At 60.3% G+C, this 222,785-nt stretch carries 213 protein-coding genes, 3 tRNA genes, 1 other RNA gene and 5 pseudogenes (2 of these 222 running past the window's edge); 87 read left to right on the top strand and 135 right to left on the bottom strand.

The genetic code is table 11. The features are described 5' to 3' along the window. A protein-coding gene (gene xdhA / locus FBY02_RS05315) for a xanthine dehydrogenase small subunit (protein WP_144924275.1) crosses the window boundary here: on the bottom strand, positions 1–856 show its 5' portion. It extends 599 nt beyond the left edge of the window; only the first 856 of its 1,455 coding nucleotides appear in the window; it begins with the start codon at positions 854–856; its stop codon lies off the left edge, out of view. A gap of 393 nt (positions 857–1,249) precedes the next feature. Here xdhA and FBY02_RS05310 point away from each other — a divergent pair, with 393 nt between their 5' ends. From FBY02_RS05310 to FBY02_RS05280, 7 genes are all read left to right on the top strand, one after another. Next, a complete protein-coding gene (locus FBY02_RS05310; RefSeq protein ID WP_047701474.1) occupies positions 1,250–1,909 on the top strand; it encodes a GntR family transcriptional regulator in 660 nt (219 codons plus the stop codon). 2 nt (positions 1,910–1,911) lie between these two features. After that, positions 1,912–5,400: a chromosome segregation protein SMC gene (gene smc, locus FBY02_RS05305; RefSeq protein ID WP_144924272.1), complete on the top strand. Its 3,489-nt coding sequence runs from the start codon at positions 1,912–1,914 to the stop codon at positions 5,398–5,400. A gap of 229 nt (positions 5,401–5,629) precedes the next feature. Further along, on the top strand, positions 5,630–6,472 hold the full coding sequence (zipA, locus tag FBY02_RS05300; protein WP_144924269.1) for a cell division protein ZipA: 843 nt from the start codon (positions 5,630–5,632) through the stop codon (positions 6,470–6,472). Between the two features lie 128 nt (positions 6,473–6,600). Further along, the gene (ligA, locus tag FBY02_RS05295) at positions 6,601–8,958 is read left to right on the top strand and encodes an NAD-dependent DNA ligase LigA (RefSeq protein ID WP_144924266.1); all 2,358 of its coding nucleotides are present in this window, start codon (positions 6,601–6,603) and stop codon (positions 8,956–8,958) included. Positions 8,959–9,088: 130 nt separating this feature from the next. Further along, entirely contained in the window at positions 9,089–10,249 is a 1,161-nt protein-coding gene (locus tag FBY02_RS05290) for a putative zinc-binding metallopeptidase (RefSeq protein ID WP_144924263.1), read from the top strand. 291 nt (positions 10,250–10,540) lie between these two features. Continuing rightward, positions 10,541–10,637: signal recognition particle sRNA small type (gene ffs, locus FBY02_RS05285), an RNA gene on the top strand. A 193-nt stretch (positions 10,638–10,830) separates the two neighbouring features. After that, a complete protein-coding gene (locus tag FBY02_RS05280) occupies positions 10,831–11,484 on the top strand; it encodes a Pr6Pr family membrane protein (protein ID WP_144924258.1) in 654 nt (217 codons plus the stop codon). Between the two features lie 82 nt (positions 11,485–11,566). On the opposite strand, the gene FBY02_RS05275 is transcribed toward FBY02_RS05280, so the two are convergent. Beyond that, a complete protein-coding gene (locus FBY02_RS05275) occupies positions 11,567–11,881 on the bottom strand; it encodes a helix-turn-helix domain-containing protein (protein ID WP_144924255.1) in 315 nt (104 codons plus the stop codon). A gap of 338 nt (positions 11,882–12,219) precedes the next feature. On the opposite strand from FBY02_RS05275, the gene FBY02_RS05270 reads away from it, so the two are divergent. After that, positions 12,220–13,959, top strand: coding sequence for a bifunctional diguanylate cyclase/phosphodiesterase (locus tag FBY02_RS05270; protein ID WP_144924252.1), 1,740 nt, complete (start codon positions 12,220–12,222; stop codon positions 13,957–13,959). Here FBY02_RS05270 and FBY02_RS05265 read toward each other — a convergent pair. Further along, entirely contained in the window at positions 13,911–14,678 is a 768-nt protein-coding gene (locus tag FBY02_RS05265) for an ABC transporter substrate-binding protein (RefSeq protein WP_144924249.1), read from the bottom strand. The genes FBY02_RS05270 and FBY02_RS05265 overlap by 49 nt on opposite strands. A gap of 142 nt (positions 14,679–14,820) precedes the next feature. Here FBY02_RS05265 and dnaX point away from each other — a divergent pair, with 142 nt between their 5' ends. The 4 genes from dnaX to recR all read left to right on the top strand — a co-directional run bounded on the left by dnaX (position 14,821) and on the right by recR (position 19,253). Beyond that, entirely contained in the window at positions 14,821–16,875 is a 2,055-nt protein-coding gene (gene dnaX, locus FBY02_RS05260; protein WP_144924246.1) for a DNA polymerase III subunit gamma/tau, read from the top strand. A 64-nt stretch (positions 16,876–16,939) separates the two neighbouring features. Further along, positions 16,940–17,278 carry a YbaB/EbfC family nucleoid-associated protein gene (locus tag FBY02_RS05255; protein ID WP_003183512.1) on the top strand — a complete coding sequence of 113 codons (339 nt, stop codon included), beginning with the start codon at positions 16,940–16,942 and terminating at the stop codon, positions 17,276–17,278. A gap of 271 nt (positions 17,279–17,549) precedes the next feature. Beyond that, complete coding sequence (locus tag FBY02_RS05245) at positions 17,550–18,584, top strand: NADP-dependent oxidoreductase (protein ID WP_144924240.1); 1,035 nt, start codon at positions 17,550–17,552, stop codon at positions 18,582–18,584. 66 nt (positions 18,585–18,650) lie between these two features. After that, positions 18,651–19,253, top strand: coding sequence for a recombination mediator RecR (gene recR / locus FBY02_RS05240; protein WP_144924237.1), 603 nt, complete (start codon positions 18,651–18,653; stop codon positions 19,251–19,253). A 259-nt stretch (positions 19,254–19,512) separates the two neighbouring features. Here recR and FBY02_RS05235 read toward each other — a convergent pair whose 3' ends face one another. The 18 genes from FBY02_RS05235 to ccoN (FBY02_RS05150) form a co-directional block, all read right to left on the bottom strand. Continuing rightward, on the bottom strand, positions 19,513–20,061 hold the full coding sequence (locus FBY02_RS05235; protein WP_144924233.1) for an adenine phosphoribosyltransferase: 549 nt from the start codon (positions 20,059–20,061) through the stop codon (positions 19,513–19,515). A 76-nt stretch (positions 20,062–20,137) separates the two neighbouring features. After that, positions 20,138–20,872 carry a fumarate/nitrate reduction transcriptional regulator Fnr gene (fnr, locus tag FBY02_RS05230; protein ID WP_144924230.1) on the bottom strand — a complete coding sequence of 245 codons (735 nt, stop codon included), beginning with the start codon at positions 20,870–20,872 and terminating at the stop codon, positions 20,138–20,140. 94 nt (positions 20,873–20,966) lie between these two features. Beyond that, the gene (gene hemN / locus FBY02_RS05225) at positions 20,967–22,349 is read right to left on the bottom strand and encodes an oxygen-independent coproporphyrinogen III oxidase (RefSeq protein WP_144924227.1); all 1,383 of its coding nucleotides are present in this window, start codon (positions 22,347–22,349) and stop codon (positions 20,967–20,969) included. 216 nt (positions 22,350–22,565) lie between these two features. After that, a complete protein-coding gene (locus tag FBY02_RS05220; RefSeq protein ID WP_144924224.1) occupies positions 22,566–23,249 on the bottom strand; it encodes a sulfite exporter TauE/SafE family protein in 684 nt (227 codons plus the stop codon). Continuing rightward, positions 23,242–23,460, bottom strand: a complete 219-nt coding sequence (gene ccoS / locus FBY02_RS05215) for a cbb3-type cytochrome oxidase assembly protein CcoS (RefSeq protein WP_144924221.1) — start codon at positions 23,458–23,460, stop codon at positions 23,242–23,244. Before ccoS ends, FBY02_RS05220 begins: the two co-directional genes overlap by 8 nt. A 25-nt stretch (positions 23,461–23,485) precedes the next feature. After that, the gene (locus FBY02_RS05210) at positions 23,486–25,936 is read right to left on the bottom strand and encodes a heavy metal translocating P-type ATPase (protein ID WP_144924218.1); all 2,451 of its coding nucleotides are present in this window, start codon (positions 25,934–25,936) and stop codon (positions 23,486–23,488) included. Between the two features lie 85 nt (positions 25,937–26,021). After that, positions 26,022–26,561, bottom strand: a complete 540-nt coding sequence (locus FBY02_RS05205; RefSeq protein WP_144924215.1) for a FixH family protein — start codon at positions 26,559–26,561, stop codon at positions 26,022–26,024. An 11-nt stretch (positions 26,562–26,572) separates the two neighbouring features. Continuing rightward, positions 26,573–27,988 (bottom strand): cytochrome c oxidase accessory protein CcoG, encoded by a 1,416-nt coding sequence (gene ccoG / locus FBY02_RS05200; protein WP_144924212.1) that lies wholly within the window; start codon positions 27,986–27,988, stop codon positions 26,573–26,575. 343 nt (positions 27,989–28,331) lie between these two features. Then, on the bottom strand, positions 28,332–29,342 hold the full coding sequence (locus FBY02_RS05195; RefSeq protein WP_144924209.1) for a hypothetical protein: 1,011 nt from the start codon (positions 29,340–29,342) through the stop codon (positions 28,332–28,334). A 6-nt stretch (positions 29,343–29,348) separates the two neighbouring features. Beyond that, a complete protein-coding gene (locus FBY02_RS05190) occupies positions 29,349–33,734 on the bottom strand; it encodes an RHS repeat-associated core domain-containing protein (protein ID WP_256662473.1) in 4,386 nt (1,461 codons plus the stop codon). A gap of 285 nt (positions 33,735–34,019) precedes the next feature. After that, on the bottom strand, positions 34,020–35,003 hold the full coding sequence (ccoP, locus tag FBY02_RS05185; protein ID WP_144924206.1) for a cytochrome-c oxidase, cbb3-type subunit III: 984 nt from the start codon (positions 35,001–35,003) through the stop codon (positions 34,020–34,022). Further along, the gene (locus FBY02_RS05180; protein ID WP_003183474.1) at positions 35,000–35,185 is read right to left on the bottom strand and encodes a CcoQ/FixQ family Cbb3-type cytochrome c oxidase assembly chaperone; all 186 of its coding nucleotides are present in this window, start codon (positions 35,183–35,185) and stop codon (positions 35,000–35,002) included. Before FBY02_RS05180 ends, ccoP (FBY02_RS05185) begins: the two co-directional genes overlap by 4 nt. A 6-nt stretch (positions 35,186–35,191) precedes the next feature. Further along, positions 35,192–35,800 (bottom strand): cytochrome-c oxidase, cbb3-type subunit II, encoded by a 609-nt coding sequence (gene ccoO, locus FBY02_RS05175; protein ID WP_003199605.1) that lies wholly within the window; start codon positions 35,798–35,800, stop codon positions 35,192–35,194. Beyond that, entirely contained in the window at positions 35,800–37,242 is a 1,443-nt protein-coding gene (ccoN, locus tag FBY02_RS05170; RefSeq protein ID WP_047703838.1) for a cytochrome-c oxidase, cbb3-type subunit I, read from the bottom strand. Before ccoN (FBY02_RS05170) ends, ccoO (FBY02_RS05175) begins: the two co-directional genes overlap by 1 nt. 480 nt (positions 37,243–37,722) lie before the next feature. After that, positions 37,723–38,679, bottom strand: a complete 957-nt coding sequence (gene ccoP / locus FBY02_RS05165; RefSeq protein WP_144924203.1) for a cytochrome-c oxidase, cbb3-type subunit III — start codon at positions 38,677–38,679, stop codon at positions 37,723–37,725. Next, positions 38,676–38,879, bottom strand: coding sequence for a cbb3-type cytochrome c oxidase subunit 3 (locus FBY02_RS05160; RefSeq protein ID WP_144924200.1), 204 nt, complete (start codon positions 38,877–38,879; stop codon positions 38,676–38,678). Before FBY02_RS05160 ends, ccoP (FBY02_RS05165) begins: the two co-directional genes overlap by 4 nt. Positions 38,880–38,884: 5 nt before the next feature. Then, the gene (gene ccoO / locus FBY02_RS05155; protein WP_024777895.1) at positions 38,885–39,493 is read right to left on the bottom strand and encodes a cytochrome-c oxidase, cbb3-type subunit II; all 609 of its coding nucleotides are present in this window, start codon (positions 39,491–39,493) and stop codon (positions 38,885–38,887) included. A 10-nt stretch (positions 39,494–39,503) separates the two neighbouring features. Then, positions 39,504–40,928: a cytochrome-c oxidase, cbb3-type subunit I gene (ccoN, locus tag FBY02_RS05150; RefSeq protein WP_047703835.1), complete on the bottom strand. Its 1,425-nt coding sequence runs from the start codon at positions 40,926–40,928 to the stop codon at positions 39,504–39,506. Between the two features lie 95 nt (positions 40,929–41,023). On the opposite strand from ccoN (FBY02_RS05150), the gene FBY02_RS05145 reads away from it, so the two are divergent. Continuing rightward, on the top strand, positions 41,024–41,716 hold the full coding sequence (locus FBY02_RS05145) for an alpha/beta family hydrolase (protein ID WP_144924197.1): 693 nt from the start codon (positions 41,024–41,026) through the stop codon (positions 41,714–41,716). Between the two features lie 170 nt (positions 41,717–41,886). Here FBY02_RS05145 and FBY02_RS05140 read toward each other — a convergent pair whose 3' ends face one another. From FBY02_RS05140 to acnA, 3 genes are all read right to left on the bottom strand, one after another. Continuing rightward, on the bottom strand, positions 41,887–43,452 hold the full coding sequence (locus FBY02_RS05140) for a PAS domain-containing methyl-accepting chemotaxis protein (RefSeq protein WP_144924194.1): 1,566 nt from the start codon (positions 43,450–43,452) through the stop codon (positions 41,887–41,889). 77 nt (positions 43,453–43,529) lie between these two features. After that, on the bottom strand, positions 43,530–44,318 hold the full coding sequence (locus FBY02_RS05135) for a CPBP family intramembrane glutamic endopeptidase (protein WP_144924191.1): 789 nt from the start codon (positions 44,316–44,318) through the stop codon (positions 43,530–43,532). 330 nt (positions 44,319–44,648) lie between these two features. Then, positions 44,649–47,390, bottom strand: a complete 2,742-nt coding sequence (gene acnA, locus FBY02_RS05130; RefSeq protein WP_144924188.1) for an aconitate hydratase AcnA — start codon at positions 47,388–47,390, stop codon at positions 44,649–44,651. A 172-nt stretch (positions 47,391–47,562) separates the two neighbouring features. Between acnA and rlmM the strand changes: the two genes are divergently transcribed. Beyond that, entirely contained in the window at positions 47,563–48,636 is a 1,074-nt protein-coding gene (gene rlmM, locus FBY02_RS05125; protein ID WP_144924186.1) for a 23S rRNA (cytidine(2498)-2'-O)-methyltransferase RlmM, read from the top strand. A 173-nt stretch (positions 48,637–48,809) separates the two neighbouring features. Continuing rightward, positions 48,810–49,061: a sulfurtransferase TusA gene (gene tusA / locus FBY02_RS05120; RefSeq protein WP_047703829.1), complete on the top strand. Its 252-nt coding sequence runs from the start codon at positions 48,810–48,812 to the stop codon at positions 49,059–49,061. On the opposite strand, the gene FBY02_RS05115 is transcribed toward tusA, so the two are convergent. Further along, entirely contained in the window at positions 49,058–50,461 is a 1,404-nt protein-coding gene (locus tag FBY02_RS05115) for an MATE family efflux transporter (protein WP_144924183.1), read from the bottom strand. The genes tusA and FBY02_RS05115 overlap by 4 nt on opposite strands. A 283-nt stretch (positions 50,462–50,744) precedes the next feature. On the opposite strand from FBY02_RS05115, the gene pdxB reads away from it, so the two are divergent. Further along, the gene (gene pdxB / locus FBY02_RS05110; RefSeq protein WP_144924180.1) at positions 50,745–51,887 is read left to right on the top strand and encodes a 4-phosphoerythronate dehydrogenase PdxB; all 1,143 of its coding nucleotides are present in this window, start codon (positions 50,745–50,747) and stop codon (positions 51,885–51,887) included. Positions 51,888–52,116: 229 nt separating this feature from the next. Here the strand turns inward: pdxB and FBY02_RS05105 are convergent, their stop codons facing one another. Further along, positions 52,117–52,296, bottom strand: a complete 180-nt coding sequence (locus FBY02_RS05105) for a PA1571 family protein (RefSeq protein WP_041023262.1) — start codon at positions 52,294–52,296, stop codon at positions 52,117–52,119. A 249-nt stretch (positions 52,297–52,545) separates the two neighbouring features. Between FBY02_RS05105 and FBY02_RS05100 the strand changes: the two genes are divergently transcribed. Next, positions 52,546–54,324: an ABC transporter transmembrane domain-containing protein gene (locus FBY02_RS05100; RefSeq protein ID WP_178112065.1), complete on the top strand. Its 1,779-nt coding sequence runs from the start codon at positions 52,546–52,548 to the stop codon at positions 54,322–54,324. Between the two features lie 421 nt (positions 54,325–54,745). On the opposite strand, the gene FBY02_RS05095 is transcribed toward FBY02_RS05100, so the two are convergent. Further along, entirely contained in the window at positions 54,746–56,674 is a 1,929-nt protein-coding gene (locus FBY02_RS05095; protein WP_144924174.1) for a transglycosylase SLT domain-containing protein, read from the bottom strand. A gap of 214 nt (positions 56,675–56,888) precedes the next feature. On the opposite strand from FBY02_RS05095, the gene FBY02_RS05090 reads away from it, so the two are divergent. Beyond that, positions 56,889–58,805 carry an ATP-binding cassette domain-containing protein gene (locus FBY02_RS05090; protein WP_144924171.1) on the top strand — a complete coding sequence of 639 codons (1,917 nt, stop codon included), beginning with the start codon at positions 56,889–56,891 and terminating at the stop codon, positions 58,803–58,805. A 147-nt stretch (positions 58,806–58,952) separates the two neighbouring features. On the opposite strand, the gene FBY02_RS05085 is transcribed toward FBY02_RS05090, so the two are convergent. Then, on the bottom strand, positions 58,953–59,393 hold the full coding sequence (locus tag FBY02_RS05085) for a universal stress protein (protein WP_024777909.1): 441 nt from the start codon (positions 59,391–59,393) through the stop codon (positions 58,953–58,955). Positions 59,394–59,495: 102 nt separating this feature from the next. Between FBY02_RS05085 and FBY02_RS05080 the strand changes: the two genes are divergently transcribed. From FBY02_RS05080 to FBY02_RS05050, 7 genes are all read left to right on the top strand, one after another. Continuing rightward, the gene (locus FBY02_RS05080; RefSeq protein WP_144924168.1) at positions 59,496–59,933 is read left to right on the top strand and encodes a hypothetical protein; all 438 of its coding nucleotides are present in this window, start codon (positions 59,496–59,498) and stop codon (positions 59,931–59,933) included. Between the two features lie 487 nt (positions 59,934–60,420). Beyond that, on the top strand, positions 60,421–62,568 hold the full coding sequence (gene fadB, locus FBY02_RS05075) for a fatty acid oxidation complex subunit alpha FadB (protein ID WP_144924165.1): 2,148 nt from the start codon (positions 60,421–60,423) through the stop codon (positions 62,566–62,568). A 30-nt stretch (positions 62,569–62,598) separates the two neighbouring features. Beyond that, positions 62,599–63,774, top strand: a complete 1,176-nt coding sequence (fadA, locus tag FBY02_RS05070) for an acetyl-CoA C-acyltransferase FadA (protein ID WP_144924162.1) — start codon at positions 62,599–62,601, stop codon at positions 63,772–63,774. Between the two features lie 106 nt (positions 63,775–63,880). Continuing rightward, on the top strand, positions 63,881–64,117 hold the full coding sequence (locus tag FBY02_RS05065; protein ID WP_047703819.1) for a DUF1653 domain-containing protein: 237 nt from the start codon (positions 63,881–63,883) through the stop codon (positions 64,115–64,117). A 115-nt stretch (positions 64,118–64,232) separates the two neighbouring features. Continuing rightward, entirely contained in the window at positions 64,233–66,845 is a 2,613-nt protein-coding gene (gene topA, locus FBY02_RS05060) for a type I DNA topoisomerase (protein WP_144924159.1), read from the top strand. Between the two features lie 233 nt (positions 66,846–67,078). After that, positions 67,079–67,603, top strand: a complete 525-nt coding sequence (locus tag FBY02_RS05055) for a DUF6586 family protein (protein WP_144924156.1) — start codon at positions 67,079–67,081, stop codon at positions 67,601–67,603. 106 nt (positions 67,604–67,709) lie between these two features. After that, positions 67,710–67,949, top strand: a complete 240-nt coding sequence (locus tag FBY02_RS05050) for a hypothetical protein (RefSeq protein WP_024777916.1) — start codon at positions 67,710–67,712, stop codon at positions 67,947–67,949. A 73-nt stretch (positions 67,950–68,022) separates the two neighbouring features. On the opposite strand, the gene sulA is transcribed toward FBY02_RS05050, so the two are convergent. Together sulA and lexA are read right to left on the bottom strand one after the other, a co-directional pair. Then, positions 68,023–68,496: an SOS-induced cell division inhibitor SulA gene (gene sulA, locus FBY02_RS05045; RefSeq protein ID WP_047703816.1), complete on the bottom strand. Its 474-nt coding sequence runs from the start codon at positions 68,494–68,496 to the stop codon at positions 68,023–68,025. A gap of 10 nt (positions 68,497–68,506) precedes the next feature. Then, a complete protein-coding gene (gene lexA / locus FBY02_RS05040) occupies positions 68,507–69,115 on the bottom strand; it encodes a transcriptional repressor LexA (protein WP_024777918.1) in 609 nt (202 codons plus the stop codon). Positions 69,116–69,354: 239 nt separating this feature from the next. Here lexA and FBY02_RS05035 point away from each other — a divergent pair, with 239 nt between their 5' ends. From FBY02_RS05035 to FBY02_RS05025, 3 genes are all read left to right on the top strand, one after another. Then, positions 69,355–70,062: a TetR/AcrR family transcriptional regulator gene (locus FBY02_RS05035; RefSeq protein ID WP_047703815.1), complete on the top strand. Its 708-nt coding sequence runs from the start codon at positions 69,355–69,357 to the stop codon at positions 70,060–70,062. A gap of 180 nt (positions 70,063–70,242) precedes the next feature. Next, positions 70,243–71,241 (top strand): beta-N-acetylhexosaminidase, encoded by a 999-nt coding sequence (gene nagZ / locus FBY02_RS05030; RefSeq protein ID WP_178115352.1) that lies wholly within the window; start codon positions 70,243–70,245, stop codon positions 71,239–71,241. 12 nt (positions 71,242–71,253) lie between these two features. Next, positions 71,254–71,988 (top strand): S-methyl-5'-thioinosine phosphorylase, encoded by a 735-nt coding sequence (locus tag FBY02_RS05025; protein ID WP_144924150.1) that lies wholly within the window; start codon positions 71,254–71,256, stop codon positions 71,986–71,988. Positions 71,989–72,042: 54 nt separating this feature from the next. Here the strand turns inward: FBY02_RS05025 and FBY02_RS05020 are convergent, their stop codons facing one another. Genes FBY02_RS05020 through mfd form a run of 3 tightly spaced genes read right to left on the bottom strand, consistent with a single transcriptional unit; the run spans position 72,043 to position 78,771 of the window. Then, entirely contained in the window at positions 72,043–74,733 is a 2,691-nt protein-coding gene (locus FBY02_RS05020) for a DEAD/DEAH box helicase (protein WP_144924147.1), read from the bottom strand. 11 nt (positions 74,734–74,744) lie between these two features. Next, positions 74,745–75,311 carry a CsiV family protein gene (locus FBY02_RS05015; RefSeq protein WP_144924144.1) on the bottom strand — a complete coding sequence of 189 codons (567 nt, stop codon included), beginning with the start codon at positions 75,309–75,311 and terminating at the stop codon, positions 74,745–74,747. Between the two features lie 10 nt (positions 75,312–75,321). After that, positions 75,322–78,771 (bottom strand): transcription-repair coupling factor, encoded by a 3,450-nt coding sequence (gene mfd / locus FBY02_RS05010; RefSeq protein WP_144924141.1) that lies wholly within the window; start codon positions 78,769–78,771, stop codon positions 75,322–75,324. Positions 78,772–78,940: 169 nt separating this feature from the next. On the opposite strand from mfd, the gene FBY02_RS05005 reads away from it, so the two are divergent. Further along, the gene (locus FBY02_RS05005; RefSeq protein WP_144924138.1) at positions 78,941–80,404 is read left to right on the top strand and encodes a glyceraldehyde-3-phosphate dehydrogenase; all 1,464 of its coding nucleotides are present in this window, start codon (positions 78,941–78,943) and stop codon (positions 80,402–80,404) included. Between the two features lie 165 nt (positions 80,405–80,569). Here FBY02_RS05005 and FBY02_RS05000 read toward each other — a convergent pair whose 3' ends face one another. Next, a complete protein-coding gene (locus FBY02_RS05000) occupies positions 80,570–81,868 on the bottom strand; it encodes an MFS transporter (RefSeq protein WP_144924133.1) in 1,299 nt (432 codons plus the stop codon). A gap of 233 nt (positions 81,869–82,101) precedes the next feature. Here FBY02_RS05000 and FBY02_RS04990 point away from each other — a divergent pair, with 233 nt between their 5' ends. After that, complete coding sequence (locus FBY02_RS04990; protein ID WP_256662472.1) at positions 82,102–83,091, top strand: FAD:protein FMN transferase; 990 nt, start codon at positions 82,102–82,104, stop codon at positions 83,089–83,091. A gap of 209 nt (positions 83,092–83,300) precedes the next feature. After that, the gene (gene sthA / locus FBY02_RS04985; protein WP_092197335.1) at positions 83,301–84,695 is read left to right on the top strand and encodes a Si-specific NAD(P)(+) transhydrogenase; all 1,395 of its coding nucleotides are present in this window, start codon (positions 83,301–83,303) and stop codon (positions 84,693–84,695) included. Positions 84,696–84,737: 42 nt separating this feature from the next. Here the strand turns inward: sthA and FBY02_RS04980 are convergent, their stop codons facing one another. Together FBY02_RS04980 and FBY02_RS04975 are read right to left on the bottom strand one after the other, a co-directional pair. After that, positions 84,738–85,460, bottom strand: a complete 723-nt coding sequence (locus FBY02_RS04980; protein WP_144924127.1) for a glycerophosphodiester phosphodiesterase family protein — start codon at positions 85,458–85,460, stop codon at positions 84,738–84,740. Continuing rightward, a complete protein-coding gene (locus tag FBY02_RS04975) occupies positions 85,457–86,053 on the bottom strand; it encodes a PilZ domain-containing protein (RefSeq protein ID WP_144924124.1) in 597 nt (198 codons plus the stop codon). Before FBY02_RS04975 ends, FBY02_RS04980 begins: the two co-directional genes overlap by 4 nt. A gap of 94 nt (positions 86,054–86,147) precedes the next feature. Here FBY02_RS04975 and FBY02_RS04970 point away from each other — a divergent pair, with 94 nt between their 5' ends. The 3 genes from FBY02_RS04970 (at position 86,148) to FBY02_RS04960 (ending at position 89,397) form a co-directional block, all read left to right on the top strand. Then, positions 86,148–87,398, top strand: coding sequence for a lipoprotein-releasing ABC transporter permease subunit (locus FBY02_RS04970; protein WP_144924121.1), 1,251 nt, complete (start codon positions 86,148–86,150; stop codon positions 87,396–87,398). A gap of 7 nt (positions 87,399–87,405) precedes the next feature. Further along, positions 87,406–88,089: a lipoprotein-releasing ABC transporter ATP-binding protein LolD gene (lolD, locus tag FBY02_RS04965; protein WP_162843613.1), complete on the top strand. Its 684-nt coding sequence runs from the start codon at positions 87,406–87,408 to the stop codon at positions 88,087–88,089. A gap of 63 nt (positions 88,090–88,152) precedes the next feature. Continuing rightward, entirely contained in the window at positions 88,153–89,397 is a 1,245-nt protein-coding gene (locus FBY02_RS04960) for a lipoprotein-releasing ABC transporter permease subunit (protein WP_139648785.1), read from the top strand. A 73-nt stretch (positions 89,398–89,470) separates the two neighbouring features. Here the strand turns inward: FBY02_RS04960 and FBY02_RS04955 are convergent, their stop codons facing one another. Both FBY02_RS04955 and FBY02_RS04950 read right to left on the bottom strand, forming a co-directional pair. Beyond that, positions 89,471–90,829 (bottom strand): heavy metal sensor histidine kinase, encoded by a 1,359-nt coding sequence (locus FBY02_RS04955; protein WP_144924117.1) that lies wholly within the window; start codon positions 90,827–90,829, stop codon positions 89,471–89,473. Further along, entirely contained in the window at positions 90,826–91,506 is a 681-nt protein-coding gene (locus FBY02_RS04950) for a heavy metal response regulator transcription factor (protein ID WP_144924114.1), read from the bottom strand. The genes FBY02_RS04955 and FBY02_RS04950 overlap by 4 nt, the downstream gene beginning before the upstream one ends. Before the next feature lie 229 nt (positions 91,507–91,735). On the opposite strand from FBY02_RS04950, the gene queF reads away from it, so the two are divergent. Further along, a complete protein-coding gene (gene queF / locus FBY02_RS04945) occupies positions 91,736–92,566 on the top strand; it encodes an NADPH-dependent 7-cyano-7-deazaguanine reductase QueF (RefSeq protein ID WP_144924111.1) in 831 nt (276 codons plus the stop codon). Positions 92,567–92,740: 174 nt separating this feature from the next. Here queF and FBY02_RS04940 read toward each other — a convergent pair whose 3' ends face one another. After that, positions 92,741–93,004, bottom strand: coding sequence for a DUF4404 family protein (locus tag FBY02_RS04940; RefSeq protein WP_144924108.1), 264 nt, complete (start codon positions 93,002–93,004; stop codon positions 92,741–92,743). A 111-nt stretch (positions 93,005–93,115) separates the two neighbouring features. Beyond that, the gene (locus FBY02_RS04935) at positions 93,116–93,736 is read right to left on the bottom strand and encodes an HAD family phosphatase (RefSeq protein WP_144924105.1); all 621 of its coding nucleotides are present in this window, start codon (positions 93,734–93,736) and stop codon (positions 93,116–93,118) included. Positions 93,737–93,938: 202 nt separating this feature from the next. Here FBY02_RS04935 and FBY02_RS04930 point away from each other — a divergent pair, with 202 nt between their 5' ends. From FBY02_RS04930 to rssC, 3 genes are all read left to right on the top strand, one after another. Then, positions 93,939–94,628: a VacJ family lipoprotein gene (locus FBY02_RS04930; RefSeq protein WP_144924101.1), complete on the top strand. Its 690-nt coding sequence runs from the start codon at positions 93,939–93,941 to the stop codon at positions 94,626–94,628. A gap of 343 nt (positions 94,629–94,971) precedes the next feature. Continuing rightward, positions 94,972–96,153 (top strand): two-component system response regulator RssB, encoded by a 1,182-nt coding sequence (gene rssB, locus FBY02_RS04920; protein WP_144924098.1) that lies wholly within the window; start codon positions 94,972–94,974, stop codon positions 96,151–96,153. Then, positions 96,153–96,641, top strand: coding sequence for an anti-sigma factor antagonist RssC (gene rssC, locus FBY02_RS04915; protein WP_144924095.1), 489 nt, complete (start codon positions 96,153–96,155; stop codon positions 96,639–96,641). Before rssB ends, rssC begins: the two co-directional genes overlap by 1 nt. 78 nt (positions 96,642–96,719) lie before the next feature. On the opposite strand, the gene tal is transcribed toward rssC, so the two are convergent. Further along, positions 96,720–97,646 (bottom strand): transaldolase, encoded by a 927-nt coding sequence (gene tal / locus FBY02_RS04910; protein ID WP_144924092.1) that lies wholly within the window; start codon positions 97,644–97,646, stop codon positions 96,720–96,722. A 178-nt stretch (positions 97,647–97,824) separates the two neighbouring features. Continuing rightward, the gene (dusA, locus tag FBY02_RS04905) at positions 97,825–98,844 is read right to left on the bottom strand and encodes a tRNA dihydrouridine(20/20a) synthase DusA (RefSeq protein ID WP_144924089.1); all 1,020 of its coding nucleotides are present in this window, start codon (positions 98,842–98,844) and stop codon (positions 97,825–97,827) included. Positions 98,845–98,936: 92 nt separating this feature from the next. Between dusA and FBY02_RS04900 the strand changes: the two genes are divergently transcribed. Further along, entirely contained in the window at positions 98,937–100,088 is a 1,152-nt protein-coding gene (locus FBY02_RS04900; RefSeq protein WP_144924087.1) for a site-specific integrase, read from the top strand. Here FBY02_RS04900 and FBY02_RS04895 read toward each other — a convergent pair. The 11 genes from FBY02_RS04895 to FBY02_RS04835 form a co-directional block, all read right to left on the bottom strand. Continuing rightward, a complete protein-coding gene (locus FBY02_RS04895; RefSeq protein ID WP_024778225.1) occupies positions 100,063–100,338 on the bottom strand; it encodes a pyocin activator PrtN family protein in 276 nt (91 codons plus the stop codon). The two genes, FBY02_RS04900 and FBY02_RS04895, sit on opposite strands and share 26 nt — an antisense overlap. A gap of 256 nt (positions 100,339–100,594) precedes the next feature. Next, on the bottom strand, positions 100,595–101,140 hold the full coding sequence (locus tag FBY02_RS04885; RefSeq protein WP_144924081.1) for a DUF2786 domain-containing protein: 546 nt from the start codon (positions 101,138–101,140) through the stop codon (positions 100,595–100,597). Positions 101,141–101,417: 277 nt separating this feature from the next. Next, a complete protein-coding gene (locus FBY02_RS04875; protein WP_144924075.1) occupies positions 101,418–101,681 on the bottom strand; it encodes a hypothetical protein in 264 nt (87 codons plus the stop codon). A 57-nt stretch (positions 101,682–101,738) separates the two neighbouring features. After that, positions 101,739–101,933: a hypothetical protein gene (locus tag FBY02_RS04870; protein ID WP_256667274.1), complete on the bottom strand. Its 195-nt coding sequence runs from the start codon at positions 101,931–101,933 to the stop codon at positions 101,739–101,741. An 8-nt stretch (positions 101,934–101,941) separates the two neighbouring features. Next, complete coding sequence (locus FBY02_RS04865; protein WP_144924069.1) at positions 101,942–102,280, bottom strand: hypothetical protein; 339 nt, start codon at positions 102,278–102,280, stop codon at positions 101,942–101,944. 56 nt (positions 102,281–102,336) lie between these two features. Next, on the bottom strand, positions 102,337–105,189 hold the full coding sequence (locus tag FBY02_RS04860) for a toprim domain-containing protein (RefSeq protein ID WP_144924066.1): 2,853 nt from the start codon (positions 105,187–105,189) through the stop codon (positions 102,337–102,339). Positions 105,190–105,194: 5 nt separating this feature from the next. Next, positions 105,195–105,428, bottom strand: coding sequence for a hypothetical protein (locus FBY02_RS04855; protein WP_144924063.1), 234 nt, complete (start codon positions 105,426–105,428; stop codon positions 105,195–105,197). A 75-nt stretch (positions 105,429–105,503) separates the two neighbouring features. Next, entirely contained in the window at positions 105,504–105,875 is a 372-nt protein-coding gene (locus FBY02_RS04850) for a hypothetical protein (RefSeq protein WP_144924060.1), read from the bottom strand. Beyond that, a complete protein-coding gene (locus tag FBY02_RS04845; RefSeq protein WP_003183346.1) occupies positions 105,872–106,162 on the bottom strand; it encodes an ogr/Delta-like zinc finger family protein in 291 nt (96 codons plus the stop codon). Before FBY02_RS04845 ends, FBY02_RS04850 begins: the two co-directional genes overlap by 4 nt. After that, on the bottom strand, positions 106,159–106,632 hold the full coding sequence (locus FBY02_RS04840) for a YmfL family putative regulatory protein (RefSeq protein ID WP_144924057.1): 474 nt from the start codon (positions 106,630–106,632) through the stop codon (positions 106,159–106,161). The genes FBY02_RS04845 and FBY02_RS04840 overlap by 4 nt, the downstream gene beginning before the upstream one ends. Positions 106,633–106,672: 40 nt before the next feature. Beyond that, positions 106,673–106,921: a hypothetical protein gene (locus FBY02_RS04835; RefSeq protein ID WP_144924355.1), complete on the bottom strand. Its 249-nt coding sequence runs from the start codon at positions 106,919–106,921 to the stop codon at positions 106,673–106,675. A 71-nt stretch (positions 106,922–106,992) separates the two neighbouring features. Here FBY02_RS04835 and FBY02_RS04830 point away from each other — a divergent pair, with 71 nt between their 5' ends. From FBY02_RS04830 to FBY02_RS04815, 4 genes are all read left to right on the top strand, one after another. Beyond that, positions 106,993–107,430 (top strand): helix-turn-helix domain-containing protein, encoded by a 438-nt coding sequence (locus FBY02_RS04830; protein ID WP_256667273.1) that lies wholly within the window; start codon positions 106,993–106,995, stop codon positions 107,428–107,430. A gap of 126 nt (positions 107,431–107,556) precedes the next feature. Continuing rightward, positions 107,557–108,000 (top strand): hypothetical protein, encoded by a 444-nt coding sequence (locus FBY02_RS04825; RefSeq protein ID WP_144924054.1) that lies wholly within the window; start codon positions 107,557–107,559, stop codon positions 107,998–108,000. Beyond that, a complete protein-coding gene (locus FBY02_RS04820) occupies positions 107,979–108,962 on the top strand; it encodes a hypothetical protein (protein ID WP_218570698.1) in 984 nt (327 codons plus the stop codon). The genes FBY02_RS04825 and FBY02_RS04820 overlap by 22 nt, the downstream gene beginning before the upstream one ends. Further along, the gene (locus FBY02_RS04815; protein ID WP_144924051.1) at positions 108,959–109,498 is read left to right on the top strand and encodes a hypothetical protein; all 540 of its coding nucleotides are present in this window, start codon (positions 108,959–108,961) and stop codon (positions 109,496–109,498) included. The genes FBY02_RS04820 and FBY02_RS04815 overlap by 4 nt, the downstream gene beginning before the upstream one ends. A gap of 10 nt (positions 109,499–109,508) precedes the next feature. On the opposite strand, the gene FBY02_RS04810 is transcribed toward FBY02_RS04815, so the two are convergent. From FBY02_RS04810 to FBY02_RS04685, 27 genes and pseudogenes are all read right to left on the bottom strand, one after another. Next, the gene (locus FBY02_RS04810) at positions 109,509–110,774 is read right to left on the bottom strand and encodes a phage late control D family protein (RefSeq protein WP_144924048.1); all 1,266 of its coding nucleotides are present in this window, start codon (positions 110,772–110,774) and stop codon (positions 109,509–109,511) included. Then, entirely contained in the window at positions 110,771–111,211 is a 441-nt protein-coding gene (locus tag FBY02_RS04805; RefSeq protein ID WP_144924045.1) for a phage tail protein, read from the bottom strand. The genes FBY02_RS04810 and FBY02_RS04805 overlap by 4 nt, the downstream gene beginning before the upstream one ends. Positions 111,212–111,216: 5 nt before the next feature. Beyond that, positions 111,217–114,162 (bottom strand): phage tail tape measure protein, encoded by a 2,946-nt coding sequence (locus tag FBY02_RS04800; protein ID WP_144924042.1) that lies wholly within the window; start codon positions 114,160–114,162, stop codon positions 111,217–111,219. Continuing rightward, positions 114,152–114,271: a GpE family phage tail protein gene (locus FBY02_RS04795; protein WP_003183333.1), complete on the bottom strand. Its 120-nt coding sequence runs from the start codon at positions 114,269–114,271 to the stop codon at positions 114,152–114,154. The genes FBY02_RS04800 and FBY02_RS04795 overlap by 11 nt, the downstream gene beginning before the upstream one ends. Before the next feature lie 8 nt (positions 114,272–114,279). Continuing rightward, the gene (locus tag FBY02_RS04790) at positions 114,280–114,609 is read right to left on the bottom strand and encodes a phage tail assembly protein (RefSeq protein WP_144924039.1); all 330 of its coding nucleotides are present in this window, start codon (positions 114,607–114,609) and stop codon (positions 114,280–114,282) included. Between the two features lie 48 nt (positions 114,610–114,657). Beyond that, positions 114,658–115,173 carry a phage major tail tube protein gene (locus FBY02_RS04785; RefSeq protein ID WP_144924036.1) on the bottom strand — a complete coding sequence of 172 codons (516 nt, stop codon included), beginning with the start codon at positions 115,171–115,173 and terminating at the stop codon, positions 114,658–114,660. A 57-nt stretch (positions 115,174–115,230) separates the two neighbouring features. Further along, positions 115,231–116,400 (bottom strand): phage tail sheath protein, encoded by a 1,170-nt coding sequence (locus FBY02_RS04780; RefSeq protein ID WP_144924033.1) that lies wholly within the window; start codon positions 116,398–116,400, stop codon positions 115,231–115,233. Between the two features lie 113 nt (positions 116,401–116,513). Further along, complete coding sequence (locus FBY02_RS04775) at positions 116,514–116,915, bottom strand: phage tail assembly chaperone (protein ID WP_144924029.1); 402 nt, start codon at positions 116,913–116,915, stop codon at positions 116,514–116,516. A 5-nt stretch (positions 116,916–116,920) separates the two neighbouring features. Next, positions 116,921–119,098 carry a phage tail protein gene (locus FBY02_RS28215; RefSeq protein WP_218570697.1) on the bottom strand — a complete coding sequence of 726 codons (2,178 nt, stop codon included), beginning with the start codon at positions 119,096–119,098 and terminating at the stop codon, positions 116,921–116,923. Continuing rightward, a complete protein-coding gene (locus FBY02_RS04765) occupies positions 119,095–119,712 on the bottom strand; it encodes a phage tail protein I (RefSeq protein ID WP_060738366.1) in 618 nt (205 codons plus the stop codon). The genes FBY02_RS28215 and FBY02_RS04765 overlap by 4 nt, the downstream gene beginning before the upstream one ends. Then, on the bottom strand, positions 119,712–120,623 hold the full coding sequence (locus tag FBY02_RS04760; RefSeq protein WP_144924026.1) for a baseplate J/gp47 family protein: 912 nt from the start codon (positions 120,621–120,623) through the stop codon (positions 119,712–119,714). The genes FBY02_RS04765 and FBY02_RS04760 overlap by 1 nt, the downstream gene beginning before the upstream one ends. Beyond that, the gene (locus FBY02_RS04755; RefSeq protein WP_060738364.1) at positions 120,620–120,964 is read right to left on the bottom strand and encodes a GPW/gp25 family protein; all 345 of its coding nucleotides are present in this window, start codon (positions 120,962–120,964) and stop codon (positions 120,620–120,622) included. The genes FBY02_RS04760 and FBY02_RS04755 overlap by 4 nt, the downstream gene beginning before the upstream one ends. Further along, a complete protein-coding gene (locus FBY02_RS04750; RefSeq protein ID WP_144924023.1) occupies positions 120,961–121,533 on the bottom strand; it encodes a phage baseplate assembly protein V in 573 nt (190 codons plus the stop codon). The genes FBY02_RS04755 and FBY02_RS04750 overlap by 4 nt, the downstream gene beginning before the upstream one ends. 94 nt (positions 121,534–121,627) lie before the next feature. Continuing rightward, a complete protein-coding gene (locus FBY02_RS04745) occupies positions 121,628–122,506 on the bottom strand; it encodes a hypothetical protein (protein WP_144924020.1) in 879 nt (292 codons plus the stop codon). Positions 122,507–122,571: 65 nt separating this feature from the next. Beyond that, positions 122,572–123,030 carry a phage virion morphogenesis protein gene (locus FBY02_RS04740; protein ID WP_092166528.1) on the bottom strand — a complete coding sequence of 153 codons (459 nt, stop codon included), beginning with the start codon at positions 123,028–123,030 and terminating at the stop codon, positions 122,572–122,574. Beyond that, on the bottom strand, positions 123,027–123,503 hold the full coding sequence (locus FBY02_RS04735; protein ID WP_144924017.1) for a phage tail protein: 477 nt from the start codon (positions 123,501–123,503) through the stop codon (positions 123,027–123,029). Before FBY02_RS04735 ends, FBY02_RS04740 begins: the two co-directional genes overlap by 4 nt. Then, positions 123,500–123,688: pseudogene (gene lysC / locus FBY02_RS28210) on the bottom strand (Rz1-like lysis system protein LysC); the annotation flags it as partial. The gene FBY02_RS04735 and the pseudogene lysC, both read right to left, overlap by 4 nt. Further along, a complete protein-coding gene (lysB, locus tag FBY02_RS28295; protein WP_144924014.1) occupies positions 123,600–124,043 on the bottom strand; it encodes an Rz-like lysis system protein LysB in 444 nt (147 codons plus the stop codon). The gene lysB and the pseudogene lysC, both read right to left, overlap by 89 nt. After that, positions 124,040–124,246 carry a hypothetical protein gene (locus tag FBY02_RS04725; protein WP_144924011.1) on the bottom strand — a complete coding sequence of 69 codons (207 nt, stop codon included), beginning with the start codon at positions 124,244–124,246 and terminating at the stop codon, positions 124,040–124,042. Before FBY02_RS04725 ends, lysB begins: the two co-directional genes overlap by 4 nt. Continuing rightward, complete coding sequence (locus FBY02_RS04720) at positions 124,243–124,725, bottom strand: hypothetical protein (protein ID WP_144924007.1); 483 nt, start codon at positions 124,723–124,725, stop codon at positions 124,243–124,245. Before FBY02_RS04720 ends, FBY02_RS04725 begins: the two co-directional genes overlap by 4 nt. After that, entirely contained in the window at positions 124,722–125,564 is an 843-nt protein-coding gene (locus tag FBY02_RS04715; protein ID WP_092166520.1) for an N-acetylmuramidase family protein, read from the bottom strand. The genes FBY02_RS04720 and FBY02_RS04715 overlap by 4 nt, the downstream gene beginning before the upstream one ends. Continuing rightward, the gene (locus tag FBY02_RS04710; RefSeq protein ID WP_003183304.1) at positions 125,561–125,884 is read right to left on the bottom strand and encodes a phage holin, lambda family; all 324 of its coding nucleotides are present in this window, start codon (positions 125,882–125,884) and stop codon (positions 125,561–125,563) included. Before FBY02_RS04710 ends, FBY02_RS04715 begins: the two co-directional genes overlap by 4 nt. A gap of 45 nt (positions 125,885–125,929) precedes the next feature. After that, complete coding sequence (locus FBY02_RS04705) at positions 125,930–126,142, bottom strand: tail protein X (RefSeq protein WP_144924004.1); 213 nt, start codon at positions 126,140–126,142, stop codon at positions 125,930–125,932. Next, complete coding sequence (locus FBY02_RS04700; protein WP_060738359.1) at positions 126,142–126,603, bottom strand: head completion/stabilization protein; 462 nt, start codon at positions 126,601–126,603, stop codon at positions 126,142–126,144. Before FBY02_RS04700 ends, FBY02_RS04705 begins: the two co-directional genes overlap by 1 nt. 104 nt (positions 126,604–126,707) lie before the next feature. After that, positions 126,708–127,406: a terminase endonuclease subunit gene (locus tag FBY02_RS04695; protein WP_144924001.1), complete on the bottom strand. Its 699-nt coding sequence runs from the start codon at positions 127,404–127,406 to the stop codon at positions 126,708–126,710. Between the two features lie 10 nt (positions 127,407–127,416). Then, complete coding sequence (locus tag FBY02_RS04690; RefSeq protein WP_003183297.1) at positions 127,417–128,424, bottom strand: phage major capsid protein, P2 family; 1,008 nt, start codon at positions 128,422–128,424, stop codon at positions 127,417–127,419. 43 nt (positions 128,425–128,467) lie between these two features. Continuing rightward, the gene (locus tag FBY02_RS04685) at positions 128,468–129,298 is read right to left on the bottom strand and encodes a GPO family capsid scaffolding protein (RefSeq protein WP_144923998.1); all 831 of its coding nucleotides are present in this window, start codon (positions 129,296–129,298) and stop codon (positions 128,468–128,470) included. 167 nt (positions 129,299–129,465) lie between these two features. Between FBY02_RS04685 and FBY02_RS04680 the strand changes: the two genes are divergently transcribed. Next, positions 129,466–131,223, top strand: a complete 1,758-nt coding sequence (locus FBY02_RS04680) for a terminase ATPase subunit family protein (RefSeq protein WP_144923995.1) — start codon at positions 129,466–129,468, stop codon at positions 131,221–131,223. Next, on the top strand, positions 131,223–132,248 hold the full coding sequence (locus FBY02_RS04675) for a phage portal protein (RefSeq protein ID WP_144923992.1): 1,026 nt from the start codon (positions 131,223–131,225) through the stop codon (positions 132,246–132,248). Before FBY02_RS04680 ends, FBY02_RS04675 begins: the two co-directional genes overlap by 1 nt. 196 nt (positions 132,249–132,444) lie before the next feature. On the opposite strand, the gene FBY02_RS28290 is transcribed toward FBY02_RS04675, so the two are convergent. The 4 genes from FBY02_RS28290 to FBY02_RS04660 all read right to left on the bottom strand — a co-directional run bounded on the left by FBY02_RS28290 (position 132,445) and on the right by FBY02_RS04660 (position 133,441). Beyond that, positions 132,445–132,567: a hypothetical protein gene (locus FBY02_RS28290; protein WP_256667269.1), complete on the bottom strand. Its 123-nt coding sequence runs from the start codon at positions 132,565–132,567 to the stop codon at positions 132,445–132,447. Next, positions 132,564–132,818, bottom strand: a complete 255-nt coding sequence (locus FBY02_RS04670; protein WP_144923989.1) for a hypothetical protein — start codon at positions 132,816–132,818, stop codon at positions 132,564–132,566. The genes FBY02_RS28290 and FBY02_RS04670 overlap by 4 nt, the downstream gene beginning before the upstream one ends. Beyond that, entirely contained in the window at positions 132,815–133,129 is a 315-nt protein-coding gene (locus tag FBY02_RS04665; RefSeq protein ID WP_144923986.1) for a hypothetical protein, read from the bottom strand. The genes FBY02_RS04670 and FBY02_RS04665 overlap by 4 nt, the downstream gene beginning before the upstream one ends. Before the next feature lie 117 nt (positions 133,130–133,246). Beyond that, entirely contained in the window at positions 133,247–133,441 is a 195-nt protein-coding gene (locus FBY02_RS04660) for a hypothetical protein (RefSeq protein WP_144923983.1), read from the bottom strand. A 1,394-nt stretch (positions 133,442–134,835) separates the two neighbouring features. Between FBY02_RS04660 and FBY02_RS28285 the strand changes: the two are divergent. Further along, positions 134,836–134,998 (top strand): annotated as a pseudogene (locus FBY02_RS28285) (site-specific integrase); the annotation flags it as partial. 110 nt (positions 134,999–135,108) lie between these two features. Here FBY02_RS28285 and FBY02_RS04650 read toward each other — a convergent pair. Then, positions 135,109–136,290, bottom strand: coding sequence for a hypothetical protein (locus FBY02_RS04650; protein ID WP_144923980.1), 1,182 nt, complete (start codon positions 136,288–136,290; stop codon positions 135,109–135,111). Positions 136,291–136,799: 509 nt separating this feature from the next. On the opposite strand from FBY02_RS04650, the gene FBY02_RS04645 reads away from it, so the two are divergent. From FBY02_RS04645 to FBY02_RS04635, 3 genes and pseudogenes are all read left to right on the top strand, one after another. After that, complete coding sequence (locus tag FBY02_RS04645; RefSeq protein ID WP_144923977.1) at positions 136,800–137,279, top strand: hypothetical protein; 480 nt, start codon at positions 136,800–136,802, stop codon at positions 137,277–137,279. A 173-nt stretch (positions 137,280–137,452) separates the two neighbouring features. Next, entirely contained in the window at positions 137,453–138,121 is a 669-nt protein-coding gene (locus FBY02_RS04640; RefSeq protein WP_144923974.1) for a hypothetical protein, read from the top strand. Between the two features lie 240 nt (positions 138,122–138,361). Beyond that, a pseudogene (locus tag FBY02_RS04635) lies at positions 138,362–138,592 on the top strand (methyl-accepting chemotaxis protein); the annotation flags it as partial. Positions 138,593–138,630: 38 nt separating this feature from the next. On the opposite strand, the gene FBY02_RS04630 reads toward FBY02_RS04635, so the two are convergent. The 4 genes from FBY02_RS04630 to FBY02_RS04615 form a co-directional block, all read right to left on the bottom strand. After that, positions 138,631–139,353, bottom strand: a complete 723-nt coding sequence (locus tag FBY02_RS04630) for a metallophosphoesterase (protein WP_144923971.1) — start codon at positions 139,351–139,353, stop codon at positions 138,631–138,633. Positions 139,354–139,419: 66 nt separating this feature from the next. Further along, entirely contained in the window at positions 139,420–139,962 is a 543-nt protein-coding gene (locus FBY02_RS04625; protein ID WP_144923968.1) for a hypothetical protein, read from the bottom strand. Between the two features lie 124 nt (positions 139,963–140,086). Continuing rightward, entirely contained in the window at positions 140,087–140,707 is a 621-nt protein-coding gene (locus tag FBY02_RS04620) for a putative adenosine monophosphate-protein transferase Fic (protein WP_144923965.1), read from the bottom strand. Then, complete coding sequence (locus tag FBY02_RS04615) at positions 140,707–140,877, bottom strand: YhfG family protein (protein WP_144923962.1); 171 nt, start codon at positions 140,875–140,877, stop codon at positions 140,707–140,709. Before FBY02_RS04615 ends, FBY02_RS04620 begins: the two co-directional genes overlap by 1 nt. Before the next feature lie 117 nt (positions 140,878–140,994). On the opposite strand from FBY02_RS04615, the gene FBY02_RS04610 reads away from it, so the two are divergent. The 4 genes from FBY02_RS04610 to FBY02_RS04595 all read left to right on the top strand — a co-directional run bounded on the left by FBY02_RS04610 (position 140,995) and on the right by FBY02_RS04595 (position 144,912). Then, complete coding sequence (locus FBY02_RS04610) at positions 140,995–142,215, top strand: putative DNA modification/repair radical SAM protein (RefSeq protein ID WP_144923959.1); 1,221 nt, start codon at positions 140,995–140,997, stop codon at positions 142,213–142,215. After that, entirely contained in the window at positions 142,212–143,051 is an 840-nt protein-coding gene (locus FBY02_RS04605; RefSeq protein ID WP_144923957.1) for a TIGR03915 family putative DNA repair protein, read from the top strand. Before FBY02_RS04610 ends, FBY02_RS04605 begins: the two co-directional genes overlap by 4 nt. Before the next feature lie 280 nt (positions 143,052–143,331). After that, a complete protein-coding gene (locus tag FBY02_RS04600; protein WP_144923955.1) occupies positions 143,332–144,018 on the top strand; it encodes a cysteine hydrolase family protein in 687 nt (228 codons plus the stop codon). Positions 144,019–144,024: 6 nt separating this feature from the next. Beyond that, complete coding sequence (locus tag FBY02_RS04595) at positions 144,025–144,912, top strand: LysR family transcriptional regulator (RefSeq protein ID WP_144923953.1); 888 nt, start codon at positions 144,025–144,027, stop codon at positions 144,910–144,912. Between the two features lie 29 nt (positions 144,913–144,941). On the opposite strand, the gene FBY02_RS04590 is transcribed toward FBY02_RS04595, so the two are convergent. Both FBY02_RS04590 and FBY02_RS04585 read right to left on the bottom strand, forming a co-directional pair. Beyond that, positions 144,942–145,430 (bottom strand): hypothetical protein, encoded by a 489-nt coding sequence (locus tag FBY02_RS04590; RefSeq protein WP_256662471.1) that lies wholly within the window; start codon positions 145,428–145,430, stop codon positions 144,942–144,944. A 142-nt stretch (positions 145,431–145,572) separates the two neighbouring features. After that, positions 145,573–146,481: a LysR substrate-binding domain-containing protein gene (locus FBY02_RS04585; RefSeq protein ID WP_144923951.1), complete on the bottom strand. Its 909-nt coding sequence runs from the start codon at positions 146,479–146,481 to the stop codon at positions 145,573–145,575. 181 nt (positions 146,482–146,662) lie between these two features. Between FBY02_RS04585 and FBY02_RS04580 the strand changes: the two genes are divergently transcribed. Both FBY02_RS04580 and FBY02_RS04575 read left to right on the top strand, forming a co-directional pair. Next, complete coding sequence (locus FBY02_RS04580) at positions 146,663–147,955, top strand: dicarboxylate/amino acid:cation symporter (protein WP_144923949.1); 1,293 nt, start codon at positions 146,663–146,665, stop codon at positions 147,953–147,955. An 11-nt stretch (positions 147,956–147,966) separates the two neighbouring features. Then, on the top strand, positions 147,967–149,460 hold the full coding sequence (locus FBY02_RS04575) for an amino acid racemase (RefSeq protein ID WP_144923947.1): 1,494 nt from the start codon (positions 147,967–147,969) through the stop codon (positions 149,458–149,460). Between the two features lie 189 nt (positions 149,461–149,649). On the opposite strand, the pseudogene FBY02_RS04570 reads toward FBY02_RS04575, so the two are convergent. Further along, positions 149,650–149,907, bottom strand: a pseudogene (locus FBY02_RS04570) (AraC family transcriptional regulator); the annotation flags it as partial. Positions 149,908–150,153: 246 nt separating this feature from the next. Between FBY02_RS04570 and FBY02_RS04565 the strand changes: the two are divergent. Further along, positions 150,154–151,389: an MFS transporter gene (locus FBY02_RS04565; protein WP_144923943.1), complete on the top strand. Its 1,236-nt coding sequence runs from the start codon at positions 150,154–150,156 to the stop codon at positions 151,387–151,389. 128 nt (positions 151,390–151,517) lie between these two features. Beyond that, complete coding sequence (locus FBY02_RS28055) at positions 151,518–151,766, top strand: hypothetical protein (RefSeq protein ID WP_178112015.1); 249 nt, start codon at positions 151,518–151,520, stop codon at positions 151,764–151,766. On the opposite strand, the gene FBY02_RS04555 is transcribed toward FBY02_RS28055, so the two are convergent. The 3 genes from FBY02_RS04555 to chrA all read right to left on the bottom strand — a co-directional run bounded on the left by FBY02_RS04555 (position 151,763) and on the right by chrA (position 155,164). Then, on the bottom strand, positions 151,763–152,254 hold the full coding sequence (locus FBY02_RS04555; protein WP_144923940.1) for a hypothetical protein: 492 nt from the start codon (positions 152,252–152,254) through the stop codon (positions 151,763–151,765). The genes FBY02_RS28055 and FBY02_RS04555 overlap by 4 nt on opposite strands. 241 nt (positions 152,255–152,495) lie before the next feature. Beyond that, positions 152,496–153,647, bottom strand: coding sequence for a mechanosensitive ion channel family protein (locus FBY02_RS04550; RefSeq protein ID WP_144923937.1), 1,152 nt, complete (start codon positions 153,645–153,647; stop codon positions 152,496–152,498). A gap of 173 nt (positions 153,648–153,820) precedes the next feature. Then, positions 153,821–155,164, bottom strand: coding sequence for a chromate efflux transporter (gene chrA / locus FBY02_RS04545; protein ID WP_144923934.1), 1,344 nt, complete (start codon positions 155,162–155,164; stop codon positions 153,821–153,823). Positions 155,165–155,349: 185 nt separating this feature from the next. On the opposite strand from chrA, the gene FBY02_RS04540 reads away from it, so the two are divergent. The 6 genes from FBY02_RS04540 to FBY02_RS04515 all read left to right on the top strand — a co-directional run bounded on the left by FBY02_RS04540 (position 155,350) and on the right by FBY02_RS04515 (position 163,880). Next, entirely contained in the window at positions 155,350–156,009 is a 660-nt protein-coding gene (locus FBY02_RS04540) for a ribonuclease T2 (RefSeq protein WP_144923932.1), read from the top strand. A 232-nt stretch (positions 156,010–156,241) separates the two neighbouring features. Next, positions 156,242–157,810, top strand: coding sequence for a GGDEF domain-containing protein (locus tag FBY02_RS04535; RefSeq protein WP_144923928.1), 1,569 nt, complete (start codon positions 156,242–156,244; stop codon positions 157,808–157,810). 80 nt (positions 157,811–157,890) lie between these two features. Further along, positions 157,891–160,467: an EAL domain-containing protein gene (locus FBY02_RS04530; protein WP_144923925.1), complete on the top strand. Its 2,577-nt coding sequence runs from the start codon at positions 157,891–157,893 to the stop codon at positions 160,465–160,467. 37 nt (positions 160,468–160,504) lie between these two features. After that, a complete protein-coding gene (gene xth, locus FBY02_RS04525) occupies positions 160,505–161,299 on the top strand; it encodes an exodeoxyribonuclease III (RefSeq protein ID WP_047703772.1) in 795 nt (264 codons plus the stop codon). Between the two features lie 104 nt (positions 161,300–161,403). Then, on the top strand, positions 161,404–162,222 hold the full coding sequence (locus tag FBY02_RS04520) for an arylamine N-acetyltransferase (RefSeq protein ID WP_144923922.1): 819 nt from the start codon (positions 161,404–161,406) through the stop codon (positions 162,220–162,222). A 137-nt stretch (positions 162,223–162,359) separates the two neighbouring features. Then, complete coding sequence (locus FBY02_RS04515; protein ID WP_144923919.1) at positions 162,360–163,880, top strand: nucleobase:cation symporter-2 family protein; 1,521 nt, start codon at positions 162,360–162,362, stop codon at positions 163,878–163,880. Between the two features lie 189 nt (positions 163,881–164,069). On the opposite strand, the gene FBY02_RS04510 is transcribed toward FBY02_RS04515, so the two are convergent. Then, positions 164,070–164,420: a hypothetical protein gene (locus tag FBY02_RS04510; protein WP_144923916.1), complete on the bottom strand. Its 351-nt coding sequence runs from the start codon at positions 164,418–164,420 to the stop codon at positions 164,070–164,072. Between the two features lie 167 nt (positions 164,421–164,587). On the opposite strand from FBY02_RS04510, the gene FBY02_RS04505 reads away from it, so the two are divergent. After that, entirely contained in the window at positions 164,588–165,409 is an 822-nt protein-coding gene (locus FBY02_RS04505) for a shikimate 5-dehydrogenase (protein WP_144923913.1), read from the top strand. 3 nt (positions 165,410–165,412) lie between these two features. Here the strand turns inward: FBY02_RS04505 and FBY02_RS04500 are convergent, their stop codons facing one another. Further along, complete coding sequence (locus FBY02_RS04500) at positions 165,413–166,060, bottom strand: YceH family protein (protein ID WP_144923910.1); 648 nt, start codon at positions 166,058–166,060, stop codon at positions 165,413–165,415. 129 nt (positions 166,061–166,189) lie between these two features. On the opposite strand from FBY02_RS04500, the gene FBY02_RS04495 reads away from it, so the two are divergent. Further along, positions 166,190–166,699 (top strand): DUF1993 family protein, encoded by a 510-nt coding sequence (locus tag FBY02_RS04495; RefSeq protein ID WP_144923907.1) that lies wholly within the window; start codon positions 166,190–166,192, stop codon positions 166,697–166,699. A 186-nt stretch (positions 166,700–166,885) separates the two neighbouring features. Here FBY02_RS04495 and sstT read toward each other — a convergent pair whose 3' ends face one another. Beyond that, a complete protein-coding gene (sstT, locus tag FBY02_RS04490) occupies positions 166,886–168,118 on the bottom strand; it encodes a serine/threonine transporter SstT (protein WP_144923904.1) in 1,233 nt (410 codons plus the stop codon). Positions 168,119–168,400: 282 nt separating this feature from the next. Here sstT and FBY02_RS04485 point away from each other — a divergent pair, with 282 nt between their 5' ends. Continuing rightward, positions 168,401–169,606 carry an MFS transporter gene (locus tag FBY02_RS04485; protein ID WP_144923901.1) on the top strand — a complete coding sequence of 402 codons (1,206 nt, stop codon included), beginning with the start codon at positions 168,401–168,403 and terminating at the stop codon, positions 169,604–169,606. Here the strand turns inward: FBY02_RS04485 and nhaR are convergent. Continuing rightward, positions 169,548–170,441: a transcriptional activator NhaR gene (gene nhaR / locus FBY02_RS04480; RefSeq protein WP_144923899.1), complete on the bottom strand. Its 894-nt coding sequence runs from the start codon at positions 170,439–170,441 to the stop codon at positions 169,548–169,550. The genes FBY02_RS04485 and nhaR overlap by 59 nt on opposite strands. A 134-nt stretch (positions 170,442–170,575) precedes the next feature. Between nhaR and FBY02_RS04475 the strand changes: the two genes are divergently transcribed. Together FBY02_RS04475 and FBY02_RS04470 are read left to right on the top strand one after the other, a co-directional pair. Next, entirely contained in the window at positions 170,576–170,839 is a 264-nt protein-coding gene (locus tag FBY02_RS04475) for a hypothetical protein (RefSeq protein WP_144923896.1), read from the top strand. 28 nt (positions 170,840–170,867) lie between these two features. Continuing rightward, the gene (locus FBY02_RS04470; RefSeq protein ID WP_047703761.1) at positions 170,868–171,617 is read left to right on the top strand and encodes a TerC family protein; all 750 of its coding nucleotides are present in this window, start codon (positions 170,868–170,870) and stop codon (positions 171,615–171,617) included. A 69-nt stretch (positions 171,618–171,686) separates the two neighbouring features. Here FBY02_RS04470 and FBY02_RS28050 read toward each other — a convergent pair whose 3' ends face one another. Continuing rightward, on the bottom strand, positions 171,687–171,848 hold the full coding sequence (locus FBY02_RS28050) for a hypothetical protein (RefSeq protein WP_178112014.1): 162 nt from the start codon (positions 171,846–171,848) through the stop codon (positions 171,687–171,689). A 224-nt stretch (positions 171,849–172,072) separates the two neighbouring features. Here FBY02_RS28050 and FBY02_RS04465 point away from each other — a divergent pair, with 224 nt between their 5' ends. Together FBY02_RS04465 and FBY02_RS04460 are read left to right on the top strand one after the other, a co-directional pair. Next, positions 172,073–172,750 (top strand): peptidase C39 family protein, encoded by a 678-nt coding sequence (locus FBY02_RS04465; protein ID WP_144923893.1) that lies wholly within the window; start codon positions 172,073–172,075, stop codon positions 172,748–172,750. A gap of 100 nt (positions 172,751–172,850) precedes the next feature. Beyond that, complete coding sequence (locus FBY02_RS04460) at positions 172,851–173,063, top strand: DUF6021 family protein (protein ID WP_144923889.1); 213 nt, start codon at positions 172,851–172,853, stop codon at positions 173,061–173,063. A gap of 94 nt (positions 173,064–173,157) precedes the next feature. On the opposite strand, the gene pbpG is transcribed toward FBY02_RS04460, so the two are convergent. Beyond that, on the bottom strand, positions 173,158–174,096 hold the full coding sequence (gene pbpG / locus FBY02_RS04455) for a D-alanyl-D-alanine endopeptidase (RefSeq protein ID WP_144923886.1): 939 nt from the start codon (positions 174,094–174,096) through the stop codon (positions 173,158–173,160). Between the two features lie 263 nt (positions 174,097–174,359). Then, complete coding sequence (gene folD / locus FBY02_RS04450; protein ID WP_047703758.1) at positions 174,360–175,214, bottom strand: bifunctional methylenetetrahydrofolate dehydrogenase/methenyltetrahydrofolate cyclohydrolase FolD; 855 nt, start codon at positions 175,212–175,214, stop codon at positions 174,360–174,362. Between the two features lie 281 nt (positions 175,215–175,495). Between folD and FBY02_RS04445 the strand changes: the two genes are divergently transcribed. From FBY02_RS04445 to FBY02_RS04395, 11 genes are all read left to right on the top strand, one after another. Beyond that, a tRNA-Arg gene (locus FBY02_RS04445) sits at positions 175,496–175,572 on the top strand. A gap of 40 nt (positions 175,573–175,612) precedes the next feature. Next, positions 175,613–175,688, top strand: a tRNA-His gene (locus FBY02_RS04440). 58 nt (positions 175,689–175,746) lie between these two features. Beyond that, positions 175,747–175,831: transfer RNA gene (locus tag FBY02_RS04435), tRNA-Leu, on the top strand. A gap of 424 nt (positions 175,832–176,255) precedes the next feature. Beyond that, on the top strand, positions 176,256–177,566 hold the full coding sequence (tig, locus tag FBY02_RS04430) for a trigger factor (RefSeq protein ID WP_041021204.1): 1,311 nt from the start codon (positions 176,256–176,258) through the stop codon (positions 177,564–177,566). 92 nt (positions 177,567–177,658) lie between these two features. After that, positions 177,659–178,300, top strand: coding sequence for an ATP-dependent Clp endopeptidase proteolytic subunit ClpP (clpP, locus tag FBY02_RS04425; RefSeq protein WP_003183177.1), 642 nt, complete (start codon positions 177,659–177,661; stop codon positions 178,298–178,300). Between the two features lie 107 nt (positions 178,301–178,407). After that, positions 178,408–179,691, top strand: a complete 1,284-nt coding sequence (gene clpX / locus FBY02_RS04420) for an ATP-dependent Clp protease ATP-binding subunit ClpX (RefSeq protein WP_003183176.1) — start codon at positions 178,408–178,410, stop codon at positions 179,689–179,691. 221 nt (positions 179,692–179,912) lie between these two features. After that, entirely contained in the window at positions 179,913–182,309 is a 2,397-nt protein-coding gene (gene lon, locus FBY02_RS04415; protein ID WP_139641705.1) for an endopeptidase La, read from the top strand. A 148-nt stretch (positions 182,310–182,457) separates the two neighbouring features. Next, entirely contained in the window at positions 182,458–182,730 is a 273-nt protein-coding gene (locus FBY02_RS04410) for an HU family DNA-binding protein (protein ID WP_047703756.1), read from the top strand. A gap of 223 nt (positions 182,731–182,953) precedes the next feature. After that, positions 182,954–184,825, top strand: a complete 1,872-nt coding sequence (locus FBY02_RS04405) for a SurA N-terminal domain-containing protein (protein ID WP_144923883.1) — start codon at positions 182,954–182,956, stop codon at positions 184,823–184,825. 224 nt (positions 184,826–185,049) lie between these two features. Beyond that, a complete protein-coding gene (locus FBY02_RS04400; protein WP_144923880.1) occupies positions 185,050–185,889 on the top strand; it encodes a DUF2242 domain-containing protein in 840 nt (279 codons plus the stop codon). Between the two features lie 74 nt (positions 185,890–185,963). Continuing rightward, a complete protein-coding gene (locus tag FBY02_RS04395; protein ID WP_144923877.1) occupies positions 185,964–186,143 on the top strand; it encodes a hypothetical protein in 180 nt (59 codons plus the stop codon). 28 nt (positions 186,144–186,171) lie between these two features. On the opposite strand, the gene FBY02_RS04390 is transcribed toward FBY02_RS04395, so the two are convergent. From FBY02_RS04390 to FBY02_RS04380, 3 genes and pseudogenes are all read right to left on the bottom strand, one after another. Beyond that, positions 186,172–187,194, bottom strand: a complete 1,023-nt coding sequence (locus FBY02_RS04390; RefSeq protein WP_371921393.1) for an AraC family transcriptional regulator — start codon at positions 187,192–187,194, stop codon at positions 186,172–186,174. A gap of 11 nt (positions 187,195–187,205) precedes the next feature. After that, positions 187,206–188,336, bottom strand: a complete 1,131-nt coding sequence (locus FBY02_RS04385) for a carbon-nitrogen hydrolase family protein (protein WP_144923870.1) — start codon at positions 188,334–188,336, stop codon at positions 187,206–187,208. 170 nt (positions 188,337–188,506) lie between these two features. Next, positions 188,507–189,163, bottom strand: a pseudogene (locus tag FBY02_RS04380) (DUF3422 family protein); the annotation flags it as partial. 184 nt (positions 189,164–189,347) lie between these two features. Between FBY02_RS04380 and FBY02_RS04375 the strand changes: the two are divergent. Then, positions 189,348–191,387, top strand: coding sequence for an FAD-dependent oxidoreductase (locus FBY02_RS04375; RefSeq protein ID WP_144923865.1), 2,040 nt, complete (start codon positions 189,348–189,350; stop codon positions 191,385–191,387). Positions 191,388–191,589: 202 nt separating this feature from the next. Next, a complete protein-coding gene (locus FBY02_RS04370; RefSeq protein ID WP_144923862.1) occupies positions 191,590–192,498 on the top strand; it encodes a 1-aminocyclopropane-1-carboxylate deaminase/D-cysteine desulfhydrase in 909 nt (302 codons plus the stop codon). Between the two features lie 6 nt (positions 192,499–192,504). On the opposite strand, the gene FBY02_RS04365 is transcribed toward FBY02_RS04370, so the two are convergent. Together FBY02_RS04365 and FBY02_RS04360 are read right to left on the bottom strand one after the other, a co-directional pair. After that, positions 192,505–193,053 carry a cytochrome b gene (locus tag FBY02_RS04365; protein WP_047703748.1) on the bottom strand — a complete coding sequence of 183 codons (549 nt, stop codon included), beginning with the start codon at positions 193,051–193,053 and terminating at the stop codon, positions 192,505–192,507. 156 nt (positions 193,054–193,209) lie between these two features. Beyond that, entirely contained in the window at positions 193,210–194,616 is a 1,407-nt protein-coding gene (locus FBY02_RS04360) for a type VI secretion system Vgr family protein (protein ID WP_144923859.1), read from the bottom strand. Positions 194,617–194,834: 218 nt separating this feature from the next. Here FBY02_RS04360 and FBY02_RS04355 point away from each other — a divergent pair, with 218 nt between their 5' ends. Then, entirely contained in the window at positions 194,835–195,539 is a 705-nt protein-coding gene (locus FBY02_RS04355; protein ID WP_047703746.1) for a YebC/PmpR family DNA-binding transcriptional regulator, read from the top strand. Positions 195,540–195,619: 80 nt separating this feature from the next. Here the strand turns inward: FBY02_RS04355 and FBY02_RS04350 are convergent, their stop codons facing one another. From FBY02_RS04350 to FBY02_RS04310, 8 genes are all read right to left on the bottom strand, one after another. Continuing rightward, complete coding sequence (locus tag FBY02_RS04350) at positions 195,620–196,933, bottom strand: leucine-rich repeat-containing protein kinase family protein (RefSeq protein ID WP_144923856.1); 1,314 nt, start codon at positions 196,931–196,933, stop codon at positions 195,620–195,622. Positions 196,934–197,034: 101 nt separating this feature from the next. After that, positions 197,035–198,081, bottom strand: coding sequence for an ABC transporter substrate-binding protein (locus tag FBY02_RS04345; RefSeq protein ID WP_144923853.1), 1,047 nt, complete (start codon positions 198,079–198,081; stop codon positions 197,035–197,037). Positions 198,082–198,098: 17 nt separating this feature from the next. After that, positions 198,099–199,214 (bottom strand): FAD-binding oxidoreductase, encoded by a 1,116-nt coding sequence (locus FBY02_RS04340; RefSeq protein WP_144923850.1) that lies wholly within the window; start codon positions 199,212–199,214, stop codon positions 198,099–198,101. After that, positions 199,211–200,566 carry an NAD(P)/FAD-dependent oxidoreductase gene (locus FBY02_RS04335; RefSeq protein ID WP_144923847.1) on the bottom strand — a complete coding sequence of 452 codons (1,356 nt, stop codon included), beginning with the start codon at positions 200,564–200,566 and terminating at the stop codon, positions 199,211–199,213. The genes FBY02_RS04340 and FBY02_RS04335 overlap by 4 nt, the downstream gene beginning before the upstream one ends. A 619-nt stretch (positions 200,567–201,185) precedes the next feature. After that, the gene (locus tag FBY02_RS04325; protein ID WP_144924344.1) at positions 201,186–201,476 is read right to left on the bottom strand and encodes a (2Fe-2S)-binding protein; all 291 of its coding nucleotides are present in this window, start codon (positions 201,474–201,476) and stop codon (positions 201,186–201,188) included. A gap of 7 nt (positions 201,477–201,483) precedes the next feature. Beyond that, entirely contained in the window at positions 201,484–202,278 is a 795-nt protein-coding gene (locus FBY02_RS04320; protein ID WP_144923844.1) for an ABC transporter permease, read from the bottom strand. Between the two features lie 6 nt (positions 202,279–202,284). Further along, the gene (locus tag FBY02_RS04315; protein WP_144923841.1) at positions 202,285–203,154 is read right to left on the bottom strand and encodes an ABC transporter permease; all 870 of its coding nucleotides are present in this window, start codon (positions 203,152–203,154) and stop codon (positions 202,285–202,287) included. Beyond that, positions 203,151–204,176 (bottom strand): ABC transporter ATP-binding protein, encoded by a 1,026-nt coding sequence (locus FBY02_RS04310; protein WP_144923839.1) that lies wholly within the window; start codon positions 204,174–204,176, stop codon positions 203,151–203,153. Before FBY02_RS04310 ends, FBY02_RS04315 begins: the two co-directional genes overlap by 4 nt. Positions 204,177–204,428: 252 nt before the next feature. Between FBY02_RS04310 and FBY02_RS04305 the strand changes: the two genes are divergently transcribed. Continuing rightward, positions 204,429–205,265: an IclR family transcriptional regulator gene (locus tag FBY02_RS04305; protein ID WP_144923836.1), complete on the top strand. Its 837-nt coding sequence runs from the start codon at positions 204,429–204,431 to the stop codon at positions 205,263–205,265. A 132-nt stretch (positions 205,266–205,397) separates the two neighbouring features. Here FBY02_RS04305 and FBY02_RS04295 read toward each other — a convergent pair whose 3' ends face one another. Together FBY02_RS04295 and FBY02_RS04290 are read right to left on the bottom strand one after the other, a co-directional pair. Further along, positions 205,398–206,150 (bottom strand): anti-sigma factor, encoded by a 753-nt coding sequence (locus FBY02_RS04295; RefSeq protein ID WP_144923833.1) that lies wholly within the window; start codon positions 206,148–206,150, stop codon positions 205,398–205,400. Then, entirely contained in the window at positions 206,147–206,653 is a 507-nt protein-coding gene (locus FBY02_RS04290; RefSeq protein WP_144923830.1) for a sigma-70 family RNA polymerase sigma factor, read from the bottom strand. The genes FBY02_RS04295 and FBY02_RS04290 overlap by 4 nt, the downstream gene beginning before the upstream one ends. A gap of 167 nt (positions 206,654–206,820) precedes the next feature. Between FBY02_RS04290 and FBY02_RS04285 the strand changes: the two genes are divergently transcribed. Both FBY02_RS04285 and FBY02_RS04280 read left to right on the top strand, forming a co-directional pair. After that, positions 206,821–207,912: a catalase family peroxidase gene (locus tag FBY02_RS04285; RefSeq protein WP_144923828.1), complete on the top strand. Its 1,092-nt coding sequence runs from the start codon at positions 206,821–206,823 to the stop codon at positions 207,910–207,912. Beyond that, a complete protein-coding gene (locus FBY02_RS04280) occupies positions 207,909–208,448 on the top strand; it encodes a cytochrome b (RefSeq protein ID WP_144923825.1) in 540 nt (179 codons plus the stop codon). The genes FBY02_RS04285 and FBY02_RS04280 overlap by 4 nt, the downstream gene beginning before the upstream one ends. A gap of 81 nt (positions 208,449–208,529) precedes the next feature. Here FBY02_RS04280 and FBY02_RS04275 read toward each other — a convergent pair whose 3' ends face one another. The 18 genes from FBY02_RS04275 to FBY02_RS04190 form a co-directional block, all read right to left on the bottom strand. Continuing rightward, a complete protein-coding gene (locus tag FBY02_RS04275) occupies positions 208,530–209,681 on the bottom strand; it encodes a carboxypeptidase family protein (RefSeq protein ID WP_144923822.1) in 1,152 nt (383 codons plus the stop codon). 548 nt (positions 209,682–210,229) lie between these two features. Continuing rightward, positions 210,230–210,598: a DUF1353 domain-containing protein gene (locus FBY02_RS04270; protein ID WP_144923819.1), complete on the bottom strand. Its 369-nt coding sequence runs from the start codon at positions 210,596–210,598 to the stop codon at positions 210,230–210,232. Next, positions 210,595–211,272, bottom strand: coding sequence for a DUF4376 domain-containing protein (locus tag FBY02_RS04265; RefSeq protein WP_256662470.1), 678 nt, complete (start codon positions 211,270–211,272; stop codon positions 210,595–210,597). The genes FBY02_RS04270 and FBY02_RS04265 overlap by 4 nt, the downstream gene beginning before the upstream one ends. Then, a complete protein-coding gene (locus FBY02_RS04260; RefSeq protein WP_144923817.1) occupies positions 211,269–212,228 on the bottom strand; it encodes a pyocin knob domain-containing protein in 960 nt (319 codons plus the stop codon). The genes FBY02_RS04265 and FBY02_RS04260 overlap by 4 nt, the downstream gene beginning before the upstream one ends. 113 nt (positions 212,229–212,341) lie before the next feature. Beyond that, positions 212,342–212,917 carry a YmfQ family protein gene (locus tag FBY02_RS04255; protein WP_144923814.1) on the bottom strand — a complete coding sequence of 192 codons (576 nt, stop codon included), beginning with the start codon at positions 212,915–212,917 and terminating at the stop codon, positions 212,342–212,344. Next, positions 212,914–213,984 (bottom strand): baseplate J/gp47 family protein, encoded by a 1,071-nt coding sequence (locus tag FBY02_RS04250; RefSeq protein WP_144923811.1) that lies wholly within the window; start codon positions 213,982–213,984, stop codon positions 212,914–212,916. The genes FBY02_RS04255 and FBY02_RS04250 overlap by 4 nt, the downstream gene beginning before the upstream one ends. Beyond that, positions 213,984–214,334, bottom strand: coding sequence for a phage GP46 family protein (locus FBY02_RS04245; protein ID WP_144923808.1), 351 nt, complete (start codon positions 214,332–214,334; stop codon positions 213,984–213,986). The genes FBY02_RS04250 and FBY02_RS04245 overlap by 1 nt, the downstream gene beginning before the upstream one ends. Positions 214,335–214,400: 66 nt before the next feature. After that, positions 214,401–214,937: a phage baseplate assembly protein V gene (locus tag FBY02_RS04240; protein ID WP_256662475.1), complete on the bottom strand. Its 537-nt coding sequence runs from the start codon at positions 214,935–214,937 to the stop codon at positions 214,401–214,403. A gap of 20 nt (positions 214,938–214,957) precedes the next feature. Continuing rightward, positions 214,958–216,070, bottom strand: a complete 1,113-nt coding sequence (locus FBY02_RS04235; protein WP_144923804.1) for a phage baseplate assembly protein — start codon at positions 216,068–216,070, stop codon at positions 214,958–214,960. Next, a complete protein-coding gene (locus FBY02_RS04230; protein ID WP_144923801.1) occupies positions 216,060–217,388 on the bottom strand; it encodes a DNA circularization protein in 1,329 nt (442 codons plus the stop codon). The genes FBY02_RS04235 and FBY02_RS04230 overlap by 11 nt, the downstream gene beginning before the upstream one ends. Beyond that, a complete protein-coding gene (locus FBY02_RS04225; protein ID WP_144923798.1) occupies positions 217,385–219,604 on the bottom strand; it encodes a phage tail tape measure protein in 2,220 nt (739 codons plus the stop codon). The genes FBY02_RS04230 and FBY02_RS04225 overlap by 4 nt, the downstream gene beginning before the upstream one ends. 58 nt (positions 219,605–219,662) lie before the next feature. Then, positions 219,663–219,926 carry a hypothetical protein gene (locus tag FBY02_RS04220; protein WP_144923795.1) on the bottom strand — a complete coding sequence of 88 codons (264 nt, stop codon included), beginning with the start codon at positions 219,924–219,926 and terminating at the stop codon, positions 219,663–219,665. Positions 219,927–220,032: 106 nt separating this feature from the next. Then, positions 220,033–220,419 carry a hypothetical protein gene (locus tag FBY02_RS04215; protein ID WP_144923792.1) on the bottom strand — a complete coding sequence of 129 codons (387 nt, stop codon included), beginning with the start codon at positions 220,417–220,419 and terminating at the stop codon, positions 220,033–220,035. A 6-nt stretch (positions 220,420–220,425) separates the two neighbouring features. Continuing rightward, positions 220,426–220,800 carry a hypothetical protein gene (locus tag FBY02_RS04210; protein ID WP_055134840.1) on the bottom strand — a complete coding sequence of 125 codons (375 nt, stop codon included), beginning with the start codon at positions 220,798–220,800 and terminating at the stop codon, positions 220,426–220,428. Positions 220,801–220,814: 14 nt separating this feature from the next. Then, complete coding sequence (locus FBY02_RS04205) at positions 220,815–221,912, bottom strand: phage tail sheath C-terminal domain-containing protein (protein WP_144923790.1); 1,098 nt, start codon at positions 221,910–221,912, stop codon at positions 220,815–220,817. Continuing rightward, the gene (locus FBY02_RS04200; protein WP_178115350.1) at positions 221,912–222,130 is read right to left on the bottom strand and encodes a hypothetical protein; all 219 of its coding nucleotides are present in this window, start codon (positions 222,128–222,130) and stop codon (positions 221,912–221,914) included. Before FBY02_RS04200 ends, FBY02_RS04205 begins: the two co-directional genes overlap by 1 nt. Continuing rightward, the gene (locus FBY02_RS04195; protein ID WP_144923787.1) at positions 222,130–222,699 is read right to left on the bottom strand and encodes a phage protein Gp37; all 570 of its coding nucleotides are present in this window, start codon (positions 222,697–222,699) and stop codon (positions 222,130–222,132) included. The genes FBY02_RS04200 and FBY02_RS04195 overlap by 1 nt, the downstream gene beginning before the upstream one ends. Then, a protein-coding gene (locus FBY02_RS04190; protein ID WP_144923784.1) for a phage protein Gp36 family protein crosses the window boundary here: on the bottom strand, positions 222,699–222,785 show its 3' end. Its footprint extends 405 nt past the window's final position; 87 of the gene's 492 nt are visible here — the last part of the coding sequence; the start codon falls outside the window, past its right edge; its stop codon occupies positions 222,699–222,701. Before FBY02_RS04190 ends, FBY02_RS04195 begins: the two co-directional genes overlap by 1 nt.

Below are 222,785 nucleotides of genomic sequence, written 5' to 3'. Positions count from 1 at the left end.
GCAGTTCACCGAAGTCCGGGTACTCGGCTTTCAGGGCCTCGTAGCAATCGGACAGCGTGGTGGCAGCACCGATTTCCAGACGGTCGTCGAAACGCTCGATGCGTTTGAGCTCGGCGACGTTACCCACATAGATCATCACTGGCAGGGTGCGATGGAACTGGGTGACTTCCAGGGCCAGATCAGTGCCGCCGGCCAGCAGGCGCGCTTGGGGGTAGGCGTCGTAGAGATCGGCCAGGTCGGCCACGGTCAGCGGCACCAGGCAGCGTTTGTCGCCGCAATTGAGCTCGCCGGTTTCTCTGGGGACGATGGCTTTGAGGCGGGCTATGGTCTCGGCCTCGCGGGCGTCGAACTGGTCCGGTTGCTTGCCGCAGCAGGCCTGCTCGGCGGCGGCCAGGATCGGCCGATAGCCGGTGCAACGACACAGGTTGCCGGCCAGGGCTTCGTGGGCTTTGTGGGCGTCGGGTTGCTCGCTGTTTTTCTGCAGGGCGAACAGCGACATGACGAAGCCTGGTGTGCAGAAGCCGCATTGCGAACCGTGGCAGTCGACCATCGCCTGCTGGACGCTGTGCAATTGACCCTGGTGCTTGAGGTCTTCGACGCTGATCAGTTGCTTGCCGTGCAGGGACGAGACGAAGGTCAGGCACGCGTTGAGGCTGCGATAGCGAATGCGCGAGCGGCCGCTTTCGTCCGTGTCCAATTCGCCCACCACCACGGTGCAGGCACCGCAGTCGCCGCTGGCACAACCCTCTTTTGTGCCGGATTTACCAACATGCTCGCGCAGGTAGTTGAGCACGGTCAGGTTCGGGTCCAGGGTGTGCTCGTTACGGAGTTCCTGGTTGAGTAAAAACTGGATCACGGAAGGCCTCGCAGATTCATTATTGTTGTATCGACGTAGGCCGAATTTAGCAGGTCTGACTTTTCGGTCAACGTTTTTCTGACTTAAGGGTCAGGAAATTCGTTTTGTCGATTAACAACAGGTTTGGATATTGGCCCGCTGGCGACGTTCTATATCCTTCAGTTAAGCGCAAATCCCCTGTGGGAGCGGGCTTGCCCGCGAAGGCGGCGTTCCTGTCGGAGAATTTCGTGCGAACGGTCCGGCCTCTTCGCGAGCAAGCCCGCTCCCACAAGTCCCTGCCAGTGAAAATTTTGCTTGAATCGTGCCAAAAACCGGGTGCAGGCCCTGCGCCATGACGTATCGAGTGCGCTACACTGCGCCGCTTGTGCAGATCGAAGAGTTTGAAGGACAACCATGACGTTCAAGGCCCCGGACAGCCTCGCCGAGCAAATCGCCCATCATCTCGCCGAACGCATCATTCGCGGCGAAATGAAGCCGGGAGAGCGTATCCAGGAGCAGAAGGTCACGCTGGCGCTCAATGTCAGCCGCGGCTCGGTCCGCGAGGCCTTGCTGATCCTGGAGCGACGTCATCTGATCGCGATCCTGCCGCGCCGTGGCGCCCACGTCACCGAGCTCACCGAACATAACGTGCGCAGCCTCTGTACGCTGATGAGCGAGCTGTACATCCTGCTGGGCAACGCCGTGGCCCATGGCTGGCGGGATTCGGCCGACATGGCGCCGTTTCTGCAGATCCAGCAGCGCCTCAAGGAGGCCTTCGCGCGCCAGGACATCCGCATGTTCGTCGACGAAAGCTTCAGTGTGATGCGTGCGGCCTACCCATTCGCCAACAACCCGTACTTGCAGGAAACCGTCGAGAACTTGCAGCCGGCCATGAGCCGTGCCTATTTCCTCGCCCTGGAACAGCGCAAGGCCGAGATGAGCGAGTTCCTCGACCTGTTCCAGCGCCTGCTTGTCGCGGTGCTGGCTCGTGACCTGCCGCAGATCCGCATTGTGCTGACGGCCTACTGCCAGCGCAGTTGCGATCTGGTGGTTGCCGCCCTGACGAAGGCCTGAACGTGCGCCTCAAGTGCATCAAGCTGGCGGGGTTCAAGTCCTTCGTCGACCCGACCACGGTGAACTTCCCCAGTAACATGGCGGCGGTGGTCGGGCCCAACGGCTGCGGCAAGTCCAACATCATCGACGCCGTGCGTTGGGTGATGGGCGAGAGTTCGGCCAAGAACCTGCGCGGCGAATCGATGACCGACGTCATCTTCAACGGCTCCACCAGCCGCAAGCCGGTCAGCCAGGCGAGCATCGAGTTGGTATTCGATAACTCAGACGGCACCCTGATCGGCGAATACGCGGCCTACGCGGAAATCTCCATCCGCCGCAAAGTGACCCGCGACAGCCAGAACAGTTACTTCCTCAACGGTGCCAAATGCCGACGTCGCGACATCACCGACATCTTCCTCGGCACCGGCCTGGGGCCGCGCAGCTATTCGATTATCGAACAGGGCATGATCTCCAAGCTGATCGAGGCCAAGCCCGAAGACCTGCGCAACTTCATCGAAGAGGCCGCCGGTATCTCCAAGTACAAGGAGCGCCGGCGCGAGACAGAGAACCGCATCCGTCGCACCCACGAGAACCTGGCGCGCCTGACCGACCTGCGCGAAGAGCTCGACCGTCAGCTCGAACGCCTGCACCGCCAGTCCGAGGCCGCGCGCAAATACCAGGAATACAAGGGCGAGGAACGCCAGCTCAAAGCCCAGCTCTCGGCCTTGCGCTGGCAGGCGTTGAACGAGCAGGTCGGCCAGCGCGAGGCGGTCATCGGCAACCAGGAAGTCAGCTTCGAAGCCCTGGTGGCCGAACAGCGCAATGCCGATGCCGCTATCGAGCGCCTGCGGGATGGCCACCACGAGCTGTCCGAACGCTTCAATCTGGTGCAAGGGCGCTTCTATTCGGTCGGTGGCGACATCGCCAGGGTCGAGCAGAGCATCCAGCACGGCCAGCAACGGCTGCGCCAGTTACAGGATGACTTGAAGGAAGCCGAGCGCGCGCGCCTGGAAACCGAGTCTCACCTGGGGCACGACCGTACCTTGCTGCTGACCCTGGGCGAAGAGCTGGACCGGCTCACGCCGGAGCAGGAGATCACCAGCGCCGCCGCCGAAGAAGCCGCTGCAGCGCTGGAAGAGGCTGAACTGACCATGCACGGCTGGCAGGAGCAGTGGGACCGCTTCAACCTCACTTCCGCCGAACCACGGCGTCAGGCCGAGGTCCAGCAGTCGCGCATCCAGCAGTTGGAAACCAGCATGGAGCGCCTGGCCGAGCGCCAGCGTCGCCTGGCCGAAGAGCGTGCGTTGCTCGCGGCGGACCCGGAAGACGCGGCGATCCTCGATCTGAGCGAGCAGTTGGCCGCCAGCGAAGCCACGCTCGAGGACTTGCAGGCCAGCGAAGACGCTCAGGTCGAGCGCCTCGAACAACTGCGCCAGGCCTTGCAACTGGCCCTTCAGAATCAGCAGCAGGCCCAGGGCGAGTTGCAACGGCTCAACGGGCGTCTGGCCTCGCTGGAAGCCTTACAGCAAGCCGCGCTGGATCCGGGCACCGGCACCGCCGAATGGCTGCGCGACCAGCATCTGGCCGAGCGCCCGCGGTTGGCCGAAGGCCTGAAGGTCGACGCCGGTTGGGAGCTGGCGGTGGAAACCGTGCTGGGTGCCGATCTGCAAGCGGTGCTGGTGGATGATTTCGCCGGCTTCGACCTCTCAGGGTTCACCCAGGGCGACCTGCGCCTGCTCAGCCCGGCCGGTGACGGCGTGCGGATACCGGGCAGCCTGCTGGACAAAGTCGAGGCCAAGGTCGATCTGTCGCCCTGGCTCGGGCAGGTCAGGCCGGTGGAAAACCTCCAACAGGCCCTGGCGCTGCGCGGGCAACTGGCGGCGGGCGAGAGTCTGATCAGCCGCGATGGCTATTGGGTCGGCCGGCATTTTCTGCGGGTGCGCCGGGCCAGCGAGGCCGAGAGTGGCATGCTCGCCCGGGGCCAGGAGATCCAGCGTCTGGGCGCCGAGCGCGACGAACGCGAAGCCAGCGTCGAGGCCCTGGAAACCGAATTGCAGACTCTGCGGGCGCAGCAGCGTCAACAGGAAAACGGCCGCGAACACCTGCGCCGGCTGCTGCAGGACGAAGCACGCCAGCAGGGCGAGCTCAAGGCACAGCTCTCGGCCGGCAAGGCCAAGGCCGAACAGTTGGCCTTGCGTCGCACCCGATTGGAAGAAGAGATCGCCGAACTGGGCGAGCAACGGGCGCTGGAGCACGAACAGATCGGCGAGGCGCGCCTGCAACTGCAGGAAGCCCTTGATGCCATGGCCCTGGACACCGAGCAGCGTGAGCTGTTACTGGCCCAGCGCGACAGCCTGCGCGAACGCCTCGACCGGGTGCGCCAGGAAGCGCGTCAGCACAAGGACCATGCCCATCAGTTGGCGGTGCGCCTGGGCTCGCTCAAGGCACAGTACGACTCTACCCGCCAGGCCCTCGAGCGTCTGGAAATGCAGTCCGAACGCCTGACCGAAAAACGCGAACAGTTGAGCCTGAACCTGGAGGAGGGCGAGGCGCCGCTGGAAGAGCTGCGTCTCAAGCTTGAGGAACTGCTCGACAAGCGGATGAGTGTCGACGAAGAACTCAAGACGGCGCAGATCGCCCTGGAAGACGCCGACCGCGAGCTGCGCGATGCCGAGAAGCGCCGTAGCCAGGCCGAGCAGCAATCCCAACTGATTCGCGGCCAGATGGAACAGCAACGCCTGGAATGGCAGGCCCTGACTGTGCGCCGCAAGGCCTTGCAGGACCAGCTGCTGGAGGATGGCTACGACCTCAACGGGGTGCTCGCCACCCTGGTGGCCGGGGCCAATGAGAAAGACGCCGAGGAAGAGCTGGAGCGCATTGCTGCGCGGATCCAGCGCCTGGGTGCGATCAACCTGGCGGCCATCGACGAATACGAGCAGCAGTCCGAGCGCAAGCGTTACCTGGACGCCCAGGACGCTGACCTGGTGGAAGCGCTGGAAACCCTGGAAAACGTCATTCGCAAGATCGACAAGGAAACCCGCAACCGCTTCAAGGGTACCTTTGATCAGATCAATGGCGGTTTGCAGGCGCTTTTCCCAAAAGTTTTCGGTGGCGGCAGCGCTTACTTGGAACTGACGGGCGAAGATCTACTCGATACTGGGGTGACGATCATGGCGCGTCCTCCCGGAAAGAAGAACAGCACCATTCATTTGCTCTCTGGTGGTGAAAAAGCGCTGACCGCGTTGGCCCTGGTATTTGCCATCTTCAAGTTGAATCCGGCGCCGTTCTGCATGCTCGACGAAGTCGATGCGCCCTTGGACGACGCGAACGTGGGCCGCTACGCGCGCCTGGTAAAGGAAATGTCCGAAACGGTGCAGTTCATCTACATCACCCACAACAAAATCGCCATGGAAATGGCCGATCAGTTGATGGGCGTGACAATGCACGAGCCGGGCTGTTCGCGACTGGTTGCGGTGGATGTCGAGGAGGCCATGGCGATGGTAGACGCCTAGCGGCGAGCGGCGAGCTTCAAGTGGCAAGCTGCAAGCGATGCAGCTTCAGCTGTAGCTTGTAGTTGCTGTTATGTAGCTTCAAGCTGTGGGTCATGCTAGTTTAATGTCAATTTTTCGTGTGCGTGGGCAAAACGCCATTCAGAACATAGAGTTGGCGCCACGTTTTAAAGCGGTTTGCAAATAGCTAAGCCCCTTATTTTTCAGCATTTTTATAGAGGCACGGGATTACATGGAAATCGGTCTGCGCGAGTGGCTGATCGTCATCGGCATCATTGTCATTGCCGGTATTCTTTTCGATGGCTGGCGCCGCATGCGCGGCGGCAAGGGGAAACTCAAGTTCCGCCTTGATCGCAGCCTGTCGAACCTGCCGGACGACGATGACAATACCGAGCTGCTGGGCCCGCCCCGGGTGCTGGACACCCACAAGGAGCCGCAGCTGGACGAGCATGACCTGCCGTCGGTGAGCGCGCCGGTGCGCGAACCCCGTGAGTCGGGTTCCAAGCGTGGCAAACGCAACAGCGAACCGTCCCAGGGTGACCTGAACCTCAACCTGGACCTGGATGGCGGCCCGAGCTTCAGCAGCCGCGACGATTTCCCGGACGAGAGCAAGGTGTCGAGCAGCGACAAGGAACAGGCCCAGGCTGAAGAAGTCCTGGTGATCAGCGTGATCTGCCGCGATCCGGCTGGCTTCAAGGGCCCTGCGTTGCTGCAGAACATCCTGGAAAGCGGCCTGCGTTTCGGCGAGATGGATATTTTCCATCGCCACGAGAGCATGGCCGGCAACGGTGAAGTGCTGTTCTCCATGGCCAACGCCGTCAAGCCAGGGGTGTTCGACCTGGATGACATCGATCATTTCAGCACGCCGGCGGTGAGTTTCTTCCTTGGCCTGCCGGGCCCGCGTCATCCCAAGCAGGCCTTTGACGTGATGGTGGCGGCGGCTCGCAAGTTGTCCCAGGAACTCAATGGCGAATTGAAGGATGACCAGCGCAGCGTACTGACCGCACAGACCATCGAGCACTACCGCCAGCGCATCGTTGAATTCGAACGCCGGGCATTGACCCAGAAGCGCTGAGGCTGCCGGCTGGCGAGGCGCTTTGTGGCGAGGGGATAAATCCCCTCGCCACAGGCTCTTTGCCTAGCGTGCTTGACTGATTGAAATGAGCAGCCTCGGCTGCTCTTTTGCTTTATGAGAGAACACCCATGAATGCCGTCGAAACCCGTATCCTAGAGCTGCGCAGCGAACTGGATCAGCACAACTACCGCTATCACGTCCTCGATGAGCCCACCATCCCGGACGCCGAGTACGACCGCCTGTTCCACGAGCTCAAGGCCCTGGAAGAGCAGCACCCGGAGTTGGTGACCAGTGATTCTCCGACCCAGCGGGTCGGTAGCGTGGCGCTTTCGGCGTTCAGCCAGGTCCGTCACGCGATTCCGATGCTCAGCCTGGGCAACGCTTTCGACGAAACCACCATGCGTGAGTTCGACCGTCGGGTGACCGAGGGCCTCGATCTGCCGGTGGGCGACCTGCTGGGCGGCGGCGCGGCGGTGGAATACAGCTGCGAGCCGAAACTCGATGGCCTGGCGGTCAGCCTGTTGTACCAGGACGGTTTGTTGGTCCGCGGTGCTACCCGTGGCGACGGCACGACCGGCGAAGACATCAGTGTCAACGTGCGTACCGTGCGCAACATTCCCCTCAAGCTGCAGGGCAGCGGCTGGCCAGCCGTGCTGGAAGTGCGCGGCGAGGTGTACATGTCCAAGGCCGGTTTCGAACGTCTCAACGCCACGCAGTTGGAGGCCGGCGGCAAGACCTTCGCCAACCCGCGCAACGCGGCGGCCGGGAGCCTGCGACAGCTCGACTCCAAAATCACCGCCAACCGCCCGCTGGAGTTCTGCTGCTATGGCATTGGCCAGGTGACGGCGGACATTGCCGATACCCACATTGGCAATCTCAAGCAGCTCAAGGCCTGGGGCATGCCCATCAGCCGCGAACTGAAACTGGCCCATGGCATTGACGAATGCCTGGATTATTACCGGGACATCGGCGAACGACGCAACGCGTTGCCCTATGAAATCGACGGCGTCGTGTTCAAGGTCAACAGCATTGCTTCCCAGCGTGAACTCGGCTTCCGCGCTCGCGAGCCGCGCTGGGCCATCGCTCATAAATTCCCGGCCAGCGAGGAGCTCACCGAGCTGCTTGACGTCGAGTTCCAGGTCGGCCGTACCGGGGCGGTGACGCCTGTTGCGCGGCTCAAGCCGGTCAAGGTGGCCGGCGTGACCGTGGCCAATGCCACGTTGCACAACATGGACGAAGTGGCGCGCCTGGGGTTGATGATCGGCGACACAGTGATCATCCGTCGCGCCGGGGACGTGATTCCGCAGGTGGTGCAAGTCGTCACCGAGCGCCGCCCGGAAAATGCCCGCCCCGTGGAAGTGCCCCAACAGTGCCCGGTGTGTGGCTCCCATGTGGAGCGCACGCAACTGATCAAGCGCAGCAAGGGGCGTGAAACCGTCAGCGAGGGCGCGGTGTATCGCTGCGTCGGGCGCCTGGCCTGCGGGGCGCAGCTCAAGCAGGCGATCATTCACTTCGTCTCGCGCCGGGCCATGGACATCGAAGGGCTCGGAGAAAAGAGCATCGAGCAATTGGTGGACGAGGGCCTGGTGGGTTCGCCTGCCGATCTGTATGCCCTGACCTTCGAACAAGTGGTCGACCTGGAAGGCTTCGCCGAACTGTCGAGCCGCAAGTTGCTGGCGGCCATCGTCGACAGCAAGAAGCCCAGCCTGGCGCGCTTCATTTACGCCCTCGGCATCCCTGATGTCGGCGAGGAAACCGCCAAGGTCCTGGCGCGCTCCCTCGGCTCGCTGGAGCGCGTGCAGGCGGCGTTGCCCCAGGTGCTCACCTATCTGCCGGACGTGGGCCTGGAAGTGGCGCATGAGATCCACAGCTTCTTCGAGGACCCGCACAACCGCCAAGTGATCACGGACCTGCTGCGCCATGGTCTCGATATCCGGGACCAAGGGGAGCTGGGCGCTGAGTTTTCCGCCAGCACCACCTTGGGCGGTTTTCTCGACAAGCTGCACATCCCTTCGGTCGGACCGGGTGGTGCGCAGAAACTGGCGGACAGGTTCGGCTCCCTTGAGGCAGTGATGAACGCGGATTGGCTGGACATGCGCCAGGCCCTGCCGGAAAAGCAGGCCAACGCCGTGCGGGAATTCTTCGCCAACACCGAAAACCGCCAGCAGGCCGAGGCCGCGGAACAGCAGTTGCGGGACTTCGGCATGCACTGGCAGAGCGAGAAGAAAGTCGTCGAAGGCTTGCCCGAGGCGGGTCATACCTGGGTGCTCACCGGTTCGCTGGAACTGATGAGCCGCGACGTCGCCAAGGACAAGCTGGAGAGCCTGGGGGCCAAGGTCGCCGGTTCCGTGTCAGCGAAAACCCATTGCGTCGTGGCCGGCCCTGGCGCGGGCTCGAAGCTGACCAAGGCCAATGAGCTGGGGCTCAAAGTGCTGGACGAAGAGGCGTTCGTGGCGTTTCTCGGCAAGCATGGCATCACGGTCTAGCCCTACTTAAAGTCGGGCGCGGTCCCTGTGGCGAGGGGATAAATCCCCTCGCCACAGGGAAGGCGGGCTGAACGTTGAACGTCTCTGTCAGAAGACGATCTAGTCTTGCAGGCTCCAGGGAGAGATCGCCATGTACCGCTTCTTCGAACAGCTGAGCTCACGCATCGCCGCGCCGTTCCTGGGCGACCGTTCACGCAACAGCAAGGTCTGGCCGTGTCGCTGCGGCCAGTCGCTGTTTTTTCGCAATAGCCAGTGCCTGGCCTGCCTGGCGGTGTTGGGCTACCAGCCCGAGCAGAGTCGTCTTTCGTCCTTGCAACCCGGTGACCTGCCCGATACCTGGACCCTGGATGCCGACCCGCAAGCCGGTCTGTTCCGCCGCTGCGCCAACCTCGACACAGCGGCGGCGTGCAATTGGTTGCTGCCGGCTGGCGGTCCCGACACCTTGTGCGTCGCCTGCCGTCTGAACCGCACCATCCCTGACCTGTCGATCCCGCAGAACCCTGAACGCTGGCGCAAGGTCGAGACCGCCAAGCGCAGGCTGGTGGCGCAACTGATCACCCTCGGCCTGCCGGTCGTCCCGAAAAGCATCGACGAAGCCACAGGCCTGGCTTTCGATTTCATCGGCGTCGATCCCGACGGCAAGCCACCGACCACTGGCCATGCCAGCGGTTTGATCACCCTCGACATCAAGGAGGCCGACGACGCCCACCGTGAGGCCGTGCGCCAGCAGATGCACGAACCCTATCGCACCTTGCTCGGGCACTTTCGCCACGAGGTGGGGCATTACTACTGGGACCGACTGATTGCCGACAGTCACTGGCTCGACGCATTCCGTGGGTTGTTCGGCGATGAGCGGGCCAGCTATTCCGAGGCGCTGGAACGGCACTATCAGCAAGGGGCTCCACTGGATTGGCAAACCCGTTACGTCAGTGCCTACGCCACCATGCACCCTTGGGAAGATTGGGCTGAAACCTGGGCCCACTACCTGCACATGATGGACGCCGTGGACACGGCGCTGGGCTTCGGCATGAGCGCCCAGGACATGGACTTCGACTATCAGCCGTTTCCACCCGAGACCCTCTTCGATCCCGAGCACACCGGAGGGGCGGCATTCCTGTCGTTCGTCAACGCCTGGATCGAACTGGCCGGCATGCTCAACGAACTGTCCCGCAGCATGGGCCAACCGGATTTCTATCCGTTCGTCGTGTCGGCGGCCGTTATCACCAAACTGCATTTCATCCACCTGGTGATCCAGGAGGAGGGCGGCCGGGCGGATGAGGTGTTGCTGTAATGATGGGGCTTCCCGGATTGGCCGCTCACTCAGCCCACCACGATCCACTGTGGGAGCGAGCCTGCTCGCGATAGCGGCAGCTCATTCAGCCCTCATGCAGGCTGACCCACCGCTATCGCGAGCAGGCTCGCTCCCACAGGGTTCTTCGGGGCGCTGCCGAAATCATCCCCACCCCCATAGCAAGTGCTTGAACAACTTCGCTTTTTTAATCCGCTGCGAACGGTTGTAACTTCCAGTCAGATAGGTACAATGGCGCGGCTCGCCGTCAGGCGGGCGTCGTTATGGTGACCCCATCGGTCCCCCCGCAACGATTACCCGTGAACCTGGTCAGATCCGGAAGGAAGCAGCCACAGCGGGAACATTGTGTGCCGGGGTGTGGCTGGTGGGGTTGCCTCCATAACGCCCCAGGCCTTCGTTCGCAAGGCTTGTCAGATTTCCTCTTATCTTTCTTGTCCTGATCGAATTCGGTCGATGCCTTCTGCTGTCCGCATTATTACCGTTGATCGGCACTGTCATTTCTGACAGTAGAATTACTTGTCATGCCTTTCTAGGGTTCGTGTAACCGACCGGAGGGCAACGTGATGAACAACGACACGGTGTTGACGCAAAGCAGAGGGGCGACTGCCGTGAAGGTCGCGGCGGCGCTGGGATGGTTTGCATTGCTTCTCCAGCTTTACCTGATCCTGACCTCACGCTGGCAGGCCGAGAAGAGCCTGGTAGGCGGCGTGGAGATCTTTTTCAGCTACTTCACGGTGCTGACCAATATTCTGGTGGCGATCGTGCTGACCTGCGCGGCGACGACAGGCGACTCGGCGCTGCGGCGTTTCTTTCTCCGGCCCTCGACCCAAACGGGGGTGGCGGCTGCCATCGTGCTGGTCGGGCTGGCGTACAACCTGCTGCTACGCCAGACCTGGAACCCTCAAGGCTGGCAGTGGGTAGCGGATGAACTGCTGCACGACGTGATGCCGGTGCTGTTCATGATCTATTGGTGGTTCTGCGTACCGAAGGGAACCCTGCACTGGCGCAACGTGTGGACATGGTTGATCTATCCACTGGTCTATTTCATTTACGCTCTGATACGCGGCGAGATGATCGGTACTTATCCCTATCCGTTCATCGAGGTGGACAGGTTGGGTTATTCACAGGTGCTGGTCAACGCGGTGCTGGTATTGGTGGGGTTCGTGGTGATTTCACTGGTGCTGGTTGCGGTGGATCGCGCAAGGAGCGGACGCTGAAAGGATGGCTGAAAAAGCCATCCAGACCTTTCCTGCAAAGGATGTACGTCAGGCATTGGTAATCGGAGCGATCACACCCGACTCAAGGCTTGGACAGCGCCAGATCAACCGCCGCGATCAGCTTGCCCAGGTCCTTCGGCGTGGCCTTGTGTATGACGCCGAACAGGTAGGCGCGCTGTTCGTCTTCAGCGTTCATGTCGACGAAAAAGGCTTTCGGCTGCACGTCCAGTACATTGGCGAGCAGGAGCAGGGCTTCGATGCTGGGCATGTAGGTGCCGGTTTCGAAACGGCTGATGGTCTTGGGGTCAAAACCGGTTTTTTCGCCAAGTTCAGCCTGAGTCAGCCCCGCTACTTTGCGGTAGCGTCTGATGGCTGCACCCAAACTTGAAATTTGCATCGCTCAATTCCCATTTAGAATCAAGAACTTAACGATAGATTTTCGCATTAGGCAACCACGCAATCCATCACCTTGTTTTTCAAAATGTGATGTGTTTCGTAGAATCAGCGTTTGGAACGGGCATTTGGTGACCTGCTTCAGGTGCCGGAATGTGCAAAAAGAGACAGGCCGCGCGTTCATTGTCGTGGCACTGGGCAGGTGTTCTGGACGTTCAGGTGGCATCGGCGATGCCGTGTCCCCGCTTTTTCCGAGATGTTTGAGCCTAGTTGATTTTCGCCTGTCCGCAGGCGGTGCAACCGCGCGCGACAAATGAGCCTGACTCATGGATGACTGCTTCGATGGATAAGAAGTACCGCAGAGCCGTTGACGCCGCCGCGATGTTTTCCGAGACCGATGCGAGCGGGCGTATCACCTACGTCAACGACCAGTTCTGTAACCTCTTTGGCTACCGGCGCGAAGAACTGCTGGGGGCGAACCATCGCCTGCTCAATTCCGGTCATCATCCGGGGGAGTTCTTCAGTGCCATGTGGCACACCATCTCGTTGGGGCAGGTCTGGAAGGGCGATATCTGCAATCGCGCCAAGGACGGTACGTTGCGTTGGGTCGACACCACCCTGGTGCCGGTGATAGACGACGCGACGGGCCAGGTCGAGCGCTACCTGGCCATCCGTTTCGACGTCAGCGACAAGCGCCAGCAGTTGCATTCCCTGCAGTGGCGAGTCGGGCACGATGTGCTGACCGGGCTGCCCAACCGTACCTATTTGTCTGACCTGCTGGATCAGGCCCTGGCGTTTTCCCAGTCGGAAAATTTCCCCCTGGCGGTCTGCATGCTTGACCTCGATGGCTTCAAGGCGGTCAATGACGGTCACGGCCATGCCAGTGGCGATCAACTGCTGGTCGAGGTTGCGAGGCGACTGCGCAGCATCGTCCGAGGCGAAGATGTGGTTGCGCGGCTGGCGGGAGACGAGTTCGTGCTGGTGTTGCGTCATGTGCCTGGGATGGATGAGTTGCATGGGGCTTTGAACCGGGTGTTGGTTGCTGTTTCCACGCCCTATTCCATTGGCGGTAAAAGCATCAAGGTTTTCGCAAGTATCGGCGTCACGCTGTTCCCCTGGGACAACGAAAACGCCGAGACGTTGCTGCGCCATGCCGACCAGGCGATGTACATGGCCAAGCAGAGCGGTCGCAATCGTTTCCATCTGTTCGATGTATCCCGGGACAAGGAGGTGCGGGCCACCTACCAGAGCGTCGAGCGGGTTCGGCAGGCGTTGGCCGCCCATGAGCTGCGGCTGCATTTCCAACCCAAGGTCAACATGCGCAGCGGCGCCGTAGTGGGGCTCGAGGCGCTGCTGCGCTGGAAGCACCCGCAACGTGGCCTGGTGCCGCCCCGTGAGTTCCTGCCGCTGGCGGAGGAGACCGACCTGATCGTCGAGATCGGCGAGTGGGTCATGGAACAGGTCATGACTCAGCTGCAGCTGTGGCAGCAAGCGGGGCAGGGGTGGCCGGTCAGCATCAATATCTCGGCTCGGCATTTCCAGCGGGCGGACTTCGTCGAGCGGCTGCGGCAGATGCTGGGACGGCACCCGGACGTGGCGCCACGGATGCTCGACCTGCAAATCGTCGAATCCGTCGCGGTGGAAAATCTCCAGCATGTCAGCGCTTGCATGCAGGCTTGCCAGGCCTTGGGGGTGGGGTTTTCCCTGGGCGGCTTCGGGACGGGCTACTGCTCCCTCAATGACCTCAAGCATTTGCGCACCCAGACCATCAAGATCGACAAGAGCTTTATCCGCGACATTCTTGTGAACCGGGATGACCTGGCCTTGACCAAGGCCGTGATCGGTCTGGCCCAGGCGTTCGATCGGCAGGTTGTCGCCGAAGGGCTGGACAGCCTTGAGCATGGCCAATTGCTGCTGCGCCTGGGTTGTGAAATCGCCCAAGGCTACTTCATCGCCCGACCCATGCCACCGGAGCAGATACCGGGCTGGGTGACGAGGTTTGTCCCGCCGCCGCAATGGCGGCATCCGGACATTCAGGGAGAGCCGGTTTCAGCGTCGGATTCGGCGTTGCGACCGGTGTAGAGCTGGATGATCGCGTCGATCTCCCCTGATGCTTTCATGTGCTGCAAGGTGCGCAGGATGCGTTGTACCGGGATTTTCGGATCATTGCGCAGGTAGCAGCCCAACTGCTGTTCCTGAAGCACGGCCACCCCATGCAATTGATGGTCGGCGGTGTGCCGTTGGTTGAACCAGTCCAGTGCCCATTGGTTGCTCACCCCGTAGCGATAGCGACCGGCAAGCAATTTTGCCAGCACCTGTTCCTGGCTTCGTGCGTCGTCGCGCCGTAGCTGGCCACTGTCGAACAGCGGCTGCAAGGTCGGGTAGCTATAGCTGAGCACCGTGCCTATGGACTGTTGCGCCAACGTCGCCGGCGCCACTTGCGTGGGGGCACTGGCCTTGCCGACGAGCAGGTCGCGCTGGAAAAACAGCGGGACACTCCATAGGAAATCTCCCCCTTTGTCCTTTACCCAGTCGGGGCTGACATAACAGCGCACGTCGACTTCGTCGTGTCGCATGGCGCCGTCGAGCCGGGCCCGGGAGAGGACGTGGAACTCGGCCGGCATGCCCACCTGAGTCGCCAGGCTGGTCATGATATCGGGGAGTATGCCCTGGGTCGGGCGACCCCGCTCGATCTGCACCATGGGCATGGCCCAGCCGTCGGTCACAGCAAAACGCAAGGGTAGTTCGGCGGCGGAACATTCTGTCCCTAATAACAGCAAAGCCCCCATGGCCAAGCGCATAAGCTCTCCTGACGGTATAAAACGTGTCGACAACCGAGTCCTGATATCAAGCTTAGCCAGATTAGAACGGCGCACCGGATGCAATTTCGCCCCTGCTCCGCTAGCATTAGCCGCTTCTGTTCCTTCGTTGCGATGGTTTTCGATGAGTTATCAGGTTCTTGCACGTAAATGGCGTCCGCGCTCGTTCCGCGAAATGGTCGGCCAGACCCATGTGCTCAAGGCTCTGATCAACGCCTTGGACAGCCAGCGGCTGCACCACGCCTACCTGTTCACCGGGACTCGTGGCGTGGGCAAGACTACCATCGCGCGGATCATCGCCAAGTGTCTGAATTGTGAAACCGGTATCACGTCGACACCCTGCGGCGAGTGTTCGGTCTGCCAGGAAATCGACGAAGGTCGTTTCGTCGACCTGATCGAGATCGACGCCGCCAGCCGCACCAAGGTAGAGGACACCCGCGAGCTGCTCGACAATGTGCAGTACGCCCCGAGCCGTGGCCGCTTCAAGGTCTATCTGATCGACGAAGTGCACATGCTCTCCAGCCATTCCTTCAATGCGCTGCTAAAGACGCTCGAAGAGCCGCCGCCTTACGTCAAGTTCATCCTGGCGACCACCGATCCGCAGAAGCTTCCTGCAACTATTTTGTCCCGCTGTCTGCAGTTCTCCCTGAAGAACATGACGCCGGAACGGGTCGTCGAGCACCTGAGCCACGTGCTGGGTGTCGAGAATGTGCCGTTCGAAGACGATGCGCTGTGGCTGTTGGGCCGCGCCGCCGACGGTTCGATGCGTGACGCCATGAGCCTGACCGACCAGGCCATCGCCTTCGGTGAAGGCAAGGTCATGGCTGCCGATGTGCGGGCCATGCTCGGTACGCTCGATCATGGCCAGGTCTATGACGTGTTGCATGCCCTGATCGATGGTGACGCGAGGGCGTTGCTCGAAGCGGTGCGCCACCTGGCCGAACAGGGGCCGGACTGGAACGGCGTGCTGTCGGAAATCCTCAATGTATTGCACCGCGTCGCCATCGCCCAGGCCTTGCCTGACGGCGTCGACAATGGCCATGGCGACCGTGACCGCGTGCTGGCCCTGGCCCAGGCCTTGCCCGCCGAAGACGTGCAGTTCTATTACCAGATGGGCCTGATCGGTCGTCGCGACCTGCCCCTGGCCCCGGATCCGCGCGGTGGCTTCGAAATGGTGCTGCTGCGAATGCTGGCATTCCGTCCTGCCGACACGGCGGACGCGCCGAGGCAGGTGCTAAAGCCAGTGGGGATCAGCCAGGCCACAGCTGATTCCGCCAAGCCAGTGGCTGCCGCGCCTGCTGTTGCGCCGGCAGCGGCTCCCGCTCCGGCTGCGGTGGCGCCCGTCATGGAGCCGGCTCCGGCACCTGTCGCCGAGCCTGAGCCCGAGCCGCTGCCTGAGCCAGTTGCCGAAGTTATCATCGATCTGCCCTGGGACGATCCGGTCGAGCCCGAGATCGTCCAGCAGCCTGTCGTTGAGCCTGTGCTGGAAACCGTTGCCGAGCAGCCCGAGCTGCCACCGATGCCCCTGCCGACGCCCGACAGCGTGGTACCTGAGGCGCCCGAGTGGGTCGCTGCTCCGATGCCCGAGCCGACAGCCGCCGACGTCGATGTGGCCACGCCGGGCATGGACCTGGACGACGAGCCTCCGCTGGATGAGGATTACATCGAGCCGGACATGGATTCGGCCTACAGCTACCTGGACGATCTGGCGAGCGAGCACGCCGCCGAGCCGGCACCTGAGCCTGAGCCGGAGCCCGCGGCGATGCCGGCCACCGGGCTGGCCCTGCAATGGCTGGAACTGTTCCCGAAACTGCCGATCACCGGCATGACCGGTAGCATCGCCGCCAACTGCACGCTGATCGCGGTGGAAGGCGACCACTGGCTGTTGCACCTGGATCCGGCCCATAGCGCCCTGTTCAACGCGACCCAGCAGCGGCGCCTCAACGATGCGCTGAACCAGTATCATCAGCGCACCCTGACGCTGAGCATCGAACTGATCAAGCCTGAGCAGGAAACCCCGGCCCAGGCCGCGTCCCGGCGCCGTGCCGACCGTCAGCGCGAGGCCGAGGAATCGATCCACAGCGATCCGTTCATCCAGCAGATGATGCAACAGTTCGGCGCGGTGGTCCGTCACGATACTATCGAACCTGTCGAGGCCCCGGTCACCCAGGGCTCATAATTGAAGGCGCCGGGCCGAAAGGGTCGGGCGCGGTGTTTATCCAAGTACTTTCGAGGTGATTCCCATGATGAAAGGTGGCATGGCCGGCCTGATGAAGCAGGCGCAGCAAATGCAGGAAAAAATGGCCAAGATGCAGGAAGAACTGGCCAACGCCGAAGTCACCGGCAAATCCGGCGGCGACATGGTGACCGTGGTCATGACCGGTCGCCACGACATCAAGCGCGTCAGCATCGACCCGAGCGTGGTCGAAGGCCTGAGCGAAGACGACAAGGAAATGCTCGAAGCCCTGTTCGCCGCTGCCGTCAATGACGCGGTGCGCAAGATCGAAGCCAACAGCCAGGACAAAATGTCCGGCATGACCGCCGGCATGCAACTGCCGCCGGGCATGAAGCTGCCATTCTGATTCGCCATCCCGGTCGGGATGGGCTACACCCAATGCCAGGCATCGCGCCTGGCATTTTTGTTTCTGCGCCTTGGCTGTGGTGGCACAACCCACTGTGGGCGCAAAGCTTGCTCGCGATACAGGCGCCGCGATTTCTGAACGAGCGCATTAACTTCATCGCGGGCAAGCCTTGCTCCCACAGCTGCTCCCTCAGTGGACAAACATCGAACGCTACCCCCTCAAGAAGGTCTGCTCCCTATAGCCCCATTCAACGATCAAGGAGAACGCCCTCATGTCACAAGCATCGACCTCCAACCAGCGCATCGTCCTCGCTTCCCGTCCCAAGGGCGCTCCCACCGCGGAGAATTTCCGCGTTGAGCAGGTGACCCTGCCTGAGCTGACGGACGGACAGATCCTGCTCAAGACATTGTTCCTGTCCCTGGATCCCTACATGCGCGGACGCATGAGCGACGCACCTTCCTACGCTGCGCCGGTGGAAATCGATGAAGTAATGACCGGCGGAGCTGTCAGCCGCGTGGTGCGTTCGAAGCACCCGAAATTCCACGAGGGTGATCTGGTCGTCGGGATCACAGGCTGGCAGAGTCACAGCATCAGCGATGGCCGCAACGTCACCCCCATCCCATCCGGTTTGCCCAGCCCGTCGATGGCCTTGGGGGTGCTGGGCATGCCGGGCATGACCGCCTACATGGGCCTGATGGACATTGGCCAACCCAAGGCCGGGGAAACCCTGGTGGTGGCCGCCGCCTCGGGCGCCGTGGGGTCCGTGGTCGGCCAGGTGGCGAAGATCAAGGGCCTGCGGGTCGTCGGGGTGGCTGGCGGCCGCGAGAAATGCCAATACGTGGTCGATGAGTTGGGATTCGACGCCTGCATCGACCACAAGAGCGAGCACTTTGCCGAAGAGCTGGCCCGGGCGTGCGACAAAGGCATCGACATCTATTACGAAAATGTCGGCGGCAAAGTCTTCGACGCCGTGGTGCCGCTGCTCAACGCCAAGGCCCGTGTCCCGCTCTGTGGCCTGATCGCGTCCTACAACGATCAACACGCCCCGAGCGGGCCGGATCGCTTGCCGCTATTGCAGCGCACTCTATTGACCAAGCGGGTGCGCATGCAGGGGTTTATCGTGTTTGACGATTACGGTGACCGTCAGCCGGAATTCATCAGCGCGATGGCGCCGTGGGTGCGTGATGGTCGGGTCAAGTTCCGCGAAGACCTGGTCGATGGCCTGGAGAATGCGCCGCAGGCATTTATCGGGCTGCTGGAAGGACGCAACTTCGGCAAGCTGGTGGTGCGGGTGGCGCAGGATTGAGTATTTGACGCTGGTCAGAGGCGCGGGTATAAACCGCGTCTCGTTGTCATGTCGGACATTTCCTCGATGAGCTTCAGCCCTTTGATTCGCCAACTGATCGATGCCCTGCGAACCTTGCCGGGTGTGGGTCAGAAAACTGCCCAGCGCATGGCGTTGCAATTGCTCGAGCGTGATCGCAGCGGCGGTTCGCGCCTGGCCCAGGCCCTGAGCCAGGCCATGGAAGGGGTGGGGCATTGCCGTTTATGCCGGACCCTGACCGAAGACGACCTGTGCCCGCAATGTGCCGATTCGCGTCGGGACGACACGCTGCTGTGCGTCGTGGAAGGGCCGATGGACGTGTATGCGGTGGAACAGACCGGTTTCCGTGGGCGGTATTTCGTGCTCAAGGGACATCTCTCGCCCCTCGACGGCCTGGGGCCGGAGGCCATCGGCATTCCCGAGCTGATGGCGCGGATCGAAGAGGCGGGGACGTTCACCGAAGTCATCCTCGCCACCAACCCGACGGTAGAGGGCGAAGCCACCGCCCACTACATCGCCCAGTTGCTGAACAACAAAGGCCTGGTGGCCTCCCGCATCGCCCACGGCGTGCCGTTGGGTGGCGAGCTGGAGTTGGTGGACGGCGGCACGCTGGCGCATTCGTTTGCCGGGCGTAAGCCGATCGCGCTGTAACAATCGCCGAGAAGCCCTGTGGGAGCGGGCTTGCTCGCGATGGCGGCATATCGGCCATTAATCATGTGACTGACACTCCGCTATCGCGAGCAGGCTCGCTCCCACAGGGTTTGTGTTCAGCCGCAGAATACTAAAGCCACCGCCGACCTATGTGGGAGCGAGCCTGCTCGCGATGGCGGTAAGTCAGTCAGCGATAATGTGACTGATACGCCGCTTTCGTCGGATCGCCGCCCGGAGCAAGCCCGCTGCCACTGGGGCGTTATCGTTCGCTCAGGGAAAACTGTGTCAGGCAGAACGTTGGAATCCCCATGTCCTCCAATCGCTGGGAGCCCAGCAATTCCGGCAAGTCGATGATCGCCGCGGCTTCGTGGACCTTGGCGCCCATGCGGTGGATCAGGTTGGCGGCGGCGATCAGCGTGCCGCCGGTGGCGATCAGGTCATCGAACATCACCACCGAATCTCCCTCGCACAGGCTGTCGGCATGCACTTCCAGGAAGGCTTCGCCGTATTCGGTCTGGTAACCCTCGGCCAATACATCGGCCGGCAGCTTGCCTTGTTTGCGGAACAACACCAGTGGCTTGTTCAGCTGGTAAGCGAGAATCGAGCCGATCAGGAAACCCCGGGCGTCCATCGCGCCGATGTGGGTGAACTCGGCCTCGACATAGCGGTGGGCAAAGCTGTCCATCACCAACCGCAGGGCCGTAGGAGATTGGAACAGCGGCGTAATGTCGCGGAAGATCACGCCGGGTTTGGGGAAGTCGATTACGGGGCGGATCAGGGATTTGATGTCGAAGGAGTCGAAGACCATCGTCGAAGTGTCCTGGCAGGGCTGCAAACGCGGCAGTATAGCGCGGCCAGGAGAATCCCTCAGCCGCGCGCGTTCATCAGCCTTCGATCGAGCCGCCGGCCAGGGCGCAGAGCTGGATCGGGTCGAGGATGTGGATCTCCTTGCCTTCGGCGGCGATCAACTCATTTTGCTGGAAACGGGTGAACACCCGGGATACGGTCTCCACGGCCAGGCCCAGGTAGTTGCCGATTTCATTGCGTGACATGCTCAGGCGGAACTGGTTGGCCGAGAATCCACGGGCACGGAAGCGGGCGGAGAGGTTGACCAGAAAGGTCGCGATGCGTTCGTCGGCGGTTTTTTTCGAGAGCAGCAGCATCATCTGCTGATCGTCACGGATCTCCCGGCTCATCACTCGCATCAGTTGGCGGCGCAACTGCGGGAGTTGCAGCGCGAGCTCATCGAGACGGTCGAAGGGAATCTCGCACACCGACGTGGTCTCCAGTGCCTGGGCCGAGACCGGATGACTCTCGGTGTCCATGCCGGACAGTCCCACCAGCTCGCTGGGCAGGTGGAAACCGGTGAGTTGTTCCTCGCCACTGTCGCTCAGGTTGAAGGTTTTCAACGCGCCCGAGCGCACCGCATAAACGGAATCGAAGGTGTCGCCCTGGCGAAACAGGAATTCGCCTTTTTTCAACGGACGGCCCCGTTTGACGATTTCATCCAGCGCATCCATGTCCTCCAGGTTCAGTGACAATGGCAGGCAGAGAGGGGCCAGGCTGCAATCCTTGCAATGGGCCTGGCTGTGGGCGCGCAGTTTGACTGGCTCGGACATTTCTTTAATCCTTGTGGGAAAACACACATAAGACGTAAGGGTAACCTAGCTCCGGAGCCCCGGCCAGTGCGCGCTCGTCGTCAAATTGTCGCGCTCAGATGACGCGGGAGAAGCGTTGCCGGTTTTGCTGCTCCAGATAGGCATCGAACACCATGCATACCGAACGCACCAGCAGGCGCCCGGCAGGCAATACTTTTATATGGGTATTCACCAGCTCGATCAGTCCGTCCTCGGCCATGGCCTGCAATTGGGGCCACAACGCCGCGAAATAACCCTGGAAATTGATATTGAAGGCCTGCTCGATCTCGGCGAAGGCCAGGTTGAAATGGCAGATCAATTGCTGGATCACCGCCCGCCGGAGTCGGTCGTCGGCGTTGCACAGCAGTCCGCGACTGATCGCCAGTTGCCCGTCGGCAAGGATGTTCTGGTACTGGTTCAGATCGCTGCTGTTCTGGCAGTACAGGTCGCCGACCTGGCTGATGGCCGACACGCCAAGGCCGATCAGATCGCAATGCCCATGGGTGGTATAGCCTTGGAAGTTGCGTTGCAGGGTGGCCTCTTCCTGGGCGATGGCCAGGTCGTCATCGGGCAGGGCGAAGTGATCCATGCCGATGTAGCGATAACCGGCGGCGGTCAGTTGTTCGATGGTGCCTTGCAGCATCGCCAGTTTTTGCTCCGGATTCGGCAGGTCCTGGCTGTTGATGCGCCGCTGAGCCATGAAACGCTCCGGCAGGTGGGCGTAGTTGAACACCGACAGGCGGTCTGGCTGCAGGTCGATGACCTCTTCGACGGTGCGGGCGAAGTTGTCCGGAGTCTGCTTGGACAGGCCGTAGATCAGGTCGATGTTGATCGAACGGAACTGCAGGGTCCGGGCGGCTTCGATCACTGCACGGGTTTCGTCCAGGCTTTGCAGGCGGTTGACGGCGCGCTGCACGGCTGGATCGAGGTCTTGCACGCCGATGCTGACCCGGTTGAAGCCCAGTTCCCGCAGCAGACCCATGGTCGACCAGTCGGCTTCCCGGGGATCGATTTCGATGCTGTAGTCAGCGGAGTCGTCATCCAGCAGGTTGAAATGCTTGCGCAGCTTGGCCATCAACTGGCGCAACTCGTCATGGCTGAGGAAGGTCGGGGTGCCGCCCCCCAGGTGCAACTGTTCCACGCGCTGGGTCGGGTCCAGGTGGCAGCCGATCAGCTGGATTTCCTGCTCCAGGCGTTGCAGGTAGGCGTGGGCGCGACCACGGTCCTTGGTGATGACCTTGTTGCAGGCGCAGTAGTAGCAGATGTTCGCGCAGAACGGCACGTGCACATACAGCGACAGCGGTCGCATGGCCTTGCGGCTGTCACGCAGGGCGTGGAGCAGGTCGAAAGTGCCGACTTGGCTGGCAAACTGCGCCGCAGTCGGGTACGAGGTGTAGCGAGGTCCCGCTATGTCGTAGCGGCGGATCAGGTCAGAGTTCCAACGAATGGCGTCGAGCATGCGGGCGTTCCCCGAAAAGGCTGGCATGAGCGTGAGTTTAGGGGGGGGGACGCTAGGGCGTGTTGATTTGCATCAACGGGGCAAAGAACAGGCAGTCTTTGTGGGAGCGGGCTTGCTCGCGAAAGCGGTCTGCCTGTGTCGATGATGTTGGATGTACCGCCGCCTTCGCGAGCAAGCCCGCTCCCACAAAAGGGGTATGCCCACAGAAGGAGATGGTCAATGCCCCATGAGCCAATGTTGATGCGGCCCCGGCAGGGTCCAGATGCCGAAAACAATCACCAGCAGGCCGCCGGCCATGCGCACGCTGCGCTTGCGCAGCAGAGCGGTGACGCGTTCGGCCGCCAGGCCGGTGGCAAGCAGCACCGGCCAGGTGCCGAGGCCGAACGCCAACATCAGCAACGCGCTGTCCAGTGCGTTGCCCTGGCTGGCGGACCACAGCAGGGTGCTGTAGACCAGGCCGCAGGGCAACCAGCCCCACAGTGCGCCAAGCAGCAAGGCCCGGGGCAGGCTTGACACGGGCAGCAAACGGTTGGCGACCGGTTGGATATGTCGCCACAAGCCCCGGCCGACGCCTTCAATGCGGGTCAGGCCGCTCCACCATCCTGCCAGGTAGAGACCCATGGCGATCAGCAGCAACCCGGCCAGTACCCGCACGATCATCGCCGCCGGGCTGTTGGCGACCGCCCAGCCAGCCAGACCGATCAACAGCCCGGCGGTGGCATAGCTCAGGATTCGCCCCAGGTTGTACGCCAGCAACAGTCGCAAGCGCCGGCTGCGTTGTTCCTTGGGGATCGCCAGGGTGAGGGCGCCTATCAGGCCGCCGCACATGCCCAGGCAATGGCCGCCGCCCAACAGACCAAGGATCACCGCCGAAACCAGTAATGGCGCGAGTTCAAGCATGGGGCGGGGCCTTGTCGTCCGGTCGCTGGGGTTGGCCGTCGGCTTCGTCCACGGCGGCCTTGTGATTGGGGTCCTGATCGTCGAACAGGATGCTGTGGGCCGGGCCGTCGAGGTCATCGTACTGGCCGCTGTCCACGGCCCAGAAGAAAATGTACACGGCGATGGCCACGATCAGCAGCGCGGCCGGGATCATCACGTAGAGAGCTGGCATTTTCGAAACTCCAGGCCCGCGCGGCTCAGGCCGGCAGCGGGCGGATATCGGGCGTGGCGTCGAAAACCTGCAGCTTGGGCTGGCGAGTCAGCCTCAGCGCATTCAACACCACGGTCAACGAACTGATGGACATGCCGACCGCGGCCCACACCGGGGTAATCCAGCCGAGGGCGGCGAACGGCAACATGAGGCCATTGTACAGCGCCGCCCACACCAGGTTCTCGATGATCACCCGACGGGTGCGCCGGGCCAGGTCAAAAGCATGGATCAAGGCATCGAGGCGGTTGGACAGCAATACTGCGTCGGCGCTGGTTTTGGCCAGGTCGGTGGCCGAGCCCATGGCAACGCTGATGTCCGCTGCTGCCAGCACCGGCACATCGTTGACCCCGTCGCCGAGCATCAGCACCTTGCGGCCTTGCTGATGCAACTGCTGCAGCACCGCCAGTTTGTCATCCGGGCGCAGACCGCCCCGGGCCTCGTCGATGCCCAGTTCGGCGGCGACGCTGGCAACCATTGGCGAACTGTCGCCTGACAGCAGGACTGTTCGCCAGCCGCGCGCCTTGCAGGCCGCCAGCAAGGCCGGGGCGTCGGCGCGCAGGCGGTCGTCGAGGACGAACCAGGCCAAGGGCCCGCGGGTATCGCCCAGCAGCAGCCATTGGCCGGGCTCGTCCGGCATTGGCGGTGTGGCCGCACGGCTCAACTCACAGACGAAACCGGGTTGGCCGATGCGCAGGCGCTGTTCGCCCACCTGGCCTTCCAGCCCCAGTCCGGGTGTGCTCTGTACCTGTTCAGCGGCCAGCGGTGCGCGGCCAAAGGCCCGCGCGATGGGGTGTTCGGAGCGGTTTTCCAAAGCCGCGGCCAGCGCCAGGCACCGATCGCTGTCGAGGCCTGCCAGGGGACGAATGGCGCGCAAGGCCAGGCGACCTTCGGTGAGGGTGCCGGTCTTGTCGAAAATCACCGTATCGATCTGGTTCAGGCCTTCGAGCACGTGACCCCGAGTCAGCAGCAGACCGAGCTTGTGCAGGGTGCCAGTGGCGGCAGTGAGCGCGGTCGGCGTGGCGAGGGACAACGCGCAAGGACAGGTGGCGACCAGCATCGACAGGACAATCCAGAAGGCGCGGGACGCATCCAGCTGCCACCACAACAGGCCGATGGCAGCAACGGCGACCAGGGAAAACAACAGGAACCATTGGGCTGCCCGGTCGGCGACTTCCGCCAGTCGCGGCTTTTCGGCCTGGGCCCTCTCCAGCAATCGCACGATGGCGGACAATCGGGTGTCCTGGCCCAACGCCTGCACTTCGACGGTCAAGGCACCTTCGACGTTCAATGTGCCCGCGGTAACCGCATCGCCCGCCTGGCGGGGTTGCGGCAGGTATTCACCGGTCAACAGGGATTCGTCGATGCTGGACTGGCCGTCGAGGATCCTGCCGTCGGCCGGCAGCACCGACCCCGGATGCACCAGGACCCGGTCGCCGGTCCGCAATTCGCTGAGCAGGATACGTTCGCTCTGGCCGTCGCTTGCCAGGCGCAGGCACGAGGCCGGCAACAGATTGACCAGTTGCGCCGTGGCCGCAGCGGTGCGCTCCCTGGCACGTCGCTCCAGATAGCGGCCGGCCAGCAGGAACAGCGCGAACATGCCCACGGCATCGAAATACAGCTCGCCCACGCCGGTGACAGAGGTCCAGATCCCGGCGATATAGGCGCTGCCGATCGCCAGGGACACGGAAACGTCCATAGTCAGGTGGTGGGTGCGCAGGTCGCGCATCGCGCCTTTGAAGAAGGGTGCGCAGCTGTAGAAGACGATGGGGGTGGTGAGAAACAGCGCAACCCAGCGCAGGATGGTGTGCATCTCCGGGCTCAGGTCGATATTGAATTCCGGCCACGTCGCCATGGTCGCCATCATTGCCTGGAACCACAGCAGCCCGGCCACGCCCAGTTGGCGCAGAGCCAGGCGGTTTTGCGCCGCCAGTTGCTCGCTGGCCTGGTCGGCCTGGTACGGGTGGGCGACGTAGCCGATCTGGCGCAATTCGGCGAGCAGGGTGCTCAGTGGCAGTTCAGCGTCGGCCCAGCGCACTTGCAGGCGATGGTTGGACAGGTTCAACCGCGCTTCGGCCACGGCAGGCAGGTTGCGCAATTGTTTTTCGATCAACCAGCCACAGGCGGCGCAACTGATGCCTTCCATCAACAGGGTGGTCTCGGCCAACTCGCCTTCGTGACGCACGAACGACTGCTGCACGTCGGGGCGGTCGTACAACGCCAGCTCATCGGTCAGTTGGACGGGCAGGGTCTCGGGGTTGGCCGATGCTTCGCTGCGATGCTGGTAATAACTCTCCAGGCCGCCGGCGACAATCGCTTCGGCCACCGCCTGGCAACCCGGGCAGCACAGTTCGCGGGTTTCACCCAGGACAACGGCGGTGAAGCGGCTGCCGGGAGGGACGGGCAGGGCGCAGTGGTAGCAGGGCTGGGGAGTGTTCATCAGGTATTCACTGGTACCGCTGAATCCGTATTGTCAGGGAGGGCCTCATCGCGAGCTTGCTCGCGATTGCGCGAAGCGCGACTTTTTACTTTTTCAGGTCTTCGGCACCTTGCAGCGGCTCATCGCCGAGCAAGATGGCTTGGTCATGGTTTATCTGCTCTTCCTCGAACAGACGCCATATCTTGTCGTTTTCCACGCCCAGCAATTCGACAAAGCGCCGGCCTTCGATCTTGTCCGTCAACTGGCCGATGTACCGCCCCGGCTCGCTGTCGTTGCGGGTCAGGACGATCTTGCGGTCCTTCTCTGGCTGGGTCGGCGAAATCAGACTCAGCTCCAGGGTCTGGGGCCGGCTCTTGCCGCTCAGGCGCAGGTTCACCTCGCCAGTGACATCATCCATCTGCACGTTGGCATGCAACTGCAGGGTCTGGGCCAGCAGTTCGCGCTCCAGCGAGCGGTTGATGCCCTTGCCGGCTTCGTAGTAGTTGTCGTTGACCAGGTTGTCCGGGTTCTTCACCGCAATGGTCACCATCGTCAGGCTCAAGGTCACCGAACAGGCCAGGATCCCGATAATGATCCACGGCCAGAGGTGTTTGTACCAGGGGCTGGTGGCGGTTGCTGCAGGCATGTTCAGTTCTCTCAACGAATTTGTGGGCCGATGAACCGGCTCTTGGCTTCGACATGAACGCTGTCGTCATCGGCATCCTTGAGGATGAAGGTCACCTCGTTGGTGCTCGACGGCAGTTGGTCCGGCGCACTGGACAACTCCACCGGCTGGCTGAAGATATCGCCGGCCGCGACCTTGATCTCCCGTCGGCCTTGCAGCTTCAAGTCCGGCAGGCCAGTGGCCTCCAGCACATAGGTGTGATCGCGCTGGTCCTTGTTCATGATCTTCAGGCTGTAGACGTTCTCGATCCGGCCTTCGGCGTTTTCGCGGAACAGCACGCGGTCCTTGCTGACGTCGAAGCCCACCAGCGAACGCATGAGGAACGCCGTCACCAGCAGGCTGATCATTGCCAGCAGCACCAGGGCATAGCCGATCAGGCGCGGGCGCAGTTTATGGGTTTTCTGCCCCGACAGGTTGTGTTCGGTGGTGTAGCTGATCAGGCCGCGCGGATAATCCATCTTGTCCATGATGTTGTCGCAGGCATCGATGCAGGCGGCGCAACCGATGCACTCGATCTGCAGGCCGTCGCGGATGTCGATGCCGGTGGGGCAGACCTGGACGCACATGGTGCAATCGATGCAATCCCCCAGGCCCAAGGCCTTGTAGTCGATGCCTTTCTTGCGCGGGCCACGGCCTTCGCCACGACGTGGGTCATAGGACACGATCAGCGTGTCCTTGTCGAACATCACGCTCTGGAAGCGGGCATAAGGGCACATGTAGATACACACTTGCTCACGCAGCCAGCCGGCGTTGCCATAGGTGGCGAGGGTGAAGAAACCGACCCAGAAATACGACCAGCCATCGGCCTCGCCGGTAAAGAACTCGAACACCAGTTCGCGGATTGGTGTGAAGTAGCCGACGAAGGTCATGCCGGTGACAAAGCCGATCAGCAGCCAGAGGCTGTGCTTGGCGAATTTGCGCAGGAACTTGTTCGCCCCCATGGGCGCCTTGTCCAGCTTGATGCGCTGGTTGCGGTCGCCTTCGGTGATTTTTTCGCACCACATGAAGATCCAGGTCCACACGCTCTGTGGGCAGGTGTAACCACACCATACCCGTCCGGCGTAGACCGTAATGAAAAACAGGCCGAAGGCGGCAATTATCAGCAGCCCGGACAACAGGATGAAATCCTGGGGCCAGAAGGTCGCACCGAAAATAAAGAATTTGCGTTCCGGCAGGTTCCACCAGACGGCCTGGTGACCGCCCCAGTTCAACCAGACGGTACCGAAGTACAGCAGGAACAAAAAGGCTCCGCCCACCATCCGCAGATTACGGAACAGACCGGTGAAGGCGCGGGTGTAGATTTTTTCCCGAGAGGCATACAGGTCGACGCTCTTGTTGGCGTCCTTGGCAGGCGGGGTGACGTCATGTACCGGAATCTGATTGCTCATCAAATGCATCCCACGGCAGTGGAAAAGTGCCGGGGCCAGTGCGTGCCGACCACGGTCAGAAAGGGTGCTGCAATGGCGCAATGATACGCCTGTCGCTCTAGCTCACGGGTGCGACCTTTGGTCGCGTTGGGCGAAAGGGGCGAATGGTGTAGCGGATGTAACAAGTCATGACTTAGATCAATTGACTTGTTGAGTATAGTCCTCCAGCCGTAGCGGACGATTTGTAGTATTGATTATTAGGCTGTGTACGAAACAGTTCCCCGAAGGGACGGGATTACGATAGGCGGCATGACTAAGGCGCACAAGCGGGCGGATTCTGGCGTAGTGGAAATTCGCCGCAATTTTACTGCCTGTATAGGATGTTGTAGAACGAAGTTGGGCCGTCATTTATCAAGGACAGGTCATGGCCCGTGGGGATTTTTTCGAACAGCGCTTTGGTGACACTCATGCGACGCAGGATGATGGCCTCCAGCAATTTACCGAATAGCACCTCATCATTGATGTATTTCTTCAATTTCAGGAGTTCACGGGGCCGGTTTTTCAGGATGTGGAAGGAGTAGTTCATCAGAATCATGTTCGAGACGAACAGGTTTTCCGTTGATTGGAGCGGATTGAGCGTATCGATGAGAGCGTTGAATATCCACTGCCTGTCCTGGGCATAGGTGTTCAGGAAAAGGTCGGGATACATGAGCTCGCTGTGGCGATCATTGAGATTGAAGCGGCAAGCGTCTGCATCAGGTTCGGTCAGTAATCGGATAACGGCTATCTGATAGCTTTTCAAATGACTCAGCAGCTCATGCTCTTTCCTGGCATCCGCGTTGATGGTCCTGTAAACCAGGTCGATGATCTCCAGAAAAGGCACAGGTCCCGAGGTATCGGTCCCCATCATCAATTGATGACCCTCGATGCTGAACCGACGATACACCTCGTCGTCGATACTCAACTCGAAGAGCAGGAACCTGAGCATGTGGTTTCTGAGTTGCGTATTGGAATCGATTGGGCTGTTCTTCAAGCGGATCAACTGGATCAAGTAGAAGAAAATAAAATAGTCTTTGTTGGTTCGTTGGCGGTTGTCGATCTCGAGCAGATAACCAAGGCGCGACAGGACCAGGAGCAGGGCATGGCAGTCCGGTTCAGTGAAGCCGATTTTCGCCATGGCTTTTTCGAAGGCAGCTATGGAAAACAAATCGTGCCAGCGGCTCACGCTGAAGGATGAGCCGTTGCTTTTCCTGGCCATGACCCGGAGCAGTGAAGGCTCGTCTTCTTCATGGAAAATGGTGCCCAGCGCCTTCGGGTAGGGGCGGGCGTTCAGGAAGTTTTCAAGCTTATAGGAGAGGAGGTTGAATATGTCCATTTAGCCTTACCCGCATGTCTTCCACTTTCCATTCGGGCCTTTTTTCTCGACACGAAATGACGTGATGGTTTTATTGAATTTGTCCAACAGCCGGAAACCGATTCCTCTGGCTTTGGGTTCATTCGTTTTGGAAAGCACGCCATCTTTCAGACCCGTCTCCTTATAGTCAACAGTAGAGATGTCTTTGTGGTTATTGAGCATGCTGACCCCTTCATTGTTGACGGTAGCGACGACTCGATACTTTTCATTGCCTGGGTTGAATCCTGGATTGCTGTCCTGGTTGACCCAAACCGCCTTCTCTCCCCTGATATTCGGTACCAAGCCCCCTTTACCGCCATTGGCGGCCTTCGAGGAAACCGTTTCGCTTTCGCCCATGTAGCGAATAATCTCGTTTTCTTTCAACCCCAATGGGTCGATCCAGGTGAATGGATTCGGTGAGTAGCGATAGAGATTAAGGCTGCCGGTCAGCCCTAGAGGGTCGGGCGTGGTAAAGCGTCCGATGTCTGGGTCGTAAAAGCGAAAGGTGTTGTAGTGCAGGCCAGTTTCCCGATCCAGATATTGCCCCTGGAATCGAAGGTTCTGTTCTTCGACGTAATACGGTTCACGCACTTCCTCAAAAGCGTTGCCCCATACTTGATAGCGGGCATGCCACAGCGGGTGGCCGTCACTTTCCGTCAAGGCGTGTGGCAGGCCATTGGGATCGTTGTGATAATGGCGAATGCGTTGGCTCTCTTCGATGCCGTCGACCCTGGCCAAGGGCTCATGACCGTTATCAGCGTAGAGGTACAGGCTGGTCAGGCCATTTTTTTGCTCCTTTAGTAACTGCAGGCCATCCCAGTCGAAGCGCGTGGAAGCGATGAGTTGACCTTTGCTGTCATGTTCAGTTTTCTCAATCCTTCGGCCTAAGGGGTCATAGCGCATCCTGACGACGCTTTCTCCCTCGATTTTCTGTGTTCGAACTTCAATCAGACGATGATCCGAGTCATAGCTGAATCGCTGCAACCCGTGCCGTCGGCTGCGTTTCTCTATCATTCGTCCGAAGCCGTCGTATCGATAACGCTTATCCTGATAAGTTAGCAATTGGTTGTGCACAACCCGTCCGATTGCGCCAGAGGGGCTGTCGAGGAGATTGGCAGCGGCATCGAAGGAGAATGTTTCATTCTGTCCTTGGCGACTTCCCTGGCTCGAAATGATTCGCCCCGTCACGTCGTAGTGCAGCAGTTGACGTTGCTGACCTTGTGGCAGTCGTTCGAGGCGGCCTACAAGATGATCGCTGGGGTCGAAGTCAAAATGCATCTGTTCGGCAGCTGCCATCGGCGAAGGAGGGCTGCCGAGGCGGCGTTGGCGACTGCGTAGGCGCCCACTACGGTCGTAGTCGCTATGCGTGTGGATTTGGCCTTGCGTGCGCATCACCTCACGATGCAGCCGGTCACGTTCGAAATCACTGATGACCTGGCCGTCAAGATTGATCTGATGCAGGTGGCCACTGCCGTAGTAAAGGCGGTTGATCCAGCGACCGTCAGGGAGGAGGGTCTGGGTGAGATTGCCGAGTTCGTCGTAATGGTGCTGCACAAGCCCTGTCGAACTCTGTTCTTCAATCAAATATCCCAACGCGTCATAAGCGAAGCCCAATCGCTGTTCATCGCCATCATTATTGGCAGTGACGGCTTCGATCAATTGGTTCAGCGGGCTGTAGCTGTACCGCGACTGTCCGTCAGGTGTGAATCGGGTGATCAGTCGACCTACCGCATCGCGTTCCAAATGCTGGACGATGGGTTTTTCGAGGGGCTGATGATCATTTCGCAGCGCTGCGACGGTTTCGACTCTTGTTACGTGGTCGAGAGCGTCGTAGGTGTAACGCTTGACGCTGCCGTCGAGATTGCGCTGTTCAACCAACCGATCCCCGGCATCCCAGGCAAACCGATAGCTCTCGCCATTCTCATTGACCAGTGCCTGCAGCCGTCCATAGCTGTCATACGCAAACTGCACCTGCCGGCCCAGGGCGTCGGTGCGTTGGCGGACCTGGCCGCGGCGGTTGTGCTGGTAGAGGGTGACGTGTCCGGCCGGATCCGTATAGCCGGTCAACTGGCCGGCGGCGTCGCGCTGGTAATGCTCGGTACGGCCATCCGGCAGTTGGCTGCTGAGCAGCCGGCCTTGGGCGTCATAGCTGAACTGGGTACGCTCGCCGAGGGCATCGGTGATGGTCTGCAAATAGCCGCGCGAGTCATAGCTGAAGCGGGTGGGGTAACCCGAGCAGTCAATGTGCTCAGCGAGCTGCCCGAACGGGTTCCAGCGCAGCTTCCTGCTCTTGCCGGTGGCGTCGATGATCTCGACGACTTGGCCGTGGACGTCGTAGCGGTAGCGGGTAATGTGGCCTAGCGGATCGGTTTCGGCGATGCAATTGCCCCGTGGGTCGTAGCGATACTGCCAGCTATTGCCGGCTGCGTCGGTGTTCACCAGCGGCAGGGCCCAGTGTTCAAGCCACAGGGTGAAGTTGCTGCGGCCCAATGGATCGGTTTCGCTGATCAGGTTGCCGGCTTCGTCGTAGCTGAAGGCATAGCTGCCGCCTTGCGGGTCGGTGGCGCCGAGTAGCTGGCGTTCGTCGTTCCACTCGAACAGCCAGGTCTGGCCGAGGTTGTCGCTGGCGCGGGTGATCTGATACTGGGCGTTCCAGTGCCGGGTGCTGGTGCGATTCAAACTGTCGGTGATGCGCGTCGTCCCGGCCGCCAGGTCGTAGTCGAACTGGTAGGCGTCGCCCTCGTCGGTCCAGTGACGGACCACGCGCCATTCCTGATTTTCGACCAAGGCCCAGTCATAGAAGCAGCGCAGTCCGGTGGGTAACTGATGTTCCACCATGCGCCGGCCGGCGTCGTAGCTGAAGCGCCGTTGCACCTGGCCGGTGGCGTCGCGCACTTCGGCGAGGTTGTTGGCGACGTCGTAGGCGTAGCTGACCAGCACTTCGCGCTGTTGATCGGGGTAGAGGCGTTCGATCCGGGTGACGCGCTCGCGCTCGTGAGTCAGCTCCACTTGCACCTGATCGAAGGTATCGCGCAGGCGTACCAGACGCCCGGCCTCGTCGTAGTCGAGGTGAATGCGGTTGTCGTTGCGGTCGCCGAGCTGTTCCAGGCGCAGCAAAGCCGCGTTCCCCGGTGCTGGTTCGAACAGACGATACAGGCCGTCGTCGCTTTCGATCAGTAACTGGCCGTTGACGTGTCGGCGCACGGCGAGGCCTTCGCCGGCGCTGAACACCGCGCCACCCAGGGGAATCGAGCCCATGTCGATGGGCCGGCCCTGTTCGTCGGTGTAGACCAGGGTCTCGCCGCCCTCGGGATGAGGCCGGATCTCGACGCACACCTCGTAGGGCACGCTCCAACCGACGCCGAACAGGCCGTCCCGGCGCTCGTCGCGGCTGTTGTAGAAGCGTTGCCAATCGATCGGCAGGATGCCGGGCAGGACGAAGTCCATCTCCTCGACATCGCCCAGCACTTTAGCGCCGGTGGCCGCATGCACCGGGTTCGACGAGCCCATGGCCGCATTGGCCGCCGCACTCATGGCGCTGCTGACGGCCATCGATGCCGCCGCGCCGGCCAGCATGCACGGCAGCTTGCTGAAGAACTTGCCCTTGCCACCCTTGAGCATCAGCAGCGCGGTCACCGCCAGCCCCACCCCCGGCGTCTTGCCGCTGCGAATCTCCCGTACCACCACGGTGCCGCCGCCGATGGTCACGTCGGGGGAAATCAGCCCGGACGAGACTACCTTGCCATCGCAGGTGCTGCGGTCGCCGCTGCGCACGGCGGGCTGGCCGTTGATGGTGACCTTGTCCGAGCCTTCGGCCAGGAACTGCGGCGGCATCGGCGGGTGCTTCATACAGGTGATCATGTCCAGCGGCTTGGGCACGGCGCCGGGGGCGGGCGTGGCGACGGTGGGGCGCCACATCTGCGAGAAGAAGCTCTCGGCCATGTCCAGGTAGCTGGGTTCGGGCGCTTCCAGCTCGGTGCCGGCCGGCGCGACATGGGACTCGATGGCCCCGGCGGCGCGAGCGGCGGGAATGTTGTTGGTCAGGGTGTCGGTGGAACCGGTGAGGATGTTGGCCTGCACCGTGGGCGGAAAGAGGGCGTTGCCGATGCCCTCGCAGATATTGCTCAGACCCTTGTCGGCGCCGGTCTTGCTCATGGCGATGCCGACGACCGCGCCGACCACGGCGCCGAGCAGGAAGCAACCCAGGCCGCCGGTGGCGACCGTGATACCGGTGGCCGCCACCACGGCAGCGGTGGCGACGGCGGTGATCGCGATGTTGGCTGCCACCTCCAACACACCGCCGAGAATGTCGGCCATCATCGAGGTGTGATCCAGCGCGTCGCCCAGGCGGGCAGCCCAGAGCGCGTCAGACATGTCGGATACCCGGACGTTTGACGGCCATCTGCTTGAAGGGGTCGATACCTACCACTGCGCCTGTCTCCTTGGCGATGAATTGAGAGTCCGTTGTAACGTTATTTCAGCTTGACCACGGGTTGAGCAGCGCTACGCCACATGTCAGTGCCCTCGCTGAATTCGAATGTAGGCACGTTACTACCTTATGGAGGGCATGCAAGGGCAACAGGTGGGCCAGCCTTCGGGCCAAACAAAAAGGCCCCACCAATATCATCGGCGGGGCCTTCGGTGTATCAGGCGCTTGTCTTACTGGGCGTCAGCGGCCGGAGCCTTTTCGCCGTGGGACAGGCTGTAGACATAGGCGGCCAGCAGGTGGACCTTGTCGTTGCCTTGCAGGTCGGCCTGGGCAGGCATCTGGCCCTGGCGACCGTAACGGATGGTCTGCTGCAGTTGAGCGAAGCTCGAACCGTAGATGAACGCGGCCGGGTGCGTCAGGTTAGGTGCGCCCATGGCTGGAGTACCCTGGCCTGTCGGACCGTGGCAGGCCACGCAGTTGGCAGCGAAGATTTTCTGGCCATTGGCCGGATCGGCCTTGGCGCCTTCCGGCAGTTTGCGACCATGCAGACTGGTCACCAGGTAAGACGCCACGTCGGCGACGCCTTGCTCACCGACCACGGCAGCCCAACCCGGCATCACGGCATGACGACCGCCCATGATGGTGGTCTTGATGGTTTCCGGCTCACCGCCCCAGCGCCAGTCGGCGTCGGTCAGGTTAGGGAAACCGTAGGCACCCTTGGCGTCGGAACCGTGGCAGACCGAGCAGTTGGAGGCGAACAGGCGGCCGCCCATCTTCAGGGCTTGCGGATCCTTCGCCACTTCTTCGATCGGCATGGAAGCGAACTTGGCGAAGATCGGACCGAACTTGGCATCCGAGCGCGCCATTTCCTTTTCCCACTCATGCACGCCGGTCCAGCCGGTCTGGCCGTTGGCGAAAGCGGTCTGCTTTTCGGTGTCCAGGTAGTTATAGCCTGGCAGCAGGCCTTTCCAGTTGCCCAGGCCCGGGTAGAGCGCCAGGTAGCCGAGGGCGAACACGATGGTGCCCACGAACAGCATGAACCACCATTTCGGCAGCGGGTTGTCGTATTCCTCGATACCGTCGAAGGAATGGCCAACCGTCTCTTCGGTGGCCTCGCTGCGCTGGCCCTTGCGGGTCGACAGCAGCAGCCAGGTCAGGGAGAAGATCGTTCCCAGGCTGAGGACTGTGACGTACAGACTCCAGAACGTTGTCATTCTTTGTTACTCCTAGAAGCTTGCTCGACGTGCTTGATGGCTTCGGGATCATCCGCGAACGGCAGCAAGGTCGCGTCGTCAAACTCCGACTTGCGCTTGGGGCTGAACACCCACAGGGCCAGACCGATAAAAGCCACCATCACGACGACGGTGCCCAGGCCGCGAATCATCCCGATATCCATTAAGAATCACCGTTTGCTTTTGATGATGGTGCCCAGGCCTTGCAGATAGGCCACCAGCGCGTCCATTTCGGTCTTGCCCTTCACGGCATCCTTGGCACCGGCGATGTCTTCATCGGTGTAAGGCACGCCCAGGGTGCGCAGGACTTCCATTTTTTTCGCGGTGTCTTTGCCGTCGAGCTTGTTTTCCACGAGGAACGGGTAGGCCGGCATTTTCGACTCGGGCACCACGTTGCGCGGGTTGTACAGGTGCGCACGGTGCCAGTCATCGGAGTAACGACCGCCAACGCGGGCCAGGTCCGGACCGGTACGCTTGGAGCCCCACAGGAACGGGTGGTCCCAGACGCTTTCGCCGGCGACCGAGTAGTGGCCGTAGCGTTCAGTCTCGGCGCGGAACGGACGGATCATCTGCGAGTGGCAGCCGACACAGCCGTTGGCGATGTAGATGTCGCGGCCTTCCAGTTCAAGGGCGGTACGCGGCTTCATGCCTTCGACCGGCTTGTTGGTCACGTCCTGGAAAAACAGCGGAACGATCTGGGTCAGGCCGCCGATGCTCACGGCGATGACCATGAAGAAGGCCAGCAGGCCGATATTCTTCTCTACTGCTTCGTGCTTCATCAGTGAGCTCCAACTACGGCGATCTTGGCGGCGGCTTCAGCTTCAGCCGGGTCAGAAGCACGAACGGTGCGGTACACGTTGTAGGCCATGAACAGCATGCCGCTGGCGAAGAACGCGCCGCCCAGGGCACGGACGATGTAGCCAGGGTGGCTGGCTTGCAGCGCTTCGACGAACGAGTAGGTCAGGGTGCCGTCGTCGTTGATTGCGCGCCACATCAGGCCCTGGGTAATGCCGTTGACCCACATCGAGGCGATGTAGAGCACGGTGCCGATGGTCGCGAGCCAGAAGTGCGCGTTGATCAGCGGGGTGCTGTGCATCTGCGCACGACCGAACAGTTTCGGGATCATGTGGTAGATGGCGCCGATGGAAATCATCGCCACCCAGCCGAGCGCGCCGGCGTGGACGTGACCGATGGTCCAGTCTGTGTAGTGGCTCAGGGAGTTGACGGTCTTGATGGCCATCATCGGACCTTCGAAGGTCGACATGCCGTAGAACGCCAGGGACACCACTAAAAAGCGCAGGATCGGGTCGGTGCGCAGCTTATGCCAGGCGCCCGACAGGGTCATCATGCCGTTGATCATGCCGCCCCAGCTCGGCGCCAGCAGGATGATCGACATCGCCATGCCCAGGGACTGCGCCCAATCCGGCAGCGCGGTGTAATGCAGGTGGTGCGGACCGGCCCAGATGTACAGGGTGATCAGCGCCCAGAAGTGGACGATGGACAGGCGATAGGAGTAGATCGGACGCTCGGCCTGTTTCGGCACGAAGTAGTACATCATGCCCAGGAAGCCGGTGGTCAGGAAGAAACCCACGGCGTTGTGGCCGTACCACCACTGGATCATCGCGTCGGTCGCGCCCGAATAGGCAGAGTACGACTTGAACAGGCTGACCGGCAGCGACATGTGGTTGACGATGTGCAGCATCGCCGTCACGACGATGAAGGCACCGTAGAACCAGTTGCCGACGTAGATGTGCTTGGTCTTGCGCTTGACGATGGTGCCGAAGAACACCAGACCGTAGGTCACCCAGACGATGGCCAGCAGAATAGCCAGGGGCCACTCCAGTTCCGCGTATTCCTTGGTGGTGGTCAAACCCATTGGCAAGGTCACGATCGCGCCGACGATGACCGCTTGCCAACCCCAGAAGGTGAAGGCCGCGAGACTGTCGGAGATCAGTCGCGTCTGGCAGGTTCGCTGCACGACGTAGTAGGAAGTGGCAAACAATGCACAACCACCAAAGGCGAAGATCACCAGGTTGGTGTGCAGCGGGCGCAGGCGTCCAAACGTCGTCCATGGCAGATCGAAGTTCAACTCCGGCCAGACCAGTTGCGAGGCGATGAAGACACCGAGCCCCATGCCAAGGATCCCCCAGACCACCGTCATGATGGCGAACTGGCGGACTACCTTATAGTTATAAGCAGTCGGACTGATTGCTGTGCTCATTCTAAGGTTCCACGGTTTGGGTGTTTTATTAGGATAAAAATCGGCCGCAAGTATGGAGAAAGCGGGGGGTCATTGCAACGCGCCATGACCTGGGTCAATGCTTTCAAAAGCTGATTCTGCGGCCTTTCCATGCGCCGCGTAGGGACAAAAATGGGCCCTCGGCAAAGTGTCGCACCGAAGGAAAGAGGCGAGGGGGTCAGATCGGTTGTAACGGGGTGTGTTCAAACACGGCGTTCGGGTGACACCGGGCCATTGTCGTCACAGCCGGTATCTGCCTGTCTTTACGGCGTTTTTGTCGAACACATCGGGTCGGGTCGACCTGAAACCGGCAGTCGCCAGTACACGCAGAGGCAAGCTTAGACCCGATTCCGGGGATCCGAAAGGAAGACCTTGGGAGGGTGCGACAAATAGAAGCAGCTATGAGTTTCGAGCTGCAAGCTGCAAGCGAGTGTTCGTCGCTCGCAGCTCTTGCTTTTGCCTTTACTTGACGCTTGAAGCTTGCGGCTCGCCGCTCAACTGCTCATTCCCTTTCGAGAGGCTATAGACGTAAGCAGCGAGCAGTTGCACCTTGTCATTGCCGAGCATTTCGTTCTGCGCCGGCATATGACCTTGGCGGCCGTGGCGGATGGTCTGTTGCAGTTGGGCCAGGCTGGTGCCGTAGATGAAGCCCGCCGGTTGTGTCAGGTTCGGCGCGCCCATGGCTTCGGTGCCTTGGCCGTTGGTGCCGTGGCAAGCGACGCAGGTGGTGCTGAATGCCTGTTTGCCGGCTTCCAGGTCGGCGCCGCTATCCGCTGGCAGCGGCAGGCCGGCCAAGTCATGCCGTACATACGCTGCTACATTCTTGACCCCGGCATCCCCCAGCATTTCACCCCAGGCCGGCATCGCCGCCATGCGCCCCCCCATAATGGTGGTCTTGATGGTGTCGGCCGCGCCGCCCCAGCGCCAATTATTGTCGGTCAGGTTCGGAAAGCCGAAGGCACCCTTGGCATCCGAGCCGTGGCAGACCGAGCAGTTGGAGGCGAACAGGCGACCGCCCATTTTCAGGGCTTGTGGGTCTTTGGCGACTTCCTCCACGGGCATCGCCGCGAATTTGGCGAAGATCGGTCCGAACCGGGCGTCGGCCCTGGCCATCTCCTTTTCCCATTCATGGGCGCCGGTCCAGCCGTTTTCATAGCCAGGCAGGATGCCTTTCCAGTTGCCCAGGCCCGGGTACAGGACCAGGTAACCGACGGAAAACACCAGGGTGCCGGCGAACAACAGGAACCACCACTGCGGCAGCGGGTTGTCGTACTCCTCGATGCCGTCGAAGCTGTGGCCCATGGTCTGGTCGACGCTGCCCTTGGTCTCGCCTTTGCGAGTACCGATCAACAGCCAGGTCAGGCCGATCAGGCTGCCGAGGGTCAGTACGCAGATCCACGTACTCCAGAAGGTGGTCATGGCCGGGTACTCCTTGTTGCAGGGTCTTGGGGATGGGCGATGTCGGCGGGTGGTTCGTCGGCGAACGGCAGCAGGCGCGCCTCGGCGAATTCCGGACCGCGCTTGCTGTTGAACGCCCACAGGAGCAGGCCGATGAAGGCTACGAACACCACGACCGTGCCCAGGCCGCGGATCATTCCAGTGCTCATTTCAAGAAACATGGGACTCACCTCTTGCTCTTGATGGCAGTGCCGAGCACTTGCAGGTAGGCCACCAGTGCGTCCATTTCGGTCTTGCCCTTGAGCGAGGCCACGCTGCCGGCGATGTCGTCATCGGTGTAAGGCACGCCGAGGGTGCGCATGGCGCGCAGCTTGGTTTCGGTGTGGCTGCTGTCCACCGCCTGGGTCACCAGCCACGGGTAGGCCGGCATCTTCGACTCGGGCACGACGTTGCGCGGGTTGTACAAGTGCGCGCGGTGCCAGTCGTCGGAGTAGCGCGCGCCGACCCGGGCCAGGTCCGGCCCGGTGCGCTTGGAACCCCACAGGAACGGGTGGTCCCAGACGCTTTCGCCCGCCACCGAGTAGTGGCCGTAGCGCTCGGTCTCGGCGCGGAAGGGGCGGATCATCTGTGAATGGCAGCCGACGCAACCTTCGCGGATGTAGATGTCCCGGCCTTCCAGCTGCAGGGCGGTGTAGGGCTTCATGCCGTCCACCGGTTTGTTGGTCACGTCCTGGAAGAACAACGGTACGATCTGGGTCAGGCCGCCGATGCTCACGGCGAGGACCATCAGCAGCATCAGCAGACCGACGTTTTTTTCGATTGTTTCGTGTTTCATGGCGGACTCCTCAAGCCATCTGCGCGGCAGCGGCGGCTTCGGCAGGCTGATAGGCCCGCACGGTGCGCCAGGTGTTGTAGGCCATCAGCAGCATGCCGCTGAGGAAGACCGCCCCGCCCACCAGCCGCACGATGAAGCCGGGGTGGCTGGCCACCAGGGTTTCGACGAAGGAGTAGGTGAGCGTGCCGTCCTCGTTCACCGCGCGCCACATCAGGCCCTGGGCGATGCCGTTGACCCACATCGAGGCGATGTAGAGCACGGTACCGATGGTCGCGAGCCAGAAGTGCGCGTTGATCAAACCGATGCTGTGCATCTGCGGCCGGCCGAAGACTTTCGGGATCATGTGATACAGCGCGCCGATGGAAATCATCGCCACCCAGCCGAGCGCGCCGGCGTGGACGTGGCCGATGGTCCAGTCGGTGTAGTGGGAGAGGGCGTTGACAGTCTTGATGGCCATCATCGGACCTTCGAAGGTTGACATGCCGTAGAACGCCAGGGACACCACCAGGAACCGCAGGATCGGATCGCTGCGCAATTTGTGCCAGGCGCCCGAGAGCGTCATCATGCCGTTGATCATGCCGCCCCAGCTGGGAGCCAGCAGGATCAGCGACATCACCATGCCCAGGGACTGCGCCCAATCCGGCAATGCGGTGTAGTGCAGGTGGTGAGGGCCGGCCCAGATGTACAGGGTGATCAGTGCCCAGAAATGCACGATGGACAAGCGATAGGAATACACCGGACGCTCGGCTTGTTTGGGCACGAAGTAGTACATCATCCCCAAAAAGCCCGCGGTGAGGAAAAAGCCCACGGCGTTGTGCCCGTACCACCATTGCACCATCGCGTCCGTGGCCCCGGCATACACCGAGTAGGACTTGGTGAAGCTCACCGGCAGTTCCAGGTTGTTGACGATGTGCAGGATCGCCACGGTCAGGATGAACCCGCCGAAGAACCAGTTACCCACGTAGATGTGCTTGGTGTTGCGCTTGGCCACGGTGCCGAAGAACACGATGGCGTAGGCGACCCAGACGATGGTGATCAAAATGTCGATCGGCCATTCCAGCTCGGCGTATTCCTTGGAGCTGGTGTAGCCCAGCGGCAGGCTGATGGCCGCCAGCAGAATCACCAGTTGCCAGCCCCAGAAGCAGAACGCAGCGATTTTCGGTGCAAACAACTGCGTCTGGCAGGTGCGCTGTACCGAGTAGAACGAACTGGCGAACAGGGCGCAGCCACCGAAGGCGAAAATCACCGCGTTGGTGTGCAGCGGGCGCAGGCGACCGAAGCTGGTCCAGGGCAAATCGAAGTTGAGCTGCGGCCAGACCAATTGGGCGGCGAGAAAAACCCCGAGCCCCATGCCGACGATGCCCCACACCACCGTCATAATGGCGAATTGGCGGACCACCTTGTAGTTGTAGGCGGTACTGATAGAAGTGTTCATGGTTCCCCATCCACGGTTCAGCCGAAGAACGTGCCTGCGCAAGGCAGCGCGGCATCTTCGCCTGGAGTTATAGGCAGACTGAAAGCGAGGCAAGCATGGACAAACAGCACAAGGCCAGTATTGACGGGGATCAATGGGCGCGGTGCGTGGCACAACACGGCTGGCTGTGGACGGCCGCGCAATCGAGCGCGGGCGGCGGGGCGCCCACTCTGATTCTTGCCCACGGTGCCGGTGCGCCGATGGACAGCGGTTTCATGAACGAAATGGTTGCGCGCCTTGCTGTTCATGGGGTCAACGTGCTGCGCTTCGAGTTTCCCTACATGGCCCAACGGCGCCTGGACGGTGGCAAACGCCCACCCAATCCCGCCCCCAGGTTGCTGGAATGCTGGCGAGAGGTGTACGCGTTGGTGCGGCCTTATGTCGCTGGGCGTCTGGCCATCGGTGGCAAGTCCATGGGCGGGCGGATGGCGAGCCTGCTGGCCGATGAGCTGGGATGTGACGCTTTGGTGTGTCTGGGGTATCCGTTTTATGCGGTAGGCAAGCCGGAAAAGCCGCGGGTCGAACATTTGGCCGGGTTGAAGACCCGGACGTTGATCGTCCAGGGCGAGCGGGATGCGTTGGGCAATCGTGAGGCGGTGCAGGGCTACACCTTATCACCGAGCATTGAGGTGCTGTGGTTGGTGGCGGGGGATCATGATCTGAAACCGTTGAAGGCCTCGGGGTTCAGTCATGAGCAGCATTTGGAGGCTGCGGCGCGGGCAGTGGCTGGGTTTCTTCTTCGTAATTGATAGTGTCTGGCCGGGCCTCTTCGCGAGCAAGCCCGCTCCCACAGGGAATGCGTTCCAAATGTGGGAGCGGGCTTGCTCGCGAAGGCGGTTTATAACGCAACGCCATTTTTGAATGGGCAAAAAAAACCGGGAAGCACTGTCTTCCCGGCCTTTTATTCAGTGAACCCCTGTCAGCGGTTGAACCGCTCCACCAACGAGTACTGGGTATTGGCCGTGCGGGTCAGTTCTTCGCTCAATAGCGCCGAGCTGTGGGCCTGCCCCGAGGTCTGATCGGCCAGTTCCGAGATGTTGCTGATGCTGCGGCTGATTTCCTCGGCCACCGAGCTTTGTTCCTCTGTGGCGGCAGCGATCTGGGTGGTCATGTCGGTGATGTTGGCCACCGCTTCGCTGATGCCCACCAGCGCTTCGTCCGCTTCCATCACCCGCGCCACGCCTTCTTCGGCCTGGCGGTGGCCGGCGTCCATGGTCTGCACGGCATTGGTGGCGGTTTGCTGGAGCTTGGCGATCAGGGCGTGGATCTGCCCGGTGGATTCGCTGGTGCGTTGCGCCAGTTGCCGGACTTCATCGGCCACCACGGCAAAGCCGCGACCCATCTCGCCGGCACGGGCCGCTTCGATGGCGGCGTTGAGGGCCAGCAGGTTGGTCTGGTCGGCGATGCCTTTGATTACATCCACCACACCGCCGATCTCGTCGCTGTCCTTGGCCAGTTGGGTCACGGTCTGGCCGGTTTCACCGACCACCACGGACAAGCGTTCGATGGCCTCGCGGGTTTCCCCGGCGATGTCGCGTCCGCGACCGGTCAGGCGGTTGGCTTCCTGGGTGGCGTCGGCGGTGCGTTGCACGTGGCTGGCAACTTCCTGGGTGGTGGCGGCCATCTGGTTGACCGCCGTGGCCACCTGTTCGGTTTCCACGCGCTGGCGTTCCAGGCCGCTGGAGCTGTTGTGGGCCAGGGTGTTGGACTGCTGCGCCTGATCGTTGAGATGCTCGGCGGTGTCCTGCAGACGGGTCAGGCAGGTTTTCAGGCGAGCCTCCTGGCTGAGGATCGACATCTCCAGGCGCGCCTGGACGCCACGGCTGTCGGTGTACATCCGGGCGATCAGTGGGTCGGACGTGGTCTGCTCGGCCAGGCGCAGCAGGCGCTTGATCCCGCGTTGCTGCCATTGCAGGCCCATCAGCCCCAGGGGCACCGACAGCAGAGCGGCGAGGGCAAACCCCCAGGAAGAATTGAGGAAGGTCCCGACGACGAAGCTCAACTGGCTGACCAGGATGAAGGGCAGCCAGTCCTGAAGCACAGGCACCCACTTGTCGCTGTGCGGGATCGCCGACTTGCCCTGGTTGATGCGTTGGTAGAGGGCTTCGGCCCGGGCGATCTGTTCGGCGCTGGGCTTGACCCGGACCGATTCGTAGCCGACCACCTGGTTACCTTCGAACACAGGGGTGACGTAGGCGTTGACCCAGTAGTGATCGCCGCTCTTGCAGCGATTCTTGACGATGCCCATCCATGGCAAGCCTTGTTTCAGGATGTTCCACATATGGGCGAACACGGCCGACGGGACGTCGGGGTGGCGCACCAGGTTGTGGGGCGAACCAATCAGTTCTTCCTTGGAAAACCCGCTGATTTCAACGAATGCATCATTGCAGTAGGTGATCACGCCCTTGGCATTGGTGGTGGAGATCAATCGTTGCTGGGCCGCAAAGGTCCTTTCGCGTTGTGTGACGGGTTGGTTGTTACGCATGGTGTGAATAATCCGCAAGGCTTTGAAAGGTTGTCGGCAACGTCAGGCTTTTATTGAAGTTATTTTCCCCGTCGGTATCACGCCAGCATCGGGTAGGTAAATAGGGCGAAATGAAGCAGATTAAGGCCGAAGTGGGTGGCAATTGCCGCGCCGAGGCCGCCAAAGCGATAGGCAAGTCCGTAGCCGATTCCCGCCAGGCCCGACAGCAGCACCCATTGCCAACCGGCGCCGGCGTGTACCAGGCCGAACAGCAGCGAGGCCAGGAGCAGCGCCAGGTTGTCGCCGTGGGCCAGATGGCTGAAGCGCCGACTCAAGCTGCCTTGAATGTAGCCACGAAAGAGTGCTTCCTCCACCACCGTCACCAGTAGAAGATTGTTGGCGACCCAGATCCAGGCCAGGTCCGGCCACTTCGGTGCCCAGTGGATCATGCCCAGCACGATCGCTCCGCCCAAGGCCAATATCGCGCTCAGCACCAGGCCCAGGGCCGTGGCCAGGAACGACAGGCCAAGCGTGCGCCGGCCGACGATCCATGGACACGCCAACAGCAACCAGAAACCGATCAGCGGCTTATCCTGGTTGAGGTACATGGCAAACGGTACGGCGTCATCGGTCAGGCGATGAGCCGGGATTGCCCGCCCGTTGAAAAAGCCCGGCATCCAGTGCAGCGCCAGCGCCAGGGCCAGGACGAGGAAAAGGGCGTGACCGAGAAAGCGGCCGACCGGTATCTGCCGCTGGCGGACTGCATAGCCGGCCAGTAGCAACAGTGCGATTGAGATGGCGGCGGTCCAGGCCAGCTTTCCGTTGGCCAGGGCCAGGCAATAGCCAACAGACAGGAAGGCCAGGTAGGGCCAGGGTAAAGCAGGCATATAACATCCTTTTAGGCTGTGGAGCTTCGGGCGAAAGTGGCCGCCGCGTCTACGACGATGCGATGTCGCGCAAAGAGCACAATTTGTATCCATGCAGATTCATGCGTAGGAGGTGAAGAACGATTGGCTGACTCTGTTCCGTGAGCGCCAGGGGGGAGGGATTATAGGGGCACGATATGAAAACGGCGACTGATCAAGCGATTGATACCGTTCAGCCAGGAAGCGGACCTGTGGGAGCGGGCTTGCTCGCGAAAGCGGTGTGTCAGTCAATATTTCAATAACAGACCGACCGTCTTCGTGAGCAAGCCCGCTCCCACAAGGGATTGAGCTTTAACTGGCAATCAATTGCCGCAGGACATAGTGCAGGATCCCGCCTGCCTTGAAGTATTCCACTTCATTCAGGGTATCGATCCGACACAACACCTCGATCCGCTCCTGGCTGCCGTCCTCGCGGGTGATCACCAGTGGCAGATTCATCCGTGGCGTCAGTTCGACGTCGTCCAGGCCGAGAATGTCCAGGGTCTCCTTGCCGGTCAGGTTCAGGCTCTTGCGGTTCTGATCGAGCTTGAACTGCAACGGCAGCACGCCCATGCCCACCAGGTTGGAACGATGGATGCGCTCGAAGCTTTCGGCGATCACCGCCTTGACCCCCAGCAGGTTCGTACCCTTGGCCGCCCAGTCCCGACTGGAGCCGGTGCCGTATTCCTGCCCCGCGATCACCACCAGCGGCGTGCCCTTGGCCTGGTACAACATGGCGGCGTCGTAGATCGGCATTCTTTCGCCGCTGGGAATATAGATCGTGTTGCCGCCTTCCTCGCCGCCGAGCATCTCGTTGCGGATCCGGATATTGGCGAACGTGCCACGCATCATCACTTGATGATTACCGCGTCTCGAGCCATAGGAGTTGAAATCCCGGGGCTCCACGCCCTGTTCGCGCAGGTACCGCCCCGCCGGGCTGTCGGCCTTGATATTGCCGGCCGGGGAGATGTGGTCGGTGGTGACCGAATCGCCGAGCAGGGCCAGTACCCGGGCGCCTTCGATGTTGCGGATGGCCGGTGGCGGCCCGTCGATGCCGTCGAAGAAGGGCGGATGCTGGATGTAGGTCGAGTCCGACTGCCAGACGTACGTCGCTGCTTGCGGCACCTCGATGGCCTGCCATTGCTCGTCACCGGCAAACACAGCGGCATACTCCTTGTGGAACATCCCGGTGTCCACCTGGGCCACGGCGTCGGCGACTTCCTTGCTGCTGGGCCAGATGTCCCGCAGATACACCGGATTGCCGTCGCGGTCATTGCCCAACGGTTCGCTGCTGATATCGATACGCACCGTGCCGGCCAGGGCGTAGGCCACCACCAGGGGCGGTGAGGCCAGCCAGTTGGTCTTGACCAGCGGATGCACGCGGCCCTCGAAGTTGCGGTTGCCCGACAGCACCGAGGCCACGGTCAGGTCGGCTTTCTGGATGGCTTTTTCGATCGGGTCCGGCAAGGGGCCGGAGTTGCCGATGCAGGTGGTGCAGCCGTAGCCCACCAGGGCAAAGCCCAGTTGATCCAGGTATTCGGTCAGGCCGGCGGCCTGGTAGTAATCGGTGACCACCTTGGAGCCCGGTGCCAGGGAACTCTTGACCCAGGGTTTGCGGGTCAAACCTTTTTCCACGGCTTTTTTCGCCAGCAGCCCGGCGGCCATCATCACACTGGGGTTGGAGGTGTTGGTGCAGGAGGTAATGGCTGCGATCACCACCGCACCGTTTTTCAGGCGATGCGTATGGCCTTCGAACTCGTACTCGGCCTCGCCTACCTGATCGGCATTGCCCACCGCCACGCCACCGCCGCCTTCGCTTTCCAGGCGACCTTCTTCCTTGCTGGTGGGTTTGACCTGCAGCCCCAGGAAATCGCTGAATGCCTGGCCGACGTTGGGCAGCGAAACCCGGTCCTGGGGGCGTTTCGGCCCGGCCAGGCTGGCTTCGACGCTGCCCATGTCCAGTTCCAGGGTGTCGGTGAACACCGGTTCCTTGCCAGGCAAGCGCCACAAGCCCTGTGCCTTGCAATATGCCTCTACCAGTTTCACCGTTTCCGCCGGGCGCCCGGACAGGCGCAGGTAATCCAGGGTGACCTCGTCCACCGGGAAGAAGCCGCACGTGGCGCCGTACTCCGGGGCCATGTTGGCGATGGTGGCGCGGTCGGCCAGGGGCAGGTCGGCGAGGCCATCGCCATAGAACTCGACGAACTTGCCCACCACGCCTTTCTTGCGCAGCATCTGTGTGACGGTGAGGACCAGGTCGGTGGCGGTGATGCCTTCGCGCAGCTTGCCGGTGAGTTTGAAACCGATGACCTCGGGAATCAGCATCGACACCGGCTGGCCGAGCATGGCGGCTTCGGCCTCGATCCCACCGACGCCCCAGCCCAGCACACCGAGGCCGTTGATCATGGTGGTGTGGGAGTCGGTGCCCACCAGCGTATCCGGGAAGGCATAGGTGCGGCCGTCTTCTTCCTTGGTCCAGACGGTGCGGCCCAGGTATTCGAGGTTGACCTGGTGGCAGATCCCGGTACCCGGCGGTACCACGCTGAAGTTGGCGAAGGCACTCTGGCCCCAGCGCAGGAAGGCGTAGCGTTCGCCGTTGCGCTGCATCTCGATGTCGACGTTTTGCGCGAACGCCTGGCGACTGGCGAACCGGTCCACCATCACCGAGTGGTCGATCACCAGGTCCACTGGCGACAGCGGGTTGATCCGCTGAGGATCGCCGCCGGCCTTTTCCACGGCGGCGCGCATGGCGGCCAGGTCGACCACGGCCGGGACGCCGGTGAAGTCCTGCATCAATACCCGTGCCGGTCGGTATTGAATCTCGCGGTCGGAACGACGTTCTTTCAACCACCCGGCCAGCGCTTTGAGGTCGGCACCGGTGACGGTTTTTTCATCTTCCCAGCGCAGCAGGTTTTCCAGCAGCACTTTCAACGACATGGGCAGCTTGTCCACGTCGCCGAGGCTGCGAGCAGCCTCCGGCAGGCTGAAATAGTGGTAGGCCTTGGCGTCGACCTGCAGCGTTTTAAGGGTTTTCAGGCTATCGAGGGATGGCATTGAAATCACTCCTTTGAGTCCGCACGGCTACGGACTGACGGGACGGACAGAGCCTTTAACCTAGCCCTGTTTTGCGCGGATGACTAATCACTGGACTCTATGGGCAGGTTCGGGGTTCCGAAGTCCGCTATCATGCGCCGGTTTTCGTGACAGGCTTTGCTACGGAGTTTCAATGAACACGCTTTTCATGCACTGCCGGCCCGGCTTCGAGGGCGAGGTCTGTTCCGAGATTGCCGAACATGCGGCCCGGCTCAACGTGGCCGGCTATGCCAAGGCCAAACCGGCCAGCGCCTGCGCCGAGTTCGTCTGCACCGAAGCGGACGGCGCCGAGCGGCTGATGCGCGGCCAGCGTTTCGCCGGGCTGATTTTTCCGCGCCAATGGGCCCGCGGCACTTTCATTGACTTGCCGGAAAGCGACCGTATCAGCGTCATTCTGTCCCAGATGGCACAGTTTCCGCTCTGCGGCAGCCTGTGGCTGGAAGTGGTCGATACCAACGATGGCAAGGAATTGTCGAACTTCTGCAAGAAATTCGAAGGCCCGCTGCGCAAGGCGCTGACTGGCGCCGGCAAGCTGGTGGACGATCCGCACAAGCCGCGCCTGCTGCTGACGTTCAAAAGTGGCCGCGAAGTGTTCCTGGGGCTGGCGGAGGCGAACAACTCGGCGATGTGGCCAATGGGAATACCCCGCCTGAAATTCCCTCGGGAGGCCCCGAGCCGCTCGACCCTCAAGCTCGAAGAGGCCTGGCACCACTTCATTCCACGGAAGGAGTGGGACGAGCGCTTGCACAGTGACATGACCGGCGTCGACCTGGGGGCCGCGCCCGGCGGTTGGACCTGGCAACTGGTTAATCGCGGCATGCTGGTGACCGCCATCGACAACGGCCCGATGGCCGAAAGCCTGATGGAAACCGGTCTGGTGCAACACTTGATGGCGGATGGCTTTACCTTCAAGCCCAGGCAGCCGGTGGACTGGATGGTCTGCGACATCGTCGAGAAGCCGGCGCGCAATGCGGCGATGCTGGAAGAGTGGATCGGCGAGGGCCATTGTCGCGAGGCCGTGGTCAACCTCAAACTGCCGATGAAGCAGCGCTATGCCGAAGTGAAGCGCTTGCTCGAACGCATTGCCGATGGCTTCAAGGCCCGGGGGATCAAGGTGGAGATCGGATGCAAGCAGTTGTACCACGACCGTGAAGAGGTGACGTGCCATTTGCGGCGGTTGGACAGTAAGAAGCCCAAATCCCGCTGATTGTTCCTGTGGGAGCGAGCCTGCTCGCGATAGCGATGTGTCATTCAACATCAATGCTGACGGGCCTTGCGCCTTCGCGAGCAGGCTCGCTCCCACATGGAATGTGGCGTTAAGTCGAGGGTGACCACCCGGCGACATTGCGCGACAATGCCGGCCAGTTTCAGGAGTAGAACATGAGTGAAATGAACGATACGCCGGTCGACGGCACGCTGGATGCCTCCGGCCTCAATTGCCCTGAGCCGGTGATGATGCTGCACCAGCACATCCGCGACCTGGTACCGGGCGGGCTGTTGAAGGTGATTGCCACCGACCCCTCGACCCGTCGCGACATTCCCAAGTTCTGTGTGTTTCTCGACCACGAACTGGTGGCCCAGGACGAGGTGGACGGTACGTACCGCTACTGGATCCGCAAGAAGCTCGCTTAACCCTTCGAGCGATTGATGCGGATCGGCTTGCGCGCGCTGCGGGTCAGGCGGATCGACAGCATCAGCGCCGCGCAGCTCAGGCCCACGATCAGGCCCTGCCACAGTCCGCTCGGGCCGTTGGCCGCGCCGAACCAATCGGTCAGTCCCAAGGCGTAACCCACCGGCAAACCGATCCCCCAGTAGGCGAACAGGGTCAGGATCATTGTCACCCGGGTGTCCTGGTAGCCGCGCAAGGCGCCCGCCGCGGTGACCTGGATCGCATCGGAAAACTGGAACAGTGCCGCGTATACGATCAACATCGAGGCGACGTCGATCACCACCGGGTCGGCGGTGTAGATCGCGGCGATGGGCCCGCGCAGCGCCAGCATCAGGCTCGCCGACAGGCAGGCATATGCCAGGGCCGCGCCCATACCCACGCCAGCGGCGAAGCGCGCCTCGCGAGGCTGGCCACGTCCCAGTGTCTGGCCGACCCGCACCGTTACGGCCATGGCCAGGGAGTAAGGAATCATGAACACCAGGGAACTGAAGTTCAGCGCGATCTGATGCCCGGCCACGACCGTGGCGCCGAGGCTGCCGATCAGCAGTGCAATCACCGCAAAAATACTCGACTCGGCAAATACCGCGATGCCTATCGGCAGGCCGATGCCCAGCAGGCGTTGGAGGACTGCCCACTGCGGCCAATCGAAGCGGCTGAACAATTGACTCGACCGATAGGCCGGCGCCCAGCGCGTCCAGCCGGCCATGCCCAGGGCCATGACCCACATTACGATAGCGGTGGCCCAGCCACAACCGACGCCGCCCATGGCCGGCACGCCCAGGTGCCCGTAGATGAAGATGTAATTGAGCGGAACGTTCAGCGCCAACCCGCACAACCCCAGAACCATGGCCGGTCGCGTACGGCCCAGGCCGTCGCTGAAGCAGCGCAGTACGTGGTACAGCGCCACGGCCGGCAGGCCGGTGCCAATCCCTCGCAGGTATTCCATGCAGGGGCCGATCAGCTCCGGGTCCACCTTCATGATGTGCAGAATCGGCTCGGCACTGAACAGCGCCAGTGTCGCGATCAACCCGACCGCCAGCGCCAGCCATAGGGCCTGGCGCACCAACGGGCCGATCTCATCGAAGGTTCCAGCGCCGAAGCGCTGGGCGACTTTCGGCGTAGTCGCCAGCAGCGTGCCAGTCATCAACAGAAACACCGGCACCCAGATCGAGTTGCCCAACGCTACCGCCGCCAGATCCCGGGGGCCGACGCGACCGGCCATCACCGCATCGACGAAGCCCATGGCGGTGGTCGCCAGTTGCGCCACCATGATCGGCAGTGCCAGGGCCAGCAGCGTCTTGACCTCCAGGCGTACCCGGGCCGGGCGAGAGAGAAGGGCAGGGTTGTCGATTACGGGATTCACAGGCGAAGCGTCCGAAAAATTAGCGCAAGGCGGCGGATTCTACGCGTTGACGCAGTGGTCAGGAAAAAAGCTGTGTTGGGGATTTGTAAACGCGTGCTCAACTTGTGAATGTTGTTGTGGCGAGGGGATTTATCCCCGCTCGACTGCGTAGCAGTCGCGAAAATCATGGGGGCGCTGCGCACCCGGCGGGGGTAAACCCCCTCGCCACAACATCATGCTTCACCACTAATGCGCAGACACACCGGAACGCCTACACTGCCCACCCCGCCAAAGGAGCTTTGCCATGCTGATCGTCGCCGACGAAAACATTCCCCTGCTCGATGCCTTTTTCAAGGACTTCGGTGAGATCCGCCGGGTACCGGGGCGCGGCATCGACCGGGACATGGTCGCGCAGGCCGATGTGTTGCTGGTGCGCTCCGTCAGCCGGGTCAATCGTGCCTTGCTGGAAGGCAGCAACGTGCGTTTCGTCGGCACTTGCACCATCGGCACCGATCACCTGGACCTGGATTACTTCGCCGAGGCCGGCATCCGCTGGGCCAGTGCGCCGGGCTGCAATGCCCGTGGCGTGGTGGATTACGTGCTGGGCAGCCTGATGGCCCTGGCTGAAATCGAGGGCGCGGAGCTGCCGCAACGCACCTTCGGCGTGGTCGGCGCGGGCCAGGTGGGCGGGCGTTTGATCGCAGTGTTCAAGGGCCTGGGCTGGGACGTGAAGGTCTGCGATCCACCCCGTCGGGCGATCGAGGGTGGTGATTATGTAAGCCTGGAACAGATCATCGAGCAGTGCGACGTGATCAGCCTGCACACCCCCCTGACGCGTGACGGCGAGCATCCAACCTGGCATCTCTTCGACGAGCAGCGTCTGAGCAGTCTCAAGCCTGGTACCTGGCTGATCAATGCGGCCCGCGGACCGGTGGTCGATAACATCGCGTTGCGCAATGTGTTGCTGGAGCGCGAAGACCTGCAAGCGGTGCTGGATGTCTGGGAGCAGGAGCCTACGGTGGACGTGGACCTGGCCGACCTGTGCGTGATCGCCACGCCGCACATTGCCGGCTACAGCCTCGATGGTCGCCAACGCGGCACGGCGCAGATTTATGAAGCCTTTTGCGCGTTCCTGCAGGTACCGGTTGCAGTCAGCCTCGGCGATCTGCTGCCTCGTCCCTGGTTGGGCGGCATCACCCTGGACGCTGCCACCGATCCCGCCTGGGCGCTGGCCGCGCTGTGCCGTGGCGTATACGACCCGCGTCGTGACGATGCGGACTTTCGCCGTAGCCTGGTGGGGACGGTCAGCGAGCAGCGCAGTGCCTTCGATGCCCTGCGCAAACATTACCCGCCGCGCCGGGAGATCGACAGCCTGAAGGTGCGCATTGAAGGGCAGTCACCGGCGTTGCAGCAGATCGTGACCGCGCTGGGTGCAGAGGTTGTATAGGCCCGTTTTTTTGTGGCGAGGGGATTCATCCCCGCTGGGGCGCGTAGCGGCCCTTTGAACAGACGCTGGCGGTGGAAGACTTTACATGCAGGGGCTGCTATGCAGCCCAGCGGGGATAAATCCCCTCGCCACGGGCGCGCGGTGGGCCTGGGATGACGGGTAAGTTGCCTATCCAGACAGGCACAAAAAACCCGACATCAAGGTCGGGTTCAATCGAAGACGGGCTGTATCACTTTTGTTCGGCAGGCTTGACCAGTCGTTGTTCCAGTTCGCTGCAGGCTTTCTGGATCATCTCTTCGGTGATCGGTACTTCGCGCCCTTGGGCGTCGATGAACGAGCAGCCCAGGGACTGGTCCGGTTGCGTGCGGATCACTTGAATCTTGTCGTCGCTGCTGTGTTGCAAGGACATGGCCTGTCTCCTCATCAGGTTTTAATGTCTACCGTACTGTCGTCAGGTGACTGAGAAATGACACTCCTTGTCGGTCATGACGACAGCTCTACTCAAACAGAAATACTTGTACGTTTCCAGTCAGACTTTAGACCGATACTCTCTAGTCCGTAGTCGTTGCGGTCATATTTAACCTGACTCATTCTGATTCAAAGAGGTTGCGCCGCGCTTCGGTACTGTCGCCCCGTCCTTTTCCTGTTGCACTATCGGATGTTACTGATGCTTTCTTCCCGACATCGCCGCGTCATTGGCCTGGCCAGTGGTTTTATCGCTCCTTACCGCAAGCAGGTCGCCGGTGCATTGCTGGCGCTCATCGTCACGGCAGGTATCACCCTGTCCATGGGCCAGGGCATCCGGCTGCTGGTGGACCAGGGGTTCATGACCCGTTCTCCTCAGTTGTTGAACCAGTCCATCGGCTTGTTCATGGTGCTGGTGATAGGCCTGGCGATCGGGACCTTCTCCCGGTTCTACCTGGTGTCGTGGATTGGCGAGCGCGTGGTGGCCGATATCCGGCGACAGGTTTTCAACCATCTTGTGTATCTGCACCCGGGGTTCTACGAGAACAACCGCAGCTCGGAGATCCAGTCACGCCTGACCGCCGACACCACGTTGCTGCAATCGGTGATCGGTTCGTCCTTGTCGCTGTTTCTGCGCAACGCCCTGATGGTGATCGGCGGCATCGTGCTGTTGTTCGTCACCAACCCCAAGCTCACCAGCATCGTGGTGATTGCCCTGCCGCTGGTGTTGGCGCCGATCCTGGTGTTCGGGCGTCGGGTACGCAGCCTGTCCCGTCAGAGCCAGGACCGCATCGCCGATGTCGGCAGCTACGTTTCCGAAACCCTGGGCCAGATCAAGACCGTGCAGGCCTACAACCATCAGGTCCAGGATGAACAACGCTTTGCCGTCACGGTGGAGCGGGCGTTCGAGACCGCCCGCAAACGTATCGCCCAACGCGCCTGGCTGATCACCCTGGTGATCATGCTGGTGCTGGGAGCGGTGGGCGTGATGCTCTGGGTCGGGGGCATGGACGTGATCGCCGGGCGGATCTCCGGCGGCGAGCTGGCGGCGTTCGTGTTCTACAGTCTGATCGTCGGTAGCGCCTTCGGTACGCTGAGCGAGGTGATCGGCGAACTGCAGCGGGCCGCCGGCGCTGCCGAGCGTATCGCCGAGCTGTTGCGCTCGCAGAACATCATCCAACCACCGACCTCGGGCCTGGTGACGTTGCCGGAGCGGGTCCGGGGCGATCTGCGTCTTGAAGGCGTGCGGTTCTCCTATCCGTCCCGGCCGGAAAGCTTTGCGCTCGATGGCCTGGACTTGACGGTCAACGCCGGCGAAACCCTCGCCCTGGTCGGACCGTCCGGTGCGGGTAAGTCGACGGTGTATGACTTGCTATTGCGTTTCTACGACCCGGCCCAAGGCCGGATCCTCATAGACGATGTGCCGTTGAGCCTACTCGATCCCCTGGACCTGCGCCGTCATTTCGCCCTGGTTTCACAGAACCCGGCGCTGTTTTTCGGCACCGTGGAAGAAAATATCCGCTACGGCAATCCTGACGCGACCGCCGAGCAAGTGCGCGAAGCGGCCCGGATCGCCCATGCCCACGACTTCATCGAAAAGATGCCCGAGGGCTATCAGACCCACCTGGGCGACGGTGGCCTGGGGTTATCCGGCGGCCAACGCCAACGCCTGGCCATCGCCCGGGCGCTGTTGGTGGACGCGCCGATCCTGTTGCTGGACGAAGCCACCAGCGCCCTCGACGCGCAAAGCGAGCACCTGATCCAGCAAGCCCTGCCCGATCTGATGAAAAACCGCACCACCCTGGTCATCGCCCACCGCCTGGCCACGGTGAAAAACGCCGACCGGATCGCGGTGATGGATCAGGGCAGGGTGGTGGCGGTAGGTACGCATCAGGAGCTGGTTGCCAGCAATGAGCTGTATGCGCGGTTGGCGGCGTTGCAGTTCAACCAGCAAGGGGGGGTGGCTCAATGAGTGCTGTGCTGTAGTTGCTGAGCGCGGTGCTTGAGAAGGGGGTAATGAGCCGTGACCGATCTGGTAACCGACCCAGTAGCCAGACTGTTTCAAATATTGAGCAGCGACGCTTCACTGAAGATCAGTGAGCCGATCCAACCAGAGTCACCCAGCAGTCCGACGCAATGGTATCGTTTTACTTTGCTAGGCAAGCGGCCTTGGCACTGCTTGGCTGAGGCTTGTCGGTGCATACACATCCAATGTGTGGCTTGCTCGCGAACGCGGTGGGTCAGACCGGGTAATGTTGGATGTGCTGCCGTCTTCGCGAGCAAGCCCGCTCCCACAGGATCAAGTCACCGACAAAAATGCCCGCATCTTTCGATACGGGCAATTTCTCAGGTACAGCTTGCCGCTTGAAGCTCAATACTCGTCGCTGCTGCACTCACTGATCATCAAAATACCGCTCATGCCAGTCCACCAGCGGTTGCGGCGAGTTGAGTTTCTGGCCGTAGATCACCGAGTACGACAAGACGTTCTGTACGTATTGGCGGGTTTCGTCGAAGGGGATGCTTTCAACCCAGACGTCGAAGCTCAGGTGGTCGGCGCCGCGCAGCCACTGGCGTACGCGGCCGGGGCCGGCGTTGTAGGCGGCCGAGGCCAGGACGCGGTTGCCGTTGAACTGGCTGTGGACCTGGCTCAGGTACGCTGCGCCGAGCTCGATGTTCTTGTCCGGATCCAGCACTTGTTGGGGCGAAGCCAGGGGAATGCTGAACTTGCGCGCGGTTTCCTTGGCGGTACCGGGCATCAATTGCATCAGGCCGGCGGCACCCACGCCGGAGCGGGCGTCATCCATGAAGGCGCTCTCCTGGCGGGTGATCGCGAACACCCAGCTCGAATGCAGGCCACGGACCTTGGCTTGGCGCACCAGGGTATCGCGATGCGCCATCGGGAAACGGATGTCCAGGTCATCCCAGTACTTGGCCTGGCTGATGGTGCGGATGGCCGGGAAATACCACTTCAGGTCGTAGGCCAGCTTCGCCTGGGCGACCATTTCGTCGCGGTTGAAGTGCCGGCTGACGTGATACCACTCGCGGCGACCGTCGACGATCTGCCCGCGGGCATGGAACTCCAGGGCCCGGCGAATGCCCGGTGTGTTACGCACTTTATTGATCAGTGCCTGACTCAGCACCAGGGGCTTGTTGGCGAGCGAGTAGGGCGATTGTGAGCGGTCGGCGGCCAGGAAGCCATAGAAATCCCGCTCGCGGGCCAGGTGCTTGTAGAGCGTCAAGGCCTCGGGGTTCTGCGGTTGAGCCAGCTCCAGGCTGCGGGCCTGCCAGTAGCGCCAGCGGTTGGTGGTGGCCAGCGACTCGGGCAGGCGACGGGTCAGCTGATAGGCGTCGTCCCAGCGACCCAGGCGCAGCAGCAGGCGCAGGCGCCATTCCGAAACGGTGTCGTCCCGCAATTCCGGGTCATATTGGGTCATCACGTCGAGGGCGCGACTGTCGAAGCGCTTGGCCAGGGTCAGGCCGATCTCCCGGGCGATGGCGACTTTTTCGTCGCGGGAAAAATGCATGGTGCTGGCGTAGCCGTCCAGCAATGCCATGGCTTTGTCCGGATCCTGGCGGGCAAGGCGACGCAGGCCGAGGCTGACGATATCCGACATCGGCTCATCGGCCGGGACGAAGCGCGAGGGCTGGTTGAGCAGTTCGGGTTTTTGCGCCACGTCCACCAGCAACTTGCCGCGAGGGGCGAGGGTGACCAGGCCGCTGACCAGGCTGTTGGCCAGTGGATAGTTGCGAGCCTGGGCCGCCAGTTTGGCGCGCTCCCAGCGTTTGTGCTCGGTCAACTGGCCTTGGGAGGCCCACAGACCGAACAGCGCGTCGCAGGCTTCTGGTTGGGATTTACCGGTGAGCCAGAGTTTTTCGGTGTTGGCGTAGCCCTCGGCCTTGAGACCATGGCTGAGCTGATACTGGGCGTTGAGGCAGTCCAGCTCGGTGAAGTTGAGCTTGGGGTCGTAGTATTTGACGAAGGTCGCCCAGTCGCCGCGCTCGGCCAGCCAGCGCAACCAGCGCAGCTTCATCCAGTTGGCCTGGGGCAGGTCACCGTGTTCAGCGAGGAATTTCTCGATTTCGGCGTTGCTCGCGCTCTTGAGGCGAGCGGTCAGTTCGTCGTAGGCCAGGTACGGTTCCAGCGGATAATCGCGCAGGGCCTGGCTATAGCGGAAATAAGGACCGGAATCACCTTTGGCCAAGGCTCGCTTGGCTTCATCGTAATACTGGCGCTGGGTGGAGATATCCACCGCTTGAGCGGTTTGAACGGCAGTGGCACACACGAAAAAACAAGACAAAACAGTAATAAGGCGACTGCGCATGAGACATCCGGGCAGAAAAAAACATGAAAAGCCCAAGGGGTAACCCAGGGTAACTGCCTGTAGCTTAGCCTTTTGCCAGCAACCGGCGAAAGCTTTGCGGGGGCGTCGGCGCAAGTTCGCAACATTTATTATGCAGAGTGCTTCAACGAAGAAAATGGCGGACCCCTGAAGTCTCATCTCAGGTAGAATGCGCGCCCGGTTTTTGGAGAAGCTCATGACCCTGCTCAAATTCAGCGATGTGTCCCTTGCTTTCGGCGCGATGCCGTTGTTGGACAAGGTGTCCTGGCAGATCGCCCGTGGTGAGCGGGTGTGCATCATCGGCCGCAACGGCACCGGCAAGTCCAGCATGATGAAGCTGGTCAAGGGCGACCAGAAGCCCGACGACGGCTCGGTCTGGCGTGCCCCCGGCCTGAAAATCGGTGAGTTGCCCCAGGAACTGCCGCTGGCCGACGAGCGGACGGTGTTCGATGTGGTTGCCGAGGGGCTGGACGGTGTCGGCGCGCTCTTGGCCGAATATCACCACCTGAGCCAGAACATCGTCACCGACGCCGACCTGGAAAAACTGATGCATGTGCAGCACGACCTCGAAGCCCGCGATGGCTGGCGTCTGCAGCAATTGGTCGACAGCACCCTGAGCCGCCTGCAACTGCCGGCCGACAAGACCCTCGCGGAGCTGTCCGGCGGCTGGCGTCGTCGCGTCCTGCTGGCCCAGGCACTGGTTTCCGAACCGGACCTGCTGCTGCTCGACGAACCGACCAACCACCTGGACATCGGCGCCATCGCCTGGCTTGAAGAAGCCTTGAGGGATTTCCAGGGGGCGGTGCTGTTCATCACCCACGACCGTTCCTTTCTGCAGAACCTGGCGACCCGCATCCTTGAGCTGGATCGTGGCGGCCTGATCGACTGGAACGGCGACTACGCCAGTTTCCTGGTGCACAAGGAAGCGGTCCTGGCGGCGGAAGAAACCGCCAACGCTTTGTTCGACAAGCGCCTGGCCCAGGAAGAGGTCTGGATCCGCCAGGGCATCAAGGCCCGTCGTACCCGTAACGAAGGTCGTGTACGCGCCCTCAAGGCCCTGCGTGTGGAGCGCAGCGAGCGTCGCGAGCGTACTGGCAAGGCTAATATCCAGCTGGAAACCGCTGAAAAATCCGGCAAGCAGGTGATGGTCCTGGAAAACGTCAGCTTCGCCCATCCCGGCGGGCCATTCCTGGTCAAGGACTTCTCCATGGTCCTGCAGCGCGGCGACCGCATTGGCCTGCTGGGTGCCAATGGCACCGGCAAGACCACCTTGCTCAAGCTGATGCTCGGCGGCCTGGTGCCGTCCAGCGGCAAGGTGGAAGAGGGGACGAAGATCGACGTCGCCTACTTTGACCAGTTGCGTCACCAACTGGACCTGGAAAAGACCGTGATCGACAACGTAGCCGAAGGCCGCGACTTCATCGAGATCGATGGCCAGAGCCGCCATGTATTGAGCTACCTCGGCGATTTCCTGTTCAGCCCTCAACGTGCCCGTACCCCGGTCAAGGCGTTGTCCGGTGGTGAGCGCGCCCGTCTGCTGCTGGCGAAGCTGTTCAGCAAACCGGCCAACCTGCTGGTGCTCGACGAGCCGACCAACGACCTGGACGTGGAAACCCTCGAACTGCTGGAGGAAGTGCTGCTGACCTTCAACGGCACCGTGCTGATGGTCAGCCACGACCGGGCATTCCTCGACAACGTGGTCACCAGCACCCTGGTATTCGAAGGCGAAGGTCGGGTTCGCGAATACGTCGGCGGGTATCAGGACTGGCTGCGCCAGGGCGGCTCGCCACGCCTCTTGGGCGTGACCGAGAGCAAGTCCGGCAAGGCCGACTTGAATTCGGCTGTGGTCAAGGCCGAGCCTGCTCCGGTAGCGGCCCCGGCCCCGGCCCCGGCCAAGAAGAAGCTCAGCTACAAGCTACAGCGCGAACTGGAAGCGTTGCCGGGTGATATCGATGCCAAGGAAGCGCAGATCGCCGCAGTGCAGGCCGAGATGGCCGATGCCGATTTCTACCAGCGACCGGCTGCGGAAACCGCCAAGGTGATAGCGCACCTGGAGCAGTTGCAGGCTGAGTTGGATGCACTGGTGGAGCGTTGGGCCGAGCTGGATGCCTGATCAGATGTTCAAGATCCCAGGGCACCAGAGGGCTTGAATTGAAATGAAGTCTAATGTGGGAGCGGGCTTGCTCGCGAAGGCGGTGTGGCAGTCGATTAGTAGGTGACTGTAATGCCGCTTTCGCGAGCAAGCCCGCTCCCACAATGGTTACGCACGCTTGACCAGGTGCACCGCCAGCACATCGCAAGGCGCGCCATGCAACACGTCGTTGGCGGTGGAACCCAGCAGCAACGCCAGTCCATGGCGTCCATGGCTGCCCACCACGATCAGGTCACAACCCTGTTCCTTGGCCAGGTGGTGGATCTCCTGACGCGGCTGGCCGTAGGTCAGGTGGCTGTTTTCCCGTTTCAAGTCCGGGTATTTCACGATCAGGCGGTCAAGGCGCTCCTTGGCCTGGTCGAATTGCTGTTGCTGCAGTTGGGAAAGGTCCATGGGTACATCGCCGCCAAAGGCCATGGCCATCGGTTCGACGATATGCACAAGTGACAATTTGGTCTCTCGGCCATCGCACAGGGCGCGAGCGCGTTTGATGACGGGATCGCATTCTTCAGTGAGGTCGACGGCGACCAGGATGTGTTCGTAGTACATGAAAAGCACTCCAGAGAATGGCGATACGGTTAAGTATGGCTGGTTTCAAGCGCATTGACGGCGACATGGGTCAATGGCTCATCAGAATTCGGGAGTACAGATATGACGGTCTGGATAGTGGTGTCAATCCTGCTGGTGGTATTTAGCCCCCTGGCATGGTTGCGGCCGTCCCGTGTACAGAGCGGTCGCATGGCCCTGCGCATGGAGGCCCGTCGCCTCGGCCTGGCCATGCAATTGGTGCCCCAGCAATGGCCGCACTGGCTCGATCCCCAGCCTCCAAACCCCTGCGCGCAGTACCATCGGCCCCGGCGCGGCAAGCAGCCGGTCTGTTGGAGTTACTGGCAAAGCGCACCGGGCGTCTGGGTCAATCAGTGGCGGGAAGTTTGCCAGGACGAGTCGTTGCTCGAGCATTTCCGGAAGCTGCCCGCCAACGTCTACAAGGTCGAAGCCGACCGGCAGATGATCACCCTGTACTGGGGCGAGAAGGGCGAAACCGCTGTTTTGCAGGATATTGCAGCGGTGCTCAAGGCCCTGGCCTGACCCATAAAAAAGCCCGACAGTCGCGTCGGGCGGGTTGGCCAGGCAGGCCGCAAACCAGTTCAATCCGGGCGTTCGTTCGTAACGCCCTCGCGCCAAGCCCTTCAGTAACGTATCCGCCAGCATAGCCGGTTGTAACCATCGCGCCCGGAATTAGGGCGACTTTTCTAATTATTGATCTTATGAATGTCTGCACATGCAGCGTTGTATTGCGGATCTGCAGGGTTACGGAAATGACCGTCAAGTCGCTTCCAGGGCCTTGTTTAGGGCGATTGACAATTGTCGGAAATTCCGTGAAGGTGACGTACCCAAATCAAACGGGCGTATGAATTGAGCGTTTGTATTTTCCGAAGGTTCCTACAGAACCCCGACTATCGCGTTGACGGGTGTGCCTGGCGGATTGGCGTAGCATCGACGGTAACGTCAATGCCGAACCAGTGGTCAGCGTTCAACGTGTACTGTTCAGCTTCCATATCGTGGAGATCAGTTGATGATTTACGAAGGTAAAGCCATCACGGTTAAGGCTCTTGAAAGTGGCATCGTCGAACTGAAGTTCGATCTCAAGGGTGAGTCCGTCAACAAGTTCAACCGTCTAACCCTGAATGAATTGCGTCAGGCCGTGGACACTATCAAGGCAGACGCTTCGATCAAGGGTGTGATCGTCAGCAGCGGCAAGGACGTCTTCATTGTCGGTGCCGACATCACCGAATTCGTCGACAACTTCAAGCTGCCCGATGCCGAACTGATCGCTGGCAACCTCGAAGCCAACCGTATTTTCAGCGACTTCGAAGATCTCAACGTACCAACCGTCGCGGCCATCAACGGCATCGCCCTGGGTGGCGGCCTGGAAATGTGCCTGGCAGCGGATTATCGCGTCATGTCTTCCGCCGCCAAGATCGGCCTGCCGGAAGTCAAACTGGGCATCTACCCGGGTTTCGGCGGTACCGTGCGCCTGCCGCGCCTGATCGGTGTCGACAACGCCATCGAGTGGATTGCCGCCGGCAAGGAAAACCGTGCCGAAGACGCGCTGAAAGTCGGCGCCGTGGATGCGGTGGTCGAACCTGCCAAGCTCCAGGAAGCAGCTCTTGAGTTGATCAAGCGCGCCATCAGCGGCGAGTTCGACTACAAGGCCAAGCGTCAGCCGAAGCTGGAAAAACTCAAGCTCAACGCCATCGAGCAGATGATGGCTTTCGAAACCGCCAAGGGTTTCGTGGCCGGCCAGGCGGGCCCGAACTACCCGGCGCCGGTCGAAGCGATCAAGACCATCCAGAAAGCCGCGAACTTCGGTCGCGACAAGGCCCTGGAAGCCGAGGCCGCAGGCTTCGTCAAGCTGGCCAAGACCTCTGCTGCACAAAGCCTGATCGGTCTGTTCCTCAATGACCAGGAACTGAAGAAAAAGGCCAAGGCCTACGACGAAATCGCCCGTGACGTGAAGCAGGCCGCCGTGCTCGGCGCCGGCATCATGGGGGGCGGTATCGCCTACCAGTCGGCGTCCAAAGGCACGCCGATCCTGATGAAGGACATCAACGAACATGGCATCGAACAGGGCCTGGGCGAAGCCGCCAAGCTGCTGGTGGGGCGCGTCGACAAAGGTCGCATGACCGCGGCGAAGATGGCCGAAGTGCTCAACGGCATTCGTCCGACCCTGTCCTATGGCGATTTCGGCCATGTCGACCTGGTGGTCGAAGCGGTCGTCGAGAACCCGAAGGTCAAGCAGGCGGTCCTGGCTGAAGTCGAAGACAAAGTCAAAGAGGACACCATCCTCGCCTCGAACACCTCGACCATCTCCATTTCGCTGCTGGCCAAGGCCCTCAAACGTCCGGAAAACTTCGTCGGCATGCACTTCTTCAACCCGGTGCACATGATGCCGCTGGTGGAAGTGATCCGTGGCGAGAAGTCCAGCGAACAGGCGATTGCCACTACCGTGGCCTACGCCAAGAAAATGGGCAAGAACCCGATCGTCGTCAACGATTGCCCGGGCTTTTTGGTCAACCGCGTGCTGTTCCCGTACTTCGGCGGTTTCGCCAAGTTGGTCAGCGCTGGCGTGGATTTCGTGCGCATCGACAAGATCATGGAAAAGTTCGGCTGGCCGATGGGCCCGGCCTACCTGATGGACGTGGTTGGTATCGACACTGGCCATCACGGCCGCGATGTCATGGCTGAGGGCTTCCCGGACCGCATGAAGGACGACCGTCGTTCGGCTGTCGATGTGCTCTACGAAGCCAAGCGCCTGGGCCAGAAGAACGGCAAGGGCTTCTACGCCTACGAGACCGACAAGCGCGGCAAGCAGAAGAAAGTGGCCGATCCGTCGGTGCTGGAAGTGCTCAAGCCGATCGTCTACGAGCAACGCGAAGTCACTGACGAAGACATCATCAACTGGATGATGATCCCGCTGTGCCTCGAAACCGTGCGTTGCCTGGAAGATGGTATTGTCGAGACCGCCGCCGAAGCCGACATGGGTCTGGTCTACGGTATCGGCTTCCCTCCATTCCGTGGCGGTGCGCTGCGCTACATCGATTCGATCGGTGTGGCCGAGTTCGTTGCCCTGGCTGACCAGTACGCTGATCTGGGCGCGCTGTACCACCCCACCGCGAAGCTGCGTGAGATGGCCAAAAATGGCCAGAGCTTCTTCGGTTAAGCGCCCAACGACTAGAGCGAGAGAACATTTATGAGCTTGAATCCTAGAGACGTCGTGATTGTCGACTTCGGTCGTACGCCGATGGGCCGCTCCAAGGGCGGCATGCACCGCAATACCCGCGCCGAGGATATGTCGGCGCACCTGATCAGCAAACTGCTGGAACGCAACGTCAAGGTCGACCCGAACGAAGTCGAGGACGTGATCTGGGGCTGTGTGAACCAGACCCTGGAGCAGGGCTGGAACATCGCCCGCATGGCCTCGCTGATGACCCAGATCCCTCATACCGCGGCGGGTCAGACCGTCAGCCGCCTGTGCGGTTCGTCCATGAGCGCGCTGCACACCGCTGCCCAGGCGATCATGACCGGTAACGGCGATGTATTCGTCGTCGGCGGTGTCGAACACATGGGCCACGTGAGCATGATGCATGGCGTCGACCCGAACCCGCACATGTCGCTGTACGCGGCAAAAGCCTCGGGCATGATGGGCCTGACCGCAGAGATGCTTGGCAAGATGCACGGCATCTCCCGTGAACAGCAGGACGCCTTTGGCGTGCGTTCCCATCAACTGGCCCACAAGGCGACCGTGGAAGGCAAGTTCAAGGATGAGATCATCCCGATGCAGGGTTACGACGAGAACGGTTTCCTGAAACTGTTCGACTACGACGAAACCATTCGTCCGGAAACCACCCTCGAAAGCCTGGCGACCCTCAAGCCGGCCTTCAATCCGAAGGGTGGCACCGTGACGGCTGGTACTTCGTCGCAGATCACCGACGGGGCCTCGTGCATGATCGTGATGTCGGCCCAGCGTGCCCAGGACCTGGGCATCCAGCCGATGGCGGTGATCCGTTCCATGGCCGTGGCGGGTGTGGACCCGGCGATCATGGGCTATGGTCCAGTACCAGCTACGCAGAAAGCCTTGAAGCGTGCCGGCCTGAGTATTGCCGATATCGACTTCTTCGAGCTCAACGAAGCGTTCGCCGCGCAGGCCCTGCCCGTGCTGAAAGATCTGAAAGTGCTCGACAAGATGAACGAGAAGGTTAACCTGCACGGCGGTGCGATCGCCCTGGGTCACCCGTTCGGTTGCTCCGGTGCGCGTATCTCCGGCACGTTGCTGAACGTCATGAAACAGAACGGCGGCACTTTTGGCGTGTCCACCATGTGCATTGGCCTCGGCCAGGGCATCGCCACTGTCTTCGAACGCGTCTAAGCGTTGCGTCGATGGAAGCCGGGGCCAAGTGCCCCGGTTTTTGTTTTTCCGGGTTTAAAAGAAAATTTTGTTTTTATTTTGAAAAGATTTCAGTGAGGGCCGAAGCATGCCGATACAACCTGGGCTCTACCAGCATTACAAAGGTCCGCAGTACCGCGTGTTCAGCATTGCGCGGCATTCCGAAACCGAGGAAGAAGTGGTCTTCTATCAAGCCCTGTATGGCGATTACGGCTTTTGGGTGCGTCCCTTGAGCATGTTCCAGGAGTCCGTCGAGGTTGACGGCGAACAAGTGCCGCGCTTTGCTTTGGTGCAGGCCGAAGAGAGCATTTTCGCTAAGCCTTGAGGCCGACTTGCGGGCAACCCTGCGCTTGACCTCACCTTGCAGCCACTATATATAGCGGTGCCGCGTCAGGCGCCAACCGCCTTTCACTTTTTAGAATTCAGGAATTTTCTGATCCATGGGCAAATCGCTGGTCATTGTGGAATCCCCGGCTAAGGCCAAGACCATCAACAAGTATCTGGGCAACCAATACGTGGTGAAGTCGAGTATCGGCCATATCCGAGACCTGCCCACCAGCGGTTCGGCTAGCGCCAGCAAGGAGCCAGCCGCCAAGCGCGGCAAGGCGGCTGCTGGTGAAGCGCCGGCGCTGTCGGCAAAGGAAAAGGCGCGCAAGCAGTTGGTCTCACGCATGGGGGTCGATCCGGAACACGGCTGGAAAGCCAAGTACGAGATCCTCCCGGGCAAGGAAAAGGTCATCGAAGAACTGCGTCGGCTCGCCAAGGATGCCGACACCATCTATCTCGCGACGGACTTGGACCGCGAAGGGGAAGCCATTGCCTGGCACCTGCGCGAAGCCATTGGTGGCGATGACAGCCGCTACAAGCGGGTGGTGTTCAACGAAATCACCAAGAAGGCCATCCAGGAAGCGTTCTCCGAGCCGGGTGAACTGGACATCGACCGGGTCAATGCACAGCAGGCGCGTCGTTTCCTCGATCGCGTGGTTGGCTACATGGTTTCGCCATTGCTGTGGGCCAAGATTGCCCGTGGCCTGTCCGCCGGACGGGTGCAGTCGGTGGCGGTGAAGCTGGTGGTGGAGCGCGAGCGGGAGATCCGCGCGTTCATCCCTGAAGAATACTGGGAAGTCCATGCAGACCTTGGCACCGCCAAAGGCGCCAGCGTGCGCTTCGAAGTGGCTCGGGAAAAAGGCGAAGCCTTCAAGCCGCTGAACGAAGCCCAGGCCATGGCGGCCCTGGAGAAACTCAAGGCCTCCACATACAGCATCGTCAAGCGTGAAGACAAGCCGACCAGCAGCAAGCCATCGGCACCGTTCATCACGTCCACACTGCAGCAGGCCGCGAGCAACCGCCTGGGCTTCGGTGTGAAGAAAACCATGATGATGGCCCAGCGTCTTTATGAAGCTGGCTACATCACCTATATGCGTACCGACTCGACCAACCTCTCGGCCGATGCCGTGGCGATGGCGCGCACTTATATAGAAAGCGAGTTCGGCAAGAAGTACCTGCCGGACACGCCGAATGTCTATAGCAGCAAGGAAGGCGCACAAGAGGCTCACGAAGCGATCCGTCCTTCCGATGCCAACACCGAGCCGAGCAAGTTGTCGGGCATGGAACGCGATGCCGAGCGCCTTTACGAGCTGATCTGGCGCCAGTTCCTGGCTTGCCAGATGCTGCCGGCGCAGTATCTGTCCACCACCGTCAGTGTCGGTGCTGGGGATTTCGAGCTGCGCGCCAAGGGCCGCATTCTCAAGTTTGACGGTTACACCCGCGTCATGCCGCAGATCACCAAGCCTGGGGACGATGATGTCTTGCCGGACATGGCCCAGGGCGATGTGATGAAGCTGATCAAGCTCGATCCGACCCAGCATTTCACCAAGCCGCCGGCTCGTTACTCGGAAGCCAGCCTGGTCAAGGAAATGGAAAAACGCGGCATCGGTCGTCCTTCGACCTATGCGGCGATCATTTCGACCATCCAGGATCGCGGTTACGTGGCGCTGCACAACCGTCGCTTCTATTCGGAAAAGATGGGCGACATCGTGACCGAGCGGTTGTCCGAAAGCTTCTCGAATCTGATGGACTACGGCTTCACCGCCGGTATGGAAGAGCATCTCGACGATGTGGCCCAGGGTGAGCGGGACTGGAAGAACGTCCTCGATGAGTTCTATGGCGACTTCAAGAAAAAACTCGAAGTGGCCGAAAGCCCTGACAGTGGCATGCGGGCGAACCAACCGGTGATGACCGATATTCCTTGCCTGACCTGCGGTCGGCCGATGCAGATCCGTACGGCTTCCACCGGCGTCTTTCTGGGTTGCTCGGGCTACAGCCTGCCTCCCAAGGAACGCTGCAAGGCGACGGTCAACCTGGTGCCCGGCGATGAAATCGCCGCGGACGACGAGGGCGAGTCCGAATCCCTGGTGCTGCGTGGCAAGCATCGCTGCCCGATCTGCAGCACGGCGATGGATGCCTATCTGCTGGATGAAAAGCGCAAGCTGCACATCTGCGGTAACAACCCGGATTGCGCGGGTTACGAAATCGAAGAGGGCACCTATCGCATCAAGGGCTATGAAGGGCCGAGCCTTGAATGCGACAAGTGTGGCAGCGAGATGCAGCTCAAGACCGGCCGTTTCGGCAAATTCTTCGGTTGTACCAACCCGACCTGCAAGAACACGCGCAAGCTGCTCAGGAGTGGTGACGCCGCGCCGCCGAAGATGGACCCGGTGAAAATGCCGGAGCTCAAGTGCGAGAAGGTCAACGACACCTACATCCTGCGTGATGGTGCGTCCGGCCTGTTCCTTGCGGCCAGTCAGTTTCCGAAAAACCGCGAGACCCGCGCACCCTTGGTGATGGAACTCTTGCCGCACAAGGACGAGATCGATCCGAAGTACCATTTCCTCTGCGAAGCACCGCAGAAGGATCCGGACGGTCGCCCGGCGGTGATTCGCTACAGCCGCAAGACCAAGGAGCAGTACGTGCAGACCGAGGTCGACGGCAAGCCTACGGGCTGGAAGGCGTACTACGACGGCGGTAAATGGACGGTGGAAGACAAGCGCTGATTGGTAGTGCCTTCCTGGCAGGGGAGCAGTTTTGACGAGGGGCTTGCTGGGATGAGGGAGCTTGCTCCCGCTGGACGGCGCAGCCGTCCCCCGCTACGCCAAATGACAAAGGGCCGCATGACAACCTCGCAGGTTTTCATGCGGCCCTTTTTGTTTTTGGTTGCGGTGCCTTGGTTGATCCACGACACTGTCGCCCTTGCTTGAAGCTTTCATGTCGTTGGGAGAATGCCGTCATGGCTCACGAGCTCTATACCCGCACCAATCAGAAAATCTACTTCGCGGGCCTGTCGCTCGAAGCGCTCGCCAGGACCGAGGATGGGCGCGCGATGAACTCCCCGGCGCTGCTCCAGGCCGGACGGGAGTCGGCCCTGTTTCACCTGTACGGTGCGTTACTGGGCTTGTGCCATGAAATTGCCGGCTTCTATCGACTGCCCCTGGCGAGCACCCCGCGGGCCGAACTGCTTCTGACCCGGGAAGTGCTTCAGGATATTGCCATCCCGGAGCTGGCTGAAATGATCGAATTGGCTCAGAACCCGCAAACCTGGCTGGCCAAGTTGCTGGCAGCCTATGCGGCGTTGTTCCAGCCGCCACGAGCCCCTCGCAAGCCCAAGGGTGACGTGACCCAGCCGTTGATCGTAGCGGTCAATCTGGATGAAGAAGAGCCCGAGCAAGAGCTCAACCGGGAAGAGTTGGAGAGCTGGCGTCAGAACCTCAAGAGCCTGGCATTGCGCTTCCGTGAAGGGTTGAACGAGTGCTGAGTTTTCTTTCAGCCCAAGCCCCTCATTGATAACGCTTGGTCAAGATCCCGAGCGAAGCCTGGCCGATGACTATATAATCCTCGCCTTTCGTGGAGAACAGACTTTTATGCCAACGTCCTTTCTAGAAATTGTCGAACTTCCTGATGGCCGTATCGAGCTGCGCAGGGCTGAGGACGAGGGTTCCCTGGTGACTCTGAGCTTCTCCGAAGATGCCAAGGCATTCCTGCAAGGCCAACACGTCGAAGTCGCCAAGGCGATGCTGAGCGTAGGTGTCCAGATGGCCGGCCGCCTGGTTGAGGGCGAATTCAACAACAAGGAAGAAGAGGGACCGCGGGTTCTGCATTGATCCCGTTTGTCGGTTTCCCTGAAGTAGTGTTGTTGCCTGGCTTCCCTGTCCTGGAGAAGCCCCTGGGTTTGTCTTAGCCCAACCGAATGTTCAGGCTCTGTGCGTCCCCGGTACGAGCGGCGCTGATCAACTGTTGTCGTGCCGTTGAGCTCAACGGGTTGAGCCAGCTGACCACTGTATGGCTGCGACCCAGACGCAAGGCTTCGCATGTCAGCTGTTGAGCGCTTTGGGTGCCCCGTGGTTGCAGCAGCAGGATTCGCTCGCGATTAAGACCGGCGTCCCGCAACCAGGCCTGTGTGACACTGGCCGGCGGTGCGATCAGCGTCAACCAGCGGGCTTCCTGGTCCTGGCTCAGTTCCCGCAGGATCGGTGCCAGCAGATTCAGGCAGTTCCCGGCTGCACCACGCAGTGACAGTTCACTGAAGGCCTCGGGTTCGACGCCCCAGGGCGCTTCAATCACATCTTTCAGGACTGGAACCAGCGGCTGGGCCATGAAAGCCTCGAACAACGGAAGTTGTGTGTGCTGTGGTGTGTGGGGGAACTGCATAAAGCCTCCTTTAGCGGCGGATAACGCCGACGCTCAAGCCTTCGATGACGAGATCCTGTTCTTGCAGGTCCACCTCGATGGGCGCGAATTCAGGGTTCTCGGCAATCAGCCAGACCTTGCTGCCATCGCGCTTGAAGCGCTTGACGGTGACTTCGTCGCCGATGCGCGCCACCACGATCTGGCCGTTGCGAGCTTCGCGAGTGGTGTGTACCGCCAGCAGGTCGCCGTCGAAGATGCCGATGTCCTTCATGCTCATGCCGTGTACGCGAAGCAGGTAGTCGGCTCGTGGATGGAAAAAGGCAGGGTTGATGTTGCAGGACTCCTCGACATGCTGCTGGGCGAGGATCGGAGCACCCGCCGCCACACGGCCGATGATCGGTAGGGTGGTTTCGTCGGCCTTGGCTTCGAAACCGGGAATGCGAATGCCGCGGGATGCACCCGGGGTCATTTCAATCGCGCCCTTGCGGGCCAGTGCCTTGAGGTGTTCTTCAGCCGCATTGGGCGACTTGAAGCCCAGTTCCTGAGCGATTTCCGCGCGGGTCGGCGGATAGCCGTTGTCCTCGAGGCAGCGCTTGATGAAGGCCAGAATCTCTGCTTGGCGTGGCGTCAGCTTTAGCATATTGATCGCTCTGTCTTTTTATACAGTGACTGGGATTATATACAGTGAGCGCCGCTTGGCAATCCTCCTTTTTTCGCGGGCCGCTGGACGGTCGATCGGGTGGTTCACGCCACTTGGGCAACCGCCTGCAAAGGTGTGGTTAAATAGCTGACCGGGCGTTCGCAAAACGTCCCGCCAGGCTTGACAACCCCAAGGTCGAAACGTATGTTTCAAACAAGTGTTTGTCAGGCGGAGTAACCATGGCCCAGTCGGAAACCGTTGAACGCATTCTCGATGCTGCGGAACAGCTGTTCGCGGAAAAAGGTTTCGCCGAAACCTCGTTGCGCCTGATCACCAGCAAGGCCGGGGTCAACCTGGCGGCGGTGAACTATCACTTCGGTTCGAAGAAGGCGTTGATCCAGGCGGTGTTCTCGCGGTTCCTCGGGCCTTTCTGTCTCAGCCTCGACCGCGAACTGGAACGTCGCCAGGCCAAGCCCGACGTCAAGCCCTCACTGGAAGAGCTGCTGGAAATGCTGGTCGAGCAGGCGCTCGCCGTGCAGCCGCGCAGCGGTAACGATCTGTCCATTTTCATGCGCCTGTTGGGCCTGGCATTCAGTCAGAGTCAGGGGCACCTGCGGCGTTACCTGGAAGACATGTACGGCAAGGTGTTCCGCCGCTATATGCTCCTGGTCAACGAAGCTGCGCCCCGGATCCCGCCGATCGAGCTGTTTTGGCGCGTGCATTTCATGCTTGGCGCCGCCGCGTTCAGCATGTCCGGCATCAAGGCCCTGAGGGCAATCGCCGAGACCGACTTCGGTGTGAATACTTCCATCGAGCAGGTGATGCGCCTGATGGTACCCTTCCTGGCGGCCGGCATGCGCGCCGAAAGCGGCGTCACCGATGACGCCATGGCGGCCGCTCAGTTGCGTCCACGCAACAAATCCACGCCGACCCTCGCCAAGGCGTGAACGGGTGGGCGCGGCTGCCCACATCCGCTAAGCTAGCCGCCCATGCCGACTCTCGTTTCGAACCCGTTTCAAATGGTCATCGCACGACCGCGACCTACCGGGCCTGGTACTTGGTGGCGCGGTCGTGTCGTTACTGCCATGCGGGTTCATCGTAACTAAGGAAATGCTATGACTGCTGGCCTGCAAGGCTCGATGATGGTGGACGTCGCCGGTACCTGGCTGACGGCCGAAGATCGCCACCTGTTGCGTCAGCCGGAAGTGGGTGGGCTGATTATTTTTGCGCGTAATATCGAGCATCCACGCCAGGTGCGGGAACTGAGTGCGTCGATCCGCGCCGTTCGTCCTGACCTGTTGCTGGCGGTCGATCAGGAGGGCGGGCGTGTTCAGCGTCTGCGCCAGGGGTTTGTGCGATTGCCGGCGATGCGGGCGATTGCCGATAACCCGAATGCCGAATACCTGGCTGAGCAGTGCGGCTGGATCATGGCGACCGAAGTGCTGGCGGTGGGGCTCGACCTGAGCTTTGCCCCCGTGCTGGATCTCGATTATCAGCGCAGCGCGGTGGTTGGCAGTCGGGCCTTCGAGGGCGATCCGGAGCGCGTCGTGTTGTTGGCCGGTGCATTCATTCGCGGCATGCGAGCGGCCGGCATGGCCGCGACCGGCAAGCATTTTCCTGGCCATGGCTGGGCCGAGGCTGACTCTCACGTGGCGATTCCCAACGATGAACGCAGCCTTGAGCAGATCCGCGCCAATGACCTGATGCCCTTTGCCCGATTGAGCAAGCAACTGGCCGCGGTGATGCCAGCCCATGTGATCTATCCCCAGGTCGATGCCAACCCGGCAGGTTTTTCCCGACGCTGGCTGCAGGACATCCTGCGCGGGGAACTGCAATTCGATGGCGTGATTTTCAGTGATGACCTGTCGATGGCGGGCGCCCACGTGGTCGGCGATGCCGCCAGCCGTATCGAGGCCGCATTGTCGGCCGGTTGCGACATGGGGCTGGTGTGCAACGACCGTGCTGCCGCGGAGCTGGCCTTGAGCGCCGCCCAGCGCCTGAAGGTCAAGCCGTCGGCGCGGATCTCACGCATGCGCGGCCAGGCCTTCGCCACCACCGAATACCGCCAGGATCCACGCTGGCTGACGGCAATCGGCGCGCTGAAAGCCGCCCAATTGATTGATTAAGGACGTTTTGTCATGACCGTTTACGCAATTATCGGCGGCACTGGCCTGACCCAGCTCGAAGGCCTGACCATTCGCCGGTCCCTGGCGGTAGATACGCCTTATGGCCCACCGTCGGCCGACATTCAGATCGGCGACTACGCCGGACGCGAAGTGTTGTTCCTGGCTCGCCATGGTCATCCCCACCGGCTGCCCCCCCATCAGGTGAACTATCGCGCCAATCTCTGGGCGCTGAAGCAGGCTGGCGCCGAGGCGATTCTGGCGGTCAATGCCGTGGGTGGGATCCATGCGGCGATGGGCACCGGGCACTTCTGCGTGCCGCATCAATTGATCGATTACACCAGCGGTCGCCAGCACACCTATTTCGCTGATGATCTGGAAGCGGTCACCCACATCGATTTCAGCTACCCCTACAGCGAATCGCTGCGTCAGAAACTGATCGCCGCCCTCGCGGCCGAAGGCTGCAGCTACAGTAGTCATGGCGTATACGCCTGCACCCAGGGGCCACGCCTGGAAACCGTGGCCGAAATCGCCCGCCTGGAACGTGACGGCTGCGACATCGTCGGCATGACCGGCATGCCGGAGGCGGCGCTGGCTCGCGAACTGGAGCTGGACTACGCGTGTCTGGCCCTGGTGGTGAATCCGGCGGCGGGCAAGTCCACTGCGGTGATCACCATGGCGGAGATCGAGCAGGCATTGCATGACGGGATGGGGAAGGTGAAGTCGACCTTGGCGAGGGTGTTGATGTAACGCCATCGCGAGTAAACTCGGCTCCCACAGGTATCAGGCCGCCACCAACGGGCCTCAGCGCTTCGCCAGCTTATCCGGCAAAGGCGCGAACAACGCCTCGATATCATCGCTCTGCAGTTTCCAGTCGCCGGTTACGCGCCCGTCGAGCACGCCGGCGGCGAGATCGGATTTCTCCTTCTGCAGCAGCTGGATTTTTTCTTCCACGGTGCCCCGCGCGATCAGCTTGTAGACGAACACCGGCTTCTCCTGGCCGATGCGATAAGCCCGGTCGGTTGCCTGGTTCTCCGTTGCCGGATTCCACCAGGGGTCGTAGTGGATCACCGTGTCGGCTTCGGTCAGGTTCAGGCCTACACCACCCGCCTTCAGGCTGATCAGAAAGATCTTACGCTTGCCGCTCTGGAATTCCTTGACGGGAGTCCGTCGGTCCCGGGTCTGGCCAGTCAGGATGGCGTAGTCCACACCGCGTTTTTTCAGCTCATCCTCGATGAGCGTCAACATGGACGTGAACTGGGAAAACAGCAGCACCCGCCGACCTTCTTCAAACAGCTCCTCCAACATCTCCATCAGGCTGTCGAGCTTGCCTGAAGTGCTGCCTCGAACGGGCGGGGCGTCGCTGATCAGCCGCAGGTCACAACACACCTGGCGCAGCTTGAGCAGCGCTTCAAGAATGATGATCTGGCTGCGGGCGACGCCCTTGCGGGTGATTTCGTCGCGCACTTTCTTGTCCATGGCCAGGCGCATGGTTTCGTAGACATCCCGCTGGGCATCGCTGAGTTCGACCCAATGGACGATCTCGGTCTTGGGTGGCAATTCCGTCGCCACTTGCTCCTTGGTCCTGCGCAGCAGGAAGGGTTTTACCCGGCCATTGAGGTGTTGCAGCCTGGCGTCGCTGCCGCGCTTTTCGATGGGTACGCGGTAATCGCGATTGAAACTCTTCACGTCCCCGAGCCATCCGGGCAAGAGAAAGTGAAACAGTGACCACAGCTCGCCCAGGTGATTTTCCAGGGGCGTGCCGGACAGGCACAACCGTTGCCGGGCATCGAGTTCACGGGCGGCTTGGGCGGCCTTGCTGGTAGGGTTCTTGATGTACTGGGCTTCATCGAGGATCAGCACATGCAATGGCTGCATCTTCAGGCGTTCGACGTCCTTGGGCAGCAAGGCATAGGTGGTGAGCACCAGGTCGTAGTCGGCCAGCCGTTCGAAGTGTTTCTTGCGCCCGGCGCCATACAGGGCCAGCACTTTCAATTGCGGCGTGAAGTGAGCCGCTTCGTCGAGCCAGTTGGGAATCAGGCTGGTGGGCATCACCACCATGCAGGGACGGTCGAGGCGACCGGCGTTCTTTTCGCTGAGAATGTGCGCCAGGGTCTGCAGGGTCTTGCCCAGGCCCATGTCGTCCGCGAGGATGCCGCCGACTTCCAGTTGCCGCAGCGACTGCATCCAACTCAAGCCTTCGAGTTGATAAGGCCGCAGCGTCGCGTTCAGGCCCTCCGGCACGGTGGCGGTGTAGTCCTTGATGTCCCGCAGGCGTTGGGCCAGGCCGCGAATGTGTTCGCCGCCTTCCCAGCGCAGGGGCTCGTCTTGCAGCGGATTGAGGCGCAAGGCGTCGGCGCTGTTCAGGCGCAGCTTGGTGGTGCCGGGTTCGTTCAGGTAAAACTCGCCCAGGGTGGCCAGCACCGGTTTCAGCCGGCCGTAGGGCAGGGCCACTTGTTGCGGGCCGAACTCCGAATTCGGACGGTTCGGTAAGTTGACCAGGATAAGTTCGTCATCGCGACGCCTTGCCAGGCGTTCCGGGTTGAACAGTTCGATGTGCGAGCGCATCAGGTTCAACAGGATCGGCAACAGGCTCAATCGCTCACCGTTGACGATGATTCCCAGCTCCAGGTCGAACCAGTCCCGCTCCGGCGTTTCCTCGACAGTGGCATACCAGTCGTCCACGGCGGTCAGGTCGAAGCCGAAATCCTCGTCGATCTGCAGCTCCCAGCCCTGGTTGCGCAGTTTCGGCAGATCATTGAGGGTGAACGTCAGCCAGGCGCTGTCGTTGACCATCTCGTACAGTTCGCCGGCACTTTCCGGCAGGGCCTTGCTTTGCCGGGTCGCGATCTTGAAACCGAGGATTCGTAGCTGCTCGCGGTAGGACTGCTCCACATCGGTGTGGCGTTTTATCCGCAGCGTTTGGGTTTCCTGGCGAATCAGCACGTCGGTGTTGCGTTGGCCGCTGACGTACTCGTCCAGGTAGCTGAACGACAGCGCGGCGCGGTGCTGGATGTAGCGCTGCATCTTGCCATTACGCGGCTCGAAAGCGCTGAACTCAATGCTCGCCAGCCACAGGCGCGGCAGCGGTTGAACGTTGTCCACCAGCACCTGCGGCGGGGCCTTGGGATTGCGATTGTCCAGCACTGCCTGGAGTTTCTCCAACAACTGGGCGTCTTTCTCGGCCGCCGGATAAGCCAGGGTTTCCTGAACTTGCAGCAACACCGCCGCGCAATGCTTGCAGTTGATACGCACCGGACAGGAGCACGCGGCTTCGAGCAGGATCAGCGTGCCCTTGGCTGACTCTTTAAGGCGTATGGTTTGGCGATAAACACTGCCGCCAGAGCCTTCACAACTGGCGGTGATGGTGCTTTCTCCGGCCTCGACGATCCTGACGCGGTTCTCCAGTGCGTAGCGGCGCCCGCGCTCCAGGCTCTGTTCCTTGAATCGATTGACCCAGGAAGGTGCCAGCGGTTTGCTCAGGGGCGAGGGCATAGGCGCGCCGATCAGTCCGGAATGACGTCAGGTGCCTGCCGTGGAGCGGGCGCGGTCAGTGAGGTGATCTTGATCAGCAGGGCCAGCTGGCCGTTGTCGAGGTAGTTGAGTTGGCCGTTCTTGGTGTGGCTGTTCTGCTTCAGGCGTTCACTCGCGGTGACCAGGCCATTGGCATCGATCCGGTTGATCCAGAAGTCGGCATCCACATCGGTGAAGCGCCCCAATTTCAGCCCCAGGGTGCCTTCGATGGGAAATTGGCCGAACTGCTCGACGCCGTCGCTGATGGCGACTTTGCTGCCCTGTTCACCGAGGTTCTGCTGCCAGGCCTTGTGCATCAACACAGTGTATTGGCCGCTGGCGTTGAGTTTATCCACGATGTTCCCCAGCGCCGGGGTGCGCTGGCTGTCGGCGGGCAGGCGTTGCGCGCCGGCGTCCCAGTCTTCCGGAGCGGCACGGCTGATAATCACCGGTTCGGCGTTCTGGCGCAGCAGAATCATTTCAACCTGATACAGGTCGTCGGCAGACGCCAGGGGAGCGACCAGGGTCAGCAGCAAGGTCAGTGAACGAAACAGGCGCATGGGGCGTCCTTCAAGCAGTGGTCGGGGTGAGGCGCTCGAACAGCGCTTCTACGGTATTGAAACGTTCTTCCGGGCGCTCCATGGGCACCATGAACTTGAACATCGTGGCACCTTCGAACTTGTAGCGCTTGGGCTGGCCCTGGATCAGCTTGATCAGCACCAACGGATCGACCGGGGTCTGGGCTGCGAACTCGATCCGGCCGCCATTGGGGCCACCGTCGACTTTCTTGATGCCAAGTTGTTCGGCCTGGAGCTTGAGCAGCGTCGTTCGCACCAGGTTCTTGGTCGGTTCCGGCAACAGGCCGAAGCGGTCGATCATCTCCACTTGCAGGTCCTTGAGGTCCTCCTCGTTGCTGGCTGAGGCAATGCGCTTGTAGAGAATCAGCCGTGCATGGACATCCGGCAGGTAATCCTCCGGGATCAACGCCGGCACCCGCAGGTTGATTTCCGGCCCGCCGCCCAGGGGCTGGTCGAGGTTCGGCTGTTCGCCCTTGCGGATCGACTTGACCGCCCGTTCCAGCATTTCCATATAGAGAGTGAAACCCACGGCCTGGATCTGCCCGCTCTGGCCGTCCCCCAGCAGTTCGCCGGCACCGCGGATTTCCAGGTCATTGGTGGCGAGCACGAAACCGGCCCCCAGGTCCTGGGTATTGGCGATGGCCTCCAGGCGTTTTTCAGCGTCGGGGGTGATCTGCTGGCGCGGCGGTGTCAGCAGGTAGGCGTAGGCCTGGTGATGACTGCGCCCGACCCGGCCGCGCAACTGGTGCAACTGGGCCAGGCCGAACTTGTCGGCGCGCTCGATGATGATGGTGTTGGCGCTCGGCACGTCGATACCGGTCTCGATGATGGTCGAGGCGATCAGCACGTTGAAGCGCTTGTGGTAGAAGTCGCTCATTACCTGTTCGAGTTCGCGTTCGCGCATCTGCCCGTGGCCGATGCCGATCCGTGCTTCCGGCACCAGTTCGGCCAGGTCGGCGGCGCACTTCTCGATGGTCTTGACGTCGTTGTGCAGGTAATAGACCTGGCCGCCGCGCAGCAGCTCGCGCAGCAGGGCTTCCTTGACCGTGCTCTTGTTCTGCTCCATGACGAAGGTGCGCACCGACAGGCGACGGGCCGGCGGCGTGGCGATGATCGACAGGTCGCGCATGCCCGACACCGCCATGTTCAGCGTGCGCGGAATCGGCGTGGCGGTCAGGGTCAGGATGTCGACCTCGCTGCGCAGGGCCTTGAGCTGTTCTTTCTGGCGCACACCGAAGCGGTGTTCTTCGTCGATGATCACCAGCCCGAGGTTCTTGATCTTCACATCGTCCTGCAGCAGCTTGTGCGTGCCGATGACGATGTCGATCTTGCCCTCGGCCAGGTCGGCCACGGCGGCGTTCACGTCTTTGGCGGACTTGAAGCGGCTCATCACCTCCACAGTCACCGGCCAATCGGCGAAGCGGTCGCGGAAGCTGTTGTAGTGCTGTTGGGCGAGCAGGGTGGTCGGCACCAGGATGGCGACCTGCTTGCCGCTGTGCACGGCAATGAACGCAGCGCGCATCGCCACCTCGGTCTTGCCGAAGCCGACATCGCCGCACACCAGCCGGTCCATTGGCTTGGGCGCGAGCATGTCGGCGCGCACGGCTTCGATGGTGGTCTGCTGGTCGACGGTTTCCTCGAACGGGAAGCCGGCGCTGAAGGTTTCGTAGTCGGCTTTCGGGTCGGCGAAGGCATAACCCTCGCGCGCGGCGCGGCGGGCGTAGATGTCCAGCAGTTCGGCGGCCACGTCGCGCACCTGTTCGGCGGCCTTGCGCTTGGCCTTCTGCCAGGTTTCCGAGCCCAGGCGATGCAGCGGGGCGAGGGCATCGTCGCTGCCGGTGTAACGTGCGATCAGGTGCAGGTTCGCCACCGGCACGTAGAGCTTGGCGCCCTCGGCGTATTCCAGAGTGAGGAATTCGGCCGCCTGGTTGTCGATTTCCAGTGTCGCCAGGCCCAGGTAGCGGCCCACGCCATGGTCGATGTGCACCACCGGCGCGCCTTCGCGCAGCTCGGTGAGGTTCTTGATGACGGCGTCGTTGGCGGCATCGGCACGTTTCTCACGGCGACGACGTTGCATGACGCGCTGGCCGAACAACGGGCTTTCGGCCACCAGCGCCAGCGCCGGATCGTCGAGCACCAGGCCTTCGTCCAGCGGTGCGATGGTGATCGCCAGGCGATCCTTGCTTGCGACGAAATCCGGCCAGCTGTCGACCGTTTTCGGCCGCAGTTTCAGGCGATCGAGCAGTTCCAGCAGCACTTCGCGCCGCCCGGCGGATTCAGCGGTAAACAATACGCGCCCGGGAAACTCGTCGAGAAAACCGGCCAGCGCCGCCATCGGCTGCGTGGCCTTGGCTTCGATTGCCAGGTCCGGCAGGGCCTTGGCGGGAAAGCGTTCACGGCCGACGCCGGGCTCCACGTCCTGTTGGCTTGCCACCACCCGTGGCCAGTTCTTGAGACGGGCAAAGCAGTCTTCCACCGGCAGGAACAACTCGGCGGGCGGCAATAAAGGACGGGAAGGGTCGACGCGACGTTCTTCGTAGCGATTACGCACGTCGTTCCAGAAGTTTTCCGCTGCCTGTTCGATGCCGGGCAAGGAGAACACCTGGGTGTCCTGGGGCAGGTAATCGAACAGGGTGGAGGTCTCTTCGAAGAACAGCGGCAGGTAATACTCGATGCCGGCGGGGGTGATCCCGCTGCTCAGGTCCTGGAAGATCGGGCAGCGACGAAAATCCACGTCGAAGCGCTCGCGAAACCGCGCCTTGAAGCGGGTCACGGCGTCTTTCTGCAACGGGAATTCCTTGGCGGGGAGCAGGCGGACCGACTGAACCTTGTCGATGGAGCGCTGGTTTTCCGGGTCGAAGGTACGCAGGGTCTCGATTTCGTCATCGAACAGGTCGATGCGATAAGGCAGCTTGCTGCCCATCGGGAACAGGTCGATCAAGGCGCCACGCACCGCGAACTCGCCATGCTCGTACACCGTGTCGACGCAACGGTAGCCGCTGGCCTCCAGTCGGGTACGCATCTGCTCCACATCCAGCTTCTGGCCGATATCCAGCACCAGGCTGCTGCCGAGCAGGAATCGGGTTGGGGCCAGGCGATGTAGGGCCGTGGTGATGGGCACTACCAAAACGCCATGACTGAGCTCCGGCAACCGATAAAGGCTGGCGATTCGCTGGGAAATGATGTCCTGGTGCGGCGAGAACAGATCGTAGGGCAGGGTTTCCCAGTCCGGAAAATGCAGAACCGGCAGATCCGGGGCGAAGAAACCCAGCTCCTGCTCCAGCCGCTCGGCGCTCTGGCTGTCGGCGGTCAGCAGCAGGGTAAAGCGCTTGGCAGCGCTGGCGGCCTCGGCAATGGCCAGGCTCAGGGCGGCACCGGGCAGGTTGCCCCAGTGCTGTTTACCTGCCGTGGCAGGGAGAAACGGAAGACGCAGAACGGGCACGGAAGGTTGAGCTCCAAGCGTTGCGACAAAGTCGACAATTGTAGCGGGGTAAAGGGGCGGCTGTCAGTCGCAGACTACCCGGGCAGAGGGGAAAACCACGGCGCGACAGGCGCGCATTGCTCCGGCGTGGACTCGGCGGCATAATGTAGCCCCTTTTTTCAGCCCCTACATGTGGAAGGTTCCCGTGACTCAGAAGCCCGACCAGTGTCTTGGTGAATGGATTGATCGTGAAGCACTCGCCGAAGCGATGATCCCTCTCATCGGTCAGCTCTACCGCAATAACAACGTGGTGAGCTCGATCTATGGCCGCAGCCTGATCAACCAGTCTGTCATCGCGATTCTCAAGGCTCACCGCTTTGCTCGCCACCGTTCTTCCGACGACAGCGAACTCTCCGTCCACGAAACATTCCCTCTGCTCAAAGCCATGAGCGAGCTCAAGCTCGGCGCGGCTTCGGTGGACCTGGGCAAGTTGGCGTTCAAATTCCGCAACGAAGGCAATGGCCGTAGCGCCGAGCAGTTCGTGCGTGAAGAGATGGCTGATGTGGTTGGCCAGCAGAACGTTTCGGCTCGCAAAGGCACTGACGTGGTCCTGTACGGCTTCGGTCGTATCGGCCGTCTGCTGGCGCGCATCCTGATCGAGAAAACCGGTGGTGGCGACGGCCTGCGCCTGCGGGCCATCGTGGTGCGCAAGGGCGCCGAGAACGACCTGACCAAGCGTGCCAGCCTGCTGCGCCGTGACTCGGTCCATGGTTCGTTCAACGGCACCATCACCATCGACGAAGAAAACAACACCATCACCGCCAACGGCAACCTGATCCAGGTGATCTACGCGAAGAACCCTACCGAGGTGGACTACACCCAGTACGGGATCAAGGATGCGCTGCTGGTGGACAACACCGGTGTATGGCGTGACGCCGACGGCCTGGGCCAGCACCTGGCCTGCCCGGGTGTCGACCGCGTTGTCCTGACCGCGCCTGGCAAGGGCAAGCTGAAGAACATCGTTCACGGCATCAACCACGGCGACATCACCGCGGACGACAAGATCGTCTCAGCCGCCTCTTGCACCACCAACGCCATCGTGCCGGTGCTCAAGGCAGTGAACGACAAGTTCGGCATCGTCAACGGTCACGTCGAAACAGTTCACTCGTACACCAACGACCAGAACCTGATCGACAACTTCCACAAAGGCGATCGTCGTGGCCGCAGCGCCGCGCTGAACATGGTCATCACCGAGACCGGTGCCGCTACCGCCGCCGCCAAAGCCCTGCCTGAACTGGCCGGCAAGCTGACCGGCAACGCGATCCGCGTACCGACGCCAAACGTGTCGATGGCCATTCTCAACCTGAACCTTGAGAAAGCCGCCACCCGTGAAGAGATGAACGAGTACCTGCGCTACATGGCGCTGCACTCCGAGCTGCATAAGCAGATCGACTTCGTCAATTCCCAGGAAGTGGTGTCCACCGACTTCGTGGGCTCGCGCCACGCCGGTGTCGTGGATGCTGAAGCAACCATCAGCCAAGACAACCGCGTTGTTCTGTACGTCTGGTACGATAACGAATTCGGTTACAGCTGCCAGGTGGTCCGCGTGATGGAAGACATGGCCGGTGTGAACCCGCCAGCGTTCCCGCGCTAAGGCTTAGCTGCTTGTGAAAACGCCCCGACGTGTCGGGGCGTTTTTTTTTCTGGTTTTTTTGTGTTGTCTGGGCAGGCCTCTTCGCGAGCAAGCCCGCTCCCACATTGGACCGCGTGCATCAACTCGGTCAACTGTGGGAGCGGGCTTGCTCGCGAAGGCGATCTATCAGGCGCTGCCCACTACTGAAGCCTGCGCAGTGCGCAACGCATGTCGATTGCCCTTGAACAGCACCAGAGTCGCAATCAGCCCCAGCACCGCCGCCCCACTGAGCCATATCCCCGGCGCCGCCTTGTTATTCAGTACATGGATCAGATAGGTACAGGCCGCTGGTGTGAACCCGCCGAAGGTTGCGGTCGCCAGGCTGTAGGCCAGGGAGAACCCGGTGGTGCGCACTTCCACCGGCATGATTTCCGTCAAGGCCACCACCATGGCGCCGTTGTAGGATCCATACAGGAACGACAACCACAGCTCGACGATCAGCAGATGGCTGAAACTGGGGTTCGCCACCAGCCAGGACAGCGCCGGGTAGGCTGTCAGAATTGCCAGGATAGTTGCGGCGAGCAGCAGGGGTTTGCGTCCGATCTTGTCGGAAAACGCCCCCATGACCGGCAACCAGAAAAAGTTCGACAGGCCGATGCACACGGTGACCAGCAACGCATCCAGGTCCGACAGGTTCAATTCGGATTTACCGAAAGTCGGTGTATAGGCGGTGATCAGGTAGAACGACACCGTGGTCATTACCACCAGCGCCATGCCGGCCAAGACGATGCCAAAGTTCTGACCGATGGAACGGATGATTTCCGACAGGGTGGGACGGTGCTTTCTCGCTTGGAATTCAGGCGTTTCCTCCAAGGAGCGGCGAATCACGAAGATCGCCGGGACGATCATGCAACCCACCAGGAATGGCACGCGCCAGCCCCATTCACCCATTTCCTGCGGGCTCAGCCAATGATTGAGGCCAACCCCCAGGAGCCCTGCGAACACCACGGCAGCCTGTTGGCTGGCGGATTGCCAACTGACAAAGAAACCCTTGCGCCCGGGTGTGGAGATTTCCGCCAGATACACCGACACCCCACCGAGCTCGACCCCTGCGGAGAAACCTTGCAGCAACCGGCCCAGCAGCACCAGCAATGGCGCCACCACGCCCAGGGTGGCGTAGCCCGGTACGCAGGCGATCAGCAGCGTGCCGGCGGCCATCATCGCCAGGGTGATGATCAGGCCTTTGCGGCGACCATGGCGGTCGATGTAGGCACCGAGAAAGATCGCCCCCAGCGGGCGCATCAGGAACCCGGCGCCGAAGGTGGCCAGGGACAGCATCAGCGAGGCGAAAGCACTGTCGGTGGGGAAGAACGTCTTGGCGATGGCCGTGGCGTAGAAGCCATAGACCATGAAGTCGAACATCTCCAGGAAGTTGCCGCTGACAACGCGAAAAATAGCCTTGCCGTTGCTCGTGTTGGAAGACATGTGTAGGTACTCACTCTGGTAAATCTTGTATGAAAGCGCTGCACCCTGTGGGAGCGGGCTTGCTCGTGAAAGCGATTTCACAGGCAACATCTCTGCTGGATGTGCCGGCCTCTTCGCGAGCCAGCCCGCTCCCACAGGTTTTGCGTCTGGACTGACTGGCGCTGAAGGCCATAATGGCCGTCGTGGTTTTGCGGGGAGATGAAGATTTGTTAACTGGACGGTGGGGGCCCCTTGTGGTCCTTGCGAGCATTCTGGCCAGCTGTGGCAATGGCGACACCCTGGAGCGTTTCGATGGCCCGACCATGGGCAGTCACTATTCCATCCAGTACGTCAGGCATTCCGCCACGCCTGGCCCGAAAGCGGTGCGGGCCGAGGTGGAGCAGATCCTTGCCAATGTGGATCGGCAGTTTTCCACCTACCGCAGCGACTCGGACATCGAGCGTTTCAATGCGCTGCCGGCCAACAGCTGCCAGGTCATGCCCGCTCCGGTGCTGGAGTTGATTGGCGTGGGGGAGCAGTTGTCCTCGCAAAGTGGCGGTGCTTTTGACCTGACGGTGGAACCGCTGCTGAACCTGTGGGGCTTCGGTCCCCAGTCCCGGGAAGAGAAAGTGCCAGGCGCCGAGGCCCTGGCCCAGGTGCGCCAACGCGTCGGCCATGGTCACTTGCGTATCGAGGGCGACCGGCTGTGCAAGGATGCCCCGGTGGAAGTCGACTTCAACAGCATTGCCGCAGGCTATGCCGTCGACCGGATCGCCGCGAGGCTCCAGGCCCTGGGTGTCGACAGTTACCTGGCCGAAGCCACCGGTGAACTCAAGGCAGCCGGGCGCAAACCTGATGGTTCGGCCTGGCGTGTCGCCCTGGAGGCGCCTCGGGATGACCGGCAAGTGCCCGAGCGGGTCATCGAGGTCAATGGCTACGGCGTTTCAACTTCCGGCGACTACCGCCGATACTTCGAGCGGGACGGCATGCGCTATTCCCACACCTTCGATGCGCGCACCGGTGCACCGGTCCTGCACAACCTGGCGTCCGTCACGGTAATTCATCCTTCAGCGTTGATGGCCGATGGACTGTCGACGCTGTTGCTGATTCTCGGGCCTGAACGGGGTTGGGACTATGCCGAGAAACATGACATTGGGGTATTTTTCGTGCTCAGGGACGGCAATGGCTTTGTCACCCGTACCAACGATGCGTTTGAACGGATCAGCAGCGGAAAAAACCAATGATGACAGGCTGCTGAAAGCCTGGGTGTGGCGAAATAACGCAGCAAAACTAGCCTCTGGCGCGACCAAGGGGTAATGTGCGCGGCTTGACGTATCTATAGACGACGGTCGGGTGCCTGAACCGGCCCAAAATTGTCCCTTCATGCCGCAACCCGGCGTGATTTAGCCGTCGGTGCCATATCGGGTACCGCGGCCTGTTCTGAGGAGTACGCATGGCTGTCTACAACTACGACGTGGTGGTATTGGGTTCCGGCCCGGCGGGAGAAGGCGCGGCAATGAACGCCGCCAAGGCAGGACGCAAGGTGGCAATGGTCGACAGCCGTCGCCAGGTCGGCGGCAACTGCACCCACTTGGGTACCATCCCGTCCAAGGCCTTGCGTCACTCGGTCCGGCAGATCATGCAGTTCAACACCAACCCGATGTTCCGGGCCATCGGCGAGCCGCGCTGGTTCTCCTTCCCCGACGTGCTCAAGAGCGCCGAGAAGGTAATCTCCAAGCAGGTGGCCTCGCGTACCGGCTACTACGCCCGCAACCGTGTCGACGTATTCTTCGGCACCGGCAGCTTTGCCGACGAGCAAACCGTAGAAGTGGTGTGCGGCAATGGCGTGGTAGAAAAACTGGTGGCCAAGCACATCATTATCGCCACCGGCTCGCGCCCTTATCGTCCGGCCGACATCGATTTCAACCACGCGCGTATCTACGATAGCGACACCATCCTCAGCCTGGGACACACCCCGCGCAAGCTCATTGTCTATGGCGCCGGGGTGATCGGTTGCGAATACGCATCGATCTTCAGCGGCCTGGGTGTGCTGGTGGAACTGGTGGATAACCGTGGCCAGCTGCTGAGCTTCCTGGACTCGGAAATTTCCCAGGCCTTGAGCTATCACTTCAGCAACAACAACATCACGGTGCGCCACAACGAAGAATACGAGCGTGTCGAAGGTGTCGACAACGGCGTGATCCTGCACCTCAAGTCCGGCAAGAAGATCAAGGCCGATGCCTTGCTCTGGTGCAACGGCCGTACCGGCAACACCGACACCCTGGGCCTGGAGAACATTGGCGTGAAGGTCAACAGCCGTGGCCAGATCGAAGTCGACGAGAACTATCGCACCTGCGTGCCGAACATCTACGGCGCCGGTGACGTGATCGGCTGGCCGAGCCTGGCCAGTGCCGCCCACGACCAGGGTCGTTCGGCCGCCGGCAGCATCGTCGACAACGGTAGCTGGCGCTTCGTCAACGACGTGCCGACCGGTATCTACACCATTCCGGAAATCAGCTCGATCGGCAAGAACGAGCAGGAACTGACCCAGGCCAAGGTGCCTTATGAAGTGGGCAAGGCCTTCTTCAAGAGCATGGCGCGGGCGCAGATCGCCGGTGAGCCGCAAGGCATGTTGAAGATCCTGTTCCACCGCGAGACGCTGGAAGTGCTCGGCGTGCACTGCTTCGGTTACCAGGCTTCGGAGATCGTCCACATCGGACAGGCGATCATGAACCAGCCGGGCGAGCTGAACACGCTGAAGTACTTCGTCAACACCACGTTCAACTACCCGACCATGGCCGAAGCCTATCGGGTAGCGGCCTACGACGGGCTCAACCGGCTTTTTTGAGCGGCTCCGGCCGGTGGCCTGAGCCGGCCGGGGAGACCGATTTCAGCAACTCTCCAGGGTGGCGGTGGCCAAACCGGGAAAGTCTGTAATCAGGCTGTCAGCGCCAAAGTCGGCGAGCCTGCGCATCAGCGCGGGCTCGTTGACGGTCCACACCGACACATGCAGCCCCTGGCGCTGCGCCTTGATCAGGCGCTCGGGCGTGCACAAGGTCCAGTTCAACGCCAGAATCTCACAACCGTAACTCTGGGCGACCTTCAGCGGGTCGAGCCAGGCGTACTCGGCTACCAACCCGCGGGAGATGTCCGGGGTCAGCTCCAGTGCTGCCTTGAGCACTTCCCGGGAACTGGAGGTGATGGTGACTTTGTCCAGCAGGCCGAAGCGCTGGGCCATCTCGCGGATCCCCAGCACCGTGGCCGCCGCGCGGGTGCGTGAGGCGCTCTTGACCTCCAGTTGCCAATGCTCGAAGTCACACTGCTCGAACAGTTCCTCCAGGCGTGGGATCGGGCATGGCGTGATCCAGCCCGGGCCACCCTTGCGCGCATCGTAGGTCACCAGTTCGGCGGCGGAGTGCTCCACCACCTTGCCCCGGCGATCGGTCGTGCGCTTGAGGGTCGGGTCGTGGATCACCATCAACTCGCCGTCCATGGACAGATGCAGGTCCAGTTCGCAACGGCGCACACCGTGCTTGAGACATTCCTGAAAACCGGTCAGGGTATTTTCCGGTGCTTCGCCCTTGGCGCCGCGGTGGCCATAAATGAGGGTCACGGTTCTTCCTTATCGATACCTGATTCGTTCTGTTCCCGCGCCAGGCGACGCTCTTGCGCCTGTTTCTGCAGGATGTAGCGGGCCAGCAGCTGGCGCTGGGCGTCGGTCGGGCGTTCGAACTCGGTGCCTACGTCGTAGCCGTCGCCCTTGCGGTCGCAATGAGTGACCCGTGCCCGCAGCAACAGCCCCAGGGCCTGGGGCATGAGCACCAGTTTGATCGACAGGTGCGCACCGATGGCAATGGCGGTGGGGTACTGAAAGTCGATGCCGCCTTCGGAAATGATCACCGGTTGCGGCTCGCCGATCTCGCCGAGCACGGTCAGGGCAATGACCTGGCTGAGCAGATCGATACGTTTGTTCATCACCTTGAGGTAGGCCGCGATGCTGCGTTCGCGCTCGCTGATCTGGCGCAGCAGGTGCTGTGACTCGAACTCGCTCAGGTGCAGTTCGCTGAGCAGATTGAACAATGGAGAGGGATCCTGCAACACTTCCTGGCCAGCAGCTTCAGGAATGGAGAGGGGCCGAATTTCCAGTGCGATCGTGTCCTCGATACGGTAGTATTCGCGGCGATCTTCTTCATCTAATGTCGACATGGCGAACCCATGGTAGCGGCGGTGGTCTGAGTGTAAAGCTGGTTTGAGACCCCCGCCACAAGGACGTTCCTTTTCCCTCCGAACAAGCCCCGACATGTTCAGACCTCTCTTCGTATTCATCGGCACGCGTTATACCCGTGCAAAACGTCGCAATCATTTCGTATCGTTCATTTCCCTGACATCCATCATCGGGCTGGCCCTTGGCGTGGTCGTGATGATCGTCGTGTTGTCGGTGATGAATGGCTTCGACCATGAAATGCGCACCCGTGTGCTGGGCATGGTGCCCCACGCCACTGTCGAATCCGGCGAAGCCATCAGCGACTGGCCGAGCCTGGCCGCCAAGGTCAAGCAGAACCCGCAGGTGCTGGCCGTCGCGCCGTTCACCCAGATGCAGGGATTGCTGACCAACGACGGCAAGGTGTCCAAGGTTCTGCTCAATGGCATCGACCCCGGGCTCGAGCGGCAGGTGTCGATCATCGACAACTTCATGCAGCAGGGTCGGCTCGACGATCTGGCGCCGGGCAGTTTCGGCATTGTGATCGGCGACAAGGCCGCGACCAAGCTGGGTGTGGCCATTGGCGACAAGCTGACCTTCGTCGCGCCGGAAGTCACCGTGACCCCGGGCGGCGTGTTCCCGCGCATGAAACGTTTTACCGTGGTCGGCATTTTCCATGTCGGCGCCGGGGAGCTGGACGGTTACCTGGGCGTCACTAACCTCCAGGACCTGGCACGCCTGCATCGCTGGAAGCCGGACCAGGTCCAGGGGCTGCGGCTGAAGTTCGACGATCTGTTCCAGGCGCCGCGCGCCGCGTGGACCATCGCCCAGCAGCTTGGCGAAGACCGTTACTACGCCCGGGACTGGACCCGCACCCACGGCAACCTGTACCAGGCGATCCGCATGGAAAAAGCCATGATCGGCCTGCTGTTGCTGCTGATCGTCGCCGTCGCTGCGTTCAACATCATTTCCACGCTGGTGATGGTGGTGAACGACAAGAAGGGTGATATCGCCATCCTGCGGACTCTTGGCGCCACGCCGGGACAGATCATGCGCATCTTCATGGTCCAGGGCACTGTCATCGGCGTGATCGGTACGTTTGTAGGAGCTCTGGTCGGGATGTTCGCCGCACTGAATGTCAGCGCCGCGATTGCCGCCCTGGAAAGCCTGATCGGGCACAAGTTTCTCAACGCGGATGTGTATTTCATCGACTACCTGCCATCGCAATTGCAGGCCGACGATGTGTTGATGGTCTGCGGCGCCGCGTTGATCCTGAGTTTCCTCGCCACCCTGTATCCAGCCTGGCGTGCCGCGCGCACCCAGCCTGCGGAGGCGTTACGTTATGAGTGAGTCGGGCATGAGTGAAAAAGCGATCTTGAGCTGCCGCAACCTGGGTAAATCCTACGAGGAAGGCCCGGAGTCGGTGGTGGTGTTGTCGGGCCTGCAACTGGAGCTGCATCCCGGCGAGCGGGTGGCGATTGTCGGTACCTCCGGTTCTGGCAAAAGTACCTTGCTCAACCTGCTGGGCGGCCTCGATACGCCGACCGCCGGCAGTGTCTGGCTGGCGGGGGAGGAACTCTCGGCGCTGAACGAGAAGGGCCGTGGCCTGTTGCGCAACCGCTCCCTGGGCTTCGTCTACCAGTTTCACCATTTGCTGCCCGAGTTCACCGCCCTGGAAAACGTCTGCATGCCGCTGTTGATCGGCCGCACCGCGATTCCAGAGGCCCGCCAACGTGCTACCGCGCTGCTGGAGCGGGTAGGGCTGGGCCACCGCCTGGAGCACAAGCCGGCAGAACTGTCTGGAGGCGAGCGCCAGCGCGTGGCAATTGCCCGCGCCTTGGTCAACAAGCCTGGCCTGGTGATGCTCGACGAGCCGACCGGCAACCTCGACTCCCATACCGCCCAGGGCATCCAGGACCTGATGTTGGAGCTCAGCACCTCGATGCGCACAGCGTTCCTGGTGGTGACCCACGACATGAACCTGGCCCGGCAGATGGACCGCGTCCTGCATTTGCAGGAAGGTTGCCTGACGCCCATCTGACCGCCCGCAACCCGGCGCTGCTGATACGCGCCGGGTCTTCAATTTTTCTACGGTGCTCCGCGAATGTTCAGACCGTTATCGATCTTCATCGGCACGCGCTATACCCGCGCAAAGCGCCGCAATCGCTTTGTTTCGTTCATCTCCATGACCTCGATGATCGGCCTCGCCCTGGGTGTGCTGGCGATGATCGTGGTGCTGTCGGTGATGAACGGCTTCCAGCGCGAAATGAGCTCGCGCATCCTCGGCATGGTGCCCCATGCCACCATCGTCGGGGTCAATCCGATCGATGACTGGCAGCCGGTGGCCGCCGCCGCGCTGAAAAACCCCGAGGTGACTGCCGCGGTGCCGTTCACCGAGATGGAAGGCATGCTGAGCTATAAGGGCTCGATGCAGCCGATCCAGATCAGCGGTGTAGACCCGGCCCAGGAAGGCAAGGTGTCCATCGTCGCCCAGCATATCGTCCAGGGCCGTCTCGATGCCTTGAAACCGGGTGAGTTCGGCGTGGTGATCGGTGAAATCACCGCCCGGCGCTTCCGCCTGAACGTCGGTGACAAACTGACCCTGATCGTGCCGGAAGTCAGCACCGCGCCTGGCGGTATCACGCCGCGGATGCAGCGTCTGAATGTGGTCGGTGTGTTCAAGGTCGGCGCCGAGCTGGATGGCTCCATGGCCCTGATCCATCTGGCCGATGCTGCACAGATGCAGCACTGGCAGCCGAACCAGGTGCAGAGCGTGCGCCTGGCGGTGAAGGATCTCTACGCGGCGCCGAAGGTGTCCGGTGATATCGCCACCGGCCTGGGCAGCGACTACAAGGCCGACGACTGGACTCACACCCAGGGCAGTCTGTTCAGTGCCATGAAAATGGAAAAGACCATGATCGGCCTGCTGTTGCTGATGATCGTCGCGGTGGCGGCGTTCAACATCATCGCCACGCTGATCATGGTGGTGAACGACAAGGGCGCGGACATCGCGATCCTCCGCACCATCGGCGCCACGCCGCGGCAGATCATGGCGATCTTCATGGTCCAGGGCACGGTGATCGGTATCGTCGGCACGGTGATTGGCGGTGTGCTGGGAGTGATTGCGGCGCTGAACGTCAGTGAACTGGTGGGATGGCTGGAGCGGGTCACCGGCCAGCACATCTTCAGTTCCGACGTGTACTTCGTCAGCAACCTGCCGTCGGAGCTTCAGCGCGGCGATGTGGTGCTGATCTGCGCCGCTGGCTTCATCCTGAGCTTCCTGGCCACCGTCTACCCGGCGTGGCGCGCGGCGAAGATCGAGCCGGCGCAGGCGTTGCGGTATTCCTGAGGCTGCATAAGCCCTCTGTGTTCTTGCATTCCTTGTGGCGAGGGGATTTATCCCCTCGCCACAAGGTTTTGTGTCAGGGCTGGCCTGCCTTCGGCAGTTCAATCAAAAACCGCGTCCAGCCATCGGCTGATTCACATCGAATCTCTCCGCCATGGGCGCGGATGATCGAGCGGGTGATCGCCAGCCCAAGCCCCGCATGCTCGCTGCTGCCTTCCTGGCGAGCCGGGTCGGCGCGGTAGAAGCGGTCGAACAGGCGCGGCAACAAGTCCGTCGGGATGCCTTCGCCGCTGTTCTCCACGCTCACGCTCAACGCCTGGGCAGTCTCGACAATTCGCACACGCATTTCACCGCCCATGGGGGTAAAACGCAGGGCATTGTCCAGCAGATTGGACAGGGCCCGGCGCAACATGCCGCGGTCCCCCTCGAGGCGACCGTTGCCCTCGCGGCTCAAGCGAACCTGGGCGTCTTCGGCCAGTGGCGCGAAAAACTCCAGCAGTACATCCACTTCCTGTGCCAGCTCCAGCGGTTCGCGGTGGGGCGCCAGCAGGCCATGGTCGGCCTTGGCCAGGTAGAGCATGTCGTTGACCAGTTGAGCCATCCATTGCAGCTCTTCGAGATTGCTGTGCAACGTTTCTCGATATTCCTCCAGTGTGCGTTCGCGGGTGAGGGTGACCTGGGTGTGGGTCAGCAAGTTCGACAACGGTGTACGCAGTTCATGGGCGATGTCGGCGGAGAACGCCGAAAGCCGTTGAAAAGCGTCATCGAGACGTCCGAGCATGGCGTTGATGCTGTGGGCCAGTTCCGCCAGTTCGGCCGGCATGCGATCTTCGGGCAGTCGGGCGTTGAGTGAGCGTGCCGAAACCCCGCCTGCGATTGCGCCCATGCGTCGCAGCGGCTGCAAACCGCGTTGGGCGACCCAGGCGCCGAGAAGGGCGGTTGCCAGGGCCGACAGGCCGACGGTCAGCCAGATCAGGCGCTGCATACGCTGCAGGAAGTGCTGATGGTGGGTGATGTCCAGCAGCAACGTCAGTTGCGGGGAGTCCGGGCGGTCGGGGTACAGCGCTGCGTTCAGGATTCGGTAATCGGTATCGGCATCGCTGAGGGTGAATAGACCTGGGGGGGCGGGCAGTTGGGCCGGAATCTGGATCGAGCTGCCGTACCAGCGCACGCCGTCGCTGTCTTTGATGCGCAAGGCCAGGTCGGCCTGTCGGCTCAGTTCATCTTCCAGGCGCTGCTGGGTCTGCTCGGCATCGAGATCCTGAAGGGCGCGGCGCAGGCCGATCAGCTTGTCCTCCAGCAGCTGCTGGTCCAACTCGATGAAGTGCGCCTCGCTGGCGCGGCTGAACAATATCCCGGCAAACAAGGACACCACGGCGGTGCAGGCGGCGAACAGCAGTGCCAGCCGGCTGCTCAACGACCACCGCCCCCTCACAGGCTGCGCTCTTCAAGCACGTATCCCATGCCCCGCACGGTGTGAATGAGCTTGCTGGGGAATTCATCGTCGATCTTGAGCCGCAGCCGCCGGATCGCGACTTCGATGACGTTGGTATCACTGTCGAAATTCATGTCCCAGACCTGGGAGGCGATCAAGGATTTGGGCAGTACCTCGCCCTGGCGGCGCAGGAGCATTTCCAGCAAGGCGAACTCCTTGGCAGTGAGGTCGATGCGCCGGCCGCTGCGTTCGACGCGACGGCGGATCAGATCCAGACGCAGGTCCGCCAGTTGCAGGCAGGTTTCCTGGGGTGTCGACCCGCCCCGGCGCAACAGGCTGCGGACCCGTGCCAGCAACTCGGAAAAAGCGAAGGGCTTGACCAGATAATCGTCGGCACCCAGTTCCAGACCGTGTACCCGATCTTGCACCGCGTCCCGCGCTGTCAGGAACAGCACCGGGGTATCCAGGCCGGCTGCGCGAACCGCTTGCAGAATCTGCCAGCCGTCGCGGCCGGGCAGCATCACATCGAGGATCAGCAAGGCGTAATCACCGCTCAGGGCCAGTTGCTGGCCGCTGACGCCGTCCGTCACCAGGTCGGCGTTGAACCCGGCTTCGCCCAGGCCCTGGCGCAGGTATTGGCCGGTTTTGGTTTGGTCTTCGACGATCAGCAGTTTCATGGGCAACTCGGGGTATGTTCCAACGTGAGGTTATACCGCGGCCGGCACGGTTGCGGTGCAAGCTGACAAAGTTGTAATCGAGCCGTCAGCCAGCAGCCAAACAGGGCGGAGGTTCTACGCAAGCTGAATCTTATGCCGGGATGGAAGGTGAACTGGCCGTCGACAGTAAGCACTCAAAGGCTGGGCAAAGGCTGGTAGAATCCGCTGATTCTTCAGTCAGGTTTCCGTCATGCATCCCGCAGCCGAACATTCGCCGCTGGGCAAATCCAGCGAATACATCGCCACGTACACGCCGTCACTGCTGTTTCCGATCCCACGCACCGCAAAATGGGCGGAGCTGGGCCTGACGGCCGACACGCTGCCGTACAAGGGCGTGGATTTCTGGAACTGTTTCGAGCTGTCGTGGCTGTTGCCGTCCGGCAAGCCCGTGGTGGCGATCGGTGAGTTCGCGATCCCGGCGGATTCCCCGAACATCATTGAATCCAAATCGTTCAAGCTGTACCTCAACTCCCTGAACCAGACTCCGTTCGCCGATACCGCGAGTCTGGAAGCGACCCTGCGCCAGGACCTCTCGGCGGCGGCGGGGAAACCGGTGCAGGTTAGGGTTCGCACCCTCAAGGACGTGGAACGTGAAGGCGTCGTGGCGCTGCCCGGCGTCTGCATCGACGATCTGGATATCAGCGTCGACTCCTATGCGCACCCCCGTCCGGAACTGCTGCGATGCGATGAGTCGCGCATCGTCGAAGAAAGCCTGCACAGCCACTTGCTCAAATCGAACTGCCCGGTGACCAGCCAGCCGGATTGGGGCAGCGTTGTCGTGGAGTACCGCGGCGCTGCGCTGGACCCGGCCAGCCTGCTGGCCTACATCGTCAGCTTCCGCCAGCATTCGGATTTTCATGAGCAATGCGTGGAGCGGATCTTTCTCGACCTGCAGCGCTTGCTCAAGCCGCAGAAGTTGACGGTGTATGCGCGGTATGTCCGGCGTGGCGGGCTGGACATCAACCCCTATCGCAGCACTGAAAGCGTGCAACTGCCGAACCAGCGCCTGGTTCGTCAGTAAATACCCAGTTTGGGCAGTCCTGTGGGATCTGGGCTGCGCATGATTTTCATGGCCTTCCCGGAACTATTGTGGGAGCGGGCTTGCTCGCGAATGCAGTGTGCCAGGCAACGCTAAGGTTGCTGATCCAGCGCTTTCGCGAGCAAGCCCGCTCCCACAGGAAATCGCATCTGTCAATCAGATCCCCATGTTGCCCAGCGTCAGCATGATGTTGCGCAACGTCCCTGCAACGGCCGGGTGGCTGACTTCGAAGCGTTCCACGGCCAGCTTAACTCCATCCACCAGGTTGGTGTCCTGGAGGGCGTTTTCCAGCTGGATTTCGGCTTCGATCCGAACCATCAGTTGTTGCAGGTTTTCGCGCTCCGGCCCGGACAAGGGCGGCTTCTGGTCCAATTGCTCGCGCAGGGCAACGAGGCGTTCTTGCAGTTCGAGGCGCGTCATTGGCATTGACTCCCATATTTGATAAGCACAGCCATGGACCGCGGCAGTGCGTCAAAAGTCCATGGCTTGCCCTAAGAGTAATCCACCCTCACGTTCCCTGCATGATCCCGGTCAGGGCTTCTCGCCCTTGAGCCGACGCAGGCTGATATCCGCCAGGCAGGTATCCAGTTCGCCCAGATGATCGATGACCGAATGCACCCCCAGGCCGAACAGCTGCACCGTGGCCTTGGCGCGACTCATTTCCCGCTGCTGTTGGCTCAGGGCTTGCCATTCGCTGGGTGTCAGGCCACACAGCGAGCCGCAGGAGGCCAGCCCGATGGTCCACAGGCCGGCGTTGAGCCCTGACTGCAGCAGACGGGGTTCGCCACTGACCAAGACGCACCCGTCCAGTTGCTGGACGTTCAGCGCCATCAGTGCCTGCCAACAGGCATGAGGGGCTGGCCATGGATTATTTGTTGCAGGAAGTTGCGGAGATTTGATCCATGCCGGCAACGACGCGGCCAGGCCATGACTGATGGCGGGTGGCAGTTCATCGAGCCAGGCGCAGGGGATTTCCTGAAGTTGCAGATGCCGCAGGCTTTCGAGGGCGCCGGGTGTCGGTTGTGCGTGATCGGCGGGTGTTGTTCCCGGGTGGCGAACCCGCGCCCCGAAATCCACCAGGCATCCGCTGAGGCCAAACAGTACGGCGGTGAGGCTGGAAGCGGGGAGGGGCAGGGCTTCGGCGCGGGGCATTGGAATCATCCTTGAAATAAGCCGAGCCTAACGTGTTTCAATGACAGGCTGGTGACAGAGAAATGAAAGGGGTGGGTTGTGGAAATGTCCTACGGGCAGCTTCTTTTCCATGCTGCCTCTCGGCGCTTTCCACCTTATACTACCCGCCATCTACCGCCTGGGCTCGGCGCCCTTGCCCGAATAAACCAAGGAGTTTTCCCTTATGCGCTGGAGCCATCGCCTAGCTCAGCTGTTTCTTTCCGCCAGTGTGCTGCTGGTGCCGTTCGCCACTCAGGCCGCGACGGAAGAAGATCCATGGGAAAGCATCAACCGTCCGATCTTCACCTTCAACGATACCGTTGACACCTACGCGCTCAAGCCGCTGGCCCAGGGTTATCAATACGTGACGCCGCAGTTCCTTGAAGACGGCATCCACAACATGTTCCGTAATATCGGCGACGTGGGTAACCTGGCCAACGACCTGTTGCAGGCCAAGCCGGCCGCTGCCGGGGTCGACACGGCCCGCTTGATTTTCAACACCACGTTCGGCTTGCTGGGCTTCTTCGATGTCGGCACCAAGATGGGCCTGCAGCGTAGCGATGAAGATTTCGGCCAGACCCTTGGCTACTGGGGCGTGGGCAGCGGCCCTTACGTGATGCTGCCGTTGCTGGGGCCAAGCACGCTGCGGGATGCGCCGGCCAAGTTGGTCGACAACTACACCACGCCTTATCCCTATATCGACGACGTATCGGTACGTAACTCGATCTTCGGCCTGAACGTCGTCGATACCCGCGCCAGCCTGTTATCGGCCGAAAAATTGGTGAGCGGCGACAAGTACGTGTTCATCCGCAATGCCTACCTGCAGAACCGCGAGTTCAAGGTCAAGGACGGCCAGGTCGAAGACGATTTCTGATTCGATCCAAAACTCATCGGAAGGCGGTCCTCATGGCCGCCTTCTGTGTTTTTGCGCCGTGTCAGGCACATTTGACCTTCCATTGAGTTACGCTCCGCTCGGTTCTTATAACTCTCTGTACTTTGACAAATAAAGACGGCAAACGGCTATCCGCATGAGCTTGAAACGCCCCGCGGATGGGAGTACCGTCTGCGCCTTAGAAGGGCACCTCTGATGTAATCGTGTGTAGGGCAAAGGCCTGAAGCCGGTACGACAGAGAGGCTAGAAAGCGAATCCAGTAGTGCGTGCGAGGCCGGATGGCCAAGCCGGCTACGCCAACCTAATTCTGGCGCCGTTTGCCCACATGCCAAAAACCAGTGCCACGCTGCTGATAATCGATGATGACGAAGTGGTGCGAGCCAGTCTCGCAGCCTACTTGGAAGACAGTGGTTTCAGCGTCCTGCAGGCCAGCAACGGCCAACAGGGTCTTCAGGTATTCGAGCAAGACAAGCCCGACCTGGTCATCTGCGACCTGCGCATGCCGCAGATGGGCGGACTGGAGCTCATTCGCCAGGTTACCGAGATTTCCTCGCAGACTCCGGTCATCGTGGTGTCGGGTGCCGGCGTGATGAATGACGCGGTCGAGGCGTTGCGCCTGGGCGCGGCGGATTACCTGATCAAACCCCTCGAAGACCTGGCGGTGCTCGAGCACTCGGTGCGCCGGGCCCTGGACCGTTCACGGCTGTTGGTGGAGAACCAGCGCTATCGGGAAAAACTGGAAACCGCCAACCGCGAGTTGGAAGCCAGCCTCAACCTGTTGCAGGAAGATCAGAACGCCGGGCGCCAGGTGCAGATGAACATGCTGCCGGTCAGCCCCTGGGCCGTCGACGATTTCCGTTTTGCCCACCAGATCATCCCTTCGTTGTATCTATCGGGGGATTTCGTCGACTATTTCCGGGTCGACGAGCGACGCGTGGCGTTCTACCTGGCGGATGTCTCCGGCCATGGTGCCTCGTCGGCTTTCGTCACGGTGCTGCTGAAGTTCATGACCACGCGGCTGCTGTTCGAGTCCAAGCGCAACGGCACGCTGCCGGAGTTCAAGCCTTCCGAGGTTCTGGGGCATATCAACCGCGGCCTGATCAGTTGTAAGCTGGGTAAACACGTCACCATGGTCGGTGGAGTCATCGACGAAGAGACGGGCTTGTTGACCTATAGCATCGGCGGTCATCTGCCGTTGCCTGTGTTGTATACGCCAGACAGTGTTCGGTATCTGGAAGGGCGTGGTTTGCCGGTGGGCCTGTTCAACGAGGCGACCTACGAAGACCACGTGCTGGAATTGCCGCCGGTATTCAGCTTGACGCTGATGTCTGATGGCATTCTGGATCTTTTGCCAGAGCCTACACTCAAAGAGAAAGAAGCGGCCTTGCCTGAGCGGGTGAGTGCAGCGGGCGGCAGCCTGGAAGGCTTGCGCCAAGTGTTTGGATTAGCCACGCTAGGGGAGATGCCGGATGATATCGCCCTGTTAGTGTTGAGCAGGAACCTTTGATGAGTACTGGTAGAATCCAGTTCGCCGAGCAGGACGGCACATTTGTCCTGAAGTTTGTCGGTGAAGTGCGCCTGACGCTGTGTTCGGCGCTGGATGCGACTATTGAGCGGATCTTCACCGCGCTGAATTTCAGCGCCATCGTGATCGACCTGACCGAAACCCGCAGCATCGACAGCACCACCCTTGGCCTGCTGGCCAAGCTGTCGATCCTGTCGCGACAGAAGGTCGGCCTGCTGCCCACCGTCGTCACCACCCATAACGACATTACCCGTCTGCTGCAATCGATGGGGTTCGACCAGGTGTTCAACATCGTGGGCGACCCGGTGCCGTGCCCTGAGTGCCTGGACGACCTGCCTGACCAGGATCAGTCCGAGGAAGAAGTGCGGATCAAGGTGCTCGAAGCCCACAAGATCCTCATGGGGCTGAACGAATCCAATCGTGAAGCGTTCCACGACCTGGTGAACGCGCTGGAGCGGCCCGGAGGCTGACTCAGTCCCTCGTTCCCACAAAAACAAAAAGGGGCGAACCCATCAGGTTCGCCCCTTTTTGTTTGCTGGTGTTTCATCTCACAGCTTGGCTTGCAGCAACGCCTCGAGCTTCTCCTGGTCCCGGGCGAACTGACGAATACCTTCCGCCAGCTTCTCGGTTGCCATGGCGTCCTCGTTGGACAACCAGCGGAACTGCGCTTCATTGAGGCTCAAGCGCGCTTCACCGGTTTGCCCCGGTGCCAGCTTGCGTTCCAGCTTGCCTTCGTCGGCGGCGAGTTTTTCCAGCAGTTCCGGGCTGACTGTCAAGCGGTCGCAACCGGCCAGTTGCTCGATCTGATTGAGGTTACGGAAGCTGGCGCCCATGACCACGGTCTTGTAGTCATTGGCCTTGTAATAGTTGTAGATGCGTGTCACCGACTGGACGCCTGGATCATCGGCACCGGTGTAGTCGTTGCCGTTGACCTTCTTGTACCAGTCGTAGATACGTCCCACGAACGGCGAAATCAGGAACACCCCGGCGTCGGCACAGGCCGCGGCCTGGGCGAAGGAGAACAGCAGGGTCAGGTTGCATTGGATGCCCTCACGCTCCAGCTGCTCTGCGGCGCGAATGCCTTCCCAGGTCGAAGCGATCTTGATCAGCACACGATCACGGCCGATGCCGGCCTTGTCGTATAGTTCGACCAGACGATGGGCACGCTTCAACATGGCGTCGGTGTCGAACGACAGGCGCGCATCCACTTCGGTGGAGATGCGCCCTGGAATCACCTTCAGGATCTCTTGCCCGACTGCCACGCCGAAACGGTCGCTGGCCAGGCCCACATCACCCTTGCAGTCCGCCACGCAGGCGTTCAACAGCTCGGCATAGCCGTGCATCGCCGAGGCCTTCAGCAGCAGGGAAGGGTTGGTGGTGGCATCGACCGGCTTGATGCGGGCAATGGCTTCGAAGTCGCCGGTGTCGGCTACGACGGTGGTGAATTGCTTGAGTTGTTCCAGCTTGGAAGTCATGAGCGTGCTCTGTCCTATGGGTCTGTTGACATTACCCGAGGGCCGGCGGCCACTCAAGGGCGTCTGCGGGGATCAATGGCCCCGGTGGCAACAACCTGAAAACGGCTGTTTGAAAGGGCGGGGCAGGTACCGGTAGATACGATGCCAAAACCGCGCGCAGGTTCAACCCAAATGACCGTCAGCGCCCTTCCAGCAACTCCGCCGCCTGATCCAGCAGTGCCAACGGATCCTTGCTCTTGTGGATATCCACCGACAACAGTTGCCGAAACCGTCGCGCCCCTGGAAAACCAGTGCCCAGGCCCAACACATGACGGGTAATATGATGCATCGCCCCGCCAGCGGCCAGGTGATTGGCGATATAGGGCCGCAACTGCGCCAGCGCCTCGGCCCGGCTGATGACCGGCGCGGTGCTGCCGAACAGCTGTTGATCGACCTCGGCCAGCAGATAGGGGTTATGGTACGCCTCGCGCCCCAGCATTACACCGTCGAAGGTCCGCAGATGCTCATGGCACGCCTCGAGCGTCTTGATCCCGCCGTTGAGCACGATTTCCAGCTCCGGGAAATCTGCCTTCAACCGCGCCACCACGTCATACCGCAAGGGTGGAATGTCGCGATTTTCCTTCGGCGACAGCCCCTCCAGGATCGCGATCCGCGCATGCACGGTAAAACTCGTGCAACCGGCCTCGCGCACCGTGCCAACGAACTCACACAGCTGCTCATAGCTGTCCCGCCCGTTGATCCCGATCCGATGCTTGACCGTCACCGGGATCGACACCGCATCACGCATCGCCTTCACACAATCGGCCACCAACCCCGGATGCCCCATCAGGCACGCGCCGATCATGTTGTTCTGCACCCGATCGCTTGGGCAGCCGACATTGAGATTGACCTCGTCGTAGCCATGCTCCTGGGCCATCTTCGCGCAGGCGGCCAGATCCGCCGGGACACTGCCGCCCAACTGCAGCGCCAGGGGATGTTCGGTTTCGTGGTGGCGCAGGAAGCGCTCATGGTCGCCGTTGAGCAGGGCGCCGGTGGTGACCATTTCGGTGTAGAGGAGGGCGTTTTTGGAGAGGATGCGCAGGAAAAAGCGGCAATGAGCATCCGTCCAATCCATCATAGGGGCCACACTGAAGCGCCGAGACGGCTCAGGCCGCGTACTTTCTAGCTTTGAGCCTGTTTTTGCAGTGTTTGTATTCAACGTGTTTCGTACCGATTTTCGGGGGTTTTGGGGCGTTTTTACCAATCGGTTGGTACAATGTACCAACCGAATCAGAACGTGTACCAATTCTCATGGCAACGATCAGATCACGCAAAAAGGCCGACGGCACCATCAGCTACACAGCTCAGATCCGCATCAACCGCGACAAGGTGACAGTCTACCAAGAGAGCCAGACCTTCGCCCGGAAACAGGCGGCGCAAGCTTGGGCGCGCAAACGTGAGTCCGAACTGGATGAACCTGGTGCGATTGAGCGGGCGAACCGCAAAAGCGCCACGCTCAAAGAAATGATTGACCAGTACCTGATCGAGGTTGAGAAAGCCCGGCCGCTGGGCAAAACCAAACGCGCAACCCTTACGGCCGTCGGCGAAACGTACCTGGGCAAGCTGGCCGATACCCAGATCAATACCCAATGCCTGGTCGATTACGCGCTATGGCGGATGAGCCCCGAAGGTGGGGGCGTCCAGGCGCAGACCGCTGGCAACGATCTGGCGCACCTCGGCGCCGTGCTTTCCATCGGCAAGGACGCTTGGGGTTATCAGCTTGACCCTATGGCGATGGGTGGCGCACGGCGCGTACTGCGCAAGCTCGGCTACAACCTGAAGAGCCGCGAGCGTGACCGTCGCCCCACGCTGGATGAGCTGGGGAAGCTTATGAAGCATTACCAAGACATGCAGGCTCGGCGTCGAAGCATCATAAACATGATGAAAGTGGTGGGCTTCGCCCTGTTCTCGACTCGCCGTCTCGACGAAATAACCCGGATTCGCTGGGACGACCTCGACGAGCCCGGCCAGCGAGTGCTGGTACGCGACATGAAGAACCCAGGCCAGAAGATTGGCAACGATGTGTGGTGCTACCTGCCCGACGAGGCCTGGAAGATCCTCCAAACCATGCCTCGAGCCGGCGAGGATATTTTCCCGTACAGCCCGGAATCAATCTCCACATCCTGGGCGAAGGCCTGCAAACTCCTGGAAATCAAGGATCTGCACTTCCATGACCTTCGGCACGAAGGGGTAAGCCGTCTGTTCGAAATGGACTGGGATATTCCCCGGGTGGCGAGTGTTTCAGGACATCGGGACTGGAATTCGCTGAGGCGCTACACCCACCTACGAGGAAAAGGTGACCGCTATGTTGGGTGGGAATGGTACGAAGAGATATTGAGGGCGCCCGTCCAACTGGGCGCCGCATCAATGAAGTGGCTCAAAAGGCGTGTTTTAACCCGTTAAGTTGGCTGTTCTCCTTAACTGCGGCTGCGCGCTGTAGGTCGAGATACGCAGCCAGGTCAGTGATATGGATCCCCTTGGCCGACTTCTGGCTACGTTCCAGGCGGGTGATGGGGATCTTGATCTGCCCGCTCATCACCTTGCGTTGAAACATGTCAGGCGTCAGGTGCGTGAAGTAGTCCCGGCAAACCTGCTCCAGCGAGATAATCGCCTGGCCGTCATACTGGGCCATCAGGATAAAAGCTGTGTTCATGATGTCTCTCACATCCGAAACGATTGATTAATGAGCGTCGGCCGGGCGGTACGTCCTGCAGGTTGTGCCTCGTCCGCCAGAATCTCGCAAATGAACCTGTGCCTGTTCCGATTCGCTGCGCTCAGTGCCTGGATGAGCCTTGGCAATGCGCCAATGCATTGCTCATAGGCATCCGGCCCGTGCCAGCTTTGGGCAGGCAAAACCTGGCAGTCAGTACGTGTCGCGTCGCTGCATAAGTACAAAAGCAGTAGGACTGTCATACGTTCCCCTTTCGTTCAAGGCGGGGGCGGACAGATGTTGGTTTTATCGCTGAAGCCATGGCGACGACCCGCATATCGCTTTCGCTCAGCTCCATGTCCCTACTGCCTGATGGGGTGGCGGGAAATAATCGATTGGCCTGTACAAATGCGGAGAAGGCCTCGTCGAAGTGCGCGGCCAGCGCATTCCTCAACGTGTCGAAGTGAAGCTCGAACTCAATAGCCTCAGCCGGTGTAACTTCCACACCGACCTTCTTTGGTCGGCTCTTGCTGGTATACAGGCTGGGAGTGCATGTATCGCAGACCTTGGACATGATCTGCGCCGCAAGCTTTCGGTCGTACCGATTCACAATCGGAAACCAGCGGATTTCTCGGCACTCCTCGTTTAAATCATCGAGGGTTAAGCCGTGACGCGCTAACAAGTTATCCAGCATGCGTTGCGCATTATCCTTCTCGCCGCCTTCGCCACGCTCTGCGAGGGCCATCAGCTTGCGTAGCTTGGCCTGGACCTTCGCATCGCCTCCATGGGGCATTTGTGCTTGCATGGTGCTTCTCCTGGTAAGCGGTGGGGGAGTTGCCGCTCCCCGCGTTCCGCCTTTTTTGATTGTCAGCGTGCGTAGCGACGCGTTTGGTTTTGTCTTATTGCTTCCCGCTCTGCCATGAAAGCTGCCCACTCCAGCGTTTTTCGCTTCTGACGAATGCGGCTACAGGCCTGGTGCTTGCGGGTGGAACGCGCTTTGCCACAGATATCGCAGCGGCTAGGGAGGTCGAGGCGTTGACTTGCCATGGCTGGCCGTGTCCGCCCTGGGCTGGTAGCCATAGTCATCGCCCTCCCATGAGTATATTTGTCAGGGCGTTGGGTTGACCGTCCGGTGTTAATTTGCTCAGCGGCTGGGTGGTGATACGTCCGTTGGCGCTACGCAATGTGGCTACCTCGTCGTTGATCTCTTCGATCACAGCTTTGCGAGCACTGAAGCGATAGCTGCGACCGCCGCCACTGATTGCCACATAGCTGACTGTGTCGCCGATACTCAGCGGGGTTGTGGTAGCCTCTGCGGCGCTACCTTGGGTTTGATTCACTTGCATGGTGCTTCTCCCTTTGGTGGTAGGTGTCGAGGAGTTGCCGCTCCTCGACACCGTCTTTCAGGCTGTTCTAGTCAGGTCTTGCTCGATGATCGCTATGACTTCGTCCCGGTCCTTCGCATAAGCGAAAGGCAGATCGGCGCCTGGGCGAGTGATGGGATACCGCGCTTCAGGCAACCGGCACTCGGCCACCGTGTAGCCGCTGTCAGTGATCCAGCAGTTCTGCTGCACTTGCCCGTCTCTGTTGCGTTTCACTGCCCACTTCATGCCCAGACCCTACGCAGGTCCTGCCAGATCTCATCGCCGTCGGGGAAATAGGTGTGAACCTCTTGCTCGGGGCTGTTATCCAGCCGCAGGACTGCAATGCAGTCGTCGAACAGGCCAGCGTCGAGACGGCGCAGCTCGGTCAGGTCAAACGGATGTGCCGGGCCGTTGTACAACCCGAGCAGAAAACGCCCGATTACCCCGCTTTGCCCGGTGTCGCGTTGCGCGACCGGCAGCAAGCGAACCAGCGCCTCGACGCCGGCTTTGCGGATGGCCGGACGCTCGGCCTGGTACTGGAACAACTCGTCAAAGGCATCTTTGAGCGTTTTGTTGTGCATGGTGCTTCTCCTTGAGTGGCAGGCGTTGCCGCGCCTGGTGTGTTGCTGTCGATTGGTCAGGCCTGGAAGTGCCAGCACTTCACGATGGGCTGCTTGGTGATGACCGCGTTGCTGTGCTTGGCCTGGTGAGCCCGCACCGCGCTATCCGTCGCCTTGTTGATGTCGATCAGCTTTCGAGAGCGGGAGTCCTTCAGCCGCTCGCGCAGCTCGCTGACATCGGCAATTTTCTGGCGATGCTCTGCGGCGCACTTCACGAAGTCGTTGAGGTTGATGGCGATGATGTTGTCTTTCTTGCTGTGGTTGACCACGGGCCCATCGGCGTCGAGGCCTTCCAGGTATTCGTATACCTCCCAAAATTCGGCCACGACCGGATGATCGGAACTGATGGAGGCCTGGCGCTCTATCGCCATCCGAATGATCTGGGTGCGGGTGTTGCTGATCTGCGCATCGGTGAGCGAAACCACCATCCGCAGGCAGTCGAGCAACGCGAGCAGTTGGGCGTGGTTCTTGTTGATACGCTCGACACGGATGTAACCGCGTAGCTTGTTGCCGCAATGGGCACAGTCGCTTTGCTCGTCTTTGAAAGGGGTGTCGCAAGCGAAGCAGTGCGAGTGCAGGCAGCGCAGTTTCGCTTCGTAGCCGGGCAGGCGCTGTGCAAACAGATCCATGACCTCGACTTCTTTGCGCACGGCCTGCAATACGAAGTTGCTCAGCGTCGCGCCTTCCAAGGCGTTGAGTAAGTCCGCAGCAGCGCGGCTCTCCGGGGTCACGTTCGGTCGCACGAAGTGCAGTTTGACGATCCGGGTCATGATCGCTTCGGAGGCCACTACCGGTGCGTTCTGGCTGATGGCGATCGTTCCCCGAAAGGGTGGCTCATATGTCTCATTGCCGGCGGTTTTAACCCCTTTGGTCGCCAAGGTGCCGCCGCCGTAATAGTCCTTCAGTTCGTCCCATTCGAAAGTTTTGGCGTGCGCCTTGTCTTCGCCGCTTCGGTCGGATTCCAGCAACACGATAGGCATGCCAGACACCTGGCCCATCAAGCGGCTGCGCCCGGCCTTGGTGGATTTGGAAGGGTCAAAGCCTTCATACCCATCACGTCCGAGTAGTTTCCATAACAACGTCAGCAAGGTCGTCTTGCCGGCGCCGGCTTCACCGGTAGCCTCAAGAAACGGGAACGACTGGTAGCGATGACGGATTTGTTCGGCGAACAGCGAGCCGAACCAAAACGTCAGGGCGACGATTCCCTGGGTACCAAAGCATTGCCAGAGCAGATCCAGCCAGCGCGGGTCGTAGTTTTTGGCATCCTTGGTCAACTGGATCTTCACGCCTTTCTGCAAGCTTTTGAGTTTCAGCTTGCCCATTTCGAAGAACTCTTCCTCGTTGATGCTGATCAGTTGCCCCTCACGAACGGCCACGTCGTTGAACACATAGCAGCCGTACTCCCGGCTGTAGCCGACATAGTCGATGGTCTGAACGGTTTTGATACCGAACAACTGGTCCTTCATGATTTTGTCCAACTGCTGTCCACTGCCGGTGAACACCGCCCCGGCCCCCATGCCAAGAAGTCGTTTCTTGAACTCACTGGCAGCAGCGACTTGGCCGCCGGTGAAGGTGTTTTTCACTGAACCGCCGTCGTGCGGGAAGTCGACGCGGAAGAAATACCAGGACTCGTCGGTTATCTCGTTGCGCTGGAAATACAGTGCCTTGGGATAGCAATTCGCGATCTCGACCACGCAGCCAGACATGCGCAGCGCCTTTTCGCGGATGGCCTTGTCGTTGAGCAGTTGGTCTTCCTGTTTGTCGCTGTCATCGAGCGCCTGTTTGGCGCTGTTGAATTTGGAAATGTCCAGCTTCCACCAGTACAAGCGCGAGTCGAAACAGAAGTGGAACTCCTCCCGCTCGCGCCACTGGTACATGAGCAGGGCCTTGTCGCTGGCGCTTTCGGCAATCAGCAGCGCGCCCTGGTGCCTGGCTTCTTTGAGGTCTTTTTCAATTCGCTGCGCTCGTACCTCGTCATCGTCTAAAAATGCCCAGCGCTGATGCAGGTCGTTCCAATCGACCTTGCGGTTATCGGGCTGCGGGATCTGCGCGGCCTCGCAAACAAAGCCCAGCTCCCGGGCTTGCTTGACCCATGATCTGGTGTATTTCTGCGCGCCAGGTTCGTTGTCCAATGCCCAAACCAACTTGGGCGGCTTTCCTTCACAGTCCGCGATTAAGGCCTTCAGCGACTCTTCAGGAAAAGCGTTCGAGGACAACGCGGCGACCGCTGAAATGCCGTTATGGATGAGCGCTATTGCGTCGAAGATGCCTTCGACAATCCACAGTTCCTCAACCTGAAGGACATCGACACAAGGTGGGCACCACCAGTAACCCTTGTAGCTTTGCTTGGGTTGGAAACGGGCTTTCTTCTTGCCAAAGCGCGAAGGCTGGTCAATCAGACGTTCCCAATAGCCGCCATGCTCAAGGGGAAATCGCACCGTGGCCGAGCCGATATTTAGGTCGCGGTCAAAATAACTTTCTTGGGTGTACCAGCCCTCAATCAGCTCAAGCCGAAAGCCGCGAGCAAAGGTGAGGTACGCCTTTGCGGTAGCGGTTGGCTCATCGTTGGTGGCTGGTGCTCGCTTGCTCCAGTCGTCGAACAGATCGGGGTAAAGCTCTTTGACTGGAGCCTGGTACCGACACTTTTCTTCGCGACCGCAGCGAATAAACCAGGGTTCATCATGGCGAGAAAACAAGCGTTTCTGGTTGCACTGAGGGCAGGTGCCTTTGCGCATGTAATGCGTGCCAGCCATGTGTTGCAGGCCATAATCGGACTCAAGGCGCTGAAGTACATCAGCGCGCAGCTTATTTTCCATGGGCTTGCGTACAAAAGCCTTGGAGCCATGGGGGATGTCGAGTCGCTTATTCATCGGGCTTACTTCACTTCGCCGAGACTGTGTTTAAGGGCGCCAATCAGGCGTTTTTGCGCGGCCATCACCGGGAAGGCCGCGAGCAACGAGCCATGCCGTAAACCCTCGGGGATCATGCGAAAGCGGTCGTCGTACCAATGCTCGTTAAACTGCTGGGCGTATTGGTTCCGTAGCGCTTGGAGCAGCGCTTCGGCCTCTTCGCGGGGCAGTTTTGTGGTGATGGCGACGTCGATTTCCATGGTCCACCTCGGATTTCGGGCAAAGCTCACCCAAACCCACGGAAAGCGGGGCAGGGCGGGTTGTTTAAAAGGGGGTTACTGAGGTTGTTGCTTCAGCGCGGCATCGCGCTGGGCCAGCATCGTCTGTGGTAGCAGCCTTGCCGGGACCGGGTAGCGAAGGTCCGCCCGGGTGTCGATCAAATGGACGACAGTGCTGCCAGGGCTGGAGCCCCAGTCCACGCCGATCCACTTGCGTTGGTTGATTACCTGCAATTCAGTCCAGGCGTTGTGCACCAGCTGCTGTGCCATGAATACCGGGACTTCCATTGCGGTGGTCATGTGCCGGACGCAGTTTTCGTACAGCAGATCTGAATCCACCAGGTGCTGCGCTTCGTGCCGTTGCAGGTAGGCGAATGCGGCACGTTGCATGCTGCTGCGGTAATCATGGTCAAGCTGTTCATGGTTCATTGCGCACACTCCATTTCCATTTGGTCGAGCAGGTCGGGTTGATCGTTGGCGGACTTCATCGCGGCGCGACGCAGGGCAATGTCGGCGATAGGCAGCTTGACGGAAGGGTTCGCCATGCCGCTGGGGCTCATCTCATGAGTCATTTCGAACTCAGCCCGCACCGACCAGCCGCAGGCCTCGTTGGTGCATTGCAGGTACGCCACCCGCAGGAAAATGTGCGTGCCTTCGCTGGTGCGGATACGCATGCGGCCTAGGCAGTGAGGGCAGACCAGCTTGTAAGTGCTCAATGCTTGCGCTCCTTGCTGTGCAGCTGGATGGTGGCCAGCACTTCGGAATGGCGCGCAGCCATATAGCGATTGTGAGCGCCGAGAATTGCCGCAGCCTCGCCCGGCTCAACTACCCCGTCCTCCAGCGCCTTCGCGATAATCTGATCGACGTAACCGCGTTTCGCTGCGGCATGTACCGAACGGCTGTACAGGTCGATGTTGTCCAGTGTCTCGGGTTTAGCGAGCGGCACGAACATGCCGCCATACAGTGCGGCGATGTATTCAGGCAGGTGGGTCGTGCCCGCGTCCTGCTCGAGCAAGTGGATCTGCTCATCACTTAGGGGACGGCTGCCGGCATTTTCGTAAACATGGTTATCGAACTTCTTGAGTTCATAGCCGAGCCGGGCAGCGGCGCACTCGCGTCCGCCGGGGTAAGCGCAGATAACTGCGCTCATGACTTGGCGCTTGGTCGCTAGTATTGGGCGTTTCATCTTCTGGTTTCTCCCTGGTGCCCTCGCCCCTACAGTCATTTCATACAGCCTTGCATTCTGTTTGCTCGTTTGAATCCGCCAGGATTCCGGGCAGAACTTCTTTGCCGATTACCTTGGAAAGGTCACGCAGAATGCGGAACGACAACCGCCCCCGAGGCAATGTGTCATGACCGGCCCAGCGCTGAACTACCTGAGTCACCGTGCGCGGCTCGTAGCCGTGACTGATCGCGAACTGGCGGAAATTGCTGCCGTGTTCGATCAGCCGCGCCTGGATCTGGCGCTTTTCCATGGCTTGGCTCATGGTTGATGTGTTCCTAGTTGGTTAAGATGTACCTGTTTGTTCGCAGTATACGCACCAAAATGAGTGCGTCAATCGGATTATATGAAAAAATGAGTATATCTGAGCGTCTTCGCAGCGTTCTTGATGCCAAAGGCCTGTCCATTAAGCAGGCTGCCGACATCATTGGCATTCCCTACAGAACGCTCCAGAACTACCTTCTGGACGAGAGAGAGCCCAACGCAAAGGCCATGTCGGCCTTGCGCACTCATTTGGGTATAAGCGTTGATTGGCTGTTGACCGGTGAAGGCCCGATGTTTCGTGACGCGAGGGGTGAAGTTGCCCAGGCCCAGGCTGCAAACAAGCAGGAGGAGGCCATCCTTGAACTGTTTCGCTCGCTTGGGGAGGCGGGCAAGCGGGAGATACAAAGCGCTGCTGAAGAGAAGAAACGCTTAATGGATGTCGAGCAGCGCCTCAAGGATTTGACTGAAGCCCTTGCCGATACCAAACGGCCAGCATAATCTGTACCCATTAAGAACGGATCATTAAGTCAGGGACGCCGATGATCCACCTCGCCAAGGTCCGGTTACAGGGCCGGCGAGCATGCCAACCGGCGCTACCTCGCAACCAGCATAAGGATGTGATCCATGTCCAAAGCAACGCTTGTCGCTGCTTCACTATCTTTCATTGCCCAGCCTCTGGCGTTTGCTGATGTCCGTTTTATTGACGAACAAGCCGTCATAAAAGCCATACACGCTCCCATTCTTAAACAAGTTAAGGAAGAAGACTCGCCCGGCTGCATGACCACTCGCTATACCTTTGGTGACAAAGTTTTCGATATGAAACTTGAGTTTAAATGTGATCGAATCAATGTCGCATGGACTGGATCGGATGATCCAAAGAATAAGGCGCGTGTTATTAATGCAACTGTGCTCGCAAAAAAAGCTGTTAGCGCTTTGACTGACGGCAGCGGTATTGAAGTAGAAAGAGTCCTTTCAGGTGGCATTTATAAGAGTCGGACGTTTGACAACGGCCTGGTACTGCGCAGCGGTTCATGTGCGATGAATGCGTGCTTGCTTACATTCAACTAAAACCATTTATTAATAGAAGAAGCGGCCATATGCACTCAATAGCACCTTATTCGATTCGTTGCTTTAATCCTTATAGTGATCCTAAGAAGGGCGAAGAGCGCTATGCTGTATTGGATAAAGTTGGGCAGTTTGACGTATATAGCGTTTTTAAAGACTTTATCTCGGCTCAGAATGATAAATTTAAAATTGTTGAAGATAGTAAGCAGGTTTACCGATTTTTTGGAATGAAATTTTATGACGACAAAAGAGAAATGGCCGGTTGGTTTGAGGCAGGCTCTTATGGCGTGAAAAATGACATTATTGACATAGAAACTGGCAACGTGGATTTTCAAAAGGCACAAAATAATGCCGAGATTATAAAGCATTATGTGAGGTTTTATATTCCATCAGGATTCGATGAGGGAATAGTTTTGCTTCATAATTATAAAGGTAATGGTATTAAAACATTGCTATATGAACTGCTTCGTGAAAATTTCACGAAGGTTACTAAGCGTACACTGCAAATGAATCCATTGGCCTATAAGAAAGCTTTCAAGATGTGGGAGGAAGCTCAGGCAAAGGAGATAAAACTCACAAGGTTTCAAGGAATGGCTGATATTACTGATCAGCTGACAAAATTGGGGCATAAAGAGCAGCAGCTTATTGTTAAGTCTCCCGTTAGAGGAAAGCTGGGTGGTAGGTTGAAGGATTTTTTTGACCCCAACAGCGAAGAGTACGCCGTCGTTGAATTTTTGCGTCCGCATTGCGGAGAGGTGAAGGCAATAGCGGAATTAAATGGAAAAAAACGAACATTTACAATTGGAAGACCCGCAGAAGAGCAAGTCTGTGAGATAATGATTGAGGAAGATGAGGTGGATATGGTGGCGGGTAATCCAGATCCTGTCTCCCTTCATAAGTGGTGTACCCAAGTACTGCAAGAGTTTGTGGATTCTATATATCCCGGATTACAGGTGAAAATATGAGTGGCAAAATCAATGTTGCGGCAATAATCCTTGGACATATTGCTACCCTTGCTGATCCAGCCGGAAAGCGATCTATCATGGACTACGTAACATTTTTTGCTCTACCCGGCGCTGTGGCTGCTTTGGGTTGTTTTGCGGGATACAATCTAAATAAAGATGTATCATCAATGTTGGTGAATTTTGGCGCTATATTTACAGCCCTTCTCCTATCTGTATTGGTGCTTGTCTATGATCAAGAAAGCAAGCTGGAAGCGGTAAAAAAAATTGATCCTCTTTATGATGCCAAGAAAGTTTTGTTGAAGCAGCTCTATTATAATATTTGTTTTTCGATAATAAGTTCCATTGTTTTGGTTGGTTTGTGTTTTGTGCACTCGGTGCTTAATGGTGTCGTGAACGAGCTGGAGTTTTTCGATTTGGTAATAAAATTGAATTACGCTAAATATTTGTTGACTCCTTTAGTGATATTTGTCACTGCTAATCTTATGCTTACAATCGTAATGATTGTGAAGCGAATGCACGCAATGTTAACTATTTAATTGAACCCATTCAGATAGTCTTCTGCAACCGCAGCCACTCCCGATCCACCGCCCGCTTCGCCGTCTTCTCACTCGCATACAACCACCGCAACCGCTTCGGCTTGCTCTGATCCCCCGCCGTTACAGTCTTTTCCTTCCCTGTTTTCTTGTCGCGGTAGTACGCGATGATTCCTGTGTAATCCCCTTTGTTTTCCTCCGCCAACCCCTCAACCGTGTCCTCGGGCAACTTGCTCTCCAGCTCCAGGCTGACGGTGTATCCATTGTCCGGGCTGAGGGTGTGCTGCACGTTACCGCCGTACCAGATGATCTCGTCGATCTCCGGCTTAACGCCTTGAAGCGTGTAGGTCAGTTCGGGAATGAGGTCAGGCCGACCCTGGGCGAGGGTGTAGCTCAACGTCGCGCTGCCACGTTGTAGGCGGTTGAATTCCGCCCGGGCAGCGCGCAGGGCGGACTGGCGGTCGCTGAAGGTATGGCGCAGGTCTTTGAGGTTTTCGCCACCGCCGGCGATGGCCTCCTGTTTCTTCGCACTGTTTACGTCATAGAAATAGGCTCGCACACCGTCGTAGCTGTCGCGGTCAGCTTGCAGGTAGCGGTGCTGGTCGCCATCGGTGCGGGTGAGGGTGATATGCGGCAGCTCGGCGCCGGTGGCCGTCCTGCCGCCACCTGCCGGCAGGCACAGCAGGCAGCCGGCCTTGACTGTGACCACGGCGTCGAACTCTTCTCCCACGCGGCTGATCAGGTTGGCGTCTGATTCGTTGGCCTGGTCCAACTGCAGGATAGGCAAACCGTCCAGGGCGCCGGCAATAGTGGCCGTGAGGCCGTTGCCCAGGGCGATGTCGCCCAGAACGTCGCCGAGGGTGGTGTTGCTCCAGCTGCGTTCGCGTTTGGTCTTTAGGCCCTTGCGCAGGTCGGCAGAGCGAGCGCGAATGCTCAGCACGTCCGGCGCACCGCTATGCTCGGTTTCATCGACAGTGTAGGTGCCCTTGTCCACCAGGCCTGTGTCGCTCCAACCCAGCCACAATCGGATGGTCGCGCCTTTGGGCGGGATCGCCAGCAGCCCGTCGTGGTCGCTGAGGATGATGCTGAGCTGGTCGGCCTCGATTCCGCGATTGTCGGTCAGCTCCAGGCTCATCAGCCGTGGGCTGATCAACTGGGCGATGTCGTCGCCATCGACCGTGATACGAAACGCCGGTACCGGGTAGGCCGCGTCGCGGCGGTAGCGCTCGGCCAGGCCTTCGACGTAGCCGGTCACCTTGGACAGGGCTGCCTCAATCACAGCAGCGCCCTCAAGATGTTGACACCTGCGCTGGTACCGGCGCCGAGCAGATCGATCCGGTCGTCATCGATGCGCTTGAGGTTGATCGTGAATTCAATACGCCGAGGCGTGCCGTCACGGAAGAACAGCGTTTTGGTTTCGCTCAGGCCATCGATAATCCACAGGCCGTAGATCCGGCCGCTGCCTTCGACCATCGGCCAGGCCTTGCCGGTGTTCGCCATCAGCCGCAGGGCGTCGAGGCTCAAGGCGCTGCCGGCCAGCTCTGGCAGGATGACGCCGGGCAGGGTGATGGTGTCGTCACCGCGCCCAACAAACTGCCGAGCCGGAGCGGCGCCGACGCGGCTGTTGCTCGCATGTCGCCATTCGGTTTGGCGTTGCAGCTCCTGATAAGCGGCGGTGGACAGGCTGAACACGAACATGCCCAAGGCAAGCATCATAGGGATTACTCCAGATCTGACAGTTTGCTGCGCTGGCGGGCGGCCTTTTCGCTGGCGATGCGCGCCAGCTCGGCCCGTACGGCGCGGCTGATCGCCTGGGCGTCCATGCCTGGCGTGGTGTGGATGTTGATTTCGTAGGTGTCGTGGCTGTCATGAACCGGCGCCGGGGTAGGGCTGATGGGCGCTCGATCATCGATCGACAACGAAGAGGTAGCGGCAGCCCCGATGGGGAATTGCGGCAACGGCATGGCCGCCAGAGGCATGGCGGTTGCGCCGAGGGCCAGCGTGCCGGCTGCCGTGAGCTGTTTGCTCAGGCTGGTCATGGCGCTCAGTGGCCCGTTCTGACTGCCCTCAAGCCCCTGGGCCAGGCCGGCCATGGTGAAGCCGCCCAGTTCTGCGAACACACGCGAGGGGCTGTGGATATCGAGCTTTTCCTTGAACCAACCAATCACCGCATCGCCTGCCCCGGTGATGGCCTCCTTGGCTACAGTCAGGCTGTTGGTGATGCCATTTGCCAGGCCTTGAATCATCTGCGTACCCAGTTCAGCGAACTGAGCAGGTAGACCTAATAGAAGGCTGAGCATATTGCCGATGACAGCGCCGAAGCGTTCGCCCATTGACTGAGCGGCGCCACCGACGTCTTCGACGGGCGCAAGTAGCTGGCCGAACCAGGTGATCAGGCTGCTGACGCCATCTGATATCAGACTGAACAGGGGGCGTGCGATGCTGCCCAGAAGCTCCATGGCCGCGCCGACACCTGGCAGCGTCATGACGGCCTGGCCCAGGTTCAGCAGCGATTGGCCGAGCCCGGCGAAACTATCGAGTACCGGTTGCAAGGCCCTGACCAGGCCTTGCCAGAAGCCGAGGAAGAAGCCCTTGATCGGGTTCCAGTATTTGTAGACCAGCACGCCAGCAGCAACCAGGGCAGCAATGGCCGCCAGCAGCCAGCCGATGGGCGTCGCCATGATGGCGGTACCGACCGCACTGATCGCACCGCCGAGCATCGGTAGCACGCTGGCGGCAGCCAGGCGGGCGCTGCTGACGAAAGCGGGTAACGCACTGAGCAATCCACCCGCCGAGCGAGTGGCTACCAGGGACCGCCAGACTTTCCCAAGCCTACCAATGTTGGCTCCGGCGCCTGCTGCTGCGGTGCGCGTACCTATCAGTTGGGCTTTCACGATGCCCAAGCGAATGCCAAACATGCCCATGCCGTATCGCACCATGGCGAAAGGGCCGAGCAGGCTCGCCATAGTCAAGGCCAGCCCACCGAACACGAAGGCCAGGCCAGCGACAGCCGCTACAACCTTCACCAGGCCGCCCGCCAGTCTCGGGTTCTCTCGAGCCCAGGCGCCTACGCTGTTGGCAACTTCTCCGAGGGTGGTGATGATCTGTTTCAGCTCGGGCGCAACGGCGGCGCCAAACTCGGCCAGGGCGTTGGTGAAGCTACCCTCTGCTGCTTCCATGACGTTGGTGAGGGTGGCGAGCTGTTCGTTCACCCGCTTGCGCAAATCGGCTTGGTTTTGCAGCTTCTGCTGCACTTCCCGATAGCCCACGATCCCCTTGTTCATCATGGTGTTCAAGGTGGTCATGGTTTCGGAGTCGTCGCCGAACAGCAGCTTGATCGTGGACGTGCGGTCCTCGTCGTTCAATGACTTCAGTTTTTCGACCTGAGCGAACAGATTTTCCAGGCCGGCAAAATTGCCTTTGTCGTCGGTGAACTTGAAACGGATGTTTTTGCCTTCAAGCTCCATGATTTTGTTGACGTCTTTGATCCCGTCCTTGTCCAGGCCTGCCTGGAAGATTTTCCGGTAGGCGTTACCGGCCGCGCCGCCTTCCATGCCAGCCTGGTCCATCATGATCAGCAGCGGGGCCAGCTCGGCAGCGGCGTCGATGCCTGATTTCTTGATGGTGTCCATGACCGGTGCGATCTTGCTGAAACCCTGGAGCATGTTGGTCGGGTCTACGCCGGAGTAGAACCCACGCTGGATGATGTCCATCAGCGCCATCATGTCTTTTTCGGATGTTCGGGTAGCGTCCTGCATCTTCGCGGCAAATTCAGCCGCGGCGGTTACGGGCATCTGCAACTGAACGCCCAGGTACGCAGCCGCCTCTCCGGTGCCACCGAGGATGCTTTGCGCGCTGAGGCCCTGGCGACGCAGCATGGTCATCATTGCTTGAAAGTCGGCCGTGGTGCCGGGCAGGCGGTCGCCCAGCTTGGTCGCCAGGTCGGTGATTTTCTGAAAGTCTTCAGACACCTTGCCGGTGCCGTCCATCATCGAAACCTTGAGTTGCGTGGCCGAGTCTTCGTTTGGCGCAAAGGCACCGATGGCCTTAGCCACCGGCCGGCTCGCGGCATATCCCACACCCAGGCCGGCGGCGCCGTTCATAGCCATGTTGCCGGCTAGGTTCTGTGTTTTCTCCAGCTTGGCGCGCTCGATGGCAAGGCGCTTTTGCTGAGCATTCAACGCGACCAGGCGTTTGCCCTGTTCGCTGATGCTGGCGTTGGTGGCGCTGATTTGCTCGCGCAACTGGCGTTCGTGGCTGCTGAGGTTCTTGGTGCTGATGCCGGCGCCTTGCAGTTTGCTGCGCAGGGCCTGGAGCTGTTCGCCCTGTTGTTGATGTTGTTCCTTGAGCTTCTGCGCTTCGCGAACGGCTGCACGGAAGTCCTTGGTCATGGCCTTGGTTGGCGCGCCTGTAGCGGCGAACTGCTGGGACAGGGCCCGCACTTTGTCGCGGGCGGCGATGAGGGCTTGCTCGGTTTGCTCGGCGGCAGCGCGCTGGGTGCGCCAGGCGCTGACGTCCTTCTGTTGAGCGTTGAGTTCCTTGAGGCGGTCGCGGGCTTCCTTGAGGGCGCGGGCGGCCCCGATGCTGCCGTTGTTGATGGCCTTCAGGGGGCCGCTCGCCTTGTCGATGGCATTGAGCAGCACCTGAAGTTTTAAGTCATTCGCCATCGGTGGAACTCCGCACCCGGGCGCGCTCGCGCCACTCCATCAGTTCTTGCAGGCCCAGCTGGTCCATGTCAGCCGGTGCCCAGTGGAAAACCACGGCCAAGTCGGCCATGGCGTCTTCTACGCAACGAGGGACGCGTCCGTCTTCACCGACTTCTGCAACAAAAAACCGGAAATCTTGCTACCACAGGCGAGCAGGTCGGCCGGGTCCATGCTGGCGGCTTCGGGTGCCGTGATGCCTGGGCTACTGATACGCGGCAGGATCTTGATGAGGGTGGCTACGTCCATGTTCAGTAGCTCTACCAGTTGCACGCCGCGCAGCTCGCCTGATTGCGGTTTGCGAAGGGTAATGGTGTCGATGAAGGTTTTTCCACGGATGATCGGGGTGTCCAGGGTGACGGTGTTGTCGTCAACCGGGGGCAACGCTTCGAGGGTATCGTCAGTTTTCATGTAGGGCTCCAGCGTGTGGGATTAACCGCCCCGATGGGGCGGGGTGGGTCAGATGCCGAGGGCTTGGCGCTGCTTATCCAGCATGTCCACGCCGTTCACGTTCTCAATGAAATTGAGGAGGTCGATCTCGATGATTTCTTCGTTATCGACGATCAATTTGTAATAGGTGCAGGTGGTGGTGATGCTGTGCTCGGTGTCTTCACCAGGCTGTGCATCGCCCATTTCAATGGTTTCGTGTCGGCCGCGCATGACGATCTCCACGGCGCTGACTTCCTCGGTGTCGTCCTGCTGGAACGCACCGGTAAAGCGCAACGCGATGCCCGAGGCATTGACGGCGCCGAACTGTTTGAGGGCGATCAGATCCAGGCCGCCGGTCTTCCATTCGAACTGGATGCCGTCGTCCGAGAAGCCCAGATCGGCCTTGACCGGGCCGTTCATGCCGCCGCCGCGATAGGCTTCCATCTTGCGGCCCAGCGGGGGCAGGGTGACCGACTTGACCACGCCCAGGTAGCTGTTGGCGTCGTTGAACAGGTTGAGGTTTTTGAGTTTGCGGGGCATGGCCATGGCGGGGTTCTCCGTTGCTCAGGCACAGGGTCAGCTCCCCTTGCGGGGAGGCCCGGTTTAGCTGTTGATCTTGCTGGCGAAGTCGATCAGGTAGCGGTCAGTGATGCGTTGCCGCAACGTGAGGTCTTCCAGCGGTGGCACCGGCGTGTAGTCATAATCCAGGAACAACTTGCCGGCCTTGAGCGTGTCTTTGTCGTTGGCATCGTCTGGATACCAGCACTTGCCGCCGATCAGGTAGCCCGCCGCGATCATCTCGCGGAACTTGGCGTTAACCCCTTCAATGATGTCGCGTACCAGGGACGCATGCAGCGGCTTGTCCACGGCCCACATGTGCGCTTCGGCCATGGTGTCGGCAAGGATCTGCGCTGTGCGGGTGTAATTCTCGAAGGCAAACAGCGGGTCTTCGCTGGTGGTGCGGCTTCCCCAGAAGCGAAAGCCGCCTTCATTGATGAGGGTGGTGACTTCGTTGCTGTTCAGGTAGTTGGCGTCCGTGGCCGGGTTTTGCAGATCCCAGAACACATCGGCGCTGATGCCGGTGACGCCATTGACCGCGACGTTGGACAGGGTTTTGTGCCATCCCACTTCCTGGTCGATCTTGGCGCGCAGACCCAATGCACGGGCCACGGCCGAGGCGGTGACGGTCGCGTTGGTGACGGTGCTCCAGTTCTGGAACTCCGGCCAGATGACCATGGCTTCGCGAGCGCCGAAGTTGTCACGGTAGGCGACCACCTCTTCCTTGGTTTTACAGCCCCAGGCACTGACGTAGGCGAAGGCGCGCAACTGCTGGGCGATGGCGACCAGGGCAGTGGCGACCGGCAGGCTGTCGAGGCCTGGCACACCCAGGATGCGCGGCACCATGCCGACGCGGGCTTTGGCGGCGAGCAGGGCTTTCATGCCGGTGTATTTTCCCTCGGCCGTGGTGGTGCCGATCAGGGCACTGGTGGTTTCCGCCTCGGTTTCCCCTTCCTTCACCCGCACGACGATGGTGTAGGGCTTGGTCTGGTCGGCGATGGCCTGAAGACTCTTCGCCAGGGTACCCGTGGTGCCAGCCTTGCCGATGGCGGTTTGTACGTTGGTGAGCAGTACAGGTGTGTCAAAGGGGAAAACGGTGGCATCAGCGTCGTCGGCCGTGCAGACCATGCCGATAACAGCGGTGGGGATGGTGCGAATGGGGCGGGTGCCGTCGTTGAGTTCGATGACCCGCACGCCGTGAAGATAATCGGCCATGGGTTTGCCTGCGCAGTGATTGGGATGACAGTGCACAGGCTGCCGCGCGCGCGCCGGTTGGGCGAGCGCGGAGGCTTGTAGGGGAGGGGGTTACAGGAAGAAAAGGCGTAGCGTTACTGAATCTGCTCAGCTATCCATGACGGCGCGATGGGTCGAAACTCTACATCTGGGAAGTCCCCCGTCTGAGGCCAGTCTCGAAGTGCCTGGCGATAGATGAGTAGTTCGGAGTATTGCTCGGAGGTCAGCGTGGGGGGGCGCTCCAACGCCTGTTCATCACGATGGCGGGTAACCAGCCACTCGGTTGATTGCAGTTCATTGTTGCGCCATACCCGCTCAGCATCGGCCAAATCGGAGGCAGGGACGGTAGGCGGAGGTAAAAAGTCCTCCTCCTTTAACGTCCAGCCTGGCCGGGTCCCCGTGGGACAAGGTTGCCAGAGCAAATCGGGGTGGAAGCGTTCGGTTGGATCAATGTCAGTCGTTTCGACGACCGTCCCGTTTTCAATTCTTGCCCACATGCTGATCACCACTGAATAATTACGTTGCCGGCGGCACCTGCACCACCGTTATAGCCGAAGGCAGCACCTGAACCACCACCGCCAGGCCCAACACCTGTATTACCTGCGACCGACCCCTGCGTTGATCGACTACCGGGACCACCACCCGACCCACCGTATGGCCCATAACTGGGTTGTCCAACCCCAAGTGACGTGTTGAAGTCTCCCCCAGTGCCGAGCCCACCACTCCCCGGGCCATTTGCATAACCGGACGAGGCGTTACCAAAGCCCCCGGCCCCGCCAGTAGCAGATAGATACGTCCCAAAAGAAGAAGTCGCACCGGTTTCGCCAACACCCGCGTCTACGGTAGCGCCAGCGCCACCAGCGCCAACGGTCACCGTGACACTGGTCACGCCTGAGAGATCAACTAGCTCTTGTGCCAAGCCACCGCCACCGCCGCCACCTGATCCTGCCCCGGAGACGCCTGCGCGACCGCCGCCGCCACCACCTCCGATAACCGTAACCCAAGCCTTTTTCACGCCAACAGGCACCGTCCAGGTGAAGACACCTGCGGTTTTGAATACCTGGGTACCCCGAAAAGGCGCGTGCTCATTCGTAGAGCCAAATTGCCACGGCGACCACTCCCCCGCGTTCTGCATGACTCGAACGGCAAGAATCGGCATCTGACCGCTCGATAAGCCGCCAGTGATTCGTTGCACGAGGTAGTTGTTACTCATATAGCCTTCAACAACGAGGCTGTAACGGACCGATGAAGACCAGCCAGGCGGGATGTTCAATAAACCGGCCAAGGGCGTCAGATAATTACCGGGGATTAGGTAATTATTCATATCCACTTCAGTGCTCAAGATACCGCGACCAGTCCCGAAGGCGCCTACCGGCATCAAGGCGCCGGCGGTCTGATCGAGCGGACTTGCCTGCCGTTTCATTGCGGTAGACAGTGAGTCCGGGATAGAACCATTTTCCGCGTACCAAGTGATGCCCGCCCCCGTAGACAAGGTAATAGTGTCTAGCGTCTTGAGAACGAGCTGATTCGCCGCGATGCCAGCTACATAATCCGTGCCTTGCAGAATGATTGTCGCGGTTCCGGTCGACACGTTCACCAGCGTGATGGTGCCGCCGCTGAACCCCGTGCTCGCCTTCGGCAAGGTGATATTGACCGGATTCGCGGTGTTGATAATGAACGATTTCCCGAATGCATCGGCTGTCAGCACAGTGCTGACGTCAAGCCCGCCAACGCCTGAATGGTTGCCAAGTGCTCGCTGTACAAACGCAGTATTCGCAAGTAACTGGCTGCTGTTATTGAGCGGCGCAGTCGGGGCTGTTGGGCTTCCCAAAAAAGCGGGCGAATTGATCGTGGCAAATCCCTGTGTGATGTTCTGAAAAGAGAGTGACGTGGTGCCCAGAGCAATCGCCCCATCCGTTACCAACTGCCAGCGAGTGTCGGCCAGCGTAGCGCCTTGCTCGACGGACAGGATCATCGCTGAGGTGACCTCAGCACTGCTGTCGGCATCTGGAGCACGCTGCCAAGAAGAGCCAGCCGCGAGATAGATGCCGTTGTCCTTGGCAGCCGTCTGGTTCTTCACTAGCACCCGGTCGCCCGCCAGCAGCGTCACTCCATCGACAACCTGCAACCCCGTCAGGGCGATGTTTCCCGTGGTCGCTACGCGCACCGACTGCTTGCTGTCGAGCTTGTACAGTTCCTCACGAATTTTCGAATCCACGTAAGTGCGGGTGGCTAGGACAATGCTCGGATCGATCTTCAGCTCGACGTTGGCGGTATTGCTGACGATGAGGTTCATCCGTACCACCTGGGTACGGCCTGAGCCTTGAGTCAGCAGAGGCTTGAAGCTTGGCGCGCAGTTCGCCACGGCGACCAGGTCACCGTCGGCGTCATACAGGCCCACCTCACGAATCCACCAACCACCAATGTTCTCAGGAATCACCTGCTCGGCAACGATGATGTTGGGGTTGGCTGGATCAACGCTGAGCTGGTTCAGCGGGGCTCGGCGGCGCTCATTGATCAGGTGCGTCTGTTGCTCGTTGGGGATCGGGTCGGTGTCGTTAGCATCACCGACGCCCATCTGCGCGAACGTCCAAGGAATTCCCAAGGCGTCCGCATTGGCCTGCTTGGCTTTGCCGATAGCGGTGAGGATGGCGAAAAATTGGCTGTTTTGGTCTGTCATGGGTAGATGTCCATGGTGTCGATCTGGTGTTCACGGCCGCCCTGGTGGATGTAGCCCGTGACCTCGATGTCCCGCTGTGTGGGTGGATAGATATCAATCTCGTCGCCTTCGGTGATGCAGGCGCCGATATGAACTGAACCGGTGGTTTCCAGGCTGATGGCGAGCCCGGTGAGGTGGCGTGTCAGGGGCTTGGCATCGTCGATCAGCCAGGTGAGTTCCTGGTACATCTCTTCGGTGATACCGGTGTCGAGCACGCCGACCTTGAGCCTGAAGGTGGCGCGAGGGCCGACCGGAACGGTCTGCCACCATTCGATGATTTCAATCAGGTAACCGAGCGGTTCAACGACGCGGCGTAGTGAACCGATGGTGCCCTTGCGCGAATGGATGTAGTACGCGCTGCGTATGGCGGCGCGCTTGGCTGCTTCTGTCCACTTGCTGTCCCAGCGGTCCACGGAGAAAGCCCAGGCCAGGTAGGGCAAAAGGGGCAGTGGGCAGAGGTCGGGGTTGTACAGCGTGCGCAATGGAATCGGCACACGCTGGATCTGGGCCAGCGCCTGCGCCGCTTGACGCTCCAACGGCGTCGAATTGCTTGGAAGAAGGGGCGCGTCTGCCATCATTCGACCCCCAACGCCAAATCGACGGCCGTGCAATACGGGGCCTGGTACTTTGTGGCAACGATGTCCGCCCAGTTCTCCAGCACGACCTTGCGCACACCCTCGACGTGCAGCGAGGCGTGGATAATCGATTCCGAGACTTCCAAGCCCAGGCGACGCCGCTGGTGCACGAAGGCCAGCAACTGCTCATTGGCCGCCGCGAGAATCAACTCGCTTTCAGGGCCGGACGTTGAAAGATACAGCTTGGCCTTGACCTGGTAGTTGATGATCTGGGCGCTTTGCACGGTGAGTCGATCCCCGACAGGGCGACGGTCGTTGTCGCTGAGGTACGAATCGACCGTAGCCAGCAGGGCGGGCGAGGCGGTGCCGTCACCCAGGATCGATTGCACGGTCACCACCGCCTCGGCCGGGGCGGGACTCTCGGCAGTGGCGTCGGCAACCTGGCCGTCAGCAGACCGCGCATGAAAGATGTAGCTGTTGCGCGGGCCGGCGGTGCTCAGTCCTTCCCACGCCATTTGAGCCCGCTCCCGCAGGCTGTCGTCGTTTTCCATTAGCAACGGTACCGGCGGCACGGCTGTGGGCTTGGCGGCCTGGATGACCAGGCGCTTGACGTTGAAGTTGCCTGCCAGGTTCTCCAGATCGTTGCCCTTTGCCAGGGCCAGCATGTTGGCGACGGATGCTTCATTGACGCGCTGGCGCCACACCGTCTCGCGGTAGGCGTTCTCCTGGAGCAGTTTGGTCAGGGGCTCAGATTCCAGCTCAAGCCGTGCGGCGATCTCGGCTTGTTCCTCGACCGGCCAGAGGCTGATGGCGTAGGCCTTGCGCTCGGCGAGGATCTGCTCGTAATCAATTTGCTCCACGACTTCGGGCGCAGGGAGCTGGCCCAGGTCAATCGCGACGAATGAGTTCATGCGCTACCCCCAAGGTTCAGCGGCACGCTCAGACTCAGCGGCTCGTTGCTATCGACGATGCTGCCCTCGATGTCCAGTGATGTTTGACCTTGCAGGGTGGCGCCCTGGAACTGCACGCGGCTCAGACTGATACGCGGCTCCCAGCGCATCAGCGCCATGACGGTGGCCGCGTACACTTGCAAGCGGGTGATGTCGTTGAAAGGGTGGTCTACCAGCTCGGGCAACAGGCTGCCGTATTCGCGGCGCATCACCCGGGTACCGAGGCGCGTGCTGAGGACATCGCTCATGGATTGGGCAATGCTCTCCACGGTGGTGATGGCGGCGCCGGTGTGTCGGTTCATTCCGGTTTCCCCGTCTTGCCGCTGCCAGGCATGACGCCGCCGTGCAGGTGTTTCACCAGGCTGATGCCAGCGGCCACCACATCTACCGAGGCGGTGACCTTACCGGTGACGTTCTGGTTGCCGTTCTGGGTGTAGTCGCCCTGGTGCGTGATGTTGCCGACGATATTGATGCCGCCGGTGCTGATGAGGTTGGTGGTGCCGCCATCGGTGAGCGTGGCGTTGAGGTGGTGAGCGACGCTGTCGTACTCAATCACCGTGCCGTCGCGGTAGGTGACGCGGTGCAGGCCTTCGCGGTCGCCGTTGGCGGGGATCTGGTCGCTGAACAGGCCGGTCAGGACGACGCCGTTGCCGAGCTGGCCCGAGGGGCTGAATAACAGAACTTGTTCGTTGACGGTCGGCGGGTTCCACTCCCGGTCGGCGCCGGCCCGCAGGGCAATCCACGGTAGCCAGGCGGTGGTCAGGGTTCCAGTTTTGACCTGCACACGCGGGGGCTGCATCTGGACGGCAGCGATGGTGCCGAAGCGGATGAGGTTTTCGATCAGGCGGGCGAGGGTGGCTAAGTCGTTCATGGCGCTGATGGTGGCGCCAGCCACATGAATGTGCAGCCTCGGTGACTTGTTAGACTGTAGAATACAATCTCAAGTTAAAGAATATATCGTAGCGCTAAATGCTGGGCTCGATATCAACTAAGTACGGAGATCTGAGTGCGCATGGTATGTGCAGTCCGGTGAATGCCAAGAAAGAGAATGCTTTCAAACTGTTAAGTTCGGTTCCGTAGTTTGAGATCTCACCATGAAGCACTTGGTGTCGATTGAGTGCGTTGAATGTTTTTCCGCTTGCTAAACTTTCTTGGTCTCTGATTTTTTTGCTTTTTAAGATATCCATGGTGTGCAAGTTCAGTAGTTGATAGAGCAAGTTTTTTAATTCTTGATTGTCTCCTATCTGGGCTTGCACCCATGCGCTACCTTTGAGTTCAGGGCCGTTTCTAACTTTATCCATGGCGGAGGGGGTGCCTGTAACCTCTGAAAGGATTCCATCGGCTTGGGCAAGGAATACAGGAATGCTAAGGTAATAGCCTTCTGGGCTACAGATTTTGTGAGCGTTGATTGCTGCGTTTATTGCCTGTGCTCTGTCGGGAAATACTTTTTTTAATTCGCTGACATACCAGTCCATGTCGTTTAAATAGTGCGCCTTCAAAATATTGTCTACTTCGTCGCTGTTAGCATCTTGTAGGCTGTCGATAAGAGACCAGACATCGGAAAAAGAATTGTTCCAGTTAAAAAACCAACCTTGTTCGGAAGCTTTTATCATTGCTTCTCTTGATCGAGTTGGCATGTTTTCGATGCGTTCCTGTACTGCTTGCCAATCAATCTGAGCGATTTTTTCCAAATATGGGGCTACGTTGATTTGAATTTGTGTCAGCCATTGACCAAGTTGTTGCGCAAAAGAATTTATTACTGGAGCATGAGCTTCCAATATTTTGGTTACTTGCTTTGCAAGTAGCTCATTTCGCTCAAATATTTTATCAGTCAAATCTTTCATGATGCCCCCAGAGATTATGTGCCTTTGAGGCAAAATTTGTAAGTTCTGGCCCACCGAATCATTGGCTATCCCACAAGATGAGTGAGCAAGCCATCGCGGATTAGGTCTAAATCCGCATCTGTTAATCCTAGCATTTCCCGCCGTTCATACTTCACATTTGGGGCTCTTGGTTCAGCACGATCCTTCAGTCCATATTGGTGCACCTTGGCAATCCGGGCAACCCGTCCGGTAAAGCCTACGTAGATAGCATTCCCATCGCCCTGGACCCTCAAGTAGCTCGCCGTCCGCAGCTTCTGAAACATCTGCACCTTCCGCTTCAACCGTCCTTGTTTCCCTCGCAGATTGCGCTGCTTTCGCGGCGCGTACTTGCTCCCGTCCGGGTTGCGCTGGGCGATGATCCGCTGTTGCTGACTACGCCGCAGGGCCTGGCCGATGCTGCGGGCCAGTTTGTTGCGCGATGCCGGTTCCAGTTGTCCCAGTAGGCCGGCGGCCCAATCCTCCAGCGTTTCCAATCGGTTGGTCATTTCGGCACGACCCATTCACTGCCGGTGCCTTGGGTACCAGGTATCCACGCCGGGTCAAGGAATGCGGCCACCTGCTTAGGTTCGCCAGGATGGTGGAGGGTGGTATTGCCGTCGGCGTCTTTCCCCACAACCACACGCTCGGTTAGCGGCAGTGTCAGGCTCAGGTCCACCTTGCTGTTGTCCAGGATGTCGGCCTCGAACTGGATGCCCTCGGCGGACTTGTTCAGGTTCTCCAGCAGTTCGGACTGGTTCACGCTCAGCCAGCCCAGCAATGGCAACATGACGCTGTCGGGGTGACCTGCGTAGTCGGTGAGGATGACCTGTAAATCAAAGCTGTATTCGAACGACAGCGAGGCAGCCGCGGTGCAGCGGATTTTGCCGTTGTCGATGAAGATCAGCAGCCGGTCGGGGTTGTGCTTAAGTTCTGCCACGGTCGTCAGCAGGTGGGCACGCAGGCTTTCGGGTTTGTTCATGGGGCCGCCTGTTGATGGTTGAACACCATGTCTACCTGGCCGGCGCATTCAGCCCATGCGGCTTCGACGCGGTCCTGGTCGGTGAGCTGATCGCCGTTATTGAGTGGGCTTGTCGCCGGCAGGGTGCAGGGCACCACGGCCGGACAGCCACTGACGATAAGCGTCGGCGCCGGTGAGGGTGGGGCGCTCGCGCAGCCGGCGAGCAAGCTCAGGCAAAGGCTGGTCAGCCCAGTTGCGAAGGTCTTCGTTTTCACGTTTCAGCGCCTCAATGGTTTGCTCGCGCTTTGCCAGGCCCTGGCGCAGTTGATCCTGCTGGGTTCGCAGGGCAGTCTGGGCGATGCGCTCGTCGTTCAGGGTGTTTTGCAGGGTGTTGAGATTGGCGCGCAGCCTGTCAGCTTCATCGCGGGCGATTTTGGTGTCCTTCCCCGCGAGTTCGGTATTCTTCTCGGCCACGGTGATGCGTTGCTCTTGGCCCCAGATGAGCAGCGCCAGGGCGCCCAGCAGGGCGATGCTGTACAGCGCCTGGCGCAGGGTACTCATGCCCGGTACCAACCCAATTTGTTCATGTCGCCTACGTCCAGCAGCTCCACGGGACCTCTCACGACGACTACCCGGCAACCTGGTGTCACGTAGGCCAGTGCTTCGCACAGCAGCTCCATATCGGCTTGTTCGGTAATTTCGGGCACCACCAGCAGATCGCCGTCCTTCACGTTCAACTGTTGCACGCGTTCAAGGTCGATCATTTTAGGAATTCTCCAAGGTAGAGCAGCCGGAATTCCTCTGGGCTGTGCGAAGCACGGGCCTCTTCGAGAATGTCGGACATATGGATCTGCCAGGTGTAACGGCAGAAGTACCGGTTATTGGCTTCGATCAGACGTAACAGCAGATCGTTTTCCGAGGTATGAACGCCCACCGTCCGTTGGAATCTCGGTGTGGTTGCGTAAAAGGCGTCCGCCCGAATTCTGGTCGAATTGAGCCAATCGAATTCGTCGTAAAACCAGATAGCGTTTTCAGCGTCTTCATCGCATGGCACGTCTTTGCCATCTTCTAGAATCACCGCGCCAGGCAAGCGGCGGCGCATGTCTTCGACCAGCCCCTTCGAGGTAACGAAACAAACCTTCCTTCCCGCTACAAGGTAGGGTTTTGCACGTTGAATCAGCCGTTCGGTTTTCCCTGTTTGTCTCGGACTGATTTCAAGATGAGCAATTCGAGGGGGAATCATGCCGCCACCGCCTGGCCGCAGCCGCACTCAGCGTGCCGCTCATAGGCGCGCTGGAGCTTGATGTCGTACAGGTTTCGCTGGTAGTCCGGTCCGTTGTAGAGCTTGGCGAACTCGGCCCATTTGCGAGCTTTTAGCGCCTTGTGCAAAACCGGGTCGGTTTGAATGAAACGCACGAATGCGGCGAGCTGCTGAGACTCGCCTGCGCTCATGTCATCGACGAATGCCCGCACACTGGCGTAGCCCAGGCGCTGCCAGTGAAAGCCCATGATCTGGAACGCGCCCCAGGAGGCGGACTCCAGCGCGGCGGTGTCATCAATCAGACGCGCATGGCTCAGGCGTTGGTGTTCAGCAGTGCCGCCGGCATAGCCGCCGGACTTCGGATTGACGATGGCCGGATTGGCTGCGGCCAACTGGTCGGCGTGACGCTTGAGTTCGTCGGGGTTGTCGCCGTCGTGGCGCGGTGTGGCGAGCTGGCGGTACATGATGTGCCGCTCGAACAGAATCACCGGCTTACCGTTGGACAGGAAACCCTTTCCCTTCGATTCCACCTCGTTGACGGCATAGACGCTCGCCAACGGTACGTCGAGGATCTGCGAAGCCTGCACCAGGTCTTCATTTTTCAGCAGGAGCTGGCAGTCGCCACCGGCCAGGCTGGCCTGGGTCTTTTCGCCGGCAACGCCATCGGCGACCAAGCCGACTTTCAGCTGATACGCCCGTACGGCGGCCTCGGTGGAGTCACCATAGTCGCCGTCCGCTACCAGTCCGGCACCGTGTTCGTTCAGGTTCTTTTGCAGGATGCGCACCGCTTGCGAGCGGTCGCCGTGGCGGAGCGTCGTCATAACTGTTCTACCTTGCGAGTGAAAAATTTCTTGGCAGCGGCGCGAGTCCCCTCGACGCCGAGCAAACCGATTACTCCACCGAAGAACGGCGCGGTGGAGGCGGGAATGCCGAGCAGCGCTAAGCCATGGCTGGCGGCCAACGCCAGGGCACCGCAAAGCGGGGCCTCAACTGCCATCCGGCGCAGGGTTCCGCCGCCGTACATGATCCGTAGGGCGGCGATGGTCAGGGCCAGGATTCCCGCGTATAGGGCCGGCCAGTTCTGTTCGAGCCAGGCGGCGAGCCAGGCCCAGGTGTCGGGACGTTCAGGCATGCGCTTCATTCCGTAATCCAGGATGGGTAGGTTCGTGGGCTCGCTGCAGGTTGATCAGTCCCATAAATTCACCATCTGCCGCTGTGGGGCGGCCGTCTGGGCTTCGGGCATTTGCACAGCCAGGCCTTGGGGCAGGATCGGTCCGTAGTCGGCCAGGCCGGGGTTGGCTTCGAGTACCGCTTCGGTTGCGCCGGCGGTGCGGCCGTAGTGACGCCAGCACAGGGCGTCAACGGTGTCGTTTTGAAAGGCGCGGACGGTGACGGGCATCAGATCAGCTCCACGGTAGTGCGGTTGATGCCCAGGAAGTCACGCACGGCCCAGCGCAGGTCGCGGCGGTAATCGTCGATGTTTGGCGTGAGGTCTTCGGCGTTCTGGTTGCCGCTATTGGTGGTGTCGTAGGAGCGGTAGCGCTCGCACACTTCGGCACCGGTGGCGGCTTCGATGGCGCGGCGGTAGAGGTGCTCCAGTACCGATACGTCGTTGATCTTGTCACCAGGAACGTCTGCCAGTTCGGCATGGCCTGCGGCTTCCTGCCTGGCTCGCCATTCGCTCAGCTCACGGTTGACGCTGATGGCAGCGGCCACAGCGGCGGTTTCCAGGCGTGGCGCGGTGACGCTCGCGTCGATCCTCAGCGTGGCGCGCAATTGATCCAGATCGATGGAGGGCCAGAAGGCGTCGGTGTTGATATGGCCGCTGGCGACTGTGCCGCCGGCTACGAATCCGCTCATGGAACAGCACTCAAAAATAGGTCGCCGGTGGTCGGGGCTTCACGTTCAGGAGGAGCGGCCTGGCCGATCCGCCCCGAGCCGGCGGGGTGCGTGGGGACGCTCGGTTAGCCGGCAGGGCCGGCAAGTTTGTTGAGCAGGCGTTCGGCCCGCTCCAGATCTTTCTTGCCACCGCAGGCGTCGTGCAGAGCGATGGCTTTTTTCAGCAGATCCACACCGGCCTGGAGCTTGCCGGGTTGGCCCGGGGCCTCTTCGGTGATGCCTTCCAGCGTGGCGCGGCCCATGGCGAGAAACAGCTTGGCGCGGGCCTGGTCGGGCATGTCTTCGGCGTCGGTGAGTTCGGCGGTGCGGTGAAGGATTGCCAGGTCGAACGGTTCGCCCACCTTCTGAGCCTTGAAGGCTGCCGTCGCGACTTCCTCGGCGACCAGGCAACCCAAGGTGCGGGCGAAGCGGTCGGGCATGACCATCTTGTGTTCCAGCACGTAGGTCGCGATGTCGAGCCCACCGGTGAAGTCGCCAGCATCGAAGCGCCAGACCATGACGGTGGTAAGGACCTCGTCCTGGGCGCCCTGGCCGCCTTCCAGCACACCTTGCACATAGGATTCATAGCTCGGCAGTAACTGGCGCTTGAGTTCGGCCTTGCCCTGGTTGGACTGGACCTGTTTCAGGCGCAGGCGGTCTTGCAGCAGCTGGTTGAGCTGATGCTCGTAAGCCGTGGCGCCGGCCATGGTTTGGGTGGGCTCGGTCGCTGCCGCCTCGATGGCGGCAGTGACACGTTCAAAGTGACGGCGGCAGGGGTTGGTCATGATGGCCGCCTCAGTTCAGGGTGATGTTTTCGGCCATGGCCGCGCAGCCCAGGTCTTCGATGACGTAGCTTTCATTCACCGATTCGTAGTTCTCGATGCGGTCGCGCTTGGCGTTGTCCACCACGGTGCGGCGGCGGGTGCCTTCCTGCCAGTACAGCGACAGGTTATCCAGACGGGTGACCAGCAAGCCGTTGGCCGGGAAGTGCGGCACACGCACCGCCGGCAGGTTGCCGAGCCGTTTTTGACTGGTAACGATGTCGGCCGCCAGCATTTCGGTCGGCGCCTGGGTCTTGTTGATAATCGGGAAGTACTTGTCGGCCAGCAGTTGGCGACCGCAAATGACCACCAGTTCGGTGTCCTCTTGATACCAAGGCTCAATGAACTCGTTGACCATGCTGACGACCAGGGCGTCGATGTTTTCAAAGTCCTTGCCAGCGCCGATTTCGATTTTGCCGCTGCCGGCCACCACCTCATCCAGAACCCGGGCAGGGTTTTCCAGACGCATCTTTTGAAGCCAGCCGATGTTGACGTCCTGCAACAGCTGGTTGATGGCTGGGTTGGATGTCGCGGCGCGGCTGATGCCGTTCCAGCCAATCATGATCCGGTTGAGGGCCTGGGCCTTGATGATGGCGTCGCGGATGCGTGCTTGGAAGTCCTTGAACTTGGCCCACTGGTCCAGCTTCTGGTAGCGCAGGCTGGTATCGAAGTTGGTTTGGGTGCAGGTGTACCCACGGTCGTCCAGGCCGCTCGGGTCGCGGGGCTCGCGGTCTTTGGTAGTGGTGTCGGTGGTGCTGGCAATGGTGCCGTCGATACCGATGCCGACCTTTTCACCCGACTGTTCCGATACGCCGTAGACGTTGATGGCGCTGAGGAACGCGCTGGATTCTTGAATGCGGGTTTCCAAGGTCTGGGCGACGCTGGGGTCTGCGGTGAATTTGGTGGTGACGTCAGTCACCCCATGCAGTTGCGCCAGTTGTTGCAGGTAGGCGTTGAACAGTACTCGGGTGTCGTTACGCATGTTGATCGTCCTTCATGATTCGGGGCTGTGGTGGGGCTGACTGTCAGCAGTCGGTCACGACCAGGTCATTGCCGCCGGTAACTGGCGGACGCGTTTTCTGGCTGTGGTCCTGGGTGGTGGAGAGCTTGTTTTTCAGCTCTGTGAGTTCCGTGCTGACCTGGTCGAGCTGTGTTTTCAGCCCCGCCGAAAATTGCTTTTCTGCGGCCAGTTGGTCGGGCAGATCTTTGACGTGTTCGGCGATGGCTTCGACGGCTTCGCCGATCTGGGCGAATTCGGTGTCGTCCTTGGCCTGCTTGCCAGTCAGTAGCGCTTGCACCTTGTTGAACAACTGGGCGCCGATGCTGGGCTTCTCTTCGATTTCTTCGAACTTCAACTCGGTTTCCAGCGCCTCGGTAAACATCGACGTTGCCGAGTAGTGGCGATCCTTGAAGGGGCTGGCGTCAGGTTTCTGGGCAGAGAACGCCAGAACGTCGGTGCCCAGGCTGGCAGGCGAGTCAGTGACAGCCAGTCCGACGATGTAGGCCTCGCCGGTATCGGCGAAGCTGTCGTCGATTTCGATGGAGGTGTAGATCTTCTGCTTCGCCTTGTTCATGGCGATCAGCTCGGGGGTCGGCTCAACCTGGGCGAACAGGGCCAGCTTCTTCTGGCCGGCGATGTCCACCTCTTCGGTTTTCACCGCCAGCACGTCGCCATAGGCCTTGAACGGGCTGTCGGGCAACAGGCTGCGGAAGTGCTCCAGCCAGATACGAGCGCCGTAGGTGGACGGGTTGAAGTTCTTGGCGGCCTGTTCCAGCCAGCTGCGTTTGATGGTGCGCTTGTCCGAAGTAGCGCCCTCGACGGCGACGCGGAACCAGTTGCTGCGAAACTTCTTCATGCCGGGAATCCTCAGTGCGTGGGGCGCCTGCTGGGTTGAGCAGTGCGTTGCAATGAGGGGCATGGTCGTCACGGGCGCGAGCGGCGGCAACGAGACGGGACTGTAGGCGGGGAGGGTACAAGGGGCGGCGCTATTGAGTCGCCGCCGTGGGCGGCAGCATCTCGGCCATGACGACGACCACCCTGCTGCCTATCGATCCGCGACGCCAATCCAAGTTCCTGTACTGGATGGGGTGGCGCATCTGCGAGATTGCCGAGGCTACGGGCGAAAAAGAAAAAACGCTACACAGCTGGAAGGCCCGCGACGACTGGGACCGGGCCGACAACGTCGAGCGCATCGGCGGCGCCCTGGAAGCGCGCTTGGTACAGTTGATCCTCAAGGAAAACAAGACTGGCGGCGATTTTAAAGAGATCGATCTGCTGCATCGGCAGCTTGAGCGCCAGGCCCGCATTCAGCGTTTCCAGGGCGGCGGTACCGAAACCGACCTCAACCCGAACCTTGCCAAGCGCAACGAGGGACCGAAGAAAAAATCCCCGAAGAACGATATCAGCGAAGACCAGATCGAGCTGCTGCGCGAGGCCTTCATCGACGGCTGTTTCGATTACCAGAAAGACTGGTATCGGGCCGGCAACCAACGCACCCGCGTCATCCTCAAGAGCCGACAGATCGGTGCCACGTACTACTTCGCCCGCGAGGCGTTCATCGACGCCCTGGACACCGGCCGCAACCAGATTTTTCTGTCGGCGTCGAAGAACCAGGCCTACCTGTTCCGTGGCTACATCCAAGCCTTCGCACGGGAAGTCATCGGTGTCGAGCTGACCGGTGACCCGATTGTATTGCCCAACGGCGCCGAGCTGTTTTTCCTCGGAACCAACGCCCGCACCGCCCAGGGCTACCACGGCAATTTCTACTTCGATGAGTTCTTCTGGACGTTCAAGTTCGAGGAATTGAACAAGGTCGCCTCGGGCATGGCGATGCACAAGAAGTGGCGCAAAACCTACTTCTCCACGCCGTCGAGTATGGCCCACGAGGCGTACACCTTCTGGACGGGCGAGCGCTTCAACAAGGGCAAGCCCGCCGCGCAGCACACCAAGGTTGATGTGACCCACGGCGCGCTCCAACAGGGGCGGTTCTGTGAGGACCGGCTGTGGCGCCAGATCGTCACCATCCTCGACGCGGAGCGGGGCGGCTGCGATCTGTTCGACATCGAAGAGCTGCGTCGGGAGTACAGCCCCGAGGCGTTCGCTAACCTGCTGATGTGCGAGTTCGTCGATGACGGCGCGAGCATCTTCCCGCTGTCGGTGTTGCAGTCCTGCATGGTCGATAGCTGGGTGGAGTGGGCCGAGGACTACAAGCCGTTCGCCATGCGCCCGTTTGGCGACCGCCAGGTATGGGTCGGGTACGACCCTGCCGAGACGGGCGATTGTTCCGGCCTTGTGGTGGTTGCGCCGCCACTGGTGCCGGGCGGCAAGTTCCGCGTGCTCGAGCGCCACCAGTTTCGCGGCATGGACTTCGCCGCCCAGGCCGCCGCCATCAAGGGCGTGTGCGACCGCTACTGGGTGACCTACATCGGCATCGACGTCACCGGCCTGGGCAGTGGCGTGGCCCAGCTGGTGCGCCAGTTTTTCCCGGCTGTGACTACCTTCAGCTACTCCCCCGAGGTGAAAACCCGTCTGGTACTCAAGGCCTACGACGTGATCCACAAGGGGCGGCTGGAGTTCGATGCCGGCTGGACCGACATGGCGCAGTCGCTAATGGCGATTCGCAAAACCATCACCGCAGGCGGTCGCCAGTTCACCTACACCGCCGGCCGCAACGACAACACCGGCCATGCCGACCTGGCCTGGGCGCTCTTCCACGCATTGCAGAACGAACCGCTCGAAGGGCAGACCGCTGCCAATACTGGGCGAATGGAGATTTACTGATGACCGAACAACTTGCCAGCCAGGAACTTTTGCCCGCCGCCCTCGATGTCGCCAGTGCGGGTACCCAGGTGTTCAGCTTCGGGGAGCCGACACCGGTGTTGGGTGGTCGGGGGGTGTTCGACTATCTGGAGTGCTGGTTCAATGGGCGGTGGTATGAGCCGCCGCTGTCGCTCAACGGCCTGGCCCGGTCGGTGGGGGCGAGCGTGCATCTGCATTCGGGGTTGATGTTCAAGCGCAACCTGTTGAGCAAGACGTTTATTCCGCATCCGATGTTGTCCCGGGCGGCTTTTGAACAGTTCGCCCTGGATTTTCTGTGCCTGGGGAATGGCTACCTGGAGAAGCGCCGTTCGGTGCTGGGCGGCACGCGGCAACTGGTGCCGTCACTTGCGAAGTACATGCGGGTTGGGCCGGAGGGGCAGTTCTACCAGGTGCAGGGCTGGAAGAACGAGCACGCGTTTGAACCGGGCAGTATCTTCCATCTGCGCGAGGCGGATTTGCACCAGGAAATTTATGGGTTGCCGGAGTGGATCAGTGCGTTGCAATCGGCGCTGTTGAACGAGTCCGCGACGCTGTTCCGGCGTAAGTATTACGAAAACGGCAGCCACGCCGGTTTCATCTTGTACATGACCGACGCGGCGCAGACTGAGGCGGATATCGACGCTTTGCGTAAAGCGCTGAAGGATTCGAAGGGACCGGGGAATTTTCGGAATTTGTTTGTCTATTCGCCCACGGGCAAGAAGGATGGGATTCAGCTAATCCCCGTCAGCGAGGTAGCGGCTAAAGACGAATTCAACTCGATCAAGAATCAGACCCGTGATGACGTCCTGGCAAGTCTGCGGATTCCACCGCAGTTGATGGGGATTGTGCCGCAAAACGCGGGTGGGTTTGGGTCGATTAGGGAGGCTGCGCAGATCTACGCTGCCAACGAACTGGAGCCCATTCAGACGCGGATGACGCAACTGAACCACTGGCTAGGGGAAGAGGTCTTGCGCTTCAAGCCTTACGAAATCGATGGGGAGGCTTAAAACCCTCGCGCACCGCGTACTGGCTGAGCAGGGCCTTGAACGTGTCGTCGTGAATCGCTTCGCCGATCATCATTACAGCATCACCTGGCGTACCGTGGCCGCCTGCTCAAAGGCCAGGTACGCCCCTCCAGGCTGGACGCGTTCAGCGCCCGGAGCGTTTTCAGGCCCAGTACAAAGCCCTCCGCACGTTTCTGGATCAACTCCAGGACGTGCAGGTCTTCGACGTGGCCCAGGCGCACCAGGCGCACCAGGTGCTCCTCCACTGGGTGCGGATCAACACCGGCAGGGTGATCCCGTTCAGGACTGACACCTCGCTCATGCCGGCACCGGGCTCAGCGTGTCCAAGGCGGCGCGCAGCTCGTACAGCGGGAAATGCTCACCGCGCTTGCCGATCAGGCATTTATCGCGATGCGCGGGGAAGGGTTGACCGCCGCCGCCGCCGTGGAAGGTCTGCCGAATGCCGCAGTGCCGGCAGTGCAAAAACGTCTTACCCAACTTCCAGTCACGGGTCCATTCCTCCAGAGCGGCGGTGACGTCATAGTTTGGGTCACGGCGGTCACGTTCGCTCATTCTGTAACTCCTTTCGGGCCGCCGTGGCTGGCCGCTTCGGCCAGGAACGCGGCCGCTTCGGCGTGTTGCAAGGCTTGGCCGTGGACCAGGCTGTAAAACCACACGCTTAGGCGTGTGACGCTGCGCGCCTCTTGTCGGCCAACGGCCTGCAAGTGGTCGAACAGATCACTTTCCAAGGCGCTGGCAGGCTGTGCCAGGGCTTCGGGCTTCATCGCCTGGGTGATGCGCGCGGCCAGTGCGGCCACTTCGGGGGCATAGCTGCGTAGGGCGCTCAGGCGTATCTCATAGGATGGCGTGACGGGTAACGGCATGGGGCTGATTCCTTTCGACTGAGTGGCGGGTAGTGCGTAAAACCAGTCTAGGGGGGCTACTTATGTAAACAGGAGATACACCCTGGTTGGGTGTACCCCCTGTTTACATAAGTGGCGTTATTGGTATTCGCGGAAGTCCACCTTAGCCGGCTCGCCCAGCCCTTCCCAGGCCAAGGTGTACAGCGGCCACGCCGAACCGTCTTCCATGGTTCCTGGGGTCATGCCTTTGTAGACCCATCCGGCCTTAAGGTACGCGTTGACTTCTTTGCTATCCCGAATATGCCGGATGGCCTTTACGTCGCTATCTGCCATGCAGTGCTACTCCTTGCGTTGAATGATGGCCCATTGTAAGCACAACGGCTGACAGGGTGGGGGGCCTTTCGATTATTCATCGTATGCGGACTCAACCACGCACGTCCATCTGCACTGTTGACTGAACGCCGCTGCCTTCCGGCGCCTGGCTCGGCAAACCCAAGCGGTACTCCGTGAATTGGTTCACGTCGTCCTGGCGCACGCACTCGGCCATCAGCCCCCAGCCATGAGCAACGCCTGCGCCTGGGCTTGGGGCGGGACCGTTTTTAGTTGCTGATATCAGCGATTGCTATCGGTGCGGCTCTTTGTTGAATGGGTCGAGGGCGAAGCTAATACCGTCCCCCAAGGCAGCTTTTTTCGACCCCGTGAACGCCCCGGTATGGTGCGTTTTTTTGGCTGTGGCGTGCTTCACACCTGGCGCGCGCCGTCGTCCCCCCACCGCGCCTCCGGTCTAAATAGGTCTTTTTTTCCGCACTTCTGCACCCCCATTGAAACCAAGCCCGCTGGGCGCTATCGGAGCTTATCCAGGCTATCGAATACCTGCGGATCCCTGCGAAGGTGGGTGTCTTTTCGCAATGCTCATACGCATGCACAGGCATACGAATTTCGGAGGCGCCACGGGAAAAGGGTTAGGTTTTTTTTGAGAGGGGTGTTTTGAGCTGGAGGGCCCGTATTTGTTGGGCTTGAGACCTAACTTTGATGGGTTAGGTTGGGTTAGGTCAAAGGTTAGTAATCTATAACTAACTGTTTTTAAAGGAATTTATAAAATGAATATTTAACATCAATAAAGGTTAGGAAATAACCAAAATCTAACCAAAAACTAACCTTCTAAATCCTTCGCAAAGCCTTGCCAGACAAGCCTTTCAGGGCAGCGAGTAAAAAACTAACCCTCCTAACCTCTTTCCCGTGGGTCAACATAAAAACGCCGGACATGCCTCGGGCGGAGCATCTACTGACGCTGCATACAGAAATGGACACTCCGCCTCACGTTCGTCATTTACACGCACACACCCTCGTACACACCGTATCAGTCGGTGCGTTTGTGGATGGTGTTGGGATTGGAGCGACAAGCATTACAGCGCGGCCATTCGCACGGGTCAGCTCACTAGGGGAGTGGATGTTTCAGGAAGTGAGTGGTACGAAAATGGTACGGGCGTTTTTGGTAGGTGCTGGAGATCTTGTATTACGCGGCCTCCAGAGTTAGAGGTTCCAATCCATCATGGGTGCAACACTGAAGCGCCGAGACAGCGTAGGCCGTGGATTTACTGGGCTAAGGCTCTGTTTTACTAGCATTTTACTCAACGGGTTCTTGGCGTGATTTCGGGTGTTTTCAGGCGTTTTACGGCTCGGTGGTACGATGTACCGCTTTTAAGCTGACGCGTACCACTATCGATATGGCAACTATCCGGGCAAGAAAACTGGCTGATGGGTCTGTTAGCTATACGGCTCAGATCCGCATCAAGCGCGACGGAGTGCAAGTCTATCAAGAGAGCCAGACCTTCGCCCCGAAAACAGGCGGGGCAGGCCTGGGTTCGCAAGCGAGAATCTGAGCTGGAGGCCATGTCTAAAGCCCCATCGGTTTTCGCCCTGATCGATAGCAACAGCTTCTATGCCTGTTGCGAACGAGTGTCCCGGCCGGGCCTAGCCCGGATGCCTATCGTGGCCCTTCAATTAGGCAACCAGTCCTGTTGATCGGCAACGCCACGCTCACCTACCTTATATGCATGCAGCAGGAAGCTACGGTTATCCTTCCAGATTGCATCGATTAGTTCGGCGACGTCGGTCTGTTGCTTGAGGTACGCGTCCAGCCCCTCTTGGTCTCCAGGGCAATGGCGTTCAATAAATTGGCGTGTGACATTAGCGATGGTGGTTAGGCGATCCGCAAGCGGTGGGTGCTTCTGCTCTTTCCGAAATCCTTCTTCATCACCAGTGAGCATGATTTGATGCCCGCGCTTGATAAAATCGAGTACGGATAGGATGAGGACGGCGCCAACATTGGTTTTAGCACAGTGATTCAAGCCACGAGGGTTATTCTGCCCCAGCAACATGCAAATTACTGTGCCTAAAGTATCGGCTTCGGTTTCCTTCGTTTGGGAAATTGATGACGCTTCACCCCCTGCCTGCGCAATGCCTCCCCAAGAATGTTCAAGCACGTGATGGCTGTATTCGTGAGCAAGTACGAACCAGGTCATAGCCTCGTCTATGTCACCAATCAAATGAATTTGCTGGTCTCCCGAAATCTTTATGGAGCGGCCTATGTCAGGCGCCTTTGGGTTCCGGCAGTAGTCGAGGAAGAACATTCCCCAGTCCCTGCGAAGCTCTATGTCGGCCATCAGTGATTTCATCACTGGCTTCGCTTCCCAGTTCATCTGAATGATACCGTCATGGGTGGGGCCCATAATTACAGTGCGAGCGAATAGTTTTGCCAAGCGGTAAATCAACGTGGTCAAGTGCCTGGTCATCATGATCACGCTCGCCTGTGTGGTCATTACGGGCATTTGCATGGCTTCCAAGTGGTCTCCGTGCAGGATACCCACTGTTACGCCGCTGCGTAAGGAAAGGCCAAGTCCTGAGATGACTTTCTCGATTTCACGGGCTTCCGACTCCAAGCTGAGGTGGGTGAGGGGGTCGTCCTCAGGTGCTACTTGAGCAACCATTTTATTGAGAATACTCTGCCGCAAATCGGGCAGGGCCGTGTCTGGAAATTGCTGCTTGATGAACTCAACGGCGGCATCCAGCTGATCAGGCTCAAGACGCAATCGGTAGTTTTCATCGGTTTTGAAGCGTTTCTGCTGCTGAGCCCTATAGTCTTTTGCTGCTTCCAACTCCGGATTGTCGGAAGTGCTCATACCTGCTCCTTCAGTGAGTGTACTTATAGGCGTAGCTCGAAAATGGTGTCATGCATCCAGCCCACCAGCCGGCCATTGTACTCGGTCATGGCGACAACTAATCACTGGCGACAGGTCAATCGCGTCTATTTGAAGTATGAAGACTCATCTAACGTGTCTCTACTTGACGTGCGCCATCATCCCCCACCACACCTGCGGGGCTAAATAGGGAGGATCTACTGAAGCCGCATGCAGGCTTGTGTTCTGCACACGTTCTTTACTATCCCTGTTCGCAATATCGCCCCGCTAGATCATTGGACAAACGAAAGTCTGGTGCTTGACTGAGAGGGGGCAGGAGCCGCTACGTACAGGAGGAACCCCCTATGCTGAGGTTAAGTAGGCGTCTTGAGACTCGATCCGCTTCACATTTTGGCTCACATATCAGAAGGAACTATCAAACGAATGCAAAGCTGAATGTCTTTCAGGAGAAGGGTTCGTTTATGTGCACGCGAGCGGCGGTGGCAACCATCATGAACAACCTCAAGGGAAGCGTCTGGAAAGACGTCGATTATTACGACGAGTATCTTCGGACTAAAGTCGCAGAGTATGACCGGCGGTTTGCCGCTGAAACACCAATACTCGAGGAGAAGGCTTTGACTGAGCTTTTTCAGAAGGAAGGGTTTGTTGTCACTCCGTTGTCGATGACGCCGGGCCAACTGGTCAACCCTGATACCTATCAGCTGTTCAAAAAGAAGCTGGCCAGCGGCTTTATTCTTTCAACCAGCAGACCACCGGGAAATCCAGGCAATATCACCCATTCGGTGGTAATTGCGGATTCCCTGCCGTCAATCTGCCCCGGCAGTTGTTTTTATGACGTGTTTGACCCTTATCCCTACGAAAAAGGGCCTGAAGACGGCATGCATTTGTATGATATTAATGACATTGTCGATAACAAAATATCGACCAATTTACTGATTCAAAAAATTCATGGAGATTTAAGCCGCGATTGATTCGACTCTTCGGTAGCGCGTTTTTTGGGCTTTCGTCAGGGCATTCTGACTGGAAGTGCCTTGCTGACAAGTTCGGTCAGGCGCGCCGCTATTCAATTGGCATTAGTGGAGCGGCGCTCAGCTGAGCATGTCGGCGCCCAACCCACCAGTTATATGGCATCATGGCATCACCCATGGACGAGGCGATGAAAGTTGGTCAAAATCGCCAATTTTGTAATGGCTTGGAGCCACATATGTTTCCTGAGGAAATTCGCTTCAAAACTAATACCTTATTGAAAATTGCACTTTCTCCACCAGGTGCTTTTTTTGTCGGCTGCGCTTTCATCATGCTGTTTACAAAATCGAGTGAAAGTGCGGCTGCTTGGGTGCAAGCAATTGGTTCCATAGGTGCCATCATTGGGGCTTTTTTGGTTGCAAGACAGACACATATGCTCGAACAGAAGGCTGGGAAAAAGTCTGAGCTTGACATTGAGATACGAGCGGTGCTCTTGGCAGAGGGAATAGTTCAAGAGGCTCACGCGGCGCTGTCCACTGCCTTCAGGAATGCCCGGAACTCTAGCGATACGCCGGTGAGTGCAAGGCGTCTTGAAAGCGTCCATCAGGCGTTAATGCTTGCTATTACCCAACCAGTAAGTGAGCACGCGCTCAAGCCGATATTGAGGACCCTCAAAAGGGTTAGTAATTCTTGTGGTTTTCTTCAGGATGCGATGCAACACAACGGGGTGCTCAGGCCCGCCGATCTCGAGAACATGAGTCGGTTCTTGGATGAGTTGATAGCTAATAAAGCCATCCTCAGTGAAATACTGAATGACCTTCGTGACCGTCGAAAAAAGTCCCGATGAAGATTGCCTGGCGTCCATAACTTTCCTACATACCATGACAGGTTGCGCGGTCGGTCGGTCCTTAGCACTATTGACGATGTCACGCCAAAGGCCGCACTAACCCATTTGTCGGGTGATTTGCAGCGTCAGGCATCTTGGTCGATATCTCGGAATGACGGCAGCGTTGTGCCGACCTTTCCAAGAGAGACAAAAAATGAATGTCAGGACTATGAACCTCGCCCCGAGGTCTGCCACTTTCTTCTCAAGCAGATCGCCGAGACGATTACCCGTATCAATGAACGCAACCTGCTGATCGCCACCGTCTCAGAAGAGCAGGCGCAGGTGGCCCGCGAGGCCGACCAAAACCTGACCAGCATCCGCGAGCTGTCGATCCAGAGTTCGGCGGGCGCTACTCAGACCGCCGGCGCCTGCGGTGAGATGGCGAACTTGGCGATTGGGCTGAATCGCCTGGTTGCGCGTTTCAAGGTCTGACACGTGCAAGCGAAGTGTCGTACCCATTTCCGTTTCGATTATGGGCGCATTGTTATGCAGGTTGTGGTATCCGCATTGAGTTCTACAAGACTCAACGCCCCATCGTCAAAGGAACAGCCGGTGTCGATGTAGACGACATTACCCAGGCAGGTGACGTTCGATACCGTTGAGTGCCCGACGTAAAGCCGGTTTATGCCCCTGATGGGGTCATTGTTCTGTTGTTCTATTTTACCCCGGGCATACAAGGCTATTTTCAAAGCGCGGTGGCGGCTATCTTCGCCAAAATGTCCGGACAAGGCGTCTTTGGCGGTCTGCCAGTCATCATTGTCGCGCAGTAATGGAGCTTCGGCGTGCACGATGCCCATTTTTCTGCCGTATTCCAGCTCAACTTCAATGATCAGCGGAAGTTCCTGGAGAACATTGGACAGTTCATGCTGGGTCGTGGCTGCCAGCTCATAGAGCCAGGCCCCGCCGTTTCGGGTGTGCCTGGCAATATCTCCCTGTCCGGACACGCAGTCGATGAGCATCTGTTCATGATTACCCCGGACCGCGTGAAACCAGGGTTCTGCCAGCCAGTTCAGCACTTCCAGGGAGTCCGGGCCGCGATCGATCAGGTCGCCAACAGAAAACACCCGATCCCGTTCAGCATTGAAGTCGGCGTGAGCCAAAAGCGACTTTAGAAGTTTGAAATGCCCATGAACATCACCCACGACAAAGTCTCGGCCTTTTCCATTGGGGGAGAACGTCCTTATCGTGTCCATTGTCGGCGTTTCATGTGGAGAAGGGAGGAGAGGAAGTAGTTTGCTCCCTCTTCTGGCCCGATAGAATCATTTTTTCAACTGATAGTCCTGGCCCCATACCCGTACAGAACTGATGGGCTCGTTCTGCCCATCGAAGATGAACTTCTGCCGCACGGCTGCCTTGGGTGGAACAGTGACTTCATCCGGGTTTTCCATTGCCTTGAGGCTGTTGGCATAACCTGCCTGATCAATTGCCAGCAAGACACCCGTCTGCCTGAGGTTGATCAGGCGCAGTTGCGTGTCGGTGCTGTTCTTGAAACCGAGGGTAACGGTGAGATTGTCGTCGCTGGGTTCCAGTTTCAGAACTTCGACGCCAATGCGGTCTTTCATTTGTTCGCCTGAGGAAATGATCGCTGCGCCATCTGTGCCCTGGGCTGATTCGCGGCCGTCGAGTACACCTTCGCTGACACCGCCCAACAGGTTCTTGCCCGCCGTGATGAACGATGAGACGGCTGCTTTGGTCGAGTCCTTGATCAGGCTGCCGTCGGCCGGTTCGGTTTCGGCGAAGCACAGGGTGCTGGCCAGGAGAGTGGAGACGAAGAAAAAGGAGCGTGACGGCGAGAGAGTCATACTGGAGTCCTTGAGGATGATCTGCAGCGTCGAGGCATGCAATGGTTGCCAAGTTTATCGCTGACCAACACTCAAGATGAAATAAATCCATTGACGCGGTTTCAATTGGGTTCGTGCGATCCATTCATGGAGCGACATTACCTGCGTCGGCTTGAATCGCCTGGCCAATGCACTTCTCGAACACCTGCTCCATGGGGCCGGGCATGCAGTTGTAAGCCGCAATGTTTGCAAAGATCCACTCGTCCTTCTCGATACCCCACCAACTGATTTCAAACCCGGCATTCATGATGAGATGCTCGAAGAGGATGCGCTGGGCGCGTCCATTGCCTTCGCGAAAGGGGTGGACCACGTTGATATCGGAATAGGCATCGGCCACGGCAATGATCAGGTCCGCCCGTGGCAGCCCTTCGAACCAATGGGCGGCGGCCATGTTGCTGAAGATTTTCCTGGCTTCTTTTTCCATGAACTGTGGCTGGCAGAAGCGTGTGTCTTGTTTGGCCATCCCGACGGTGCGCAGTTCTCCGGCCCACTCGTACAAATCCGAGAAAAGTCGTCGGTGGATGTTCTGGAGGTAGGCCAGGTCGTAAGGGGGAGCGTTGAATTCGACCTGGTCCGCCGCGATGGCCGTGAGTTGTTGTTCGGCTTCGCTCAGGGTGGGTTCGTCGCGGATATCGAGTCTGTTACGAAGGACAGTGGAGCCCGGGTAGCAATAGGCGTCCTCACCAACCCCATATTTGTCGGGCATCAGGTTCTGGTCTTGGTGAAGATCTTCAGGACTTCTTCACGGGTCGGCATTTTGCCTTCGCTATCGGAAAAGGTCACTTTGAAACCTTCCAGGCGCAGGCTGGCCGCATAGTTGGACCGACGCGTCCTGGCCGCGTAGGCCTTCTTGGTTTCAAGGCTGATGTTGCCCATGGGGCTGAACCTCAAATCGCGTGGGTGGGCGGATTATAACCCATCGATGACCAATGGCGCTTGCATCGCCTCGCATCTCCAAATACTGTATGCATGACCAGTATAGAGAGCCTTCCCATGCAATTGATCGCCAAGCTCGGCATTCTCGCCGACGCTGCCAAGTATGACGCCTCCTGCGCCAGCAGTGGTGCACCCAAGCGCAGCTCTCGCGGTCGTGATGGGTTGGGAGCCACCGACGGCATGGGCATCTGCCATAGCTACACACCGGATGGGCGCTGCGTCTCGCTGCTCAAGGTGTTGTTGACCAATTTCTGCCTCTACGACTGCCAGTACTGCGTAAACCGTCGCTCCAGCAACGTGCCAAGGGCGCGCTTCACGCCTGAGGAAGTGGTGCGCCTGACCCTGGATTTCTATCGTCGCAACTGCATCAGCGGGCTGTTCCTGAGTTCCGGCATCATTCGGTCGGCCGACTACACCATGGAGCAACTGGTGCGCGTGGCGCGTCTGTTGCGGGAGGTGCATCAGTTCCGGGGCTATATCCATCTCAAGACCATTCCCGATGCCGATCCGTTGCTGATCGAGGAGGCCGGTCGGCTGGCCGATCGCCTCAGTGTGAACATCGAGTTGCCCAGCGAGGCCAGCCTCAAGCGACTGGCACCGGAGAAGCAACTGGTCACGATCCGCCAGGCCATGGGCACCATCCACCAGGGCCAGCAAGCGGTGGCTGGAGAAGTGCGCGCGCCGCGCTTCGCCCCGGCCGGGCAGAGTACCCAGGTGATCGTCGGGGCCGATGCCACGGACGATCATGCGATCCTGCAGAACGCCGAGTCGCTCTACCAGGGATACGGCCTGCGGCGGGTCTACTATTCAGCTTTCAGCCCCATTCCCGACAGCCCCGCCAGCGTGCCATTGGCGGCGCCGCCGTTGTTGCGTGAGCACCGGTTGTACCAGGCTGATTTCCTCATGCGCGGGTACGGCTACAAGGCGGGTGAAATCCTGGGCGGTGCCGGCAACCTGGACCTGGACATCGACCCCAAGCTGGCCTGGGCGCTGGCGAACCGTGAAGTGTTTCCCCTTGACGTCAACCGTGCCGAACCCGCGCTGCTGGCGCGTATTCCAGGGATTGGCCTGCGCAGCGTGCAACGCCTGGTGACGTTGCGCCGGGAACGACGGGTCCGCTACGACGATCTGGTGCAGTTGCGTTGTGTGCTGGAAAAGGCGCGACCGTTCATCGTCACCAGCGATTATCGGCCCGCCGAGGCGCAGATGCGTAGCGGCCTGCTGCGGGCGCGCTTGCGTGAGCCCCAGGGGCCCATGCAAATGGGGTTGTGGGGATGATCGCGCTGGATTGCCAGGATGATTTCCTGGTATGGCGCGACCAGGCCCGCAAGCTGCTCGGCCACGGCATCGACCCCGTTGACGTGACCTGGAGCCAAGGCCCCATGGCCGACCTGCTGGCCATGCCGACGCCGCTGCCGTCAGGTCCGGGTCCGTTCTCCACGCGAGTGCCGGCGGCCTTGTTGACCCAGCTTGAGCAGGCCGGTCGTTACCAGGGCGAACAACGCTGGAGCCTGTTGTACGAAGTGCTCTGGCGTGTCGCCCATGGAGACCGCACGGCGATGCTCGCCGGTGATCGCCTGGGCAGCGAATTGCAGCGACGGATCAAACAAGTCAGCCGTGAGGCCCATCACCTCCATGCGTTTGTACGCTTCATACCCTTGCCGCAGGCGCTCGCCGAGCAGTTGCAACTGGACCTCGTGGCCTTTCACGAGCCGGCCCATGACATCCTCGAAAGCGCGAGCGGTCATTTTGCCGAGCGGCTGGGCCGACAACGCTGGCTGATAGCGACGCCTCGCGATGGCATCCGCTTCGATGGTCAGGCCCTGGATTATCAGCGCCATTGTCCTGAGCAGTGGCAACAATGGGCGCGTCATGCTGAAGACCCGGACGCAGAGTTATGGCGCACTTACTACCGGCACACCTTCAACCCGGCGAGGGTCAATCCCCAAGCGCTGCGACAGCACATGCCAGGGCGTTTCTGGCAGCACTTGCCGGAGGGGGCGTTGATTCCCCGGCTGGTGGGGCAGGCACGGCAAGGTAAGCAACGGGATGGACAGGCGTTGGAGGTGGGGGAGAAGGTGGGGAAGCGGATAGTTGTGGGTGGTAATGTCTAGTTAATACACAAGTCTGTAGAGGCAGGAATAAATTTAATCATCCAGAGTGCTCGCTAAGTGAATGTGATACATGTCGCTCAAGTCGAGCCTTTCATCCCTGCCGAAAATGGCGGGGAGTTCGCTTGTTCATGATGCCCGGCATGACGCTGATGCGTCCGGCGCCCACCGGCAAGTATCTTGTTTGTGCAAATCCCGAACAGGTTCTGTGCCGTCCCCACTGTGTTCAAGCTCCGGACCTCTTTCTAGCATTCCTTCCCTCAACAACCAGGAAGGAATTCCCATGCAACGATTCACCCGCCGTTTCCTCGCTGCCTGTGCATTTTCCGGCGTCGTCGCCAGCAGCGCTGCACTCGCTGAAAACCAGCCAACCATTCGGGCCATGTCAGGCGCAACGCCGACCAGCCAATTGCCTGTTGGTAAAACCGCGTTACTGGTGATCGATTTTCAGAACGAATACTTCACCGGTAAGATGCCGATTCCTGATGGCGCTGCCGCGCTGGCCAATACCCGTAGGCTGATTGCCTTTGCCGATGACCACAAAATGCCGGTTTTCCATGTCCAACACATCGCTCCCGCAGGTTCGGCGGTGTTCGCGAAGGATGGTGAAACCGTGAAGTTTCACCCGGACATGCAGCCCAGGGCCAAGGATGTGGTGCTGCAGAAAACCACCGTCAGCGTCTTCGGCAGTACTGACCTGGACAAGCGTCTGAAGCGCGCCGGTATCGAGAATCTGATCATTTCCGGTCTCATGACCCATGCGTGCGTGGCGGGTGCCGCCCGGGATGCGGCGCCCCTGGGCTACAATGTGCTGGTCGCCTCCGATGCATCGGCGACTCGCGCGATTACCCGGGGCAACGGTGAGGCGATCGACAAGGACGCCTTGCACAAGGCCGCGTTGGCTGAAGTCGAGGATACCTTCGGTGATGTCATGACCACCGAGCAGATCATCAAGTTACCGGTACGTTAAGTCGATATGAATCAGATGCTCGCCATGGGCGTGTTCCGCTGCATTGTGGAGACCCAAGGGTTTTCAGCCGCGGCCGAGCGACTGGGCACCACCCATTCCTCGGTGTCGCGACACTTGCAGCAATTGGAAAGCGCCTTGGGCGTGCGTTTGCTCAATCGCAATACCCGGCGCATGAGCCTGACCGCGGCCGGCGAAAGGTACTACGCGGCTTGCGTGGATATCCTGGAACGCGTCGAGGCCGCCTCCCGCGCCGTCACCCTGGAGCAGGAGCGTCCCTCCGGCCTGCTGCGAATCAGCGTGCCGCTGGTAACCGGTACGTTGGAATTGGCCCATTGGTTGCCGACCTTCCAGCAACGCTACCCGGACGTCCAGGTCGACTTGTCGTGCTCCGATCCCCTTGTCGACCTGGTGGCCGATGGTTTCGACGTGGCATTGCGGATCTGCGGGGCGCTGGCCGACAGCAGCCTGGTCGCCCGCTTGCTCAGCGTGTCACCGCAAGTATTGGTGGCGGCGCCGGGCTATGTATCCAAGTACGGTCTTGCGCGCAGCGTCGTTGAGCTCAATGAGCACCGGTTACTGACGTATGGGGCGGCTACCCAGTGGTCGTTGGCAAGCGAAGGAGGGCAGTCAATAACACTGGATTGCGACAGTGCCTTTCATACGGACACCATCACCGCCTTGCATGCGTGCGCGTTGTCGGGCGGGGGAATCGCGGCGTTTACCCTGGCGACGGTACGAGATGATCTGCTGAAGGGAAGGTTGGTGCGGATTCTGCCGGAATACACCCTGGGAATGAGGCACTACTATGCGTTGTACCCTCATGCCCGGAATCTACCCCTCAAGGTCCGCGTATTTGTTGATCACATGGCCCAGTACTACGAAGGAAAGCTCTGAATGGGGGGAATGTCCTCCGAGAAACGGATTCAGCTTTTCATGGCCAGCTTGACGACCTGTTGGGCCTGGGCAGCCGACAGCTTTCCATTCTTGCTCAGTTTGTCCAGGGAGGCGCTCGCTGTCATCAGGCTGGCGGTGAGTGTCGAGAGCGTCGCTTGCAACGCGCCGGCTTTTACCTGCTTGGTTTCCGGGGACATACTTTGATCGGCCATGAGCGCCTGCATTTCTGACTGCTTCTCTGCGATTTTCTGCTTCAGCTCCCGAATCATTTTCAGGATCTTCTGCACCTGATCGGGCAACCCGCTTTCTTCAATGTCCTTGTTGGCATTGGCGGTGCGGTCATTCGCTGATTTTTGAAGTCCGACCCCGGACAGCGATACTTTCACCCCCTCAACCTGCGTACCGGTAGACGATTTGTTCGCAGGCGCCTGTGCCACTTCATCCGTGGACTTTTTGGGTTCTACGCTGATTGTGGAGAGTGGGAGAGCACTGGAGCGCTGGGCATCGAGGTTAATCATGTTCAATCCTTGGAGGATGGGTATTCGAAACCTATCGGCTTGTTCTTGAATGTGTTTAGGTTTCTACCGGGAGAAAATTGTTAAAGGTTGTAATCCGCAAAGGAAATTTGTAGTGACGCGTAAACGAAAGCCCACTGACTGATCACCGCAACGAAGCCCCCTCCAACGTCTTCCACAACTTGCGCATCGTCGGGTTCCGATTGGCGATCGCACAGTACGAGCGAATCTCCAGCTGCGTGCTCCATTCCTGCTCTCCAGCCCTGACCAACAACCCTCGCTCCAATTCATCGGCCACCGCGCTCTGCGGTAACCAGGCCACACCATAGCCTTCGACCGCCATGCGCATCAGCAGCATCGCCATGTCGGCCTCATAGCAACGCTCCAATGCCGTCGGCGCGGGGCCGTTCTTGATGACGATGTCGGCGACGCGGCCGAGGAAGGTGGTGGCAGTGTAGGCCAGGTAGGGCACCGGTTTGCCGGCGCGGCCGGGCAGGCGGTACAGCGGTTCGCCTTTGGCATTGGGAGCGCACAAGGGGATGAACGCGTCGTGGCCGAGGGTCAGGCTGCCGAAGCGTTCGGCATCCAGCAGGATGGGGGCGAGCGGATGGTGATAGACCATCATCAAATCGCAGTTGCTTTCTTCGAGGGCGATGACGGCGTCGTGGATGTTGGCGGCGACGACCCGGGCATTGAATTGCTCGTTGTGCTGTTGGAACTGGGAGAGCCATTTCGGCAGGAAGGTCATCGAGAGGCTGTGGGCCGCGGTGATCTGGATGGAGCGGCCCGGCATCCGCTCCACGTCGCGCAACGTCGAACGCAACCGCAGCAGGCCGGCCAGTGCGTCCCGGCTTTCCTCGCAAAAAGTGATGCCCGCCGCCGTCAGCTGGACGGGGTAGGTGCCGCGGTCCACTAGCTTGACCCCCACCCACTCCTCGAGTGAGCGGATACGGCGTGACAAAGCTGATTGTGTCACGCAACGGACTTCGGCGGCGCGGGAGAAGTTCTTCCACTCGGCGATTGCCAGCAGGTCATCCAGCCATTTGAGTTGCATGTCCGGTCTCCCGTTAAAGATGCGCCAGTTTACGTCGCAATCACCCGGCCCAGCGTGTCCTTCGCATAACTATTCCGAAAGTGCATGAAGGTAGCTGGATTACTCATCATCTCGTCCGAGCCGCTCCTTAGAATCGACCTTGCCAAGTAAAAAACTCCAAGAACTACTTGAGGACAACACCGTGAAGAAGAATAAGCTCCCACGTCGAATTGCAATGGGCATAGCCCTGGGCGTGCTGGTGGGTTGGGCGTGTCACCATGTCGCAGGGAGCGAGCAAAGCGCCAAGGAGATCGCCGGCTATTTTTCGATGGTCACCGACATTTTCCTACGCATGATCAAGATGATCATTGCACCCCTGGTGTTCGCGACCCTGGTCGGCGGTATCGCCAGCATGGGCAACTCTCGTTCCGTCGGGCGCATCGGGGCCCGGGCGATGGCCTGGTTCGTGACGGCATCGATCGTTTCGCTGCTGATCGGGATGGGCCTGGTGAATCTGTTTCAACCGGGCGCCGGGCTGAACCTTGACGTTGCGCAGCATGCATCTGCTGCGGTGCCGGTCAACACCGGGGATTTCAGTCTCAAGACGTTCATCGGCCACGTGTTTCCCCGCAGCATCGCCGAAGCCATGGCGAACAACGAGATTCTGCAGATCGTGGTGTTCTCGCTGTTTTTCGGCTTTGCACTGGCCGGGGTCAAGCGGGCGAGTTACACCCGGATCACAGACTCTATCGAAGAGCTGGCGAAGGTAATGTTCAAGATCACCGACTACGTCATGGCCTTCGCACCGATTGGTGTGTTTGCCGCCATTGCCTCGGCCATCACCACCCAGGGGCTTGGTCTGCTGGTCGACTACGGCAAGCTGATCGGCGAATTCTACCTGGGTATCCTGATTCTCTGGGCGCTGTTGTTCGGTGCCGGCTACCTGTTCCTCGGGCGCTCCGTGTTCCGACTCGGAAAACTCATCCGCGAACCGATTCTCCTGGCCTTTTCCACCGCCAGCAGTGAGTCCGCCTACCCGAAAACCATCGAGGCGCTGGAGAAGTTCGGCGCGCCCAAGCGTGTGTCCAGCTTCGTATTGCCCCTGGGTTATTCGTTCAACCTGGACGGCTCGATGATGTACCAGGCTTTCGCCATCCTGTTCATCGCCCAGGCCTATAACATTGACCTGAGTTTCACCCAGCAGATGTTGATTCTTCTGACGCTGATGATTACCAGCAAAGGCATGGCCGGCGTGGCACGGGCTTCGGTGGTCGTGGTCGCGGCCACCTTGCCGATGTTCAATCTTCCTGAGGCGGGGCTGTTGCTGATCATCGGCATCGACCAGTTCCTGGACATGGCACGCACGGCTACCAATGTGGTGGGCAACAGCATTGCAACGGCGGTGGTCGCTCAATCCGAACCTCACGAGGAGGCGGCCGAGGACCGAGGCACCGCCCCCGTCCAGTCTCGATCCAACCCGGTTCCGGTTGTGTAGGGAGCAACGCCATGAAGGTGAAAGCGAAGTCGACCCGGCAGACGCCTGCGGTTCGGAAGCTGGGCATCGTCGGCGGGCTTGGCTCGCTGGCCGGTGGCGACCTGTTCTACAAACTGCTCAAGTCCAGAGCGGTGCTCGAGGATCAGGGCCGCTACCATTTTCTGGTCGAGCAGCACCCGTTCAAGGACGTGCTGCTGCCCCTGGACACGAATGCGAGCATGACGTCGCGCAAGTTCTATGTGTTCCAGGTGTGCAAGTTTTTTGAGGATAATGGCTTCGACGCGGTGCTGCTTCCATGCTTCGCCAGCCATACCTTCCGTGCGGAAATCCAGGACGAGTTGGGCATTGCGGTGCTGGACATGATGGCGGCCCTGGCTCGCTACGTCAGGCGCACTGTCCAGCCCCGGGCAACGTTGGGTGTCATTGCCTCCGATTTCGTGCGCCACTGTGGGATGTTCGAGCGGTACTTCGCGGAGGACTTCCGGATCGTTTACCCCGACGCCGAAGCTCAATCGGCCTTGATGGAGGCCGTGTATGGCGTCGATGGCATCAAGGACGGTTATCTGGAGGGCGCGCCACTGGAGGCGCTGTATCAGGCGTGTCTGTCGTTGCAGGCCCAGGGGGCGACGGTGATCCTGCCCGGCATGACCGAGCTTTCACTGGTCTGTACCGATCTGCAGCGACGCGGCATGGCCGTGCTGGACATCAACTCGATCTACGCTGACTTCGCGACGCAGCAGCGGACACCACCAGGTCGAGCGACCTTCAAACTAGGCATCATGGGCGGCGTCGGGCCGGCCGCCACGGTGGATTTCATGGCCAAGGTAGTGGCCAATACCCCGGCGGACAGGGACCAGGACCACATCCGGATGGTGGTCGAGCAGAACCCGCAGATACCGGATCGGACGGCCAGCCTGCTGCGGGGAGAAACCGATCCGACCCTGGCGATGTACGCCACCTGCAAGCGTCTTGAAAGCGCAGGCGTCAATGCCATCGCGATTCCCTGCAACACCGCCCATGCCTTTGTCGAACGCATTCAGAAGAACCTGGGGGTGCCCATCGTGAACATGTTGAGCGAGACGGTGGAGTGGATCCTGCACAGGCACGGGGCGAGCAAGGTCATCGGGCTACTGGCAACTTCCGGTACGGTACAGAGCCAGGTCTATCATCAGGCAGCCCGCCGAGCCGGGTTGCAGATACTGACGCCGGGGCCCGACTATCAGGCGATGATCATGGACGCTATCTACGGGCCGCGGGGAATCAAGGCCGGTTTCACCGACGGACTGTGCAGGGAACAGTTGCTGCTGGCGGCCGAGCACTTGTGCGAACTGGGGGCAGGGGTGTTGATTCTGGGATGCACGGAACTGCCCCTGGTGCTCGAACACGGCGAGGCGTTTGAAATCAACGGACATGCGGTGGCGCTGGTGGACCCGACGATGATCCTGGCGTTGAAGTGCATTGCCTTGGCGGAAAAGACAGACAGCCGCTTGCAAGGGGGGAAGTGAATGTCGTGGCGAGGGAGCTTGCTCCCGCTGGAGTGCGGAGCGCTCCCATCATTCGGGGCTACTGCGCAGCCCAGCGGGAGTAAACTCCCTCGCCACAGTGGATCACGTCAAATGTCCTTGCCCCCGCAACGCCGCAATATCCCGCTTGGGCGGCGTGCCAAACAAGCGGCCATATTCGCGGCTGAACTGGGCGGGCAGGTCCAGTGAGGTGATAAGGAAGCGCGAGGCATCGTAGCCATAGGCCTCGCCGCCGAGCCACAGTTGTTTCGCACCCTGGGTCACGAGGACGATGCTCGGTTCGATCATGCAGATGGCAGGCGGCGCGGGGGCATCACGTCGAAACAGGCTGAGTCCGGCGATCGATGTTGCATAGTCCCCTGTCCGCTGGGCCCGCGCGCCAATGTTGTCGGCGAGAGTTTCTTGCAACGATGTGCGCCGGATCGTCATGGTGTGTTCGGGTTTCAGGTTCGGTTGATAGCTTTAGGCAGAACATTACCTCGCCAAGCGAAGCGCTGCCTATATCTCGCGTGCAGGTTCACAGAATCGGGCAAGAATTACAGAGAAATACTCTACCGGTCATCCAGAGATAACCGCTGAAATGGACGTGTGCTGCGGGGCTTTTCCCGAGGCTCGTGCGGACCCGCTCTTGCAGTACAGCAAAAGTGTTTACCTCAGCGACAGGATGCATACTCGATGACCGATACCTCTTTGCCGAAATCACACGGCCAACCCGCATGGAGTGCCGTGCTTGCCATGGCGCTCGCCGCGTTCGCGCTCGTAGCGTCGGAATTCATGCCGGTCAGCCTGCTGACGCCGATAGCGGCGGATCTGCAGGTCAGCGAGGGGCAGGCCGGACAGGGCATTGCCGTGTCCGGCGCCTTCGCGCTGATCACCAGTCTGTTCATAGCCTCGATTGCGGCCAGGATCGACCGTAAGTGGCTGCTGTCGGGTCTGACACTGCTGATGATCCTCTCCGGGACGGTGGTCGCGCTGGCGCCTGATTACCTGACGTTCATGGCGGGACGCGCCTTGATCGGGGTCGCAATCGGTGGCTTCTGGTCGCTGTCAGCGGCCACGGCCATGCGACTGGTACCGGACAATCAACTGCCGCGTGCCTTGGCCATCGTCAATGGTGGCAATGCCCTGGCGACGGTGGTGGCGGCGCCGTTGGGCAGTTTCCTGGGAGCGATCATCGGTTGGCGTGGCGCGTTCTTTTGCATCGTGCCCGTTGCTGCGATTGCCCTGGCCTGGCTGCTGTTGCGGATGCCGACAATGCGGATCCGGCACACGCAGACGAAACAGGGCAGCAGCAATGTTTTCAGGCTGATGACCCGGGCGCCGGTTGCATGGGGCATGTTGGCGGTCAGTACGTTTTTCATGGGGCAGTTCATGCTGTTCACTTACCTGCGTCCGTTCCTCGAAAGCGTGACCCAAGTGAGCGTCTCTCTGCTTTCGTTCATGTTGCTGGTCATCGGCGTGGCCGGTTTCCTGGGCACCTTCCTGATTGGCGCGTTCCTGAAGAAGGGCTTGTATCGGACCCTGATCATTATCCCCTTGTTGATGGTGGCGATTGCCATTGCGCTGGTGGGGTTCGGCGCGTCTGTGGTTGCCACGACCGTCTTGCTGGGATTATGGGGACTGGTGGCGACTGCCGCGCCTGTCGGGTGGTGGACCTGGCTGGCGCGGACACTGCCGGACGACGCAGAGGCCGGAGGGGGGCTGATGGTGGCAATTGTCCAGCTCGCCATCGGAGCGGGCGCGACGGTCGGCGGCTTTCTGTTTGATCTGAACGGCTACCAGGCGACCTTCGAAACCAGTGCGGCGGTGCTGGGCGTTGCCGCCATCCTGGCCATGCTGGCCGCTCGCGCTACGGCTCGGGAGTCGTTAGCGATGCCGAGCACCGCGGCATTCGGCGCAGCGGGTGGCTGAGCGAATCAGCTGACCGTTGAGCGCTTGCGGTTGGTGGCCTATTGATATCTTGGTAAACTCTGCTCTCATGATTCATCAGGCCGTCAGTTGTGTCTACCGAACGAATTCCCCAGTTGGAGCAAGCCCTTATGGCCGTTATCGCTGCCGCGGGGAAAATGGGTGTCTGCAGCGATGAACTGTGTGCTCAGGCGGTGGGCGGATTGATGTCCGATCACTACTGGAGCTGGGCCAATGCCCTTTATGCACAAGGCGCGGCCGATGAGATCGACAACGCCTTGAACAGGCTGGTGTCACGGCCGATGGCGCAAGTGACGTCGCCCGACGCTGAAGTTGGCAGCGACGTGACACTCCAGTCGGCCTTTCAGGCCAGCAATTAGACCGAGTGCGTTAAACCCAGACCTTCCTCCACCAGCGCAACCAACGCCTCTTCGTCCAGTGCCAAGGGCTCGGACAGCGGCTGTCCGCTCGACTGGACATGCCACCGCGATTCGCCATGTTCACCGACGGTTCGCAGCAGGCAGCGTGTCTGCCCCTTCAGGTGGATTTCAACACAGCCCTCTCCATGAGCGGAGAAGCGGGCAATCGGGTCGAGCTCGATGCGGTGATGGTTCCCTTCCATCAACAGTCGATCAATGGCGTAGTTGTACGTCGAACCGCTGGCATGGCTTTCGAACACGTGAGTGGGATTGCGCCGAATCGTCAACCCGGCTTCGCAGACCGGCGCCAGCCAGGTTTCGATCTGGTGGTACAGCTCATAGACCTGGGCGGGCCAGTGTTCAATCGCCAGGTCGGCATTGTTATCCGTGTCGGCACGGCTTTGCCGGGTTTGCCTCAGCTTGGCCGCCAGCTCGTCTGCTTTGCTCATGTCGATGCTCCCTGTCGTAATGATGAGGTGAGCTTAGCTGATGGGGTCAGGTGTTCAGTTGCGTTGGGTCAGGGAAGGCTTTCGAGTGTCGGGGCTGGTTTTGCTTTGGCAACGCAATCTCCGCGATTCCTTGTGGGAGCGACGCTGCTGGCGAAGGCGTCCGGTCCTTTGCATCAAGGCTGGCTGACCCACCGCCATCGCGAGCAGGCTCGCTCCCACATTATTCCGGTTGAAGCTGATATTAATGCCGTGCCTGATATTTCGGCGTCGCCCGCGCCGGGGTCTCGTGGTCGCTTTCCCCGGCAGGCTGTGCGGGCATATTCGGTAGCGAAGCGACGTGGACGGTCCGCGCAGGAATCGCGAAGCGCACGCCGATTTTCGCGAATTCTTCCATCATGCCCAGATTGATCGCCTGTTGGATGTCCATGTAGATGTTGTAGCTGGGGTCCAGCACGATATAAACCGTCTCGAATTCCAGAGCGCTCTGACCGATGCCGCGAAAATGCGAGCGGTCGAAGCGGGTCTTTTCCTGTGCCTTGATGATGCGTTCGACGATGACCGGCACCTGCTTGAGTTGTTCCGTGGAGCAGTCGAGGGGCAGGGTGAATTCGAAAACGATGCGCCGTTCCTGGAGCCGTTTGTAGTTCTGGATGGTGGTGCTGATCATCTCCGCGTTGGCCATCACGATCTGTTCGCCACCCAGGCTGCGGATCCGCGTGGTCTTCAGGCCGACGTGTTCGACGGTACCGGCCAGGGATCCGACGACGATGAAGTCGCCGACTTCGAAGGGTTTGTCCACGGCAATGGACAGCGAGGCGAACAGGTCGCCGAGGATGTTTTGCACCGCAAGCGCGACGGCGATGCCGCCGACGCCGAGGCTGGCGATAAACGCGGTAATGTTCACGCCGAGGTTGGAGAGCATTGCCAACAGCACCATGGCCCAGAGAAATACCTTCGCGCCCCACAGGCTCAACGTCGCCAGGGCACTCTTCTGATGGATTTCGGTGTGGTTGTGGCGGGCGAAATAGTGCAACAGTGTAAGGGCGATTGCCCGGTTGGCCCACAGTCCCATTTGCAGGGCCGCCACCACGAACCAGAGGCTGCTGACCCGGCTGAGCCAACGTTCCGGCAAGTCCAGCACGCCGATGCCGATCAGGATCGAAGCCAGCAACAACAGGGTGTTGCTGGTGCTGGAGAGCACTTCGACGGCGATGTGGCTGAGGTAGGCGTTGGGCTTCTGCGCCCGGGCCCGTACGTTCCTGAGGAGGAAGCCGATGCTCGCCCTGGCGACGATGAAGCTCACTGTCATCACGCCGAGGGCGAGCAGCCAATTGGCGATGGAGATGCCCAGCAACTGGGTATCGGTAAAGATTTCGAGGGAGCTTGAGTCCATGGATCGGTCACCTGCGCCGTTGCTTTTCGGGTTCAGGCCCTATCTGGCGTTAGAGTCTGGACAGGGCCAGGAACTTCGTTAGGTGACGTAAGGTACGGGCCGTTCAATTTTATTACCGGCCTGTTGTTGCGAACATCGGTGGGCGTGGCGACTTACCCGGGCGAGCGTCTCTCTTAACGCAACAGGTGCACCGCCAGCCCGGCCAGCCCGCATGCCACCAATACCTGGATCACGCCACGCTTGTAGCGAAACAATGCAATGGCGGCCAATAGGGCGATGATTGCCGATGGCCAGTCCAGCGCACCGACAAAGCCGTTGGGCCAGAGTACGTGGTAGCCGAAGAAGCAAGCCAGGTTGAGGATCACGCCAACTACCGCCGCGGTAATCGCCGTCAGCGGTGCGGTGAACTTCAGGGCGTTGTGGGTCGACTCGACCAACGGGCCGCCGGCCAGGATGAACAGGAACGAAGGCAGGAAGGTGAACCAGGTCACCAGGGTGGCCGCAACGGCACCGGCGAGAAAGGCCTGTTCGGGGCCGAACACCTGCATGACATAGCCACCAACGAAACCGACGAACGCCACTACCATGATCAAGGGGCCTGGGGTGGTTTCGCCGAGGGCCAGACCGTCGATCATCTGTGTCGGTGTCAGCCAGCCGAAGTGTGCGACCGCTCCCTGATACACGTAGGGTAAAACCGCATAGGCACCCCCGAAAGTCAGCAACGCGGCTTTGGTAAAGAACCAGGCCATCTGCGTGAACGTGCCTTCCCAGCCGAACATCAGGGTCAACAGGCCCATCGGCAAGATCCACAGCAAGGCACCGATGGCCGCCAACCGGATGAGTCTGAAGGTGCTGAACCGGGCATGCTCCGGGGGCGGGGTGTCGTCGTCGATCAACGCTGGCCCGAAGGAGCGATGCCCGGCCGCCTGGCCGCCCAGGCTGAATTTTTCCGGCGCCCAGCGGCCACCGAAATAGCCGATGACCGCGGACCCGAGCACGATCAACGGGAAGGGGACATTGAAGGCGAATATTGCCGCGAACGACGCGACGGCTATTGCCCACAATCCACTGTTCCGGAGCGCACGGGAGCCTATGCGGTGGGCGGCATGGACGACGATTGCCGTCACGGCGGGCTTGATGCCATAGAAAACGCCCGCCACCACCGGCACTTCACCGAAGGCGACGTACAGCCAGGACAAGGTGATGAGGATAAACAGCGAAGGCAATACGAACAGCGTGCCGGCGATGACTGCGCCCCGGCCACGGTGCATCAGCCAGCCCAGGTAGGTCGCCAACTGCTGGGCTTCGGGTCCCGGCAGCAACATGCAGTAGTTGAGAGCATGCAGGAAACGCCGCTCGGAGATCCAGCGTCGGTGCTCCACCAGCTCCTGATGCATGATCGCGATCTGTCCGGCCGGCCCGCCAAAGCTGATGAAACCCAATTTCAGCCAGAACCAGAAAGCGTCGCGCAGGCTGACGGCCGAGGGAGCTTCAAGGGGACGGGAGGTTTTGTCCATGGTCGACGGCGCATTGGCAGATGGAAGGCGGACTACGTTATGGGGCGTTACGCAATTTGGATAGCCCCTGTCTGGGTTTCCCTGTAAAAAACACCTCCTTTCACCGGCTTGAAACACAGGCCTTGAACAATCACCGACCGGATCGAGGTCACTGCTTTCCACAGGGCTGCCCGAGGAGCGGGTCAATGAAACAACGTTTTGCAACAGTCATGCTGCTTGCGCTTACCCTGGGCTGCATGGGAGTGGGCAATGCCCGTGAATCACGCGCTGCCCGGGCGGAGTCCGTCGCGGGAGTATTCGATTACTACGTGCTGTCACTGTCCTGGTCTCCGACGTTCTGCCTGACTCACTCGGGCGATGCGCAGTGCTCCGGCAAAGGCTACGGTTTTGTCCTGCACGGTCTCTGGCCGCAATACGCCAAGGGGGGCTGGCCGCAATCCTGTGAACCGAGGGTGCCGCTGACCGACGCGGAACGGGAGAAGGGCCTGACGTTGTTTGCGACTCGCAAGTTGCTGGAGCATGAGTGGTCCAAGCACGGTACTTGCAGCGGCCTCGGCGCCATGGGCTTTCTGCAGGCGTCCGACAAGGCGCTGGCGGAGGTGAAGGTGCCGTCGCAGCTGCAACCCCCCAGTTCCTCGTATTATTTCGAAGCCGAGGAGATCGCCAGGCTGTTCCGGCAACGCAACCCCGGCATTCCGGCCGACGGTATTGCTGTCATCTGCAGTGGGCCGCAATTGTCGGAAGTGCGGGTGTGCATGGACAAGAGCCTGACGTTCACCAGTTGTGGCAGAGGCGTCAAGACGCAATGCCGGAGCGGGGATATCCGGGTGCCACCGGTGCGCTGAGGGCCGTATCTGACTGTCCATGGTCAAAGTTCTTGTGGCGAGGGGATTTATTCCCTCGCCACACATTCAGCGCTGTGCTGGCCGGCAGGCGATAGGAGATTTTTGGATCCACAATCCCACCCATCGGCTGCACTGCACCGGCAAATTGCCGCCATACGAGCGGTAGGCTAAGCTCTTGCCTATTGGGGGGCTTTGAGCGATTCGCTCATGCTTTGCCCTCCCGGGAATTCGCTTGCCTATCGTCATCCCTGATCCGCTCAATACACCCGGCGGTGCCCTCAAGCGCCTGCCGTTGCTCAAGGCAGCGGTGGCGTTTATCGCGGCGGTCTGCCTGTGCCTGTGCGGCTTGCTTTATCTGCAACTGGAGCAGTCCCGGCACCACGATCTGGACGCTGCGCGTATCGCCTCGGCCAACCTTACCCGGGCCATGGCCCAGCAGGCCCAGGATACGTTCCTGCAGGCAGATCTGGTGCTCGCCAGCCTGACCGACTGGATTCAGGTCGATGGCTTCGGCCCGGCGCTGCAACCGCGCCTGCATAGAACCTTTGCCCGACGCGTGCAATCACTGGAGCAGTTGCACGGCCTGTTCCTGTTCGACAAGAGCGGACATTGGGTCGTCACCTCCTTCGATGACTTGCAAAAAGGCGACGGGGTGGCAGACCGGGAGTATTTCGCTTTCCATCAGCAGAATGCCTCACTGATCGCCCATATCGGGCCGGCCATTCGCAGCCGGCAAAATGGCGATTGGATCATTCCGGTCTCCCGGCGCGTGAATGATCAGGACGGTAATTTCCAAGGCGTGCTGCTGGCCGGGATCAAGATGTCCTACTTCGATAGCTTCTTCAGAAGCTTCAGCCTTGACGACCAGGGCGAGATGGCCCTGGCCTTGACCGACGGAACCTTGTTGGCCCGCCGCCCCTTCGATGAAACGCAGATCGGCCGAGTCATGGCCCAGGAGAGCCTCTTCCGGCATGGCCCCGGCATCCAGAAGCCCGACACCGCAATGATCCGCTCCGCCGACGGTGTCGTCAGGCTATACGATCACCAGCACCTGCTGGCCTATCCGCTGATGGTTACGGTCGCGATGTCCGAGCAGGCGATTCTCGCCGGTTGGTACGGCAAAGCCTTTCAGTCCAGTCTCATCGTGGCCCTGGTGGTCACGGGCATCTGTCTGTTCGGTTGGGTGTTTGTGCGTCAGGTGCGTAACAGTGAGCGGATCGAGGCCGACCTGCGCAAGGCACAGGAAACGTTGAGGCTGATTGCCACCCATGACAGCCTGACGGGGCTGGCGAACCGTCGGTTGTTCGAGCGGGCCCTGGACATCGAATTTGGTCGGGGTGCCCGCCAGCGCAGTCCTTTGAGCCTGATCCTGCTCGATATCGACTACTTCAAGCGCTACAACGATGCCTACGGGCATGTGGCCGGCGACCATTGCCTGGCGCAAGTGGCGAAAGTGCTCAAGGGTTGCTGCCATCGCAAGGCTGATCTGGCGGTGCGTTATGGCGGTGAAGAGTTCGCGGTGCTGTTGCCCGACACCGACCTGCAGGGTGCCATGACGTTGGCTGAGCAGATCCGCCAGAGCCTTATCGACAAGCACATCACCCATTCCGGCTCCCCCACCGGCTACCTGACGGTGAGCCTGGGCTGCCATGCCTTCGTGCCCAGCAGCCTGGACAGCATCGAGGTCTTTATCCAGAGGGCCGATGCGGCGCTTTATCAGGCCAAGCACAGCGGCCGCAACCGGGTGCAGGCGTGGTCGACTGAAAGCGGCTTCGATACGCTGGAGCGTTCGGACCGTTGAGATCCGTTGGAATCATCGCCGACTGACAAGGGTCCACTGCTCAGCATCTCGCCGTTCGCCGATCGGACAGGAGCAGGTATATGGAGACCGCCGCCGATATTCCTTCCAGTGTCACGCGCCACACACCGATTACCCGACGACTGGTGGCCGCGGTCGCCGGGTTGTTTGTCCTGGGGGTCCTGGTGGCCGTTGCGGCACTGTTCAATATTGCCCGGCAGTTGGATGCAGAGGATGTGCGCAAGACGCACTTCTACATTGAACGCGCCGTGGAAAATCGCATCATCGCGTCGAAAAACTACATCACCAGTTACACCTACTGGACTACCGCCTATGAGCACCTCAACGGTGACGTCGATGTGCAATGGGCCTACGCGGAACAGAACATGGGCAAGACCCTGTTCACCAACGATGGCTATGAGGGAGTGTTCGTCGTCGACCGTGAGCGCACCAAATACGCGGTGGTGCGGGGGCAGCATGTCCAGGCGGAGGCGACAACGTATCTCGACGCGCCGTTGAAGGACCTGGTGGATCAGCTCCAGGGGCAATCCGACCTGACCGTTCCTGCGGTCCGCTACACCTTGTTCGAAGGCTGGCCGGCCATCGTCACCGCTTCGGTTATCCTGCCCAATGACGAGCGTCCCCGGGTCGATGCCAAGAGCACGTCGATCCTGTTGTTCGTCGACCAGCTGACCCAGGTCAAACTGCGCGCGCTGGGCAAGCGTTACGGCCTGACCGACCTGAACCTCAAGAAGGATAACGAACTTGCGTCCGGCCAGCCGGCAGTGCCGCTGGACAGCACCGGCTACAGCCTGGTGTCTCGCCTTGAACAGCCGGGCCGGCAATTGCTCTGGTCACTGATGCCGCCATTGGGTGGGGCGCTGTTGATCCTGGCGCTGCTTACTGCCTATTTTTTCCGCTATGCCCTGCGCACGGCGCGGCAGGTGGACGCCAGCTACGACAGCCTGGAACGCTCGACCCAGGCCCTGGAAGCCAGCGAAGAGCGTTTCCGGGCCGTGGCCGAGGCTGCTTCCGACTGGATCTGGGAAGTCGACGCTCAACAACACATCACTTATCTGTCGGGCCGCTTCAACACGGTCACCGGCTTTTCCGCCCAGCAATGGCTGGGCCAGGACATCGAGCAACTCCTGTACTGCGACACCACCCCGATTGCCCTGTGGCTCGGCGACCTGACGGAAGAGCAGAGCGCAAGCAACCTGCGCTGTTCCTACCGTGATCATTCCGGGCAACTGCGCTTCTGCCGGGTTTCGGCGCGGCCGATCTACGCCAGGTCCGAAGTGGTGGGCTACCGCGGCACCGCCAGCGACATCACCGATGAGGTCGCCGCCCACGCCCAGGTCCAGCATCTGTCGCTGCACGATGCGCTGACGGGCCTGCCGAACCGCAACAAGCTGGCGCGGCACCTGGAAGAGGCGCTGGCCGCCAAGGAGCATTCCGCCCCCTTGACCTTGCTGATGGTGGACCTGGACAACTTCAAACCGATCAACGATTCCCTGGGCCATCCGGCCGGCGACGCGGTATTGCTGGAAGTCGCGCAGCGCTTGCGTGACAGCACCCGTGAGCAGGATCTGGTGGCACGGTTGGGCGGCGATGAATTCGTCGTGGTGCTCAGCGGGATGGAGAACACCACTGAGATCGACCGATTCTGCGCTCGACTGATCGATAGCCTGCAGCAACCGATCCACTACGAAACCCATGCCCTGCACATCGGTGCCAGCATCGGTATTGCCGTGAGTCGTCGTCAGGGTTACGTGCCCGGCGAGTTGATTCGCTGTGCCGACATTGCCATGTACCAGGCCAAGTCCGAGGGCAAGAAGACCTGGTGCTATTTCGCCCCACAGATGAACGATCAGATCCAGCATCGGCGCCAGCTGGAAAGCGACCTGCGCCAGGCGCTGAAGAACAACGAATTCATCCTGCATTTCCAACCGCGCTACAAAGTCGACGGCCGGGAAATCGTGGCCGTCGAGGCCTTGGTGCGTTGGCAGCATCCCACCCAGGGCCTGCTCGGTCCCGATGCTTTCATTCCGCTGGCCGAGCAGACCGACCTCATCGTTCCGCTTTCGCGCTGGGTGCTGCGTGAAGCCTGCGAAACCGCACTGACCTGGCCTGGGGACCTGATGGTGTCGGTCAATCTGTCGCCGGCGCAGTTCGAGCGCAGCGATGTGGTGGAGGATGTACGCCAGGTGCTGGTCGAAACCCGTTTCCCTGCGAGTCGCCTGGAACTCGAAATCACCGAGAACGTGATGCTTAACGATGTGGACGGCGCCCTGCAGGTGATGAATGCCCTGAAGGAGCTGGGCGTGCGGTTGAACATGGATGATTTCGGGACCGGCTACTCCTCCCTGGGGTACCTGCGTACCTACCCCTTTGACGGGATCAAGATCGACAAGCGTTTCATCGCCTCCATGAGCAACAGCAGCAACGACCGCGCGGTGGTCCAGGCGATCATCAACCTGGGCAAGGCAATGGGCCTGACCGTCACGGCCGAAGGCGTGGAAACCCTGGCCCAGCTGGGTTCGCTTGGCTCGGATCAATGCCATGAGGTACAGGGCTATTTCCTCAGTCGTCCGATCGATAAGCAGGCATTTTCCGACTTGCTGGAAAACTCTCGGCCGCTGTCGAAAACCGGCTCCTGAATACTCCTGACGTCCTGGTACTTCGAGGTCCTGGCCCATGAAAAAACTGCGCATCGCGACTTTCAATATCAACGGTATTCGCGCTCGGTTGCCCAACCTGCTGGAATGGCTGGAGCGGGAGAAACCCGACATCGTTTGCCTGCAGGAGCTCAAGGCGCTCGACAGGGATTTCCCGGCGGCCGAGCTGGAGTCGGTGGGTTATGGGGCGATCTGGCACGGCCAGGCTTCCTGGAACGGCGTCGCGATACTGGCCCGTGATGCGCAACCGCTGGAGAGTCGGCGCGGCTTGCCCGGCGATGAAGGCGACAGTCACAGTCGCTATCTGGAGGCGGCCGTGCATGGCGTGCTGGTCGGTTGTCTCTACCTGCCCAACGGCAACCCACAGCCAGGGCCCAAGTTCGATTACAAACTGGCGTGGTTCGAGCGATTGATCGATTACGCCCAGGCGTTGCAGGCCAGTGATCACCCCGTGGTGTTGGCCGGCGATTACAATGTGGTACCCACCGACATGGATATCTACAACCCGCGCTCCTGGCTCAAGGACGCGCTGTTGCAGCCCGAAAGTCGCGAGTGTTATCAACGGTTGCTGGACCAGGGCTGGACGGATTCGTTGCGCCATTTGTACCCGGACGAGCGGATCTACACCTTCTGGGATTATTTCCGCCAGCACTGGCAGAAAAACTCCGGGTTGCGCATCGATCACCTGCTGCTCAACCCCGCAGCAAGCCCCTATCTGAGTGAGGCGGGCGTGGACGCCTGGGTCAGGAACCAGCCGCACCCCAGCGATCATGCACCCACCTGGATCCGGCTGGCTTCACGCAAGCGACGCTGACCGACAAGCCCAACGGGACCGGTTGTCGCTGCAAGAATAATGCCTTATACCTTGCTCCAGCAGATGGCTTACCGTAAGCCCTGCATTGGATAAAGGACACCCTCATGGACACCTCACGACTGAGCGATACGGGCCGTTATCTGCAACGCCTGGGTTTGGACGCACCCCCAGCGCCGACCCTCGACACCCTGCGCCTGCTCCAATGGCGCCACACGGCTGAATTCCCTTTTGAAACCCTCTCGACACTGCTGCGTCTGCCGGTGCCGATCGAGCTCGAAGCGGTGGAGCGAAAAATCTTCGAGCAAGGACGCGGCGGCTATTGCTACGAACTCAATCAATTGTTCCTGGTGCTGTTGCAGACGCTGGGCTTTGACGCCCGAGGCATTACAGGACGGGTGGTGATGAACGCACCCGAAGGTGCCTGGACCGCTCGCACTCACCGTCTCAGCCTGGTGACGATAGACGGCGTGCGCTATATCACCGACGTTGGCTTCGGCGGCATGGTGCCCACCGGGCCGCTGCTGCTGGACAGTCGTGACAGCCAGGCCACTCCCCATGAACCTTACCGTATCGAAGAGCATCCGGACGGCTATCTGCTGCGTGCCAACGTCGCGGGCGAATGGCGGCCGATGTACCTGTTCGACCTACAGCGCCAGGAAGACATCGACTACACCGTGGGCAACTGGTACGTCAGCAGCCACCCGGACTCGCCGTTCATGGGCCGGCTGATGGCGGCCCGCACTGGCGATGGCCTGCGCAAGACCCTCAACGGCAACAGCTATGCCGTGCACCGGATAGGGCAGAAGAGCGAGCGGCGGGAAATCACCGATGCCGATGAACTGATCGATTTGTTGGAAAATGAATTCGGTCTGCGTGTGCCGCCGCGCGAGCTGTTGCGGCCAGCAGTGTCGGGGCTGCTCTGACAGTGGGATGGGCATCCTGAGGATGTGATGACCTTTAGGTCGTAATGTGGCTAAGAAGTTGTATACAACTCTATGGACATTTGTCCTGAGTTTTGAATACAGTGTGCCCATAACAAAAAACAGGGAATCCCCGAACCATGAAAACGCCCCATGTTTCACTTCCACGGCCCGAGGACGAAAACCTTGGTATCGGTGCGAATATGGCTTACGGCCTGCAGCATGTGTTGACCATGTATGGCGGCATCGTCGCGGTGCCCCTGATCATCGGCCAGGCGGCCGGGCTGTCTTCGGCGGACATCGGTCTGTTGATTGCGGCGTCATTGTTTGCGGGGGGGCTGGCGACCTTGTTGCAAACCCTTGGCCTGCCGTTTTTCGGGTGCCAGTTGCCCTTGGTGCAAGGTGTATCGTTTTCTGGGGTCGCGACCATGGTGGCGATTGTCGGGACTGGCGGGGAGGGGGGCTTCCAAGCCATCCTGGGGGCCGTGGTCGCCGCGTCCCTGATCGGTTTGCTGATCACCCCGGTGTTTTCGCGAATCACCCGTTTCTTTCCGCCGCTGGTCACCGGCATCGTCATCACCACCATTGGCTTGACGTTGATGCCGGTGGCGGCGCGCTGGGCCATGGGTGGTAACAGTCACGCCGCTGATTTCGGCAGCATGGCCAACATTGGTCTGGCCGCCGTCACGCTGGTGCTGGTGCTGTTACTCAGCAAGATGGGCAGTGCGACGATTTCCCGGTTGTCGATTCTGTTGGCGATGGTGGTTGGTACGGTGATCGCCGTGTTTCTCGGCATGGCTGATTTCTCATCCGTCAGCGAAGGCCCGATGTTCGGCTTTCCCACGCCATTCCATTTCGGCATGCCGACGTTCCACGTCGCCGCGATCCTGTCGATGTGCATCGTGATCATGGTGACCCTGGTGGAAACCTCGGCCGATATCCTGGCGGTGGGCGAGATCATCGACACCAAGGTCGACTCGAGGCGCCTGGGTAACGGCCTGCGGGCGGACATGCTGTCGAGCATGATCGCGCCGATCTTCGGTTCCTTCACCCAGAGTGCCTTTGCGCAGAACGTCGGCCTGGTGGCGGTGACCGGAATCAAGAGCCGTTTCGTGGTCGCCACCGGTGGGTTGTTTCTCGTGGTGCTGGGGCTGTTGCCATTCATGGGCCGGGTGATCGCTGCGGTACCGACCTCGGTCCTGGGTGGCGCAGGCATCGTGCTGTTCGGTACCGTGGCTGCCAGTGGCATTCGAACCCTGTCGAAAGTCGACTACCGCAACAACGTCAACCTGATCATCGTTGCCACCTCCATCGGTTTCGGCATGATTCCTATCGCCGCGCCAAACTTCTACGACCATTTCCCGACCTGGTTCGCGACGATCTTCCATTCGGGCATCAGTTCCTCGGCGATCATGGCGATCATCCTCAACCTGGCCTTCAATCACCTCACCGCAGGCAACTCCGACCAGCAGTCAGTCTTTGCCGCCGGCACCGAGCGGGTGTTGCGTTACCAGGACCTGGCGGCGCTGCGTGAAGGCGATTACTTCAGCGACGGCAAGCTGCATGATTGCGATGGCAATGAAATTCCGGTGCTGGCAGAGCCTTCCCACTCGACTGCGGAGCATGGGCCGATGCGGTTGAAAAGCGGCGAACATGCCTGACTGGGCCAGTTGAACATCAGCGGCAAATCCCCTGTGGGAGCGGGCTTGCTCGCGAAGGCGGTGTGTCAGGCAACATCAGTGTGATCGACAGACCGCTTTCGCGAGCAAGCCCGCTCCCACAGGTTTTGTGGTGTTCACATAATAAAAAACAGCCTGTGATCCTCGATCACAGGCTGTTTGTCTATTCGCTTACCAGCGACCGTAATGGCCGTGGGGCGGGCCGTAGTAGTAGCCCCGTGGTGGCCCGTAATACACCGGTGCTGGGCGATAGTAGATAGGCCGCTCGATGTACACCGGCTGTGGCTCGTAATAGACCGGTGGGGGTTGTTGTACATAAACCGGTTGCGGCTGGACGTAGACCGGTTGTTGCACGTACACCGGCCGGTCACGGTTGATGAGCGCCGAGCCGACAATAGCCGAGCCGACGATTGCACCGAACACTGCGGGACCCTCCCAACCACCGCGACCATGGGCGGATGCCTGGCCGGTGACCGCGAGTGCCCCCACGAGCAGGGCGATGACAGGGAGTTTACGATTCATGGTGGTTCCTCGTTTGGCCCCGTTTGCAACAGACCGCTGAAAGGTCACGGGGGTACTTGCTCTGACAACGATTTTCCCAGGATTTGCAGCGCCGTTGGGTAAATATTGTGTAAGGTCGGGCGGGCGGTGATCCCGCTTGTCAGAAAGTGGAATGCAAGGAAATAAACATGCAAATCAATCCCAACAAAGACACCCAACTGTGCATGTCGCTGTCGGGGCGGCCCGGGAATTTCGGCCTGCGTTTTCATAATCACTTGTATGAGCAACTGGGCCTGAATTTCTATTACAAGGCCTTCAGCAGCCAGGATCTACCTGGTGCGGTCGGCGGTATCCGCGCCCTGGGCATCCGCGGGTGCGGGGTGTCGATGCCGTTCAAGGAGGCCTGCATTGCCCTGGTCGATGAACTGGACGCCTCCGCCGCCGCGATCCAGTCCATCAACACCATCGTCAATACCGATGGCCATTTGAAGGCTTACAACACCGACTACATCGCGGTTGCCCAATTGCTGCAGACCCATGCCGTGCCCAAGGACTCGACCTTTGCCCTGCGCGGCAGCGGCGGGATGGCCAAGGCCGTGGCCAGCGCCCTGCGTGATGGCGGCTACCAGCAGGGGCTGATCGTCGCCCGCAACGAAACCGCCGGACGGGCCTTGGCCGAGTCCCTGGGATATGAGTGGCAAGCCGAGCTGGGTGAGCAACGGCCGCGGATGCTGATCAATGTCACACCGATTGGCATGACCGGAGGGCCGGAAGCCGATCAGCTGGCGTTCGAGCCCGTTGCCATCGCCGCAGCCGAGACCGTGTTCGACGTGGTGGCAATTCCATCGGAAACCCCGCTGATCGTGCGTGCCCGGGCTGAGGGCAAACGAGTCATCACCGGGTTGGAGGTAGTTGCCATCCAGGCCCTGGAGCAGTTCGTGCTTTACACCGGCGTGCGGCCGAGCCTGGAGCAGTTCGAGAAAGCCGTGGCGTTTGCCCGGTCCGCTTAGGGCTTATTCCAGACGCGCGAGGCGTTCCTCCAGCGCCACGATCCGCGCTTCGAGCTCTTCGATGCGCTCCAGCGAGACGCCGCTGCCGGCACCGCGTTCCACCGGGTGCTGGCGGGCGGCGAGGATCGCTTCGATGTCCGCCGGGTCGCCCATGGCATGGACATAGCGGTCTTCCCGCTGGCCGGCCTGGCGTGGCACCAGCAGCGCCAGCCCGCGGGCGATCAGGCGTTCAAGTTGATGCAGCACTTGGTCGGTGTCTTCGAAATCATGCATGCGGCCACTACGGGTCAACAACTCATTGACCGTTTGCGGGCCGCGCAGGAACAACAGGCCCATCAGGATGACCTGGGCCGGTACCAGTTCCAGGGCCTTGTCGACCCGATGCTCCCAGCGGTCGGCGCGGCTGCCCATGACCAGTTTGGTAAAGCCGCGACCCTCCAGCGCCCGCAAGCTCTGGCCGACCTGCCCCGGGGTGAGGTTCATCACCGGTTCACGGCTGGTTTTCTGGTTGCAGGCCAGTACCAGGGCGTTGAGAGTCAGTGGGTAGGTTTCCGGGTTGGTGGCCTGTTTTTCCACCAGGGCACCGAGGATGCGGATTTCCATGCTGTTGAGCCTTGCTTGTTCGGCCTGGCCTTGTTCTTCGATGCTCATCGCGCGTCCCCTATGCTGTGAAGCCGCCTAGCCTAATCCTTGCGCAATAAAAGACAAGGTGTGCAACAAGCCGTGGCTATAATCGCCTCCGTTTGCTGTGTTCCTTCCTTTCACCTGCATGAGATCGCCATGACTATTTCTCTTTATGCCGCTTCCATCCCGGTTTTCAAGCAGATGCTCAACGCCATGAGTGACGTCCTGAATAAGGCCGAAGCCCACGCGACTGCGAAAAACATCGAGCCGAACGCTTTCCTGCAAGCCCGCCTCTACCCGGACATGTTTCCGCTGGTGCGTCAGGTGCAGATTGCCGTGGATTTCGCCAAGGGCGTGTCCGCTCGCCTGGCCGATATTGAAGTACCCAAATATGACGACAGCGAAACCACCTTCGCTGAGCTGCAAGCCCTGATCGCCAAGGTATTGGCCTTCATCGACGGCATCAGCCCCGAGCAGATCGATGGCAAGGAAAATATCGAGATCGTCACCCGCCCGGGCACGCCGAAGGAAAAACGCTTCACCGGCCAGAATTACCTGCTGACCTATGGCCTGCCGCAGTTCTTCTTCCACGTTACCACCACTTATGCGCTGCTGCGTCATAACGGTGTGGAAGTGGGCAAGCGCGACTATATGGGCGCGTTCTAAGCGCGCAACCATGAAAAAGCCCGGGACGGTGTGAGCCGTTCCGGGCTTTTTTTGCCTGTTGGTCACCGGTGAAGGTGCCGCCTATCCCCACAGAGGATTCAGGGTGGATACAAATCCCGAGACCACTCTAAAACAAATGTGGGAGCGAGCCTGCTCGCGATAGCGACGGCACCTTCACCGCAGCCATCAAGCCGTACGTGCGAGCCTCTGTTCCTCACCCAGGCAAGCCGCCGCGGTGAACAGCACATCGGTGGACGAGTTCAACGCCGTCTCCGCCGAATCCTGCAGGACACCGATGATGAATCCCACGGCAACCACTTGCATGGCGAGTTCACTCGGGATACCGAACAGGCTGCACGCCAGGGGAATCAGCAGCAGTGAACCACCGGCCACACCGGACGCGCCGCAGGCACAAATGGCCGCGACGACGCTCAGCAATACCGCTGTCGGAACATCCACCACGATCCCCAGGGTATGCACCGCAGCCAGGCTCAGCACGGTGATGGTGATAGCGGCGCCGGCCATGTTGATGGTCGCGCCCAGTGGAATCGATACCGAGTAGGTATCCTCGTGCAGGCCCAGGCGTTTGCTCAGTTCCAGGTTCACCGGAATGTTGGCCGCTGAACTGCGGGTGAAGAACGCGGTGATGCCGCTTTCGCGCAAGCAAGTGAACACCAGCGGATACGGGTTGCGCCGCAGTTTCCAGAACACGATGAGCGGGTTGATCACCAGTGCGACGAACAGCATGCAGCCGATCAGCACGGTCAACAGATGCAGGTAACCGAGCAGGGCGCCGAAGCCGGAGGTGGCCAGAGTCGAGGCAACCAGCCCGAAGATCCCCAGCGGGGCGAAGCTGATCACCAGACGCACGATCGCGGTCACGCCGTTGGACAGATCATCGAGCATGGTGCGTGTGGTTTCGCCGGCGTGGCGCAGGGCAATTCCCAGGCCGATGGCCCAGGCCAGGATGCCGATGAAGTTACCGTCGGTCAGCGCCCGGACCGGGTTATCCACGACGCTGAGCACCAGGCTTTGCAGCACTTCGCCGATGCCACCGGGAGCGGTGACAGCTACGTCCTGGGCGGACAACACCAGGCTGGAGGGGAACAGGGTGCTGGCTACCACCGCAACTACCGCCGCTGCGAAGGTGCCCAGCAGATACAGGAGCAGGATTGGCCGGATATGGGTCTGCTGGCCTTGCTTATGGTTGGCGATCGAAGCCATGACCAGCACGAACACCAGGATGGGGGCGACCGCCTTGAGGGCGGAAACGAAGACCTTGCCGATGAATGCGGTGGATTTCGCCACATCCGGCGCCAGCCACGCCAGGGCGATACCGATGATCAGGCCGATGACGATTTGCGTCACCAGGCTGGTGCGTTTGAAGCGTTGTAGAAGGGAAGGGGATAAAGCAGTCATACGGCTATCCATGTGTTTTTTGTTGTGGGCAACGGTCCGCGTTCAGGGCAACAAGCGGGCAGGCCACGTGAGCGGGACCGGAAGAATGTTCGATGTTTGCGGGGCGCGGACTTTAGCACAGCCCGGTAAAGAATCTGACGGACCTGTGACGATCCGTCACTCGGGTGTTTAAGCACATTTGTCTGTGGCCCACATTCTGTTAGGCTTTGATTCTCTCACCTCTCTCTTCCTCCAGCGGGCCCTCAGGCCAACGCTGGTGTTGTCGTTTTCTCGGAGTTCTGCATGTTGTTAGCCATTTTCCTGTTGTCGGCTGCCGGTTTCACGGTGCTGACCACGGAATTCATCATTGTTGGCCTGCTGCCATCCGTCGCTCGCGACCTGCACGTCAGCATTCCCCAGGCCGGGTTGCTGGTGACGCTGTTCGCGTTTACGGTGGCGGCGTTCGGGCCATTCCTGACAGCCTGGTTTGCCCGTTTCGAACGGCGCAGACTGTTTATCAGCGTACTGCTGATGTTCGGCCTGGCCAACACATTGGCCGCCGTTGCCCCCGATATCTGGGTCATGGCCCTTGCCCGGTTGATCCCGGCCCTAGGCCTGCCGGTATTCTGGGCGCTGGCCAGCGAAACGGCGGTGGACATCGTCGGGCCGCAGCACGCCGGGCGGGCCATTGCCCGGATCGGCTTTGGCATTGTCTGCGCCACGGTATTCGGAATCCCGGTGGGAACGCTGGTTTCCGATGCGTTCGGTTGGCGCAGTGCTTTCGCGATCCTCGCCGTCATCGCCTTCGCCAAGGCGCTGTTGCTGTTCATCTACCTGCCGAAGACGAACCTGCACCTGCATCAAGTCAGCTTCCGCTCGCAGTTCAAGATCCTGCGCAGCCCGTTGATGCAAGGCCACGTGCTGTTGTCGATCCTGGTATTCAGCGGCATGTTCACCGCCTACACCTACCTGGCCGACATCCTCGAACGTCTCGCCGGGTTCGATGGCACGCTGGTGGGCTGGTGCCTGATGGGGTTCGGCGCAGTGGGGCTGGTGGGCAATTCCCTGGGTGGCCGAGCGGTGGACCGGCATCCGCTGATCGCGTCGATGGTGTTTTGCCTGTTCATGATCGGCGGCATGGTGGCGTTGGTGCCGAGCATTCATTCGAGCCTGTGGCTGGCCGCGGCGATGGCGATCTGGGGTGTGACCCAGGCCGCGCTGTTCCTGGTCAGTCATGTGCGACTGATGAAGGCCGCCCCAGAGGCGCCAGCCTTTGCCGCGTCGCTCAACATCGCTGGCGCCAACCTGGGGATTGGTTTGGGGGCGATGGTCGGCGGGCGGGTCATCGATACGCTGGGCCTGGGCAGCGTCGGTTTTGCGGCGGCCGGTTTCATCCTGCTATCGATCCTGCTGGCGTTGCTGCTGATGACCTTCAAGCCCCGACACGCGTCTAGTGGAACAACTCGCGACGTGCACCTTCGGCAATCGCGACGATGCCCGGGTGGCTGACCTTGCGCTCCACGGAGATGGCATAGAACGACTCGCTCACCGCGTCGGTCTGGCCGATCTCCTGCACACCATACTGGCGCTTCACTTCTTCGGCGATCACGCTCGGGCCGATGAAAATGCCGCTGCCTGACTGACCGAAGGCCTGCATCAACGCACTGTCATCGAATTCACCGACGATGCGCGGCTGGATCTGCTGCTCGGCGAACCAGCGTTGCAGGCGGCTGCGGACCACGGTTTCTGGACCGGGGATCAGCAGCGGGGCGTCCTGCAGGCCTCGGGGAAAATCCTGCCCGTAGCGTTCGGCCAATGCGGCGGTGGCGAAGAAGCTGATGCCGCATTCCCCCAATTTCTGGCTGTAGCCTTTGATGTCCAGGTGACTGGGCATCGGGCTGTCGGAAATCACCAGGTCCAGGCGCTGGATCGCCAGGTCCGCCAGCAGCCGTTCGAGTTTGTCCTCGCGACAGGTGACGCGCAGCGGTTCGCTCAGTTCCATGGTCGGCGCCAGTAGTCGATAAACGATGGATTTGGGTACTACATCCGCCACCCCCACCCGGAACAACGTCTGCTGTTCGTTGGGCTGGGCACGCAACATCAGCTCCAGTTCGCCTCCCAGTTGGAACATGTGCTCGGCGTAGGGCAGCGTCTGGCGACCGGCTTCGGTCAGCTCCAGTTGTCGTCCGACACGGCGGAACAATTTGATGTTGTACGTCTGCTCGAACAGGGAAATCTGCCCGCTGATGGTCTGTGGGGTCAGGTTCAACTGCTCGCACGCCCGCACGATGCTGCCTGTCTTGGCTACGACCCAGAAGTAATGCAGTTGCCGATAATTGAGCATGGTTCACTTGGTTTCGTAAAAATCGAAGTATAACCGCTGAAAATACGAATTTTCCTGAAGTATCGACGTCTCTAGAATCCCTGGCCATTGGTGAGCCATCTTCAGGTTCCGTCTTTTCACAGAGGCTTCTATTCATGACGTACAAATCCCTGGGTCTTGCAGCCCTTCTGGCGATGTCTTCAATGGCACTGGTGGGCTGTGAGCAGGCTGAGAAAAGTGCTGAACAACTGGCCCGGCAGTTGAAGGAACAAGCGGTCGACGCGGCCCGGAAAGCCATCGACGATACCCACAAGGCTGCCGAGCAGGCGCTGAACGACGCCACTGGCGGGTTGATCAGCCCCAAGAAAGAACCGAAGGAGGATGCTGACAAAGCCGAATCTTCCACCCAAGCCATCTAACTCCGTCACATCGAGCCAGGACTGACCCATGGATTATCTTCTACAACTCGCTGCCAGCCCCACTGCCTGGATCGCCCTGGCGACCCTGGTCGTCATGGAAATCGTGCTGGGCATCGATAACCTGATCTTCATTTCGATCCTGACCAACAAGCTGCCCGAACAGCATCGTGCCAAGGCGCGGCGGATCGGGATCGGCATGGCGCTGATCCTGCGCCTGGGCTTGTTGAGCACCATTGCGTTCATCGTGCAGTTGACGGAGCCGGTCATCGAAATTCTCGGCCAGGCGTTCTCCTGGAAGGACATGATCCTGATTGCCGGCGGTCTGTTCCTGCTGTGGAAGGCCACCACCGAGATCCATCACAGCATGGATCCTGCGCCAAACGATCCCAAGACGGCCACGTCAGGCGTGACCCTCGGGTTTGCCGCCGCTATCGGTCAGATCCTGATGCTCGACCTGGTGTTCTCCATCGACAGCATCATCACGGCCGTGGGCATGACCGAGCATTTACCGATCATGATCATCGCGGTGGTGGTGTCGGTACTGGTGATGCTGTTGGCGGCCGAGCCGCTGGCCCGCTTCATCAACAATAACCCGACGGTGGTCATGCTGGCGTTGGGCTTCCTGATCATGATCGGCATGACGCTGATCGCCGAAGGCTTCGGTGCCCATGTGCCCAAGGGCTACATCTACGCGGCGATGGCGTTCTCGGCTGCGATTGAGGTGTTGAACATGATGGCCCGTCGTGCCCGGCAAAAGGCGTTGGGCAACGAGGCCTGATTGCAGGCATGTAGAAGCCGCCCGGGTTCAGCCCGGGCGGCTTTTTTCTTTTTTTGAAGAAAGTAGCAATCAGTGCGCGGCGGCGTGGCGCCGGCTGGACTCTTTGGGCTTTTCCGTGCGCAATGGCGACGGATGATGGCGACGGGTAATCCGCAGCACGCCCCACAGCATGGCTGCCGCTACGCTCAGCCAGCCGAATACCAGCATCAGGATAGTCGTTGTCAGGCTCATGCGGGCCTCCCTCAGCCCCGGTCCGGGGCAAACGCTCTCAGTTCAATGGACAGTCTAGTCGTTCAAGTGTTGCAGGCAGTCGTTCGCGGGCATTGGCGGCGGAGCGGTTCGTTCTATCGCGGTAGCGAGACTGCTGTTTAAAGCTATACCCAAGCCAGTGGGCGCTTTATGATCGACGGCCCAAGCCTGGCCCGTTCATCGGGTACCTGAACTAGAGACTCATCATGTTGCCGGTCATTCCCTCTTTTCGATCACTGGTATTCGCGACGGCCTGCCTGGCGGCCCTGGCCGGTTGCGCGGGCAGTGTGTCGCCGCAGATCCAGCGCCTGCCCGAACGGGTGGAGCTCAACAGCGTGCCCTTCTATCGAGGCGATATGTATCAGGGCGCCCCGCAATCCCTGGCTGCCGTGTTGACTGCGCAAGGTACGGTGATTACCCCGGGGTTGCTGGAAAAACCATTGCACCTGCCAGGTGGTGAGGCCGGTTTGCAGCAGAATATGCAAACCCTGGCGCGAGAATACGGGTTGGTGGTATACCCCCTCGACAGTGAATTGTCCGCACTGTTGGAGCAGGTGGCCGCAGGCAATCCGGTGTTGCTGCGCTACACCGAAGGCACGGCACTATGGGGTGGGCCTCGGTACGGGATTCTGGCCGGCTATAACCGGCAGAAACGCACGGTCTTGCTGCGTTCGGGCATGAACCGGCGGCTGTTGATAAGCTTCAGTGGGTTCGAGTCGGCCTTCAAGGATGCCGGCGGCTGGGCGGTACTGCTCCAGCGGCCGACGCAGCTGCCAGCCAATGTCAACCCACAGCGCTGGTTGAAAGCGGCGGACGAGCTGGCCGGGGCAGGGCAGGAGCAGGCAGCGGCGCGCGCCACCAAGACCCTGGGTGCAGCGCACTGATGGTTTGCCCCGTTCGTCACCTGTCGGGCACGACCCGGCACGCCTGAAACTCTTATCGTCAGGGCCCGGACTGTCCGGGCCATGATTCGAGGAGGCAGGTATGGCACAGTCGAAAACACCCACGGGACCCCATTCTTCCGAGCATTCGTCCGCTGATGATGAACTGGGATTCGATCCGGATTCCCCGGATCTCGATGATCCGCAAGTCGATCCGATAGGGCCGGCCAAGGCCCCTCGTGACGAGCAAGACAAACGGGGCGAGCCCGAGGCCAAGGCCAAGGCCTATGATCCGCTCGGTGATCTGAAACACTGAAGCAGAAGAAGCAAGTCAGGGAATGTGCAGCGGACCATGGCGAGGGAGCAAGCTTCCTCGCCACATGCATGCTCTATGCGGGGCACTGTGACGCTTATTTCGAAGCTTCCACCACGGCGCTCTGGCGACTCTTGAGGTTCTTCGCCGCCTTGTACTGCATGGCCACTGCCGGAACGTTGGAGCTTTTGCCCGTTTCCACCCAGCTTCGAATCCGGCTGGCGTCAGCGAAATGGGTGTATTTGCCATAGGCATCGAGAATAACCAGGGCCATCGGGCGATTGCCCATCTTCGTCACCAGCACCAGACAGTGACCGGCCTGGTTGGTGAAACCGGTCTTGGTCAACTGGATATCCCAGTTGTCCTTGTGGATCAGGTGATCGGTGTTGCGAAAGCCCAGGCTGTAAACCGGCTTGCGGAAGGTGACGGTTTTCTCCTTGGTGGTGCTCAATTCGCTCAGCAGGGGGTATTTGCGAGCGGCGATCAGCAGCTTGGTCAGGTCCCTGGCGGTGGAAACGTTATGGATCGACAGACCCGTCGGCTCGACATAGTGGGTGCTGGTCATGCCCAATGCCTTGGCCTTGGCGTTCATGGCGGCGATGAAGGCTGCGTAACCGCCCGGGTAGTGATGCGCAAGGCTGGCGGCGGCGCGGTTTTCCGAGGACATCAGTGCAATCAGCAATACGTCGCGACGGGACAGTTCGCTATTGAGCTTGACCCGGGAAAACACCCCTTTCATTTCCGGAGTGTTGGCGATGGTGATGGAAATGTACTCGTTCAGGTCCTGCTTGGCGTCCAGCACAATCAACCCGGTCATCAGTTTGGTCACCGATGCGATGGGTACCACTACATCCGGATTGCTCGAATAAACCACTTTATCCGTCTGCAGATCCAACAACATCGCGCTGCCGGAAGCGACCTGCAATTTTGACGTGTCTCGTGGGGCGGCGATGGTTTCCTGCGCGTTGATGTTCTGCGTGATAAGCGCGCCTGAGAAAGCGATGAACAGGCTGAGAATCGAAAGACGGATTTTCACGCGAATAGACTCGATAGAATTGAGGAGGCCGTTCAGCAACGGTTTTGGAAAAAAGCGCTGCATTTTATGAGTATGGGCGACAACAGCGCTACGTGCCTGTACCGCTGGGCCTCGAGAATAAATAAAGTTTAATGAAAGAAGGGTGCAAACCAATGTGGGAGCGAGCCTGCCCGCGAAGTGGTGTACCAGTCAGCCATGAAATCGCTGACACGCCGCCTCGCGAGCAGGCTCGCTCCCACAGGGTTTCGCTTTTGCCGGGAAACTCAGCTATGCAGCGTCTCGGCCGCGTACAGCGTGTTTTCCAGCAGACAGGCCCGGGTCATCGGGCCCACGCCGCCAGGTACCGGTGTGATCCAGCCGGCGCGGGGCAGGGCGGTCTCGTAGACCACATCGCCCACCAGCTTGCCGTCATCCTGGCGATTGATGCCCACATCGATGACGATGGCGCCTTCCTTGATCCACTCGCCCTTGACCAGGCCTGGTTTGCCAGCGGCCACGACCACCAGGTCGGCGCGTCCCACATGGCTGGCCAGGTCCCGGGTGAAGCGGTGGGTCACGGTCACGGTGCAGCCGGCCAGCAGCAGCTCCATGGCCATTGGCCGGCCAACAATGTTGGATGCGCCCACCACGACGGCATCGAGGCCATAAAGGTCCACACCGGTGCTTTCCAGCAACGTTATGATGCCTTTGGGCGTGCAGGGACGCAGCAGCGGGATGCGCTGGGCCAGGCGACCGACATTATAAGGGTGGAAGCCGTCGACATCTTTATCCGGGCGGATGCGCTCCAGCAGTCTGGAGGCGTCCAGATGTTCAGGCAGGGGCAACTGGAGCAGGACGCCGTCGATGTTCGGATCATCGTTCAGGCGATCGATCAGATCGGCCAGCGCTTGCTGGGTGGTTTCGGAAGGCAGGTCGTAGGCCTGGGAAAGGAAACCGACCTCTTCACAGTCTTTACGCTTGTGCGAGACATAAACCTGAGAGGCGGGATCGCTGCCGACCAGGATCACCGCGAGACCGGGCGTGCGCAGACCTTGCTGGCGACGCTCGGTGACGCGTTGGGCGATCTGCTGGCGCAGGCTGGCGGCGATCGATTTGCCGTCGATAAGTTGTGCAGTCATTGCGCGTGGTTAACCATCGAGAGGGGAAAAAAAGAGAGCGCATTCTCGCATGCCGAGGCGTGAGGGCAAAGGCGCTTGGTCTGCAAATTCCTCTAACCCCTTTAATTAAATGAATTTTTTTTAAAAAAGAGTTGACGGCCTATCGGGCCGTCTATAACATTCGTCGCACTTGTCGGGCACAGCCTAGCACTGGTTAAGAAGGTGGAGTGGAGTTGGTTGTTTCAACTCGGCGAAACTGAAAGCACTTAGTTTGTAATCGTCAAAGAATACAGATTAAAAAGGCGCCCGTAGCTCAGCTGGATAGAGCATCCGCCTTCTAAGCGGATGGTCGCAGGTTCGAGTCCTGCCGGGTGCGCCATTAGGCAGCTTTGGCACAAGTAACGCAACATGGCAATATGGTGGGCGTAGCTCAGTTGGTAGAGCACGGGATTGTGACTCCCGTTGTCGTGGGTTCGATCCCCATCGTCCACCCCATATTCTAGAAAGGCGCCAGATCTAACAATCTGGCGCCTTTGCTTTAAAAGCTTGATACGCGGATGTGGTGGAATTGGTAGACACACTGGATTTAGGTTCCAGCGCCGAAAGGTGTGAGAGTTCGAGTCTCTCCGTCCGCACCATACAAGTCGCTATTTGAATAGCAGAAAACGGCGCAGTACCTGAAGAGGGCTGCGCCGTTTTTGTTTTCGGCATTCAGGTGGTTTGTTGCCGGTCTGTTTCGCGGCAGGTTTTGGCGATGGGTTGTTGCGATTGTGTTTCGCGATGATGCGCGGTATGCCCGTCGGTCTCCTGGCGGAACTCGAGTGCTGGGGAGGTGCAGGTTCACGCTTCTATATATAGAAGCGTTGGTGCAGAGCCTCTGGAATGATCGGCTGTATTTGCAATCCGGGCGAGGCATGACCGTTTGCCTTGCCCCCAATGCCGGCGCCTGTTTTCCAGCCATTTTCAGTAGGGTGACTTCTTGGGTTTGACCTACTAGAATGCATGCCCTTGATTCTGGGGTCGGAAAACGCCCGGCCAACGTCTGTGCAACGAGGAATATCCATGCAAGTTTCTGTTGAAAATACTACTGCTCTTGAGCGCCGCATGAGCATCACCGTGCCGGCTGAGCGCATCGAGACTCAGGTCAACAAGCGTCTGCAGCAGACTGCCCAAAAGGCCAAAATCCCAGGTTTCCGTCCAGGCAAGGTGCCAATGAGCGTGATCCGTCAGCGTTACGAAGCTGATGCGCGCCAGGAAGCCGTGGGCGACGTGATCCAGTCTTCGTTCTACGAAGCCGTGGTCGAGCAGAAACTGAACCCGGCCGGCGCGCCATCGGTCGAGCCTAAAGTGCTGGAAAAAGGCAAGGACCTGGAATTCGTTGCCACTTTCGAAGTGTTCCCCGAGTTCACCGTTGCCGGTTTCGAGTCGATTGCCGTCGAGCGCCTGAGCGCTGACGTGTCGGATGCCGACCTGGACAAGATGCTGGACATCCTGCGCAAGCAGAACACCCGTTTCGAAGTGGCCGATCGCGCAGCCCAGAACGAAGATCAGCTGAACATCGATTTCGTCGGCAAGGTCGACGGTGAAGTATTCGCTGGCGGTTCCGCCAAGGCCACCCAGCTGGTGCTGGGCTCCGGTCGCATGATCCCGGGCTTCGAAGATGGCCTGGTCGGCGCGAAAGCCGGCGAAGAACGCGTGCTGAACGTGACCTTCCCAGAGGACTATCAGAACCTGGACCTGGCTGGCAAAGCCGCCGAGTTCACCGTGACCGTAAACAGTGTTTCCGAGCCTAAGCTGCCTGAGCTGAACGAAGAGTTCTTCGCTCAGTTCGGCATCAAGGAAACCGGTCTGGAAGGTTTCCGCGCCGAAGTTCGCAAGAACATGGAGCGCGAGCTGCGTCAGGCCATCAAGTCCAAGGTCAAGAACCAGGTCATGGACGGTCTGCTCGCTTCGAACCCGATCGAAGTGCCGAAGGCCCTGCTGGAGAACGAAGTGAACCGTCTGCGCGTGCAGGCTGTTCAGCAGTTCGGCGGCAACATCAAGCCTGATCAACTGCCGGCCGAGCTGTTCGAAGAGCAAGCCAAGCGTCGTGTCGTACTGGGCCTGATCGTTGCAGAAGTGGTCAAGCAATACGAACTCAAGCCTGACGAAGCCCGCGTTCGCGAGCTGATCCAGGAAATGGCGTCGGCTTATCAGGAACCTGAGCAAGTCGTGTCCTGGTACTACAAGAATGACCAGCAACTGAACGAAGTCCGTTCGGTTGTGCTCGAAGAACAAGTTGTGGATACTGTTCTGCAGAAAGCTAGCGTGACCGATAAAGCGGTCTCTTACGAAGAAGCGGTCAAGCCGGTGGAAGCTCCACAAGCCGATTGATTGCTCTGCGGTAAGAAATACACACCATAAGCCAGCCTTCGTGCTGGCTTATGCGTATTCAAGACATAACTATTTGGGAGTGACTGCGAGACATGTCCCGCAATTCTTTTTATCAGCAGAGCTCTGACATCCAGGCCGCAGGCGGCCTGGTCCCGATGGTTATCGAGCAGTCCGCCCGTGGCGAACGTGCCTATGACATCTATTCGCGTCTGCTCAAGGAGCGTGTCATCTTCCTGATCGGGCCCGTTGAAGACTACATGGCCAACCTGGTTGCGGCGCAACTGCTCTTCCTTGAAGCGGAAAACCCGGACAAGGATATCCATCTTTATATCAACTCCCCCGGCGGTTCGGTGACTGCAGGCATGTCGATCTACGACACCATGCAATTCATCAAGCCGGATGTTTCCACCATCTGCATCGGCCAGGCCTGCAGCATGGGCGCCTTCCTGCTCGCCGGCGGCGCAGCGGGCAAGCGCCATTGCCTGCCTAATTCGCGCATGATGATTCACCAGCCATTGGGCGGTTTCCAGGGCCAGGCGTCGGACATCGACATCCATGCCAAGGAAATCCTCCATATTCGTTCGCGTTTGAACTCGCTGTTGGCTCATCACACCGGTCAAAGCCTCGAAACCATTGAGCGAGATACCGAGCGTGACAACTTCATGAGCGCCGAGCGTGCGGCCGAATATGGCCTGATCGACTCCGTGATCAACAAGCGTCAAATGCCTGCCTGAGCCATTCAAAATGCAGGTGGTTGGGATGACCGGCCGCCTGCGGGCTTGAAAAAGCCCGCAATTGCCTTCATCTTGTGTTGCAAGCCTATCGGATTTGGATCGATCGAATGACTGACACCCGCAACGGCGAGGACAACGGCAAACTGCTTTATTGCTCTTTCTGTGGCAAAAGCCAACATGAAGTACGCAAATTGATTGCCGGCCCCTCGGTCTTCATTTGCGACGAGTGCGTCGACCTGTGCAATGACATCATCCGCGAGGAGGTGCAGGAAGCCCAGGCCGAAAGCAGCGCGCATAAGTTGCCTTCGCCTAAAGAAATCAGCGGCATCCTTGACCAGTATGTAATTGGTCAGGAGCGTGCGAAAAAGGTATTGGCCGTAGCGGTTTACAACCACTACAAGCGCCTCAACCAACGTGACAAGAAGAATGACGACGTCGAACTCGGCAAGAGCAACATTCTGCTGATCGGCCCGACAGGCTCGGGTAAGACCCTGCTTGCCGAAACATTGGCCCGTTTGCTGAACGTTCCGTTCACCATCGCCGACGCAACCACCCTTACCGAGGCGGGTTACGTAGGGGAGGATGTCGAGAACATTATTCAGAAGTTGTTGCAGAAGTGCGACTACGATGTGGAAAAGGCCCAGATGGGCATTGTCTACATCGATGAAATCGACAAGATTTCCCGCAAGTCCGACAACCCGTCCATCACCCGGGATGTATCCGGTGAGGGCGTGCAGCAGGCCTTGCTCAAGTTGATCGAAGGCACGGTCGCTTCCGTTCCGCCCCAGGGTGGTCGCAAGCATCCGCAGCAGGAATTCCTGCAGGTCGACACTCGCAACATCCTGTTTATCTGCGGTGGTGCGTTCTCCGGTCTGGAGAAGGTCATCCAGAACCGTTCCACGCGCGGCGGCATCGGCTTCAATGCCGAAGTGCGCAGCAAGGAAGAGGGCAAGAAGGTCGGTGAGTCCCTGCGTGAAGTCGAGCCTGACGATTTGGTCAAGTTTGGTCTGATCCCGGAATTCGTTGGTCGTCTGCCGGTCCTGGCGACGCTGGACGAGCTGGATGAGGCTGCGTTGATGCAGATTCTGACCGAGCCGAAGAACGCCCTGACCAAGCAGTATGCCAAGCTGTTCGAAATGGAAGGCGTAGACCTGGAGTTCCGTTCCGACGCGCTGAAGTCGGTGGCCAAGCGAGCCCTGGAGCGCAAGACCGGTGCCCGTGGGTTGCGCTCGATTCTCGAAGGCGTATTGCTCGACACGATGTACGAAATCCCCTCGCAGTCCGAGGTGAGCAAAGTCGTGATCGACGAAAGTGTCATAGAAGGCAAGTCCAAGCCGCTGTATATCTACGAAAACAGCGAGCCGGCTGCCAAGGCTGCACCGGACGCCTGATCGTCCTGCTGCCGGAACAAAGGAGGGGCCTTCGGGCCCCTTTGCTTTTATGTGGCGAGGGGATAAATCCCCCTCGCCACATAAAGTTGTACATGACTTTTATTTCTTTTAACCGTCTGGCATTTGCCTTAGCGCTTGTTTTTTTTCAAGGCTGCCCCCATCTTGGTTTCAAGCTTACTTCCATCTGTTTCCGGCCTTGTGGCCGCCGTTGAGGCGAAATCATGAAGACAACCATCGAATTGCCTCTCTTGCCATTGCGCGATGTCGTGGTATATCCGCACATGGTTATCCCGCTGTTCGTGGGGCGCGAGAAGTCCATCGAAGCCCTCGAGGCCGCGATGACGGGTGACAAGCAGATTCTGCTGGTGGCCCAGAGAAATCCTGCTGACGATGATCCTGGTGAGGACGCACTTTATCGCGTAGGCACCATTGCAACGGTCCTGCAATTGCTCAAGCTGCCCGACGGCACCGTCAAGGTCCTGGTCGAAGGCGAGCAGCGCGGGGCGGTCGAGCGTTTCAGCGAAGTGAACGGTCATTGCCGCGCTGAAGTGTCACTGATCGACGAAGCCGACGTACCCGAGCGTGAGTCCGAGGTGTTCGTCCGCAGCCTGTTGTCCCAGTTCGAGCAGTACGTACAGTTGGGCAAGAAAGTGCCAGCTGAGGTGCTGTCGTCGCTGAACAGCATCGATGAGCCCGGCCGGCTGGTCGATACGATGGCCGCCCATATGGCGCTCAAGATCGAACAGAAGCAGGAAATCCTCGAGATCATCGATCTGTCCGCCCGTGTCGAACACGTGCTGGCATTGCTCGACGGCGAGATCGATCTGCTGCAGGTCGAGAAGCGCATTCGTGGTCGCGTCAAGAAACAAATGGAGCGTAGCCAGCGCGAGTACTACCTGAATGAGCAGATGAAGGCCATTCAGAAAGAGCTGGGGGACGGTGACGAAGGCCATAACGAAATCGAAGAGCTGAAAAAGCGCATCGATGCCGCTGGCTTGCCCAAGGATGCCCTCGCCAAAGCCCAGGCCGAGTTGAACAAGCTCAAGCAGATGTCGCCGATGTCCGCTGAAGCCACCGTGGTGCGCTCCTACATCGACTGGCTGGTGCAGGTGCCGTGGAAGGCTCAGAGCAAGGTGCGCTTGGACCTGGCCCGTGCCGAGGACATCCTCGACGCCGATCACTACGGTCTGGAGGAGGTCAAGGAACGTATCCTTGAATACCTCGCCGTGCAAAAGCGCGTGAAGAAAATCCGTGGCCCGGTGTTGTGCCTGGTTGGTCCTCCCGGGGTCGGTAAAACCTCCCTTGCGGAGTCGATCGCCCACGCCACCAATCGCAAGTTCGTGCGAATGGCCCTCGGCGGCGTGCGCGACGAAGCGGAAATCCGTGGTCATCGTCGTACCTACATCGGTTCGATGCCAGGAAGATTGATTCAAAAGATGACAAAGGTCGGCGTGCGCAATCCGCTGTTCCTTCTGGACGAAATCGACAAGATGGGCAGCGATATGCGCGGCGATCCCGCTTCCGCATTGCTCGAAGTGCTCGATCCGGAGCAGAACCACAACTTCAACGATCATTATCTGGAAGTCGACTACGATTTGTCGGATGTGATGTTCCTGTGCACCTCCAACTCCATGAACATTCCGCCGGCGTTGCTGGATCGCATGGAGGTGATCCGTCTGCCGGGCTACACGGAGGACGAGAAGATCAACATCGCCGTCAAATACCTTTCGCCGAAGCAGATCCAGGCCAACGGCCTGAAGAAAGGCGAGCTGGAATTCGACGAGGAAGCGATTCGCGACATCATCCGTTACTACACCCGCGAAGCCGGTGTGCGGGGCCTGGAGCGGCAGATTGCCAAGGTCTGCCGCAAGGCGGTCAAGGAGCACGCGCTGGAAAAGCGCTTTGCAGTCAAGGTGACTTCAGACCTGCTGGAGCACTTTCTGGGCGTGCGTAAATTCCGCTATGGCCTGGCCGAGCAGCAGGATCAGATCGGTCAGGTGACCGGCCTGGCGTGGACTCAGGTCGGTGGTGAGTTGCTGACCATTGAAGCCGCCGTGGTACCGGGCAAAGGCCAGTTGATCAAGACCGGTTCCCTGGGCGATGTGATGGTCGAATCGATCACCGCAGCGCAGACGGTCGTTCGCAGCCGCGCCCGGAGCCTGGGCATTCCCCTGGACTTCCATGAGAAGCGTGACACGCATATCCACATGCCCGAGGGCGCTACGCCCAAAGACGGCCCCAGCGCCGGCGTAGGCATGTGCACGGCCCTGGTATCGGCATTGACCGGCATTCCGGTGCGTGCCGACGTTGCCATGACCGGTGAAATCACCCTGCGTGGACAGGTACTGGCCATTGGCGGGCTGAAAGAAAAACTGCTGGCAGCACACCGCGGCGGGATCAAGATCGTGATCATTCCAGAAGAGAATGTGCGCGATCTGAAAGAAATTCCTGACAATATCAAGCAGGATCTTCAGATCAAACCGGTTAAATGGATTGACGAGGTCCTGCAAATTGCGCTGCAATACGCGCCGGAGCCCTTGCCGGATGTGGCTCCGGAGATTGTCGCGAAAGATGAGAAGCGAGAGTCTGACTCTAAGGAAAGAATTAGCACGCATTAATACGCATTTGCCTGGGGGGCTTCCTTGACAGTTTTTTAGAGCCCTTGTTATAAAGCGGCTCTTAAGTGTCTGTAGGCCATTCAGCACTCGTTTTTGCTTTCACCAAAAAAACTTAGAATCATCTCAAATAGATATAAGGGGACTTAGAGTGAACAAGTCGGAATTGATTGATGCTGTCGCTGCATCCGCTGATATCCCGAAAGCTGCTGCTGGCCGCGCGCTGGACGCTGTAATCGAATCCATCACTGGTGCTCTCAAGGCTGGCGACTCCGTTGTTCTGGTTGGTTTCGGTACCTTCGCCGTTACCGATCGTCCAGCTCGTACCGGTCGTAACCCACAGACTGGCCAGGCTCTGCAGATCGCTGCTGCCAAGAAGCCAGGCTTCAAGGCCGGTAAAGCACTGAAAGACGCCGTTAACTAAGTTTCATTGAGTTTATCCGGGTCGGGGTCATGCCTGGCTTGGCAGCGGAGCGGTAGCGGGGATCGGTTCCAACCGGTCTGTCGTACCAGGGCTCGCGGGTTCGAGCCCGGTCCGCTCCGCCAGTTACGAGAAGGCGCATCTTCGGATGCGCCTTTCTTCTATCCGGATTCTACCCACGCTCCACGGTTGCCTAATTTGAAGTTCAACCGTTTCTGGGGGACGCATGCTGCAGAATATCAGGGACAATTCACAAGGCTGGATTGCCAAGACCATCATCGGGGTCATCGTCGCATTGATGGCGTTGACCGGTTTCGATGCCATTTTCAAAGCCACCACCCACAGCAATGACGCGGCCAAGGTCAACGGCGAGAACATCAGCCAGAACGAGCTGAGCCAGGCGGTCGACATGCAACGCCGTCAGCTCATGCAACAGCTGGGCAAGGACTTCGACGCCTCTCTGCTTGACGAAAAGATGCTCCGCGATTCGGCGCTCAAGGGCCTGATCGACCGCAAGTTGCTGCTGCAAGGCGCGCACGATGCGAAGTTCGCTTTTTCCGAAGCCGCGTTGGATCAGGTGATCCTGCAAACGCCTGAGTTCCAGGTGGATGGCAAATTCAGCCCGGAACGTTTCGACCAGGTGATTCGCCAGCTGGGTTACACCCGCCTGCAGTTCCGCCAGATGCTGGCCCAGGAAATGCTGATCGGCCAGTTGCGCGCTGGTCTCGCTGGAAGCGGTTTCGTGACCGATGCCCAGGTGCTGGCGTTCGCCCGTCTGGAAAAACAGACCCGTGATTTCGCCACCCTGACCCTCAAGGCCGATCCGTCGGCGGTGAAGCTGACCGATGACGAGGTCAAGGCCTACTACGACAAGCACGCCAAGGAATTCATGAGCCCCGATCAGGTGGTGATCGATTACCTGGAACTGAAGAAAGCCGCTTTCTTCGATCAGGTCAGTGTCAAGGATGAAGACCTGCAAGCGGCGTATCAGAAAGAAATCGCCAACCTCTCCGAACAGCGTCGGGCGGCCCATATCCTGATCGAAGTGAACGACAAGGTCAGCGAAGCCCAGGCCAAGGCGAAGATCGAGGAAATCCAGGCGCGCCTGGCCAAAGGCGAATCGTTTGAGGCTCTGGCGAAGGAGTTTTCCCAGGACCCGGGTTCGGCGAACAATGGCGGTGACCTCGGCTATGCTGGTCCCGGCGTCTACGATCCGGCGTTCGAAAAGGCGCTGTATGCGCTGAGCAAGGATCAGGTTTCGGCACCGGTGCGCACCGATTTCGGTTTTCACCTGATCAAGCTGCTGGGTGTCGAAGCGCCTGAAGTACCAACCTTTGCCAGCCTCAAGGACAAGCTGACCCGCGAGCTGAAAGCTCAACAAGTGGAGCAGCGTTTCGTTGAGGCGACCAAGCAATTGGAAGATGCTTCGTTCGAAGCTTCCGATCTGGCGCAGCCAGCCCAGGACTTGAAATTGACCGTCCACACGTCGGCGCCGTTCGGCCGCGAAGGTGGAGAAGGGATCGCGGCCAACCGTGCTGTGGTCACTGCTGCGTTCAGTCCGGAAGTGCTGGATGAAGGTGCCAACAGTACTGCCATCGAGCTGGATCCGGAAACCGTCGTGGTGCTGCGTGCCAAGGAGCATCGCAAACCCGAGCAACTGCCGCTGGAAAGCGTGGAAGCAGCCATCCGTACCCAGCTGGCCAAGGAACATGCCAGCGAGGCCGCCAAGACCCGGGCGGACGAGTTGATCGCCAGCTTGCGCGAAGGCAAAACGCCGCTGGCCAAGGCTGTCGACGGTCAAAGCTGGAAGGTTGTCGAGGCGGCGACTCGCAGTCAGGAAGGTATCGACCCGGCGGTGCTGCAGGCCTTGTTCCGCATGCCCAAACCCGAGTCCAAGGACAAGCCGACGTTTACCAGCGTGACCTTGTCCGACGGCAATCTGATGCTGGTGCAACTGCGTGGCGTGAACGAAGCCGCGGCACCGACCGACGCGGAGAAAGCTGAATATCGCCGCTATCTCGCGTCCCGTGTTGGCCAGCAGGACTTTGCGGCTTATCGCAAGCAGTTGGAAAGCGAGGCGGACATCAAGCGTTACTGATGCCTTGATGGCTTGCTGATAAAGACCTCGGCCGAAAAGCCGGGGTCTTTTTGTAAGTGCCTGTTGCCAAATGACAGGATGTTCATCGGTCCACTGGATTTACGTCTTTTTCCCGCAAACATCCCCCAGTAGACTTGTAACCCCTTTGAGACATGAATACCCACGCTGCCGATGGGCGTTCTGTTGCACAATACGCCCCCGGACCGTTTTCCTCAGGATGTTCAATGTTCAGATCATTTCACATGCGCACCGTCGGATTGGCACTGATACTGGTCGCCGCAGCCGGTTGCTCGTCGAAGAAAGCCGCTATTTACGAGCATGAGAACTTCGATGACTCCGGTACGTTCTCCCGTACTTATCCGGTGAGCGACACGGTGACCTGCGAAGCGGGGCGCCGGGCCTTGCTCAGCCAGGGCTATATCATTACCAGCAGCGATCCGAAGCTGGTCAGTGGTCATAAGAGCTTCCAGCAGACCGGTGATACCCACATGGAGATCAGCTTCAACCTGGTCTGTGCTGAAGACGGCGGTACTGGACATCATGCGACCATGTTCGCCAACGCGTTGCAGGACCGTTACGCGCTGAAGAAAGTCAACAATTCCGCCAGCCTGGGTGTGGGTGTGTTGGGGTCGGTGTCAATGCCGATCGGGTCGTCGGATGATTCGATGGTCAAGGTGGCCAGCGAAACCGTCTCGGCGACCAAATTCTACGAGCGCTTCTTTGCCTTGGTGGAGATGTTCCTGCCTGCTGAAGCGAAGAAAGGCGCACCGGCTGCCGAAAAGCCGAATACTGAGCTGGGGGTTCCGGAGCCCAAGGCCGAACCGGCTGCGTTGACACCGGCTCCGGCGCCCGTTGCGCCGGCAGAGCCAGCGGCCCCAGCCCCAGCTGAGGTCGCACCTGCAGCGTCCGAGCCTGTCGCACCGCCGCCGGAACCTGCGCCGATTGCACCCAGCGAGCCCGCGCCCTACGTAAGCCCTGAATCGACGCAGGAAGTGGTCACGCCGCCCCCTCCCAGTGATCTGCCACCGCCGACCGAGGCGATTCAGCCGCTTCCTTCATCCTGAGAGACATGGCAAGGCAGTCATTCCTTGTCACACCTGTATAGGTTGATTTCCCATTGCTGTGCTACGTTTGAAACATGAAGCCTTTGCTTCATGTTTTGTTCATAAAGCAGCTTTATTCTGACACCAAGGCCATCAGGCATCGGTCAACGACATGGGAAGGATTCAAAATGGATGATTATCAGGAAGAGCTGCTGGAATATCAGGCCTACGAGCTGGATCCGCTGGAGCCTGCCGAGGATGCGACGGAGTTATAAGAGCAGCCGCAAGCGGCAGGCTTGAATTTCAATTCGCCCTCTGGCTGCGACGAAACTCCCCCGGCGTCTGGCCATTCCAGCGTTTGAAAGCGCGCTGGAATGCCTCGGCCGAGGCGAAGCCCAGCAGGTAGGCGATTTCGCCGAACGCGAGTTCGGTATCTCGGATGTAGGTCATGGCCAGGTCGCGGCGCGTGTCATTGAGGATCGCGCGAAATTGCGTGCCTTCCTCTGCCAGTTTTCGGCGCAGTGTCCAGGTCGGCAGCTTCAGGCGCGCCGCCACTTCCTCCAGGTCGGGTTCCCGGCCACCGTTGAGCAACGGCCCCAGCAGTTGAATGATGCGTTCGCGCAGGCTGCGGGTGCGGGTGAGTTGTTCCAGTTCCCGTTCACACAGTTGAACCAAGTGCCGCCAGGTGCTGGGGCAATGCTGTGGGTTGCGCCGGGCGAGGGCTTCCAGGCCCAGGCGCAGCTGATTCTGGTCGGCACCGAACAGGATCGGGCAATCGCCAAGCGTACGGTAGGCGTCCAGGTAAGCCGGTGCCTCGAATTCGATCTCGATGCGCTCGGCCCGTAACGGGGTATCGCTTACGCTGGACAACTGCTGGAGCCAGCCGGCGACGATCGAGTCCACCACGAAGCGGTTATAGGCGTTATAGGGGCTGATGGAGTAGAACCGCAGCCAGGCACCCCGGGCATCCTCGTGGAAACTCGATTGGCCACGATAGTTGGAGCCATACAACGGTTCGAAGCGGATCAGGCAGCGTGCCGCTTCGCGTACCGTCGGGGCCTGGGCCGCAGTGACGCCAGCGAGGCCGGCCTGGCTCAAGCGGCTGAGCTGGCCCATGCGCAGGCCCAGGGCGGCATCCTGGGTTTGTTGGATCGCAGCGTGACCGAGGCGCATATAGCGTGGAATCGATAATCGCGCCCCGGGCTCGGCCAGGCGTGCGGCGTCGAGGCCGTACTGTTCGAGCAGGGGATGGGGATCCTGGCCATGGCTGGCTACCGCATCGGCCAGGCTGTGGACGAAGCCCACGGACAGGTCGCCCAGGCGCATCGGCTTCATGCTCACAACCACAGGTTCAGCAGGCGGGCGCCACGGGCATCGCCGTCGGGGAAATGCTGGCCGTCGTGGCTGATGAAACTCTGGCCGGCGCTGCCGTTGTCCCAGAACTGGCCGCGCAGGAACACGCTCACACCGCCCTTGGCCTGGCTGATGGGCAACTGACTGGTCAACGTCAGGCGGTGCCAGGCCTGGCCTTCACTCATTTCACCGGGCTTGAGGCTCACTTCGCTGGGTGTGGACAGGCCTTTATAGCCGTTCCAGGGTTTGTTCCAGCTGTCACGTCCACTGACAAAGGCGGGCACCGCGATCAGTTGCACGCCCTGATCGTTGAGTTGTCGATAATAGCGCGGATACCAACTGTCGCTGCCGATCAGCACGCCCAGGCGTCCAGCGGGGGTATCGACGACGCGGAGCGCGTCCTGGCGGTCGGCTTCCAATACATCCCGTTGCTCGAACACCGGATGCTGTTGACGCTGGGGCTGCCCGAGCGGTCGACCGTCGCGGCCAAACACCAGGCTGCTGTTATACAGCGCGCCGCGGCCGATCTTCAGTTCACCTTCGCTGACGCTGGGCTCGGGCAATACGATGGAGCCGGCCACCAGGGTCACGCCGAACTCCCGGGCCAACCCACCGAACATGGCCTGGTAATCGCGGGCCATGCTGTCGGCTTTCATGCGCAGGTAGGCGTCGTCCAGGCGGTTGTCGCCTTGGGCACTGATCAACCCCCGGATGAATGCCAGCGGGTTGCTGATCGCCAGCCAGTTCATGGCGTCCTTCAATGTGCCGGCCTGATACAGCTCGTCCTTTTCTCCGCTGATCATCAACCAGGTGCCGATGTGTTCGGGCAGGACCACGACGGTCTTGTCGCTGAGCAAGCCCAGCTCGCGAGCGGTCTGCAGATAGGCCGCGAGTTTGCGGCGCAAGTGCCCGGGGTTCTGGTAGTCGGTGGGGAACAGCTCAGGCTGGATGCCCAGCAAGTTGCCTCGATCGGCGCGAACGCCCTGGTCGACTGCCAGGTCGATGCGCAGGTCCGAGAGGTAGTGCCCCGTCGGGCGATCCGCCGTCCACAGCGCATAGCTCGTCAGGGCGGCGATCAGGGCCAGTGAAAACAGCAGGTACAGAAGTTTACGCATGGAGAGCAGTCAGCGGCCGTGTACGGTTCTTACGGGGCAGGGTACGGTAAAACCTGGAATTAGCAAAAGAGAAGTCCTTGTGTGGGAACCAGCCTGCTCGCGATCGCGGCTGACACATCGCCATCGCGAGCAGGCTGGCTCCCACATTGGGCAATGGACAGGTTTGACACTCAGTGATTCTTGGCCTTTCTGATCCGCAGCATGATCAACAACATGATCAGCAGCACCGGTGGCGCCATCCCCAGCAATGCTTCGCGCGCCGATAGGTCCGCACCCAGCGTATGCAGTCCGCTATAGACCAGCTTGAACAGGTTGATCAGGTAGTAGGTGATGGCAATGATCGACAGCCCTTCCACCGCCCGCTGAATCTTGACCTGTGCATCGGCCCGGGCATTGAGACTGCGTAGAATCTCCGCGTTCTGGTCTTCCATTTCCACTTGTACCCGCGCCTGGAGCAGGTCGCCCAGGTTGGCAATGCTCATGGCCAGTTGTTCCAGGCGCTGCTCGGTCGCTGCGCAATAGCGCACGGTCGGCTTGAAGCGTCGCTCGATAAACACGCCCAGCCTCTGGCAGTCGCCCAAATGGCTTTCACGCAACTCGGCCAGGCGCTCGAAGACCAATTGTGCGTAAGCCCGGGTAGCGCTGAAACGGTGGCGACTTTTCACCGAGCTGCCGACGATCCGGCGAGACAGTTGCGCGATGTCCTCCAGCAAGGCCTTGGCGTGCACGCCGCTGGCGTTGGCGTTGCGTTCGGAGAGTGTCACCAGGCTGCGGTCGAACTCGTTCAGTTGCGGGTCCAGCGCCTTGGCGACGCTGAGAGACAAGGACCCATTCAACTGGGAGTCACCTGGGTGCGCTCCTCCATTGGTACTGGATCGCTGCGCATTTGGATCAATAAGTTGTCAGTTTCGGTCATTGAGCGCGCTTGTCCCGGCTTTTAGGCTGTGGGCATGACTGATGGACGCCGCAGAGCTTCCGCACTTTTCGTGTTCGCCCGTTGTGGAGTTACCGATGACCGCCCCTCACTACCCGCATCTGCTGGCCCCGTTGGACCTGGGTTTTACCACACTGCGCAACCGTACCCTGATGGGGTCGATGCACACGGGGCTTGAGGAAAAGCCCGGTGGTTTCGAACGCATGGCGGCGTATTTTGCCGAACGTGCCCGTGGTGGCGTAGGCCTGATGGTAACCGGCGGGATCGCGCCAAACGACGAGGGCGGCGTGTATTCCGGCGCCGCCAAGCTGACCACCGAAGAAGAAGCGCTCAAGCACCGGATCGTCACCCGGGCCGTACATGAGGCCGGTGGCAAGCTCTGCATGCAGATCCTTCACGCCGGACGCTACGCCTACAGCCCCAAGCAAGTGGCGCCGAGCTCGATCCAGGCGCCGATCAATCCGTTCAAGCCCAAGGAACTCGACGAGGAAGGGATCGAGAAACAGATCAGCGATTTCGTCACCTGCTCGAGGCTGGCCCAGCAAGCTGAATACGATGGCGTCGAGATCATGGGCTCGGAAGGGTATTTCATTAACCAGTTCCTGGCGGCTCACACCAACCACCGTACCGACCGTTGGGGCGGCAGCTACGAAAACCGCATGCGCCTGCCGGTGGAAATCGTGCGTCGGGTGCGCGAGGCGGTAGGGCCCAACTTCATCATCATTTTTCGCCTGTCGATGCTCGACCTGGTGGAGGGCGGCAGCTCCTGGGAAGAAATCGTCCAGTTGGCCAAGGCGATCGAGCAGGCAGGCGCGACGATTATCAACACCGGTATCGGCTGGCACGAGGCACGCATTCCCACCATCGCCACCAAGGTTCCCCGGGCGGCGTTCAGCAAGGTCACGGCCAAGCTGCGCGGTTCGGTGAGTATTCCTCTGATCACCACCAACCGCATCAACACGCCGGAAGTGGCCGAACAGATCCTCGCCGAAGGTGACGCCGACATGGTGTCCATGGCACGGCCGTTCCTGGCGGATCCGGATTTCGTCATCAAGGCTGCCGCTGGCCGGGCGGATGAAATCAATACCTGTATCGGTTGCAACCAGGCCTGCCTCGATCACACCTTCGGCGGCAAGCTGACCAGTTGCCTGGTGAACCCGCGGGCCTGCCATGAAACCGAACTCAACTACCTGCCGGTCACCCAGGTGAAGAAAATTGCCGTGGTCGGCGCCGGACCCGCCGGGTTGTCCGCGGCCACGGTGGCGGCCGAGCGTGGGCATCAGGTGACGCTGTTCGATTCGGCCAGCGAGATCGGCGGCCAGTTCAATGTCGCCAAGCGCGTGCCGGGCAAGGAAGAATTCTTCGAGACCCTGCGTTACTTCAAGCGCAAGCTGCAGACCACCCATGTCGAGTTGTGTCTCGACACCCGTGTGGATGTGGAGCAATTGGTGGCAGGCGGTTACGACGAGATCGTTCTCGCCACGGGCATCGCGCCACGGGTGCCGGCGATTCCCGGTGTGGAGCACGCCAAGGTGCTGAGCTACCTGGACGTGATTCTGCAGCGCAAGCCGGTGGGCCGCAGCGTGGCGGTGATCGGCGCCGGTGGTATCGGCTTTGACGTGTCGGAGTTCCTGGTGCACCAGGGCGTCGCCACCAGTCAGGACCGCGAGGCGTTCTGGAAGGAGTGGGGGATCGACACCCAGCTCCAGGCACGCGGCGGCGTGGCCGGGATCAAGGCCGAGCCCCATGCGCCGGCGCGGCAGGTGTTCCTGTTGCAGCGCAAGACTTCCAAGGTCGGTGACGGCCTGGGCAAGACCACCGGCTGGATCCACCGCACGGGGCTGAAGAACAAGCAGGTACAGATGCTCAACAGTGTCGAGTACCTGAAGATCGACGACGAAGGCCTGCACATCCGTATCGGCGACAGCGGCGAGCCGCAGGTGCTTGCAGTGGACAACGTCGTGATCTGTGCCGGCCAGGATCCGCTGCGTGAATTGCAGGAGGGCCTGGAAGCGGCGGGTCAGACTGTTCATCTCATCGGCGGCGCCGACGTAGCGGCGGAATTGGACGCCAAGCGGGCCATCAATCAGGGGTCGCGGTTGGCGGCGCAGTTGTAATTCTTCCCCAGGATTACCGCAAATCCCCTGTGGGAGCGAGCCTGCTCGCGATAGCGTCGGTCCAGTCACTAGAGAGGTTGGATGAGCCGCCGTCATCGCGAGCAGGCTCGCTCCCACAAGGGAATGGTGGTGAGGTCCGGGGCTGCGGTCATTCGTGAGCGCCTGTTAAGATGCAGGCTTCTTTGCGCCGGGCCTGCTCGCCATGCTTCTTTCTGCCCTTGATTGGCACCCCAACCCCAAACTCGAACCCCTTCATCTGGATTGGCTCACCCGCGCCGGTGTCGAAGTGGCGGTGTTGCGTCTGGATCGGATCGATCCACTGATCAGCGGCAACAAGTGGTTCAAGCTGGTTCACTCTGTGCGCGCTGCCCATGAGGCCGGTGCCGAGGGGATCATGAGCCTGGGCGGCGCCTATTCCAACCACCTGCACGCACTGGCCGCCGCTGGCAAGCGCTTTGGTTTTCCAACGGTCGGGCTAGTGCGTGGCCATCCCCAGGAAACACCGACAGTACTCGACCTGCAAGCATTCGGCATGGAGCTGCACTGGTTGGGGTACGGCGGCTATCGGGAGCGGCATGCCGTGGATTTCTGGGCACCCTGGCAGGTGCGGTATCCCCACCTGTATCCGGTGCCGGAGGGCGGTTCAGGCTTGCCGGGCGCGCTGGGCTGCAAGGCCTGGGTAACCAGCGCCCGTGGGCAGCTGACGGCATTGGGTTGGACGGATTATCACGGCTGGTGGCTGGCTTGCGGGACCGGAACGTCGCTGGCGGGGCTGGTGTTGGCCGAAGCGGGCGCGCATCCGGTCCATGGTGTGCTCGCGGTGCCCGAGGACCATGGCGTGGCGCAACAGGTCGAAAACATCGTGGGCCAGGCAGGCATTACCGACCCCCGTTATGAATTGCTCGATGGCAGCCGTGGCGGCTTTGCCCGGGTCGACTCGCCACTGAGGGACTTCCTCGATGCCACCCACGCAATCGAACTGGAGCCACTCTACACCGGCAAGGCATTGATGATGCTCAAGTCGCAAGTAGAAGCAGGCCGGTTTGCCCAAGGCTCGCGCCTGATCTTCGTCCACACCGGCGGCTTGCAAGGCCGCCGGGGGGTTGAGTGAGCGCCGTCAGCCGCGCTTCGGCATCATCCGCAGCAACGTGTTGTCGCGCACGATGTAGTGGTGATACAGCCCCGCCAGGGCATGCAGGCCGATCAACCAATAGCCGATGGTGCCGCCCAGCACATGCCAGCCTTCCAGCTGCTTGGCGAATGCCTTGTCCTGATCGACCAGCAGCGGCAGATCGAAACCGTAGAACATCACTTGATGCCCTTCGGCGCTGGTGATCAGCCAGCCCAGCAGCGGCATGGCGATCATGAACAGGTACAGCGCCCAGTGCATCAGGCGCGCAAGGAAGGTCTGCCAGACGGGCGAAGCCGGAAAGATGGCGGGTGCCTTGCCCACGCTGCGGGCGAACAGGCGCAGCCAGACCAGCAGGAACACGGTAAGGCCGAGCATGAAATGCGCTTCCTTGATCAGGGTTCGGCCGCCGCTGCCCTTGGGGAAGATCCCGCGAAATTCTATGCAGGCATAAACCACAGCCAGCAGCACCAGCATCAACCAGTGCAAGGTGATCGTGACGGTACTGTAGCGGTTTTCAGAGTTTTTCCAGGGCATGCGGGTATCTCCAGACATCAGGCTAAAGCGCCGTCTCGAGCGGCGTTGTGCTGCTACTGTAAGCCCGTTTCGTTGGGTTTGCATGAGCCGGATCAGGTTTTGTCCATACGAACTCCGGTTTACGCCCGCTGACCGGCTGCGGTATTCGGTGGCGGATCAGGGCGTTGTGTCCGGAGGGTTGAGCAGCCAGTCGAATAACAGCCTGACGTCGCTGTTGCCCGGTGCCGGTTTCTTCGACGCCACGTTGCGCGCGCCACCGCTATCGATGCCGCCCGGACACAGCACCGGCCGGTCGGGATCGCCATCCAGAAAGCTCACCAGCACTTCACTGCCGGCCATCAGGGGCGGGCTGTCGTGGAGGCTCAATCGTGACACGGGCAACGGGATGCCTTCGTCATCCGGCCCCCACAGGCTGACCCGGACCTGACCTCGCTCATCGGGCTCCGCCGGCCTCCCGGCAGGACCGAGGACATGCGCCACGTGGTAGCCGGGAATGCTCGGCCTGGAGTGTTTGACGGCGGGCCTGAACACGGTGGACCAGGGGATGGCAGAGAACTTGTTCCGATAGTCCCTGGCCGACGACACAGGCGGTTGATTGGCTTCCAGTATCGAAAACTGTCTGCCGCGATGCTGGACTTCGACAACCAGCCATTGATCGTTGAACGTCGATACCGGGTGTTCGCCGATCTGCACGATGCGGCCGCTGCGCAGGGCCGGTTGCGTGCTGTGGCCGTGGATTTCCCGTTGCCGACAGCGCAGGCGCTCCAGGTTCCGGCGTCCTATCTGATAAGCATGAGCCGACGCTGGATTGCTCCGCATCGCCTCGTGACCGGTGCCATTGAACCCATGATTCGCGGCGCCGGTTTCGGCGGGCGACGTTGCCCGCTCGGCGAAGCGGCCGGGCAGAGCAGGCTTCGTCGGGTGGTGACGCTGGTACAGTCGCACGAGTGCCGGTTGCTCATCGGTTTGTGTACACAGTGCAAGCTCGACCGCCCGTGCCGGAAAACTCTTGGGATCTTCGGCGAACACCAGGACGTGGCCGGATGGGGAGTGTTCGAAGTGGTAATGAATGCCTTCTTGCTCGCATAGCCGCTGCAACAGCTCCAGGTCGCTTTCCTCGTACTGGATACAGAACGGGCGGGATGGGTACTGTCCGTGAGGCAATTCGAAACGGTAGCTGTGGGCGGGCAGCGCGTTGTCGTCCAGCAGGCGCTGCAGTATCTGCACGACGCTGAGCTGATGGAAAACCCGTCGTCTCGGACCCTGCTCCAGACGCTGGAGATAGGGAACCAGCGTCAGGCGATAGCCGATACGGTGCGGTGCATGGGCGCTCAGGCTGACGCTATGGACGATGCCATGTACACCGGACTCGCCATCCAGGCGCAGGAACGCCGGTTGCCCCAACAGCGTATCGGGATTGATTGGCGGCGCGAGGCCGATCAGTTCCAGGTCGAAGCGGTACGGCTGGTTGAGGGCCTCCCGACCGTTGAACCGCAGCACTTGCAGCCGCAGGTCGCTTTGCGTGAGTGTCAGGCTGAAGGGGCTTTCCGTGTCGTTGCGCATCGCGGTGCTTACTTGAAGAGAAGAAGCCGCGAGGGTACGAAACCGCGGGGCGAAACGGTGCTCTTGAATCGCTATTTCGGAAACTGCCTACAGCATGTTGTGAAAATGTCGATTCGCCGGGGCGCATTTTTTGGTCGATCAGCCGGTTTAGGCCGTATAAACTTGCGCCACAGCGCCGGCCGGCAGATGTCTTGGCGCGTCAGACAAGAGAGTGAGTGATGGGCGCACAGTGGAAGGTTAAACACAAAGAGGCGGCTGCCAACGCCAAGGGCAAGATCTTCGGCAAGCTGGTGAAGGAAATCACCATTGCCGCGCGCAACGGTGCCGACGTGGCGACCAATGCACACCTGCGGCTGGTGGTCGAGCAGGCGAAGAAGGCGTCGATGCCCCGCGAGACCCTGGAGCGCGCGATCAAGAAAGGTTCGGGCCAGCTCGGCGAGACCGTGCAGTATCACCGTGTGACCTACGAAGGGTTCGCGCCGCACCAGGTGCCGCTGATCGTTGAATGCGTGACCGACAACATCAACCGTACCGTGGCCGAAATCCGCGTCGCGTTCCGCAAGGGCCAGCTGGGTGCTTCGGGTTCGGTGGCCTGGGACTTCAACCATGTCGGCATGATCGAGGCCGCCCCGGACAGCCCGGATGCCGATCCGGAAATGGCCGCCATCGAGGCCGGTGCCCAGGATTTCGAGCCAGGCGAAGAGGGCGCGACGCTGTTCATCACAGATGCGGCCGATCTCGATGCCGTGCAGAAAGCGCTGCCGGCCCAGGGCTTCACGGTGTTGTCCGCCAAGCTGGGCTACCAGCCGAAAAACCCGGTCAGCGGCCTGACCGACGAGCAGATGGCCGAGGTCGAAGCGTTCCTTGAAGGCCTTGATAACCACGATGACGTGCAGGATATGTTTGTCGGGTTGGCGGGTTAACGGGATTCCCTGAAGAGCAAAAGATTGTCCTTTGTGGCGAGGGGATAAATCCCCTCGCCACAAAAACAACCTTTGCTTGATCAGCCGCCGGCCAATACCTGCTCAATCTCCTCAAACCCCGGCCGCGCCAGTACGTCCGGCTGACAGCAACGCGTCTCCAATGCTTGAAGCGTCGCAAGCTGCACGTCATCGCCCCCCGGCTCGATCCGCGCCAGCAACTCACCCAGCAGAATCCCGAAAGCCCGCACTTCGATGCGTTGCAGTGCACGGGTTTGCGGGGTATCTGCGGTGGCGTGGAAAGATGCCGCGCCAAAATCCCCCAGCAGGCATTCGCCCTGGTCGTTGTACAGGATGTTGTGCCCGTATAAATCCCCGTGGGTGATGCCCTGATGGTGCAAGTGTGCCGCCACCGAGGCGATGCCTCGGGCGATACGTAAGGCTGCGGTGGCGCTCAAGCGCAATGTCTCGGCATACACATCGCGGGTGCAGGAGGCCAGGCTCGGCAGCCCGGCCAGGTTTCGATAGCTGGGCTCGATCAGCGCCATGACCAGCCCGGCCTGCCCGTCGGGATGTCCGGCGACCTGCCCCAACACTTCAATCAGGTTCGGATGTCGGCCCGCCGTGATACAGGCGTGCATTTCATGCAGGGGCGAGCCGTCGCTGGTCATCTCGCCCTTGTACATCTTCACCGCGACGTTTCGCGCCGATTGGCCGGTCGGTTGCCACTGCGCCTGATGAATCACCCCCGAGGCGCCTTCGCCCAATGGTTGTTGCAGGCTCAGTTGTGTCCAGTCGATGGGGGTCGTGCTGTGTTGCGCGGCCTCGTCGGCTTGGGTTTCCAGCGGGTTGCCGGCGTAGGCGAGCCAACTGAGGCGGGGCAGTTCCAGCAACCATTGCGGCAGATCGTCCAACTGATTGGCGGCGATCCGCAGCAGCTCGAGTCGGTGACACTGGGCCAGACTGGCGGGCAGTTCCTGCAAACGGTTGCCGGCCAGCATCAGCTTTTGCAGATGTGGGCGCTGTCCCAGTTCATCCGGCAACTGGCTGACGCGGTTGTCCGTCAGAATCAGCCAGCGCAGCAGCGGCGGCAGGGCCGCGGCGGGGACGCGCTCGATGCGGTTGGCCTTGAAACCGACCATGGTCAACGCGGCACAACGGCCCAGGCATTCAGGCAGTTCAGTGAAGCGATTGTCCGAGCAGAACAGCACCCGCAGCCGGCGCAGTCGATGCAAGTCATCGGGCAGGGTTTCCAACTGGTTGCCGCTGAGGTTGAGGATCTCGAGGGAGTCCGCCAGTTCGAAGATCTCCCGGGGGAACTGCGTCAGGCCACAGGCCAGGTCCAAGCGGGTGATGCCTGACAGCTGACCGGCGCGAAGTTGGGCGAGGGTGTTCATGGGACGGGGCACCGTTGATCAAGAGAAGTCCGATGCCACCTAGTTTGTTACAAAACCCTGTGGCGAGGGGATAAATCCCCTCGCCACAAAAGCCAGTTCGGCTAGCGCTCGATACTGCGACTCCAACGCGCATTCCACGCCGGACGTTGTTCATTGACCTGGTCCCAGTCCACCGCAATCGCCGTTTCCAGGTATTGCTTCATGGCTTGCACCTGGCCGCGAGTCTTGTCGGTGGTGGGGGTATTGGGATTGGATGGAATCTGGTCGCCTTCTTCCAGGGCAATGGCCTGGGCTTCAGACGTGAGCAGGAAGGCGGCGAGTTTCTGTGCCAGCTCGGGCTGGGTGTTGTGGGCGATGGCGCATTCGGCGACGTTGAGCACCACGGCGCCTTCCTTCGGTTGTGCATATTCCACTGGCATACCCTTGAGTTTCAGCGCGGTTACCTGGGTTGGCGTCAGCGGGAACAGCGCGGCTTCGTCAGTCTGCAGCATTTCGGAAATTTTCGCCGAGCTGGGGATATATTCCAGCACGTTGCGCCCCACGGTGTTCGGCCAGGCCTTGAAGCCCGGCTCGACGTTGGTCTCGTTGCCACCCTGGATCCGGTTGAACATCAGGAAACCGTGGAGGCCGAAAGTGGATGAGGCCACCGACTGGAACACCAGCTTGTCCTTGAAGCGCGGATCGGCCATGTCCATCCATGATGTCGGCGCGCTCCAGCCTTTTTCCTTGAACAGGCGCGTGTTGTAGGCGAGCCCCGTCACACCCAGGCTGACGGCCACGGCCTGATCCTTGATGCGGCCTTTGGCGGGGATTTGCGCCAGGGTCGGACTGTCCTCGAGTTTGTCGCAAAGCCCCATGGAGATGGCGCGGTACATGATGCCGTCATCCAGGAACATGACGTGCATCTGTGGGTTGTCTTTGCTGGCCTGTACTTTCGCCAGGATATCCGCCGAGGTCCCCGGCACGATCACCACTTTGACGTTGTTGGCTTTCTCGAAGGCCGGCAAGACCTTGTCGGCGTAGAGCCGCTCCATGGTGCCGCCGTTCATGCCCAGGTAAAGCGTTGGCTCGGCGTGTGCCTGGCCGACGGCGAACAATGCGCTCAAGCAGGAAAAGCCCAGCAGTGCGGTGCGTTTGACGTTATTCATGGCGCGACCTTCCTCTATCAAGAAACGGAGATGGAGTGAAACCGGGTGATGGAAAACGCATCCAGCGGCGTTTTCGATTTGCCGCAACAGATGATTTCGGTGAGCGCCTGGCCCACCGCCGGGCCGATCTGGAAGCCCGCTCCGGCGAAGCCGAACGCATGCAACAGGCCGGGTTGGGTGCTGCTGTGCCCGATCACCGGCTGGCGATCGGGCAGGTAACCTTCGGTGCCGCTCCAGGTGCGAATGGCCTGGGCGCCCTCCAGGAACGGGTAGAGCTCGATCGCCTGGCGCAGGATCTCGATCACGGCATTCTGGCCGGGCCGGGCGCGAGCGTCGTCCAGGGCGAAACCCTGGCCGCCGCCTAGCACGCAATTGCCGCGGGCAACCTGGCGCGCGTAAATCCCGCCGCCTTCCACGCCGGTACTGGCATCCATCACCAAGGGCAATGGCTCGGTGACCAGCATCGCCGGGTGCCCGGCATACATGGGCACGGCTTCACCAAACTGTGCGGCGAAATGGCTGGCCCAGGCGCCGGCGCAGTTCAGCAGCCAGGGCGCGCGCAGCGTCAGGCCGGTTTCGGTTCGCACGGTAAAGCGCTGGCCGTCATGTTCAACCAGGCTGACCGGGCATTGTTCATGAACCTGAGCGCCATGTCGGCGGGCGGCTTGGGCAAAGGCCGGGGACACCAGTCGTGGGTTGGCGTGACCGTCGTCCGGGCACAACGAGGCCCCGACGGCCACCGCACCCACCCAGGGAAAACGCGCGTGCAGTGCCTGGCGATCCAGCAGTTGCAAGTCAAGGCCAAAGCCTTGGCTGCTGGCGGCGTAGTCCTGCAAGGCACGCATGTCCTCGGCACTGCGGGCCAGTTTCAGATGGCCACTGCGCTGATATTCACCGTCGATGCCGATCAATTGGGGCAACTGGTTCCAGATCTCGTGGGCCTGCTGCGACAGGGGCAGTTGTGACAAGGGCCGTCCCTGGCGTCGCACACCGCCATAGTTCACGCCGCTTGAGTGCGAGCCGCAGAAGTCACGCTCCAGAAGGGCCACCCGGCGCCCGGCCTTGCTCAGGAACAGCGCCGCCGACGAACCGACGATGCCGCCGCCGATGATCACCACGTCGACTTCGATCATGGTTCTACCTCCAGGCCAAACGGTACGGGTTTGACCGGCGCCTGGGCCCGCAAGCGACCGATGCCGCAAATGGGCCGTCCACTTTCGCTAGCGATGATTTCCGCCGCCGCGGCGCCGCACATTCTTCCCTGACAACGCCCCATGCCGACGCGGCAATGGGCCTTGACCCGGTTGATTTCCCAATGACCTTCGCTGATCACCCGACGGATGTCGCCAGCGCTGACTTCTTCGCAACGGCAAATCATCAATTCATCAGCCGCGTCGGCGGCCCAGCCTTGCGGGAAGGCAAAGGCGCGCTCCAGGCCCTGGCGGAAATGGCCGATGCGTTCGAGTTCTGTTTCCAGTTGGGTGCACCGCTGCGGATCGACTCGGTAACCGCTGTCCTCGAGCAGGGCCAGGGCGGCGCGTTCGCCGGCTTTCTCGGCGGCGTCGGCACCCATTATTCCCGCGCCGTCACCCGCGAGGTAGATCCCGTTCACGCTGCTGCGACCGGCGCTGTCCCGCTGGGGCAGCCAGGCGCGGTTGAGGGCGTTCCAGGTGAACTCGCAGCCCAGCAGGTCGGCCAGTTGGGTTTCGCTGCGCAAGCCGTGGGCGAAGGCCACCGCGTCGCAATCGAGGCTGTGTTCGCCTTTTGCGTTGCGCCATTTCAATGACTGCACCCGGCGCTCACCGTCGATACGCGACAGACTCGCCCCTTGATGCACGGCGATGCCATGGGCGCTCAACCAGCCCCGGTAGTAGAGACCTTTGGCGAGCGTGGCCGGTTGTGTCAGCAGGCCGGGCAGGGCGCGGGCCTGGTCGCCCAGGAGGGAGCTGTCGAGCACGGCGACTACGTTGGCGCCGGCCTTGGCGTATTGATAGGCCACCAGATAAAGCAACGGGCCGCTGCCGGCGAACACCACGCGCTCACCGATGGCGCAGCCCTGGAATTTCAGGGCGATCTGCGCGGCGCCGAGGCTGTATACCCCCGGCAATGTCCAGCCCGGTACGGGCAGGATCCGGTCGGTGGCGCCTGTGGCGACGATCAACTTCGAATACTCCAGTCGAGCGGCGCGACCTTCATGCAGGGTGTCGAGCAGGCCGGCTTCGACGTTCCATACCAGGGTGTCGGGACGATAGTCGAGCTGGTCGCGCAACTCGTCGATGGTCTGGTGGATCGATTGGGCCTTGTGGGCTTCGAAGCCATACAGTTTGGCTGGCGAGCGCTTGAAATTGGCCGGCTGCCGCCGATAGATCTGCCCACCACCGCGCAAGGCTTCATCCAGCAGGACAGGGTACACGCCGTGGGCGACCAGGGTCTGGGCGGCACGGATCCCGGCGGGGCCGGCACCGATGATGGCGATTGGTTTCATGACAGCCTCATCGACAAGACCGGGGGATATGTGGCGCTGCCGAAGGCGCTATCGTCGGATCGCTGCCCAGAGCAGGCTCGCTCCCACAGTTGTGAACGCCCGTTTTGTGATCGCCGCAAAATCCCCGTGGGAGCGGGCTTGCCCGCGAAGGCGTCGGCACATTCAATGATGAGGGCGGCGGGAAGCTCGCTTTCGCGAGCAAGCCCGCTCCCACAGTTGATCGGTGCTGAACATCGATCTTGTGACCGCCATAAAACCCCTGTGGGAGCGGGCTTGCCCGCGAAGGCGTCGGCACATTCAATGATGAGGGCGGCGGGAAGATCGCTTTCGCGAGCAAGCCCGCTCCCACAGTTGATCGGTGCTGAACATCGATCTTGTGACCGCCATAAAACCCCCGTGGGAGCGGGCTTGCCCGCGAAGGCGTCGGCACATTCAATGATGGGGGCGGCGGGAAGATCGCTTTCGCGAGCAAGCCCGCTCCCACAGTTGATCGGTGCTGAACATCGATCTTGTGACCGCCATAAAACCCCTGTGGGAGCGAGCCTGCTCGCGATAGCGATAGTCCATGCAGCGACGATGGCCACAGGCAGGTCGCTCCAACAGGGAATAAATGAGCTGTTCATACCTGGCGCCCCGGTTCGCGGGTGATTTGCTGGCCGGCTTCGAGCAGGGTGGCGCAGGCGCGGACGCGGCGGCCGTCGCCGAGGCGCACCCAGCAGTCCTGGCAGGCGCCCATCAGGCAGAACCCCGCCCGGGGTTCGGCGCTGAAATCGCTGCCGCGCAGGTGGTCGCCGCAGGTCAGCACGGCGGTCAGCAGCGTATCGCCCGACAGGCCGGTGGCCGGTTGGCCGTCGAGGGTAAAGTCCAGGGCCGGGCGGTCGCCTTCGGCCAGTCGTTTCAGCAGCGCCATGGTGCCCTCATTGTTTGCCCACCAGAACCCGATCCAGGCCATAGACCCGGTCGAGCAGAATCATGGTCAGCGCGGTAAGCGCGATGACCAGTGCCGACACCGCCGCCATCATCGGGTCGATGGATTCGGTGGCGTACACATACATGCGCACCGGCAGGGTTTGCGTCGCCGGTGACGTGACAAAGATCGACAGGGTGACTTCATCGAAACTGTTGATGAACGCCAGCAACCAGCCTCCGGCGACCCCGGGCAGGATCATCGGCAGGGTGATCTGCCGGAACAGCGTGAAGCGCCCGGCGCCCAGGGATTGCGCGGCCTGTTCGGCGCTGCGGTCCAGGCCGATGGCCGACGCCAGCACCAGGCGCAACACATAGGGCGTGATGACCAGTACGTGGGCGAAGATCAGCCAGGTGAAGTTGCCATTGACCCCCATCAGCGCAAACAACCGCAGCAGTGCCACACCCAGCACCAGGTGCGGAATGATGATCGGTGACAGGAACAGGCCATTGAAAACATCCCGGCCGGGAAATTCGAGGCGGGTGATTGCCAGCGCCGCCGGTACCGCGATCAACGTCGCCAGCGAGGCCGCACAGAACGCCAGGGCCAGGCTGTTGTAGAACGCATCGACGAAGTCCGCGCGTTCGAACACGGCGCGGAACCAGCGCAGCGAGAACTCCGTGGTCGGCAGGCTCAGGGTGTTTTCCGGCGTGAAGGCGACAAGACAGACCACCACCAGCGGCGCCAGCATGAACGCTACGACCAAGGCGTGAAACAACAGGGCGAAAGGACCGTTCCTGGACATGATGAGTTACCCCAATGACTTCTTGTAGCGGCCTTCGATCATGCGGTTCCACGACAGCATGATCAGCAGGTTGAGCAGCAACAGCGCAATGGCGATGGCGGCGCCCATGGGCCAGTTGAGTTCCGACAGGTACTGGTCGTAGATCAGCGTGGCGACCATCTTCAAGCGGCGTCCGCCAAGCAGCCCGGGAATGGCGAAGGAGCTGGCGGCCAGGCCGAACACAATCAGGGTGCCGGACAACACGCCGGGCATGATCTGCGGCAGCACCACCTTACGGATCACCGTGAACTGGCTGGCCCCCAGGGACAGCGCGGCCTGTTCGGCGGCCGGGTCGAGTTTCTGCAATGAGGTCCAGACCGGAATGATCATGAACGGCAGCATCACGTGGACCAGGGCGATGACCACGGCGAATGGCGTATAGAGCAACTTCATCGGCGCGCCACCGAACGCTTGCAGCGTCTGGTTGACCAACCCGTCGGCGCCCAGCAGCAGGCTCCAGCCGAAGGCCCGCACCACCACCGAGATCAGCAACGGGGTGAGGATCAGGATCAGGAAAATCGAGCGCCATGGCGCGCCCATACGGCTGAGCACGTACGCTTCGGGTACGCCGATCAGCACGCACAACAGCGTGGTCAGCGCACTGATCCAGAAGGTGCGCAAAAAGATCTCGTAGAAATACGAATCGCCCAGCAAGCTGATGTAGTGATCGAGGGTGTACGCGTGGCTGTCGATGCCCGACCCGTAGTCGAAAACGTTGAACGACAGCACCAGCGTCAGCCCCAGGGGAATCACCAGCAAACCCAGGTACAGGGCCAGGGCCGGTGCGGACATCAGATAGCCTTGTCGGCCCCGGCGCATTCCGTCCAGCCGCTTCATGCCGGCACCTCATCGACACTCAGCACCCGCAGCAGCGCCGGATCCCAGTCCAGGCCCACTGCCGTGCCTTCGGCCATCGGTGCGCTGCCGTCATTTCGACGCACCACGCAGAGTTCGCCCAGGCCGGTCGAGACGCCATACAACCATTGGCTGCCGAGGAAGAAACGGCTGACGATTGTGCCTTGCAAGCGGCCCGCGCCGGCGGCGCACAGGTCGATCTTTTCCGGGCGCAGGCTCAGGGTCAGTTCGCCCTGGCCCGGCTGACAGGCTTGAACGATGCCGGCGCTGTCGCGTTCGCCGGGCAGCAGGTTGGCCTTGCCGACAAAGCCGGAAATGAAGGTGGTACGCGGGTGTTCGTAAAGGGTGTAGGGCGTATCGATCTGGGTGATGCGCCCGGCTTGCATCACTACGACCCGGTCACTGATAGACAGCGCTTCGGACTGGTCGTGGGTGACCATCAGCGTGGTGATGCCGACTTCCCGCTGAATGCGGCGGATTTCGAATTGCATCTCTTCGCGCAGGTTGGCGTCGAGGTTGGACAGCGGTTCGTCGAGCAACAGCACCGGCGGTTCGATCACCAGCGCCCGGGCCAACGCCACGCGCTGACGCTGGCCGCCCGAGAGCTCCCGGGGATAGCGCTCGGCATGCCGGTCCAGGCGCACCAGCTTCAGCACCCGGTCCACCCGTTGCTGGAGCTCGCTGGCCGGCACCTTGCGCATGCGCAGGCCGAAAGCGACGTTGTCCCGGACGCTCATGTGGGGGAACAGCGCATAACTCTGGAACACCACACCCAGGCCCCGGCTGGCGGGCTTGGCGTGGGTGATGTCGCGGCCGTCCAGCAGGATGCGCCCGCTGCTGACCTCGACGAAGCCAGCGATCATTTGCAGGGTGGTGGTCTTGCCGCAACCGGAAGGGCCCAGCAGCGAGACGAACTCGCTCTTTCCCACGGCGAGGTTGGTGGCCACCACGGCGTCGATGTCGCCGTAGCGTTTACTCAAGTTTTCAAGTTGCACGAAAGCCATGACTGCGTTCCACCTGAGATTGTTATGCGTCGCCGTGAGGCGCGCTTTTTTTGTAAGGGCAGATACGAAGGGGTGACGCAGGACACTCGGTGCGTTGGCGCTCGACCTGGATCGGCTGCCGCTGTTGTTCGAATCGCCCCTGTATGGACGCAGAGTAGGACGAAGAATAGGATGGGCTCAATGGCCTGTTTCACTGAGACGATGACTATTTTCAGTTTCATTCAATCAGTGAATTGATGAGTAAAAAATAGAATGAATAATTCCATTGATCGGAATATCGAAAAAAGCAAAGTCGGGGTTGGCGCCGTCTCCAGGTTGTTCGCCGTGTTGCGCAGCCTGGGTGACACCGCTGAAGGCGGGGAGCGGGTAACGCAACTGGCCCAGCGCATTGGCCTGTCCCAGCCGACCACCCATCGCCTGCTGCGCAGCCTGATGGACGAGGGCATGGTCGAGCAGGATGGGCGCAGCAAACGTTATCGCCTGAGCCTGGACTTTTTCGCCCTGGCCGCCCGTGCCGGGAACACCGGCAACCTGCGTGAACTGGCGCGACCGGCCATGCTGCGGCTGTCGGCGTCCCTGGGCGACTCATTGTTCCTGCTGGCGCGCAGCGGCTTCGATGCGATCTGCCTGGATCGCAGCGAAGGGCCATTCCCGATCCGCACCTTTACCGGCGATATCGGCGGCCGGGTGGCGTTGGGCGTGGGCCAGGGTAGCCTGGCGATCCTGGCGTTCCTGCCCGAGGAGGAGCGCGACACGGTGATTCACTACAACCTGCCGCGGCTCAAGGATTTTCATTTGTACGACGAAGTCTTCCTGCGCGCGGAAGTTGAGAATGTGCGCAGCCTGGGCTACGCCGGACGCAACACCGGCGTGTTGCAGGGGATGGCCGGGGTGGCGGTGCCGATCCTGGATCGCGACGGCCGTGCCGTGGCGGCCTTGAGTGTGGCGACCATCAGTGACCGCTTGGGGCCGGATCGCCTGCCGACGGTGGTGGAGATGCTCAAGCGCGAGGCGGCGTTGATCGGTCCACGGATCAACCCGTTCGACCCGTTGCTGCGCCGACCTTCGCAGGTGTTTGGGCAGGGGTGAGCAAATTTAAGGTTCCAGATTGGCCCTTGTGGGAGCGGGCTTGCTCGCGAAAGCGGACAGACATCCAACATCAATGTCGACTGAACCGCCGTCTTCGCGAGCAAGCCCGCTCCCACAAGGGCCTGGCGGTGATCAGAAGTCCAGGGTCTGCTTGAGTTGTTGGGCAGCCGGCATGTCACTGGGGATCACCATCGCATAGTTGTATCCCGGCCCGGACCAGTATTCGGCCTGCAATTCGCCGTCGCGCCGGCTGCCGCGGGGCAGGAGAAAATTCCTGGGCCCCGGTGGGCGCACGTAGAAGCTGATTTTCTGACCGCTTTCGTCCTGGTAGACGATCATCGCCGCCGCGCCCTGCTCGGTGCTGAGCAAGCGGCCGCTGACCGGCTTGAAGCCGGCGCCGGAAAGATCCGGCAGGCGATTGGCGTGGCTGAAGTAACGGTCGAGCCAGCCTTGCATGCTGCGTTCATCACCCGTCTGGTAATCGGCCGGCAAAATGCCTTGCTGGGCAAACAGCCGATAGGCTTGCAGGGCGTCAGCCATGGGTTGGGCGGCGCTGAGGAGAGTCATTTGACGGGCCTGCCAGCCACCGAAACCGCCCACGCTGACGGCCAGCAGTAACATCGCGGCGCTGGCCAGGTGGCGGCGTGAGCGATGTTTGAGCCGTTGGCGGATCAAGGCCGGGTCGAGCGCTGGGTTGACCGGTTGTTGCAAGGCGCCACTCAGGGCCGTGCGCAGGCGCAACGCGTCCTGTTGCCAGGCCCGGACCTGGGCAGCGACGTCGGGGTGGCTGCCCAGGTAGGTGTCCATCAGGTGCTGGTCGGCTTCGCTCAATTGGCGATCGACATAGGCGTGCAGGTCGCGGTCGCTGGGGGGCATGCTGATCATTTGAGTATCCGCAGGGTGGGGCGGGTGATTTCGCCTTCGCTGAGTTGGCGCAAGGCCTGGCGGGCGCGGGACAGGCGTGACATGACAGTGCCGGTCGGCACGCCGAGGATGTCGGCGACTTGTTGGTAGCTCAAGCCTTCCACCGATACCCACAGCAGCAGCGCTCGCTGCTCGGTGGTGAGTTGGTCGAAGGCCTGCAAGGACGATTGGGCGATCACGCTGCGCTCGGCCGAGGGGTGCGTCTCGTCGCGACCGGTGAAGAACTCCAGCATGCGGGCATAGCGTCGGGACCGGCGATGTCCATCGAGAAATTGCCGGTACAGGATGGAAAACAGCCAGGCCCGTAAATCGCCGTCCGGACGTTTGTCGTTCCATTTTGACAAGGCCCGCTCCAGGCACGTCTGCACCAGGTCGTCGGCATTGCTGGGGTTGCGCGTCAGCGACACGGCAAACCGCCGTAGTCGGGGGATGAGCATGCGCAACTGGTCATCGAGTTCGTTCATGGGCGTTTGGCGTCCGGTGAGCCTTCGCTGAGTAAGACTGGAAAGACGTTCCCCGAACGAGATTATTCCAGCGTAGGAAAAATAAATACGAGGCATGGGAATAAAACCATCGGGCCTTCGTCTGACGGGTCCTTTCCTCAAATGGCCTTGAGCCTTGGAGCTTCGTCATGGTTGATCCTTCCTCTTCACCTGACCCATCGGGTCGGCCACCGTTGAGTGCCGCCAGCCTGACCCTGCGCCTGGGCGGTATTGGAGTGATTGTTGCCGCATTGGCGGGGGCGTTTGCCTACGTCAACGGCACCCTCGACCCACAGCGCCTGACACCTAAAGCACTGGTCAATGTGCTGGAAAAGAACAATGGGATTCATCCGGGCTTCCGACGCAATCACTCGAAGGGCGTTTGTGTCGCCGGTTATTTCGAAAGCAGCGGCGAGGCGCGGGCCTATTCCAGCGCCCAGGTGTTCATGGATGCACGAACGCCGGTCGTCGGACGCTTCGCCTTGCCCAGCGGCAACCCGTACGCGCCGGACGGCAGCGTACCGATCCGCAGCCTGGCGCTGCGCTTCACCCAAGCCAATGGCCAGCAGTGGCGTACTGGCATGAACAGCATGCCGGTGTTCCCGGTGGGCACGCCTGAAGCGTTCTATCAGTTCCAGCAGGCCCAGTCTCCGGACCCCGCCACGGGGAAACCGAACCCGACGGCGGTGCCGGCGTTTTTTGCCGCTCACCCGGAAGCCGTGCCGTTCCTGCAATGGATAAAGACCGCCAAGCCGTCGGCCAGTTATGCCACTGAAGCCTACAACGGCATCAATGCGTTTTATCTGGTCAATCCGGCCGGACAACGTCAAGCGGTGCGCTGGGGCGTGGTCCCGTTGACCGCCGACGCGGCGGATGCGCCAGCCGCCCAGGGCGCTGACTACCTGGAGCAGGACCTGACCAAGCGTCTCGCCGCCGGACCGTTGCGCTGGCGGTTGAACATCACCCTGGCCAATCCTGGCGATCCGGTGAATGACGCCAGCAAGCCATGGCCCACCGATCGCCAGGTGCTCAACGCCGGTACGCTGGTGCTGGAGAGTACCCAGGCGCAGGACAACGGCGAATGCCGTGATATCAACTATGACCCGCTGATCCTGCCCAGCGGTATCGAAGGTTCCGAAGACCCGCTGCTGGCCGCGCGTTCCGCCGCGTATGCCAATTCCTATCTGCGGCGTACCAGCGAAGTGAGCCAGTTGCCCGCCACCCAGGAGTCCCGCCCATGAACCCCCGTCACTTCGCCCCCCTGGCCCGGCTGCTGCATTGGCTGATGGCAATGATGATCATCGCCATGCTGTTCATTGGCGCCGGCATGGTGGCCTCGGTGTCCGAACGCCATGAGTGGCTGCTCCAGTTGCACAAGCCCCTGGGCATCGCGATTCTGTTGCTGGTGATCGTGCGCCTGGCGGTGCGCTTTACCACGCGCCCACCGGCATTGCCGAGGGATTTGCCGGGCTGGCAGGTACTGGCGGCGAAGGCCTCCCATGTCCTGTTGTACGCCTTGATGCTGGTCTTGCCGTTATTGGGCTGGGGCATGATCTCTGCGGCGGGGGACCCGGTGATGCTTAGCAACTCGCTGCAACTGCCCTCGATTCTGCCGGCGAATGCTCAGACGTTCGCGTGGTTGCGCAAGGCCCACGGGTACTTGGCCTACCTGCTGTTCCTGACCGTGCTGGTGCATCTGGCGGCGGCATTGTTTCACGGCTGGGTGCGGCGGGACGAGGTGTTGGACAGTATGTTGCGTGGGCGCGATAAAGCTTGAGTCCTCGATAGGGCACAGGCAAACACAAACCTGTGGCCAGGGGATAAATCCCCTCACCACAGGTGAATGGATCAGACAAGGTCAGCGCAACTCCTCGACCATATCCGCCACCGTGCTCAGCACATCCTTGCCCAGTTGCATCGAGCGCTTGCCGGACCATCCGGTCTGCGGGTTCGGGTGGTCGTCGTGGTCCTTGAAGGGCATTTCCAGGGTCAGGGAGAGGCAGTCGTATTTCTGGCCGACCGCGTTGCAGGCCAAGGTCATGTTCGCCTGGCCCGGCTCATCGCGGGTGTAGCCATGGGTGGTCTGGAAGTCCTTGGTCTGATGCTTGAGGTGGCTGCGAAAGCGTTCCTCAAGCTTGGCAATGCGCGGAGTGTAGCCAGGGTTGCCTTCGCTGCCGGCGGTGAAAACGTGGGGGATGGTCTCGTCGCCGTGGATGTCGAGGAACAGATCGACGCCGTACTTTTCCATTTGCTGCTGTACGAAGAATACTTCGGGGCTGATCTCCGGGCTGGCGTCCTGCCAGGCGCGGTTGAGGTCCTGGCCCATGGCGTTGGTACGCAGATGCCCATGGAACGCGCCATCCGGGTTCATGTTCGGCACCAGGTAGAGATCGGCCTTGGCCAGCAACCGGTTCAGCTGGGCGTCGTCCTGATCCTGCAGGCGGTCGATCACGCCCTCCATGAACCATTCGGCCATGTGCTCGCCAGGGTGCTGCTGGGCGATGATCCAGACCTTGCGCCGGCCTTCGGCACCGCTGCCCTTGCGCAGCAACTGGATATCACGTCCCTCGACGCTTTTACCGATGGCCAGCAGCTCGGTGCCGGCCTTGTGCTGGGCCTGCTCGATCAGCCAGTCATGGCGCCCACGGCTGTAGGGCTCGAAATAGGCGAACCAGGCGTGGGGCTGTTCGGCTTCCAGGTAAAAACGCAGGGAATCGCCTTCGAATTGAGTAGGAACACGGAACCAGTTGACGTGATCGTAGGACGCTACGGCTTGGTAACCCGGCCACCCTTTGCTGTAGGTCGATTGACTGGCGTTGAGCAGGCGGAAGGAATATTCATGGCCCACATGCAGGCCGCTGGCCTTGAAGTGGAACCACTGGAAGTGGGCGCTGCGGGTGTCGGGGCGGATTTTCAGCAGCGATTGCAATGGATTGCTGATGTCCACGACCTGGATGTTGCCGCTGTCGAAATTGGCGCTGATATCAAAAGACGATTTAGCCACGGTCACGATTCCTTTGAGAGGAGTTCCATGGCCGTTACTTTACACGCAAGGAAGGGGAAATTGAGACGATTTGCGTCATGAGACCGGGGGCGTCCTCCCTGGACGCAGAAGCAGCTTAGAGAGTCCGCAGCTGATTCTCAAGTGCTGGCTGTCGTTAGTTTCTGCCGGTGTGGCGGGGGCTTTGGTAAATGGATCATCACCGTCATCATCGAATCGGTAGCGCCCGTCAAAGACCTCACCAAGCCGAAGCCATAAACCGGAAAATCGGCAAAAAAAGACCCGGCAAGGAGCCGGGTCAAAAACCGTGATTAGCCTGATGAGGAGATACTCCAGAAGTCCGACCTAAGGCCTTCTGGACTATCGACTGATCTCGCGATCAGTTGATGCAATAATAATCATTATCATTTGCAAGTCAAATGTTTTTATTGCCCGTATTGGAAAAATATTTCCTGACATCTTGTAAGCGCGCGCGCCGTTTGGCACCGTCACGCGGAGCATTTGGCACCGGTTGAATTTCAACTGAACACCGTGAACGGGTCTAACAGCCGCAGACCCTAGCCCTGATAGTGTCTGCGGCCTCCCAAGCGCACACCCGCCCAGAACAACGCAGCTCGCCATTTGGCGACGCCTTCAGCACGCAAGGCGCGATACAGGACCTGATCACACTGCGCCCGAGGATACGTCGCTTGGACGTATAGCCAATCGTGGACCGTTGAAGCGTAGTTTCCATACCCCGCCACGAGGGCATACAGCACGAAGAGGAAAACGTTGTGCAGAGCTTTCACGCTTGCGAAATCGGTGACAAAACCACCAGGGACTGTGATGGCACCCAGTTCATCGTCGACGTAGGTAAGATTGTCCAGGAGCACCCGATTCCACTTCCCAAGCTGCTCAGTCTTCAGCGTGTTCTGAAACCGGCTCATTGGGGCCACCCTTCGTCCAGCATCTCGATATTGAACTGGCCGGCCGCGAGCAGCGCCAGTAACTCGCTCTCGCGGTCGAAACACGCCTGGACGTGCGTTCGCACTGAGGTCGATATCTTGATCAAGTCCGCCGCGTTCAGCCTCACCGGGCCGCTGAGAGTCTTCCAGATACACACATAGGCGGGATCAAGCATTGCCGATACGGTTGCGCCAGTAATAAGCGCCTGACTGTCCCGGCCGGTATCAATCTGCGTCCCATCGACAGTAATGCCCTTCGTTTCTTCATCGTATCGACGTGCAGTGATCTGACCTGCCCATTGCTGGTATACCGGCAGCGCTGCGCTCACGACCAACGGCAAGCCATTTGAGTCAGGAATGACCCTATTTCCCTGTGTAATAGCCAACTGAAGCGACTCGTACTGCTCGCTGGTTATCTCAACCAGATCGGCCTCGGCTATGAGGGAGCAGTCAGGATTTGATTGCTCCAGCATTGGCGCGACAGCAGCCAGGTCCGGGACCTCGATGGACGGCGCAGGATCTGTCCCCGTCCATTCGGGATCTGGAACAAGAATCGTCGGGCGTACCCACGAAGGATCAGCAACCATGATCGTGCGTTGGCCGTGCAGAGCGGTGCAGTAAAAGCCGCCATCCTTCCCGAAGTAATGCTGATTCATTTTCCTTTTGCCCTCCAATAGACAGAGTTGGTCGTGTTGTTACCGCTGACCTTGAGCGTGAATCCTTGCCGCGTTGGGCTGAGCATATTTATGGTGTCCGTACCGGACGAGCCGGTATCGTTTGCAAAAGTCAGTTGACCATTCAAAAAAGCTTCCGGAAACACCATTGGGAACGTGACTGCAAGCGTTGCGTTGTCTGCAACACTTGCCACATACCCCCACTGCTCAATTTCTCCGGTAATCGGATCTTTGGTCCACCCGTTGACCTGCATGGATGCAGTGCGCGCAGGAGGCAAGCTGGCGACCGTTACAAACTTGTCCCACGCTGACCAGACGCCGGAGTAGCGAGACCTGACCCACATCCCGCCCCCACCCGAATAAGGAATGAGCAGTTGCGTGAGCTGGGATCCGCCATATTCAAATACCAAGGCGTAATAGAACTCGGAAACCCCAGTGCCATTGGGATTCGTGCCATTTACCAGAATTTCGGAACAGCCAGGCGTGGTCAGGGTGTTCAAGTCGGTCCCCGACGCTCCTATTGGGGAACTGGTGCGGGCACGCCAGCCAAGAGTCCGTATCAGCTCAGGAACATCGGTAATGCCATACCCTGCCAAAGATGTGGCCTTGTCGGCCTTACCGGCGAGCCCGTTGATGACAGTCGTCGCAAAGTTGGGATCGTTACCCAGCGCATTTGCCAGTTCATAAACAGTGTTGAGCGCTGCGGGTGATGAGCCAACCAGCGCCGCTATCGCCTGTTGAATAGCCGTCGATGTTTCCGTTTTTGTGAACGCGTCGGTGATACCAAAGCCCGCTACCGTAGTTGGCTTAGCGCCCAACTTCGCCCAGGTGATGCCCGCAACGAGCATCGCTTGGATGGCCTTAAATACCTGAGAATCGTCCGTTGGACTGATTGTCAGCCCGGCTCCGACCACCAAATTCACCAACTCACGCTGCACGCTGTTCAACCATTCAACGGTGATTAACGTTGACGGGATGCCCGTGCCCGGTTGACCCCGAGTGAACTCCTTGGACCCGTTCGCAGTAGAGGTACTATCCCCAACTCTTTGCATCAGTTGTCTCCGTAGCCAAATAACAAGATGGACTCTGCTGGTTTTACCTGGCCGAGTCGGCACTCCAAAGGTTTGTTTCCCCAGTACGCCACCGGATCGTCGGCAGAGGTCACGCCAGCCGCGGCATAGGTGACGGTTACTTCTGGTGCGTTAACGCGCCAGGTGTAATCCCAGTCCCCACCGTTTACAGGATTGTCTGCATGGGCTTCGCCTGCTCTAGCAGGCCTGAAGGTGCTGATGGTGATGTCGTAGCCAAGGGATTTAGCGAGCGCGATGAAGAAGGGCTTGCTTTGCCCGCCCTGTGCTCCAAGCTTGCTGACGACTGCGTTCACTCGTTGCTGTGTTGATTGCTGGATGCCAACCAGGCAAGGGTCAGGCAGTGCCAGGACCCTTTCCCAGTCAACAAGACCTGCACCAGTGTCAGGAAAGATTGCGTCATAGACCTGGTCAGTGGCCTGCCCTGCCTGAGTCAAGGCAGCGGCCTCCGCTTCGATCACCGACGATAGTGTTTTGGCATTGGGATCGTAAGCTTCAAGCGGGAGCAGCAGACGCAGTTGATCGGCTAGGCGAGTCATACCATTGGCACCAGAGTTATGGTGCCCGGCCTGATCCAGCCGATTAGCGAACTGTCCAACGATGCGGCAACATTTCCCGCAGGGGACGTCACGACCCGGTCTGAGACGCCAGGCAGACTACTGACCATCGTTTCGATCTGAGAACGCCGCAGCCCTTCTTTTGGCTTCAAAGCTCCCAGCAGCGCGTCATAGGCTCTCTGAGCGGAAGCTTGCACGTCAGCCAGTTCGTAACCATCTTGCAGCTCGACTTGGGCTATCGAATCGACGGTTCTTATCGTAGGCACAAATACAAGAACGTCTGCGTAGACCGAACACAAAGACTCAACATGCGCCTGGCATCCCGCGACTACGTCAGCGGACGGCAAACCATTGCTCGCGGTGATGACGATATCGACCGTTCCTCCACCACGGCGCCTGGGTAAGACCAGCGCGTAAGCAACGCCGTCGACCTCTTTGGCCCATCGTTCATAGTCGTAATCCGCACCACCTACTGCCGGTTTCTGCATCACGTCCAGGAGGCGAGCCCGCAAGGATTCAACTGACTCCTGATCTTCACCACCTGTGGTTGCGGCGGAAAAGCTGGTCGATGCGTTCATGCCCAGCGGCGGACTGGTGAGCGTGAGCGCGCCCGTAAGGCTGTTGAGTTGTGAACCGGGGGTTTCTGCCCGGACCAGGGCCGAGACAACCCCTGCTGAACTCAGGGTCACGTCTTCGATGGCCAGGAAGACCGCGCCGGTCGCAATATGGGTTAGGCGAGAGGATGCGAACAGCGTCACACCTGGCGTTCCCGTTAGTGAGACCGGTCCCGCTGACGACACGGCACCCTTTAAATAAAGCCCACGCAATCCTGCTTCATGAATAACTTCATCGTCGTCGGCTTCGTCAGGAAAAATCTGCCTGTAGAGCCACGTAAGTTTCTGATAGTAGCCTTCAAGCGCCGCCGCAAATGACGCCGAACGCACGTAGTTATCGCTATCAGTGCCAATGTCTGCCTCGGCATTCTGATTACGAATATCGCGCAGGATATTACTGAGTATCGCGTCGTAAGTCGGAACGGTGAATGCCATCAGATGACCCTTACAGGATGCTGAAAAACTTGCTCGACGCCCGCGCTGTCGACCACTGTCACTAACAGAAGTAGCCAGCCGTTGTGCGGCTGTTCAACGTCGACCGAAACGGACGCGGCTCGCCCATCATCAATCAGCGGCTGTAGAGCCTCTGTTGCGTATTGCTTGGCGAGAACGCCGACTCTGGACAAGTCCTTGGAGCGGCGTAGCAGGTAGAGGCGCGAGCCCAAAGTGGGATCGGCCCACCAGGAGCCAAGTGGCACGGTGAGCCGGAGATAAATGGCGTTGGAAAGCGTTTTGATACGCTTGCCGGTTAAGTCGCCTGAGATTGGGTCTATGCCTGCGTCCATGCGAGCATGATGAGGGAGTGGTGTCAGGGCTGGATTAAGCTTTCTTATAAGAGTTAGAAATCCTTATTACATGCTGATTGTGTCGACTGAATTGGGGGCGATGCTGCCCTGAGCGAGGATATTACCGCCAGCCCCGATGCTGCCGTTGGTCACGATGTTACCTTTCACTGCCAGTCCCTTTTCAATCGTTACGGTGCCGCTCGTTTCTATCAGCGGCGTCTGAAACGAGACCTTAGTGGTGGCCGTCACGATCAGCGTGTCCGTCTCTACTTCGATCACCCTACCGCGCTTGAGATGCACCTTGTCACCCTCGTCGGTGTACAGAGCGACTTCCCCGTTATTCAGCGTCAGCCGATATCGACCGTCCTCACTGGCAACGACCACAGCATGCTGACTACTACCACCGACCGGGATGCAGATGTATTCAGCACCAGCCAGCGGGGATGAAGTAAACCCGTAATGCTGAAATAGCTCTCCCGCCACGGTCTCACCGGCCAGGCCTTGCATCTGCACCCCGATCAGCTTGCCCTGAGTTGAGGCGCTGGCCACGGCTCGAAACGCCTGGCGTACGCTACTGCGCTCGCGGGCAGCCTGCTCCCGCATCATCCGTCCTAATGTTCTCACTAAAGCCCCTTAAGCATTTCGATGAATGCAGCGTCCGGGTTGCTCTTCCCTTTGTGCTTTTTCAGTTTGGCACCGTCGAGCACCCACATTTTGTCTTCCCGCAGGCGTAGTTCAGTGATCGCGCCCTGGCTTCGTGTGAGCCGTAGAGTGCGAGCCATCAAGAAGTAAGTCCCGTCCAGCCCATGAGGCTCGCTCTTCACCCGCACGCGCTGACCTGGTGCCCACACGGCGCCATTGCCACAGCGATGGCCCTTGACTATCGCCCGCATTTCGAATCCTTCCAACCGACTGTCAGCGAGCAATTTGCGGGCGCGAGTTGTGGCCATGTCCTGGTTCTCGGTGCTGCTGTCGATCACCACCTTAGGCCGAAAAATCCCCCGCTTGGCCAAGGTCTCGTCCTGGATCACTGACCGCAGGTGCGAACGAGTGGTGTCCAAACCGTCATTGTCATATTGCCCGTGCTGGCCGAGTAGCGTGATCTGGCTGTACCGGTTGGCAATGGACCGACGAACGCCAAGGCGCTCCACATTGTTACCCTGACCGTTGCGGTTCAAGATCAGTTGAGCCACTGGCGGGGCCTCATAGTTCGGCCCCCCAACGACCAGCGTGCCGTCAGGCTCAAACCAAGGCCAAAGGCCGTTGGCCTCAGCGACCTGCATCAACGCCTCCCAAGCGGACTGCCCCGGCTCGATCTGTACACGGCGCCGCGACTTGGCGGCATCTGTCTGGATGCTTACCTTGCTGATTCCCAGCGGCTTCACCACCAGGTTGATGACCTCAATCAGCGACGCTTCCCGCATCGAAACGAACGGACATGAGCAATCGACCAGAGCAGCAGCTCCATCACGACCATTGATGCGGATCGCGACGCCCTGGCGGTTCACGTCGTGCTCGAATTCGTCGATCTGGCCGGTCAATACCCTGTCACGACCAAGGTTGAGCGTGCAGCTCGCTCCCTCGACCAGGACGGATGGCAAAGTGGCCGTGTCCTTGATGTAAAGCTCCAATTCAAAGGCATCGGATGGGGTGAGCAAGTCCGACTCTACGGACCAGCCGTCCCACGTCGCATGGGTGAGTCCGCCGATGCTCAGGGTAATAGCGTCACTTTGCATAGGCACGAAGCACCTCACCTGGCTGAATGTCGTAAGGAGCGCTCAGGCTCGGATTCAGTCGCGCAAGCTCAATGGCCCGCGAATGGTCGCCGTACCAGCGGTGAGCCAGCAGCCGCAAGTTCGCGGCTGACTCAACGGCACGCTCGATCAGTGGTGGACTCAGCAAGATCACAGAGCGGGCACGAGCCTGGATCAGCGCAGCCATGGTGCGCAGAGCATCGATCACCGGCAGTGCGGCCTCCACGTCGTACAGGCGCCTATGCAGCAGAATGGTCGACTCCAGGAGCGACCTGGACAGGTTGACTAGCGATTCCAAATCGTCCGGACTGAGGGTCTGCGTGGTCGCTTCGTCCTCAATGATGGCTGCCACGGCCTGTGCGTTGGCCAGCGCCGTCTCCGTGACGATCAGAACCACCAGTGCCAAACTGGCCGCTTCTACGGGATCGGCTGGCATGCTTTCAGGGATCAGTGCCGCATCTGGCTCAGTACCCTGACGGGCACTGACGAAAAGCTCTGTGCCCGCTCTCGACGCTTCTGTTGTCAAGCTGGTGCTGCCAGGCACCGTGGATGGGACACCGCGCCGGGACAGCAACTCACGTGACGTTGACGGTGTGCTGTTCTGGATGACAGCTCGAATTTCCGTCGGGGTCCTGGCCAAGTCAACCAATGGGTCAAATGCTGCCAGGGGATTGCTAGTTGCCATACTGACCACCTGCGATACCACCCCCATGATCTGGCTGCGCAGTTGCTGCAAGCGAAGACCAATGCCAGGCAGTCCCAAGGCCTTTTCCATGAAGCCAGTCCAGCCACCACCGATCCAACTCTGAATCTCGGTAACCAGAGAGTCGACTTTGGCCAAGAGGTCAAAGACTCCGTCCTGCCAAGTAGTTTCGTCTTCGGCATAACCCGACTTGACCAGCGTCCATACCAAGTCACGATCAAAGAACGGCTCATCAGGGGAGCACTCCAGAAATTGAAGAGCCACCTCGGCGTAGTCCGGGCGCTCGGCGGTGTGCTGCACATCCAGAGTCTGGGTGACGACGGTGACACTACCGTAGATCGGATGCACCAATTCGCCTGGACCGAGCACATCAAGTGCATCAAGTAGTGCCTTCAGCTCGAACTCATAGTTCGGACCGTTGAATATGACCCGCAGAGCGAAAACTCTACCGCCGCGCCCCATATCTTCAGCCGAGTCACCTTGTTTGTATGGGGTGCCATGCTGACCAGTAAACCACTGGGCTTGTAAGTTTTCGCCCGCAACGTCGAGTGGAACACCTCGAAACGAGGCGTCTAGCAAGTTCTCTTTCCAGCTCAATTTCCGCGCCTCACTTGAATGTCGGTTCGGCGCTCGACTTCGGCTTGAACCATTTCAGAATTAAGCCGCAACTCCAGAACCAGCGGCTTATCAATTAGGGATCGCAACCGCTGTTCGGCCATATTGTCAGCGCCCTGTTGAAGCGGGCCGATACCCGCCTGGGTCAGACGGCTGGCCGCGTTTTGCGCCCAACTGACGGCTCCAGCCGCTGAAGTGCCCGCAGCAGTAAGTCCAGTTTGTTCTCTTGTCAGTTGCTGGGCTTGACTGGAAAGCCAATCACCAGTCGCATCCGGATTGGTCTTGGCAAGTTCAATTCGGTTTTTGTAGAAGGAAGTTTTATAAGCCTTCTGACCGGGGTCATCCAATTTGGAATTTTGCGCGGCTTGCAATCGACCTTCGTCTGTATTCTCCGTTGAGCCGCTTGTTAGCGCAGCAATGGCAGCCAAACTTATTACCCCCAACGACGCAGCCGGAATAGCCTTTGTCGACTTGCCATTAAGGTCCGGTATCGATGGAGTGATCCCACCCGACGGCCAGTTAGTAACGAATACCGAAGTCACACCTGTTGATTCCTCCAGGACTTTACCGACAGCGATATTCTTTAGTGTTTCAGGGCCGCCCATGAACTTATTAATAAGTGCGCCCGCACCTGATTTGACGCCACGACCGGCATAATAACCACCAACACCAGCCACAGCACTACCAGTCAATAGTTGCTCACCCGATAGATTCAAGTCATCGAGCAAGTAACTTCCGAAGTCTGCAAAGCCTTTGTTAAGTGGCTTTGCCATGCGATCAATAGCCTCGCCCAAGGTCGCTTTCATTCGAGCACCAGCGCCGGTGGCACTTTCAACGTTGTCCTTTAGGTCGCTCTCGAAAATTGGCTTAGCGTTTTGAATCTCGCCTGATTGCTGTTTGAATGTATCGAGTTTATTGCCGCCGAGCATAATGCGCATACCACGGATGGTGTCCTGGTCCATGCCTTTGAACACGGTCCCCATGAACTTGCCGCGCTCTTCGTCGGTTTTCATCCCGTCGTATTTGCGTTTCAAATCCGCAAATACTTGCTCCGGGTTGCGCGATGCACCTTTCGAGTCAAAGAACTTTACGCCGGACGCTTTCGTGACCTGGTCACGATAAGTTTTGTTGCTGAACACGCGCAGAGTCGACTCAGCGAGCGTGCCTAATCGTTCCGGTTGCATCTCAACGGTTGATAGTGTTTCGGTAAATGCCAGGGCCTGTGCCAGCGACATGCCCGCAGCCTGTGCTGCACCACCGATTTTCGGGAACAGGTCGGCTAGGTTCTCCAGCTCGGCGTTACCCTGGCGACCGGCCACCGTCATCTTTTGCAGCAGATCGAGCGCGACACCGGCCTTGTTCAAGTCCAGATTGAAGGCACTGGCACCCGCGACAACGGCTTTACCCAGTACCGCCGAGTCAGCCCCTGTGACCGCTGTCGCCTGGCCGATTGCATCGGAGGTCTCCTTGGAGGCGCCATAGTTCACGCCAGAAGCGATCAAGGTATTGAAGCCGCTATCGACGTCGGTCCGGTCGAGGCCGTACTTCTTCGCGATCCGGAAACCTTCCTGGCGCCACTCTTCGCGATCCGCGTTCGTCATGCCCGCGGTCTGCTGGGTTCGAATCAGCGAACGATCTAACCTAGCGCTTCCGGTTAGCCCTGCACCGACACCAACGCCGATGCCCAAGCCGGTCAACTTACCCTGTGCGCTCTGGCCAAAGCCCTTCAACCGGTTGAACTCTTCACGCACACCAGCAGCCAGTCGCTTAAGCAGGCGCAGATTGCCGCCGCCTGATTGAGCGAGGCGCCGCATGCTGACTTCCGTCTTATCCACCGACTGGCGGAGCTGGTCCGCGCCTTCTTTGGCGGCCTTGGCCAATTCGGTTTTGGTCTCCCGCGCTGCCTGGCGTCCTGCTTGGCCCATGGCCTTAAGATCCGCACTGGTCTGAGTGACACCCTGCCGGAACACACCCTGTCCCTGCGCCGTCTCCCGCATCGCCTGACGCACGATCTTGTAGCTCGTTGCGCCCGTTTGGGCGGACTTATTGAGGGCAGCCCCGGTCCTGTTCGCCTCATCTCCCAGCGCTTTGGCGCCGTCCCTAGCGGCTTTCTTCAAGCCCTGCTCAAGCGCCTGAACTTCGCGGCGACTGTTGCCGGAGGTCGCTTGAATCCGCAGGGCAACCCGTAAATCACTCATTGCTACGACTCCAGCAAGGTCTTACATAAAGAAGAAAGGCCCGTCTCCGGGCCTTGAATCAGTGGATGGTATGAGTCGGAGCCTTGGCCGGTTCCCATCCCAGCTTGGCGCCGCCACCGGGACTGATACTGACGATGAATCGGCCGTCACCTTCAGGCTGAAAGCCGAGACGTTTGGCAGATTCCCGTAGGTCATCCTGGAAGGCTTCCATGGGGCACCTTGCTCCGATAACCAACACCGAGGCACCGCGCCTGGCACGCAGGTTGTTCTCCACCGTTTGCAACTCGATTGCGCTCAGTGCTACGGATTGACGCTGGCTCATGATTTCTTCTTCCCCCTGGCGACATACCTGGAGGTGTTCTTCTTGCGACCCAGCAGAAGGTCAATGCGGGTATCAATCTCCGCCTGAGTCATGCTGCGAATCTCGTCTAAGCGGTAGCCGTGTCGGACAAGGGCGTGCTCGATCCGGCGCCAGGCAAGGGTGCTGCCTCGCTCGGCAGCGCGAGCTTTTTTTCCAGCGCCTCATCCGCCTCGGCAAGAATCGCCAGATCCACCTCCGCCAATTGCTCCAGGAGCAGTTCAGTGGTCAGCGATTCCGAGGGAATGTCACCCAACGACAGCAACTGACGGCGGTAAGCCTCGACTGTGATCAACTGGAGCGGGCCTTGGGGGTGAGCCTGTTGGGCGGCGACCATGTCACCGGCCACCGGCACGCGAAGCGTGAAGGTCTTATGTCGACTACCCGCAAACAGCACGCCGATACGCAGTTGGCCGGTGGTGGTCAAGCCATCCCAAGCTTTGGAAGTACTGGTCATTTTTGATTACTCCGAAGACGAATATCTGAGGGCTGAAAGGGTGAGGTCGCGGGTGGCCTCACCTTCGAGCTGGTATTTGCTGCCCATCTCGATCAGCGATACGCCGGTCCAGCTCTCTTTCTGGCCGCCGCCGTCGACTGGCTCGATGGTGATCTTGGCGTCCAGCATGGCCCGCCAGTTCGGCTCACCGGATTTCGGAATGGCCACCGACACGCGAAGGTCGTGCTCTTCCATGCCCGCAGCAGTACCGGAGGGGACGCCAGAGCGATTCATGGTCTTGACGACGGTTCGCCCGGTTTTCAGGGTGTGGTCCAGGGACTTGATCTCATAGTCCGAACCGTTGATGGTCAGGACGATCTGCCCGACGTAGTTATCCGACATGGATTGGCTCCTTGTTACAGCAGCAGGTCGATGCGACCGGCAAACACATGCAGGCCGTTCACGACATCGGTTGGAATGGCGGCGTTCAGCCGGTTGACGTCCTGTGCCGAGCGCTCGACCACCAGGGACGGGGCATTGGCTTCGACTTCCTCGACGATCTCCAAAGCCTCCAGCTTTTGCAGCACGTCGAGCAGTTCGCTGCGGACAGCGCCCGGCGTCTTTTTGGAAAGCTTGGAGCGAGGGAAGCGCAGGCGAATACGTTCGCGGCAGGCCTGGCGCACGTAGTAGAGGGTGCGAATGGTGGTGAGGTCGAGCAACGAGACATCCGTGGCTCCGGCCGCGCTCTTGGTGTACGTGGTGATCGCTCGAACAATCTGGACCAGGTCACCTGGGCCAACTTCAAGTGGAGTAACCCCGTTATTGAGGCACGCTTCCTGCTCAGTACGGCCCAGGCGACTGGCAATAGATGGCACCGCGATGCCGGTCAGTGCCAGTGTATTGAGCGGACGCGCCGGATCCTCTTCAGATGCGATCATGGCTGCATAAGCGGCCGCAACCTGGCGAGCCGTGGAGGTGGTGCCGGGCAGCAAGGCGATGGTAATGGCACCGCAGTTCAAAGCCGTCGCCAGTGCGGTGGCGGCCGCCATGGTCGAAATCACCGCCGCTACGCCGATGATCGATTGTTGCTCGACCGAGTCGGTGTAGGTGTTGATATGGGTGCGCAACGCGGTGAGCGCGGTCTGGCTGAACCAGGCGGGAACCAGGATGGTGTATCCGCCCAGCGCCGTCGCTGCCAGTGCCGCCGAGATATCGGGCTCGGTGTCGCCACTATCCGTCACGCCGACGCAGGACACAGCGGCATAGCGATAGGCCTTGATTACTGCGTCCACCATTTCTTGAGCCACTGCGCCGAACTTGGCGAGGGCTTCGGGTGCGCTGAACACTTGAGTTGGGACGTTGGGCAGTGCGGTCGCCTCAGCGCCCAGTGGGACGATCAGGCAAATGCTCTGGCGGTTGGTGGGAAGGTTTCGCACCGCCAAAGCAAGGTTGAACTCCATGTACACGCCAGGCTTGCGAATGCTGGCCGGAATGGTGTCGAGAACTACGGACATTATTTTCTCCCCTTAGTGGAGGTTTTGGCACCGCTCTTTGCGGAGGGCGTGGCCGATTCAACGACCCGCTTCAATTCGCCCGAGGCGATGCGGCGCAGGTAATAAGAGTGCTCTGGCACATCCACCGGCTCGGCTGGGTCGGGCTGGATATGGCCCGTGCCCGGATGCCCCACGACCGGCATCAGCGGCACGGGGTGTTCTGTCGCGATCACGAGCATCACAAGTCCCTCAATTCGATCTCGTCGGTTGCAACACCTTGCGGGTTGTCCGACGGGCTGTGGTAAGTCAGATCGATGCCTTCGAGCATCGGCATTTCTTCTTCTGGAATGTCCCAATCAAGCGCAACAGCGAAGCTCTGGCCCAGCACCGAGAGGTGGCTGGTTTGGAACTTGCCATTCACCAGGTTGGCGAATTCGGTCGGCGAGACCCTGGCGCCGCCTTCCTTGTGCTGCCACCCTGTTAGGAGCCGCATACAGGCCTCCCAAATCCAGTAGCTGCCAGGATCTCGGGCCACCGTGCCGCGCCGGGTTTCGCGCTCGCCACGCACCGAGGCACTGGCAATGACCAACCGAAACACCACCGCCGCCTTGTAACGCCGGGTCTGGCCTGCCTTGCTGAACACTACCCGTGGGGTGGTGATCAGCACGCTGGGGGTGAGCTTGAGCATTTCGGCCAACAGGTCCGGGTCACTCAGCTCACCGCCATAGCTGCCCAGGTTCAGCCGTGTGAGCTGCTGTTTCAGCTCCGCGAGCCGCGCCTGGATGGCGTCCTCCAGTTCGCCCAGCATCACAAACGACCCAAGGTGCTACGGCTGAACATCCGAGGCTGCTGAGTGATCAGCGGACGTGACGAACCCGACTCGGATGCGCCGCG

This window comes from Pseudomonas sp. SJZ078, assembly GCF_007828255.1.
Taxonomy (GTDB): domain Bacteria; phylum Pseudomonadota; class Gammaproteobacteria; order Pseudomonadales; family Pseudomonadaceae; genus Aquipseudomonas.
The sequence above is the reverse complement of the archived record's forward strand: the minus strand, read 5'-3'. Positions and strand labels throughout refer to the sequence as shown.

What these genes read in the sequence shown, in the direction of transcription:
- FBY02_RS04660 (WP_144923983.1), bottom strand. Translation starts at nt 133,441, where the DNA reads ATGGCAGATAGCGACGTAAAGGCCATCCGGCATATTCGGGATAGCAAA.
- FBY02_RS04970 (WP_144924121.1), top strand. Translation starts at nt 86,148, where the DNA reads ATGTTCAGACCTCTCTTCGTATTCATCGGCACGCGTTATACCCGTGCA.
- FBY02_RS04485 (WP_144923901.1), top strand. Translation starts at nt 168,401, where the DNA reads ATGTTGTTAGCCATTTTCCTGTTGTCGGCTGCCGGTTTCACGGTGCTG.
- FBY02_RS04785 (WP_144924036.1), bottom strand. Translation starts at nt 115,173, where the DNA reads ATGGCCATGCCCCGCAAACTCAAAAACCTCAACCTGTTCAACGACGCC.
- FBY02_RS04930 (WP_144924101.1), top strand. Translation starts at nt 93,939, where the DNA reads ATGCGCTGGAGCCATCGCCTAGCTCAGCTGTTTCTTTCCGCCAGTGTG.
- fadA (WP_144924162.1), top strand. Translation starts at nt 62,599, where the DNA reads ATGAGCTTGAATCCTAGAGACGTCGTGATTGTCGACTTCGGTCGTACG.
- FBY02_RS05055 (WP_144924156.1), top strand. Translation starts at nt 67,079, where the DNA reads ATGGCTCACGAGCTCTATACCCGCACCAATCAGAAAATCTACTTCGCG.
- FBY02_RS28055 (WP_178112015.1), top strand. Translation starts at nt 151,518, where the DNA reads ATGGCCGTTATCGCTGCCGCGGGGAAAATGGGTGTCTGCAGCGATGAA.
- zipA (WP_144924269.1), top strand. Translation starts at nt 5,630, where the DNA reads ATGGAAATCGGTCTGCGCGAGTGGCTGATCGTCATCGGCATCATTGTC.
- FBY02_RS04465 (WP_144923893.1), top strand. Translation starts at nt 172,073, where the DNA reads ATGTTGCCGGTCATTCCCTCTTTTCGATCACTGGTATTCGCGACGGCC.
- FBY02_RS04765 (WP_060738366.1), bottom strand. Translation starts at nt 119,712, where the DNA reads ATGGCAGACGCGCCCCTTCTTCCAAGCAATTCGACGCCGTTGGAGCGT.
- rlmM (WP_144924186.1), top strand. Translation starts at nt 47,563, where the DNA reads ATGAACACGCTTTTCATGCACTGCCGGCCCGGCTTCGAGGGCGAGGTC.
- FBY02_RS04515 (WP_144923919.1), top strand. Translation starts at nt 162,360, where the DNA reads ATGAAAACGCCCCATGTTTCACTTCCACGGCCCGAGGACGAAAACCTT.
- FBY02_RS05160 (WP_144924200.1), bottom strand. Translation starts at nt 38,879, where the DNA reads ATGTTTCTTGAAATGAGCACTGGAATGATCCGCGGCCTGGGCACGGTC.
- FBY02_RS04645 (WP_144923977.1), top strand. Translation starts at nt 136,800, where the DNA reads ATGAACAACCTCAAGGGAAGCGTCTGGAAAGACGTCGATTATTACGAC.
- tal (WP_144924092.1), bottom strand. Translation starts at nt 97,646, where the DNA reads ATGACTTCCAAGCTGGAACAACTCAAGCAATTCACCACCGTCGTAGCC.
- FBY02_RS28215 (WP_218570697.1), bottom strand. Translation starts at nt 119,098, where the DNA reads ATGACAGACCAAAACAGCCAATTTTTCGCCATCCTCACCGCTATCGGC.
- FBY02_RS04855 (WP_144924063.1), bottom strand. Translation starts at nt 105,428, where the DNA reads ATGGAAATCGACGTCGCCATCACCACAAAACTGCCCCGCGAAGAGGCC.
- FBY02_RS04760 (WP_144924026.1), bottom strand. Translation starts at nt 120,623, where the DNA reads ATGAACTCATTCGTCGCGATTGACCTGGGCCAGCTCCCTGCGCCCGAA.
- FBY02_RS04405 (WP_144923883.1), top strand. Translation starts at nt 182,954, where the DNA reads ATGCTGCAGAATATCAGGGACAATTCACAAGGCTGGATTGCCAAGACC.
- FBY02_RS04530 (WP_144923925.1), top strand. Translation starts at nt 157,891, where the DNA reads ATGGAGACCGCCGCCGATATTCCTTCCAGTGTCACGCGCCACACACCG.
- FBY02_RS05035 (WP_047703815.1), top strand. Translation starts at nt 69,355, where the DNA reads ATGGCCCAGTCGGAAACCGTTGAACGCATTCTCGATGCTGCGGAACAG.
- FBY02_RS04885 (WP_144924081.1), bottom strand. Translation starts at nt 101,140, where the DNA reads ATGCAAGCACAAATGCCCCATGGAGGCGATGCGAAGGTCCAGGCCAAG.
- FBY02_RS04575 (WP_144923947.1), top strand. Translation starts at nt 147,967, where the DNA reads ATGAAGGTGAAAGCGAAGTCGACCCGGCAGACGCCTGCGGTTCGGAAG.
- FBY02_RS04195 (WP_144923787.1), bottom strand. Translation starts at nt 222,699, where the DNA reads ATGCTGGGCGAACTGGAGGACGCCATCCAGGCGCGGCTCGCGGAGCTG.
- hemN (WP_144924227.1), bottom strand. Translation starts at nt 22,349, where the DNA reads ATGCTCGACGCCATTCGTTGGAACTCTGACCTGATCCGCCGCTACGAC.
- FBY02_RS05255 (WP_003183512.1), top strand. Translation starts at nt 16,940, where the DNA reads ATGATGAAAGGTGGCATGGCCGGCCTGATGAAGCAGGCGCAGCAAATG.
- FBY02_RS04215 (WP_144923792.1), bottom strand. Translation starts at nt 220,419, where the DNA reads ATGACCAGTACTTCCAAAGCTTGGGATGGCTTGACCACCACCGGCCAA.
- FBY02_RS04475 (WP_144923896.1), top strand. Translation starts at nt 170,576, where the DNA reads ATGACGTACAAATCCCTGGGTCTTGCAGCCCTTCTGGCGATGTCTTCA.
- FBY02_RS04395 (WP_144923877.1), top strand. Translation starts at nt 185,964, where the DNA reads ATGAAGCCTTTGCTTCATGTTTTGTTCATAAAGCAGCTTTATTCTGAC.
- FBY02_RS04720 (WP_144924007.1), bottom strand. Translation starts at nt 124,725, where the DNA reads ATGATTCCCCCTCGAATTGCTCATCTTGAAATCAGTCCGAGACAAACA.
- FBY02_RS04370 (WP_144923862.1), top strand. Translation starts at nt 191,590, where the DNA reads ATGCTTCTTTCTGCCCTTGATTGGCACCCCAACCCCAAACTCGAACCC.
- lexA (WP_024777918.1), bottom strand. Translation starts at nt 69,115, where the DNA reads ATGCTAAAGCTGACGCCACGCCAAGCAGAGATTCTGGCCTTCATCAAG.
- ccoP (WP_144924203.1), bottom strand. Translation starts at nt 38,679, where the DNA reads ATGACCACCTTCTGGAGTACGTGGATCTGCGTACTGACCCTCGGCAGC.
- FBY02_RS05235 (WP_144924233.1), bottom strand. Translation starts at nt 20,061, where the DNA reads ATGGTCTTCGACTCCTTCGACATCAAATCCCTGATCCGCCCCGTAATC.
- FBY02_RS04200 (WP_178115350.1), bottom strand. Translation starts at nt 222,130, where the DNA reads ATGCTCGTGATCGCGACAGAACACCCCGTGCCGCTGATGCCGGTCGTG.
- ligA (WP_144924266.1), top strand. Translation starts at nt 6,601, where the DNA reads ATGAATGCCGTCGAAACCCGTATCCTAGAGCTGCGCAGCGAACTGGAT.
- FBY02_RS05140 (WP_144924194.1), bottom strand. Translation starts at nt 43,452, where the DNA reads ATGCGTAACAACCAACCCGTCACACAACGCGAAAGGACCTTTGCGGCC.
- FBY02_RS05050 (WP_024777916.1), top strand. Translation starts at nt 67,710, where the DNA reads ATGCCAACGTCCTTTCTAGAAATTGTCGAACTTCCTGATGGCCGTATC.
- FBY02_RS05245 (WP_144924240.1), top strand. Translation starts at nt 17,550, where the DNA reads ATGTCACAAGCATCGACCTCCAACCAGCGCATCGTCCTCGCTTCCCGT.
- nhaR (WP_144923899.1), bottom strand. Translation starts at nt 170,441, where the DNA reads ATGCTCAATTATCGGCAACTGCATTACTTCTGGGTCGTAGCCAAGACA.
- FBY02_RS04285 (WP_144923828.1), top strand. Translation starts at nt 206,821, where the DNA reads ATGGTTGATCCTTCCTCTTCACCTGACCCATCGGGTCGGCCACCGTTG.
- topA (WP_144924159.1), top strand. Translation starts at nt 64,233, where the DNA reads ATGGGCAAATCGCTGGTCATTGTGGAATCCCCGGCTAAGGCCAAGACC.
- FBY02_RS04205 (WP_144923790.1), bottom strand. Translation starts at nt 221,912, where the DNA reads ATGTCCGTAGTTCTCGACACCATTCCGGCCAGCATTCGCAAGCCTGGC.
- FBY02_RS04220 (WP_144923795.1), bottom strand. Translation starts at nt 219,926, where the DNA reads ATGAGCCAGCGTCAATCCGTAGCACTGAGCGCAATCGAGTTGCAAACG.
- recR (WP_144924237.1), top strand. Translation starts at nt 18,651, where the DNA reads ATGAGCTTCAGCCCTTTGATTCGCCAACTGATCGATGCCCTGCGAACC.
- FBY02_RS04360 (WP_144923859.1), bottom strand. Translation starts at nt 194,616, where the DNA reads ATGCGCAACGACACGGAAAGCCCCTTCAGCCTGACACTCACGCAAAGC.
- sulA (WP_047703816.1), bottom strand. Translation starts at nt 68,496, where the DNA reads ATGCAGTTCCCCCACACACCACAGCACACACAACTTCCGTTGTTCGAG.
- FBY02_RS05090 (WP_144924171.1), top strand. Translation starts at nt 56,889, where the DNA reads ATGACCCTGCTCAAATTCAGCGATGTGTCCCTTGCTTTCGGCGCGATG.
- FBY02_RS04615 (WP_144923962.1), bottom strand. Translation starts at nt 140,877, where the DNA reads ATGGGCAACATCAGCCTTGAAACCAAGAAGGCCTACGCGGCCAGGACG.
- FBY02_RS04815 (WP_144924051.1), top strand. Translation starts at nt 108,959, where the DNA reads ATGAGTGGCAAAATCAATGTTGCGGCAATAATCCTTGGACATATTGCT.
- FBY02_RS05020 (WP_144924147.1), bottom strand. Translation starts at nt 74,733, where the DNA reads ATGCCCTCGCCCCTGAGCAAACCGCTGGCACCTTCCTGGGTCAATCGA.
- FBY02_RS04290 (WP_144923830.1), bottom strand. Translation starts at nt 206,653, where the DNA reads ATGAACGAACTCGATGACCAGTTGCGCATGCTCATCCCCCGACTACGG.
- FBY02_RS04665 (WP_144923986.1), bottom strand. Translation starts at nt 133,129, where the DNA reads ATGCCGTTACCCGTCACGCCATCCTATGAGATACGCCTGAGCGCCCTA.
- FBY02_RS04565 (WP_144923943.1), top strand. Translation starts at nt 150,154, where the DNA reads ATGACCGATACCTCTTTGCCGAAATCACACGGCCAACCCGCATGGAGT.
- FBY02_RS04620 (WP_144923965.1), bottom strand. Translation starts at nt 140,707, where the DNA reads ATGCCCGACAAATATGGGGTTGGTGAGGACGCCTATTGCTACCCGGGC.
- FBY02_RS04590 (WP_256662471.1), bottom strand. Translation starts at nt 145,430, where the DNA reads ATGATTAACCTCGATGCCCAGCGCTCCAGTGCTCTCCCACTCTCCACA.
- FBY02_RS04780 (WP_144924033.1), bottom strand. Translation starts at nt 116,400, where the DNA reads ATGGCCGATTATCTTCACGGCGTGCGGGTCATCGAACTCAACGACGGC.
- FBY02_RS04825 (WP_144924054.1), top strand. Translation starts at nt 107,557, where the DNA reads ATGTCCAAAGCAACGCTTGTCGCTGCTTCACTATCTTTCATTGCCCAG.
- FBY02_RS04550 (WP_144923937.1), bottom strand. Translation starts at nt 153,647, where the DNA reads ATGGACTCAAGCTCCCTCGAAATCTTTACCGATACCCAGTTGCTGGGC.
- FBY02_RS04735 (WP_144924017.1), bottom strand. Translation starts at nt 123,503, where the DNA reads ATGAACAAACCCGAAAGCCTGCGTGCCCACCTGCTGACGACCGTGGCA.
- rssC (WP_144924095.1), top strand. Translation starts at nt 96,153, where the DNA reads ATGAGTACTGGTAGAATCCAGTTCGCCGAGCAGGACGGCACATTTGTC.
- fadB (WP_144924165.1), top strand. Translation starts at nt 60,421, where the DNA reads ATGATTTACGAAGGTAAAGCCATCACGGTTAAGGCTCTTGAAAGTGGC.
- FBY02_RS04650 (WP_144923980.1), bottom strand. Translation starts at nt 136,290, where the DNA reads ATGAGCACTTCCGACAATCCGGAGTTGGAAGCAGCAAAAGACTATAGG.
- FBY02_RS05145 (WP_144924197.1), top strand. Translation starts at nt 41,024, where the DNA reads ATGGACAAACAGCACAAGGCCAGTATTGACGGGGATCAATGGGCGCGG.
- FBY02_RS04670 (WP_144923989.1), bottom strand. Translation starts at nt 132,818, where the DNA reads ATGAGCGAACGTGACCGCCGTGACCCAAACTATGACGTCACCGCCGCT.
- FBY02_RS04355 (WP_047703746.1), top strand. Translation starts at nt 194,835, where the DNA reads ATGGGCGCACAGTGGAAGGTTAAACACAAAGAGGCGGCTGCCAACGCC.
- FBY02_RS04630 (WP_144923971.1), bottom strand. Translation starts at nt 139,353, where the DNA reads ATGGACACGATAAGGACGTTCTCCCCCAATGGAAAAGGCCGAGACTTT.
- FBY02_RS04500 (WP_144923910.1), bottom strand. Translation starts at nt 166,060, where the DNA reads ATGAGCATCGAAGAACAAGGCCAGGCCGAACAAGCAAGGCTCAACAGC.
- FBY02_RS04255 (WP_144923814.1), bottom strand. Translation starts at nt 212,917, where the DNA reads ATGACTCGCCTAGCCGATCAACTGCGTCTGCTGCTCCCGCTTGAAGCT.
- FBY02_RS04365 (WP_047703748.1), bottom strand. Translation starts at nt 193,053, where the DNA reads ATGCCCTGGAAAAACTCTGAAAACCGCTACAGTACCGTCACGATCACC.
- FBY02_RS04315 (WP_144923841.1), bottom strand. Translation starts at nt 203,154, where the DNA reads ATGAAGCGGCTGGACGGAATGCGCCGGGGCCGACAAGGCTATCTGATG.
- FBY02_RS04495 (WP_144923907.1), top strand. Translation starts at nt 166,190, where the DNA reads ATGACTATTTCTCTTTATGCCGCTTCCATCCCGGTTTTCAAGCAGATG.
- FBY02_RS04265 (WP_256662470.1), bottom strand. Translation starts at nt 211,272, where the DNA reads ATGAATCAGCATTACTTCGGGAAGGATGGCGGCTTTTACTGCACCGCT.
- FBY02_RS04310 (WP_144923839.1), bottom strand. Translation starts at nt 204,176, where the DNA reads ATGGCTTTCGTGCAACTTGAAAACTTGAGTAAACGCTACGGCGACATC.
- FBY02_RS04350 (WP_144923856.1), bottom strand. Translation starts at nt 196,933, where the DNA reads ATGAACACCCTCGCCCAACTTCGCGCCGGTCAGCTGTCAGGCATCACC.
- FBY02_RS04605 (WP_144923957.1), top strand. Translation starts at nt 142,212, where the DNA reads ATGATCGCGCTGGATTGCCAGGATGATTTCCTGGTATGGCGCGACCAG.
- ccoN (WP_047703835.1), bottom strand. Translation starts at nt 40,928, where the DNA reads ATGAACACTTCTATCAGTACCGCCTACAACTACAAGGTGGTCCGCCAA.
- FBY02_RS04470 (WP_047703761.1), top strand. Translation starts at nt 170,868, where the DNA reads ATGGATTATCTTCTACAACTCGCTGCCAGCCCCACTGCCTGGATCGCC.
- FBY02_RS04680 (WP_144923995.1), top strand. Translation starts at nt 129,466, where the DNA reads ATGACGACGACCACCCTGCTGCCTATCGATCCGCGACGCCAATCCAAG.
- FBY02_RS05265 (WP_144924249.1), bottom strand. Translation starts at nt 14,678, where the DNA reads ATGCGCTTGGCCATGGGGGCTTTGCTGTTATTAGGGACAGAATGTTCC.
- FBY02_RS04865 (WP_144924069.1), bottom strand. Translation starts at nt 102,280, where the DNA reads ATGCACAACAAAACGCTCAAAGATGCCTTTGACGAGTTGTTCCAGTAC.
- lysB (WP_144924014.1), bottom strand. Translation starts at nt 124,043, where the DNA reads ATGAGTACCCTGCGCCAGGCGCTGTACAGCATCGCCCTGCTGGGCGCC.
- FBY02_RS05025 (WP_144924150.1), top strand. Translation starts at nt 71,254, where the DNA reads ATGACCGTTTACGCAATTATCGGCGGCACTGGCCTGACCCAGCTCGAA.
- FBY02_RS04715 (WP_092166520.1), bottom strand. Translation starts at nt 125,564, where the DNA reads ATGACGACGCTCCGCCACGGCGACCGCTCGCAAGCGGTGCGCATCCTG.
- FBY02_RS04740 (WP_092166528.1), bottom strand. Translation starts at nt 123,030, where the DNA reads ATGACCAACCGATTGGAAACGCTGGAGGATTGGGCCGCCGGCCTACTG.
- FBY02_RS04860 (WP_144924066.1), bottom strand. Translation starts at nt 105,189, where the DNA reads ATGAATAAGCGACTCGACATCCCCCATGGCTCCAAGGCTTTTGTACGC.
- FBY02_RS04270 (WP_144923819.1), bottom strand. Translation starts at nt 210,598, where the DNA reads ATGAGCCGGTTTCAGAACACGCTGAAGACTGAGCAGCTTGGGAAGTGG.
- FBY02_RS04235 (WP_144923804.1), bottom strand. Translation starts at nt 216,070, where the DNA reads ATGCAAAGTGACGCTATTACCCTGAGCATCGGCGGACTCACCCATGCG.
- sstT (WP_144923904.1), bottom strand. Translation starts at nt 168,118, where the DNA reads ATGACTGCTTTATCCCCTTCCCTTCTACAACGCTTCAAACGCACCAGC.
- FBY02_RS05190 (WP_256662473.1), bottom strand. Translation starts at nt 33,734, where the DNA reads ATGTCTGACGCGCTCTGGGCTGCCCGCCTGGGCGACGCGCTGGATCAC.
- FBY02_RS04320 (WP_144923844.1), bottom strand. Translation starts at nt 202,278, where the DNA reads ATGTCCAGGAACGGTCCTTTCGCCCTGTTGTTTCACGCCTTGGTCGTA.
- chrA (WP_144923934.1), bottom strand. Translation starts at nt 155,164, where the DNA reads ATGGACAAAACCTCCCGTCCCCTTGAAGCTCCCTCGGCCGTCAGCCTG.
- FBY02_RS05105 (WP_041023262.1), bottom strand. Translation starts at nt 52,296, where the DNA reads ATGTCCTTGCAACACAGCAGCGACGACAAGATTCAAGTGATCCGCACG.
- FBY02_RS28290 (WP_256667269.1), bottom strand. Translation starts at nt 132,567, where the DNA reads ATGAGCGAGGTGTCAGTCCTGAACGGGATCACCCTGCCGGTGTTGATC.
- FBY02_RS05290 (WP_144924263.1), top strand. Translation starts at nt 9,089, where the DNA reads ATGTACCGCTTCTTCGAACAGCTGAGCTCACGCATCGCCGCGCCGTTC.
- FBY02_RS28050 (WP_178112014.1), bottom strand. Translation starts at nt 171,848, where the DNA reads ATGAGCCTGACAACGACTATCCTGATGCTGGTATTCGGCTGGCTGAGC.
- FBY02_RS04710 (WP_003183304.1), bottom strand. Translation starts at nt 125,884, where the DNA reads ATGAAGCGCATGCCTGAACGTCCCGACACCTGGGCCTGGCTCGCCGCC.
- FBY02_RS04690 (WP_003183297.1), bottom strand. Translation starts at nt 128,424, where the DNA reads ATGCGTAACGACACCCGAGTACTGTTCAACGCCTACCTGCAACAACTG.
- queF (WP_144924111.1), top strand. Translation starts at nt 91,736, where the DNA reads ATGCATCCCGCAGCCGAACATTCGCCGCTGGGCAAATCCAGCGAATAC.
- FBY02_RS04640 (WP_144923974.1), top strand. Translation starts at nt 137,453, where the DNA reads ATGGACGAGGCGATGAAAGTTGGTCAAAATCGCCAATTTTGTAATGGC.
- FBY02_RS04935 (WP_144924105.1), bottom strand. Translation starts at nt 93,736, where the DNA reads ATGCCCCGCGCCGAAGCCCTGCCCCTCCCCGCTTCCAGCCTCACCGCC.
- FBY02_RS04900 (WP_144924087.1), top strand. Translation starts at nt 98,937, where the DNA reads ATGGCAACGATCAGATCACGCAAAAAGGCCGACGGCACCATCAGCTAC.
- FBY02_RS04280 (WP_144923825.1), top strand. Translation starts at nt 207,909, where the DNA reads ATGAACCCCCGTCACTTCGCCCCCCTGGCCCGGCTGCTGCATTGGCTG.
- FBY02_RS04725 (WP_144924011.1), bottom strand. Translation starts at nt 124,246, where the DNA reads ATGATCGACCTTGAACGCGTGCAACAGTTGAACGTGAAGGACGGCGAT.
- FBY02_RS04225 (WP_144923798.1), bottom strand. Translation starts at nt 219,604, where the DNA reads ATGAGTGATTTACGGGTTGCCCTGCGGATTCAAGCGACCTCCGGCAAC.
- FBY02_RS04805 (WP_144924045.1), bottom strand. Translation starts at nt 111,211, where the DNA reads ATGATGCTTGCCTTGGGCATGTTCGTGTTCAGCCTGTCCACCGCCGCT.
- FBY02_RS04245 (WP_144923808.1), bottom strand. Translation starts at nt 214,334, where the DNA reads ATGGACGCAGGCATAGACCCAATCTCAGGCGACTTAACCGGCAAGCGT.
- FBY02_RS04675 (WP_144923992.1), top strand. Translation starts at nt 131,223, where the DNA reads ATGACCGAACAACTTGCCAGCCAGGAACTTTTGCCCGCCGCCCTCGAT.
- FBY02_RS04345 (WP_144923853.1), bottom strand. Translation starts at nt 198,081, where the DNA reads ATGAATAACGTCAAACGCACCGCACTGCTGGGCTTTTCCTGCTTGAGC.
- FBY02_RS05210 (WP_144924218.1), bottom strand. Translation starts at nt 25,936, where the DNA reads ATGAACACTCCCCAGCCCTGCTACCACTGCGCCCTGCCCGTCCCTCCC.
- FBY02_RS04775 (WP_144924029.1), bottom strand. Translation starts at nt 116,915, where the DNA reads ATGTGGGCAAGAATTGAAAACGGGACGGTCGTCGAAACGACTGACATT.
- FBY02_RS05100 (WP_178112065.1), top strand. Translation starts at nt 52,546, where the DNA reads ATGTTACTGATGCTTTCTTCCCGACATCGCCGCGTCATTGGCCTGGCC.
- ccoN (WP_047703838.1), bottom strand. Translation starts at nt 37,242, where the DNA reads ATGAGCACAGCAATCAGTCCGACTGCTTATAACTATAAGGTAGTCCGC.
- tig (WP_041021204.1), top strand. Translation starts at nt 176,256, where the DNA reads ATGCAAGTTTCTGTTGAAAATACTACTGCTCTTGAGCGCCGCATGAGC.
- FBY02_RS05180 (WP_003183474.1), bottom strand. Translation starts at nt 35,185, where the DNA reads ATGGATATCGGGATGATTCGCGGCCTGGGCACCGTCGTCGTGATGGTG.
- FBY02_RS04830 (WP_256667273.1), top strand. Translation starts at nt 106,993, where the DNA reads ATGAGTGCGTCAATCGGATTATATGAAAAAATGAGTATATCTGAGCGT.
- FBY02_RS04340 (WP_144923850.1), bottom strand. Translation starts at nt 199,214, where the DNA reads ATGATCGAAGTCGACGTGGTGATCATCGGCGGCGGCATCGTCGGTTCG.
- FBY02_RS05005 (WP_144924138.1), top strand. Translation starts at nt 78,941, where the DNA reads ATGTGGAAGGTTCCCGTGACTCAGAAGCCCGACCAGTGTCTTGGTGAA.
- FBY02_RS04750 (WP_144924023.1), bottom strand. Translation starts at nt 121,533, where the DNA reads ATGAACGACTTAGCCACCCTCGCCCGCCTGATCGAAAACCTCATCCGC.
- sthA (WP_092197335.1), top strand. Translation starts at nt 83,301, where the DNA reads ATGGCTGTCTACAACTACGACGTGGTGGTATTGGGTTCCGGCCCGGCG.
- FBY02_RS04700 (WP_060738359.1), bottom strand. Translation starts at nt 126,603, where the DNA reads ATGAGCGGATTCGTAGCCGGCGGCACAGTCGCCAGCGGCCATATCAAC.
- FBY02_RS05080 (WP_144924168.1), top strand. Translation starts at nt 59,496, where the DNA reads ATGACGGTCTGGATAGTGGTGTCAATCCTGCTGGTGGTATTTAGCCCC.
- lon (WP_139641705.1), top strand. Translation starts at nt 179,913, where the DNA reads ATGAAGACAACCATCGAATTGCCTCTCTTGCCATTGCGCGATGTCGTG.
- FBY02_RS05275 (WP_144924255.1), bottom strand. Translation starts at nt 11,881, where the DNA reads ATGCAAATTTCAAGTTTGGGTGCAGCCATCAGACGCTACCGCAAAGTA.
- FBY02_RS04745 (WP_144924020.1), bottom strand. Translation starts at nt 122,506, where the DNA reads ATGAAAGATTTGACTGATAAAATATTTGAGCGAAATGAGCTACTTGCA.
- ccoP (WP_144924206.1), bottom strand. Translation starts at nt 35,003, where the DNA reads ATGACAACGTTCTGGAGTCTGTACGTCACAGTCCTCAGCCTGGGAACG.
- tusA (WP_047703829.1), top strand. Translation starts at nt 48,810, where the DNA reads ATGAGTGAAATGAACGATACGCCGGTCGACGGCACGCTGGATGCCTCC.
- FBY02_RS04595 (WP_144923953.1), top strand. Translation starts at nt 144,025, where the DNA reads ATGAATCAGATGCTCGCCATGGGCGTGTTCCGCTGCATTGTGGAGACC.
- fnr (WP_144924230.1), bottom strand. Translation starts at nt 20,872, where the DNA reads ATGTCCGAGCCAGTCAAACTGCGCGCCCACAGCCAGGCCCATTGCAAG.
- xth (WP_047703772.1), top strand. Translation starts at nt 160,505, where the DNA reads ATGAAAAAACTGCGCATCGCGACTTTCAATATCAACGGTATTCGCGCT.
- FBY02_RS04390 (WP_371921393.1), bottom strand. Translation starts at nt 187,194, where the DNA reads ATGCGCCTGGGCGACCTGTCCGTGGGCTTCGTCCACAGCCTGGCCGAT.
- FBY02_RS04510 (WP_144923916.1), bottom strand. Translation starts at nt 164,420, where the DNA reads ATGAATCGTAAACTCCCTGTCATCGCCCTGCTCGTGGGGGCACTCGCG.
- FBY02_RS04240 (WP_256662475.1), bottom strand. Translation starts at nt 214,937, where the DNA reads ATGCGGGAGCAGGCTGCCCGCGAGCGCAGTAGCGTACGCCAGGCGTTT.
- FBY02_RS05280 (WP_144924258.1), top strand. Translation starts at nt 10,831, where the DNA reads ATGAACAACGACACGGTGTTGACGCAAAGCAGAGGGGCGACTGCCGTG.
- ccoG (WP_144924212.1), bottom strand. Translation starts at nt 27,988, where the DNA reads ATGAGCAATCAGATTCCGGTACATGACGTCACCCCGCCTGCCAAGGAC.
- FBY02_RS04385 (WP_144923870.1), bottom strand. Translation starts at nt 188,336, where the DNA reads ATGCGTAAACTTCTGTACCTGCTGTTTTCACTGGCCCTGATCGCCGCC.
- clpP (WP_003183177.1), top strand. Translation starts at nt 177,659, where the DNA reads ATGTCCCGCAATTCTTTTTATCAGCAGAGCTCTGACATCCAGGCCGCA.
- FBY02_RS04875 (WP_144924075.1), bottom strand. Translation starts at nt 101,681, where the DNA reads ATGCAAGTGAATCAAACCCAAGGTAGCGCCGCAGAGGCTACCACAACC.
- FBY02_RS05065 (WP_047703819.1), top strand. Translation starts at nt 63,881, where the DNA reads ATGCCGATACAACCTGGGCTCTACCAGCATTACAAAGGTCCGCAGTAC.
- FBY02_RS05135 (WP_144924191.1), bottom strand. Translation starts at nt 44,318, where the DNA reads ATGCCTGCTTTACCCTGGCCCTACCTGGCCTTCCTGTCTGTTGGCTAT.
- FBY02_RS04505 (WP_144923913.1), top strand. Translation starts at nt 164,588, where the DNA reads ATGCAAATCAATCCCAACAAAGACACCCAACTGTGCATGTCGCTGTCG.
- FBY02_RS05015 (WP_144924144.1), bottom strand. Translation starts at nt 75,311, where the DNA reads ATGCGCCTGTTTCGTTCACTGACCTTGCTGCTGACCCTGGTCGCTCCC.
- FBY02_RS04210 (WP_055134840.1), bottom strand. Translation starts at nt 220,800, where the DNA reads ATGTCGGATAACTACGTCGGGCAGATCGTCCTGACCATCAACGGTTCG.
- rssB (WP_144924098.1), top strand. Translation starts at nt 94,972, where the DNA reads ATGCCAAAAACCAGTGCCACGCTGCTGATAATCGATGATGACGAAGTG.
- ccoO (WP_003199605.1), bottom strand. Translation starts at nt 35,800, where the DNA reads ATGAAGCACGAAGCAGTAGAGAAGAATATCGGCCTGCTGGCCTTCTTC.
- FBY02_RS04705 (WP_144924004.1), bottom strand. Translation starts at nt 126,142, where the DNA reads ATGCCCGTCACCGTCCGCGCCTTTCAAAACGACACCGTTGACGCCCTG.
- pdxB (WP_144924180.1), top strand. Translation starts at nt 50,745, where the DNA reads ATGCTGATCGTCGCCGACGAAAACATTCCCCTGCTCGATGCCTTTTTC.
- ccoS (WP_144924221.1), bottom strand. Translation starts at nt 23,460, where the DNA reads ATGCCAGCTCTCTACGTGATGATCCCGGCCGCGCTGCTGATCGTGGCC.
- FBY02_RS04790 (WP_144924039.1), bottom strand. Translation starts at nt 114,609, where the DNA reads ATGAAAACTGACGATACCCTCGAAGCGTTGCCCCCGGTTGACGACAAC.
- FBY02_RS04540 (WP_144923932.1), top strand. Translation starts at nt 155,350, where the DNA reads ATGAAACAACGTTTTGCAACAGTCATGCTGCTTGCGCTTACCCTGGGC.
- clpX (WP_003183176.1), top strand. Translation starts at nt 178,408, where the DNA reads ATGACTGACACCCGCAACGGCGAGGACAACGGCAAACTGCTTTATTGC.
- FBY02_RS04685 (WP_144923998.1), bottom strand. Translation starts at nt 129,298, where the DNA reads ATGAAGAAGTTTCGCAGCAACTGGTTCCGCGTCGCCGTCGAGGGCGCT.
- FBY02_RS04555 (WP_144923940.1), bottom strand. Translation starts at nt 152,254, where the DNA reads ATGAGCAAAGCAGACGAGCTGGCGGCCAAGCTGAGGCAAACCCGGCAA.
- FBY02_RS04840 (WP_144924057.1), bottom strand. Translation starts at nt 106,632, where the DNA reads ATGAAACGCCCAATACTAGCGACCAAGCGCCAAGTCATGAGCGCAGTT.
- dnaX (WP_144924246.1), top strand. Translation starts at nt 14,821, where the DNA reads ATGAGTTATCAGGTTCTTGCACGTAAATGGCGTCCGCGCTCGTTCCGC.
- FBY02_RS04950 (WP_144924114.1), bottom strand. Translation starts at nt 91,506, where the DNA reads ATGAAACTGCTGATCGTCGAAGACCAAACCAAAACCGGCCAATACCTG.
- FBY02_RS04400 (WP_144923880.1), top strand. Translation starts at nt 185,050, where the DNA reads ATGTTCAGATCATTTCACATGCGCACCGTCGGATTGGCACTGATACTG.
- FBY02_RS05310 (WP_047701474.1), top strand. Translation starts at nt 1,250, where the DNA reads ATGACGTTCAAGGCCCCGGACAGCCTCGCCGAGCAAATCGCCCATCAT.
- FBY02_RS04625 (WP_144923968.1), bottom strand. Translation starts at nt 139,962, where the DNA reads ATGACTCTCTCGCCGTCACGCTCCTTTTTCTTCGTCTCCACTCTCCTG.
- FBY02_RS04960 (WP_139648785.1), top strand. Translation starts at nt 88,153, where the DNA reads ATGTTCAGACCGTTATCGATCTTCATCGGCACGCGCTATACCCGCGCA.
- lolD (WP_162843613.1), top strand. Translation starts at nt 87,406, where the DNA reads ATGAGTGAAAAAGCGATCTTGAGCTGCCGCAACCTGGGTAAATCCTAC.
- FBY02_RS05220 (WP_144924224.1), bottom strand. Translation starts at nt 23,249, where the DNA reads ATGCTTGAACTCGCGCCATTACTGGTTTCGGCGGTGATCCTTGGTCTG.
- FBY02_RS04600 (WP_144923955.1), top strand. Translation starts at nt 143,332, where the DNA reads ATGCAACGATTCACCCGCCGTTTCCTCGCTGCCTGTGCATTTTCCGGC.
- FBY02_RS04850 (WP_144924060.1), bottom strand. Translation starts at nt 105,875, where the DNA reads ATGAACCATGAACAGCTTGACCATGATTACCGCAGCAGCATGCAACGT.
- FBY02_RS04755 (WP_060738364.1), bottom strand. Translation starts at nt 120,964, where the DNA reads ATGAACCGACACACCGGCGCCGCCATCACCACCGTGGAGAGCATTGCC.
- FBY02_RS04800 (WP_144924042.1), bottom strand. Translation starts at nt 114,162, where the DNA reads ATGGCGAATGACTTAAAACTTCAGGTGCTGCTCAATGCCATCGACAAG.
- FBY02_RS04940 (WP_144924108.1), bottom strand. Translation starts at nt 93,004, where the DNA reads ATGACGCGCCTCGAACTGCAAGAACGCCTCGTTGCCCTGCGCGAGCAA.
- FBY02_RS04610 (WP_144923959.1), top strand. Translation starts at nt 140,995, where the DNA reads ATGCAATTGATCGCCAAGCTCGGCATTCTCGCCGACGCTGCCAAGTAT.
- FBY02_RS05205 (WP_144924215.1), bottom strand. Translation starts at nt 26,561, where the DNA reads ATGCCTGCAGCAACCGCCACCAGCCCCTGGTACAAACACCTCTGGCCG.
- FBY02_RS04305 (WP_144923836.1), top strand. Translation starts at nt 204,429, where the DNA reads ATGAATAATTCCATTGATCGGAATATCGAAAAAAGCAAAGTCGGGGTT.
- FBY02_RS04375 (WP_144923865.1), top strand. Translation starts at nt 189,348, where the DNA reads ATGACCGCCCCTCACTACCCGCATCTGCTGGCCCCGTTGGACCTGGGT.
- FBY02_RS04520 (WP_144923922.1), top strand. Translation starts at nt 161,404, where the DNA reads ATGGACACCTCACGACTGAGCGATACGGGCCGTTATCTGCAACGCCTG.
- FBY02_RS05270 (WP_144924252.1), top strand. Translation starts at nt 12,220, where the DNA reads ATGGATAAGAAGTACCGCAGAGCCGTTGACGCCGCCGCGATGTTTTCC.
- FBY02_RS05000 (WP_144924133.1), bottom strand. Translation starts at nt 81,868, where the DNA reads ATGTCTTCCAACACGAGCAACGGCAAGGCTATTTTTCGCGTTGTCAGC.
- FBY02_RS04795 (WP_003183333.1), bottom strand. Translation starts at nt 114,271, where the DNA reads ATGGCCGACTTGGCCGTGGTTTTCCACTGGGCACCGGCTGACATGGAC.
- FBY02_RS05095 (WP_144924174.1), bottom strand. Translation starts at nt 56,674, where the DNA reads ATGCGCAGTCGCCTTATTACTGTTTTGTCTTGTTTTTTCGTGTGTGCC.
- FBY02_RS05085 (WP_024777909.1), bottom strand. Translation starts at nt 59,393, where the DNA reads ATGTACTACGAACACATCCTGGTCGCCGTCGACCTCACTGAAGAATGC.
- FBY02_RS04335 (WP_144923847.1), bottom strand. Translation starts at nt 200,566, where the DNA reads ATGAAACCAATCGCCATCATCGGTGCCGGCCCCGCCGGGATCCGTGCC.
- FBY02_RS04460 (WP_144923889.1), top strand. Translation starts at nt 172,851, where the DNA reads ATGGCACAGTCGAAAACACCCACGGGACCCCATTCTTCCGAGCATTCG.
- FBY02_RS04835 (WP_144924355.1), bottom strand. Translation starts at nt 106,921, where the DNA reads ATGGAAAAGCGCCAGATCCAGGCGCGGCTGATCGAACACGGCAGCAAT.
- folD (WP_047703758.1), bottom strand. Translation starts at nt 175,214, where the DNA reads ATGACTGCACAACTTATCGACGGCAAATCGATCGCCGCCAGCCTGCGC.
- acnA (WP_144924188.1), bottom strand. Translation starts at nt 47,390, where the DNA reads ATGCCATCCCTCGATAGCCTGAAAACCCTTAAAACGCTGCAGGTCGAC.
- FBY02_RS04585 (WP_144923951.1), bottom strand. Translation starts at nt 146,481, where the DNA reads ATGCAACTCAAATGGCTGGATGACCTGCTGGCAATCGCCGAGTGGAAG.
- FBY02_RS04295 (WP_144923833.1), bottom strand. Translation starts at nt 206,150, where the DNA reads ATGATCAGCATGCCCCCCAGCGACCGCGACCTGCACGCCTATGTCGAT.
- FBY02_RS04895 (WP_024778225.1), bottom strand. Translation starts at nt 100,338, where the DNA reads ATGAACACAGCTTTTATCCTGATGGCCCAGTATGACGGCCAGGCGATT.
- FBY02_RS04325 (WP_144924344.1), bottom strand. Translation starts at nt 201,476, where the DNA reads ATGGCGCTGCTGAAACGACTGGCCGAAGGCGACCGCCCGGCCCTGGAC.
- FBY02_RS05195 (WP_144924209.1), bottom strand. Translation starts at nt 29,342, where the DNA reads ATGGACATATTCAACCTCCTCTCCTATAAGCTTGAAAACTTCCTGAAC.
- FBY02_RS04695 (WP_144924001.1), bottom strand. Translation starts at nt 127,406, where the DNA reads ATGACCAACCCCTGCCGCCGTCACTTTGAACGTGTCACTGCCGCCATC.
- ccoO (WP_024777895.1), bottom strand. Translation starts at nt 39,493, where the DNA reads ATGAAACACGAAACAATCGAAAAAAACGTCGGTCTGCTGATGCTGCTG.
- FBY02_RS04975 (WP_144924124.1), bottom strand. Translation starts at nt 86,053, where the DNA reads ATGTCGACATTAGATGAAGAAGATCGCCGCGAATACTACCGTATCGAG.
- FBY02_RS04250 (WP_144923811.1), bottom strand. Translation starts at nt 213,984, where the DNA reads ATGGCATTCACCGTTCCGACTTACGACGCGATACTCAGTAATATCCTG.